We start from the raw sequence: 230,686 nt of genomic DNA, 5'->3' as shown, positions 1-230,686 counted from the left end.
CCGACTTGGCCAAGGGCTTTTAGCTTTTGTTCACTAACAAGACCCGCTTCATAAAGGCTTAAACCAACAGGCTTAAAACCATTACTAATTGCCGCGCCCATTAATTGCTTATTTGCACAGCCCGCAAGCGCACCAACAATGTAAGGCATTTGTTCACGCGGACTAATACGCAGACCAAGGTGCTTTGACGTAACAAAGCCCGCATCGCTTAACCAGCTATCTACTAATGAGCCACCGCCATGCACTAAAATAAATTTGTCTTTTGGCTTTTGATGCAGCACATCAATTAACGCTTTTGCAGCGTCAATATTATTTAATACCGCGCCACCTAGCTTAATTACCCAATTAGCCATGATTCACTCCTTGAAAGCCAGTATGAGCAGGCAGTCCTAAAGTTAAATTAATACATTGCAGTGCTTGACCTGACGCGCCTTTAAGTAAATTATCAATCGCAGAAATAACAATGAGTTGTTCACCCTGTAACTGCCAACCAATATCAACAAACGGCGTGTTCTCAACACCTTTAATTGATGGAATAACATCACCAAGTAAGCGAATTAAAGGCTCATCAGCAAGCACTTGATATGACTCTGCAATTTGCTTTGCAGTCGTGCCTGGTTTTACTTTGACATAGATAGTTTCAAGAATACCGCGCTTAAAATTACCTAAATGCGGTGTGAACAACACCTTGTGGTCAAGGTATTTTTCAATTTCAGGGCCGTGTCTATGATTAAATAAACCGTACGGTTTTAGGCTCACTTCGCAAAAATGCGTTGCCACATTGGCTTTACGCCCAGCGCCAGTAACACCAGAAACCGCATTGATAATCACAGAATCATCAGTAAGTAAGCCGGCTTGTTTTAATGGTTTAAGCGCATTTAGTGCAGCGGTTGGGTAACAACCAGGTACTGCTACTAACTGTGCATTTTTGATTTGATCTTTTTGCCATTCAACAAGACCATAAACAGCTTGTTCTAATAGCTCAGGGCTAGTGTGTTTAAAGCCATAATAGGTTTCATAGTCATCATTTGATGACAGGCGAAAGCCTCCAGATAAATCAAATACTTTTTTGCCCATTGCTAAAAACTGAGGGGCAAGTTCGACACTGACTGAATGTTCTGTGCATAGGCAAATGGCATCGGCATTTTGTTCGATTACTGAAAATGCCTCACTATTTAACGGCGCTATTTCACCTGCAACAATGCCATTTAGTTCAGGGTAAAGACTAGCAAGCGATTTACCTTTATCTAAGCTATTTTCAGACACATACATACCCACTAACTTTAGTGAGTTATGTAGAGAGATTAATTTGGCAAGCTCAGCACCTGAGTAACCGCTTGCACCAACGATAACGATATTCATATTTTTTCCAAAAAACTATTAAGGGTATAAAGACAAGTTTTCAAAAAGTGTTATCGTCGTAAAATTGAGTTCTGCATGCTGTTAGTCTCGGTACTAATTATTTCAAAATAATGAATTGAAATGCAGAATAAACCAATGTAAATTTATATTCAACTTTTTTGCATAATTATTTATTAAATATTTTGAGGTAATCATGTCGCAATTACACTTTCTTGATATGTATGGTGCACTTATTGCTGCACCGTCGATTAGCGCAACGGTGCCATCACTCGACATGAGTAACCGCGAAGTCATCAATTTATTGGCAACTTGGTGTGAATCACTTGGCTTTGCAGTCGAAATTACAGAACTTGATAATAATCTGGGAAAATACAATTTAGCGGCAAAGTTAGGTACGGGTGAAGGCGGTTTAATGCTGGCAGGACATACAGACACAGTGCCATTTGACGATAGTCGTTGGCAATTCGACCCGTTCAAATTAAGCGAACAAGACAATAAGTTTTATGGCTTAGGCAGTATCGATATGAAAGGCTTTTTTGCTTTTGTTTTAAATGCATTACAAGAAATAGATAACGATACTGGACTCGCTAATCTAAAACAGCCTATTACAATTTTAGCGACCGCAGATGAAGAAACTACAATGGCTGGCGCAATTGAAATCGCCAAACAGAATAAACTAAAGCCGGCTCGTTGTATTATTGGTGAACCTACCGACATGGTGCCTGTTTATACTCATAAAGGACATATGTCGACGGCAATTCGTGTAACAGGTAAAGCAGGTCATAGCTCTGATCCTGATGCGGGTTTAAACGCGATAGAAGTCATGCAGCTTGTGATTAGCCAGCTATTAAAACTAAAAGAAGACATAAAGAATAAATATTCACTAACAGATTTTAAAATACCCTACCCAACTTTAAACCTTGGACACATCCATGGTGGTGACAATGCCAACCGCATTTGTGGTTGTTGCGAGTTACATATTGATATGCGCCCAATTCCCGGCATTAGTATTCCAGAACTTCAAGCAATGCTGTTGCAGGCGGTAGCGCCGATAAATGATCAATATCCAAACGCGGTGGCGGTACATGATTTGCACGAACCTATTCCTGCGTTTTCAGGCAGCACCGATAGCAGTTTAGTAAAGCTTGCTGAAAAGCTGTCTGGTGAAAAAGCACAAGCAGTAAACTATTGCACCGAAGCGCCTTTTTTACAACAACTCGGTTGCGAAACAATCGTAATGGGTCCAGGCTCAATACAACAAGCCCACCAACCCGATGAATTTTTAGCGATGGAAAAAATAAAACCAAGCCAAGAGATGATTAAGCAGCTTATTGTCGCATCCTGTTTCTAAAGCCCCTCGCCTTGCTCATGCAGCTTAATAAAGGCGTTAAAGATCAGCTCATCAATATCACAAAATGGTGAGCTGTCGATGACACCCGTTATCAACTCAATAGGGCTATCATGGTGCACGTCAAAATCAACGTCATTCATTTGCGTGATCAAACAATCAAGTAGCTCTTGCGTATTGTGTTTGTCCGCATTACTTAGTAGCGCAACAAATCCATTTTCATCATAACGGGCGATTAAATCAGTCGCTCTAAATGTGGTTTTGTAAAGTTCAGCTGTTGTCTTTAAAATAGTCGTATACTTCTGTCGATCATGACGATAACTAAGCAGCCCTTTCATAAACAAATACACTACCGAAACTTTAAGATTTAATTTTTGACACACCTTTAAACTAATCGGCGCTAATAACTTAAAACCAACTTTGTTTGATAACCCTGTTACGGGGTCTGTGGTATTTGGTAATTTATTTACTAACTCAAGTTCCACAAGTATCGCAAGCTCTTTCAATAAGGCAATATCGTCTGTATTAAAATTACGAGGTTTGCTATCAATAATGCACAAGGTACCCAAACGGCATCCATTTTCATGCTCAAGAGGGATCCCCGCATAAAAGCGAATATTTGGCTCGCCCTGTACCAACGGGTTATCTGCAAAACGCTCATCCGCTAAAGTATCTGTTACAACCAATGCTTGCTCACTTAAAATCGCATGGCCGCAAAAGGAAATATCTCGCGGTGTTTCACTTGCCGTTAAACCAACACAAGACTTAAACCACTGTCGTTCTTTATCAACTAATGATACCAATGCGATAGGTACGTTAAACATTTTAGCTGCAATTTGCGTAACTCTATCGAGCCTTTGCTCAGGCGGTGTATCGAGCACATTTAAGCTTTGTAGGGTTTTAATTCTTGTATTTTCATTGGCTGGTAAATCGGGGGTTAGCATAGTGAACTCTCATATTGCATTACACACAGTATAGGCAACATTGAATTAAATGCGGTGTTCGCAAACAGCTAATTGAAACATTTACTTTTAGCACGCTCGTGCTATTATCACACCAATAATAGCACGAGCGTACTTTTATGAGTAAAGGTCAAGAAACAAAACAGCAGATCCTCGCAACCGCGTTAAAAATTGCTACACAGTCAAGCTTAGACAACCTCACTATTGGCGGCCTTGCAGTTGCCACAGGCATGTCAAAATCGGGCTTGTTTTCGCATTTCAAATCAAAAGAAACGCTGCAATTAAATGTACTAACATTCGCCAATGAACTTTTTCAAAGCACGGTTATTCAGCCAATCAACCGCGAGCTTGATCCTCTTGGTCAATTACTTAGCTTGTGTGAGAACTGGCTAGATTGGTATGAAAACCAAGCAAAAACCTGCATTTTTATCTCCGCGGCAGTGGAATTTGATGACCAACCCGGCGCTATACACGACCGAGTTAAGCAAGATCTTGCAAATTGGCTTGGCTATTTAACTCACAAAGTTACGCAAGTGATAAGTGCTGGGCAATTCAAACAAAACGTAAGCGCAGAGCAATTTGTGTTTGAACTCTACGCACTTTATTTGGGCAGCCAAAGCATGTCGTGGCTAGGTGTTGAAGACGCTGAGCATAGCCGTTTTAAAACAGCCCTAAACCAATTAATTGAGCGCCACCGCGCAGAGGAATCTGTATGAGCAGTAAAATCTATTTTTCATCATCGGCAAAAAGAAAACCGCTTGCCTATTATTTGATTAAAGCGGCATCGACTACCGCGCTTAAAATTGCTCCAAAGTTTGCCTTTAATCAAACGAGAAAATTACTGTTAACGCCGGTAAAAAACCGTAAAAGAACAACATTGTCAGCTCAGTTTACGCAACAAAAACTAGCAACCGAGCACGGTGACTTACACCTTACCTCAATTGGTGAAGGTCCTGCTGTTGTTTTTACCCATGGCTGGTCTGGTAGTAGCCGCCAATTTTTACCACTTATGGAGAAAGTAGCGGCAAGTGGTTTTAAAGCGATGGCATTTGATCATTACGGTCATGGTGAAAGCGATGGTAAGTTTGCTAATTTACCGCTTTTTATTAAAGGGTTAAAATCTGTAATGGCAAGCATTGAGCAGCCCAAAGCAATTGTCAGTCATTCTATGGGAACAATTGCAGCGCTTAATGTGAGTAAAGATGTACCTCATTTTTTAATTGCGCCTACCTTTGGCTTTTACGACTCTTTTGAAGAACGTATTTTAAATACGGGCATTCATCAACACTTATTTAGTGGCGTGCTAAAAAGTGTTGAAGATGAACACGATATGCGTTTTGGTGAGATTTTGCCTGAATTACACGTTGCAGGTCACGCCCACCCGATTCATATTATTCACGACCAAAAAGACCGATTTGCGAAGTTTGAACTAACCAACCAGCAAGCAAGTCAGCACAGTCATATCAACTTAAAAGCTGTTAATAAACTTGGTCACGGTCGCATTATAAATTCTGAAGAAACTTGGCAGTTTATGAAGCAAAGTTTATTCGCTTAGCGCAATAAGTGTACCTTCAATAGAACGTACATACGCCAAATTTTTACCTTCCATTTCATGCGGTGCAGAAAGTGGTTCTGCGCCTGCATCTACCGCTTTTGCAAATGCTAAATTAATGTCATCAACCTTTAAGACTAACTCAAAACCAAGTGCAGGTTGTTTTGGCTGCGCGCGAATATAACTCTGCTTAAAGTGAGATTGCGCTAAGGGATGCGCCGCGAAGGCAATACACGCACCTTGGAAGTCCAGCTCGCCATATTGCCCGTCTTCATCGAGCTGAGCCGTGCTGACGGCAAATGCTTGGAAGTAGAAATCTAACGTTTCTTCAACATTATCAACGTAGATAACTGTTTTTAAGTAATCCATTTATGACATGATGGTTAATTATTCTTATTGTCTAATTATTAGCACATAACTGCTGGTAATTGCAGCTATTTCCATCATCACATACGAAAAAAGCACCTATTCGGTGCTTTTTTCAACAAATCTAAAATTAAGGCTTTTTGCTATACATTTTAGAAATACGTTTGCGCTGTCGCTGCTGCGACAAGGTCATCTTATTAGTGCGACCTGCATACGGGTTATCGCCTTCTCTAAATTCAATCTTGATTGGCGTACCCATAACCTTAAGCGCTTTACGATAATAGTTCATCATATAACGCTTGTACGAATCAGGTAAGTCTTTAACTTGGTTACCGTGAATAACAATAATTGGCGGGTTGTATCCCCCTGCGTGCGCGTATTTTAACTTAACACGACGACCACGTACTAACGGTGGCTGGTGATCAGCTTGTGCCATATCCATAATACGGCGTAACATCGCAGTACTGATACGTTTTGTTGCCGATTCATAGGCTTCATCTACTGATTCAAATAAATGACCAACACCAGTACCGTGCAGCGCCGAGATAAAGTGAATACGCGCAAAATCAATAAAACCTAAACGACGATCGAGCTCTGATTTAATGCGATCTTTTACATCGGTATCCAAGCCATCCCACTTGTTTACCGCAATCACTAATGAACGACCCGCGTTAAGCGTATAGCCTAATAAGCTTAAGTCTTGATCACTAATACCTTCACGTGCATCAATTACCAGTAATACAACGTTTGCATCTTCAATCGCTTTCAGTGTTTTAATTACTGAGAACTTTTCTACAACGTCAGATACTTTTTTACGTTTACGCACACCTGCGGTGTCAATCAGTACGTACTCTTTCTCATTGCGTGTCATTGGAATATACACAGAGTCACGAGTGGTACCTGGCATATCGTATACAATAACGCGCTCTTCACCTAAAATACGGTTTGTAAGAGTTGATTTACCTACATTTGGACGACCAATGATCGCAAGCTTAACCGGTTTGTCTGAGTGCTCACCATCAACTTCTTCACCTTCGTTTTCATCATCGTAAAGTGAATCAACTAGATCATCTTCAAACTCTTCCGGGTTTGCTTCACGATACGCCTCAGCATATTCAGCAATTACCGGCTGTAGTGCCGTATCAAGTAATGATGTAATACCACGGCCATGAGCTGCAGCGATTTGATATACTTCGCCAAGTGCTAATTGGTAAAACTCAGCACAGTTTGAATCCGCATCAATACCATCAATCTTGTTGGCAACAACAAATACTTTCTTTTGCTGTTTACGTAAGTGATCTGCAATGCCAATATCAGATGCGGTTAAGCCCGCTCTAGCATCAACTAAGAACATTACAATATCGGCTTCTTCAATCGCTAACAGCGATTGCTCAGCCATTTCAGATTCAATGCCCTGCTCAGACCCGTCGATACCGCCAGTATCCACTAAAATGAACTCGTAATCTTCATAACTCGCCTGACCATATTTACGATCGCGTGTCAGACCCGGAAAGTCTGCCACAAGTGCATCACGCGTTCGCGTCAAGCGATTAAACAATGTTGATTTCCCAACATTAGGACGGCCCACAAGGGCAATCACAGGAAGCATATTCAACCTCTTAAATAAACAACAAAAGGCTTCGTCCAGAGCAAGCCGTAACGAAGCCTTTAATTTACCAAGTCACACTTGGCAATAAATATTAATTCGCTAGTGGTAAGTTAACTAAACTCAGTTCACCATCACGTGTGATAACAATTAGTTTATCACCCGCTGTAATTGGCTCGACGTAGAAACCTGAACTATCGAATTCACTGCGCGATACAAGATCGCCGGTTTCTTTATCTAACCAGTGTAGGTTACCTTCTTGGTCACCCGTTACTAGATAGTTGCCAAATACTGTTGGACCAGTCAAAAACCAACCATTTAAAGCTGGTTGACTCCAACGTTCAATACCTGAGCTTGCATCTAAAGCATAGATAGAACCTTGGCTATCTACCAAATAGATATTGCGACCATCAACGGTAAAATCGCGGTAGCCACTGTATTCACGCTTCCAAAGCACATTACCTGAGCGAATATCAACAGCTACTAAGTTGCCGTTATACGCCAGTGAATAAACCGTTGAACCCTGTACAACTGGTTGCGTATCTACATCCGCCAAACGTTCAAACTCTGATGCACCTTGTGGAATTGCAACGTCAGCTTGCCACGCTAAAAAGCCGTTTTCTGCGATAACTACTGACAGCTTACCGTTCTCTTCACCAAAGATAACGCCGCCGTTTGCTGATTGCGGAGAGCTAATGCCACGTAACGTAAGTGCTGGCACTTCATGCTCATACACCCAACGCTGTTCACCTTCATCTGGATGTAGTGCAACTAACTTACCTGAACCTAAATTCACATAAATTAAGCCATCGCCTGCAGCAGGTGCTGAAAGTGCTTCGCCTGGCACTTGTTTGCGCCAAGCAAGTTCACCGGTTTCACGATCAAGTGCAATCACTTCACCGCGTTCTGTGCCCACAAAAATCTTGCCGTACGCTTCGCTTAAGCCACCCGATAGCTTAGCGCTATCGTCATCTTCCCATGGCCAAAATGCAGGGTTTTTACGTACATCACTGCGCCAAAGTTCTTTGCCACTGTTAATATCAATTGCTTTGATTTCACCACGACGTGACGCAACAAATACTGTGTCTTTGTAAACCACTGGCGAAAGACGCGAAAAATAATGTTCAACACCAGAACCGACACTAGTTTGCCATACGCTATCAGCTTCAAACTGATTAACGATTTCAGGCAGTGTTAACTCGTCTTCTTCATCATCACTTGATGAACAGCCAGTTAAGCCAAGTGTTAACAGCAACAAGGTTGCTAAGGTAATTTTTTTCATAAATCACCTACAGCGTCTGAGCAACAGCTAGATTATCCAATTTAACTTGAAGAAGCTGATTTTGCGTTTCACCTGCCGCATCAAGTGCTGCTTGGTATGCTAAACGTGCATTGTCTTTATCGTCTTTAGCAAGGTAGATGTCACCTTTAAGCTCTTCTACTTGTGCTTTGAACGCTTCTGGCAACGTTGTGTTTAGTTTTGCAAGTGCCGCGTCAAAGTTTCCTTCAGCAAGTTCAATACGTGCAATACGTGTTGTAGCAATAGCTTTCAACTCAGCTTTTGGTGCATTTGTTACAATCCACTCTAGCTTTTCTTTTGCTGCACTGTAGTCTTTTGCATCAACTGCTTCACGTGCGCTTACAAACGCTGCTAATACAGCATAGCTAGAATCTTTATACTCAGTTAAAAATGCGTCTGACTTTGCAAGTACGTCAGAGTTCTCTTGACCTGCCGTCGAGATTAATTGCGTGTAGGCATCCGACGCTGCTTCAGCGCTATCAATTTGCGATTGGTTATATGCTTTCCAGCCATATAAACCACCTAAACCTAGCACTACACCGGCAATCAGAGATGTGCCATTTTCACGGAAAAATCGTTTTATTGCTTCTGCTTGTTGTTCTTCTGTTGAATAAACTTCCATTCTAACCTCTTATACCAAGCCTGTTAGCAACTCGGCTGCTTGATCTAAATTTAGTGTTTGTTGTTCTTGATGCTCGCGTAAGTGTTTTACAGTCACTTGGTTATTTTCAAGTTCACTGTCACCGATAATCAGTGCGTATACAGCATCGCTTTTATCTGCGCGTTTTAATTGTTTCTTAAAGTTACCGCCACCGGCATGCACTGTAATGCGTATTCCTGGTACTTTTTCTCGTAACTTCTCGGCAATAACAGGTGCTTGAATGCTTGCTGCATCCCCCATTGCCGCAATGTAAACATCACTGGTGCGACGAATTTCGCCTACACAGTTAAGCTCTTGCAACATCAGCACTAAACGTTCCATGCCCATTGCAAAACCCACTGCAGGTGTCGCTTTACCGCCTAGTTGTTCAACTAAGCCATCGTAACGACCGCCAGCGCACACTGTACCCTGTGCACCTAAACTTTCAGTAACCCATTCAAATACAGTGCGGTTGTAGTAATCTAAACCACGTACCAGTTTTTCATTAACCTGATATTCGATGCCTGCAGCATCTAAACGTTCACATAAATTTGCAAAATGCTGTTGTGACTCTGGGTCTAAGTGTTCAGATAGCTTTGGTGCATCAACTAAAACTGCTTGCACGTCTGGGTTTTTACTGTCGAGTACACGTAATGGATTTGAGTGCATACGACGTTTTGAATCTTCGTCTAATGCATCAATATTTTGCTCAAGGTAAGCCACAAGTGCATCACGATATTGCGCGCGTGCTTCATTTGAGCCAAGTGAGTTAAGCTCTAATCGAACGTAGTCACTAATACCAAATGCTTTCCATAAACGTGCCGTCAAAATAATTACTTCAGCATCGATGTCCGCAGTTTCAAAGCCAAAAACTTCTAAGCCAAACTGGTGAAACTGACGGTAGCGACCTTTTTGAGGTCTTTCGTGGCGGAACATTGGGCCCATATACCAAAGGCGCTGCTCTTGATTATACAGTAACCCATTTTGGTTACCTGCTCGCACACATACCGCAGTACCTTCAGGGCGTAATGTTAGGCTGTCACCATTACGATCTTCAAAGGTGTACATTTCCTTTTCAACGATATCGGTAACTTCGCCAATTGAGCGTTTAAACAAATCAGTTGATTCAACAATTGGAAAACGAATTTCCTGATAACCATACGATGCAACTGTTTCGCGTAAAATGCTTTCAACTTTTTGCCATACCTGAGTATCACCCGGTACACAATCATTCATGCCGCGAACTGCTTGGATTTGTTTTGCCACGCTGCTTTTACCCTATTGCTAATTAAATGCATGGGGCGAATATCGCCCCAGAAAAAAGAAGATTGTCAATTATACTCAACGAGACTACTTACTCAACTAACTTAACGTCTATTTGTTGTTCAGTGTCTTTTTTTGCGATGTAATCGCGAATTTGCGTTTCTAGTTGGTCAACAATTTGCGTATTATCAATACGCGTTTTTTGACGCTCACCATTGATATACAATCCAGAACGCTTATTGGCTCCCGCTAAACCTAAATCGCTCACCAGTGCTTCGCCCGGACCATTTACCACACAGCCAATAACCGAAACAGTCACGGGTTCGATAACGTCTTCTAAACGCTCTTCGAGCTGATTCATCGTGCTTACCACATCAAATTCTTGACGTGAACAGCTTGGGCAGGCAATAAAATTAATACCGCGAGAGCGAATACGCAAAGATTTTAAGATATCAAAACCTACTTTGATTTCTTGCACTGGGTCGGCTGCAAGTGAGACACGTAACGTATCACCAATACCCTCGGCTAGTAACATGCCTAGTCCAACCGCAGATTTAACTGAGCCCGCTCTAAAACCACCGGCCTCGGTAATCCCCAAATGCAACGGCTGTTCAATTTCTTTCGCAAGCAATCGATACGCACCCACCGCCAAAAATACATCTGACGCTTTTACCGATACTTTAAAGTTATCGAAATTAAGACGCTTTAAAATATTGACATGACGCATCGCTGATTCAAGCAATGCTTCAGGTGTTGGCTCACCGTATTTTTCTTGGATATCGCGCTCTAGCGACCCACCATTCACGCCAATGCGAATAGGAATGTTCTTTTCGCGTGCAGCATCAACAACCGCTTGAATACGCTCTTCACTGCCGATATTACCTGGGTTAATACGCAAACAATCAGCACCATATTCAGCAACTTTTAGCGCGATACGGTAATCGAAGTGAATATCCGCTACCAGCGGAATATCAACTTGCTGTTTAATTTCTTTAAATGCTTCAGCCGCGTCCATTGTTGGCACAGAAACACGTACAATATCCGCACCTGCTGCTTGAATTGCATTGATTTGCGCAACCGTAGCCGCGACATCGGTAGTTTCGGTATTGGTCATTGACTGCACGGCAATCGGTGCGCCATCGCCAATTGGCACGTTACCTACATAAATGCGTTTTGATTTGCGGCGTTTTATCGGAGATTCTGAAAACATACTTTTTACTCACTCAACGGCAGGCTAAATTTGGCGAGTCGATTAGTTGGGAAATGTGACATATCAACTAACTCACCATTAAACTCAACATCAACAATATAGTGCTTGCCCAGCACCACATTAAATGGCGCTTTACCATCTAATGTCATGACATAGCCTTTTTTCTTAACACCAAATGCGACACGCTCGCCATCGGCATCAAAAATCTCGACCCAGCTATCATCTTTAAACGTCATCACAATAGTACTGACGTTTTTCTTAGTATTTCTTTTCTTTTCAGCCACCGCCGGTTTAGTTACTTCTGGCTGCTCAGCTAACGTGGTTTCAGGTTCTTGACTGCTCGTTTGCTGAGGTTCGTCATCGCTTAATTGCGATATTTCAGCAAGGTTTATTTGGTTTGCGGCTTTACGCTCAGTTACGACCGGTACATTACTGTTTTCTTGACTCGGCGTTTCAACCACCGTTTTGCTTGTCTCAGCTTCCGTTGGCGCTGGTTCGCGGTTTTGCCACCAGATAAACAACGATGAACCGAGTATTAGCGCAATAATTGCGTAACTAAAAAGCATTAATCGGTTATCTTTTGCTTCGCGTTCCGTGCGTCTTGAAAAGCTCTGCATTCGCTTTTCGGTTTCTTCCCTTTGGTGCCTAAACTGCGACATTAGTTGCGCTTCGTTTAGGTTAAATTCGCGACAGTAACTGCGAATATGGCCTTTTACAAAAGTGACGGGCCCTAACTGGCTGTAATCGTCACATTCAATGGCTGAAATTTGTTTTGCTGTTAACTTTAACTTGTGTGCCATTTCATCAATTGAAACAGCGTGTTGCTCGCGAGCAGTTGCTAACTGCTCACCTAAACCTGTTGTTGGTTCTTGAGCTAATACTTCTTCGGTCATAGTGCGTAAGTTTTAGGATTTACTAACAAGATTTTTTTACCTGGGCTTAATGTTGCCGATTCTTGAATCTCGTTCCACTCAGCAAGCGACTTCATGCGTAAGTTGTACTTCACAGAAATACTAAATAAAGTGTCGCCATCTTTAACCAAGTGGTAAATATTCGGATTATTGAGATAAATTTTTGTGCCAGCAAAAACCGGATCGTTTTCTGTTAAGCCATTCCATTCAAGTAACTTAGCTAATTTAACATTGTATTTAACCGATACCGAGAACAGGTTTTCACCACCTTTCATCACGTGATACGGCGTTTCAACCAGCTTAAGCGGAAGACGCTGTGGATCTGCTGATTGTTGCTGTGCTTTAGTTTGCGCAACAACCACTTCATTTTTTGCAACTTGTGTAGTTGGCTTAGCAACTTCCACTTTTACTTGTGGTTCAATCTCGGCTTTGCTTGGAGTTACTTCTGGTTGCGCTTTACGTTTAACCACTTTTACTTGTGGCTTAGCAACCACCGATTTACCATCTGGGTTAAGCTCTTTTTTAAGCTTGCTTAACTCATTTTTGCGGTATTTTTCGCGTAGACGCTCAAATTCACTGTCAGATGTTTTCTTAAGTTTGATCTGTTGCGCTTCAATAGAGTTACTGTAGGTTTGCTGTAGCGTTAATGCCAATGTGTTGGCTTTTTCGATATGCCCCATACGGTTTTCAATTAAGTATGACAACATTAACGAGCGCGAAGAGATACGACCTGATTTTTCATAACGATTCATAAATGTTTGCGCGCGATGTAAATCGCTTTTGGCATAATAAATCGCAGACAAGTTAACCAGTGAAGAGCCGCGTGATGGGCTGTGTTTTACTGAAGCTTCAAGATATTCTTCCGCCTCATCAAACTCGTTATTTTCAATCGCACATAACGCTAGGTTTTCATAACTTTGCGAAACGCGCAGATAGCTTGGAATTTCGATTGCACGCAAAATGTATTCTGACGCTTCATCGTACTCACCTAAACCACATAAAAATACACCATAGTTATTTAGTGTATTTGGATCGTCTGGGGCAATATCAATCGCGCGTAAATAAGATTCTTTAGCAAGTTCATTTTCACCCACTTGCTGATAATAATACGCAGTGGTGTAATGAACCTCAGGTAATTTAGGCGCAAATTTAGCGGCACGCTCTAAGTTATATTTTGCTTGTGTGCTATCGCCAGAAGCTAAGTATTTTAATGCTAATGAAATGCGTGTTCTTGCCGCTTCATCGTTATCAATTCGATTTTCGACAACTGGTTTATCACTACCAACATAAACACTTTCGGTTACACATCCTGTTGTTGCTAATAGCGCAACACCTACTAATATTGAACGACGCATAGTTATACTCATTTTCTGACAATTATCTCAATTCTACCCGAATTAGCCTCGGGATCATCTTATTTTTTCTAGATCCTTTACGGGTTTACCGTATTGACACTAATTTTATTATCGTCGAGTTGCTTTTTCTTCATTACACGCTTAGTACGATCCACAACATCACCCACTAACTGACCACATGCGGCATCGATATCATCACCACGTGTACGGCGTACAATACAAGTTAAACCAGCTGCTTGTAACACTTTAGAGAAACGGTCAATACGACTGTTACTTGAACGGCCGTATTCGTTGCCCGGGAACGGGTTAAATGGAATCAAGTTAATTTTTGATGGCGTGCCTTTTAACACTTTAACTAGCTCGTGTGCATGATCTGTGCTGTCATTCACACCTTGCAGCATAACGTACTCAATAGTGATGTCTTTGTTTGCTTTAGAGCCGTCAATATAGCGACGACACGCAGCTAAGAACTCTTCAATTGGGTACTTCTTGTTGATTGGTACAAGTACGTCACGCAATTCATTATTCGGCGCGTGAAGTGAAATAGCTAATGCAACGTCGATTTTTTCTTTTAAGATATCCAGTGCAGGAACAACGCCTGAGGTACTTAAAGTAACGCGACGTTTAGATAAACCAAATGCCCAATCATCCATCATCAGTTCCATTGCTGGAACAACATTGTTGAGATTAAGTAGTGGCTCACCCATGCCCATCATTACCACGTTGGTAACTGGTCGCTTCGTTGAATCGCCATGTAAACCAATATCTTTTGCAACACGCCAAACTTGGCCAATGATTTCAGACACTTTTAAGTTACGGTTAAAGCCCTGTTGCGCTGTTGAACAGAAAGTACACTCAAGTGCACAACCAACTTGTGATGAAACACATAATGTTGCACGATCTTTTTCAGGGATCCACACTGTTTCAACTTCTTGACCACCTTCAAGCACTAATGCGTACTTAATTGTGCCATCTGAAGCCACTTGCTTAACTGAAATTTCAGGCGCTTTAATTTCACATTCTGCGTGTAGTTTAGCTTTTAGCTTTTTGTTGATATTCGACATTTCATCAAAGTTATCAATGCCGAAATGGTACATCCATTTCATTACCTGATCGCCACGGAACGGCTTTTCACCCCATGAAACAAATAACTCTCGCATTCCTTCACGGGTTAAATCTAATAAATTAATTTTCTTTTCCGCAGCACTCATAACTCAGACCCTAGTACGTAATACAACTTTATATTAGCTGATATATCAACTTTGCTTTACTTTTACATTTGTGCAGCCGGCGCATTAAGCCAAGTACCGTAAATTTAAAGCAAAGTTGACACTGTGACTAAAACAGGCTGTTTTAGTTCAAAATGACAAGAAAAGGGCTAAAGAGCCCTTTTCTACTGCATTAACCTAAGCTAATGCATGTTTGTCTACGTCGTTAAAATTAACGAGTACGTGGACAGATTTCTTCGTCAGAGAAGAAGTATGCGATTTCGCGAGCAGCTGATTCTACAGCGTCTGAACCGTGTACTGCGTTCTCGTCAATGCTGTCTGCGTAGTCAGCACGTAAAGTACCAGCTAGTGCTTCAGCAGGGTTAGTAGCACCCATGATTTCACGGTTTTTAAGTACTGCGTTCTCACCTTCAAGAACAGTAACCATTACTGGACCAGATGTCATGAACTCAACTAAAGCACCGAAGAAAGGACGCTCGCTGTGCTCAGCGTAGAAACCTTCAGCTTTTTCTTTTGAAAGGTGAACCATTTTAGCTGCAACGATTTTAAGACCAGCAGTTTCGAAACGGTTGTAGATAGCACCGATGTGGTTTTTAGCAACTGCATCAGGTTTTACGATAGAAAAAGTACGCTCTAAAGCCATCTTTTATGCTCCATAAATAATTAATGATTTTAACGGCCGCGAATTATACGCATATTTGTGTGAAAATCCTATTAAAACCGAAAATAATCTGATTACTTTTCCAACAAAGTAAGAAAAATATACAAACATAATCACCTCAGCACTAATTCAATACAGCGAAACAAAACACCTAGGCTAATTTGATCTATATCAAAATTCTCAATTTGTCTGTGCGTTAGAATTGCCCGCTTTTTTAATCATGCAACTGGCCAGCACCCAGTTCGATGTATGAGGACACGTCAATGAACACACCTTTTGTACCTGAATTACTGTCGCCTGCAGGTAGCTTAAAGAACATGCGTTATGCCTTTGCCTATGGCTCTGATGCGGTATATGCCGGTCAACCTCGCTATAGTTTACGCGTGCGTAATAATGAATTTGACCTTGATAACTTAGCGCTCGGGATCAATGAAGCACACGATTTAGGTAAAAAGCTTTATGTGGTATCAAATATTGCGCCGCATAATGCCAAAGTTAATACCTATTTGCGCGATATTGAACCAGTTATTGAAATGGGCCCCGATGCATTAATCATGTCAGATCCTGGATTAATTATGCTGGTACGCGAAAAATGGCCAGATATGCCAATTCACCTTTCTGTTCAAGCTAATGCTGTAAACTTTGCAACGGTAAAATTTTGGGCCCAACAAGGGGTTGAGCGCGTTATTTTATCGCGTGAGTTATCACTTGAAGAAATTGGCCAAATTCGTGAGTTATGCCCTGAAACCGAGTTAGAAGTATTTGTTCACGGTGCACTATGCATGGCGTACTCAGGTCGTTGTTTGCTGTCTGGTTATATTAATAAGCGTGACCCAAACCAAGGTACCTGCACCAATGCATGTCGCTGGGAATACGATGTAAAGCCGGGTAAAGAAACTGAAACCGGTGATGTTGTGCATAAAATTGATCCGAGCTCAGTGATCCCAACGCTAGGCCAAGGCGCCCCAACAAGTGAAGTGTTTATGTTGGAAGAACAAGGCCGCCCTGGCGAATACATGCCTGCGTTTGAAGATGAACATGGCACTTACATTATGAACTCGAAAGATTTACGTGCAGTGCAATACGTAGATCAGCTAACCAAAATGGGTGTTCACAGCTTAAAAATTGAAGGTCGTACTAAGTCGTTTTATTACGTTGCGCGTACCGCGCAAGTTTACCGTAAAGCCATTGACGACGCTGTTGCCGGTAAACCATTTGATCCTAACTTGATGCGCACCTTAGAAAACCTTGCGCACCGTGGATACACCGAGGGCTTTTTAAAGCGCCATGTGCACCAAGAATACCAAAACTATGAATATGGCCACTCAGTGTCAGACAAGCAGCAATTTGTTGGTGAAGTGTTAGGTCGCCACAACAACGGTCTGGTTGAAATTGATGTGAAGAACAAGTTCTGTACTGGCCATTCAATGGAACTTATGACGCCACAAGGTAATATTCAGTTTACCTTAGATCATATGGAAAATAAGAAAGGTGAACGCATTGATGATGCTAAAGGTTCAGGCCATATTGTAAAAATTCCATTACCGGAAGATATTGAACTTGATAAAGCGATTCTATTAAGAAATTTAGATTCAGACCAAGATACGCGTAACCCTTTTAAAAAGGCCTAGTATCATGGCATTGATGATAAATTCGAAGTGTATCAATTGTGATATGTGCGACCCTGAGTGTCCTAATCAGGCCATTTACATGGGTGATAAAATTTATCAAATTGATCCAGACAAATGCACCGAGTGTGTTGGACATTACGACCAACCGACTTGTGTCAGCGTTTGTCCGATTGACTGTATTAAAAAAGACCCACAGCATGTTGAATCTCTTGATGAGCTAGCCGAGAAATTTATTCGCCTAACATCAAACTAATAACGGCAATTACAGTTACTTTGGAAAGAAAAAACCGAGCATATTTGCTCGGTTTTTTATTATTTTAATGTGCTAATTAGAGTCAACTGGCTCTAACTGCAGCTTACTGGCAATTAATACCGCTTGCGTGCGGTTGTAAACACCCAGTTTTCTAAATATTGCTGTGATATGTGCTTTCACTGTCGCTTCCGAAATATTCAGTTCGTATGCAATTTGCTTGTTTAACAAACCTTCGTGTAAATAGCTGAGCACTTTGTATTGTTGCGGTGTGAGTGATGCAATTTGCTGCGCAAGCTCTGCGTCTTGTTCAATCACTTCTTCAACTTTATCAGCCATTGATTCTGGCAACCAGGTTTCACCATCTAGAATCTCTTCGATTGCAGCGGCAATTTGTGCTGACGATGACGATTTTGGAATAAAACCAAGGGCACCATAACTCATTACTTTTGAAACGATTTGAATGTCTTCGGTGCCAGAAACAACGGCAATCGGTAAATCGGGGTAATCTTCACGAATACGAATTAGACCATATAAATCGCCGCTACCGGGCATGTGTAGGTCTAGTAATAATAAATCGAGCTCTTGTTGTTGTTCTAGTACTTGCAGCGTTGTATCAAAGCTCTCAGATTCAAATATCTCTAAATCATCGAAACTGCCATTTAAAGCCCCTTTAAGTGCTTCGCGAAACAAAGGGTGATCATCCGCTATCAAAAACTTGCTCATATATGACTCCTAATAAAAAGGCTGTTATCCCTGATAACAGCCTTAATGTTACTGTGAGTTTAATTGATTCACAAACCTTTTAGCGGTTTAGGCGGTTTTCAATTAGCTCCTCTACAACACTTGGATCGGCAAGTGTTGATGTATCACCTAGCTGTTGGTATTCATTTGCAGCGATCTTACGTAAAATACGGCGCATAATCTTACCAGAGCGTGTTTTTGGCAAACCTGGTGACCATTGGATCATATCTGGTGTTGCTATTGGACTAAGCTCTTTACGAACCCAATTGCGTACCTCTTTGGTTAATTCGTCGCTTACTGCTATGCCGTCATTCGGCGTAATGTAAACGTAAATACCTTGGCCTTTAATATCATGTGGGAAGCCAACAACCGCCGCTTCAGCAACCGCTTCGTGTGCTACTAACGCGCTTTCAATTTCAGCTGTACCTAAACGGTGACCTGAAACATTTAGTACGTCATCTACGCGGCCTGTGATCCAGTAATAACCATCTTCATCACGACGACAACCATCACCTGTAAAGTAAACGCCCGGGTACGCTGAGAAATAAGTTTGCTCAAAGCGTTCATGATCACCGTAAACAGTACGCGCTTGTGACGGCCAGCTATCAAGAATAACTAGGTTACCATCTGTTGCACCTTGTAATGTTTCACCCTCGGCATCGAATAGCGCCGGCAAAATACCAAAGAATGGACGTGTTGCTGAGCCTGGTTTTAAATCTGTTGCACCTGGTAGTGGTGTAATCATCATACCGCCAGTTTCAGTTTGCCACCATGTATCAACGATTGGACAACTGCTGTTACCGATATTTTCATAATACCAAGCCCATGCTTCTGGGTTAATTGGCTCACCTACTGAACCTAAAATACGCAGTGATTCACGTGTAGAAGAAGCTGTTGGCTCATCGCCTTTCGCCATTAATGCACGAATGGCTGTTGGTGCGGTATATAGTATAGTAACGTTATGCTTATCAACCACTTCACCCATACGACCTGATGATGGATAGGTTGGTACACCTTCAAATACAACCTGAGTACAACCATTCGCCAGTGGCCCATAGGCAATGTAACTGTGACCGGTGATCCAGCCCACATCTGCGCTACACCAGAAAACGTCATCTTCTTGTAAATCGAAAACATATTGATGCGTAAGCGAAGTATAAACTAAGTAACCTGCCGTGCTATGCACAACGCCTTTAGGTTGACCTGTTGAACCTGAGGTATAAAGAATAAATAATGGGTCTTCGGCATCCATTACTTCTGGTTCGCAATTTGTTGCTTGGTCAGCAACTAAATCATGCCACCAAACGTCTACATCATTCCATGCAACATCGCCACCTGTAAGCTGGTGCACAACAACGTGTTCAACACTTGTAACGCCAGCTTGCGTTAATGCTTCATCAACGTTTGCTTTTAATGGAACGGCATTACCACCGCGACGACCTTGGTCAGATGTGATAACCACTTTCGCACCAGAATCTTGAATACGGTCTGCAATTGCTGAAGGAGAAAAACCACCAAACACAACTGAATGCACTGCACCTATACGAGCACACGCTTGCATTGCATAAATTGCTTGTGGCGTCATAGGCATATAAATCGCAACGCGATCGCCCTTTTGCACGCCTAGCTTACGTAAACCATTTGCTAGCTTACACACTTCATCATGAAGTTGCTGATAAGTAATATTTTCAGAATGTTCAGGGTTATCACCTTCCCAAATGAGCGCAACTTTATCGGCTTTATCTTTTAAGTGACGGTCAATACAGTTATAAGACACATTCAGTTGACCATCTTCATACCAACGGATATCAACATGGCCTTTATCAAATGAGGTATTTTTAACTTTGGTATACGGCTTAATCCAGTCTAGTCGCTTACCTTGCTCACCCCAAAATGCTTCAGGGTCGTCAATCGACCATTGATATAGTTCGTTATATTTTGCTTCGTCAATTAACGCTGCTTCTTTAACAGACGCTGGTACTGGGTAAATTTCTTGTGACATGAGTGCCCCTTTCTTAACTTTGTTGCTAGTCGCCTAAATGCAACCTAGACCAATACCCTCAAGCATTACTCAGCTAGGTGGTATAAAGAATTAGACCTTAGTAGCATCTTAATTTAAATATAGAGAGTACTTAATCAAGATCATCTTTTTAACAACTTCAATTATTACTGCTATCTCAATTACTTTTATTATTCATAATATTAAATTTTTATTTTGCGATTTATCGCTATCCACGACTATATTTTTTAACGAATTATTCACAAAACAACTAATTTCATGAGTTTTAATGGAATAAACACACTGCTTAAGCCCGTTTAGCTATACCTTAGTCGTATAGACCAATGGGTAATTGAGCAAAATCTGAACATAGCCAACAGTGAAGATGTTAACTTAATCGGGATACAGTTATGAAAAACAATAAACTAACAACAACAGCGCTCAGCGTTTTAGCAGTATTGTTCGGTACTTCAGCCCAAGCGGGTGTATTAGAGTCTACAGATGTAAAATATGGCGGTTATGTAAAGCTTGATGCAATGTGGAGTGATTGGTCTGCTGGTACGGTAGGTGGCACGAGCATTGGTCGTGATTTTTATGTACCAAGCACCACTCCGGTGGGTGGTGACGCAGATACAGATCCTGTATTTGATATGCATGCACGTCAATCACGCTTTAACTTGGCAACATCAACTAAATTAGACAACGGCGAATCAATTAACACCAAAATTGAGCTCGATTTTATTGCATCGCCAGGTGGTAATGAGCGTGTTTCAAATTCTTATGCGCCGCGTATTCGTCAAGCATTTGTAACGTATAATGGCTTCTTGTTTGGTCAAGCGTGGTCAAACTTCCAAAATGTTAGCGCATTACCAGAAACACTTGATTTCGTCGGCCCTGCTGAAGGTACTGTGTTCGTGCGTCAAGCGATGATTAAGTACACTTCAGGCGGCTTTTCTGTATCGGCAGAAAATCCTGAAAGCACGATTACCACAGCAGGTGGTGTGCGCAACGAAACCGACGACTCTAGCCTACCAGATATCACAGCTCGTTATACCTTTAAAGGCGATTGGGGTCACTTCACTGTTGCGGGTCTTGCAAGACAACTTACTTATAAAGCAGGCGGTGCAGACGCATCAACATCATCATTTGGTGTGAGCGCGTCGGGTCGCGTTAACTTTGGTAAGAATAATTTAAAATACATGGTCACAGCAGGTAGTGGTTTAGGGCGTTACGTTGGTTTAAACGTCGCACATGGTGCAGTGCTTGATGGCAATGATTTAGATGCAATTGATTCAGTTTCGGGCTTTGTTGGTTATCAACACCACTGGAATGAAAAGTTACGTTCAACTTTCCTCGCGTCATATTTTAGTGCTGATAATAACCAAAACTTGTTAAATATCACTGGTGACCCAACAAAAACATCAATGAGTTACAGTGCAAACTTGCTTTATTCTCCTGAGAAAAAACTTACTTTTGGTGTTGAATACAAAGTAGGCGAGCGCGAAACCGAAAGTGGTGTTGATGGCGATATCAACCGCTTACAGCTTTCAGCTAAGTATGCTTTCTAAAGCCTACTTGCGAACTTTATAACTTAGATTGCTTCCTAAGTTGTTGTCAGTAATAAGCGACCAATTGGTCGCTTATTTTTTTAGTTAATTAACAGCCACTTCCTGCCTGAGAAAAACGACACAGTATTTTTCAATACAGTTAAGCAAGTGTTTGCTTAGCTAAAAAAACCACCTAATAAGTAAAGTTGATGCTACCTTTGACCTTCACCAAAAAAGTAAATTAGCGAAAAGTTATATGCAGTGTCGTTGTTACTGTACTTACTATTGAAAAAACGTTTAGCGTCTAACTGAAGAGCAAAATTATTGTTAATTTGGTAATGCATACCTAGGCCTGCATTTAACGCAAATGTACTGTCACCATCATCTTCATTATTCTTTGCATACAACATTTCACCAGCGCCTGCGCTAACAAACGGGCGAAAGCTACTATCGCTGTTAAAGTAATAGTTTGCACCGACATTAAATTGTTCAAATGTTTGGTCACCTGAACCAATTTCTCGCGGTAGTTGACCTTTTAAATAATCAAGCTTCATAGAGAATCGCGGTGAAAAATACAGACCTAAATTCCAGCCATTGGCAACATCTTGCTCTAAACCCCAATGCTCACCTGGATTTAAACTGCCGTAATTTAGACCAAAGCCTATTACGCCAATATCGACTGGGTCTTTTTTACTAATATAGTTTTTTTGATAAGTAGGCGCTTGCTGTGCTTTACCTGAACCAAGTTGATAGTGCACATTAAGTTGCACTTGATCTTCATACTCACCCGTTGGTAGTTGCATCTTCGCAAAGTTAATACCACCGGTACCCGCTTTAACCACTTCCATATCAAACAAGTTGTTAATGCCTTTACCCGCAGCATCAATTGGATCAAGTAAAAATAGCGACACATCACCTAAGGTTTTCGAGCCCCACACTTCTCCGCCGGTGCTACGAATTTCCATTTCTGTTTGGTATGCCCATTCGCCGTAAGCCCAACCTAATACTGGTGTAATCACTAAATCTTGCATTGACGGCACTTCAGCAAACCCTTCAATACCGTATTCCCAATAAAATGTGCTCATAGTGAATGCGTATAAAAACGAATCCCACTGGCGGTAGCCTGACTTACGTGCAACTTGGTAATAAACACCACCAAAATACGGGTGCCCAATCCAGTTTAACCACCAAACGTCGCGGTCCCATGTTGGGCCTTCTTTTACATTGTCAGTCCACTTAGAAAATACGCCGTTTTCCTTATCCCATTTCGAGATATCTTCTGGCAACATTAAAATTAAGCCAGCAACACCAAAGCCATACCCCATCACAGATTTAGTTTGTGACCATAAGCGCTCTCGGTCTTGACCATAGTTGTTTGAAAATAAATTTATTTGATAAGGTGACTGATAAAAGTCATCGGGAATATCTTTTAGATTCCAATCGCTATTACTCGGTAAATTATAGGTTTTAACTTCAACCGACGTAATGTCATCTTTAAGCTGGGTATTTAACTGTTTTTGCTCTTCCTGGTTAGCAAAAAGAGGTTGAGTCATCACTGATGAAAACAGTGCTAACTTAATCATACGATTGAGCATTTTCATAGACTGTGTGTGCGTCCGTTCTTGGGTAAGCTGCAAAAAGGCGGCTATTTTAGCTGCTTTTGTAATTTAAGACACTTAATGTTAGCAAAAAATTGTAAACATCAATGCAAAAAGGCCACATTAGTGGCCTTTTTCGTCGTTTAGCTTATTTTATAGTTCAGCGTCATCCGCAGCTAAACTTTGCGTTTCACCTTCTTCAGGTTTAATTGTCGCTTGTAGTAATAACATTTCACGTAGTTTCTGCTCAATTTCATTGGCAATTTCCACATTCTCTTTTAAGAACTTAATAGAGTTTGCTTTACCTTGACCAATTTTGCTGCCTTTGTAGCTAAACCATGCACCCGCTTTATCAACTAGATTATGCTTAACACCTAAGTCAATTAGCTCGCCCTCTTTCGAGATACCTTGGCCATACATGATAATGAATTCAGCTTGTTTAAACGGCGGTGCAACTTTGTTCTTAACAATCTTAACGCGTGTTTCATTACCAACAATTTCATCGCCTTCTTTCACCGAACCGGTACGACGAATATCAATACGTACTGATGAATAGAATTTAAGTGCGTTACCACCTGTTGTAGTTTCTGGGTTACCAAACATAACACCAATTTTCATACGGATTTGGTTAATGAAAATACACAGTGTATTTGAGCGTTTGATATTCGCAGTTAATTTACGTAATGCTTGCGACATTAGACGAGCTTGAAGACCAACGTGAGTATCCCCCATATCACCTTCAATTTCCGCCTTCGGTGTTAGTGCAGCTACAGAGTCAACAATCACTACATCAACAGCACCTGAACGTACTAGCATATCGCAGATTTCTAACGCTTGCTCACCGGTATCTGGCTGAGAAACTAATAACTCGTCAACATTTACACCTAGCTTTTCAGCATAAACAGGGTCTAGTGCGTGTTCAGCATCAACGAAAGCACATGTTTTGCCTTCTTTTTGCGCTGCCGCAATTACCTGTAGTGTTAATGTTGTTTTACCTGAAGATTCTGGACCATAAATCTCAACGATACGACCTGTTGGTAAACCACCTATACCAAGTGCAATATCAATACCCAGTGAACCTGTTGAAATAGCTTCAACATCTAGCGCTTGGCTATCGCCTAATTTCATAATTGAGCCTTTACCAAATTGGCGTTCAATTTGTGATAGCGCAGCTGTTAGGGCTTTTTGTTTATTATCGTCCATTTGACTCTCCGAATCTGTGTTATGCAGCAAAGTATACTGTATAGATTACCAGTATCAAGTGTTTTTTATTAATTAATTAGCTCAATTGCTTTTTTCAATGAATATTCAATAACTTGCAATCTAACCTCGCTACGATTGCCTGCGAACAAACAGTGTTCAACTGATAGTTTATCCAGTACTTTTACCGCAATCCATACAGTACCAACTGGTTTATCTTTTGTGCCACCTCCTGGGCCTGCGATGCCAGAAACAGCAATAGCAACGTCGGCGTTAGTTGCATTTATTGCCCCATCTGCCATCTGCTCGATAGTTTCTTTACTTACTGCACCAAATTGTTCAAGTATTTCTTGCTTAACCCCAAGTAACTCGTGCTTAGCATCATTACTGTAAGTGACAAAACAACGATCAATATAAGCTGAACTTCCCGCAGTATCGGTTAACGCATAACTAATACCACCACCAGTACACGATTCAGCAGTAGTGATCCAAAGCTTTTTATTCGTTAAACTAGCACCTAACTTTGCCGCTAGCTCAGAAATATGAGCGGGTAATATCATTTTTACACCTTTTACATAACAACTATTAGTCAATTATGCCGTTAGATTTATATTCAGACCATACTATCAGCCAACAAACGCCAATGATGCAGCAATACTTAAAAATTAAGGCTGAACATCGGGATATATTAGTCTTCTATCGCATGGGTGACTTTTACGAACTGTTTTTTGATGATGCCAAACGTGCCGCAGAATTACTCGATATTTCGCAAACTCATCGCGGCAAAGCCGGAGGCGACCCTATTCCAATGGCGGGGGTGCCTTATCATGCAGTTGAAAACTACCTAGCGCGCCTAGTGCAAATGGGCGAATCTGTTGCCATATGTGAGCAAGTTGGCGATCCTGCCACCAGCAAAGGACCAGTAGAGCGCAAAGTCGTACGCATTATTACGCCGGGTACCATTTCTGATGAAGCCTTATTAAAAGAGCGTCAAGACAACTTGTTATGCGCAGTATCGCATAACGACAAAGGTGCATACGGCATTGCTTATTTGGATATCAACTCAGGTCGTTTTCGCATTTTACAAGTCGATACCGACGAAGCGCTGAATTCAAGCTTACAACGCATTTCACCCGCTGAACTACTCTACCCTGAAACCTTTGAAAATTTAGCGCTGATTGAACAGTGTAATGGCCTGCGTCGTCGCCCTATTTGGGAGTTCGATTTAGACAGCGCCAAAACATCGCTTAATAAGCAGTTTGGTACCAAAGATCTTGTTGGTTTTGGCGTTGAAAACGCACATTTAGCATTACAAGCTGCAGGCTGTTTAATGCAATATGTGAAAGACACTCAGCGCACTGCACTGCCGCACCTTAATGCGATTGGTCTGGAGCAAAATGAGCAAAATGTCATTCTGGATGCGGCAACCCGTAAAAATTTAGAACTGACCGTCAATTTATCGGGCGGGTTTGACAATACCTTGGCGCAAGTACTTGATAAAACAGCAACGCCTATGGGCTCTCGCTTGTTAAAGCGTCGCCTGCATAGCCCTATTCGCGACCAACAAGAGCTTAATAACCGCCTTGATGCACTCGGTGAAATCCACGACTTGGCAATTAACCATGAACTGCACGACACATTGAAACAAGTTGGCGATTTGGAGCGCATTATTGCGCGTTTAGCGCTGCGCTCAGCAAGACCACGTGATTTATCGCGTTTACGTTTAGCGCTGCAAACACTGCACCCTATTCACGATTTATTAAATGATGCGAATAGCACGCGCTTAAAACAAATCAAGCATGCCACACCGATTTTAACTGAACTTCAAGAGCTACTTGAACACGCTATTATCGACAACCCTCCGGTACTAATTCGCGATGGTGGTGTTATTGCCCCAGGCTATAACGCCGAACTCGACCAGTGGCGCAACCTTAGCAAAGGTGCAACCGATATTCTTGAGCAAATGGAAATTCGCGAACGCGAGCGCACAGGCATTGCAACCTTAAAAATTAGCTACAATAAAGTGCATGGCTATTACATTGAAGTCAGTAAGGCCAACGCTAACCTTGTACCGGCAGATTACGTACGCCGTCAAACACTGAAAAATAACGAACGCTATATTATTCCTGAACTGAAAGAGCACGAAGACAAGGTTCTTAACAGCCAATCAAATGCATTGGCACTTGAAAAGCGTCTGTATGAAGAATTGTTCGATATTATTTCGCCGCAAATTGATGTACTGCAAAAAATGGCTGCGGCGCTTAGTGAACTGGATGTCATTAATAATCTTGCTGAACGTGCTGAGTCTCTCGATTATGTTAGGCCCAACCTTAGCGAAGACAACTGCATCGATATTAAAGGCGGCCGTCATCCTGTGGTTGAGTTTGTTATGCAACAACCATTTATTGCCAACCCAACTTACCTCGATGATAAGCGCAAAATGTTAATTATTACTGGGCCAAATATGGGTGGTAAATCAACCTATATGCGTCAAACTGCGTTAATCGTCTTAATGGCACATATTGGTTGTTATATTCCAGCGCAATCTGCGAGCATAGGCATTACCGACCGTATTTTTACACGTATTGGCGCGAGCGATGACCTTGCATCAGGTCGCTCAACCTTTATGGTAGAAATGACTGAAACCGCCAACATTCTTAACAATGCTACCGAAAACTCTCTGGTATTAATGGATGAAATTGGCCGCGGTACCAGTACTTATGACGGTCTATCACTGGCGTGGGCAACAGCCGAATATTTAGCGAAGAATATCGCTGCTAAAACACTATTTGCAACCCACTACTTTGAACTAACTGAGCTTGTTGACCAGCTGGAAATTTTAGCCAATGTACACCTAGATGCAATTGAATACCAAGACACCATTGCGTTTAAACACACCGTATTAGATGGCGCAGCGAGTAAAAGCTTTGGCTTACAAGTAGCGGGCCTTGCAGGTGTGCCAAAAGCAGTAATCAACCGTGCAAAACAAAAGCTTTCATTGTTGGAGCAGCATCAAAGTGTCAGTGAAATGCCGCTTAACAACGCGGCAGATATGCAAATATCACAACAGGCAAGTTTATTTGATGCGCCTAACCCTGTGGTTGAAACCTTAGACACTATTGACCCGAACGATTTAACCCCGCGTCAAGCACTTGATTTAGTATTTAAACTGAAACAACTAGCAAAAAGTAACTAACTCGCGTCTGAGCAAGCTAATTTTTAGCTAACCTGAACGCGGGTTACTACCTTTAATTTAGAGCAGAGCTTGTCCTTTTTCTGACAAGCTCACTTTAACTCCGTGATAGAACTCTATTTCTTGGTGCAATAAACTGTCTTGCGTCGATATATTCAAATACTCTCGCATTTCTTCAATCTGACACCAAAAACTTAAATCCCCCATAAACGGGACTTCTTCCAAATCTTGATTCGCACCAAATAACTGCGCTAACGACAAAGTTTGTCCGTTTAAACAATCCAAAATCTGCCATTGTGTGCGGTTTAAACCGATATCATCAGGTTGCTCTTGTAAGAAGCGTTGAACCGAAGTTTTAAGATTAGGCCAGTGTTTGAAATCGAGTGTTAAACAGCCTTCTAACGCTGCTAAATCGGTTGTCAGTGCTTGCCACACCCTAGTTGCTAATTCAAAAAATGGCTCACTTGGACTAAAGCGGGTTTTATAATACTGTGCAACTTGGCTTGCCTCTAATTCCCGCGGAGGTAAATGATCAGATAATAACACCACGAACAGATTATGCGTGGTGTTAAATTTCGCCCGATACCACGCAATAAACTGTAAGCCAATCAAACTATCAAACAGCTCTGGCGTTAACCACAAGGTGACTTCATCGCTGTCTTCTATGGCATTTAATTTATCGTTACGCGCCTCAAACTTGGCCCGTACGTCTTTGAGCGGTAAACAAAAGTAGTCTGCTAAAAATGCGGCGCGATAATCACTCATCGCAGGCAGCGATACTTCAGCGCTAATAGGACCATGATGCAGCACATCTTGCCACGCAATAAATTGCCCCTGAATGCCAATGCGCTTTAAAAATAGGTTTGCACTGTCGCCATTAGTAATATGATACATAAACGAACCTCATCGACTGATAGTTGTTTGTTCTAATCCACTAAATAATATTCAACACTCGAAACCACGCGCACACGTTTAATATGTGGTGAGTTAGAGTCGCGGTCTGAAATACTAAACTGCCCTTGGCGCGCAGATTTAATTTTACCTAAGGTGGATTTTGAATCGGTGGCAAATTTTTCAGCAACTTCGCGTGCTTTTTCTGTTGCTTGTTGGATCATCTCCGGCTTGATGTCATTTAAACCAGTAAAAATGTACTGTACTTTAGCGTCGTAGCGATCGCTTGAGATGGCAATGCCTTGTTTTGCAAGTTGCGTCACTTTAGTTAATGCGTGGCGCACTTTTTCTGGCTCGTGGCTATAAACCGTAATGCTCGACATCACAAAATAGCGCATTTGGCCTTTTTCTAATTGCGCGTAAGGCTGCGCTAGTTTGTCTGCAACATTAGGCGGCGATACTGAAATTTCTTCGTCGCTAAAACCATGTAATGCTAAAAATGCACGTACTGCTTGGTTTTTAGCCTCTAGCTCATCGATCAATTTTGTTAAGTCGTTACCCGCAAGTGAGTAATTAATTGGCCAAATAACGGTGTTTGCCATCACTTCTTTTTCTGCCAATCCTTTTACCGCCACACTGCGATCAAGGGTTTTAAACTCTACGATGCCTTGTTTTAACAACAAGCTGGCAATAATAATTGCCAGCGCAAAGATAATCGTACTGGTTAGCGATTGTTTATTCATGGTTATCTACCCTATGTTTATCCTTGCCAAAGTATTCCGGCGTTTGCGTTGACAGTACTTTCAGCGGCTGCGATGACGTTACCTTAACACCATGTGGTGTATTTTCATCAATCTTTACAAAATCGCCTTTTTTAATTGTGAAGGTTTTATCACCAAGCTGCATTTGCCCTTCACCGTCGACAATGTAAACCATTTCACTGTGCTCTTTATGAATATGCAGTGGTACTGACTTTTTAACATAGATCAGAAATTGGCTTGCATCTTGGTTGCTAGTTAACGGCACAACTTTTACGTTGTCTAAATCACTTGGTGCAACCATTTGCTCAAGATTGATAGGTGCTGCGCTAATAGCAGCGCTCAGCAGCAGTAGAGTCATATTTATTAGTCCATATTTATGCCCTGTTGAGCATAACAATACCCTGTTTTATATCAAGTATCTAACAACATTATTGCTTTATACTTGTAAATGAATTTTATAAGATAGCAACAACTCAACTGTGGTGAAACGCTATGACGGTAAAAAGGATAAGTCAATTTTTCAACCCTAAATCAGTGGCAGTTATTGGTGCGTCAAACCGTACCAATCGCGCGGGTTACGTGGTGATGCGCAACTTGTTGCAAGGAGGTTTTAATGGCCCGATTATGCCAGTAACGCCAAAATATAAGGCAGTTCATGGCGTGCTTGCTTACCCTACAATAGACGCCCTGCCACAAGTACCCGATTTAGCCGTTATTTGCACCAGTAAAGACCGTTGCTGCCAAATCGTTGAACAGCTCGGTAACAAAGACTGCAAAAATGCCGTCATTATCGCATCGGGCATTGATAAAGATTTAAAGCACGCACTTATCGAAACCGCACGCAAAGCTAATGTAAATATACTCGGGCCAAATAGCCTTGGATTATTAATCCCGCGTATCGGACTTAACGCAAGTTTCTCCCATATGGTCGCTAAGCCCGGAAAAATAGCTTTCGTGTCGCAATCTGCCGCAGTTTGCTCAACAATTCTCGACTGGGCACAAACAAAAGACATTGGCTTTTCATATTTTGTCTCGGTGGGCGATTGTGGCGATATTGATTTTGACGAATTGGTCGATTTTTTAGGGCGTGATGCCAACACCCAAGCAATCTTGCTGTATATCGACAATATTGAACATACCCGTCAATTTATTTCCGCTGCGCGAGCTGCTGCGTTCAGTAAACCCGTCATCGCAATAAAAACGGGAAAAACCGCCGCTGGCGCAGATGCTGCTATGGCGCACACCAGTGGCAACCAAGGTTCCGATGCGGTGTATGATGCAATGTTTCAGCGTGCCGGTATGCTGCGCGTAAATGACTTACGCGAGCTATTTGCCGCAACACAAACCTTGGCACTGCACCCTAAACTATTAAAACAAGAAGCCCTGACCATTTTAACCAATGGTGGCGGACCAGGTGTAATGTCTGTAGACACCTTAATCCAAAGTTCGGGCAAACTTGCTGAACTTTCAAAAGAAACCATTACTAAATTAAATCAGGTATTGCCTCAGCACACCTCGTTCGCCAACCCTGTTGATATTTACGGCGATTCTGATCCGTGGCGCTATCAAAAGGCGGTCGAAATTCTAGTGCAAGCACCTGAGGTTGATAATTTACTCATTTTACATAGCCCATCGGCATTAGCTCCTAGCGAAGAGTTTGCTAAGATTATTGCAGAAACGGTAAACAAAGTGCCGAAAATGCAGCGTCCGTATGTAATGACCAACTTTATGGGTGAAACGGCAGCTTATGAAGCGCGTAAAGTTTGCCAATCAGCGGGCATTCCCACTTACCGCACACCCGAAGGTGCAGTAGCGGCTTACATGCACTTAATTCAGTATCGCCGTAACCAAAAGCACTTAACGCAAACACCAGAATCCCTATTAGATTCAGACAATATTCACACTGAACAAGCTGGCAAACTAATAAGCGGCTACTTGCAAGAGAAGCGTCACTACCTACCGACTCATGATGCAGCAGCACTGCTTGAGTGTTATCAAATTAACTGCATTGCAACTGAGCATGCTTTTACACCTAGCGAAGCGCGCGAGCTAGCCGAGAGCATTGGCTTTCCGGTTGCGCTTAAATTAGTAAGCCCTAACATTCCATCTAAGTCTGATGTTGGTGGTGTCGTATTAAACTTAAACGATGGCGTTGAAGTAGAGCAAACAGCATTTAATATGCTACTGCGAATTAATGAAACTTACCCAGATGCCAAAATTGATGGTTTTGCGCTACAAAAAATGGCAACCCGTGCTGGCGGACAAGAACTGCGCATAGCAGTTAAAACAGATGCTAATTTTGGCCCGGTTATTTTACTCGGCGAAGCTGGTACCGCACTTAACTTTGACCTAGCAGCGGTTGCTCTGCCACCGCTTAACATGAATCTAGCAAAGTACTTAATTGCCGCAGCAAGCGATAAAGGGTTTATCAAAGAAAAGCATTTACCAACCAAAATCGACAAGTACACTCTGTGCGCTATGCTTACTCGCGTATCACAAATGGTGGTTGAAAATCCCGATATCAAATCACTTGAGCTTAACCCAGTACTGGCTTTACAAGGTAAATTCTTAGTACTTGATGCGGCTATTGAACTAGAAAAATACCAAGCATCAAGTCGCGCAAAACGCTTAGCAATTAAACCTTATCCAAAAGAGCTTGAGCAAAATATTACCCTTAAAGATGGTTCACCTGCGATATTAAGACCAATTCGTCCAGAAGATGAAGAAGCGCATCGAGAGTTTGATAATCAGCTAACCAAAGAAGACAGATACAAACGTTTCTTTGGTGAAATGCCACAGTTTAGTCATGAGCAATTAGCTAAAATGACGCAAATTGATTACGACCGCGAAATGGCATTTATCGTTACGCAAAGACGCGACGATAAATGGCAAACACTTGGTGTGTCGCGTGTGTTAATGGACCCAGATAACCTTGTTGCCGAGTTTGCCGTAGTTGTGCGCTCCGACCTAAAAGGGCTTGGGCTTGGTCGTATTCTAATGCAGTCAGTGATTGACCATTGTAAACGCCAAAATGTGCAAAAAATTGAAGGCCTTACTTTACCTGAAAACGGTGGCATGATTGGCCTGTCGGAAAAACTAGGCTTTAAAGTCACGCGTGATTTCGAAGAAGGTACGGTTATTATGACAATGCCACTTAACTAAGAGGTCGATGTGAATCAATTACGACTGAGTATTGCACAAGTTCTGGAAAGTTCTGGCGAAGGACTAAAACTTGGTAGGTTTATCGATGCGCTGTTGATAATTCTGATTATCGGCAATGTCGTTGCGATTGTACTTGAGTCGGTTGAAGAAGTCGCTGTCAGCTACAAGCACCTTTTTTTAGCAATTGAAATCTTCTCTGTCGCGATTTTTACTATTGAATACCTGCTGCGCTTATGGGTTTGTGTTGATAAAGAACATTATCGCGATTTGCCTATTCCCAACTGGCGAAAACGCATTCGTTATTTGCGCTCTCCTTTAGCGATTATTGATTTAATGGCGATTTTGCCAACATATTTAATGCTGTTCGTCAGCTTTGATTTGCGTTTCTTACGTGTATTTAGACTATTACGTGTTTTTAAGCTGACTCGCTATTCCCGTGCAATGCAATTATTGTTGCAAAGTATTCGAGAAGAAAAAGGCCCATTACTTGCCGCATTTTTTATTATGAGTGTGGCGCTTATCACCGCATCGTGCGGTATCTACTTAATTGAACATGACGAACAACCGGATAAGTTTGGCTCTATTCCCGATGCCATGTGGTGGGCAATGGCAACACTCACCACGGTTGGCTATGGTGATGTTGTGCCAATTACTCCGCTTGGCCGCTTTTTTGGCGGGGTAATAACCGTGCTAAGTATGGGTATGGTGGCAATCCCAACCGGCTTGCTGGCATCGAGCTTTTCAGATCAATTAAGACGCCGTAGGGTGCAATTTGCGCAGTTCGTGGCATTATGCTCGCGCGATGGTGATATTTGTGAAAAAGACCAAATACAAATTGAAGAAATGCGTCTTGAACTAGGCTTAAGTAAAAAAGAAGCTGAGCGTGCCATTAAGCGTAAAATGAATGAAATAAAACACATTAATTATTGTGCTAACTGTGGTCATAAAATCCCTTAGCATTTAACGCTTAAGCAATGACTTAACTTGTGACGCATCAAGCGGTGAGTAAAAGTAATAACCTTGCACATACTCACATCCTTCTGCTTGCAAGAACAACAGCTGCTCCTTGCTTTCAACTCCTTCAGCAATACACACTTTACCCAAACTTTTTGCAAGCGCTAAGGTTGAGCGAATAATTGCTTCGTCGTCTGCTTCATCGCCAATATTTCGAACAAAGCCACCATCAATTTTAATCACATCCACCGGAAAACGTTTTAAGTAAGCCAGCGATGAGTAGCCAGTGCCAAAATCATCAAGATAAATGCGGCAACCTGCACTTTTTAGCTTATCCATAGCCGCTTTTGCACTATCAAAATCAGCCATAAGTACAGATTCGGTAATCTCAAGTGCCACCATATGACACGGCACTTCATACGTGTTGCACAATGCTATAATTTGCTCTGCCAGATCAAGGTGATGGAAGTCTTTCGCCGATAGGTTAATCGATACATAAAAGTCGTTATCGATCTCGCACCAGCGTTGCATGTCTTGTACTGCGCGCGTTAACGATGCCATTGTCATTTCAGTAATGAGACCGGTATTTTCGGCAATGGCGATAAAACGCGATGGACTAATTGCCTCACCATTGTGCTGCCAGCGCATTAAGGTTTCAAAGCCAACCACCTTGCCTGTATTAACATCAATAATCGGCTGATACTGATTCGACAGTTCATTTTCACTATGCGCTTGCTTAAGCCTTGACTCTAAACGAAGCAATCGCTGTACTTTTTTATTCATTTCTTGTTGGAAAAACAAAAAGCACTCGCCACCGCGTTTTTTAGCGTGATACATCGCAATATCGGCAGCTTTAATCAAATTAATAGCGGTTGTTTCATCATCTGGAAATATGGCAACACCAATGCTGGCAGTAATTCTCACGGTTTCACCCGCCAGTGCAAATGGCTCTTTTAGCGCCGCAATTAAGCGCTGACACAAGGCTACAACGTCTTCTTTACTATTAATATTCTCAAGCAATACAGTAAATTCATCGCTATTTAATCGCGCCGCGGTCGCCTTGCCGTCAATGACCTGTTTAATGCGTTCGGCTATTTCCACCAATAATTTGTCACCATCATGATGACCAAATGAGTCATTCACTTTCTTAAACTGGTCAAGATCGATAAATAACACAGTCAGTAGCTGCTCACTGTTTTTATTAAGACTAATGGCATGAGCCACTCGATCAATAAACAAACTGCGATTAGGTAATTTGGTTAGTTTGTCGTAATTTGCCAGTAAATACAGCGCTTGCTCAGCTTCTTTTTGACTACTGATATCGGTGATCACCACAATATAGTTATCAACCTCACCGTTTTCAGCCGCAATTGCTGTGGCTTTTATCAAGCAATTGTATTTTGTGCCATTAGGGCTGGTGATGGTTTCTTCCGATTGATAATGTTCACCCACGTTTAGCTTACCAAGCGCTCTCAAATAATAAGTGCGCCTTTTGGCACTTAGGCCAAGTGATAGCTTGCGTGCTGAGTCATGTTTAAGGTCAAAATGATGGCTTTCGCGCAATGCTTTATTTATCGCAAGAATATTAAACTCGCGGTCCATCACAAATACCCAATCGCGAGTATGCTCAAATGCGGCGCTAAATAAACGGGCACTGTTTTCAAAGTCACGCTCACGCGTAAAGTTGGTGTAGGTGCCCGACACGCGCTGCGGCACATCTTCATCCCACTCAATAACGCGACCTACATCTTTATACCAACGCCAATGGCCTTGGCTATGGCGTACACGGTAAGCAAGTTCAAATTCGCCTTTATCTGTGCTGACAAACTCTAACCATTCAATGCGATAACGGGCTCTATCATCGGGATGAATTTTTGCTAAGTACTCATCCAGTGATACTTCGCTTTTATCAAACCCCAATTCATCAACTAAACGTGGCTGATAACTATGACCAAGGCCACTTTGCCATTCCCACACCCCAGATTGGCTGCTTTGTAGCGCCATTTTTAAACGCGTGGCATTTTCGCTGCTTTGTTTGTGCGCAGCTAACAAGCGCGTTTGATAGCGATGACGACGCAACATCCACACCGACACAATACTTGCCAGTAATATAAAGTAAATGGCGAATGCCGCGGGCGAGCGCCAAGGTGGATAATTTACCTGAATCGTAAAACTCTTAAAGTCGGTATAGCTGCCGTTTAACGGGTCTCTGGCACGTACGTAAAAAGTGTGTTTTCCCGGTGAAATTCGTGCAAACGCAACTTTATTATTACTCGTTCTAACTAATGCAGAATCATCTAAACGGTATTCATATTCAACGCGTTCCTGATACTTAAATAACATCGCAGAAAAGCCAATTTCTAAACCAATATCGTCATAATCAAGCTCAAGTAAGTTTTGCTGAATAATCGACTCAGCTTCAAGTTTGCGCGACATTAGGGTAATTGAGGTAATATTCACCCGCTCTGATATGTGTTCATTAGCGTCATTGCGCTCGGGGAAAAAGCTGGTCACCCCTTTAATTGAACCAAATACAATGCGGCCATCGGAGTAAGTTATTTTTGCGGCCGAGTTAAACTCATTAACGGCAATACCATCATCCACTGTGAACTGCCTAAAGTGTTGGGTATTTGGGTCAAAGCGCCAAATACCACTGTGGCTCGCCATCCAGATCATGCCTCGCTGATCTTTGGTTAGGCTATAAAACAATGAGCCGCGGGTATCAACCCTGTCTTCGATTTTGTATTTTTCTTCAAATGTGGTGCTATCTAAACCGACTAACCCGTAGCCATAATAAGACAACCAAAGAATGCCGTTGTTATCGATTACATAAGACGCAAGCGACAAATACTCCACCTCATCGGGGACTGGCGCGGTATAACGATACTCTACGGTGTTGTCCGGCATCAGTTGATATAACGTTTTATTGTGATAAAACAGTGGTAACTTGCTGTCATCTAGCGGTGGTAAAAAATACCCCGCAAATGTATCACCAATCACTTTTACGTCGGGGTGAATTTGCGTTAGTTCCTCTGTGACTACATTGTATTTAAAGTAGCCATAGCGAAAGCTCTTAAAATACATATCACCTGCGTCGTTAAAATGTCCTATCACAATCTGCTTGCTAAACATGTCTTTGTACTTGTCAAAAGGCATTTCAACAGCTGAAATTGTTAACGTTTCCAAGTCAAAGGTAAATAATCCTCGCGTGCTTACCAGCCATAACTTGCCGTTAAAGCTAAACATTTTATATACGTGGAATTCATGGTTTAAGCGGTCAGCTAAGTAACCTTCTAAATAGGTTTGGCTTTGGTAAGAATAGGGATTGAAACGCGTAATACCGTCACTAGTTGCTAACCAAATGTCTTTATTATGCTCAACAATGCTCCAAATATTGTTATGGGATAAACCACCATACAAGGTATCGCGGTTATAGTTTTGAAATGAGTAATTATTATTCGAGACAAAATACGCACCGTCGGTTTTACTGGCAAGCCACATTGAACCGTCATCGGAAAGCAGCATATCAACAATGCTATTGTCGCTTAACTTAAAATCGGAATTATCGAGTTCTGTGCTTTTAATTAGCTGATCATCATCGGCAAAGTAATTATAAACACCTTCATTGGTAGCAAGCTTTAGTCCTGATTTAAACGGCATGATTTTCCATATGTTTAAATCTGAAATACGCAGTTCGCTACTCAGTTTATCTATTTCACCAGCTACCAAGCGCTCGATATGATCAAGTTCAACCGTGTGCAAACCTTGCACGGTGCCAAGCCAAAGCTGAGAACCCGAGATATGAAATGACTTTGTATTGTATTGATCGTGATGCGCTGCGGGTTCATTTAAAAATTCTAGTTTAACGATTTTTTCAGTGCGCGTATCCATCACAAAAGCACCTTCCGATGTGCCTATGATTAAAAAATGTTTGTAATATTTAAGCGCTCTAACATACGCGTATTTAAAGTCTCCTGGGATTTTAAACACACTTTTCACTTCACCGGTTTCACTGTTTAACAACGCTAAGTCATGAACACGCCCCAACCAGTAAAAATTAGGTTGATGGGTTTCTAACATCACGACTGGAGAGTGAGTTCGGTCATTTTTAAAATCAAGCACGCGCTCTAGTTGATAGGTATCGGTTTTATATCGATACAAGCCAGAATAAGTAGTGGAAATCCAAATATCGTTTTGTTTATCTTCGTATAGGAAATCAATCGATTTATCGCGCAGTTGCCCTTCGGCACCTGTCATAGTAGATAGTTGATAACCATCGTAACGGTTTACGCCTGCTTCAGTTCCAACCCATAAGTAACCATTCTTATCAACTAATAAACCTGTTACATAAGACTGCGCTAATCCTTCATTTGGCGAGAATCGACGTACGTTTGCCTTACTGTTTGCCAGCGCATTTATTGATACAGCACACAACAAAATCGCCAGTACGCAGTATCGCCAAATCATTATGCACAATCCTTATTGGCTAACATACAGACGATTTGACGCCCTTGATTTTGATAAGCGCTAAAAAACGGAGCCAACTCAGCTGGCGCAGCATGTTCGGTAAATCCGCAGCTTTGATACCAGCTAACTAAATGATTGTACGCAAACGTGAAAAATGGTTTTCGATAATCCAAAGCGATTGTTTTAATTAATCTTGATGCCAGTTTTTGACCGCGAAAGCATGGTGCTGTAAATACGCCAGATAATAAAAACTGTCCGTCTTTTAAGCTTAATTTTGCAGCTGCCACAATTTGATTTTCAGCTTTGATAACCCACACCCTATCATGACTTTTAGCACGCCCTCTTACCTTAAAGTTTTGGTAAAACTTATTAACCAAAGGATACATAACTGGGTCCAATTGCTGGCACGTAAATGAACTCACATCATTGTCGCTAAATAGCGTTCAAAACGTTGTTTTAGTTCACCTTGCTCTGATTGTGGACGCTGTAAAATAGATGAATAGATTTGATCGCGCGTTGCTTTGCCACGCTTTACTTTAAACGCCCAAAACGACGCCTCGTAATCGAGTTGAATTAAATACTTTTCTTGACGAGGTAAGTTACACAAATTGAAAGACATGTTCTTTTAATACAGCTAATAAAATATTATGTTATTGTAGCAATGTACCATATAAGTTTGACCAATCAACACTAAAATGAACGCTGCGTTACGTCATAAAATGATAAAAAACTCGATAACTAAAAGCTGCAAGCATGCTTGTACCATGCTTTGTGCCTTGTTGTTTTTGAGTAAGATGGCGTGGGCAAATGCCCCTATAAAGCAAACGCTCGTGTTTAATAAACCGTTAGATACACACGTTTCTCGCTTATTAATCAAACGTCTAACACCTGCTTATAAAGCAATTGGTGTCGATATAAGCATTATTGAATTTGATCACAAAAGCTCACTTGCAGCGGCTAACCTCGGAGAACTTGATGGCCAGATTGGTCGTGTGATTGGTATTTCTAAGGAATACCCAAACCTAATTGCGAGTAATACTCCGTTAATGTATTTGAATCTGGTACTGCTTACCAACAAGGGACAATGCGAGAATTGTCGCATTCAGCAGTTGAGTACAATTAGTCACAATCCAAGCTACCCGTTTGCACAAAAATTTATTGCTCAAGAAAAATTTAAAGGTGAGGTAATAAGTAATAATAACCTTGCTAGTCAGCTGCATATGCTGCGCGACCGCACAATTGATGGCATTTTAGTACTTGAGTATTTGCTAACGCATCACATTGATGATGCCACCCTAGCCCATTTTGATAAACGCATTGTGTCGCAAAAGCCTATCCATCATTACCTGCACAAACAACATAAAGCAATTTTGGCACAATTAGATCTACAGTTAATGCAAAGTGCTGAAGCTACCCTTGAGCATAAAACCCCTAAATAAGTGAATCTAGATTAGATAAGGCGAGATTAGACAGACCTAAAAGTCGAGTTTTGTTTGCTCTGTATCCAGCTCTGGTGAGATTTGCTGTTGAGCCATTTTTTGGCGAATGCGCTTTTCACGTTGTGCGCAAAGCTTAATCACATGTTTTTTTTGCGCGTTCGTTAATTGGTTCCAATGAAAGCGCTCTTCTCGCGAACGAAAACACCCTAAGCAATAACCTCGGTTATTAGCCTGACACACCCCTTTGCACGGACTGGGTATTTCAAATATCTCTATTTGCTCAATAATTGGTTTTTGCTCAGCCATTCACTCACAGTGGCTTGCTTGCAAAACAGGCAAACCTAGGTCTTTTTTTACGCACTCATATTTACAGTTTAACCATTTTTTGCACAAAAAAAACCAGAGTATTACTCTGGTTTCTTAAAACTATAATTTACTTAGGCTTGCTGGTTACTTTTGATTAAATACCGGCTTCGCGTAAATTTGCTTAATAAATTCATGTAATTCCGGAGCAACCCCTTCAAAGCGGCCGTGGTAAACACGCTTCGCATCGTCACAAATTTCATGTTCTGCAGATTCTGCCGCCAAATAATTATTGGGGTGCAAGAAGTAGTTTTTGTGAATGTAGTTATCAATGGTTTCAGCAAGTTGATCTGGGGTATCGCAATCGCTGGTAATTGGCTCGCCAAACGATAAATGCACATGCCCTTTATTCGTAGCAAACCCTTCAATAATACTGGCAATATCTTCACCTTGCGCTTTTTTGTATTCGCCAAAGGTCGCTTTATGATACTGCTCTTTTGCCTTCGCTTTTTCGCATGGTTCAAATTCGTATGAAATCGCAACCGGTACAACATTGATCGATTTTACATAGTCTGCAAAGTCCATTTTTAGTTTGCGACCATGTAGCTGCAACATTTTAATCAGTGCAGGATCGGTAACATCATTACCATCTTTCGCTCGTCCTTCTTTTTGTGCAATCCATACTGAATTACCGCTATCAAGCGAATCATAAATATAATGCGAAAGTGTCGTAAGCGTTCTCAGCATCTCTTTTGGCGATTTAACAGAACGTTTAACAATAAAGCTCTTATTTAAACGCATTAACTCGGTCATGTATGGCACTTGCAACAGGTTGTCACCAATCGCAATGCGCACGGTTTTCATATTATTTTGAAATAGACCGTAGTTTACAAAAGCAGGATCAAGCGCAATATCACGGTGGTTTGAGATAAACAGGTACGCTTTGTTTTTATCAAGCTTATCTAATCCTGAGAAAGTAACTTTGCTGGTTGTGCGCTTAACTAAAATATCAAGATAACGTGAAACGGCCTGCTGAACTTCATCAACCGTTTTAAATTTACCGTATTTGTTACGTAATTTTGATTTAACTAAATAGTTGCCAAGAAATGGAATAGCACGCAACCACGATGGTAAGTTGTGCTCTGCAATTACCGAGATAAATGCATCATCATTTAACAGACGCTCAACAGACGCGGCTACTTCTTCATCATTATATGGGCGAATATCTGCAAATTTATCGTTTGAATTAGTCATAACTTGGTTTACTGCATCACAAAAAGGTCGGATATTTTACCTGTCATTATTCTGTTTGGCTAAATTTAACATCTCTTACCAGTTAAGAGTAAATTAAATGGTTATCAAACCGCAACGGTTGTAACTGAAAAATAGGCATATTTTTACTATCGTTAATTACTTGTCCCTTGCCGTTTGTGACAATAAATTCATTTTGCGCACTCGCTACACCCGCACAATCGGCGAAACGTTCATGACGAATAAACTGATGATTATCCAATTGCCAATACGCCACAATAGCACCCCGAGGAGAGGTAACTGCAATACGATTATCACTGTCAGCAATTGCAATACTGGCAACGTATTGCTCGAAGTTTTGCCAAAACTTTGGCTCCGCCTGCAATGGCTGAAGTTCGCGACCTAGTTTATGGCTAAATACCAAAGGATGCGCATCGCGATAATTTCCCTGATATTGCGCTCCAACAATCACTTCGCCACTGTTTGCTACCGCTAGATGACGTAAACTTAACTGAAAATGCGGAGGAGTGACAGATTCAACTAACTTGCCAGTGTCGAGGTGAATGTAGCTTAAATTTGGTGCCATACTCGCTAGATTTAATTTTTCACGACCTTTATCTGGATGTGTTTTAATGCCCCCATTGGCAACCACAATATGTTCACCATCGGGCATTAACGCGCATTGATGCGGCCCAATACCGCCACTTGGTGCACGCTTTTCCACGGCAAAATTGTGAGTATTGCGCACAACTAAGTAACCACCAGCACTTTCAATATGATTTTCTGTGGTGATCAGTTGCTTGCGTTTGCTATCAAACACACCATGACCATAAAAATGAAAACCTTGCTCTGCATTGATGATTTTCTCTAGCTGGTTTTGTTCTAAGTTCACCACAAACAGCTTGGTAAACGGGCGGCGTGAAAACGCCACAACCCGTTCACTATCAAGCATTAATAAATCATGGCCGCGATTATCAATTTTAACCTGGTTTAATAAATTCCCTGCTTTATCAAATGCCACCACAAAATGTTCACCCTGGTGGTTGGTTGCCGCACTAACAAAACGACGTTGCGCTTTGCTTGAACACGCAACTAAGTTAGCGCCGAGTGATAAACTTAAACCACATAACGCTAAACTTTTGATAAACGCTCTACGCTCCATGATTAATCACCGTCATTCGAATTAAAGTTAGGATTAAGGCCTGTAAGCTGAATAAAATCGGTAGAGAGGTAAGTTCTTAATTCGTCTATTTTTGTGATAAGTGGCGACAGTTTATTGCGGCTGTCTTGTATTGTTACCGCTTGCGATAGCGGTTTTTCAATATCATTTAGCAAGACATCAATTTCGTCGAAGTAATTTAGAATAGTGTCATTCACTTGTGTATTTTCATGAATATCCACTAAGTACTCGTCAAAGCCATAACCATTACCCGCAAGGTAGGCCTGTTTCAGCCCTGCAAAATTGGTTTTAATGTTTTCAAGCGACGATAAGCTAATGTAACTTTCCGCTTTTTCTGGGTAACCTGGGATCAGCGTGCCTTTAACATTATTGAGCTTGTTATCTTTAATCACTTCAATTAGCTCAAACCAATTAGTAATAAAATCTTCAAGCACCGCTTGTTTCGTGTTGTACTCGCCACTGCCATTTTTAAAATCAAGGACAAAACCAATCTTCTCGTGTTGCCATAATGCTAAAATTTCAGTTGCGACTGTTTTCACATTAGCGGCAATTGCCATTACCGCGAGGCAACGATCTTGTTTATTGCTTGCACTTAGTAACGATGCATCTTGTGCTTGATTAAAAATTAATAACTCGAGCGCTGGTAATCCTTGAGCACCATCTTGTAGGCTAGCAACGGCGTTCTCATCTATCACTTGAGCCGCAAGTAATGACGCAACACCGCGCTGAACGGCATTGTTGTTATCAGGCCAAAATTGTAAGCGATAATGGCGAAATTCTTCAGACTCAGGCCCCATTTTTACCGCTTTCGCAAATTGCCATGCCTTGCTTAATGCTAACCATGCATTTTTTAATTCTGTTAGCTCGCTTTCGCTTGGCGCCTGATAAGCACAAAACATAATGCTCGCCGCATCTAGTTTATCCGCTTCATCCATCAGTGTTTGGTATGCTGGCAAAATATAATTATCAGCTTGCGCTGATAATAATTTTGTCATGGCTTCATCTTTCGTTAGTTTAACCACAGGTGGCGTAATGGGTGGTTTTTCGCTGTTGGTATCGCTGCCACCACCACATGCACTTAGTAACGCAGCCGTCACAAGCAAAGAAAGTGCTTTAAGTTTCATCGTATTTGCCCTTAAATTTGTTTTAGAAAATAAATCAATGCGTCACGCTGCTGTTGGTCAAACGCTACAAACGCGCTTTTTGATTGCTCGGCTTCGCCGCCATGCCACAAAATCGCTTCAGCCACTGTTTTCGCGCGGCCATCATGTAAAAATGCCTGATAGCCTTGTACGTTTTCTTGTAATCCTAGCCCCCAAAGTGGTGGCGTACGCCACTCTCGACCATTGGCTAATCCTTCTGCTTTACCATCAGCCAGTGCTTCGCCCATATCGTGTAACGCCAAATTGGTGTAAGGCCAGATAGTTTGATTTGCCAACTCTTTAAGCGGATAGTCGCTTGCCGTGGTATAACTTGGGGTGTGACAACTATGACAATTCGCTTGATAAAAAAGTGCTCTGCCCTGTTGTGCTTTTTCTGAAGTGAGCTTTCGGGTCGGTTGCACCGCAATGTGCGCTCCCATAAACACCGTTAACTTATGCAGCTTTTCGGGTATTTCTAGCGTGCGGTCGTGACCGCCCATTGCTGATGCAAGTTGACAAAGTGGTTGTGATGGCGTGCAAGTATCGTGTGTGAAAAACGGATTGGTTATGCCGATATCATTAACAAATGCCGCTGCCGTTTGTGATGCTAAACTTGGTTGACTCGCTTTAAAGCCAAAACGTCCAATAACCTGTTCCTTAGTCTTAGCACTCATCACACGATTATACTTAGCCGAAATACCATCGTTGTTTTTATCCGCAATATCTTCTTGCGCAATAAGATCGTGTTCACGAATCGCGTCCAACAACCCCATTCCGTAAAGTGCTGGCGCATAGCGTGGCGATAACACCGTATTAGGCTGCAATTCACCATAGGCTAAATCAACCAATTGATAATGTGGCTTGCTTAAAGTGTAAGGCGTGCCATCCGCATATTGACCCGATATGGTTTCGTAACGAATGGTTACTTTGCCTTCCGCAGAAAGTGATTCAGGTTTTGCTAGTTTAATCGCAAATGGCTGAAATTGACCGCCATAGTGTTTATCAACCGCATCACCATCATCCCCCTTGCCTAAACGAAAAAGCAATGCCATTGGCGAATGCGTGCCTTCCCCAACAAGCTTTCCTCGACCACCACGAATATGACATGCTTTACATGAACGCGCGTTGTAAAGCGGGCCTAAACCATCACGGTCTTGAGTTGCAGCAGGTGCTGCGACCCAAGGATCACGAAAGAATGAAAAGCCATCCCAAAAATCAAGCTGTCTATCTAAATCGAGATTTTCTGAGGGATGAATAAAAGTACGTGTATTAAGTCGCTTTAAGGTTGTTGCGCCACCAGGGCGCAACTCGCTATGTGAAAATTCAGGTACAGCTTGATCTTTACAACCAATTAGCAAAGCGCCAAAAGTACACGCAGTTAAAAGACTTCGTTTAATCATAGTGAATTTAAAAACGCCAATAATTGTGAGCGCTCAGTTTTGGACATTGCGAGGTAGGCTTGCTTAGCTTTTTCTGCCTCACCGCCATGCCATAAAATGGCTTCGCTGATGGTGCGTGCTCGACCATCATGCAAATAAGTAGCGCGCGCATTTACTTGCTGAACCAAGCCTAATCCCCAAAGCGGTGTTGTACGCCACTCAGTGCCAGATGCTTGCCCCTCGGGACGGTTATCTGCAAGACCTTCACAGCGCTTCACATAAATGCAATTTTCACCAACCTGACAGCTACCGCCTTGTGCGTTTTCTAATTTAATAGGCGCGCATTCGCCACCCATATCATGTAGTAACAAGTCGCTGTAAGGATAAATAACTTGCTCGCTAAGTGCAGCAATCGGCGTACTTTCGCCAGTAAAGCCAAGAATGTCGACATCACCTAACAAGCTAGCCGGTGCTTCACCAGTTTTATGACGTGGTACATGGCAGCCATTGCAGTTCGCGTCGAAAAATAACGCACGGCCATGCTTGACATCGTCTTGCCAAGTACTGGTTTGCACGTCAAACCCTCGCCTTGCTGGCACAGCTAATAGACGGTTATAAAATTCAACTTGTGCGAGATCTAAATCACTTAAATCAAGACCATTGGCTTCACTGTTTTGCTCTAATGCCGCTTGTTCATTACACGCAACTTGATTTTCGGTGCACGGCTCTGCTTGGTTAATACGATTAGTCACGCCCATATCACCGCGATAAGCCCCCGCTATTTGCTGTAACACGGATGCAGTGCCAAGTTTATAGCCAAAACGTGCTAATTTAGTTTGCTCTGAAATAGGCTCTGTTACATACACAGCACGGCCAGAAATACCATCATTATCAACATCATCGGGGTCAGCGTAGCTGGTAATGTACTGTTCTGGAATTGCATGCAGTAGACCTGAGCCAAAAATCGCAGGTGAAACACGGGCAGAGAACCTTACCGTGTCGTTAAATGGGCCGTAAGATAAATCGGTTACTTTATAAATGGGTTTGCGCAACTCGTATTCTTCGCCATCGGCAAATTTACCCGTTATGTTTTCATACTCAACAAATGCGTAGGCTTCGCCATATGCCAAACCTTCATCTAACGCGCCGTTAAATTTAGGTAATGCGCCTGTCGGGTGTCCGGCAACCGTGCCAAATGTTTGTAATTGGTCGCCATACACCGCATCGGGTTGACCATTCTCATCACTAATACGTAGGAACATACTAGTCATTGCACGCTGCGGTGAGCTTGGCACTTCGCCACGGCCATCTTTAATATGACACCCTTGGCAAGTTGGGTTATTAAAAACTGGGCCTAACCCTTTGTGTGTGCCTCTAAACAAGTGGTCGCCCGATTTAAATACCGCGTCTAATGCAAAATCACTGCGAATTGCCGGTGCCGATTGGCTGAATGCGTCTTCATTTTGAACATCGGTTGTTACTGCGCCACCCGCTAGGTGCTCGTTGTTGTCAGGCGTACTGCTACTAAGCGGCGCTAAGCCATCATTTGGCTGCCCCGGCAGTGTGACAACAGGCGGTTGAGGTTCGCTAGGCTTTGCTTCTGGTGATTGCGATGAGCCACCACAACCCAAAGCACTTAACATAAAACTAGTTAGTAAAAGATGTCGCTTCATAAATGCCCCTAGAAACGAAAAAAGCGCTGCAAAATAGCAGCGCCAATAATAGTGTTAGCCTAATTAGCTACCAAACTCGTCAGTATCTTGCTCAAGATCACCCGTGGTTACTTCTAACGCTTCAATTGCTTGTTTAATCACTTGTGTTTGTGATTTAAGCGCTTCGATTGTGTGCGTCACAGGTTGCTTTAAGTCAGCATTTTGAATTTGCACATCAAATGAGTAACCTAGCTTAGCGTTAGTATCGATAACCGCCGCTTTCGCCATCGTATCTTCAATCGCAGCACGTAATTCATTGGCAAGTTCGTGCGAACCATCCACTACCAGTAAATCGTAAATGCTAGCACCTTCTAATGTTTCGCCATCCATGCGCTGGTAAGCACCATTAAATGCGTTTTGAATACCCTTAGCATTTAAGAAAATATCGCGGTGTGTATTATCTGAAAAACACGAGTGCTCGTCTTCTTGTGAATCGGTACGAAGTGCAATACTCATGCGCTCACCAGCAAGTTCACCAAAGCTTAAACGGCCCATGCCTTCTAGAATTTTCGCTAACGACGCTTTTACATTTTCGTCTTTAGTAAATTCAACATAGTGAAAACCTGAACCTGGAGTCCATGCATCAACAACACCTTGTAAATCGTCGATCAGTAAATCTGCTGCTGCAATTAGGTAGTCACCACGGCGTTCACAAATAACCGAATCAACCACGTTATCTACGCCAGATGTACACTCACCCATGCCACTTGCCGCAGTATAATAATCGTTTACTTTACGGTAGCCAGCACTGTAGTCACGGTTTGGCGTGTAAGAACCATCGGCGTTAAGATCTTGTCCCCACAGTAAAAATTCAATCGCGTGATAGCCTGATGTTACATTAGCTTCATCATCGCCGCGCTCAAACTGTTCAGCGAGTAACGCTTTGGTGATATCTGGGAACTCAGCAAGATCGGCAATAATATTGCCACCTACAGGTAAGCTTGCAGGGTTTTCAGGCAGTTGTGCGCCATCCATGTCAATTGTGTAATCAATTAGCGCTTCGGCTAGTGGCCATGCGTTGATTGCGCCTTCAGGACCTTCTTCAGCAACTAATACCGGGTTACCATTGTCATCACGCGTTAGATTGTCGATTGGCCCTTCACGAAAACGATACACTTCTGACTGACCATAAGGTTCGCGAGCATCTAACCACGCATTTTTAGCGGCGCTAAAGTTAGCTTCGCTTGGCTCTGCAACAAACTGCTCAATCACATTTTTAAGCTGTTTAGCAGCGATAAGTGAATCGGCATAAACCGCATATGCATGCTGCGCATTGGTAACAACGACATCTTTTTCGGTCACATACGTTGATACACCACTTTCGCCACTTGCACCTGGTGCGCCGTCTGCCCCGTCTTTGCCATCGTCACCGCTACATGCTGCAAGCATTGCAACACATAACGAAGAAAGTGCAAAATTCGCTATTTTTTTCATTATGTTAATCCCTGATATTTTTATGATTGAGTAATACCAATTTTTATCAAAAACGTAATTGGCTTAATAAAACTGCGAAGCATTCTAAAACCCAAAACAAATTAGATCAATAACAGAAATCATTATCATTTAAAAATATTTAAAATAAGTTTATATTTTGATTCATCTAAATTTATAAACTTGATCTAGATCAAAAAAAAGAGCCTATGGGCTCCTTTTTTATTAAACGAGTCATCGTAAAAAACAATGCCTTTCAAGCTTAAATATCAATCAACTAGTACACCTAAAAGCAAATACACAAGTTACTTGGCGCTACTTAATTTGAGCCAAACCAAGCGCAACATTAACACCAAAAGTAAGGCTCCCGCGCCGTACTCTAGCCACATAGGTAATACATGATGCGATTCTTGTAGCGACGGTACGATTGCGAATTGATAGCGTGCTACCAAATAGTCGGTAATAAAGCCGAAAATTAGCGCAACACCAATAACTCCAGTTAAATAAGCGACCACCGCGCGCTTGCCTAGCTCGCTCGCTACCACACCTAATGTAGCTACATTAGTTGCCGGCCCCGCTAACATAAATACCAGCGCAGCACCGGGGCTAACACCCGACATTAATAACCCAGCGGCAATAGGCGTTGATGCAGTTGCACATACATACATTGGAATACTAATTAAAATTACGATTAGCATGGCCCAAATTCCATTACCGTACTGTTGTAGAAAATCTTGCGGTACAAAGGTTTGCACTAACGCGGCAAAAAACAAACCTATCATCAGCCACTTTGCGGTATCACTTAGCAGTTTGTTAGCACTAAATGAAAATGCACGCTTGAGTTTTGCTGTCGCGGTTTCTGTTACAAGCTGCGTCTCTTTGTCTGTGGAACAACACGAGGTAGTATTTTCTTTTTGCTCATCAGAATCTTTTACCGAGCAACAAGCAGCACTGCTTGTTACATTCGGCTTAGCTTCAGCTACTGTTGGCGCACAACAAGGAGAAGTTTGCACAACAGGCTTTTGCTGAGTACTACAGCATGACATCTTTTGTTCTGAAACCATATTGCTAGCCTGCGCCGCATTTTGCTCTGTGGTGTGCGCACTACTGCAGCAAGTATCATCGGCTTTTTCTTTTATGTTATGAGCGCTTTGTTGCGTATTGCCTTTGCTTTCACCGCCCACTAATAAACCTGCCGTAATGGCACTGGCAACCGCTGCAATCGGTCGGATAATTGCCATAAATGGGCCAAGCAATACATACGAGACAGAAATTGAATCAACACCTGTTTCGGGCGTAGAGACTAAAAATGCCGTGGTTGCGCTTTTTGACGCTCCCGCCCTTCGCAGCCCGAGTGCAGCTGGAATTACGCCACAAGAACACAGCGGCATTGGCGCACCAATAAGAGCCGCTTTAATGGTAGTAGCAAAGCCCTCTTTGCCAAGGTGGCGATTGAGAAAATTCTCAGGTAAGTAAACGTTAATTAATGCCGCTATAAACAACCCCAATAACAACCAAGGCGCTGAAATAATAAAGAGATCAATAAAGTTATTAACGAGCGTCATTTTGTGCCTCCAGCGCAGAAAGAATTGAACAATGAACGGCGGGTTCATTACCGCCGCAGCATGATTTTTGCAGTAATTTAAGCGAATTTAAAATGGTATTTAGCTCGGCAATTTTACGCTCAACTTGCGTTATTTTTTCACTCGTAAAATGTTTAACTTGCTCACAGCTGTGACTTTGCTTATCCACTTTTATTGCAAGTAACTCTTTAATTTCATTCAGTGTAAAGCCTACATCCTTTGCCCTTAGTACAAACGACAGCTGCGCAACGTCTTGTTCAGAATACAAGCGATATCCCGACTCACTACGCGCCGATGAATTGAGAATGCCTTGCTTTTCATAGTAACGAAGCGTATCGGTCGAGACTGCTAACCGTTTTGCAATTTCACCTATTTTTACCATTTGCCTGCCTAATTGAGATACACTAAATCTAACTTTCCTACTAAGTATAAACCTTAGAGTTAACTCCAAAGTCAAACCAAATATTTAAAATTATGAAAATTGCTATTCTCGACTACGCAACAATTGAAAATGGTGACTTATCACCGCTAAATGCGCTTACACAAAACATCGCATTATTTGACAATACCACGCCTGCCCAAGTGATTGAACGTTGCCAAGGTATGGACGTGATAATTACCAATAAAGTAGTGATAGACCAAACAGCATTATCTCAACTAAGCACGGTAAAGCTAATTTGCATTGCCGCCACAGGCACCAATAATGTTGATTTAGTGGCGGCAAAACAGCATGGCATTGCGGTTACCAATGTTGCAGGCTATTCCACCGCAAGCGTGGTGCAGCACACGTTCGCTTTATTATTTAACTTACTAGGTAATACCCATCAATACATTGCTGATTGTCATAACAATCAATGGCAACACGCGAGCCATTTTTGCTTTTTAGACCACTCAATAGACGAAGTAGCGGGTTTGAAAATGGCATTAATCGGGTATGGCGATTTAGGACGCGCAGTAGCAAAAGCCGCGATAGCATTTGGCATTGAAACTTTGATTAGTGAGCGTAAAAACAGCCCTGTACGTGACGGTCGAGTTGCATTTGATGACGCGATAGCAAACGCCGATATCATTTCGGTTCACTGCCCCCTTAACCAAGAAACTGAAAATTTAATTAGTACGCGCGAATTTAAACTAATGAAATCTAGCGCGGTACTAATTAATACTGCACGCGGTGGCATTGTTGATGAAAGCGCACTTGCACACGCGCTGCTAACCAACCAAATTAAAGCAGCGGCAATTGATGTTTTAAGCAAGGAACCCGCACAAGATAGCAACCCGCTCATTCAGTATCAAAGGAGCAACTTATTGCTCACACCACATATTGCATGGGCCAGCAAGCAGTCAATCTCGCGCTTAATTAAGCAAATAGCGCTAAATATCAGTGCCTTTGAAAATGGCGAAACACGTAACCGTGTATAGGGTTGTTGACCTTTTATCGAAAAAACTTCGATTTTTAAGCGAAATTGATACACTGACTTTAACGCGGCTTTAACTCGCTTAGTCGCTTTAATCACTCAAGGGAAACACAATGAAAAAAACAGCCTTAAGTTTAGCGCTGGTTGCAGCACTTGGCCTTAGTGCATGCCAAACAACCAATTCAACAACTGACGCACCTGCAAGCCAACAGCAATCTCAAGCTGCTGCATTTGAAGCGTTTTCAGCAAAATTTATTGAAGACTTTTGGCGTCACCGTCCTGAGTGGTCGCAATACGCAGGTTACGGCAAATACGACCATATTTTAACGGTTCCCGACGCACAAAGCCGCGTTAACGATATTAACTTTGCCAATACACAACTCGCTAAATTGGCCCAGTTTGACCTTAATAAATTACCTGCCAATTTAAAAACCGATTATCACTTAATCGAAAATCTATTAAAGAAATCAATTTGGACGGTAAACACGTTTAAATCGTGGCAATGGAATCCATCAAATTATAATGTTGCAGGTGGGTTTGCACAAATCATTAATAGCCGCTTTGATGATGACAACACAAAAATCACGAAAGTATTAAAACGTCTTGAAAATGTACCTGCCTACTATGCAGCAGCCATTGCCAATATTGATACGCCAACACTTGAGTACACACAGTTGGCAATTAGCCAAAATAAAGGAGCTTTTAGCGTATTAAATAAAGATTTATTTAATAAAGCTAAAACCTCAAATCTATCGGACGCTGATAAGCAATTATTTGAAACCCGCTTTAAAGCAGCAACAGCTGCGATTAATGAATACATTGAATTCTTAACTAAGCTGGAACAAGAGCTGGTCGCAAACAATAACGCACGTTCATTTAGAATTGGCGAAGCGCTTTACGAGCAAAAATTCGCATTTGATATTCAGTCGGGTTACAGCGCAAAAGAGGTTTATCAAAAAGCGTTGTCAGATAAAGACCGTGTTACCGCTGAAATGTTAAAAATCACCGAGCAACTTTGGCCTAAATATTTTGCCAATACAGAGATGCCAAGTGAACCTCAAAAAGCAATTTCAACACTGATTAATCACCTTGCGGTTAAGCACGTAAAACGCGAAAACTTTGTTGAAGAAATTAAAAAGCAAATTCCTGAGCTTGAAGCCTTTATTAAAGAAAAAGATCTCATTACTCTTGATCCTGAAAAGCCGCTAGTGGTGCGCGAAACGCCAGATTATATGCGCGGTTTTGCCGGTGCATCGATTAGTGCTCCCGGTCCATATGCGAAAAAAGAAAACACCTACTACAACGTTACGCCACTCGATAATATGAGCGAGGAACAAGCCGAATCGTATTTGAAAGAGTACAACCACTGGATTTTACAAATTTTAAATATTCATGAGGCAATTCCGGGCCATTACACTCAATTAGTTTATTCAAATGAGTCACCGTCTCTAATTAAGAGTATTTTCGGAAACGGCGCAATGATCGAAGGTTGGGCGGTGTACACAGAGCGCATGATGCTAGAAGAAGGTTACGGTAATTTTGAGCCAGAAATGTGGTTAATGTACTACAAATGGAATTTACGCGTAATTTGTAACACGATTTTGGATTATCAAATCCAAGTGGAAGGCATCAGTAAAGAACAAGGCTTAGATCTACTTATGAATGGTGCTTTCCAAGAACGCGCTGAGGCAGAAGGCAAATGGCGCCGCGCGACGCTGAGCCAAGTTCAGCTAACAAGCTACTACACTGGCTACCGTGAAATTTACGATTTCCGCGAAGCGCAAAAAGCGAAACTGGGTGACGATTTTAACTTAAAAGCATTCCACGAACAGTTTTTAAGTTACGGTAGTTCGCCGGTAAAATACATTCGTGAATTAATGGATAAGTAACCTGTATTCAAGGTAAATAATCCAAGATTTAAAAGGAAGCATGTGCTTCCTTTTTTTATTACCCAAATTAATAGTCTTAGTAACCAGCGTTAAGAAAGTTTGTCTTCGAATTTATTAAATCAACAGAAATATTTCGTTCTATCACAACATCTTGACTAAGCTTATTGTTATTTATGACAATTCACCTAACAGACTTTACGCAACCTTGGAACTTATCATGGTTAAACTTAAACCAAGTTTATTACTCGCAGTCATTTTGAGCCTTTGCGCTTTACCGCTTTTTAGTCACTCGTTTGAGCGCAAGGTGGTACAAGAAAAACAACAACAAACGTTTTATTACACTTGGCTTGATGATCAAGACAAAGAACAAAAGCTTAGTTTTAGCTACTCAAACGACCAACTATTTAACCACTACCGCCGCTTTAAAGGCTTTAACGCACAAGAATACCTCGACAAGATTGATATAAAGGTAAGAAACACCATTAGAGAGTTCGACCGACGTAAATACACACTCGAAACACAGCGTAAAGAACGTAGCATTGAATATAAAGTTTACAGTGATGACAAAGCGCTATTAAAGGACGTTGAAGCGCGAGTAGAAAAAGCAAAACAAAGTGCGCGTAAAAGCTATTTACGCAAGCATCACTATGCTGATTTAGAGGCCATCTGGGCAATTGATGCGGTTAGACCTGACTTACCGCGCTTTGTGAAAAATTCATATGACTATATTTCACCGATTAGAGAAGCTATTTTAACTAAGTTTGGCAATAACGTTAGACCGAAAACAGTCATTAACTTTGTATTAAGTTGGGTACAAGCGATGCCAACATCTGAGTTGCCAGACCGTTTTCATAACAGTGGCGAAAACTTTAAGCCACCTCTTAAGCTGATCCGCCAACAATACGGCGATGTAGACAGTAAACTTGTGCTCACTAGCGCTATTTTAAAAGCGATTTACCCGCGCCTGACCATCGCTATTATTACCTCCCCTAATCATGCGCTAATTGGGTTAAATTTACCGATTCGCAAAGGCGACAAGCATGTTGAAATTAATGGCTTAAAATACTTAGTCGGTGAAGTCACTGGGCCAAAGCAATACCCAATTGCCGAGGTAAGCAGTAGCTCTTGGAGTATGCTGAAAAGTAAACAATACATAGTTGATATAATTTAAACCGCACTAGGGTCTGTTGACCTTTGCTGTTCTATTTTTGTTCTGTTTGAGCGTGCTTTTATCGCGGCGCTCGATGTGTGGCCTAGTAATCTAAGCGAATGTCGAGCAACAATGAGAAAAGTGCGCTCAAAGGAACCGTTCGGCAGCGCTTGATTGGCTTTTCTACTGTGTTATCGGCTGGCTCACATAGAATAACTATGCCACGCAGCCTCTGCCTTGTATAAAACCCAATCAAACTGCTGCAAAAATGAACTTGAAAGGTCAACAGACCCTAGCTATAACACATGATTCTCTTGCGCCTGCGTTTATGAATTTTAGCGTTAAATGTGTTAACGATAGTTCCGCTTAAATCATCAAACAAAAAAAGGGCTGATAAACATCAGCCCTTTTAACTTTTCATCGATGTCATTTTTAGACACCTTCACTCGTTAGCTTATAAATTTTCTTCAGCGAAGCTCGCTAAACGGCTGCGTACTACACCGTTTAAATTAATCGTGCTGCTGCCTTGAAAGTCTTTAAAACGTTCAACAATATAGGTTAACCCTGAAGTCACTGGGGTTAGATAATTACTGTCAATTTGTGCCAAGTTACCCGAGCAAATTAATTTAGTACCTTCGCCACAACGGGTAATAATGGTTTTTAATTGCGATGCGGTTAAGTTTTGGCTTTCATCTAAAATAACAATCGCATTTTGAATGCTGCGTCCACGCATAAAGTTAATCGACTTAAATTGAATATTGGCTTTTTCCATAATGTAATTACGGCTCGAAACCGGATTTTCGTCGTTTTTATGAAGTACTTCTAAGGAATCGGTTATCGCCGCAAGCCAAGGCATCATTTTCTCTTCTTCGGTGCCTGGTAAAAAGCCGATTGATTCAGCAATTTCGGGCGTGTTACGGGTCACGATGACCTTATCGTACATTCCCCGTTCAATCACAAGTTCAAGGGCGCAAGCCAATGCCAACAAGGTTTTGCCGCAACCTGCGGGGCCTGTCAAAATCACTAAATCCATATGCGGGTCGAGCAGCGCATTAATCGCCATTGCTTGATAAACATTTTTGGGCTGAATGCCCCAAGCACTGCGTCCCATAATACGCTCAAAACCCAAATCAAGTAGCTTAATATGCTCTTCGTCGTAATCCACCACACGGGCAGCAAAGTGACCTGTCTCGTCAAGTAAGTACTCATTGATAAAGACTTCATTAAGCAAATTACGGGGTACGGTATGATACGTATCTCGACCGCTCTGCTCGCTGTCACACTCTTTTACATGCTGCCAAAAATCGCCATCAAGCTTTTTATAGCCGCTTGTTAGCAAGCTAATATCATCAATGAGCTGATCGGTGCGGTAGTCTTCAACAAACTCAAGCCCCGCTCCTTTAGCTTTTAAGCGCATGTTTATGTCTTTAGTGACTAACACTACTTTTACTTCGACTTTTAGCTGCTGCAAATGCAGTGCGGTATTAATTATGCGGTGGTCGTTTTCATCTCCTGGTAAACCCGAAACCGCATCCTCAAACATATGGTCGTTAACAATTGTTAGTTTACCCGTACAATTTTTAGCGACCGTTGAAAGATCAACCCCAGCGAGCATTTCTTCAGGACTTGCGTCTCTTAGTACATCATCCAAAGCTCGAATAGCAATCCGTGCGTCTCGACTCACATCTTTTTTGCGATCTTTAATGTGGTCCAGCTCTTCTAACACTGTCATTGGGATAACGACTTGATGTTCTTGGAAAGATAAAAAAGCGAAAGGTTCGTGAAGTAATACGTTGGTATCTAGGACATAGAGTTTATCATCGTTATTGCGCATTTTTCCCATAAGCTGTTCCTTCTCTTAGCTGGCGGGTTTATGGTTTTTGCTTTACTTTTAAGTTTAGTCTATTTCAGGAATTTGGCTTTTTTATGACAAAAAAAGTGCAAAATTCTGGCTAAATTACAAACATTAAAGCGGCGAATAGGTATTAACCTCACGAGTTCTAAATTAACAGGTGAATCCAACGAGAAATCTAGGTAACATAGCCGCCTTTTTTCGATAGTAGCGAGTTAAAAATGAGCTTTTCTTTAGGTCAACGCTGGATCAGTGACACCGAATCCGACTTAGGCTTAGGTACGGTCGTAGCCTGTGAAGGACGCCAAGTAACTATTTTATTCCCAGCCAGTGGTGAGAACCGCGTTTACAGTATTTCTGAAGCACCTGTTACCCGAGTGGCATTTAATGTAGGTGATAAAATTCGTAGCGTTGACGAATGGGAACTCATAGTTGAGCAGGTTGACGAAGAAAATGGCTTGTTTACTTACACTGGTACTCGCGAAGACAATCAAGAGCAAGTCGCACTTAAAGAAACCTTTCTCGATCACTTTATTAAATTTAATAAGCCGCAAGATAAACTGTTTTCAGGGCAAATTGACCGTTTTGACCGCTTTACTCTGCGCCATAACACGCTTACCAATGTTCACCAAAACCAACAATCAAGCTTAAAAGGGTTAGTCGGTGCGCGCGCAAGCTTAATTCCACACCAGCTTTACATTGCTGAAGAAGTAGGTAAACGTTTTGCCCCACGTGTATTACTGTCAGATGAAGTTGGTTTAGGTAAAACCATTGAAGCCGGTATGATTATTCACCAACAGGTGCTTACAGGTCGTGCTTCTCGCGTGCTTATTGTGGTGCCTGAAAACTTACAGCATCAATGGTTAGTTGAAATGCTGCGTCGCTTCAACTTACAGTTTTCAATTTTTGATGATGAACGCTGCACAGAAGCCTATGCCGATGCTGCAAACCCGTTTGAAACTGAACAGCTGATCCTAACCAGCCTTGAATTTATTACGAAAAAGAAAACTTGGTTTGAGCAAGCTACACTTGCCGATTGGGATTTACTTGTCGTCGATGAAGCGCACCACTTAAAGTGGAGCGAAAAGAAATCAAGCACAGAATACAACCGTATTGCTGAACTAAGCCAAGACATTCCGGGCTTAATTCTACTCACCGCTACGCCTGATCAACTAGGTCACGAAAGTCATTTTGCCCGTTTAAAACTGCTTGATGAAAACCGTTTTTACGATTATCAAGCGTTTGTGGAAGAAGAAAGCCACTATCAAGAAGTTGCTGATGCGGCAAACCAACTATTAGCTGATGAAGCCTTAAGCGATAACGCAAAACAAACCCTTACATCACTATTAAATGAGAGTGATATCACCACACTACTTAGCCAAGTTGAACAAGGTGAGCAAGCGGCTAAAAATGAAATTTTATCAATGCTGCTCGACAGACACGGTACAGGCCGCATTTTGTTCAGAAACAGCCGTAGTAGCATCCAAGGTTTCCCATCACGTGAGCTACACGCTTACCCTGTAACGATGCCGAAACAATACACTACAGCAATGAATGTAATGGGTAATATTGCTGGTTTAAAAGATGCGGAAATGCGCGCTAAACGTGCATTATTTCCAGAAAAGATCTTCCAAGAGTTTGAAGGCGAATCTGCTAGCTGGGCACAATTTGACCCACGTGTTGAATGGTTAGCCGAGAAACTACTTGAGCTAAAACGCGAAAAAGTATTAGTAATTTGTAGTGAAGCGCAAACAGCACTTAGCTTAGAACAAGCAATTCGTGAAAGTGAAGGTATTAAAGCCGCGGTGTTCCACGAAGGTATGAGCATTATTGAACGTGACCGCGCAGCAGCATACTTTGCCGAGCAAGAAGATGCCGCGCAAGTATTAATCTGTTCTGAAATTGGCTCAGAGGGACGTAACTTCCAGTTTGCCCACCACCTAATTTTATTTGATCTACCGCTAAACCCTGATTTACTTGAGCAACGAATTGGCCGCTTAGACCGTATTGGTCAAAGGGAAGACATTAAAATTCATGTGCCGTACTTTGAAAACACTGCGCAAGAAGTATTATTCCGCTGGTACCACGACGCACTAGAAGCATTTGAACACACATTAACCACTGGACAACTGCTGTATTCAGAATACAAAGATGAATTATTGGAGTTCGTGGCAAGCCATAACACCGACGAGGAAGAGCTTGATCCATTACTTGAATCGGTAAACAAGCAAAACCAAGCGTTAAAGCAAAAAATGGAGCAAGGCCGCGACCGATTACTTGAACTACATTCAAAAGGACAAGGCCGCTCAGAGCAATTGGTAAGCGATATTGAAGCGCTTGATAACCAAACCGCACTGCCTATGTTTATGATCAAGGTGTTTGATATTTTCGGTATTTCACAAGAAGACCGCGGTGAGAACTCAATTGTTCTAAAACCAACTGAACATATGCTAACGCCATCGTTCCCGTGTTTACGTGACGAAGGTTTAACCGTTACTTTTGACCGCGACACCGCACTTGCACAAGAAGATGTGCACTTTTTAAGTTGGGATCACCCTATGGTGCAAGGTGCAATGGAGCTGATTATTGATGATGATCTCGGCACTACTTCCGTTGCGCTACTTAAAAACAAGCAACTACCTGCGGGAAGTTTCTTTGTTGAGTTAGTGTACCTTGCAGAAACCAGCGCACCAAAAGCACTGCAAATGGGTCGTTTCTTACCAACTACACCTGTGCGTTTATTACTTGATAAAAACGGTAATGATTTAGCTGCGAATGTCGCCTTTGATACGTTTAATCAGCAACTTAATGCGGTTGGTAAACAAACTGCTAGCAAGCTTGCCTCGGCACTGCAATCAAGCGTTCACCCAATGATTGAAACGGCAAATAAACTAGCACAAAGTCAATTAGATACAATAAAACAAAGCGCTAAAGAAAGTGTAAATACTAACTTAGATGATGAGCTAGCACGCTTAAAATCGCTAAAACAACTTAATCCGAACGTACGTGAAGACGAGCTGTTTTATTTAGAAAAGCAAAAATCACAATTACTTGAGCATGTTGAAAAAGCAGAGCTTAAGCTTGATGCAATCCGCTTAATAGTGGTTTCTCACTAACTATAATTGCTTTAAAATGGGGCTTAGATTAAGCCCCTTTTTTTGCTGGAATCACTGTGCTGTTAAACTATAACCCGCCTACTTCGCCATACATCAACATTTTATATCGTGATGATGACCTAATCATTCTTAATAAACCAAGTGGTTTATTGACCGTGCCGGGCAAAGCGCTTGAGCACAAAGACAGCCTGATTAACCGCGTTAATTTAGTATTTCCATCGGCAACCATAGTGCATCGCCTTGATATGGCCACCTCAGGCATTATTTGCCTTGCGCTCAATAAAGCGGCGCACCGTGAAATAAGCCGCCAATTTCAAGACAGAGAAACCAAAAAGCGTTATATCGCTCGCGTCTATGGCAAACTCGAACCAGAAACAGGTTCTGTGGATCTTCCGTTAATTTGCGATTGGCCAAACCGACCAAAACAAATGGTGGATCATGAACGAGGAAAGCCCTCTCTTACCCATTATGAGGTGTTAAGCTATGAAGAACATGCAACGCGTGTTGCCTTAACGCCAATCACTGGTCGTTCACATCAGTTGCGTGTACATATGTTATCGTTAGGTCATGTGATTTTAGGCGATCGTCTTTATGCGCACGACGACGCACTTGCTATGGCGACAAGATTACAACTTCATGCGCAATACTTAAGCTTCATTCACCCTGTTACAAAACAGCAACTCAGTTTTTATAGTGATCCTGATTTTTAACTAAAATATTAGCTTAGAGTGTCGATAAGCTTAAAAAGTCAAAATCAAATCATGCGTGTGAAGCCTAAATTTTACCTTACAGTTTGTTTGTTACTTGTTAGCGCGTTCTTAACGCAAGCTAAGGATGTTGAATGGCTCGCACCTATCAATAAAGAGCTGCAAAACAATCAAGACGTGTCGCACTACTTCGAACCTTCAGAGGTTGTAACAGTAATGGCTGGCGACAATGAGTTAACAGCCTTGTACCGAGACCACACGGCAGAATTTGAAAAGGGTGTTGCGATCTTAATTGCTGATTGGCACTTAACCCAATCGAATGACCGTGGCATCGACTTTTTACGTAAATCACTAAATGATTATGGTTGGGTTACTTACAGTATTAGCGCAGGTAGTAGCCCACGTATAAATAATGATGAATTGCCCGATAATGATAACGTAAGCGTTGCGCCAAGTTTATCGCAATTTAAAAAGCCCGACCTCGACGCCTACGCACTTAGTTTAACCAGTCGTTTTAAAGCCATGTATCAGCAAGCGCTAACTCACCCGGGTTTTGTTATTGTGATTACGCAAGGACAAAGCGGCGCAATTTTGAATAGTTATCTAAATCAGCAAACATCGGAACAAATTGATGCACTGATTTTGCTTAATAACTTTTATAACGAAGCGCAGAAAAACAAGTCACTAAACCAAACCATCACTACGACCCCGTGGCCAACACTGGATATTTATTATCAAAGCCAAAACCATTGGCTTAACCAACAAATGGTACAGCGCAAAAAACTTGCACGACGTAACCATAAATTAAACTATCGCCAACGCGCTTTATTTGGCAACCAATCCAGTGAGCAGCAACATCAGCGTTTATCTAAAGAAATATATGGTTTTTTAACCTGGTTAGGTATTTAACTAACCCCCTGTAGCTAAGCTTTTAAGCCTAACCTGCTACTTCGCTTTTAAATATTCATATGCTGCTTGAATATCTTGGCTTTTCTGTTTGGCGAGCTGCATCATCTCAGGTGGTAACCCCTGCGACACTAATTTGTCTGGATGGTGCTGAGCCATTAATTTACGATAGGCCTTTTTAATCGCCTTTTCATCGGCATTACTATCTAACCCTAGCACTTGTAATGCTGCACTTTTTGTTAATGCCGTATCTTGCGCTTTGTTCGTTGACGAGCGATGAGATTGCTGCTGATTTTGCTTTGTATGTTGATAACGATGAAACTCAAACTCTGCAATATAACGCTTTAAAATAAACTTAAAGTGAGTCGTGTTAATGCCAATGTATTTACTCACCTGTTTGAGTAAATCACGTTCTTTATCGCTTAATTCGCCATCGCTAAATGCCATTTGAATTTGAATTTCAAGAAACAATTGGATCAGGTCATAACGACCTGAAAAGCGATCGCGAAAATCTTTAAGTACTGACTTAAACGGGAAGTCAGCTTGTTTGCCACTGCGAAATGCGTTTTGCGCATCGCGGCGCGCGTCATCAGTTAATCCCATTTCATCCATAAAACGAGACGCAGCACTAATATGCTGTTCGTTAACTCGGCCATTCGATTTAGCAATATGACCCATTACGGCAAAGCAGGTATAAGAAAATAACGCTTGTTTTTCAGAGACGCTACTATTGTCGAAAAAGCCTTGGAAGCCTCCGGCTTTATTAAAATCTTGCTTTAAACCGCGGTCAAATAAGTGGCCTAAATAAAGACCTAAAATTGCGCCAAACCATTTACCAAATAAAAAGCCAAACCCTGCACCTAGTAACTTACCCCACATTTAGTTTAATACTCCTGTTGGTTAATTTCGGCCAATCGCTCAGGTGTGCCAACATCTTGCCAATTGCCAATGTACAGTTCGGCGGTCACTAATTTTTCGGCCATTTTTTCTCGCAGCATTGGCGCGAGTGGTAAAAATTCAGCCTTGGTATTCGCAAAAAATGACTTATGGTAAAGCGCAATGCCCGCAAATGTATGTTTTATTTCGGCACCGCTATCACTTGATGCAAACCCTTGCACTAACGAAAAATCACCGTTCGGATTATGTGCTGGATTTTCAACTAACACTAAATGCGCTTGTTGCGGCAATAGCGCAATTTGCGTCAAACTTGTTGCATCATAATCAGTAAAAATATCACCGTTTATGACAATAAATGTCTCGCTAAGTAAATCGAGAGCATTAATAATACCACCGGCAGTTTCTAAACCTTCGCCGCCTTCGTCACTATAAATGAGACTCACGCCAAATTGGCTGCCATCGCCTAATGTGTTGCGAATACTTTCCCCACACCAAGCCAAATTAATCACAATTTCGCTAATACCCGCAGCTTTTAAGCGCTCGATATGGTACTCAATGAGCGGTTTGCCATTCACTTTTAGCATGGGTTTTGCGGTATCTGCCGTTAATGGCATCATGCGTTTTCCGCGCCCCGCCGCTAAGATCATTGCTCTCATAATTTTGCCTTTAAGCTTGGTAAAACACTCACTTTAAGCCATTGTGAAAAGTAACCTAGGACAGGAAATGAATGTGCTAATTCGTCACATGCTTCAACAACATAGTGCATGGTATCAAGCACATGAGGTAGGTATCCTTGTTTGTTATCTCGAATACTTAATCGACAAAAAATACCCGCTGCTTTTAAGTGACGCTGAATACCGGTTAAGGTATATAAGAGTTCAAAATCATCAAACGATAAACCGACTGTCATTCCCGCTTTTTCGTACTGTGCAAACCCGTAGCGTACAAGTTCTTGACGAAACGCCTTAGGTAAAATGTGATAGCAATCTTTGGTAAGTGACACTAAATCATAGGTGAGCGGGCCTTGCACTGCATCTTGATAATCGATAATTGCCAGCTGTTGTTGCCATACCATTAAGTTTCGACTGTGGTAATCACGGTGCATTGTCACTTTAGGCTGCATTTCTAACGCATTAATCAGTTGTTGCTTCACTTGTTGCCATGTTTTTTGCGCGCCAGTATCCATTGTAATCTGACAAAACTGCTCAATTAACCAGTGATTAAAAATTTCTAGTTCAAGATCGATAAACGCTGCATCATACGGCTTCATTGCGTTGGTTTTTGCTAACTTTGCAATGTTAGGCAGCATATCAATCGCTTGATGGTACAATTTCTGCTCACAACCTTGCCCTAAACAATCAGCAAAGTGAGTGCTTCCTAAGTCTTCAATAAGCAGTAAACCTAATTCTTTATCTACTGCTAGAATTTGTGGCACTTTAAAAGAGCCCTGACTAAACAACTGATTCAGTTCGATAAAGGGTTCGTTATCGACTAAATTTGGTGGCGAAACCATTAAGATATAAGTGTGGTTATCAGTAAAAACACGAAAGTACTTACGAAAACTCGCGTCACCTGTAATGAGCTCAACTTTGAATGCGTTTTGTTGTTCTAAATTCGGTAAGTTTTGCGTTAAAAACGCATCAAACATTTGGTTATGCAAGGCTTAACCCCAACTACAATTAATTACAAATTGTGCATTGTCCTGTGCCATTTGCTAACAGACTATAAATGGCGCTTAATTGCACAAGTATTTTTCTCTTTTCAATGGTATATTAACAGTTCAAGTAATGAGAGAAATCATTAAAATTAAATTATTATAGGCTTAGTTACGTGTACGCTTTAAATTATGCTCAAGGCAGCAAGTTTTTGGTGCAACAAAATGCCGCTGTTTAACCATATAAAATTAAGTGTAAGCTCCAAAATTCGCTTACTGACAAAAACAGCGCATAGTATAAAACGTAAGTAAGGTCTTTTTCACAAGGTTATCTGATTAATGAAACGCCCTTTTGGCATATTTGCGACACTGATTTTTATGTCACCTCTGGCCAGTGCTTCAGATATGTTTTCTCTGTGCGAAACCGATCCTAACTTAAGCTGGCAGTCTACCTCTCAGCTTGCTGTTGGTCAGCTTGCGATTAACGCAGATCAGGTAGAATTAGCAGGAAAAAATAAAGCGCTATTTAGCGGCAACGTGATGATGGACTCGACACAGATGAGTCTAACCGCATCCAGCGCTGAACTTGATAAAATAAATGGCATGCTCAATGCTATTGGCCCAATTGTTTATCAGGATCCCAACAGCTATATTTCGTCAAAACACTTTTTTGCTAACTTAACCTCATCTGAGTTATCGCTCGGTGACGCTAAATATCAATTTACCCAACAAGCAGGTCGCGGCGAGGCCAAGCTGCTTGAAGTAAATCAATCACTTTTGCTCCTGCAAGATGCCAGCTTTACAACTTGTCCAAGCGATAACCCTGTGTGGGCGCTGGATGCAAAAAAAATTAAACTATCACAAGAAGAAGGCTGGGGTGAAACTTACGGTGCGGTATTAAAAGTGTATGACACACCGGTGTTTTACCTACCGTATTTTACCTTTCCAATATCGGATAAACGTAAATCTGGTTTTATTCAACCAACATTTACCAGCTCTAATCGTTATGGTTTAGAGATTGAAACCCCGTTTTATTGGAATATTGCGCCAGACATGGATGCGACGATTACCCCGCGTTACATGTCAAATCAGGGTTTTCAACTGCAAACTGAATTTCGCTATTTAACTGAAGAGCACCAAGGTATGGCTGCAATTGAGTACCTTAATAGCGATGATTCTGAACCAGAGTTGGGCAGTCGTTATTTACTACACCTAAGCCAATACAGCAAAATTGACGATAACTGGCGCGGCCAAATTGACATCACGAATATCAGTGATGATAACTATATTAACGATATGGGGTCGAGCTATGCTAATCGTACCGATACTCAGCTTAATCACCTTATTCAATTAACTCATTTAGGTGATTACTGGCATACCGATATGAAGTTACAAGGCTTTGAGGTGCTTGGTGATCATTTAGAGTCTTATCGCGCACTGCCACAAATTAGCTTTAGCCAAGTTAATGCGTTTGATTTTTATGGTGTCGACTTTACTTTAAACGGTGAATTTGCCCATTTTCAAAACGAAGAAGCTCTGGTCGAAAAAGCCACCCGTGTTCACTTAGAGCCTAAGTTAAGCTACGGCATTAGCGACTACGCATGGAGCTTTTTATCTGAGGTTAGTTTGCTGCAAACGAATTACCATCAACAAGGTGATTTACTTGGCACTCAATTAGAGGAAAACGTAAACCGCACCTTGCCAAAACTGCGCCTCTACGGACAAATTAATTTTGAACGTGATACTCATTGGTTAGTGGATAGCGGCCTACAAACACTTGAACCGAAAGCTCAGTATTTGTTTATTCCAGAAAAAGATCAGTCAAATATCGGCTTATACGATACAGTAAAGCTACAAGATGATTTCCACGGATTGTTTCGCGAGCAACGCTTCTCGGGCGTAGACCGTATTGCTACGGCAAATCAATTTACCTTAGGCGCAACAACACGTATATTTAATCAACAAAATAACGAAGTATTTAACTTTAGTATTGGTCAAATCTTTTACGTTTCGGATGACGCTAAACCGTCTGAGATTGACGACAATGCGAGTTATAACTCGTTATTTGCCAGTGAAGCTATGTTACATTGGCACAAGAATTGGTACCTGTCTGCAGGTATGCAATACGATACTGACGGCAGCGACCTTGTTAACTCACACCTCACCCTCGATTATAAAGGGGATAATAATGAGTTAATTCAATTGAACCATAGGTACGCAAACAATGTCTCAGGAAATACAATTGAGCAAGTTGGTATTTTTGCTAGCTACCCAATTGGCGAGCAATGGCAACTTGTTTCAAGCTACCAGCGCGACCTAGAATCAGATCGCAGCGTGGAGTTTTTAACTGGTGTACAATACCAATCATGTTGTTGGGCGATTCAATTATCTGGTAGCAGACAAATAGAAACTGACTTAAACAAACCAGTTGGTCAGTTTGCTAATGAATCAGCTAAATTTGACTCGAGTATTCAAATTAAATTTATAATGGGTCTAGATGCGCAAAAACTACTCAACCAAAGCATCTTTAGTTATCGCAGACCTTACTTTCTAACAAATTAATATGTAAGTAGAAAAAATCAATGAAGTTAAAACGATTAATGACAGCGGGCGTTGCCCTACTTGCTTTCTGCCAAAGCGCATACAGCCTTACTGAACTTGATAGCGTTGCCGTAAAAGTTAACGACGGTGTTATTTTACAAAGTGAAGTAGACGCACTGGTAAACCGTGTTAAAAACCGTGCAAAAGATTCTGGTCAGGAGTTACCTTCAGAAACGGCGCTAAGACGTCAAGCAATCGACAAACTTATTGACCAAGCTCTGCTACTGCAAATGGGTGAACGTATTGGTTTACGTATTTCTGATGCACAGTTAGACCAAACCCTCTCGCAAATGGCCCGTGAACAAGGTGCAACCCTTGACGATATGCGCCGCTCGCTGGAAGCTAGCGGAGATAACTTCCAAACTTATCGTGAAGAAATTCGTAACGAAATGGTTGCTAGCCGCACTATGCGTGCAAGTGTTGAACGCCGCGTTTATGTAAGCTTACAAGAAGTACAAAACTTACTACGCATTTTAGAGCAGCAAGGGCAGACAAACGAAGAATACGATATCGGTCATATCCTGATTGAGATCCCTGAAAATGCCACTGCAGACGATATCAAAACACAAAAAGAGCGTGCTGAAGCCGTTATTCGATTACTAAACGAAGGTCGCGAATTTAAGCAAATAGCAATTGCGTCATCAGGTGGTGGTAAAGCTCTTGAAGGTGGTCAATTAGGTTGGATGAACATTAACGAAATGCCAACATTATTCGCTGAGGCGGTAAAAGGCCATAAGAAAGGCGATATTGTCGGCCCACTTCGTTCAGGCGCTGGTTTCCACATCGTCAAACTACAAGATGTACGTGGTGTTGAAGTTGTTGAAGCAGTGGAGCTAAAAGTACGTCATATTCTTGTTAAACCATCAATTATTGTATCGGAAGAAAAAGCGCGTTCTATGCTCGCAGGTTTTGTTGAGGATTTAAAAGCAGGTAATGCTGACTTTGGAGAGTTAGCTAAAGAGCATTCTGAAGATCCAGGTTCAGCATTAAACGGTGGTGAATATGATTGGACAGACCCGAACTCTTGGGTAGGCGAATTTAAAGAAACCGCATTAGGTTTGGAAAAAGGCCAACTCAGTGAGCCATTCAGAACCCAATATGGCTGGCATATTATGGAATTGTTAGACCGTCGCGTATCAGACAAAACTGAGCTTGTTAAACAAAACCGCGCGCACCAAATGATTTTTAATCGTCGCTTTAAAGAAGAAAGCTTTACGTTCCAGCGTGAATTACGCGAACAAGCTTATATTGAAGTTGTAGAAGAATAGTTATGACATTACGTATTGCAGTTACACCGGGCGAACCGGCAGGTATTGGGCCAGACCTTATTTTACAGCTGGCGCAACAAGATTGGCCTGCAGAACTTGTCGTAATTGCTGATAAAAATCTGTTAAAGCAACGTGCAAAATTGCTTGGCATTGATATTCAACTAATTGAATATCAGCCAAATAATGCGGCTCAACCGCATAATGCAGGTAACCTAACCGTTAAGCATATTCCCTTAGCAGAAGACGTGATTGCTGGCGAACTCAATGACGCCAACGGACAATACGTACTTGATACGCTGAAATATGCCTCTGATGGCAATATGCAAGGTGAATTTGCTGCTGTGGTCACAGGCCCTGTGCATAAAGGCATTATTAACCAAGCGGGTATTTCATTTAGTGGTCATACTGAGTTTTTTGCTCAGCAATCAAATACGCCTGATGTTGTAATGATGCTCGCTACCGAGGGTTTACGCGTTGCTTTAGTAACAACGCATATTCCTTTAGCGTATGTATCTAAAGCAATCACCGAAGACCGTTTAAGCAAAGTGACGCGTATTTTGCATCATGATTTAACCACTAAATTTGGCATTGAATCAGCAAAAATTTATGTCTGTGGTTTAAACCCGCACGCAGGCGAAAATGGTCACTTAGGCCGAGAAGAAATCGAAGTCATTTCACCAACGCTAGATCAGCTTAGAAATGAAGGCATTAACCTTGTTGGCCCACTGCCAGCGGATACGTTATTTCAAGACAAATACCTAAAAGATGCCGATGCCGTGCTTGCAATGTATCACGATCAGGGATTACCTGTGTTAAAATACAAAGGATTTGGTAATTCAGTTAATATCACCCTAGGTTTACCGTTTATCCGCACATCTGTGGATCATGGTACCGCTCTCGATTTAGCCGCAACTGGCGAGGCCGACGTGGGTAGTTTTGAATTAGCAATTTCTAAAGCAATTGAAATGGCAAGTAAAAGCGCACAATAGATGAATGATAAAGTACACTTAGGGCACCGCGCCCGAAAACGTTTTGGTCAAAACTTTCTACACGATACAAGCATTATCGATAAGATCGTAACTGCAATCGATCCAAAACCTGGCGATAACCTCGTTGAGATTGGTCCAGGCCTTGGCGCAATTACAGAGCCAGTGGCAGAGCTAACAGACCATTTAACGGTAGTTGAGCTCGATAAAGATCTTGCTCATCGCTTGATTCATCACCCATTTCTTGCCGACAAGCTGACTGTGCATCAGGGTGATGCCATGCAGTTTGACTTTGCATCATTAATTAATGATGAGCGCAAACTTAAAGTATTTGGTAATTTACCTTATAACGTTTCAACGCCGCTTCTGTTTCATTTATTTGAGTTTTATCAAAATATTGAGCACATGCACTTTATGCTGCAAAAAGAAGTGGTTAAACGCATGGTTGCGAGCCCTGACAGCAAGGCCTTTGGCCGATTAAGTGTGATGACACAGTATTATTGTCATGCAATGCCTGTTATTGATGTGCCACCAGAGTGCTTTAAACCTGCACCTAAAGTGGATTCAGCAGTTATTCGCCTGATCCCGAAATCGCCAGATCAATTAAAGGCAAAGAGCACTAAAATCCTTAACACGGTGTGCTTAGAAGCGTTTAACCAAAGACGTAAAACAATTCGTAATAGTTTATCGAATTTATTAACGCCTGAAGAAATTGAAAACTTAGGGTTAGATTTAAAGCTGCGCGCCGAAAACCTTTCTCTAGACACTTTTGTAAAGATTGCAAACTGGATTTATGACAACAAGCAGTAATTCTCCAATTAAAGTATCGGTAGAAACGTTTTATGTTGATGGTCAGTCTGAGCCAGAAAAAGATAAATACGTTTTTGCCTATACCGTAACAATCAAAAACCATAGTTTATGTTCATCTAAATTGCTTAGCCGCTACTGGTTGATTACCGATGCTAACGGTAAAGAAACCGAAGTTGAAGGTGAAGGTGTGGTTGGTGAGACACCAACAATTGGACCTGGTGAGAGCTACACCTACACATCAGGTGCAGTATTAGATACACCAATCGGTACAATGCAAGGTTACTACCAAATGCGTAACGAGTTTGGTGCCGAATACCAAGCCCCGATTGAAGTATTTCGCCTAGCTAGTGATGTTGTATTACATTAATTAAGCAAATATGGCTAAATATGTAATTGGTGATCTGCAGGGGTGCTTTAACGAATTTATCTCGTTATTAAAAACGGTAGATTTTAACCCAAGCCGCGATCACCTTTACTTAGTTGGCGATATTGTTGCGCGCGGTCCAGATTCACTGGCGTGTTTAAAGTATCTCTTTGCTCAGCAAGGCAGTGTAACAATAACGTTAGGCAATCATGACTTACATTTACTAGCGACGTACTTCACGCAAAAAACTTCCAACCCAAAAGATAACTTACAAGCCTTATTCAACGCAAAAAAGTTACCTACTTACATTGAGTTTTTAAGACAGCAACCGCTCGCGGTATGGCTTGAAAAGTATAATACCTTTATTTCCCACGCTGGATTAAATCCCCAATTATCATTGCAAAAAGCAATTGAACTTTGTGCTAAAGCACAAAAAAAATACCAAGGTGACAATGCACAATTTTACCTAGCAAATATGTATGGCAACAGCGTTAACTGCATTTCACAAGCTAATGATAAACTATCGCGCTTTACCTACACCGTAAATGCATTTTCGCGTATGCGCTTTGTTAATCAACATGGACAAATGGACTTTGCAAATAAAGGTCCTGCGAGCCAAAATTCACCCGAATTATTTCCATGGTTTGATGTGAATACAAATAATCATTCAGATATTAATATTTGCTTTGGTCATTGGGCTGCATTAAAAGGACAAACACCTTATCCAAATCTATTTGCCCTTGATACCGGTTGTGTTTGGGGCGAGCACATGACTTTACTTGAGCTAAAATCAAAGAAAAAACATTATTGCAATAACTACAAAGAACATAAAAACAGTACTTAAGTTGTATTTTAAATACTACAATTAACTATTCAGCTATAAATACTGAAATAAAGTTACGAGTTTGTTAGATTGAACTAAAGTTGTATCCATGTATGTCGATAAATAACAAAAGCCCTCAGAGGCTTACTCATTTTGCCGGCAATTAGTAAACAGGAATGAATATGAAGTTGACTGTCAGCCAACGTATTTGGGGTGGCTTTATCCTAATCACCCTACTTTTGATCACCATTGGTATCAACTCACTTGTTAGAATCAATAGCATTAGCAATTCCTCTAACCATGTTAATACCCTCTCTATTCCTGCGCTCAGAGCGACAAATGAGCTTCAGGTTTCGTTCAATAAAATGCAGGCACTTGCGCTGCAAGTTTATTACAGCGACAACAGTAAGCAGCTTCAGGGTCTAGTAAACCAATACCGCTCTGCAGCTGAAGATTTTGATAAATCAAATGAACGACTAAAGCAGGTTGTTAGCAGCGATGCACAACTGGCAAATGCCGCCTCAGCTGTTGATAAAACTTACAACAGTTTTGTTGGCCGAGTGCAAAACCTTATCAACAACAAAACTAGTGCTCTGCAAATTGAAAGCAGTTTAACAACACAGTTAGAAACACTGGAAATTGCTGCGGAAGATGCCAGCACTGTCGTATTAGACTTAAGTGATAGTGCAGAGCTTGAAGATAACTCACAACGCCTTTACCAAGCCGTTTCGAATATTGAAAATGCACTTCTTAGCATTGTTAGCAACAGCACAGATCTTAAAAATATTAAAAATGCAGCAACAGTAGAAACCTTATCAAACGAAGTAAACTACAGCCTTGCTGACATTGAGCGCAATATCGAGCTACTTTCAGAAACCTTTAAACAAACAGATGAAGACTTACACCAAGACTTCCAAAGCTATTTTGCGGTTGTGAAAGAAAACGGCCAAGGCAGTAAATCACTCGCTAACGTAAAGCAAAATCATATTAGACAGCTTGAAGAAGCAACTACAAATTTATCGCTTGCAGAGCAAGACACTAATACGGCGAGCTCTCAGCTAGATAAACTAACTTCCCTTTCGGATACACTTGTAGTAGAGCTTAGAAAAGAAGTGGAAAGCAGCGTATCAAAAGCAGAGCTTTGGACATGGTTAGGTATGATCATTGCCACTGTAATTGCGATTGTTATTGCGTTTTTAACAGTTCAACGTATCACGAAGCCGTTATCTGAAATCAACAAAGTGCTTGATAACGTGGCGCAAGGCGATATGACAATGCGCCTTGACGATAGCAATAAAGATGAATTTGGTGAATTAGCGAAAAGCTTAAACCGCGTGACCGACAATTTACGCAACTTAATTCAAGGTATTATTTCACGTTCTACACAGCTTGCAGCGGCTTCTGAGGAAACATCGGCTGTGACGGTTGAATCGAGCCAAGCAATTGAAAGTCAACGAGCACAAGTTGAACAAGCAGCAACAGCAACAACTGAAATGAGCAGCACCTCACAATCAGTGACACAAAGTGCTGAAGACGCGTTACATGAAATTAAACAAGCTGACAACGAAGCTGAGCGCGTTAAAACAATTTCAAGTAATAACAAGCTAACTATTGAACAACTTGCTCGTGAAGTGGCTGGTGCGTCTCAGGTTATTAATAAACTGCATCAAGACAGCGCGTCAATTGGCGGCATTTTAGATGTAATTAGAGGTATTGCAGAACAAACAAACTTACTTGCACTTAACGCTGCTATCGAAGCTGCGCGTGCTGGTGAACAGGGCCGTGGTTTCGCAGTGGTAGCTGACGAAGTACGCTCACTTGCAAGCAAAACCCAAGAATCTACACAAGAAATTCAGGCTATGATTGAATCACTGCAAAGTGGTGCAGAAGAGGCGGTATCTGTAATGGCGAAAGGCCAGCAGCAAGCCGATTCATGTGTTGAACAGTCTGAACAAGCCGCTTCTGCGCTTGAGCAAATTACGCAAGCGGTATCACAAGCGCACGATGCGAGTGAACAAATTGCAACAGCAGCAGGCGAGCAACATCAAGTATCACAAGAGATCAGTGAAAGCTTAGAGTCAATTGTTGCAATAGCCGAACAAACTGCTGAGGGTGCAAACCAGACATCAGCGTCAGCAAGTGAAGTTGCTAAGCTTGCAGAAGAGCTAAGACTCTCTGTAGAAGAGTTTAAAGTGTAACGCTATTAACACACTTTCAAAACAAAAAGGCCCACCAATCAGTGGGCCTTTTTAATATCTAAACAAAACTCGATTTAAAATTAACAAGTAACTTTAACTGAGTAACGGCTGTACAAGATTAAATAAATCGTCAGCCTGATGTGCGAGCTTAGAGTTGCTCTTCAGAGATGCAGCAAAACTTCAATAATAACGAATTAATTGAGTCTGTTATTCAAGATGAAAGGTCAAAATAACTGAGGTTAAAGCGTTTAAAACTCCGCTCTTTTTCTATTCCTTAAAGATTACTTTTAACTACATAGCCAGCACTATAATGACTTTATACTTTAAGAGGATCAAAAAACAAAAAAGCCAGCTTAAAGCTGGCTTTTACAAAGGGAATAAACTAATTAGCGGTGTTCGTTAAATACCTGCACGGTCTTTTAACGCTGCAATTACAGCTGAGCTTGAATGACCATTTGCATCAGCCCAAGCCACATCACCGCCTGCTGCTAAATCGCTTTTTGGTAACTGCTTAACAATATATTCACCCACGCCATCTGCACCACTAACAATTGCATGACGGATAAGGTTATTGCCACCACAGCTAATGCCAGCATAAATATTGCGCAGCTTTACACGTGATTCTTTAAGCTTCTTACGAATACGACTTTTGTCATCAGCCGCAACATAGTCACAAATACTAGCAGCTAATTGCTCATTTGCATTTACCGTGTGAGAGCTTAGTAATGCAGCCGAAGATACAGATAGAGTAAATAATAATGTTGATAATTTCATGGTACAGCAACCCTAGTAGCACTTTATACTTAATTTAATTGCAACAATTCTAACAACAAGTTAAATCATCTTCAAGAAATTAAGCCTAATTTCTTATAAATAACAAATTGGTAATGATATTGATTGGTTTCATCTGGTGCGAAGCTTTGGGTTTCTAGCACCTGCCAATCTGCCACAGCTTCATAATCAGGAAACTGCGTATCCCCATCAACATCCAAATCTATATGCGTTAAGTATAGTCGATCTGCACGGCTTAAAAAGTCTAAGTAAATTTTACCGCCACCAATAATCATAACTTCATCTACGTCACCAGCCAAAGAGAGCGCATGCTCTGGGCTTTCAGCCATTATCGCACCTTCAACAACGTACTCTGGATTACGCGTGATAATAATATTGTCTCGGCCTGGTAATAGACGGCCGATCGACTCATATGTACGGCGTCCCATAATGACAGGTTTGCCCAAGGTGACCGATTTAAAGTGCTTTAAATCAGCAGGAAGGTGCCATGGCATATCGTTATCTTTACCAATAATACGATTATTAGCCATCGCAGCTATCATTGAAATCTTCATAAGAAATTAATACTTTTAACCTAGTTACTTATTATTAGTACTTTTTTATTAAATATAAAAAAAGGTGCGCAAGCACCTTTTATTATCGTTGATAGACGACTTCTACGTCGTAATCATCTTCATCCCAGTCTTCGTCATCATCGTCATCTTCAAAGTCAGATATTGACTCTTCATGGTATGTATCCCACTTAAACTCAACTTCTTGTGGCTCTTCTTCAGCTACAAACTTCTCTTTAGGCATACTTTCTAAAAGCTGCATAATGTCGAAGCATAACTGCTCTGTACCAATTTTGTTAAATGCAGAGATCTTATAGGTTTTTTCAGCTTCAAGCGCATCAGCGATCTCAGCGCACAATTCATCAGCTTCTTCATCTAACAACAAATCAATTTTGTTAAATACTAACCAGCGAGGTTTTGCAGCGAGTGCTGGGCTGTAGCGCTCAAGCTCACCTAAGATTGTGTAAGCATTTTCTACCGGATCAGAACCATCTACAGGCATAATGTCGATTATATGCAGAAGAACACGGCAGCGTTCTAAATGCTTTAAGAAGCGAATGCCTAGGCCTGCACCTTCAGCAGCACCTTCAATTAATCCTGGAATATCAGCGATTACAAACGATTGATTTTGGCTTGGTCTAACCACACCAAGATTTGGCACTAAGGTAGTAAATGGGTAATCAGCAACCTTTGGCTTTGCCGCAGATACACTGCGGATAAAGGTTGATTTACCAGCATTTGGCAAGCCTAATAATCCAACATCAGCAAGTAATAATAACTCTAAACGTAAGTTACGAATTTCACCTGGCGTACCCAGTGTTTTCTTACGAGGAGCTCGGTTAGTACTTGATTTAAAACGAGTATTACCAAGTCCGTGAAAACCACCTTTGGCAACAATAATCTTTTGACCATGTCGCGTTAAATCACCTAGTGCTTCCGCAGTATCAACATCAACGATACGCGTACCTACAGGAACTTTTAAGGTAAGATCTTCACCTTTTTTACCAGTCATATTTCGGCCAGCACCATTAGTGCCACGCTCTGCTTTATGAAAGCGCTCAAACTGATAATCAATAAGTGTATTTAGGTTTTCATCGGCTTCAATAAAGACACTGCCGCCATCACCACCGTCACCACCATCAGGACCGCCGTCTGGTACAAACTTTTCTCGGCGAAATGAAACTACACCGCTGCCACCGTCACCAGCTTCAGCGCGAATTTCAACTTCATCTACAAATTTCATATATTTAGCCTTACACAGCCTAGAATGTACTTATTATACCAAGACAAACGGGTTGTGCGTAATCAAGAAACAAAAAAAGCCCCGCAGTTGCGGGGCTTTTTAAAACTTTTAGGGCTTACTCAGCGATGATGCTTACGTATTTGCGACCTAAAGGACCTTTTTGCTCAAACTGAACTTTACCGTTTGATGTTGCAAATAAAGTGTGGTCTTTACCCATACCTACGTTTGTACCTGCGTGGAACTTAGTACCACGTTGACGAACGATGATGTTACCCGCTAAAACTGATTCACCACCGTAACGCTTAACACCTAGGCGTTTACTTTCTGAATCACGACCGTTACGAGTACTACCAGCTGCTTTCTTATGTGCCATCTTTCTGTACCTCTAAATTAAGCGTTAATGCCAGTGATTTTAACTTCAGTGAACCACTGACGGTGACCCATTTGCTTGCGAGAATGCTTACGACGTCTAAACTTAACGATCTTAACTTTCTCACCACGACCATGAGATACAACTTCAGCTGTAACCTTACCGCCATTAACGAAAGGTGCACCAATTTCGATTTTCTCACCGTTTGCAACAAGTAATACTTTGTCAAATTCTACTGCTGCACCAGTTTCAGCCTCTAATTTCTCAAGGCGAATCGTTTGACCTTCAGTCACACGGTGCTGTTTACCACCACTTTGGAAAACCGCGTACATAATTAACTCCGTTCTGCGCCCTCAAATCGACGCAACTTAATAATCTTCGATAGGGCGCGAAGTCTACGCGAAATCAGAGCGTAGCGCAAGCCTATTTTCATAAAAAAGACTAAATATGTTGCGTGTTGTAAGACACACTAAAAAATTTAATATTAATGGCGACAATTCTACCTAATTAAAGCGCTGTAGAAAACTATTATTTTACATAAAATATTGATTCTACTCAGTGCCAAAAATAGTGTACAATCCCCGCAAATCAGCGGATCTTACCTCTTTACTTGTTGGAGACCCATGGATATAAAAGCGATCCAAGCCTTAACAGAACAAGATATGTTGGCGGTTAATCAACTAATCGAACAACAACTGCAGTCGAACGTTGCGCTTGTCAATCAATTGGGGCTTTATATTGTCAATAGCGGTGGCAAACGCATTCGCCCAATACTTTCAATCCTCGCTGCAAAAGCGTTAGGACACACAGGTAATGAGCATATTCGTCTAGCAACCATCGTAGAATTTATCCATACCGCTACACTATTACACGACGACGTTGTTGACGAATCACTTCTACGTCGTGGAAACCCAACAGCTAATGCTGAATTTGGTAATGCAGCCAGCGTGCTTGTTGGTGATTTTATCTACACTCGTGCTTTCCAGCTGATGGTTGGTTTCAATAAGATGCAAGTAATGGATATTTTTGCTCATGCAACGAACGTTATTGCTGAAGGTGAAGTGCTACAATTAATGAATTGCAACGACCCTAATACTAGCGAAGAAAGCTATATGCAGGTCATTTACAGTAAAACAGCAAAATTATTTGAAGCTGCAACTGAACTAGCTGCCATTATTACAGAACAAGATGAAGACGTAATAAACGGATTAAAGTTTTATGGCATGCATCTTGGTACCGCCTTCCAACTAGTCGATGATGTGCTCGATTACAGCGCAAACCAAGCTGAACTAGGTAAATCAATCGGTGACGATCTGGCAGAAGGTAAGCCAACATTACCTTTGATCTATGCAATGCAAAATGGATCACAAGCGCAAGCTGAATTGATCCGAGGGGCAATTGAAAAAGCTGATGGCAAAGATTACCTAGACAAAGTTCTCGCTATTCTTGAAGAAACCAATGCGTTAGCACTCACAATGCAAAAAGCACAAGAAGAAGCCGAAAAAGCAATTAACTACCTTTCTGTACTGCCAAATTCAGAGTATAAAGATGCATTAATTGCACTTGCTAAATTATCAGTCGATAGAAAATACTAATCAAACTGAGTTTTGCTTTAAATAACTACTAAAGTATTTAAATAAAAAACCGCTGATAATAAGCGGTTTTTTATTTTTAACTGGTTGTTATACCAATTCACTTAAGTAGCTGGTCATCCTAGCGGACTAAATATCATGCTAACTGCGTTAGAGTTTATCAATATAGAGCAACTACATCAGAAAAATTCTGACTTGTTACCATTTCATTTATCCAGCGTTATCCCTGATCACATACTTAACAGAATTGGTATTATTTATTAAGCTCTAAATAGCGATTCAATATTTAATCCTTGGTGTGTTAACACCTCTTTTAATCGACGCAACGCTTCAACCTGAATTTGTCTTACGCGTTCGCGTGTTAATCCAATTTCTTTACCTACATCTTCAAGCGTTGAAGGTTCATAGCCAAGCAATCCAAAGCGTCGTGCTAACACTTCACGCTGTTTCGCGTTAAGTTCTTCAAGCCAATGCACAATATTATTGTGAATGTCTTGGTCTTGAATTTCACCTTCAGGACCACGTCCCTTTTCATCTGCAATGATATCTAATAACGCTTTGTCTGAATCACCGCCGATTGGTGTATCAACAGAGCTGATCTTTTCGTTAAGACGCAGCATTTTACTCACATCTTCAACAGGGCGATCAAGCTTCTCTGCTATTTCTTCTGCGGTTGGTTCATGGTCAAGCTTTTGTGTTAATTCTCGTGCTGTACGTAAATAAACATTAAGCTCTTTAACAACATGGATCGGTAAGCGAATCGTGCGTGTTTGGTTCATAATCGCACGTTCAATGGTTTGACGGATCCACCAAGTTGCGTATGTAGAAAATCTAAATCCACGTTCAGGATCAAATTTTTCTACCGCTCTGATCAGGCCTAAATTACCTTCTTCGATGAGATCTAATAGTGCCAGCCCACGATTGTTATAACGACGCGCTATTTTGACCACTAAACGTAGATTACTTTCAATCATGCGTTTTCGTGATGCTTCACATCCTCGTAAGGCCTTGCGTGCAAAGAATACTTCTTCTTCTGCACTAAGTAGTGGTGAAAAGCCGATTTCGCCAAGATAAAGTTGTGTAGCATCTAAATTTTTAACAACTTCTTCTTTTGCGAAGATTTCGTCTTCTGTATCTTCAATTTCTTCCAAAACCTCGTCTTTAACATCCATATCAACGTTTAGTTCTGTACTATTTTCTTTCTTTGTGCGTCCCATAAGCATCCTCCCGAGTCATTCAGTGACCTTTAAACACTAAAACACGTTCGCGCCCCAACTAACTTAGCGTGGCAAATACCTTAATGGGTTAACCGATTTACCTCGGTATCTTACTTCAAACCTCAGTCCAACCGACTTAGCTTCAGAGTTACCCATAGTGGCTATTTTTTGCCTAGCTGTAACTTTTTGCTTTTCTTTTACCAAAATTTTTTGGTTGTGAGCGTATGCCGTTAGATAATCATCATTATGTTTCACTATGATTAAATTGCCATACCCTCTTAACGCACTTCCCGCATAAACAACAATACCGTCTGCTGCTGCAAGAATGTCAGTCCCTAACTTATTTTTTATTAGAATTCCTTTATAGCCGTTTTCTTTTCCTGAAAACTTGCGGGCTATACGACCTTTAGCAGGCCAATACCAGCGCAACTTACCAGATGTTTTCGCTATCTTTTGTTGCTTTTTTAAACTGGCTTGATTTTCAACATACTCTTGTTGTTTTTTCTGATCAAGTGGTTTTTTTAATAAATTGTTATTTTTTTGTTTATTTTTGGTGGACTTGCTACTAGTGACCGTGTATTTTTTAGCCTTTTTTGCACGTTTGGGTGGTGATACTAAGTGTATTATTTGACCTGGAAATATGGTGTAAGGTGCTTTAATGCCATTGATCTTAGCGAGATCACGGAAGTCTTTGTTTGATCTAAAGGCGATCGAGTAAAGGGTTTCACCTTTCTTAACTTTATAGTTACTTCCATTAATTTTAATTTTTTGTTGCGAACTACTCTTACCAGATGAAAGGTTCGCGACCGGCGCCGGCGTTGTTCTGCTACTGCACGCTATTAACTGAAGACAGATTAAGCAAATAAGTAGTTGAGTTAACAGACGCATTAATATCACCTAATTAATTGCGCCAGCAACCAGCGGTACAAATCTTACAGGTTCTAATGTTTGCGTAATAAACTCATGACCTTGACGCTTCACTGCAACTAAGTTCTGTTGCTCATTACCGCCTACTGGAGAAATAAGCACTCCGCCTTCATTAAGCTGTTCCAGTAATGCTTGCGGCAACTCACTCGCTGCGGCTGTAACAATAATTCCGTCATAAGGCGCGTTAGATTGCCAGCCTTGCCAACCATCAGCGTGTTTCATAGTGACATTGAATAAATCAAGCTGGTGTAAACGTCTTTTGGCTTGCCATTGCAATGCTTTAATTCGTTCAACTGAATATACCGAACGAAAACACTGAGCGAGAATTGCGGATTGATAACCTGAGCCAGTGCCAATTTCTAATACCTTGGCATTTGGACCTGTAAGCTGCAACAAAAGCTCGGTCATACGCGCAACAATAAAAGGCTGAGAAATTGTTTGTCCCAAACCAATAGGTAACGCGGTGTTTTGATACGATTTGTGTTTTAACACGTCATCTACAAACAAATGGCGGGGTGTAGCAGCAATCGCATCCAATACTTGCTGAGATCGAATGCCTTGCTCATAAACTAATTGCGCGAGTTGATGCGCACTACGACGATAATTATTCAACACCTGAAATATTCAATCCTTCAACCCAAGATTCCATTTTGGCAAGGCTCGATTTTGCCGTCATATCAACTGTCAACGGGGTCACTGATGCATAATGATTAGCTACCGCAAAAAAATCAGTGCCATCGCCAGCATCTTGCGCTTCACCTAAATGACCATACCAATATATTTTTCGTCCCCACGGGTCTATTTGTTCTTGCATGGTTTCGGCTTTGTGACGTGAGCCTAAGCGCGTAACCTTAATGCCTTTTAAATCAGCAAGCGGAATATCAGGTACATTCAAATTAATAATTTGGTCCGGACCAAGCGGGTGCGCTTTTATTTCTTTGATAATGGAAACTGCAACGGCAGCTGCGGTATCGTAATGCGCTTCCTGTTTTGAGCACAAAGATACAGCAATCGCTGGCAATCCTAAAAAGCGCCCTTCACTGGCGGCTGCCACCGTGCCTGAATACAAGGTATCGTCACCTAAATTAGCGCCATTATTTATGCCCGCCACAACTAAATCTGGCGTAAAGTCGAGCAATTTATTAATTGCCAATTGCACACAGTCACTCGGCGTGCCGTTAACCGATATAAAACCATTATCATATTGATGTGTTCTTAACGGGTTTAATAAAGTAAGTGAGTTACTTGCACCACTACAGTTTCTATCAGGTGCAACAACCACTACTTCTGCTATCTGCGATAGGGCGTGATAGAGTACTTCAATCCCTTTTGCATTTACGCCATCATCATTGCTCAGCAAGATTTTCATTATTATCCTTATTCTTTAAAGAAACATCTTGGCACTCTGCAAGCTCACGCAGTACGGCCGTTGCAAAACACCCTTTCGGCAAACTAAAACTAAACTCTATCATATCTTGCGTGACTTCGAGCACTTCAAATTTTTCAGGGTAAAGTCGCATATTTCTGCGTTCAGCTTTAAGGCCAAGTTGTGAAAGGTTTTCATGCCAGCTGGCGAATGGTGCTAACCACTTTTTTTCAAGCTCTGTAACGCCCTGCTCGCCTTTACCAACCAAAGGTGCCGATAAGTGAATATCTCCACAAGCCAAACGATTGACTGTTTCAAGGCTAATACGCTCTTTAAAAAATGCATTACTACCATCTAGTAGGAACACTTCTTCTACCATGGTTTTTGCAATACCATATTGCGCAATACGTTGGCTTACAATTTGATTAAAGATATGAGAGCGTGCAGCTGAAATAACAATGCCACGCAGCTTACGATCGTGGATTTCTTTACCTGAGAACAACTGCTCTGCCAGCGTTAAGTTGTGTCCATCATGACCAAAACGCTGTGCACCAAAATAATTAGGCACACCCTGGCGAACCGCATTAATGCGTGTCAAAATGTCCTCAACCATACTGCAGCGTCTAAGCGTAATCGTAAAACGGTTCGCTTTATGGCAACCTGTTTTTAACTTTCGATTATGCCTAACTTGCTGAAGTACTCTCACACTGTCGCTATTCAGCGCTGAAAAGTCGATGTGCTTTTTAATCGGCACCGGTACACTAAACCATTGCGATGTCACTGCATTTCGGTCTTTTAAACCAGGGTAACTTACATTGCGAGCTTGCGTACCCGCTATTTTAGCGATTTGCTTGGCAATATATTGGGTATTTTCTCCCTTCTTTATTACCTGTAAACATACATGCTCGCCACTTCCGCTAAGCTCAAAACCGAGTTCTTCATCTACTCGGAAATCTTCAGCACTGGTTTTAAATTCGGCGGTTGAATTAGGTTTGCCGTATAAATAACTTAAGTTATCCATTTACGAGTAACACCACAGCATGGCTTTCAATGCCTTCTTTACGACCAGCAAAGCCTAGTTTTTCAGTGGTTGTCGCTTTCACATTCACTTGGTCGATTTGAATATTTAAATCTTCTGCAATCACTTCACGCATTGCATTTATGTGTGGCGCCATTTTTGGTGCTTGAGCTACAATCGTGATATCAGTATTGCCAACTTGGTAACCGCGCTCAGTCATTAGCGATACCACATGACGCAATAAAATTCGGCTATCGATGTTTTCAAATTCTGCTGCGGTATCTGGAAAATGTTTGCCGATATCACCAAGCGCTAGTGCCCCTAGAATTGCATCACACAATGCATGAATCGCCACATCACCATCAGAATGCGCTAAAAAACCAAATTCATAATCAATTTTTACGCCTGCAATTGTTAGCGGTCCTTCACCGCCAAACTTATGCACATCATAACCATGGCCTATTCGCATGTGTTGTTCTCCAAAATTTGCTTCGCAATCAAAAACTCTGCGATTGCAATATCATCAGGGGTAGTCAATTTAATATTATCTGCACGGCTCGATACTAATTGTACTTTTCCACCAGCCCATTCAATAGCTGAGGCTTCATCAGTAATTGCAACGTTTTCGTTTAAAGCATTAGTCAGTGCCGCGGTTAAATCGTTCAGTAAAAACATTTGCGGTGTTTGCGCCTGCCAAAGAGCTTCTCTTGGTACTGTCGCTTCAACAAACTCACTACCCTGCTTTATAGTATCTCGCACCTTACTTGCTAAAATGCCACCACAGTGACGCGATTGACAATGTGAAATGAGTGTACGTATATCGCTCGGTAAAACCAGCGGCCGCGCGGCATCATGTACCAACACCCAGTCAACTGGATGATTAGCTGTCAGGTAATTCAATGCATTTAATACTGAATCTGCACGTTCTTTACCCCCCAATACAGTTATAACGTTATCGGGTACGGTTAAATCTGGAAAGTAAGCGTCATTTTCACTGATAGCAACTATAATCAATGCATTGGGTATTGTTGCTTTTAGCTTATTAATGGTGTGTTCTAATACCGTTTTGTCGCCAAGTTGAATGTATTGCTTTGGCTTATCGGACTGCATTCTTGCCCCAACGCCTGCAGCAGGGACTACAAATGCAAAAGATGGATTAATATCTCTCATTTTTATGTGTTACGCGAAAAAAAGTTTCGCCTTGCTTTATCATGCCCAACTCATTGCGTGCTCGCTCCTCAATGCCCTCAAGGCCAAGTTTGAGGTCTTCCACATCTGCTTTCAGTAATTTGTTTCGTTTTTCTAATCTAGCGTTTACTTTAGTGTGTTGAATAACGGCAGACTGCAGTTTTTTATAGTCTTTTACGCCGTGATGACCAAACCAAAGTTGGTATTGCAAACTTGCAAATAAACACAAAAGCGCTAACTGAAATAATCGCATAGTGAATTTCTATTTTTGAGTTATAAATGGGTGTTTAAAATCTTGCCAATTAATTCGTGCTGCAAGTAACATTTCGCGTAACGTTAATACTCTGGGTGTTGTTGCCCGGCCGAGCAACCACACATGGCCACAACACGCCGCAGAAAACGCTGTTTTGCTTGGTTTTAATACCTGAATACCAACACCTTCTTGTGATTTTCCTGCCTTATCAACCCAACCAAATTGATTGCAGTGAAAACCCGACGCGGTTACTTCATCAACGCTATCGATTCTAACAGTTGAATACTCAGCGTCATATACTAAAACCGGAATAATTAAACCAACAAAGGCGTTTTTACCAAAAAATTGTGTATTTTTCTCTAAATCGTACTTAGGTAGGTTACGCGACTGCTTTGCAATCCAACTGCCATTTTGAGTATCCAAAGTTAACGGACTATTGCCGTCTAAAATATGACTGGCGGCTTTTTCAATATAATATGGAAGGCTTGCAAAACGACGTTGCAGTCGCTCTACATTATTAAATGACTCTTTACTCAAACGATGGATTTCACGAACATAAAACGTATTACACAACGCATTATATGCATTGCTTTTTGACGAGCTGCGCCAAAGTTCTGTTTGTTCTTTACACCCTGTTTGCACTTATAAAAAACCCACCAAATACACTTAAGTAACCATAGTACATGATTCTATATTTGGATGTAATATAAGCAGTTGCTTAAATATTAGGTTTGTTTTACATCATGATGAATTCGCGAAGCTGGTGTTCTATAGACCCATTGTGTGGCGAGCATAAAGTTAACAAGAGTAGTGCATAATATAGCGATAAAAAATGCAAAGATTTGATTGTGTGAAAAATAAAACAATGCGCTAAATAGGCAGTAATTGATAATTGCACCAACCCCGCATGCTACTTGATGTCTTAACCAAGCACTACACCAACCTAACTTACTGGTAACATTTAATGCAAACACTCTATGTCCAACAAAAGTAAGTTGTACTGCAATAGTCAAAGCAACCGCACGAGCAAGTTCAACTTTCAAGCCTAACAATCCCAAACAGTAAAAGACTGCGCAATCACAAACAAAAACAAGTGCACCCACTAATAAAAACCGGACTTTATTCACAATACCTACCCCCAACTTAAATATTAGGGACGGTCACGTCTAAAAAATGTCATTTCAAAAAAGACATTTATTAGACATTGCAGCCAATACACTCTCTTATGTTTCAACTTGAGAGCTTTACTATGCGAATTATTTCCGACAATTATGACACACCAGCAACAATACAAACTTCGCTTAGTATCGTTGTAGCGGTTTACAACGAGCAAGAGGTACTAGCAAAGTTTCACTACCAATTAGCCAATGTTTTAACCTCATTGACTCATATTCAAAGTGAAATTATTTACATTAATGATGGTAGCTCTGATAGTACTTGGGATATTTTAAAGTCACTGCCTTCTAACGGGCACACAATAAAGTTATTTAGCTTAAGTCGAAATTTTGGCAAAGAAGCGGCAATGACCGCTGGGCTTGATCATGCAAAAAGTGACGCCGTTATATTGCTTGACGCAGATCTTCAAGATCCACCTGAACTCATTCCAAAAATGATCGCATCATGGCAACAAGGTTTTGACGTGGTAAATATGCGGCGAAGCCAACGTCATGGTGAATCCAAATTAAAAAAATGGACCGCGCACGCATTTTATCGCTTGCTCGCTTTGATGTCTGACGAAGTGGTGATTAAAAAAGATGTAGGTGATTTTCGCCTTTTATCACAGAGAGTTGTTCAACAAATCAACAAACTACCAGAGCGTAATCGATATATGAAAGGGTTAATGGCATGGCCTGGATTCAAACAGGTTACTTTGGAGTTTGAACGACCGCAACGAGCAGCCGGCAAGACTAAGTGGAACTTTATTGAATTAGTCGCGTTAGGATTATCAGGCATTACATCATTTAGCATAAAGCCTCTGAAAATTGCCACATGGCTTGGTGTATCAATTTCACTTGCGGCGTTTTTTTATAGTGCATTTTTATTTCTTGAAACACTCATTTTTGGCAACCAAGTACAAGGTTACCCATCTCTGATGCTCGCACAGTTATGGCTTGGTGGCGTACAGTTATTAGCAATAGGTGTACTCGGTGAGTATATAGGGCGAATTTACAAAGAAAGCAAAGGCCGTCCAATTTACATTGTCGAAGAGTCACTACAACTCACACAAAACAAAGCAGATGAAAAACAAGCTGAGCAGGTGACATATGCAAGTAAGTAGTCGCTTAATTCAGCTATCGCTTGCGCTTATTTCAATACTTATCAGTGTAAGGTTAATAAGTTTAGCAATGTATCCGCTTTTCGACACGACGGAAGCGCGCTATGCCGAAATCGCTCGCATAATGTTTGAAACTCGTGACTGGATTACTCCGCAATTTGATTACAACATTCCTTTTTGGGGCAAACCACCGCTTCATACATGGTTTTCAGCTATTAGCTTCACTTTATTTGGTGTCAATGAGTTCAGTGCGCGCATTCCACACTTTTTAACCGGAATACTCTCTTTGCTGACCATCTATTATTTCGCGAAAACGCATTTTTCAAAATTAATAGCTATCAAAAGCATACTTATCCTAACGACATCACTTGGATTTTTAGTAGCTATCGGTATGGTAATGACAGATAGCCTTCTTTTATTTTCAATTACACTCGCAATGGTCTGTTTTTATCATTGCTACTTTAGTGGCAGTAAGTTTGCAGGTCTCTGTTTTTTTGTCGCTCTCGCCATCGGTTTACTCGCGAAAGGGCCTGTAGCAATTATATTAATTGGTATTCCGCTTACCTTATGGAGTCTCCATCATAAAAGGCTGTGGCACGCACTTAATTCATTGCCTTGGCTCGCTGGTTGTACACTAATGCTTGCTTTAACCTTGCCTTGGTACCTAATGGCAGAACTAAAAACCCCTGGTTTCTTAAACTACTTTTTATGGGGTGAACACGTTCAGCGATTTTTAGTTTCTGGATGGCAAGGCGATCTTTATGGTAGCGCCCATAAAGAAGTAAAAGGCACAATTTGGCTATTTTGGTTAGCAGTTGCATTTCCATGGTCATTTATCGCGGCTTGGCAATTCATACACTCAATTAACCCGCAACAAAGCGAAAAATCAAATAGCGAAAAAAATGCGATTACTAAAAGGCACTATTTTCTTTATTGGACACTCTCACCGATGTTGTTATTTACGTTTGCAGGCAATATTTTACCTGCATATGTATTGCCTAGTTTACCCGCGATGGCTATGTTGTTAGCACGATCAAAAATGACGTTAAGAAAACTGATACTGCTTGCTCTATTATCAGCCATGCTAATTCTTGCTGCATTGGGTTACTTTATTGCTGGCTACTCGTCGAAAGTGTCTCACCGAGATGTGTTGCAGAACTTAAGCCAAAATCAACTGTCTCAGCCTATATATTATTGGTACAAACGCCCTTTTTCGGCACAGTTTTATTCTAACGGTGCAGCTCAAAGAATTACGACGGTAGAAGAGCTTCTCATACTAGATGATAGTGCATTGCCTTTTATACTGGTAGCAAGTGAAAAGCATCTCTTTGAGATAAATGTCTACACACAGAGCCAATGTGCACAAATAAGCAAAGCCAAAGGTTTTGTTCTTTTTCAATGTGGAAACTAAATGCTTAAAATTCTATTAGTCGAAGACAATAAGCAAGTTGCCGATATCATTTTCGAGTATTTTGAAGCACTTGATTATGAATTGGATTACGCTGCAACTGGCACACTTGGCTTAAAGTTGGCCGAGCAACATACATTTGATGTAATTATTTTAGATGTAATGCTACCTGGGATAGATGGTATCGGTGTTTGCCAAGCTCTGCGCGCTAACGGTAACGACACTCCAATCATTATGCTTACCGCCCGCGATACCCAACAAGATGAACTACTCGGGCTCTCAACAGGTGCTGATGACTACATTGTAAAACCTTTTGATCTTACGTTACTTGATGCAAGAGTTAATGCACTACACAGAAGAGCTCAGCAACGGTTATTTTCCAGCAATGAACTTGTGATAGGCCCTTTGAAACTTAAACGCGACGAACATCTTGTTTACAGAGAAGAGCAACTAATCAAGCTCAATCCAAGCTGTTATAAAATTCTATTGTGCTTAATGAACAACTATCCCAATGTAGTAAGCAAATCGACAATTGAAGACGTGCTATGGCCTGATGACTTACCTGATCAAGACATTTTACGAAAACATATTTACTTATTGCGCAGTAACCTTAATCAACATTTTGAAAGTGAAATGATTATCACAATTCCTAAAGTCGGATATAAACTAAATGTCGAATAACCCACTGCCCATTGCCAAAAAAATTAGCCGCATTTATCAGATTGTCGCGTTGATAATATTATTGCTCTACGGCTTTATTTTTAAGTTGACGATTCTCGCAACCGAAAACCAAAACAGTATGCATTTACTGAGCATTACTGCTCCTTATCATTTCCAACGGTTTGAAAAAGGCGAGCAAGGTACTCTCAAAATTGATCCGTTATTAACGTTATACGATGAATACACTAATTTACCCCATGAAGTAAAACGTCGTTTAGCGCCAAATAGTGAGGGGCTCGAATCCTTTCACTTTGAAGATGACTCAGAACTCGCGGTACTCTCACAAACGATTTCCTCACCACAAGGTGAGAAGCTAGTGTGGGCAGTACTCAATATTGACGCAACTGAGTGGAGTGACGCGTCTTTTGCACTCATTGAAATCGGTTTGTTATTAATTGGTGTAATCGTTTTTTTACTAGCAGGTATTGCCATTCAAAAAATCGCAAACCGCTTGGCACAGCCATTTTCGGATTGCGCTAGGCTACTAAACCAATCCACAAACCATGACTTTTCGTCAATCTCAATTGATGGCGAAGTATCATATGAGCTCGCAAATATGATTACCGCAATAAACACGTATCGCAGCCGAATAAATAACGCTCTTACACGTGAAAAAAATTTTACGCGCTACATCAGCCACGAAATTCGAACTCCCATGACAGTTATTAAAGGAAGCGTTAGCTTATTACACCGTTCAGAGTACGCAAGCAAAAAACAACTCTCACGTATATCAAGTGCAGTTAACGAAATGGAGCAGCTAACCAATGTATTGCTATTGCTAGCAAGACAACAAGATATTATTGAAAAGCCAGTTCAAATAACACAATCACTAATAGAAAAAATAACTAATCAACACAGTCACCTTTTACACGCCAATAATTGTAGTGTGACAACTTACCTTTCAGATACTGTAAATCTTTTTGTAGAACCTCTACTACTAGAGTCATTAATCAACAACCTACTTATTAACGCGATAAACTGCTCTGAAAATAGCGACATAATTATTAAGCTAACAAAAAGTAGTTTAAGTGTTATTGATGCAGGTGTTGGCCTTAATGAAAAACCAAGGGGGTATGAAGGATTCGGTGTTGGATTAACACTAGTACAAGATATTTGTCAGCGCTATAGCTGGCGGTTTAACTTAATTGAGAATACAAATACCGCAGGATGCACTGCAACGGTGAAATTTAGTTGAAAATACAATTAACGTAATAAGCAAGACACGTTATCAAATTCACAAGCGCATCAATCGACGCGCTTGCCTAATTTGGCATAACCAGTTTCTAAAAACTGCACAACTTGATGGCGTTTTTTACCAATCAGTAAACAGCCATCGCTCATAAATAGAAAATTTAACCACGTCGCTTTAAATGTACGCCAATCAGTTTCAATAACATGCTTTCGCGATAAACAGTAATAAACGGTTGTGTTCTCGTCCCAATCAAGATGATTAATAATTTCTTCAGGAAGCGCTTCATCATTATCCCACGCAGATTCCCACTTTACTGAGTTACCCCATGTTTTACCATTACCCGGCCAATCTTTAGTGTCGAAAAAATCAGGGTGATCTTTTTCACGGCTGACAAATGTGCACCATAAATTCGTTGCACGGCTATCTGACATTGGCTTTATTTTAGAAAGTAAATTTTCTTCGATAGGCAGTTGTTGATGACGAAATGCCCACGCATATTTAAAGTCATCAAGGGATATGTAATTCATACTCGGTCAAATCAGTAAAAAGTCGTGAAACTATACCACAATTAATGTTTAAGCTAAATCACAGTAATGCGCAGAGCATAAGGTTGATAGAAAAGTAAAACGCAAAAAATCAGACTAGTTAAAGTTGGCTTGGTAACGTTTGCTGGTACTTATTGTAAATTTCAGCCAGTTTTCCTGACTTTTTTAATTCAGCAAAACGACCATCAAACAGTTGCGCTATTTGTTTACCGCGTTCAGATTTCGAAAACGCCATATACAAATTCAAAGAGCCAATATCTACTAATTCAAATTCCAATTTATCAGGCTGCTTAGACAAATACGTCGCTAAAATTGTGCGAACATCAATAAAGTAATCGACTCGATTATGGCGCACTAAGTTAAACCCACTGTCCGTGCTTTCGGTCGGTACGCCTTTTATTTGGGATTTTAACTCACCACTGAGTAATTCATTCCGATACCCTGAACGCCAAACCCCGACTAATTCAGGTAGCTGTGTCAATTTCACAGCATTCAAATGGGTCTTTTTAATTAACACAGAAATTGGTTGGCTTAAAACAATATGCTGCGACATAACATAATTGCTATTTAACGGCATTGCGCCGGTAAAATCAGCATTGCCAGACTTTACTAATTCAAGCGCTCTCAGCCAAGGCGTATACTGCACATCAAACTCTTGTACATTATGAAAAACACTGCGCATTAACTCATGATATAAACCGGAACCGTCTTTATCAGTATAATTTGGCCAAGAGTCAGTAACCCAACGAATTGGGGGGTTAATCTCTTTTTGTTGTGACACACAGCAGGTTGAAAACAACAACAAGCTTAAAAAGCAATAAAATCTAATTTTCACAACGCTTGCTCCAGGATGAATACTACAAAACTAAACTAATTTGCTCTGGTTTACTACTTTTAGCTGCAAGTTTGACCTTTACTTAATTACTTATTATGACAAACTTACAGATCTTACCAGTTCAATTTTCAAAAGGTGCCCCGTGCAATTTAATGGTACACAAGATTACATCGCGTCAGATTCACTTAAGCTGGCAGTAAACGCTGCAATTACGTTAGAAAAGCCACTCTTAATCAAAGGTGAACCGGGTACAGGTAAAACCATGTTGGCCGAAGAATTGGCAAAAGCACTCGATACTGAGTTAATTCAGTGGCATATAAAGTCAACAACTAAAGCACAACAAGGCTTATATGAATATGACGCAGTATCACGCTTGCGAGATAGCCAGCTCGGCGATGAAAAAGTACACGACATTAGCAATTACATTGTTAAAGGTAAGCTTTGGCAAGCCTTTGAAGCAAACAAACGCCCTATTCTATTAATTGATGAAATAGACAAAGCTGATATCGAGTTTCCAAATGACTTGTTGCTAGAACTCGATAAAATGGAGTTCTATGTGTATGAAACACAACAACGCGTAAAAGCAATCGACCGCCCAATAGTTATTATTACCTCTAACAATGAAAAAGAACTACCCGATGCCTTTTTACGCCGCTGTTTTTTCCATTACATAAACTTTCCAACAGCAGAGGAAATGGCACAGATCATTGAAGTTCACCACCCTAACGTGAAACAGGATTTACTTGCACAAGCACTGCAAGTTTTCTTTGGTTTACGTGATGTAAATGGCCTTAAAAAGAAACCATCCACCAGCGAATTAATCGACTGGCTTAAATTGTTACTTGCCGAAGATATAGACGCACAAACCTTGCATGATAAAACTCAAAAAGGCGGACTTATGCCACTTTTTGGCGCACTGCTTAAAAATGAGCAAGATGTAAGCCTTATCGAAAAACTCGCATTTCTCGCTAAGCGTTAACACTTATGCTGATTGCGTTTTTTTCCACATTAAAAAAACACCGCGTAAATGTGAGCGTGCGTGAACTGTTGGATTTAATCAATGCATTAAAAAAACAGGTCATATTTGCCAATATCGACGATTTTTATCACTTGGCAAAACTGTGTCTAGTCAAAGACGAAACGCAGTTTGATAAATTTGATCGCGCTTTTGCTGAATATTTTGAAGGGGTTGAGGCTGTTGATATTTTCTCTAAGCTGCAAACCCAACATCAACTTCCCGAAGCGTGGTTAAAAAAGGAATTTGAAAAGCACCTTAGCCAAGAAGAAAAAGACAAAATTGAGGCCCTAGGTGGCCTTGATAAACTTATGAAAACCTTGGCAGAGCGCCTAAAAGAGCAGCAAAAAAGGCATGCCGGTGGTAATAAGTGGGTTGGCACTGGCGGCACCTCCCCGTTTGGTGCCTATGGTTATAATCCTGAAGGCATACGTATTGGGCAAGATGGCAACAATCATCGCCGCGCTGTAAAAGTGTGGGATAAACGCCAGTTCAAAAACCTTGATCAAGACGCCGATATTAGCTCGCGTACCATGAAGCTCGCGCTAAAAAAGCTCAGAAAGTTTGCCCGTAGCGGTGAAAGTGACGAACTTGATTTGAATAACACGATTAGCGCAACTGCAAAACAAGGCGGTATGCTCGATGTAAAAATGAAACCTGAGCGCCACAATGCCGTAAAAGTACTTATGTTCTTTGATATTGGTGGCTCGATGGATGACTATATTCACACCTGTGAGCAACTGTTTAGCGCTGCACACTCTGAATTTAAACACCTAGAGTTTTTCTATTTTCATAACTGCTTATATGAAAACGTATGGCAAGATAACAAGCGCCGTTACAGTGACGTATTGGATACCTTAACAATCATCAACCGCTTTGCGAGCGACTATAAAGTGATTTTTGTTGGTGATGCAACAATGGGGCCTTACGAGATTGATTACTCCGGTGGCAGTGTTGAACATTGGAATGAGGAGCCAGGCAGAGTATGGCTTGAAAGAATAACGCAACACTTTAGTAATGTAGTTTGGCTTAATCCACAACCGAAACAATATTGGCACTACTACCCTTCAATTGGCATTATTGAGCACTTAATGGAAAAGCGCATGTTTCCCCTTACGCTAGATGGGATCGGGCAAGCAATTAAAAGTTTAAATTAGCGCTTACTGCGACTTTACTTTATCTAAATTTGATTAGTAGGATAAAACCCTAATTATAAAATAAAGCATATAAAATGGATAAGCACACGGTTACAGAGTACTTTATGAGTAAGCCTTTCACGAGCGTAAGCCAACCGTTTGGAGAAGGCGTAGACGTTTTTAAAGTCAAAGATAAAATGTTTGCGACCCTATCGCTTGGTAACGGTAATGAGAAAGATACAAATGGTAAAATGGCGGGTCACTATTGCATTAATTTAAAATGTGACCCTGATGAAGCACTTGCGCTACGCGATATTTTTGACGCTGTTATTCCAGGTTATCATATGAATAAAAAGCTTTGGAATACCGTGATTCTTGATGGTTCAATGCCAAAAGGTGAAATTGAGCGCCTTATAGATAATTCGTTTTTATTGGTTGTTAGTAAAATGACCAAAGCAGATAGAGAAATGATATCACTTCACCTGTAACTCTAAGTATTTGCTTAAAAATAAAAAGGGAGTTAAATAATTAAAACTCCCCACTTATTTTTTATTTAAGCAAGCGGTCAGTAGTTTGCAAGGCTTTGCGGATCATATTTTTCCGAATCAAGAATAACATTCACTTCACGGGCTTTTGCATCAAGTTCAGCTTGCCAAATACTCAACTCTTCCATCGTAATAGTATTGTCATCAAGCTGCCAAAGCTGGCGAGAACCGGCATATGAGTAGTTAATTATCTGCATAGCGATAACATCGCCTTCCTCAACGGCAGCTTTTAACCTACGCATTTTGCGGGTAATGTAATTTAGCTGCTTTTTTAGCTCCCAAACATACGTTACTTCTGTCATAAAATCGTGATGCTTATATTTTTTTAACACGCTACCAATCACTAAACAGCTAATCACGACTCCTGCAAGGTTCCAGTGGAAATGACCCCCTTGCTCATTCGGTAAAACGGCGATGAGCCCTTGTGCAATACCCAAACTGCCGACAACGAGTGCAGCAATGCAGCCAACAATCACTTTATTTAAATGATTGCGATAACGAGCTTTGTTGATCTCTTGTAATTTCATGCGCGTAAAACCTATAAATTATTCTGACGTGTATCAAGACAAGGCATTTTACCATTTATTAATTGAAACAAAACCTTGCAAGTCAGTTGTTAAAATATAAAATGAAAACGATTATCAATAGCATTAGATAGGAAAACACATGAAATATTTAATTAAGTTAGGTTTTATTACGTTAGCGGGAGCACTATTCTCTGCCAATGCATCAGCTTCGTGCAAAGCTACACTCGAAGCCAACGATATGATGCAATTCAACCAAAAAGCACTGATCTTTTCTAAAGACTGTAAAGAAATTAGCATTGAGTTAAAGCACGTTGGTAAATTACCTGCTCAAACCATGGGTCATAACGTTGTAGTTGTAGACACAGCAAATATACAGGCTGTTGCAACAGATGGTATGTCGGCAGGAATTGATAACCAATATGTAAAACAAGGCGATGAGCGCGTATATGGATATTCCAAAGTAATCGGTGGCGGCGAAACAACCACACTCACTTTTGCGACCGACAAATTAAAGGCTGGTGGCGACTATTCATTTTTCTGCTCATTCCCAGGCCACTGGGCGATTATGAAAGGTAAGTTAGAGTTCAAATAGGCTGAAAATTCCTACTGGGCGTTTTTTAAACGCCCTTAAGGACAAATGTCCTTACCTCAAACATCTACAAAGCACTATATTGGTGAATCACTTTGAAAATACAGTGTGTAATAATGAACTTTAACGTCATTAAAACGTCATAACTCTGTATTAAGTTAATGGAAATCGCAGGCACCCTGATCCAGTGGCTGTACTTGTAAAACCAGTGTTTACCCTAAACACTTAGATAAGAGAGTCGAAAATGGACTATTTATATCAAGGATCCAAAATCCATGTGGCATTGCCTGTGGACTTTGCATCCATCAACAAAAGCAAGGTGACTTTCGAAGATAAGTCAGGCAATCAACGCGTTGATTTCGAAAACAAAAGCGACGCACGCCAATTCCTTAGCTGGCTAACAAGCCAAAAATAAAAAAACCGCGAAATTCGCGGTTTTTTTATGTCTGCTAATAAGTTTGTTAGCTTAGCCAATTAAATAAACCTCACATTTAAAACGCTTACACCAGATAAAAATATTTCGCTCTGCTCACATAAGATATAGAGTAAATACTTCATTAAACTGTAAATTAGCTGTAAAACTAAACACTTAACTTAGTACCTTTATTAACAACAAAAATAAGGGTATACATGAAAACCAACGCTATCTCACTACTTGTTGCTGGTGCTATTGCTTGCGCAAGCCAACAAGCGAACGCCTTCTCACAAGAAACACACAAACGCATTGTTATTGATGCAGTAAATTACATGCAACAAAACCCAAGCTCTACTGAATATGCCAAGTTGTCCGCATGGGCGTCTCAACTTAACTTGTCAGTTGCACAGTTGGCTAACCTACTTGGTCAAGCTGCTTACGATGTTGATGATTTTGAAGATACATTCTTTTGTGGCGCAATCACAGGGTCTTGCGTACAAGCGCCTATTTGGGGCGCAGCTGAGAGCATTGTAAAATACACTAGCTACTGGCACTTTCAAAACCATACTCAAGGCCCTGACCAACACGGCAATGACTTTGGCGGTTATAACTACCAAAAACTTACGGTATGGGGTGACATTGATAATTTAGCCGCCACTTGGTTAAAAGGCGATTACTTGGACGATGGCCGCGGTGGCGAAACCGGCTGGTTTGGTTCTGACTCAACTAAATACAATAGCTACGGAATCACTGAAGCAAACTACCGTATCGATGGTCACTCACACTACAAAATGTATGATGACTTTGAAGAAATGCCGTTCCAACCAATTGATCATTTAGGTCAGTACTGGTTTCAAAAGTTTATCGAAAGTAAAAACCCACAGATCCTAGGATTTGTATTTCATACCACTGATTTACTACAGCCACACCACACTTGGGTAACGTCTGCTTTAAATCACTCTGGTTGGGAATCATGGGTAAAAGATTACTACGATAAAGAGCAGCTAAACGATTTTAGTAAAGTCAGCCAAGCACTTGAATACTACGCAACACTTGATGCAAACCAGCAAGATATTCGCCCTATTCTTACTCAAGGTGGAGCCCTTTCATATTCACAAGGTGGCATAGTACTTAATTCAAAAGATCACTATGACCGCGTAAATACCGGGCAAGTTGTGATCCCACATGCCATTGCTATGGTCGTTCATTTACTTAATCATGCCGTGGTACAGCTATAAATGAAGTTTTTAGTATTATTAAGCACGCTTTTAGCGTGCTTTGCACACGCTAATGTGCAATTTAATAACCAAGAAATTGCTTTTATGAAGCAGTTTTATGTAAAACAAGGTGAGCAGTTAACACTAAGTCAAACACAACAAAGGCTTGAAACCCTGTACTTTCATCTTGCCCTCGCTAAACAAAAAGCACCAACATTATTAGATCGTGTTGCAAGTGTCGGCTTTAGCACTAACTATCATAAAAAACGCTATATGATCAGCTTATTAAGTAACGAAAATACTCAAGTTTCAGTGCCAAACATTGCTCTTACCAGCACAAAACTAAAACAGTTACTTGGTAACTATCCTCATAATGGCATCGCAACAACGCAACTTTTAGCTAAGTTAACTCAACCCTTAACTACAAGCTATACATTGGCAGATGCTTATAATGATGCATCCATGCAAGCGCGCTTTAACCTGCACCAAGGTGACATTAAGCAACTAACTGAACTCGTAAAGGTAGAAGCCCATTACCAAACCGTAAAGCAACAGCATCAGAACCCAAATATTCGCTGGCCAGTGCTCGAGTCACTCAGTACAAGTCAGGCTATCACGCCAGCTCTGCTTAACTACCTTGGTGTAAAAGCCAGTATGCATAATGAAAGCCCATACCTCGACAGTTTGAAACAACAAATTTCAACACCTGAAATTGCTAAATACTACCAACAAAATAAACAGCAATTTCGCTATAGTTCAGAAGTAACAGCCGCATCACTAATCTTTAACTCGCAAGAAGCTGCACAAGCCGCCTACAAAAATAATGCGATGTCACAGCAACTTAATAGTAAAAAAGCCGTTATAAAGCGTAAAACGCTTAACAATAACTTTGTTAATCAAGCTGCATTTAATTTATCAACAAAACAAGGTCCAACGCTTTTACGCACACCTAAAGAGCAATGGGTGATCATTCAAGTATTTGATAAAAAATATGATTACTACCCTGAAAACAGTGAAACCGTTGTCTATCAGGCGAAAACCTCACTTGCAACAACACTGGCTAAAAAGCAGTATGCCACTGCTAAAAATCAATGGCTAAAAGGCGACCAATTATGAAATTAAAATTACTATTTGCTAGCATAGTCATAGGGTTGATTATCGCGCTTGGTTGGTTTAGCAATTTGCCAATGAGCCCAAATACTTATACTCCAATGAATGCCCCAAAAGCCGTGCATTCAAGTGAAAAACCCGCAGAAAAAATACAATCTATCGAAACAAAAGCACCAGTATTAACCGTTAACAGCAGATTAAAAACAACACCAATCAGCCCCGTAAAAACGCATGTTAAAGTGGATATTCCGCCGATATCACCAACTAAGATAGAGACAAGATTTACCGGTGATTTAGACGATCACGAGGCTTACTTAGCGTATGAGAATAAACAAGAAATCGCGTTAAAAACAGCGTATATTCAAGCCGCCAAAGACAAAGTAAAACTGTTAAACTCTTGGTTAGTAAACGGCATAAACCAACAACTTGATGCCTCTCAAATTGAATTTGCGAAAGAAAAAATTAAAGCGCTAGAGCAACTCACCCAATCATTAGAAGAAGAACTAAAAAAGGCAAGCTAAATGCTCGCCTTTTTACCAAACCAACTAATCTATTATGCCGGTTTTAAATCAATTTTGCGCTGGTTGTAGTAGCTAATAAGGTCATCTACTGTTTTTTGGCAATACTCACGAATGCCAGAAACCAGCATATTCTTTTCACCTTTACCAATCACTTTGTCGCCATCTTTAAAAACAAACGGTAGCGTGATTTTTCCGCGTTTTCCTGTTAGCTCAAATTCAGGCGTCACAAACTCTAATACCGGCTGTTTAACATCTAGGCTAGAGAACTCAATCGACATTGACTCATACATCACCATAGGGCGTGCAGGGTTAATCATCACCTCTTGCTCACCCATCAGCGGAATAATCACGTGTGGGAATGCTTTACCTGAAAATTCCACATAGTTTTTAATTAAACTATTGGTCAGCTCTTCACACGTTGATGTCTCACCTTCACGATTTACCGATAAGTACACTTTATCATCTTGTGTTAACGCAATTTCACTGTCGGCATTTGGAAAAGTAAGCGATACTTTTTCGTCTACCATGCCAGCAAAAGTAAAGTGCATTTTTTCACTTACACCGTATTTGTTTAACACCATTGAGAAAAGTAAATCACCTGGTACACAAAAACGCTTTGCATCAATATCATGAAGCGGGTTGTAATCGTCAGCAATCAGTTTTGCAAAACGGCTAGCCTGATCACGGCTGAACGATACTTTTCCTTCAGACTCTTGATAGAAACCAGATAACATAAAATAACCTCAATTTTAACTTGGCCGCGCATTTTATCAGCGTTTTTCTGAATAATTGGTCATACCTGTTGAAAGGCAATCACGATTGCTAAAAGCGCCATTCTAAATTTAAATAATACTTATCCATAGATAAGAAAGTGTGGTGACTATAACCGGCTTTTAAACCCCAGTTGCGGGCGAAATCATACTGTAAACCTAAGCCTAAATTTGCCCCAAAATTGGTTGAGTTTTCGCGTGCAATCGGCTCTTGCTGCTGCGAGCGATGGTAAGTTAATTTAGTAGAGACACGCGTTACTGCAAGACCAGCGATACCGTAAAACGATAACTTATCATTAATATGATAAAAATGATAAATACCATCTAAGGTTAAAATACTCGCATCGCTGTCATGATACACATTATTCTTACAATCAAAAAAACAGAGGTCTAACCAATCAAGTTCAATGCCATAGGTATAGTTGGCGCGCACTGCTAAATCGTTTGTCACATAATAACCTAAGCCAACACTTGCGTTAACAATGTCAGAATCATCACCATTTAAATCATAATCATCCAATAAATCTTGCAGGTTTTGGTCTAGCTCGTCGCGCGCATCCTTACTGTTGTAATTGTAATAATTTGAAGCAGCCCCAAAGTTGATAAAATATTGACCTTGCTTTTGGTTTTTTGCCATTGCTGTAGCGGGAATTAAAAGCGTTACTATAAAAATCAGAAAAGAAACCGATTTCATAACATATCCTTTTGTATTTGAATGAAAAATTAAAAACGGATATATCGTACCTAATTTGTGAAAAACGCCCATAAATTAATGGTAATAAAATGTAAAAAGCCAGCATAATGCTGGCTTTTATAAACAATAAATTAAAACGTAATTATTATTGCGCTTGGTACGCCTTATAGGCTTTTTCTAGCTTCTTCGCCTGCTTCTTAGAAACACCAATATGGTTTAACGCTACGCGTAAACGTGCTCGCGACATATCTGAACCAAGAATCTCCATTGCATCAACAACCGATGTAGACGATGTTTTACCTGTGATAGCAACAAAAATTGGCTCTAAGAAGTCTTTAATCTTAAGCTCAAAGTACGTTGCAACCGCTTTTGCAATGGCAAAAATCTCTGATTTTTCCCAAGTACGTAGTGCTTCTAATTCCCAGATGAAAATTTGTAATGCTTCACGCACCACATCTTCTTCTACTTTGCCAGCAGTTAATAATGCAGGGTCATATTGTGGTGTACCCGCAACAAAGTGGCCTGCTAAATCGACTAAATCTGATAACGTATTAATACGTGTTTTTGCCTGTGGTAATACTTTAGCAAGTAACTCAGGGTTAAATTTCCAGTCAAAGAAACGCGCCATTAACTCTTCGTCAGATAAGTTTTCGCGGATCCATAAACCGTTTAACCAGTTAAGCTTGTCGATATCGAAAATTGGTCCACCTAGTGATACACGCTTCATATCAAAGTGTTCAATCATTTCATCAAGCGTGAACTTTTCACGCTCATCTGGCATTGACCAACCCATACGGCCAAGGTAGTTAAGCAATGCTTCTGGTAAAAAGCCCATCTCTTTATAGTAATTAATCGATGTTGGGTTTTTACGCTTAGATAATTTTGACTTATCAGGGTTACGCAGTAGTGGTAAGTGACCCAATACCGGCGGCTGCCAGCCAAAATCTTCATAAAGTTTTAATAGCTTAGGCGCCGAGTTAATCCATTCTTCACCACGGAAAATATGGCTAATTTCCATATGGTGATCATCGACCACATTCGCTAAGAAATAGGTTGGGAAACCATCCGCTTTTAAAAGCACCTGCATGTCTACGTTTTCCCACGGGATTTCAATCTCGCCACGTAGGTAATCGTTAAACTTGAAAGAACCTTCCGTAGGAATTTTCATACGGATAACGTAAGGCTTACCCGCTTCAAGGTTTGCTTTAATTTCGTCTTCAGACAAGTTTAAACCACGGCCGTCATACTTAGGACGAAGACCTTCCGTCATTTGCTCTTCACGCATTTGGTCAAGCTCTTCAGCTGTAGCAAAACAGTAAAACGCTTTACCTTCATCAACCAATTGGTGAGCAAACTTTTTGTACATATCAGAACGCTCAGACTGACGGTAAGGGCCAAACTCACCACCCACATCAGGACCGTGATCCCAGTTAAGGCCTAACCACTTAAGGCTGTCCATAATCGCTTGTTCTGATTCACGCGTGCTACGCACTTGGTCTGTATCTTCAATACGCAGTACAAATTCACCACCTTGCTGTTTCGCAAAGCAGTAGTTAAATAGTGCAATATAGGCCGTTCCTAAATGCGGATCACCGGTTGGTGACGGTGCAACACGTGTACGAATTGTCATCAAATGTCTCTTATAAATCGATAGCGATAAAATTGGCGAAAAGATAGCACACCACAGCTATTTTTCGAAGTCATTCCCGCACTTTTTTAAGCTAAATGACCACCTCTATTCCACCATCACGATGCCTTAGCACTTGATCAACCCTAGCAAGGCCTAGTCCAAATGCTTGTCGAGAGCTGGGGCCGCCCAAAGTAAATCTCAGTGCGTTACAATTCGCGTTGCCATTGCGTGTGAATACATCAACGGTTCGCACAATCACGCGATTTGCTTTTAATTGATTTGCCAGTGAGAACATATTAATATGCTCCGGCAGTGGTAAATACACATTCAAGCCCGAAAAAATGGCCTCTAAACCATGTTTTTCAAAAAGCGAACGCAGTAAGTTGATGCGCGCGCTTACTTCTTCTGCGAGCTGCGATTGGTTACGTTTAAATTCATCATCGTGTAATGCAAGTGCTAACAACTCAAAATTCATCATCGAGACCGACCAACACTGACTATGAATTTGCTTAAGCACGGCTTGTTGCCACAAAAATGGCGCAATTAAGTAACCAGCACGCAAGCCACCAGCAAAGTATTTTGAAAAGCTACCAATATAAAACACCCTGTCGTTGGCAGTTTGCCAAAGCGGTAAACGCCAGTTTTCAGGCAAACAGTAGTTCACATCATCTTCAAGAATAAAAAAGTTATAACGCTGGCTAAGTGCAAGCAGTCCATCTAGCGTTGCTTGGTCATAGCGAATATTGGTGGGGTTTTGGCAGTTTGGCGTTATGTAAATCGCTTTTATCTTATGCGACTTACAATAAGCCTCAAGGGCATTTAAATCGATACCTGCGGGCGTAAGAGCAATCGGTTTAGTATTTAAACCGAGTGAATCACATGCTTGATAAAATCCCGGATAACACATTTCCTCATGAAGCACCGTATCACCCGCTTGGCACAATGCAGCAAGCACACTGTAAATCGCTTGCTGAGCACCTTGGCAAAAAATCAGCTCCTGCTTGCCAATTTGCAATCCTTTATCGTTTAACCAAGCTTTAAACGTACTTTGTAGTTCATCGCTGCCATTGAGTTTGTAGCGCAAAATATCTGTCAGCGCAGATTCGTTATTTGCTAACTTGCGCATTTGCTCGGCCAATACATTTTGCTGCCCCATAAGCGGCATCATGCTCGATGAAAAATCGGTATCGTCTAATTCATCCAGATGAACTGACTGCGCTTTTATAAACGTGCCTGCCCCAAGTTTTGCTGTCGCAATGCCGCGTTTAACGAGTAAATCATAGGCGCGCGTAACCGTGCCATGAGTCACACCAAGGTGATCGGCCAAAATTCGTTGCGCTGGCAATTTTTGCTCAGCAGAAATTACCCCAGATTGAGCGACACGCTCAATTAAATCTGCAAGCGATTGATATTTTGAATTTAATTTACAGAGCTCTTGATACTCCGTCACATCTGGCAACCAAATTGTATTCATAACAATATTTAAATTGATCCTTTTTAAACAATATGCCATTGCTAACAATATAAATAAACATGAAATTGTATTGATACAATTGGAGGATCAAAATGGAAACCAGCGCAGTATTGTCATTATTGCCTGCACTTATATTATTTAGCATAAGCGCAACACTCACACCGGGGCCAAATAATATTCTGCTCGCCTATTCAGGGGCGAATTTTGGTTTTCGTAAAACACTGCCACATATTGTGGGCATTCGTATCGGCATGACGTGTATGCATTTAGCTATGTTGCTTGGCCTTGGCAAGCTGTTTGAACAGTATCCAATGTTGCATCAAGTATTAAGTGCGTTTGCTGCCAGCTACATTATTTATTTAGCCATTAAGATTGCTCGCGGTAAGCCAAATAGCAGTAACAGTAGCGCCTCCCCTATGACCTTTAGCCAAGCAGCGCTATTTCAATTGGTGAACCCTAAATCATGGGCAATGTTACTCACTTTAGTAACCGCACTTACCTTACCCAATGAACAGTACTGGCCGTCAGCTTTGCTAGGCGTAATCGTGTTTAACTTGGCAACCTTGCCCTGCTCGTTTTTTTGGGTTGGTGTTGGTCGATACCTAAAGGGGTTTCTACAAAATCCACAAAAGCTAAAACGTTTTAATTTAGTTATGGCGACTCTGTTACTACTGACATTACCACTTATCTTTTATTAAGGAGTAAACAATATGAAGGTGTGCCACATAATTGATGACCATGATTTTGAACATATTCATCAGTTTTTATCGCTTCATGCATACTGGTGTTTAAATATTCCAAAACACACATTAAAAACGGCGTTAAGCAACTCATTATGCTTTGTTATAAAAAATGAAGACGGCGAATTGCTCGCATTTGCACGGGTAGTCAGTGACTATGCCACATTCGCTAATTTACTCGATGTCTTTGTGTTACCCGAATACCGCGGAGCAAGTGTTGGTAAAACTCTCATAAAAGCCGTTGTCGAGCATCCTAAGTTACAAGGTTTAAGGCGTTTCACCCTTGCCACTAAAGATGCGCATGGGCTTTATCAACAATTTGGCTTTAAAGCGCCTAAATTCCCAGACGCAAATATGGAAATCTATTTACCCAATATTTATCAAGATTAAGGCACAATAATAGTAGGGGCTTCTGGTTCTTCTTTACCTAACATACGGCGAATAGCATGTAGTTTTTGCGCATGCTCATTCTCTTTATGGTACGCAATATACACATCACGTTTAAACTCAGGTAATGCATCTAATCGATGTAACGACCCTTGCTCAATAAAAGGCTCTACTAATACATCGGGCAAATATGCCGTACCACCACACTGCAACATTAAATCAAGAGCGATACGTGCTGTACTGGTTCGCATTAATGGTGTTGCCATGCCTTTAAGCTCTTTACCATGCCATGCAGTAAAATTAGTGCCCCAATCAACACGAATATAACGGGTTACGTCACTTGGGCTAGCAATTGGTTCGCTTGAAGTTGATACCGGGATTAATGCAAAAGTATGCAGTAATTCAATTTTAAGCTCTTCCGCTTTGGGCGGATCAAAAATAATTGCGATATCTAGTGAGCGCTCTAACAATTGTCGCGTGATCTGCTCTCGCGCTAAAATTTCAGCTACCAAGCTCACATCGGGTTGCGTTGCGTATATTTTTGAAATCGCATCATGAATGTAGGTATCCCAGGTATTCGGCGTACCGGCGATAGAGATTTGTGTCACTTGCTCTTGGGTTAGTGCCACATCCTGTTTAGCCATACGCAATGTTTGCATCATCACTTCGGCATGCGAAACAAATCGTTCGCCCGCAGGCGTAAGCTGAATATTATTACGGTTGCGAATAAATAGCTCTACGCCAAAATACTGCTCAAGCTGGCGAATTCTCGAACTTACAGCAGCTTGCGTTAAATATAAATTTTCAGCCGCCTTACCAAAATGGCGACAATTTTTTACTTCTATAAAGGTTTTAACTAATTCGATATCCAAAGCAGCATCTCTTATCGTGACGATAAATTTTTATTGTTGTACTTAGTAAACACAATTCACGCATACTCCGCCAAAATGGGCAAAGTTGTCAACATGAGTATCTCATATGGACTTATTACATGGTTTTGTAAAAACAAGCAATTTCTATGATGACCTGAATTTTCCACAAGGATTTAACCGTAGCGGCCACTTTACAATTCAAGAAGCAGAGTTGTTAACAGCCATCGGTAAGCGATTATTTCAATTAGAACATCAACTAGCAGAGCCACAAAATCACACTGAAGAGAATTTTGTGGCTATGTGCGTTACAAAACGAGACCCCGAAACTCGATTAGAGAGTTTGTGGCACAAGTATAAATCGGCTACTCAAAGCAAACGATTTCAAACGCTAAGTAGTTCAGTTAAAGCCAATGTTGACAGCGCATTTAATGAATTAGAAGGTAATTACTAATGCGTGGTTGGATAATTTACAAACACAATGACTTACTACTACGACAAGAAGCATATGAGGTTAATCGCTTAGTTGAAGTCGCAAATGAAGAGAATATTGAGTTACAGGTATTTTCACCGGATCAGTTTGATCTTACGGTTACCCGTGATGATGAAAAAAGTATATTAATCGATGGTGAGCGTCAGAAGCTGCCTGACTTTGTAATGCCGCGTATGGGTGCTGGTACAACGTACTTTACCCTTGCTGTTGTTCGTCACTTAGAGCGACTAGGTGTGTATTGCGTAAACAGCTCGCATTCTATTGAAGTTGTAAAAGACAAATTATTTGCTCAACAAATTTTAGCTGAGAAAAACTTACCAACCCCCGATACCATGCTAGTTAAGTTCCCGGTAAATGTGGCGCTAGTTGAAAAACAAATTGGCTTTCCTGTGGTAGTTAAAACCCTTTCGGGTTCACAAGGCAGCGGGGTATTTTTATCAAAATCCCCAGGAGAATTTGATGACTTAATGCAGCTAATTGAAGCTACAAGTCCAAAAGCCAACATTATTCTTCAGCAGTTTGTAAAAGCCAGCCATGGTCGAGATTTACGTGTATTTACCATAGGTGGTCGCGCAATTGCCTGTATGGAACGAAATTCAAATGGCGAAAACTTTAAAGCTAATGTAAGTGCCGGCGGCGTGGGCAAACTTTATCCAATCACCCCAGAGATAGAGTGGCTAGCAACGCAAACAGCTAATGTATTAGGCTTAGATGTTGCCGGTATCGATTTATTATTTGATCAAGAACACTTTAAAATTTGCGAAGCGAATTCATCGCCTGGCTTTGAGGGATTAGAAAACGCAGTCGATATTGACGTACCGCGTGAAATCTTTCACTTTATTCGCATTCGCTTAGGTATTTTTGATAAAGCCTCCGCTAAAAAGGTAACCAAGCCAGTTGCAAAGCAATTGGAAGAAAAAAGCTAATTAATCGCTTTAACAAAAAACGCAGCCTAGAGCTGCGTTTTTTGTTTCTTTAATAAGTAGCTTTGAATTTGTTTAGGTAATTTGCATTTACCCGTTGTTGCGCCATCACAATCGTGTACTGCTACTTTCACAAGTTTACTATCCGCTACCGGCACAATGTACTTTTCACAGCGTTTACCTTTTTGAACATAGCCTTCAATGCATTGCCACCCGCCTTTGCCATTATCAATGGCAAATTCGGGCAAGCCATAGCTGACACACTGGCCGTAGCGCCAATCCTTACCAATAGGGCAAACACATCCACCACCTACTAAGGATTTATCCATGTCTTTGCCACATTGGCTCGCATATAAATTCAGTGGAAGAAATAAGAGTAATATTAGCCATTTCATTTGTCACTCCTTAACAAAAAGCAAAACAACACTGTGACATATTACATATAACGCATGAAAAAACAAAAAACGCAGCCGAAGCTGCGTTTTGTAAAACTCTTTACTACTTATTGAAAATTAAGCAGCTTTCTTGGCTACTTCATTTTCTAAAAAGGCAATAATATCGTTAGACTCATAAAGCCATGTTACTTTGTCGTCTTGCTCAATACGTAAGCACGGCACTTTTACTTTACCGCCCTCTGCCGCAAGTGTTTCACGGTGAATACCTTCAGCTTTTGCATCGCGTAATTCAATGTTTAAGCTGTTGCGCTTCATTGCGCGGCGTACTTTTACGCAAAACGGGCACGCTTTGAATTGATATAAGCTTAGGTTTTGGGTTTTTGCATCAATTTCAGCTTGCAGCTGTGCATCGCGCTTAACACCTCGTGGTGTTGTAATAAAATCAAAAAATAAAATAATGCGGCCTAATAGCCAACGAACAAACTTCATACAACCTCCAATCAATTTGGCGGCATTCTACTGTAAATGTTGGAACGAATAAAGGTTAGTCCGAAGTAAGGGGAGTCTTACTTATAACCAACGGCGAACGTGTTTTTTATACTGGGTAAACTGCTCACCAAAGCGCTCGGTTAACGCGGCTTCTTCTGGTTTAATTTGAAAGCGCTCAATAAACAGCATAAATGCCACAACACCTAACAAACTTAACCAACTGCCAAGTAAAATCGCTACCCCAAGCAAAACGGCAAGCACAAACAGTTTAAAATTAACTGTGCGAATAATCTCAAATGTAAATTCAGCATCCGACACTAAATACATACCCACCATACAAAATAATCCCACCACAGGGGGTGGGATTTTATTATTTAGCTTATTGGCGAATAAGGTAATCACCTTCACCTACCCATTTATAGGTGGTTAGTGCCTCTAAACCCATCGGCCCACGGGCATGCAGTTTTTGTGTTGATACCGCAACTTCAGCACCTAAACCAAACTGCGAGCCATCAGTAAAGCGCGTGCTCGCATTTACATATACCGCCGCAGAATTTACCGCTGCAACAAACTTATTGGTGTTGCTTAAACTCTCAGACAAAATACCATCTGAGTGACCTGATGAATGCTCACGAATATGTATTATCGCTTGGTTAATATCATCCACTACTTTTATGCCAAGCGTTAGGCTTAACCATTCTTTGCTGTACTCACCATCAGCAATTCGGCTAACACGCTCACTAAGCGCAGCTGCTCGTTCGCAGCCTTTAAGTGTCACTTGCTCTAAACGTTGTGCTAATAATGGCACTAACTGCTTTGCAATTGATTCATCCATAAGCACAGTATCAAGCGCATTACACACACTTGGGCGCTGTACCTTAGCGTTTTCAATAACATCCAACGCTTTTTGCAAATCAGCAGAAGCATCAACATATAAATGACAAATACCAATACCGCCAGTGATCACCGGTATTGTGCTGTTTTCCACGCAAACCTTTTGCAACGTATCGCCACCGCGCGGAATAATCATATCGATGTACTTATCTTGCTTTAAAAGCTCAAGCACTAAAACGCGATCTGGGTTGGTAATTAATTGCACTGCATCTTTATTAATGCCGGCATCAATAAGCGCTTTACCAATTAATTCAACTAAGTAAGTGTTAGTATTAAGTGTTTCTTTACCGCCGCGTAAAATACTGGCGTTACCGGTTTTTAAACATAAACAGGCGATATCTAAAGTAACATTGGGGCGCGCTTCATAAATAACGCCTACCACACCTAATGGCACAATTTGTTTTTTTAAGCGCAGGCCATTTTCAAGCGCTTTTCCATCATATTCACCGCCAACAGGGTCATCCATTGCGATTAAACTTTGAATATCATCGGCAATGCCTAAAATGCGTTCTTTATTTAATAACAAACGATCAAGCAAGGCTTCGGTTAAGCCATTTTCTTTACCTGCGTTAATATCGCGTTGGTTTACTTGCTCGATTTGTTCGGCATTTTCTAAAATGATGGAACGAATATTTTCTAATGCTGTATTTTTCTGTGCTGTTGTCGCCACAGCGAGATCAAAACTTGCTAACTTTGCCTGCTGTGCTAATTGCGTAATCACGTTAATCCTCCAAAAAGTACTAAATCATCGCGGTGAATCACCACCGCCCCGTAGTCGTAACCGAGCAATTGATTGATTTGCTCGGAATGTTGCCCTTTTATCTGGGCCAGATCGCTTGATGAATAACGACAAATGCCACGTGCTATTTGCGCCCCATTTTGGTCGCATAATTTCACCATGGCACCGCGTTCGAATTTACCAAGCACATCACTCAAGCCTTTTGCTAACAAGCTTGATCCTGAGTGTTTCATTGCGCGAACAGCGCCTTCATCTAATATTAGCTCACCGCTTGCTGGCGGCCCTGCCATTAACCACTGTTTACGGCTTTCTGTCACTGACGCTGTTGCTACAAAACGCGTTCCAACATCTTTGCCTAGTGCCGCGTCTACAATGACATTGTCTTTATGGCCTGCGGCAATAATCACTTCAACACCTGCTCGGCACGCAATATCGGCTGCTTGCAGTTTAGTTGCCATGCCGCCGGTGCCTAAATGCGTACCCGAGCCGCCTGCCAATGCTTTTAAATTAGCGTCAATTTTATCGACCAAGTTAATCAACTTGGCATCTGGGTTAGCGCGCGGATCGGCGGTAAATAATCCCGGCTGATCCGTCAGTAACAACAATTTATCGGCCTTAGCGAGAATGGCAGCCAAAGCCGATAAATTATCATTATCCCCAACTTTAATTTCTTGTGTTGCCACCGCATCATTTTCATTAATGATCGGCACAATATCGTGTTTAATCAGCGCCTTTAGCGTATCGCGTGCATTTAAATAGCGCTCACGGTCGTCTAAGTCTGCGCGGGTTAACAACATTTGCCCCACATGCATACCGTATAAGTTAAATAAGGTTTGCCATGTATGGATCAAGTGGCTTTGGCCAACGGCTGCAAGCATTTGTTTATTGTTCACATTGCTTAAGTCGCAACTTAAATGTAAATGCTCTTTTCCCGCGGCAACCGCACCGCTCGAAACCAAAATAATTTTGTGCCCTTTCTTTTTTAATTGGGTACACTGGCGCACTAATTCAACCATATGCGCTTTATCTAAGGTAAAACTGCCACCGGTTAATACACTTGTACCCAGCTTTACTACGATTGTTTGACTTGTTTCACTCATTCCCCATACCCTAAACGACGGGCCAGTGTCTTTGTTATATCAAAGCTGAGAAAATCAACAAGGGTAAAATGGTCTCACACAAAAAAATATCATGCAAACAACCCAATCAACCAAATTTAAATAAGAAAATCTAATCCATGACAGCATAAAATTTTGCACTTTGGTAATCTGCTATTCTTTGGTCGACACTTATCGCACAGTGCTTATTACCCTGTTAAAATTCACTGCCCCTTAAATTTGAGTAGTGTTTATGCCCGCTAGTTTATGTTTACTGATCGCCACATTTTTGTGGGGAAGCTCGTTTATTGCCTTAAAGTACGCCATTGATTTATACCACCCCGCGGTAGTAATTTTTCTGCGAATGCTCACCACATTTAGTCTGTGCATGCTGCTTTGGCGCTATGTGAAAAAATTTAATTATCAAAAAGGTGATTGGAAATACCTGCTCGGTATGTCTCTTGCCGAACCTTGCTTATACTTTTTGTTTGAAGGCTATGCCCTTGAATACACTTCGGCGAGCCAAGCGGGTGTCATTGTGAGCTGCTTTCCACTTATCGTAGCGATTTTGGCGTTTTTTATGCTGAAAGAATATTTATCTAAATCCATCATCACCGGGTTTGTTTTTTGTATTGTGGGGGGAATTGCGCTTACCCTTGTATCGCCCGATACCAGCGCCGCACCCAATCCAATTTTAGGTAACTTTTTAGAGTTTTTGGCCATGGTATGCGCCGCTATTTATGCAGTGTGCGTAAAACATTTAGCTCACCGCTACTCGCCGCTTAGCTTGATTGCCTTACAAGGCATTAGTGGCACCTTATTTTTTACGCCATTTTTGTTTTTTGTCGAAATACCAACTGAAATGTCGATAGAAGGCATCGCTGCTATTATCTACTTAGGCTCATTTGTAACCCTAGGTGGCTACGGCATGTATAACTATGCCATTTCAAAAGTATCGGTATTAACTGCCGCTGCATTTTCAAATCTTATCCCTGTATTCACCTTGTTACTGGCGTCATTACTTCTCAACGAGTTCTTGACATGGCAACAGTGGCTCGCCATTGGCTGTGTGTTTATTGGGGTTATTATTGCCCAGCGCCATAAGCCAAAACCACACGAGGATATGGAGCCGCAAATGGATACCATGCCGGTAGAGGTTTCTAATAAGTAGTAATTTTTAGAGTCAATCTTAGCGTTCAATAATTTTCGATACGCTATTTGTCGCGCTGGCGACAGCAGCCAAAGGGAGGCTATCGCCGGTCTCCCTTTGGAATCCCTCGGCGCCCCAAAATCAAACTTATCTTCAACGTGTCTTAAATATGAACATAAACGCCATGAATCGGCTTCCCTGCCTCAGCATGACTTGCTCGACCGCTTCGCTCCCTGTCTCGCATTATTCATTTAAGCCACTTTTTCAGGTTTGATTAATGGGGTGACGAAAGACCGAAGCAACGCTTCGCAGTTTGAGGAAGTGAGGTCATGGATGACCGATGGAACCAAGCTTCATGGATGAATTTTAAAGCGTAACGGTTTGGTCAAAATCGGCTTTTACATAGTCTGGGGTCTACGAGGAAATAAGCTATGAATTTAATTATGTATCCGGCAGCAATGAACCCTCGACGGTCACTATAAAATTATTTTTCAGCACTGATTTTATGTTCAGTTGCTTTGTGTTTCTCCGATGTTCAAGAAAACGACCCATTTGGTCGTTTTTATCCTGTTTATAATTTCTAAAATGATTAAAAGTATATCTGTAGCAACAAGTTAGTTAGTATGATAGAACTGGTACAATGATAAAAATAACCCATGGCTCGGTAGAAAAACGACCCAATGGGTCGATATTAAATTGTTAGGTTTCCCCATGCATCGAGTTTCTTATGAGCAATGAAAGACATCCGTTAATGCCGGATGAAACAATCCATAAAATCTTGATTTCAAGCACAAGCAGGTTCGTTGGTTGCTACGAAAACGACGATCTTTTGATATCTCATGCATGGCAGCATTTCTCCAATTCTAATGGACTCATCCGTGAAGAAGAAAATCCTGTTTCGCGTTCAGCATTCGTTTTGGCTTTCCAAACTGGAGGTTATGAAAAGGCAGCCGGTGTCGTAGTCCCAGATTATTCACATATTGGAGAAATAGTTTGTTCATTGCTATCAGTCTTATATGGAAAGCGGTTTGACTCTCATGGCCTTCTTGAAGGAAGTGGCTTTTTTAACACTCCTGATCTAACCGTTTATAATCACATCTGTAACCATAAACTGCCTTTTAATTCTCATAAAGCAAGAAGGTGCTTTAGCGTTCCATTAAACTTAGAGCACTTCAAAGCAGTTGATAAACTGCTCTTGAGTCGAGAAATAGACCCAGATTTTAAGGCTAAACTCTTTGCAGCTTGTAAGTTTTACTGCCAAGCCATACAAACAATCGAATCCGACCCTGAAGTTGCATACCTTCACCTTATAACTTCAGGTGAAATTATTTCGAGTCATTACTCTTATGAGCAAGAAGATGTTTTAGATGCTGTTACGCTAAATTACCTTGCTGAAATAAGAACACAGATGCCAAATGGTGATAAAATTACTAGGCATATTTCAAAGAGACTTTTATCAATAAAAAAGAAATTCGTTAAATCACTTACTTCATTGATAGATGATGAATTTTTCATACAGTCTGAAACTTCACGCGAGATCGGACATTTCAAGAGTGACGATATAGAAAAAAGAATCGGTTCAGCTTACGATCTGCGAAGCAAGTATGTACACATTGGTGCCCCTTTTGGTAATTGGATAAAACCAAGGGGAAGATTACAAGATATCCAGTTTGACAGGCCTGTTGTCACAGACAATGATTATGCGAAAGTGCTAGAGAAAGCACCGACATTCACTGGATTAGAAAGAATAATTCGTTACTGTATTCTAAAGTTCATGGTTAGCAATGGCATAACAGATTTAGACAGCATCGAGCCAGAAACCTAACAAGTAAATCCAGGTAACGCCTACGGCGCACCTGATTTAGGCGTTATTTTACCTTAGGGATATATGGATATTTTCGAGATAATACTAAAGCCTATAGCATGGGTATTTAGAATATTTATTAATTTGCTAGATGTATGTATAACACGGCCATGGTATTGGATTGGTTGGCTAATTGCTAAAGCGTTATCTTTCGGTAAATTTCCATTCAATGGTCCTAATGAAGGTGATTTAGAATCATTCTGGATACAAGCGACAATCTATTTAATAGGCTTTGGAGTTCCTATTGGCATAATATATTTGTACGTTGTTTAATTATATTGCAATAGGCGTAAAAATTAGGGTTAAGTCTTGCATCGTGCACGTTAAACCTTAAAAACAGCTTTCAAGATTCACTCCTGCCTCCCCTTAATCAAACCTGAAAATACAAGTTAAATGAATAATGCGAGACAGGGAGCGAAGCGGTTGAGCAAGCCATGCTGAGGCATGGATGCCGATTTATGGCGTTTATGTTCACATTTAAATTGTGTTTGAAGAATCAGTTTGATTTTGGGGCGTCGGGGGAATCCAAAGGGGGGCCGGCGTTAGCCCCCTTTTGGCTGCTGTCGCCAGCGCGACAAATATGCGTTCTAATTTGCATTACAGCTAATAATTAGCTTCCCAGTCAGAGCTCTGAGATCCTGAAACAAGTTCAGTAGGACAGTATTTTGCACCTTGGCTTTCCGCTGTCTTTGTGTCGCATGCCGCAAAATCTAAATCACTGGCTCTGCCACAACCACCAATCTTCCCTCTGGCACTAAATCCAAACTACTGCGTCGCTCGCAGGTGATCAGCACTAAATATCCTTCTAGTCCTAATAGCCAGTTTGAATCACGGTAATCCACATGTAATTTATTTACTACTTTAAAGTGCTGCTGCCCTTTACCTTGTGCTTGGTAGCTAATTTTTTCACCAAGCTTTAACTCTTTAACAAAGCTAAAATGGGTGTCGTTATGTGCGGCAAGTAAAATGTTATTGCTTGGGTGATGCCAAATACCGGGGGCAAACGCAAGGTTACGGTTGCTTGCTTCATTAAGCACAATTTGCGAAATACCTCTGTTTTCAATAATAAGTTCACCAACCGGATAACCATCGGCGTAGTACCATGCTTTTTGCTGGCGATTGGCATCCGCTTTATTTTCTTGCCACGCCTGCCACAGTAAAAACTGAGCAAGTTGCGCTTTGCCATACACATAGCTTGATTTAAACACTAAGACTAAACCTAACATCGCAATACAAAGCGCCAAAAGGCGTAACAATTTACGCCTACTCTTCATTTTTCTGAGTCCTCTTTTTGCCCCCAAATGGCTAATAAAAAACCGCCGACTAATAATAAAATACCTAACCAAAGCAAACGGTCGTTATTGCCTGATGTTTGAGGCATCGCACTACCTTGCGGCAGCATATTTGGCGCTTCAAATGATTTATTAGCAACATCACCAAAGTATTCTTCCACCGCGATAAAGGCAGTGTATGGTGTTAATAATCCATGGCGAATACCAAGCTTAGTTATTTCAGCTTTATCTTGTACTAAATCTAGCGTGTTAATGTGTTCTTTAGCGTAAGCGCGGGTGATGCCTTTTGCAGCAATCGCATTTTCAAGCGAAACCCGTTTTAAGAACTTACCGTGTAAACCATCACCTGCAATCTGCACCGCTTGAGCCGCTTGTGTTAATTTAAAATAAGCCACCAGCGGCGACGAAAAATACAAATCAGCCGTCGGTAAACTTTCAGCAAGTGGTAAGCCCATATCATTTAACACGCGAATATTCTGAAGTGCTGGGTTACTCAACTTGTCACTTAACAGCGACACTTCGCTTGCTATGTTCTCAAGGTTATTAATAAACAAGGTCTCACCTTTGCCATGCTTGGCTAATAAACGCATTAAATGACTATTCGGGGCACTACCAATAGCTATGGTAAATAGTTTACTGTCAGCACGGCGATTTTTTACTAAGCCCTTAACAGATTCGGCATCGGCGACCGCACCATCGGTTAATAACACTACTTGGCGTACTCGCGTTTCATCAAATTGTCCATCAAAGCTGGCAGCTAACGCACTATTTATTTCGGTGCCACCGTCAGCTTCTAACCCTGCAACAAAACGTTTAGCCGCTTGCAGCTGTGAATACGTTGCCGCGACGGATCCACGCTGAAACAATTCAACTTCATGATCAAATGCCACAATATTAAAGAGATCATCTGTATCGAGTTTTTCCAACGCTAAAATTAACGCCTGTTTTGCTTGTTCCATTGATGTGCCCGCCATAGAGCCCGAGGTATCAATAACAAACACCAATTCACGGGGCAAGCTGTGCGATACAAAATCCGATTTAGGCGGCATCATCATCACTTTGTAAAATGACTCACCATTAATATTTTCATGGAACACTTGCGTGGTAATTTGCTCATTTAAAAGCGGCACAAATTTAATATCAAAGTCGCGATTTGCCACTAAGCTTTGTGGCGCAGGAATAAGTTGATACTGTGTATTTCCGGTTTGCACTACCGACAACATATGGCTTGGGCTAGTGATGCTATCGAGTTCAAAACCTAAGTTCACATCAAAATTGATAGTAATTTTGTTGTTTGCATTGAAACTGGTTAACACAGTGTTTTGCAAAAAATCGAGAGTTGGCGCCTCCTCGGCCATCAATGAGTTGTTTTGAAAACTGCTTTGCGAACGCGTTTGAAAATGGCTAATCGGGTCATTTTCATCAAGGTCAAGATTATTAAAATAGCGCGGTGCAACCACTGTCGGTAAGCGCAAGCTAAACACTTCATCTTGATAGGTTAATGGAAATTGAAAGCTCAGCTTAACAGCAACTTCTTGCCCTGGCTCAATATTAGCAACCTTGGTTTTAAATACATTGGCGCTTTGGTTTTTAACTAATGCGGCTTTATGGCCTTGTTGCTGGGCTTTTTTATAAATCACCTCAGCTTGTTGTTTTTCTTTAATTTCACCAATAATTTTGCGGTTATCAAGCATCATTTCCATGGCAAACACTGCGCTATTTTCAGGCAGTGGAAACTGGTAACTGCCATTTAGCGTTTCTAATGCTGGGTTTTGATAGACCTGTTTTAATTCAACAAACGCCAGCATGCCTTTTACTTGAATATCAAGGTGGGTCGATTTAAGCACGCTTTGCTCAACTTCCTGCCCCACCTGATTAGTTAAAATAAGCCCTTGTGCCGACACTTTCGCGCTAAACAAAATGGCCGAGGCAAGCCACGCTACAAAAAGAATGGCAAGGTTGATGAAAAGGCGCATATGCGCGCCTTTTCGTTTACCTTGTTGTTCTTTTTCACCTCCTGTTGTGTGTTTTGGTAACATTACTAGCCCCTCTCTAGTATTGGTTGTTAGCGGTTTGAGATTGCTCTTTAAGTCGTGTATGCACTGTTACACGGCGGTCAAATACGTTGCTTTCAAAGCTGTCTTCTGCATTTTGTTTGGCAATACTTTGGCTTTCACCAAAGCCATGGGTGCTTAAGCGGTTATGGTCAACACCTTGTTTAATCAGAAATGCGGCTACGTTGTCGGCACGTTTTGTTGATAGTGCTAAATTGTTTTCATCATCACCGCGTTGGTCGGCAAAACCGTTTAAGTCTAGGTAAATTTCTGGTTGCTGTTTCATCACTTCAGCAAGTTCAATCAATTGTTCAGCAAAGTGTGGTTCAATTTCTGAAGAGCCCGAGCGGAACTGCACCGACATTGCTAGTAAATTATCGATACGCTGCTGTGCAATGTGCTCAAGTTGTGATTCAAGTTGCTGTTTTGAGGCAACTAGCTCTTGGTAATCAGAGGTTTTATGTTGTAGTGCAACAATGGTTTGTTGCTGCTTTGAAATTTCAGCTTGCTGCTCTTTAATATCAACCTTATCGCCTTCTATCTTACCGATAAAAATACCTACAATACCGCCAGCTACCGCGCCAACCGGGCCGCCAATTAATGCGCCTACCGTTGCGCCAGCGCCAAAGCCAATTAGTGGTTCTTTTTCAAAGTCTTGCTCTTTGGCCATTGCTGGGTTGCTAAGTGCTAATGCGATAACTGAAACTAAAAGTGCCTTTTTCATAATATTCTCCAAGAATGTTTTAATTTTTTTAAATACGTTGTTTTGTGTTGATGCTGCTGCACCGTTTGCGTTGGAGTAATTAAAACAAGCTGATCTGGCAATTTTTGGTTTGAAAAAAGGCAATGCGATGAGCAATTGTGGCAAAAAAATGGCAATTGCTTCGATTCTCTATTTTTTGCTCATTTTTTAGGTATAGTGGCGGCTACCAATACGCAATTAACCGTAATCAATGAAAAAAATCGCCATCATCGAAGATCAAGACGCCATTCGTGAAAACTATATTGATATGCTAGAAAGCCAAGGCTATTTAGTTAAAGGCTATGCTGATCGCATCAGCGCACAAGACGAGTTATTAGCAAACCTGCCAGATTTAGCGATTATTGATATTGGCCTAGGTGATGAAATAGATGGCGGCTTTATGTTGTGCCAAGCATTACGCGCAAAAAGCCAAACCTTGCCGATTATTTTTTTAACAGCCCGCGATAACGAAATCGATACGGTATCGGGTTTACGCATGGGCGCAGATGACTACTTAACAAAAGACATCAGCCTTGCTCATTTAGCTGCGCGTATTTCAGCAATTTTTCGTCGCCAGCTGGCGCTCAATACTCCTCAGCAGCAAGCACAACTTATTGAACGCGGCGAATTAGTGATAGACCCTGAGCGCATGCAAGTGACATGGCAAGGCGTTACGATTGATTTAACCGTGACTGAATATTGGTTAGTGCATGCACTTGCTATTCGACCCGGCCATGTTAAACAGCGTAACGACTTAATGAATGAGGCAAAAATTTACGTTGATGACAGTACCATCACCTCACATATTAAGCGTATTCGTAAAAAGTTCTTAAAAATTGATAATGCATTTGATCATATCGATACCGTGTATGGCATGGGTTACCGCTGGGAGGCAAAATAAGCCATGAGAATTGGTCTGCGCACTAAAGTTGTTGTTCTTTCAAGCTTTTTGTTATTACTGCCATGGCTTGGCCATCAGTATGTGGCTGAAATGGAAAACTTTTTACGCTTAGGGCAAGAAAAAAACTTAGTTGCCACCAGCCGCGCTTTGGCAACCGCACTACACGACAGACCAAAATTATTCGATAGCCAAGCAAGCTTTTTAGAATCGGTTGAAAAAGGCCGCGATCTTTACGCTTATAATATTGTGGGACCCATTCAACTCGACGGTAAGCTGCAAGATTGGCAACCCTATTTGCCCCTTGTTTGGCATTATGGCGACGCCTACTTAACGCAAGATAACGCAATGCATAGCGATGAAGACATCTCGTTTAAGCATATGGTTGGCAAATACAAAGACTACCTTTACGCGCAATTTAGCGTAACCGATGACGATGTTGTTATGCGCGGTAGAAACACCATCAGCTTAGAGCGTAATGATCACTTAAAAATTGCCTTTACCAATCTCGAAGGTGAGGTGAAAACCTATTTAATTTCAACCAAACAAGCAGGTTGGGTTAACGCCTTCGACGCCGAAACCAAAATGCCGTTTACGCAAATTCAAGGTTACTTTCGTTTAACTAAGCAAGGCTACAATATTGAGCTACGCCTACCATTAACGCTTCTCGGTAATAAATTGGGCTTTGCAATTTTAGATAAAGACCAAGGCGAAGAGGAATTAGCGGAAATCGCCACGTCTAACCTCAACGAGCAGCAAAGCTTAGGCTCGATTTTAGTGCCCTCACCAGAAATTGAAGAAATTATTAAAGGCATGGCACGCGCGGGCAGCCGCGTATTTGTAGTTGATCAGCACCGCCGTGTTTTAGCCGATGCCGGTAATATAAAAAGTGCCGATGGCGGCTGGGGCGACACCATTAAAAAGCGCAAACCATCGCGTTGGGAACAATTTGAAGAAGAATACCTGCACCCGATTTATTACAAAATTCTCACTCGTCCTGCCACTGAGTTTACCGATATTACCCGTGATGTAGCCGCGCTTGATGGCAGCCATATCAATGCAGCACTTGATGGTCACGCAAAATCAACATGGCGCTTAACCCCCGATCAAAAAGCGGTGATCCTTTCTGCGGCATACCCTATTTGGATTGACGACCAAGTAATGGGCGCTGTAATTGCCGAAGAAACCACTAACGGTATTCGCGAAATAAGAAACAAAGCATTCGAAAAACTGTTTAATGTGATTTTAGCCATTATGCTCATTGGTACGTTGAGCTTATTTTTATTCGCGTCCATTATCTCAACACGAATCAGACGCCTGCGCGACGCTGCAGAAAAAGCCATTGATGCTCAAGGGCGTGTTACAGGCAAAATTGACAAACAATTCTCTAGCGATGAAATTGGCGACTTGTCACGCAGCTTTGCTAGTATCGTAAATCGCCTTGGCGGCTACACTCATTATTTAGAAAATATGAGCTCGCGTTTATCGCATGAGCTGCGCACGCCAGTTGCTGTGGTACGCTCGTCTCTTGAAAGCCTTGAGCTACAAAATACTCACGAACCCAGTCAAAAATATATTGCTCGCGCAAAAGAAGGTGTGGCGCGTTTAAACAAAATACTCACCACCATGAGTGAAGCAACACGCCTAGAGCACGCCATTGAAAATAGCCAAAAAGAGCAATTTAATTTAAGCGAAGTAATAAATGGCTGTATGCAAGGTTACACCCTTGCCTACCCGAATAAACACTTCAACTTAGCCCTTAGCGATGAAGCTTATGCACTTAATGGGGTGCCTGAATTTATTGCACAGCTGCTCGACAAACTGATAAGCAATGCAGTTGATTTTGCCGAGAAAGAGACAAGTATTGAAGTGAACTATCACATCACGAGTGGTAAAGCGCAATTTAGTATTTTTAACGCAGGTCCGCTATTACCGCCTGATATGGCCAATCATATATTCGATTCTATGGTATCAGTACGTGAATCAAGCAAACAAAAAGAGCCGCATTTAGGGTTGGGTTTATATATGGCACGTTTAATTTGTGACTTCCACGGCGCAACCATTACAGCTACCAATAAAAACCAAGGCGTTGAGTTTTTAGTAACGTTTAAGGGTTAACTATAAAGCCGTTAACCCGCTAATTATTAAGAATAAGTTGGTTACCTTACCGATATTTTTGAAAATAACTTCTCAAGTTTTTATTGCGATAAACGATATAAAGTTATTGTATTAGTTGTGAAGTAGATATGTAATGCAAACCGATTCAAACAATAACTTAAACCTAGCCTCTTTAAATAGCGCGATTATCGTTGAACAAGAGCTTTGGCAAGCCGTATGTATTAACTGCTATGACCTTGTTGCTAAAGGTGTTGCTAGTTGTACAAACTCGCTTAACTACATCATTGAAACGGCATTAAAGCTGGCTCAACAACTTAATTTACCCGCTGTACTTTGGACAACCAACTGCGAAAACGAGCAAAAATTAGCATCGTTATTAGTTGCCATAAACGCCCAAATTAAAACACCACAACAGTTATTAAACCGATAACCCTCGACTGTGTGACTTTCACCAGTCACACTTAATTTAACGCCCGATCAAGCGGTTCGTGGCGTTAAATTCTTTTCATTAGATCAGCTTTTTTTAGCACATAAGTAGTGAAATTGCGTGCTAACTATATGAGAAACACACTTAAATTACCGCAAGCATGCTTTGCAAATTTGTAATCTAAATCTTAGGTTATTTATTTGTTTTAACTTTGTTATTCTCAATACACACACTTAGCGTGAGAATAACAATGACAACAAAAAAACAATTAAAACGTGCCCTACTAGCAGTGAGTGTTAGCTTGGCTAGCTTTACGCCATTTGCCTTTGCTGATTACACCATTTTCCACAATGCAAAAGGCTATACGCTCAAGCAAAATAAAGGCGTTCACGAATTTTCTACTTTAGTTATTAAAGACGGGAAAGTCGTCGCAACAGGCGATAAATCAATTATTTCAACTTATAGTCCTGCTGAGAAAATCGATGTAGAAGGTAAAACCTTACTACCAGGCCTAATCGATGCGCACGGCCACATTATCGGCCTTGGTAAAAATCAAAGCCAACTTGATTTACGCAGTAGTAGCTCATTGAAAGATGCGCTAAAGAGCATAGAAGAATACGCAAACCAAACCGATGGTTGGGTGATTGGCCGCGGTTGGAACCAAGAAAACTGGCCTAGTAAGGTATTTCCTACCGCCAAAGATCTCGATGCGATAGTGAGCGACAGACCTGTTGCACTAACACGCGTTGATGGTCACGCCCTTTGGGTAAACTCAAAAGCACTCGAAATTGCGGGCATAAATAAAGATACACAAGCACCTAGCGGCGGTGAAATTATCCGCTTAGATAACGGCGAGCCCTCAGGTATTTTGATAGATAATGCAGAGCCACTTGTTTATCAACATATGCCAAGCGTTGATAAGGCCGAAGTAAATAAACGCCTTGATGCCGCAGGTGAACATTTGCTGAGTTTAGGTATTACCTCAGCACATGATGCTGGCATTGATAACTTAACCTACCAAGTTTATTTAGAACGCGCAGCTAACAACACCTTACCTATTCGCATTTATGCCATGTTAAGTGCAACAGATAGTGAATTAAGTAAACAACTTGCCGCTGGCAAAAAGTTTGATGATAACGACATGTTGGCGATCCGCAGTATAAAAGTGTATTCGGATGGTGCGTTAGGTAGTCGCGGGGCTGCGTTACTTGAAGACTATCAAGACCGTATTGGCCACAAAGGCTTAATGCTAATGAGCAAAGATGAGTTAGAAAACGTATTTACTCAGGCGTTTAAAGCTGGGTTTAGCGTAAATACGCATGCCATTGGTGATAGAGCAAATCGTGTGGTACTCGACACTTATGAAAAAGTTTACGCTAAAAGTGGCGGTAAACTACTTAGAAATCGTATGGAGCACGCGCAAATTGTTGAGCCAAATGACATTAAACGCTTTAAACAACTCGCTATTATTCCTTCAATGCAACCAGTGCATGCCACATCTGATATGCATATGGCGGAAGATCGCCTTGGTAAAACGCGCTTAGCGGGCGCTTATGCATGGCAAACATTTTTAAAGCAGGGTTCTCGCGTAGCGGCGGGTTCAGATTTTCCAGTTGAGTTAGCAAACGCGTTTCATGGTTTATACGCCGCAGTTTCACGCCAAGATAAGGATGGTGCACCAAAAGGTGGCTGGCTTGCCGAGGAGAAGTTAACTCGCGAACAAGCACTACGAGCATTTACTTTAGATGCAGCCTATGCGGCTCACCAAGAATTTAAAATTGGTAGTTTAGAAAAAGGTAAGTGGGCAGACTTTATAATTGTGGATACTAATTATTTTAAAGCGCCACTGAGCGATATTTACCACACTCAAGTTGAACAAACCTGGCTGGCGGGTAAATTAAAATACCAACAAAAGTAAGTATAAAGAGCGTTTAGAATTCAGAGTCTTGATGCTGCGCTCTGAACTCTAAATATTGAAGCTTTTTAGCTGTCTGCTTTAGTATCAGCTGTCGTTGATTTTTTCTTTGCTAATTTAATTAAGTGATAAATATTTACGAAGGAAAGTAAGCCATTGGTAAAAGCTACCGGCCAAGCTGAAATAGCCAAACCATACAAGGTAAAACAAATACAGCCAGCTAAATTAAACCAACGTAATTTAGTGACATCTTCCATCATTAACGAAGCAACGAGCAATGCTGACGCAAAATAACCTAAATATTCCCAAACCATTGTATCGCTCCGATTCTAATTATTACCAATTTGCTGTAAGCTAAACGGTCCGATAGAATAGCTGAAGGACAATTGTCCAACAGCAAACGCTAATTACTTGTACTCAACAAGCGAGACTTTATGTTCGATTACCACTTTTCAAAAACTCTAGTTGATGAGTTACTGTCGTACGCAGGCAACAGCTATACCTTAAAAAAAGGTAAGTTACTTGCCGAGCAAGGCAAACCATTAAGTAAATTAATTTTAGTACGTAGTGGTACAATTTCATTTAGTTACGACGTAGGTAACGGTAGGCGCTTATTGCTAGGGCAACTTGACTGCCAAAATACTTTAGTGGGTGAAGTTGAAGCGCTTAATGACAGACCTTGTATTTATTCCATGACCTGCCAAAGTGAAGTAACCTATAACTTGATTGAGTTAAAGTACTGGCGTGAATTATTACAAGAAAAGCCAGAATTAGCGCTCTACACCGCGAAAAGCATTGCTGAAAAGTTTATTGAAAACCAACAAATAAACTTAAACAAGCTGCTGTTACCACTTAGTTTTAATATTGCCAAAGACTGCTTAGCCCGTTACCAAGATGAAACCGTGACGATGTTAAAACCTTACCCTAAAGTAAGTGCTGAAGCAGAGCGTTTTGCCACAACAGAACGTGCATACCGTCGCGTGGTAAGTGATTTAGTAGAACAAGGCTTAGTGCAGCGCACAGAGCAAGGCTTAAAGCCACTTGATGAAGATAAACTCGAAGACTTTATTGATAGCTTTGCAAGTCGTTAAACTATTTTTGCAATAACAAAAAAGGTCGCAATTGCGACCTTTTTTAATGCTATTTATTTAGGGCCTGTTGATCTTTGCTGTTCCATTTTTGTTCTCTTTGAGCGTGCTTTTATCGCGGCGCTCGATGTGTGGCCTAGCAATCTAAGCGAATATCGAGCAACAATGAGAAAAGTGCACTCAAAAGAACCGTTCGGCAGCGCTTGATTGGCTTTTCTACTGTGTTATCGGCTGACTCACATAGAATAACTATGCCACGCAGCCTCTGCCTTGTATAAAACCCAATCAAACTGCTGCAAAAACAAACTTGAAAGGTCAACAGGCCCTAGTGATTACTTATTATCAATAAATAAATGGCTAATTTCTTTTAAATCAGTTTTGCCATTTGCAATTTCATCTGGTGTTAAACCTGAAAGCTCATGTGGGAAAACTAACCACTCGTCTGAATCATGAATATAGTAATCAGGTTCAATCGGTGTTTTGTTATTTTTTGGCTTATAGTAAGGACAAGCCACGCGAATATCTTGTGGCAAATTTAAGCGCATCAGTTCTTTTAATTTTTCTTTTAGTGCAAAAATACTGCGACCTGAATCAAATACATCATCAACAATTAATAAGCTGTCAGATGCATTAGCGTTTTCGATGATGTAATGTAAGCCGTGTACTTTAATATCTTTTGATTGCTTACCAATACCATAATAAGACGATGTACGTACCGCAATATGATCTGTGTCTACACCTTTAAAGTCATAGTATTCTTGTACAGCAATACCGATTGGTGCACCACCACGCCAAATGCCCACAATATAGTCAGGGCGAAAACCATCATCAAAAACCTGTGCTGCGAGTTTAAATGAGTCTTGCAAAAGCTGCTCGGCGGTAATAAAAACCTTATCTGACATGATGTGCTCCTGAGATTATTGGGGTATAAAAAAGGTGTGCATAATAGCTTATATTTAACGAAATAGCTTGCTTTATATCAAAATAGCATGTCTTAAGCCTTTTAAAATATATCATACCAATTCACTTAAATAGCCGATCATTCTAGCGGGTTAAATATCATGCTAACTGCGTTTGAATTTATCAATGTAGAACAGCTACATTAGAAAAATTCCGCCTTGTTATCATTTCATTTATCCAGCGCTACCTCTGATCACATACTTAACAGAATTGGTATCACAAACTGCTAGGTTAAATATTGAGCTTTCGAAAAAGAGCTTTTGAAAATATACATAAAAACGTATGGAAATACTTTTGGTAAATTTAACCAAAAATCATACTTTAGGGATGAAGCAAATAAACAGAGGTACCTAATATGTGGTGGATATTTGCTTTCATGCTGCTTGGTCTTTACGTTGCGTTAACCCTCGTTAGGTTTAATGATAAAACACCAAGTGAGAAAGAGTTAAAGCGTCTAAACTTTAACAAACGTTAATAAAAAGCCTGCACACAGCAGGCTTTTTAATGCTTATTTTTTATTATGCTTTTTCAAGCAATGTGCGAGCAACGGTACGCATACCCCAAGTGGTTGCACCTGCAGCCCACTGGCTACCCGCAGAGTTTTGGAAACTTGCAGCAAGGTCGATATGCACCCAACCTTTACCGTCATTTGGCACAAAACGAGATAAGAAACCAGCAGCATTTGATGCACCGCCAAAACCACCGCCTTTCTGCGCACGGCTGTTTGCCGTATCTGCGTATGGTGATGGACAGTTAAACTGGTGGAACTTCTCAAGGGGTAATGCCCATGCAGCTTCAAACTCGTCGCTAGCAAAGTTTTCAACTTCACGCACTAGCTCTTTATCTAAACCAAACAACGCATTGTATTCTTGACCTACCGCCATAAGCGCTGCACCAGTTAAGGTTGCCGCATCAATAATTAATGGTGCGCCTGTTTCGCCAGCCGCCATTAGGCCGTCAGCAAGTACTAAGCGACCTTCCGCGTCAGTATTTACGATTTCTACTGTAGTACCATTTTTGTACGTAAGAATATCACCTAACTTGTATGCATTACCTGAGATTAGGTTCTCTGCACAGCATAGGAATAACTTAACGCGCACATCTAAACCACGGCTAATTGCCAGAGCAAGACCAGAAGTAACCGTCGCCGCACCACCCATATCACACTTCATGGTTAACATGCCTTCACTTGGCTTAATTGAGTAACCACCTGAATCGAATGTAATGCCTTTACCTACAAGCGCAGCTGCTACTGGTGCATTTTCATCACCTGTTGGGTTGTAATCGAGTGTTAATAACACTGGCGGGCGCTCACTACCACGGCCAACAGAGTGAATACCAATCCACTGTTGCTCTAATAATGCATCGCCTTTAATAATGTCGTAGCTTACGTGCTCTGGTGCCATTGAACCGATAAATTCAGCCGCTTTTTCAGCAAGGCTTTCTGGATAAACATCTTCTGCAGTACCGTTAATCATCTGACGTTGCCAAATTGCAGCACGCTTTAACGCCGCTAATTCATCAAGTGATGATTGGCTGTTTTCTGCAAATGTAACTGCATCTAGGTTTTTAGCTGTCACAAAGCCTTGATAAAGCGCCCACTGACTTTCTGTACACCAAGTTTCACCTTCTAAAACGATTGTTTTAATGCCTTGATTAGCAAGTGCACGACCTGCTTTTTGTACGTTTTTAAGGGTTTCTTCTTGCTGTAAATGAACGGTCGCACCGTCATTAGAAAAAGAGAGTAAGGCTTTTTCACCCCAATGCGCCGCTGCGGCATCTTGAGATAACTGAACTTTGAACAGATCTGACATATTTTTTTCTCTCGTGTGTTCACATAATTGCGTGACCCCAGTGTACACTAGTCACATACATAGCCCAATAATTTGCGATTAAAGCCATGCAATTTCAATCAAAGCTGCAACAAGCCAAGCTTATAAAACGATACAAACGTTTTTTAGTCGATATCGAAACCAGCCAAGGAGAATTAACCATTCACTGTGCGAACACCGGGCGTATGACTGGCTGCGCCGATTCTGGCTTTACTGCGTATTATTCAACATCTAGTAATACCAAGCGTAAATACCCTCATTCGCTCGAACTGACACAAAATCTAGCGGGAGATCTGATCTGCGTTAATACCAGCATGGCCAACCATGTGGTTGCCGAGGCGATAGCTAAGCAACAAATACCTGAATTATTAAATTACGATACCCTAAAACAAGAAGTGAAATATGGCGATGAAAACAGTCGCATTGATATTTTATTGAGTGATGCCGAAAAGCCAGCGTGTTATATCGAAGTAAAATCGGTCACCTTGTTAGAAGAAAACGGTAAAGGTTACTTTCCCGATGCGGTCACAACCCGAGGCAGCAAACATTTGCGCGAATTAGTGACAATGAAGCAACAAGGCCATCGAGCGGTATTATTCTTTTTAATTCAACACACTGGCATTAAGTCTGTGGCACCTGCTGCCCATATTGACGCCAATTATGCAATTGAAATTAAAAAAGCACTAGCTGCAGGGGTTGAAATTTTATGTTATCGCACCAACATAAGCTCGGAACAAATTGTAATAGATAAAACCATTCCCTTTGTCGCGCTGCAGTGAATAGTTAACGAGTTCAAACGTTTTACCGCATAAATTATTGTTAATTAGGCTTGTCTAAATTTTTTTATTGGTAAAAATTAATTGCACTTAATTTTTTATTCTGCTATTTATAGCCGCCGACTTTTATTGGGACTCTATTCATAGAAGAATTAGGAGACAGTTATGCCATCACAAAATAATTTGAGTTTACTGGCTCAAGCAGGCCTAGCGCCGTATACAGAAAAACCTGGCGAAGAATACATGAGTGACGCACAACTTGCGCACTTTAAAACCATTCTTGAGACATGGCGTAACAACTTACGTGAAGAAGTAGATCGCACAAAAAACCATATGCAGGATGAAGCAGCAAACTTCCCTGATCCAGTTGACCGTGCAGCACAAGAAGAAGAGTTTGCATTAGAATTACGTACGCGTGACCGCGAACGTAAACTAATTAAAAAGATTGAGAAAACATTACAACTAATCGAAGATGAAGATTTTGGCTATTGTGTTACCTGTGGCATCGAAATCGGTATTCGTCGTTTAGAGGCTCGCCCAACAGCTGATCAATGTATTGATTGTAAAACACTTTCTGAAATCAAAGAAAAACAATCAGGCCGTTAATTTGGCTTAAATGTTGGCAAACACATCAGATTTTGGGGCATACCGTGGCCGGTTTGCCCCCTCTCCTTCTGGGCCATTGCACTTTGGCTCGCTCGTAGCCGCACTCGGCAGTTATCTTGACGCCAAAGCACATAACGGTAGTTGGCTTGTTCGTATCGAAGACATCGATACACCACGCGTAGTCAGCGGTAGCGACACCTTAATCTTAAAAACACTTGAAAACTACGGCCTACATTGGGACGAATCAGTTCGCTATCAAAGCGCTTGTTTAGCGCATTATCAAACAGTACTTGAACAACTGATCAGCAAAGACTTAGTCTATGCCTGCCAATGCACACGTAAACAAATTAAGCAACACGGTGGGTTTTACAACGGCCATTGCCGTGACTTACAGCTTACATTTGATAGCCAAGCGCTGAGACTAAAACAAACCATACCAACCTATCAATTTAGTGATCTTTTTAAAGGCGAAATCAACGTTGAATCTGTGTTTTCAGAAGAAGACTACATTATTAAACGCCGTGATGGCTTATTTGCCTATCAACTAGTAGTAGTGTTAGACGACATAGCACAAAAAATTTCTCATATTGTGCGCGGTGCTGATTTACTATTCCCTACCGTACGACAAATCAGTTTATTTAAGCAACTAGACGCACCTGTGCCACAATTTGGTCACCTTCCCTTAGCTGTAGCAGAGCCCGGGTTTAAGTTATCAAAACAAAACTATGCAGCGGCGATTGATATGGATAAACCACAGCAAACACTTGTTGCTGCGCTTAAATTTCTCGGCGTCAATACCAATAAAACACTATTAGATGTCAGTGTCGATGAAATTATTCAATGGGCAATAACGGCATGGCAACGAAAAAACGTACCTGCCAATGATGAAATTCAACTTATTACTAACGAAACCAGTTTTACCTTCAAGCCGCTTTAATTTAGTGCAATCTTTACACTAAATTATGGCTAAATATCAGCCCACACAAGCGTGCTAGCCATGGCATTAACTGGGTGATTAGTATATTATTACGCGGTTAATTTTCCCTGTATGAATTCTGGAGCCGTCCCATTATTTCTAAGCTTGTAAAAATCTGTCGAGGTATTTTATCTGGATCAGAACAAGGTCAACAGCCGCAAAGCGTTGCGAGTTTTTCTAAACCGCTTGTCGTTACCCGCGAAAATCATGTGGTATCGCGTAAACAACTTAGCCCAAATGCCTTAAAAGTACTGTATCGTCTTAAAGATGCTGGCTACGACGCCTATTTAGTTGGCGGCTGTATTCGCGATATTTTACTTGGCCTAGAACCGAAAGACTTTGATGTAGTTACCAATGCTACACCCGAGCAGATTAAAAAGCAGTTTCGCAATTGTCGTTTAATCGGTCGCCGCTTTCGCTTAGCGCATATCATGTTTGGCAGAGAGATCATTGAAGTGGCAACCATGCGAGGCCATCACAGTGATGAAGAACAGGGCGAAAAAAATAAAAGCCAAGCAAGCGAGCAAGGACAATTACTACGTGACAACGTTTACGGCACTATCGACGAAGATGCAGAGCGCCGTGACTTTTCAATCAACGCGTTGTACTACTCGATTAACGATTTCAGTATTCATGATTTTGCCGGTGGTATGGAAGCGATTAAAAATCGCCGTATCGAACTGATTGGCGATCCTGAAACGCGCTACCGTGAAGATCCGGTACGTATGCTGCGAGCGGTACGCTTTGCCACAAAACTGGATATGACCATTGCGCCAGCGACAGAAAAACCGATGTTTCAGTTGGCGTCGCTGCTTGGTAATATTCCAGCAGCCCGTTTATTTGAAGAGATGTTAAAGCTATTCTTAAACGGTAAAGCAGAAGCTAACTTCCACTTACTGCGTCAGTACGGGTTATTTACTTATTTATTTCCTGCACTTGATAAATTACTGAACAAGCACCCAGACGGCACTGAGTATCAGCTTGTTACGCAAGTATTGAAAAATACCGACAAACGCATTAATGCAGGCAAAAAAGTAACCCCGGCCTATTTAATCGCAGCATTTTTATGGTACCCATTACAAAGCTTAGCCAACCGCATTACAGCGCAGGGCGAAACACCATTTAATGCATTTAATATGGCGATGAATCAAATTTTATCTGAAAGTGCAAAGTCGCTTGCAGTACCAAAACGTTTCACCATTGGCGCTCGTGAGATTTGGCAATTGCAACACCGCTTTGATAAACGTGGCGGTCAACGCGCATTCCGTTTAACGCAGCAACCGCGTTTTCGTGCCGCAAAAGATTTCTTCTGTTTACGCGCGCAATTTGAGCCAGAACTGGCAGAGCTTGCAAAGTGGTGGGATAACTACACAGAGCAAGATGCTGGCAGCCAAAAACGTATGGTTAGCGATTTAAATAAAGGCGCTAAAAGTGGTGGCAATTACCGTCGCCGCAGACCACGCAAAGCAAAAAGTAATAACGCAAAACGCCATGACTAATCACGTAAATTCTTTGGTTTACTTAGGCTTAGGGGCTAATTTAAACGCCCCATTAGAGCAATTACGAAATGCCACACAGGCATTAGCCGCACACCCTAGTATTTCCCTTGTTGCAAGCTCTTCACTCTATGGCAGTAAGCCCATGGGACCGCAAGACCAACCTGACTATGTCAATTCAGTTGTTGCCATTGATACAGCGCTATCGCCGCTTGAGCTCCTTGATATTACACAACAAATCGAGCTCGATTTTGGTCGCGTACGCAAAGCCGATCGCTGGGGACCACGCACGCTCGACATCGACATTATTTTATACAAAAACCAACAACTTGATAATGAACGCCTAACTGTGCCACATTACGGCATGAAAGTGCGTGAGTTTGTTCTTTATCCAATGCATGAAATTGCACCGGATCTTGCACTACCTTGTGGTACAAACTTAGCAGATTTAATAAAAACAATAGATAAAAATAGCTTGAGCATTATTGCAGCAAGTTAATAACGGCAAGTAATCGAGGGATTTATGGCTAAAATTACCGTTTCAAAACTTAAAAAAATGAAACAAGAAGGCGAGAAAATTGCCGCTTTAACCGCATATGATGCAAGCTTCTCAGGCCTCTTCGAAGAGCAAGGTGTTCACGTTTTATTAGTGGGCGACTCAATGGGCATGGTACTGCAAGGTGGCAACGACACCTTGGCAGTCACTAATCAAGATATTGCCTACCACACACGCTGTGTGCGCGCAGGTGCTAAAGATACCTTTGTCATCGCTGATTTGCCCTTTATGACCTATTCGAGCCCAGCTGATGCGTGTAACAACGCGGCTGAGCTTATGCGTGCTGGGGCAAATATGGTTAAACTTGAAGGCGGTGAGTGGCTTTACCCAGCAATTGAGTTGTTAACACAACAAGGCATTCCTGTATGTGGTCATTTAGGATTAACACCGCAATCAGTACATGTATTTGGTGGTTTTAAAATTCAAGGTCGCACTAACGAAGCCGCAGAGAAAATGATTAACGACGCCAAAGCGCTTGAAGCCGCAGGCGCCCAATTGTTAGTACTGGAATGTATTCCTTCAGAACTGGCTAAAGCCATTACCGACGCAATTTCAATTCCAACGATTGGTATTGGCGCAGGCAAAGAAACCGATGGTCAAATTCTAGTTATGCATGACCTTGTTGGTATTTCTGCGGGCTATATCCCTAAGTTTTCAAAAAACTTTTTACTGGAAACAGGCAACATGCCAGCAGCAGTTAAAAAGTACATCGATGATGTGCAAAGTGGTCAGTTCCCTGGCTCTGAGCATGAATTCAATTAATTTAAGTGTTAAGTAGTTACTTTTATGCAAACGGTTTCTAACGTTTCTCAGTTACGCAGTAAAATCAAAAGCTGGAAACAGCAAGGTCTAACAGTGGCATTTGTGCCAACGATGGGCAATCTGCATGCGGGTCATTTTTCACTGGTTGATAAAGCTAAACAAATCGCCGATAAAGTGGTTGTTAGTATTTTTGTTAACCCAATGCAATTTGGCAAAAATGAAGATCTCGACAAGTACCCGCGTACTTTACAAAACGATCAAAATGGCCTGATTGAGCACGGTGCTGATTTACTGTTTACACCAACCGTTGAAACCATCTACCCCAAAGGGCTAGACGCACAAAGTTATATCGATGTGCCAGGAGTATCTGAAGGCCACTGTGGAGCCAGCCGCCCTGGTCACTTTCGTGGCGTAGCGACAATTGTTAATAAACTCTTTAACCTTGTTCAACCTGATATTGCCTGTTTTGGCGAAAAAGATTTTCAACAACTTGCGGTTATTAGAACCATGGTTGAAGACTTATCGATGCCGATTGAAATTATCGGCGTTGCGACCAAGCGTGAAGACTCTGGTCTCGCCATGAGCTCGCGTAATGGCTATTTATCGGATGATGAAAAGCAACAAGCAAGTGCGCTGTATCAGATTATGCGTGACGCTGAAACGGCGCTTAAAGCAAACGAGTTAAATTTAGATAAGATTACAGAGCAAGCTAAGTTAGCAATTGAAAAGTACGGCTTTACACTTGATTACTTTAATATTTGTAATGCAAAAACCTTAGAGTTAGCCACTAAGAATGATACTAATTTAGTTATTCTTGTTGCTGCATTTTTGTCAAATGTACGTTTAATTGATAACTTACAAGTAACGACAGCCTAGAACCAAGCAGTTCTATACTCAATTCAAAAATAATAAGGATTAAGGATAATGAAACAGTTAATCACTATCGCGTTAGTAGGTTTGTTGGCTGCATGTAGCTCTCAAAACTTAACACAAGAGCAAAAAGAAGGGCTTAATCGCTGTGCACAGCAAAACTTTCAGTGCGAGTCTTCTTGTAGTAATTCAAGCTTAAACGAAAGCATGACCAACGGCGTATGCATGCGTAAATGCGTTGACGAACACAATGCTTGTAAAGCACAAGTAGGCCCTGAATTTATTAACTAAAAATATATAATTTTAAATACAAAAAAGCCGCTAATTAGCGGCTTTTTTTATGACTTAACCGATTAACTTATAGAAGGCCTAGCTTCTTAAGTTCTTTGTTAGCCATACCTGAAGTAAGTGGTACATAACCGTCTTTTTCAACAATCTTTTGACCATCTTTAGAAAGTACCATCTTAAGGAACTCAGCTTCGATTGGTGAAAGCGGCTTGTTAGGGTGCTTGTTCACGTAAACGTATAGGAAACGAGATAGCGGGTATTTACCTGTTGCTACGTTTTCTAACGTTGCATCAACGTAGTTAGTACCTTTCTTCGCTAGTGGAACAGTACGAACACCTGATGTTTTATAACCAATGCCTGAGTAACCAATCGCATTTAATGAAGATGAGATTGACTGTACTACTGATGCAGAACCTGGTTGCTCATTTACGTTGTTTTTAAAGTCACCTTTACACAGTGCTTTTTTCTTGAAGTAACCATAAGTACCAGACACTGAGTTACGGCCGTATAATTGGATGTCTTTACCAGCCCAAGAACCTTCTAAGCCTACATCGCTCCAACGTGTCGCTTCTTTATCTGCACCACACTTACGTGTTGATGAGAATACAGAATCCACTTCTTTAATTGTTAAGCCTTTAACTGGGTTATCTTTGTGTACAAATACAGCTAGTGCATCGATAGCAACACGTACTTCAGTTGGCTTATAACCGAATTTCTTTTCAAACGCTTCGATTTCTTTCGACTTCATCTTACGGCTCATTGGACCGAAGTTTGATGTACCTTCTGTTAGTGCCGGTGGCGCAGTTGATGAACCAGCAGCTTGAATTTGAATATTTACGTTAGGGTACTGACGCTTATACTCTTCTGCCCAAAAGGTCATCATGTTTGCTAATGTGTCTGAGCCTGTAGACGAGAAATTACCAGAAATACCTGTTGTTTTTTCATAATCTGCTAATTTGTTATCTACTGCAATCGCGTTACCAGCAAGCATTGCTGTAACAGTTAGGCCCATAGTAGCCACTAAGTTTTTAAGTTTCATTGGGTAACTCCAATTGATTATCCCGTTTTGATGATGCGACTATTTTTAGCCTTTTCCATGACATTAAAATGACTAAAATATGACAAATTTATTAACACACTAATTTATTCAGATTAAACTTCTAACACTTTGTTTTTTATACGTTCGTTAGAAAAAGAAAAACTAAATGTTGAACCTTCGCCCAATTTTGATGAAATATTTAAGTGAGAATCATGACGACTTAATACATGTTTAGTGATCGCCAAACCTAAACCCGAACCACCAGTATCGCGAGAGCGTGCCTGATCAACACGGTAGAAGCGTTCAGTTAATCGATGAATATGCTCGCCAGCAATACCATCGCCGTTGTCTTCTACACGGAACTCAGCGCCCTTATCGGTTTTATGCCAACTAATGTTTATTTCACCATGAGCTGGGGTGTAACGAACGGCATTAAATACTAAATTTGAAAAGGCGCTGCGCAACTCTTGCTCTTTGCCAATTAAATTTAATGACTCATCCATATCCAGCACAATTGTGTGTTGTTTCTCTTGGTTTAATTGTTCCGCCTCGCGGTAAATCGCAGTGAGCATATCTGCTACATCTACTTCCTCCTCGAAGTCTGGCTTATCAGAATTTTCGATGCGTGCCAGCGCAAGTAACTGCTCTACTAAGCTTGCCATGCGCTTACATTGATCCAGCATAGTTTGTTGCGCTTTGCCCCACATTGAAGGTGGCGGCGCCATATCTGGATCAAACATTTCGAGATAGCCCGACATTACTGTTAACGGCGTGCGCAGCTCATGCGACACATTAGCAATAAAATCTCGGCGCATTTCTTCGAGTTGTTTGATTAACGTCACATCGCGCACCACCATCATTAACTGTGATGCTGCATAAGGCGTTACCCTCACTTCTAATACACTGTGTGGATCAATCGGTGATTGCAGCTCTAATGGCTCAAAGTATTCTTTTGCACGCATGTATTTAATAAAATCTGGACGACGAATTAGGTTATCAAGTCGCTGACCATGATCGAGCGGCCACTGTAATCCTAATAAAGCGATCGATTCTTTGTTACACCAAACGATCGCCAGATCATCTTGCAATACTAATACGCCATCGGGAACGGCTTCTGCACCTTCACGAAAACGACGAATAACATCAGCAAGCTCGTTGCGTTTTCTACGATTGCGCTGTTGCAGGCGATAAATGCCTTCAAATACCTGCTCCCAAACACCCTCACCTTCTGGTGGGTAATATTTGCGTTGTTCTGTAAGCCAATCGCTTAATCTAAATAGCTGTCGATAATTCCACACTAATAGTGAAAATGTACCTAGCCATAAAAGTAAAAAAGGAGCCCCTAACAGGACTCCTATTAACGTGAGCGGAATAAAGTAAACAAAAAGGCGTTTAACTAATTCCCGCTTACTCACAATTCGCAGCATAGACTTCTCTTAGAAATTAAATTTTGCTCGAAAAACGATAACCTGCACCACGTACGGTTTGTACTAATTTATCATGACCCATAGGTGCAATCGCTTTACGTAGACGACGAATATGTACATCAACCGTGCGATCTTCTACGTAAACATTTGTACCCCAAACATTATCAAGCAGTTGTTCACGGCTGTAAACACGTTCTGGGTGCGTCATAAAGAAATGAAGTAATTTAAATTCAGTTGGTCCCATATCCAATTCGTTACCTGCAGATGTTACACGATGCGAAATAGGATCTAGGCGTAACCCATGTACTTCAATTGCTTCTTCGAGCGATGTAGGTGATACGCGACGGAATACCGCTTTAATGCGTGCCATTAACTCTTTCGGTGAAAACGGTTTAGTGACATAGTCATCAGCGCCTACTTCTAGGCCTTTGATCTTGTCTTCTTCTTCACCACGAGCGGTTAGCATAATAATTGGGATATGGCGGGTATAATCACTATTTTTAATTTTTTTAGCGATTTGAACACCACTTGTGCCAGGCAGCATCCAGTCCAGTAGAATCATATCTGGATAAGGCTCAACTAGCGCATCCATTGCAGAATCATAATCTTGGGCTTCAATAGCCTGAAATCCATTTTGTTCAAGTACGAATACCAACATTTCACGAATTGGTGCTTCGTCATCAACCACTAGTATCTTACGCGACATGAATTAAATCTCTAAGTTATCAACTGACTTCATTATCAAAGTAAAGTGTGACACTTTTATGAATATAAACATAAAAAGATCATAAATAAACTGTTGTCTATTTGTAGTGTTACTTTAACCTAACTTACACAATTATATAAAACAATTTAAATTCAATAAGATAAAACGAAATTGGCGCTTTAAAATTAAACTAAAAAGCCCCTAAAAGGGGCTTATAAAATTAACTAAATTGTCACGTTTTTATATCATTTAAAAATCATAACGTAAGGTAACGGCCAAATGTCCTTCATCATCGCTATTGTCCAGATCACGCTGGGTGTACCAAATATAAGCCTTTGCCTGCTTACCTAATTTGCGCTCAACACCTACTGAACTAGCCGAGCCACTGTCTTTTAATTTACCAAAGCCTGTTTCATCATCTTGGTACTGTACTAAAATTTTATAATTTTCGATTTTATAAGAAGCACTTACAACGAACGTATCACCATCATCGCCCGATGACACTTTTTCACTATTTTGGTACATACCGTTAATTGTAAAATCACCAAGTTTACCTTGTGCTGATACGCGATCTATATTGTAGCCGGCAACATCCTCATCATGCGCATATGCGACATAAAACGGCGTTTTCTTAAGTGCTTTATCACCATAACCGATAGCAGCCGACACCCCAGCCCCATCGCTTTGTTTGCTGTTTTCTTCCGCTATGTAGGTTAGTTCAAACTGTAATTGACCAAATTTGGGTGATTGATAATTTACCATATCGCCCAAACGGTTTTCGCCAGTGGCAAGGTGTTTAATATCGCCAACGAAGTCATTCATCATATCAAGCTTGTTTTGCGACTTTTTCAGCGCCGTGTCTTTTCGACCAATTAAGATCTGACCAAAGGTTTTACTTTTTAGACCTAAGTATTGATCCCGTGATTTAATATTATCATCACTGCCATTTGCGCCATCTTGCTCTGAAATATTAACTTCCCACTCAAGCTTAGTTAATACGCTAAGATCATCTGAAATACCATGCTTTGCTTTAATGCCAAAACGTGATGCATATGAGTCAACTTCGGTCTCGCTCTCTTGATTATCGATATCAACGTAGCGTAAGCCTAGGTGGGCACGTCCGTATACTTGAGCATCTGTTTCGGCAAATGCATCTAACGGAAGAAGCACTAAACCTATACCACTTGCTAGCAAGAGTTTTTTAATCATGGTAATTTCCTCAAAGCAGAGTTTAACTAGAGCATTACGCTTTAATTATTATACACTTAAGATCAAACAGATTTTCTTATTTAATAATTACTTTAGTACATTTCACGGGTATGGCAATTATCGCAGATCAATATTTTACCAATAGGATCATCTTTGTACCAAGATCTACCACGATATGACTGTCTGAGATCAAAAACTTACTAAGATCACCTCAGAAATAGATCGAATTTCAATAAGTTAGCCATAATTTTTAATCTGATCAGCCCTAAATCAGCACTTTAGTTGGTAGGATCGTGATCCCAGCCAATCAAATTACGATCGTGTTAGTAAGAATTTGATCCCACAATCCTAAATGATCATAATCCCAGACATACTATTAATCTCATTTATTTTCGCCGAAATAAGCCAGCTCACAAACCGGTTATAAATAAAGTAAATGTTAGAAGACTGGCCTGTTAAAGCACTATTTTGATAGGGTGAATGAAGGTTAACTCAATAACATGAATTTAAATTACTCACGCTCACACCAAAGCATTCGACACAAAAAAAGCGTTTATATGAGCTATATAAACGCTTTGCTTGTTAAAGGAAGTTGTATAACTTGATGTTATTTAACTTGTTGGTTTAACTCACCAGCAAGGTATTTTTCATGCATCGCATCAAGTGAAATTGGTTTGATTTTAGCCGCTTGACCAGCAGTACCAAACGCTTCGTAACGTGCAACACAGATTTCAGTCATTGCTTTCGTTGCTTCCGCTAAAAACTTACGCGGGTCAAAGTTTGCAGGGTTATGCGCTAGGTGACGACGAATTGCACCGGTTGATGCTAAACGTAAGTCGGTATCGATATTTACTTTACGAACACCGTGCTTAATACCTTCAACGATCTGCTCAACTGGCACACCGTAAGTTTCAGGGATCTCACCACCAAACTCGTTGATCACAGCAAGCCACTCTTGTGGTACTGATGACGAACCGTGCATTACTAAGTGAGTATTTGGAATACGCGCGTGAATTTCTTTAATGCGGTTAATTGCAAGAATGTCACCCGTTGGTGGACGTGTAAACTTATAAGCACCGTGTGAAGTACCACATGCAATCGCAAGTGCATCTACACCTGTTTGCTTAACAAAGTCAGCTGCTTCTTCAGGATCAGTTAATAGTTGGTCTTCAGTTAGCTTACCTTCTGCACCAATACCATCTTCTTCGCCTGCTTCACCCGTTTCTAATGAACCAAGTACACCTAGCTCACCCTCAACTGAAACACCACACGCGTGCGCCATTTCAACGGTGCGACGTGTTACATCAACGTTGTATTCATAGCTTGAAGGGGTTTTACCATCTTCAAGTAGTGAGCCGTCCATCATTACTGATGAAAAGCCTAATTGGATTGAGCGTTGGCAAACTGCTGGTGATGTACCGTGATCTTGGTGCATAACTACTGGAATGTGAGGCCATTCTTCAATTGCCGCTAAAATCATATGGCGGATAAACGGCGCACCGGCGTATGCACGCGCACCTGCTGAACCTTGAACGATAACAGGACTGTTTGTCTTGTCTGCTGCTTCCATAATTGCACGCATTTGCTCTTGGTTATTCACATTAAACGCTGGAACACCATAACCATTTTCTGCCGCATGGTCTAATAGCTGACGCATACTGATTAAAGCCATTTTGCTTTCTCCAATTTTTGATGGCACCTAACGCCATCGAGTTTGAACGGATAGATTTGTTTATTGCCAAGTAATCACTGATTTTGAGAGAGATATGATTACTTGGCTTTTTATTCAGTTACTTAGATTCTATTCAATTAACCTAAGTATAGCGTGCACAAATTATTTCGCGCGCGCTTCTAACATTGCTACAGCTGGTAACTGCTTGCCTTCTAAGAATTCTAAGAAAGCGCCACCACCTGTTGAAATGTATGAAATTTTGTCTGCTACTTCATATTTATCAATTGCTGCAAGGGTGTCACCGCCACCAGCAATTGAGAATGCATTTGACTCTGCAATCGCATGTGCAAGTGCTTTGGTACCTTCACCAAATTGGTCAAATTCAAATACACCTACCGGGCCGTTCCATACAACCGTACCTGCATTTTTGATAATCTCAGCAAGTGCCTTCGCTGAATCTGGGCCAATATCAAAAATCATGTCGTCTGAATCAACATCTGCAACTGACTTTAATGTTGCTACAGCTGTTTCTGAAAACTCTTTACCCACTACTACATCAGTTGGTACTGGAATATCGCCACCCGCTGCTTTTGCTGCGTTAGTTAACTTGTTTGCTTCATCAATTAAATCAGCTTCATAAAGTGATTTACCAACGTTATTACCCGCAGCTGCGATAAAGGTATTTGCAATACCACCACCACAAACTAACTGATCAACAACACTTGAAAGCGACTCAAGTACAGTCAGTTTCGTTGAAACTTTTGAACCACCAACAATCGCTACAAGTGGGCGCGCTGGGTTATCAAGTGCTTTACCAAGTGCATCAAGTTCAGCCGCAAGTAAAGGACCTGCACAGGCAACATCAGCGTATAAACCAACACCGTGAGTAGATGCTTGTGCGCGGTGCGCTGTACCAAACGCATCCATTACATACACATCACACAGTGCAGCTAATTTTTTAGCTAAAGCTTCGTCGTCTTTTTTCTCGCCTTTATTAAAACGTACGTTTTCAAATACAACCACTTCGTTGTCTTGAACGTCAACACCATCAAGGTAGTCTTTTTCTAGGCGAACAGTTTGCTCTAATACGTCATTTAAATAGTTAACAACCGGCTGCATTGAGAATGCTTCATCGTATTCGCCTTCTGTAGGGCGACCTAAATGCGACATAACCATTACTTTTGCGCCTTTTTCTAAGGCTAATTTAATGGTTGGTAACGACGCACGAATACGCGCATCACTGGTTACTTTACCGTCTTTTACTGGAACGTTTAGGTCTTCACGAATAAGCACGCGCTTACCTTGTAAATCTAAATCAGCCATTTTAATGACAGACATTTGAGCTCTCCTTTAACATAAAAAAACCGCAAATTTGTTGGCAAACTCACGGTTATCTAAATCTAACTTTTTAATGCCATCGCTTCGGCAGTATCTAGCATACGGTTGGCAAAACCCCATTCGTTATCGCACCAAGCTAAGATTTTTACTAAGCGCTTGTGGCTTACACGGGTTTGCGTACCATCGATAATCGACGAATGACTATCGTGATTAAAATCAACCGATACCAGTGGTTCTTCGGTATAACTGATAATACCGGCTAAGTGTTGATGCTCTGCATCTGAAAGTACTTTATTAACCGTTTCAATTGTTACATCGGTATTAAGTGTGACACTTAAATCCATAGCGGTAACATTGATGGTAGGAACGCGCACGGCTATGGCTTCAAAACGGCTTTTAAACTTAGGCAGAATGCGCTCGATACCACGTGCTAATTTTGTATCAACTGGAATAATCGATTGACTCGCAGCTCGCGTACGACGAAGATCACTGTGATAGGCATCAATTACTTGCTGGTCATGCATTGATGCGTGAATGGTAGTAATTGCACCTGACTCAATACCAAATGCGTCATCAAGTACTTTAATCACTGGCACAATACAGTTAGTAGTACATGAACCGTTAGAGACGATAGTGTGCTCAGCTTTTAATTCATTGTCATTAATACCAAAAACAATGGTGGCATCCATATCGGCATCGGCAGGTTGCGAGAACAACACCTTTTTAGCGCCGGCATTTAAATGCAATTCAGCATGTTCGCGAGAGTGATAGACACCAGTACATTCAAGCACCACGTCGACATCTAATAAACCCCAAGGCAATTCACTTGGGTTTTCTTCGGCGAATAACTGAATTAAATCACCATTTACGGTGATGGCATCTTGCTGTAATTGCACAGGAAATTTAAAACGACCATGAGAAGTGTCGTATTTTAATAAATGCGCGATGCCTTTAGCGTCTGCTAATTCATTGATCGCGACAATTTGAATGTCGTTAGTACGACCAGCTTCATATAAAGCTCTTACGATATTTCGTCCGATTCGACCAAAACCATTAATTGCAATTTTGATTGCCATTAAGTTGTTTTTCCTAACAGTGCCGAGCACTTTCACAGTTGGTGAGAGGGTTGATGGCGGGTATTCTAAAGCAAAGAATTTGAATACGATAGTGAAAAAATTTTATTCTTCGATTAGTAAAGATAATGACACCGGTTACTTACTAGGTAAATCAAGGGATCCAGTAATTTCGCAAGTTTCATGAAGATTTTTAGAAAAATGTGATTTTAATTTGTCTGTTAAAAATGACACCGGTTTCCCTAAATTTATTACGACAATTAATCGCTCAACACGCGCTATAAAAAACACAAAAAAGCCTAATTTACGCTTTTAAAATTTTCTTAAATTAAAGACCTAGATTTAGTTTTTCAAAACCAACTCTTTTTCTTCTTGACGCAATGTTAATACTTCAAAGCCATCTTTTGTGACTAAAATAGTGTGCTCCCATTGTGCTGATAGCTTTTTATCGCGGGTTACTACTGTCCAACCGTCTCGTTTGGTTTTAGTTTTCGCGGTACCTTGGTTAATCATTGGTTCAATAGTAAATGTCATGCCTTCTTGTAGCGTTACACCAGTATCCTTTTTGCCAAAATGCAGTACTTCAGGCGCCTCGTGCATTTGTCTACCGATACCATGACCGCAAAACTCTCGCACTACAGAGTATCCGTGTTGCTCAGCATGATGTTGAATTACCGCACCAATATCACCTAATTTAGCGCCTGGTTTCACTTGTTTAATGGCCAGCCAAAGTGCTTCGTAAGTCGTTTCAACCAAACGTTTCGCAAGCGGCGATACTTCACCGATACAATACATTTTACTGCTATCTGCGATAAAACCATTTTTCTCTAAGGTAATATCGATGTTGATAATATCGCCATTTTTTAGTTTTTGCGTGCTACTTGGCACACCGTGACAAACCACTTCATTAATTGACGGGTTAAGCACAAATGCAAAACCGTACTGACCTTTACTCGCAGGGCGCGCATTTAACGTATTGGTAATATAGTCTTCAACAAAATTATTAATTTCTAGCGTTGACTGGCCGACTGCGATAAACGTATCGAGTGCAGAAAATACGTCTGCCAGTAATTGGCCGGAAGTACGCATAAAATCAATTTCCGTTTGATTTTTAATAATGATTTCACTCATTGCACTCACCTTGCTGATCACATTGACGCAGTAACTCTTGCTCCATTATTTCAGCAAAGGTTAAATTAGGATTCCGCTCTGCAAGGCGCCCTACTTTTATCCAAAACTCGGCTTGAGAGTTGATTGAACGCACCATCACGGTGCTAGCATGACGAATTTCATCATGTAATTGGTCAGAAATTTTAACGATACCCATAGCAACACACTGTTTGATTATATGCTTTACATATATTACGTATACATAATATATAAAATCAATAAAAAAATGGCGCCAAAGGCGCCATTGTGGGCTGGGTAACAAATAAAAAGTTTATCTTGGCAGATTTTTGCTTAACTTTTTGTTTTTATTCATTACATCACTGTAATAACCGTGAAGCGCTTCACTTAATTGGCCTTCTTGGCGTTTAATTCGTTCAGCTTGGGTAATGTTTTGCTGCTTTAACGTTACGTTTTCAGCACGTAATTGATTGATTACATCACCTTGCTGCTGCGCCTTAGTTTTAAGTTCATCAACGCTATGAATTGATTCTTTTAACAGGGCATTTAGCTCTTCATTACGCTCATTAAGTTCACGGCAGTGATGCTTCATTACCGATTTACTCATATTCGCTTCTTCAACTTGTTGCTGAAGATCTTGAAGCTTAGCGGTCACTTCTACACTTGGTTTTTTCTTTGCGTCTGTTAACTGTTCCATCAGTGTTTCAAGCATGGCGTTTGAGTTTTCCCACTCACGCTCAATTAACTGCACATGCTTAATAATCATGGCATGATCATTTTGCAATTGCTCAAACTGCTGCTGTTTTTCTAAAAGCAGTTTTTTCTGTTCAATTAATTGTTCAGTAAGCGCTTTTTCATGTGCGCGCTGTGCAAAGGAGGTAATATTAGCTTGTACGGGATCTGAACCGCAAACAAGTTCAGGAGCATTTCGTTCAGAGGTAACCATTTCCCTTTCCTCGTTATTATACCTATCAAAAGTTGGTTAAATTTTAGCAAGATAAAGGCAGGGGGGAATTTGATCTAAATCAGTTTTTTTAATTAAGAATCGTTATCAAAGGTAAAACTATTGCGCTAGATCAAAAAAGCGATGCATTTGCATCGCTTTTGATTATTATAGCTTTTTTTGCAATTATGCGAGTTGATTCGCTTTTGCTACGATATTCTCTACCGTAAAGCCAAAGTGTTCAAATAGTTCATTTGCAGGCGCAGATTCACCAAATGTTGTCATACCTACAACCGCACCATTTAAACCAACGTATTTGTACCAGTAATCTTCAATGCCCGCTTCTACCGCGATACGTTTAGTTACTGCACTTGGTAGTACTGATTCTTTATAAGCCGCATCTTGTGCGTCAAATAAATCAGTTGAAGGCATAGAAACAACACGTACTTTTTTACCTTGAGCGCGAAGTTCAGCTGCTGCTTGCATAGAAAGTTCAACTTCAGAACCTGTTGCAATAAGAATAATCTCAGGCGCGCCATCACAGCTTAATACATAACCACCTTTACGTACATTAGCTAATTGCTCAGCAGTACGTGCTTGTTGTTGTAAGCCTTGGCGGGTAAATACGAGTGATGTTGGACCGTCTTTACGCTCAATTGCGTCTTGCCATGCAATTGCAGACTCAACTTGGTCACATGGGCGCCAGTTAACTAAGTTAGGCGTTAAACGCATGCTTGCTAGCTGTTCAACTGGTTGGTGCGTAGGACCATCTTCGCCTAAACCGATTGAATCGTGCGTATACACAAAGATTGAAGGCTGCTTCATAAGCGCCGCCATACGTACTGCGTTACGCGCGTATTCCATAAACATTAAGAACGTCGCACCGTAAGGAATAAAGCCTTTATGCAGCGCAATACCATTCATAATTGCCGACATACCAAATTCACGTACACCGTAGAAGATGTAGTTACCTGATGCGTCATTTGCTGTTAAGCCTTTTGAACCTTCCCAAAGTGTCAGGTTTGAACCTGCAAGGTCAGCAGAACCACCCATAAACTCAGGTAAGATAGGGCCAAACGCATTAAGTGCATTTTGTGATGCTTTACGTGTTGCTGGGTTTTCAGGGTTTGCCTGTAGGCCTTCAATATAGGCTTGTGACTTCTCAGCCCAATCTGCTGGTAAGTCACCTTTTTGACGACGTTCAAATTCTGCTGCTAGTTCAGGGAAAGCTGCTTTATACGCATCAAATTTTTCAGCCCAAGACGCTTCTTTTGCGGTACCCGCTTCAACTGCATTCCAATCAGCATAAATATCAGCTGGAATATCGAAAGCACCGTGCTCCCAGTTTAAAAATTCACGTGCAGCTGCAATTTCAGCATCACCTAATGGTGCACCGTGACAGTCGTGGCTACCTGATTTGTTTGGTGAACCGTAACCGATTACTGTTTTACAACAGATTAATGTTGGCTTGCCCGTTTCTGCACGTGCTTCATCGATTGCCGCGCGAATGGCTTCGCTATCGTGACCATCTACATTACGCACAACATGCCAACCGTAAGATTCAAAACGTGCTGCTGTATCGTCAGTGAACCAACCTTCTACTTCACCGTCGATTGAAATACCGTTGTCATCCCAAAACGCAACTAGCTTACCAAGGCCTAATGTACCTGCTAGTGAACACGCTTCGTGTGAAATACCTTCCATAAGGCAACCATCGCCTAGGAAACAGTAAGTAAAGTGATCAACAATATCGTGACCTTCACGGTTAAACTGGTGCGCAAGTGCTTTTTCAGCAACTGCCATACCAACCGCGTTAGTAATACCTTGACCTAATGGGCCTGTGGTTGTTTCAACACCCGGTGCATAACCGTATTCAGGGTGACCCGGTGTTTTAGAGTGCATTTGACGGAAGTTTTTAATTTCCTCAATTGGAAGATCATAGCCAGATAAATGCAGTAAAGAATAAATTAGCATTGAGCCGTGACCGTTTGACAGAATAAATCGGTCGCGATCAGCCCAATCAGGGTTTGCTGGATTATGGTTTAAATAGTCGCGCCATAGCACTTCAGCAATGTCTGCCATACCCATAGGGGCACCTGGGTGGCCAGACTTGGCCTGTTGCACAGCGTCCATAGATAGAACGCGAATAGCATTTGCTAGTTCTTTACGTGACGGCATGGATTTTCCTACCTCATTATTTGTTTGCTGTCATAATTTGGATACATTGACCAATAAGCACTGGCAATAGGAAGTACTTATTGGTCAATGTACCCACGCAGCTCTATTCTTACCTATAAGCACACGCGGAGCAATGGAAAACCGACTATAATCTAGCTTCTTTATGCACAAAACAGCCTAGTAACGGTGAAGAAATTTCACTTTTAATTTTTTTTAGACGTCTAGGCGTAAAGTTATTGTTTGCAGCGTCGTTATTCGGTAGAATACGCGACCATTTAATTGAACCTGCGCAAATCCTTGTGGCAACGCGCATTTTTTGTGAGTGAGTAGAAATACCATGGCAAGAACTTTATTTACTTCTGAGTCAGTATCTGAGGGTCATCCGGATAAAATCGCTGACCAAATTTCTGATGCGGTTTTAGACGCAATTATCACACAAGATAAGCATGCGCGTGTTGCCTGTGAAACAATGGTTAAAACAGGTGTTGCAATTATCTCTGGTGAAATTTCAACAGATGCGTGGGTAGACCTTGAGTCAATCACACGTAAAGTAATCACAGATATCGGTTACACATCATCTGACGTAGGTTTTGACGGTGACACATGTGGCATCATGAACCTTATTGGTCAACAATCACCTGAAATCGCACAAGGTGTTGACCGTACTAAGCCTGAAGAGCAAGGCGCTGGTGACCAAGGTTTAATGTTCGGTTACGCAACTAACGAAACACCAACATTAATGCCTGCGCCACTTTATTACTCGCACCTACTTGTAGAGCGTCAAGCACAAGCACGTAAATCAGGTATTCTTCCTTGGTTACGTCCTGATGCAAAATCTCAGGTAACCTTCGTATATGAAGACGGTAAGCCTGTTGCAATTGATGCAGTTGTACTATCTACTCAGCACAACCCAGACATCGAGCAAGATGCACTTGTTGACGCAGTAATGGAAAACATTATTAAGCACACGCTTCCAGCTGAGCTTTTAACTGAAGACACTAAATACTTCATTAACCCAACTGGCCGTTTCGTAATCGGTGGCCCTGTTGGTGACTGTGGCCTTACAGGTCGTAAAATCATTGTAGATACTTACGGCGGTATGGCTCGTCACGGTGGTGGTGCTTTCTCTGGTAAAGATCCATCAAAAGTTGACCGCTCTGCTGCATACGCAGGTCGTTATGTTGCTAAGAACATTGTTGCAGCTGGTCTTGCTGATAAGTGTGAAATCCAAGTTTCTTACGCTATCGGTGTTGCTGAGCCAACGTCTATCACTATCGACACATTCGGTACTGGTAAAATCTCTGAAGAGAAATTAGTTGAGCTAGTACGTGAGCACTTCGACTTACGTCCTTACGGTATCACTAAGATGCTAGACCTACTTCACCCAATGTACCAAATGACTGCAGCATACGGTCACTTCGGTCGTGAACCGTTTGAAATGACGGTTGGTGAAGATACATTCACAGCATTTAGCTGGGAAAAAACAGACAAAGCAGACGCACTTCGCGCCGCTGCTGGTTTATAATAACCGTCTGATCGAGAAAAAGCGCCATTGGCGCTTTTTTTATGCCTAAAATTCAATAAGTTGCTATGATAACCGCACTAGCAAGTGATAAACAAACTACACGGTGAAGTTATGTACCTTTCAATCAAGCATTACCCTGAAATAGCAAACAATACTAACCAACAAAGAATTGTACGCCTTGCCAAACCTTACTTAACAACTCCGGCAATTGTTTATATTACACATGTTTTGGTGTTGGTTTCTCTGGTTGTAATAAACCTGCCAAGTGTGCAACAACTATCGCCTTTGCTTTTAAAGGCCGGTTTATTTATTACTTATTTAATAGCAATGCATTTTGCGGGCATTAATACATGGCAGCGTAAGCAGTTTTTAACACACCTTGATGAAATCCAAACAAAATTAGAACAATCCGATATCGCCCTCGCCCAGTCATCTTTATTTAATTATTGGAAAGACACTCAAATAACTAAAACCTTTATCGTTACCGCCCCTACTTTCGCACGCATGAAAACCTTCGAATTTGGTTATTTGAGCCTCAGCGAAAATGGAGAAAAAGCGATGATCCGGGTATTAGAAGACGAAAGCTTGGCATCAAGCCAACTTAAAATTGCCATTTTTAACGACCAAGTCATCCCTGCTGTCATCGAGGAAAATACGCACGTTATCCTCACACTTGCAGAACATTCGATAAATGGCACAATTAGTAAAATTAACCAAGTAGCAAAACGAAAAGTCACTACAAATCAATTAGCGATTAATTTTACCGAAAAACTACTGGTGGTCGAGTTTGAACACACACCAAATGAGCTATCATTAGTATCCCTTGTGACCAACCCACAAACTGAACTAACCTACACTCTGAAACTGATAGCCATCGACTCACAAGATTATGTTGTTTACAAAGTGCTGGAAGACCATCCGTCGCGTCCGCTAATGAGTGCAGATGTAATTATCTTTAATAGCGATAAAAAACAAACAGCCAATGTACTTGGTTTTTCTGAGCTCGCAACACATCACGTCGGACATTACCCGCTAGCGGGTGGTATGATTAGCTAAGCACCTCAGCAACGAAAAACGCTATTAGATAAAACATAGGATTTAATATGAACAAAGGACATGTAATTGCATTTGTGCTTGGCGCCCTTAGCGTCGCACTTATTTCGACATTAATGCCTTCAGATAGTCAATTAATTAGTAAAGAACAACCATCTGATAGCTCTGACGACACATTATCTGAGCCGCTAGAATCAAGCTTTAATAACATCAAAGAACCGTTAACGGAAACCCTATCCACACAGCACAAATCAATACAACACTCACTAAAAGCGCTGACTAAATCTGAGCTGGTTGCTGAAGTTGAAAGGTTAGAAAGCGAATTAACACATGCTACACAAAAACATGAACAGCTGATTAAAGAGGTAAGCGAACATGCTGAAACCATGTTGCGCGACAAGGTCGCGGAGCTCGAGCAACAAATGCAGCAGCAACTTGAATTACTGCTCAGTGATGGCGTAGACACCCTTAATTTAGCAACTAAGTTTGAGCAACAAACCCGTGACGATCATTGGGCCGAAACGACAGAAGCGGTGTTTCAAGATTTTTTTACTACACATGATTTTATTGAATTTGTGCAACTAAAAACGATTGATTGCCGAGAAAGTATTTGCCAAATTAACTATCAGTATGCCGATGGTTTCGAATCAATACACCTGTTCCAACATAAATTATCAGAGTTTGTTACCAAACATAAATTCGCTACTAGCCAATCACAAGAGGCTAATGGTTCAGTCAATATGCATATCGCGAAATAACCTAGTCAAATGGCGTTACAAGGGTAAAGCTTCAAGCGCGCTTTCATCTTTTTGAAGGTGCTAAATACGTTAGATTTTGCGACAGAATTACCTAACCAATGTGGAATTTTTCCTGCAGGATCTGCAATCGCTTGATACTCAACAGAAATCGTATCTGCGTCTCGCTGAGTAATTACCCAACTGGCAGCTACATGCTCAATGCGAATGAACCCATCACGCTTTGCGTATTCGTTGTTAGCCGCTTGAATGCCAATTTGCATTTGTCTATTTGACGTTCTAAAAATACGTGAGTAAGTCACCATATCACGATTTTTAATCGGCCATGGCGCATTAAATTGAGTGTAAACGATATGCTCGTTTTGTGATGGTGACTTTAACACTTTGACACTGTCCACATTGCTTAACCACTTATCAGCATTGTCTGTATCAAGTAAAAGTGCTTCAAACGCTGCTAAGCATCCGCTAGTCACTGTGTAGGCTTTTAACTTTAAAAGTCCATCGGGCAGTTTTTGCTGATAAACTTCAATTCCTTGTTTAATTTTTACTTGCTGCCACTCTAATGCACTCAACGGAGTGCAAAAAAGTAGCAGCAACAGCATAGTGCGCATATTATTGCCAGTAAGGCTCCAATTTTTGACTTGCAAGACGGCTATGTTCCATTGCTGCGAGCAAACCATCATTTTTTTGTTTTAACCAACCCAAAATACTGGTGAATTGTTCGGGTTCTTGTTGCGTTTCACACAACTGTTTTAAATAGTCGTATGTCGCCAGTTCATCCATACCATGAATAATATCAAGCCAAGGGCCTCTAAATTCATCGCGTAGCGGTCCTTCAAAAAGCTGCCCTAAGCAACAACCGCTGAGTAAATTACGGTGTAATTTTTGACGTTTTGCGATGTAGCTTTCAGCGCTCACCACATCATGTGGTAATAAATGCTGCATTTCTTGCCAATCGCTTTCAAAAAGACGTGCCGCAATATCTTTTACAGGCGTACCAGCAGCAACAATTTGTTCTTGTCCCCAGTCATCACGCCAACGCTTTTCAATTAAAAAGCGCGTTAAATCTAGAATAAGTTGGTTGTAGCGCGGGCTATGGAAAATTGCCTTTAACGCCTTGCGCGACGGTTGCTCAGCTTTTAAGTTATCAATCACTTGTTCAAGCTCAGGCGCAGCCGAAATGCGTTTATAAAACGCATGTTTCTTTGACGTAAACGTTCGTAATTGAATCGCCGTTTCAACCCAAGAAAAGGTTTCTAATAGCCATTTAAGCTCTTTACGCAACGATTTAGTAACTTGTTTGTCGGCAACTTGTTCAAACAACCAAAAGCTATGACGAATAAGGCTAACCCCATCAACAATGCGTTTTAGTGTCTTTAATTTTGGCGAATCGATATAGCATTGCTCGTGTTTTTGCACAAACTCAATGCCGTATTGAAGGCACTTTTCAAGCGCTTCTTCTTGTGTCGCGTTTTCATCTAACTGTACATAGCCTAGGAATGTATCAGCCATTAACGGCGCATCGTCCGCTAAACGGTAGCCACGTGCGGCTTTACTGTATAGACCTAAACGTACTTCACTACAGTTAATTAACTTATTTGCTAATTCAAATAACTCTTTGCGATCACCACTTACCAATTCCATTTCCACTTCACAAATCGGCACACTTTGGCCTGAAGCAGAAATATCACCTTTATCCAGCACCAATTCAATTTCAGTACCTGAGTCGGTTTCTAATAACCAAGTACGACGAATAAAGTTAGTGTTAAAAATAGAGAAAAGGTTTTCACTAATAGTGCCTGGCTCCATGCCAGCAGGCCAAATTGAGGTATCAAATAACTCAATGTTTGGGCGCGAATTATTAATTGGCACATTGTATTCTGGACGTTGATGAAAGCCACCAACCACTTTGCCTGCCAACTTAATTGTTTGCTCACATTCGCCGTCAACACAACGCGTGCGTAAGCCGATATCTAGCGCTCTTAATTCTCTGCTTGGAGTATCAAAGTATGCGTTTTGTAAGTTGCGAGAAGCTTTATTACTGACTTTTTTTGAAAACTGGGTAATCAGTGCTGGCAGTTGAGAAATAACTTGTTCTGAAACTAAAAATTTCAGCTCAATTTCAGTATCCATTAGCTGGAGGGTTGACCTATTTTATTAGCAAAGCCTAAGTAAAACCAAATATCGGGCTAAATGCAACCTTTTGTGCATCGACTTACAAACAACGACTAAATTATGAAGTATTGTGTGAATGCGCTGCGCGACTTGCTATTGCGCGGTGAAATCCATACTATGAAGCCTCAAATACCAATTCACTTAAATAGCTAGTCATTTTAGCGGGCTAAATATCATGCTAACTGCGTTGGAATTTATCGATGTAAAATAACTACATCAGACAAATCCCGCCTTGTTAGTATCTCATTTATCCAGCGCTATAATTAGTTACATGTTTAAACGACTTGGTAAATTTATCGGACAACAACAATAAAACAGGATCCTCTCAATGTTTAAACCGATTGCTGCATTTCTTTTATTAGCGAGTTTAAGCACAGCTATCCACGCAGAAACGCAAACTAACGGCGAATCAGCGACTGAAGTACTGGAAGTACAAACAACTGAAAGCGCATCTTCTTCAACTGCTTATATTACCGACAACCTATTTGTTTATATGCACTCAGGTCCAGGCAAAAATTATCGCATTCTTGGTTCTGTGCAAGCAGGTACCGAATTACAGTTGCTCGATGAAAATAAAGAAACGGGCTATAGCCAAGTAAAAGATAGCCGCGGTCGTACAGGTTGGATTGATAAACGTAATATCAGCAAGCGCCCGGGTTTAGCACAACAAAACCTTAAGCTAAAAAATCAATTAGCTGATTTACAAGCAGAGCTAAATTCAAGCCAACGTGATATGCCAGTACTGCGTCAAACTGCCAGTGATTTGGAAGTTAAAAACCGTGAACTCAATGCTGAAATTGAAAAGCTAAATGCCCAAATTTCAAGCTCACGTAATCAAAAGCAACAAGCCAGTGAAAAACAGCAAAAGCAGCTATTGATTTATGGCGGCGGTATTGCATTTATTGGTATTTTACTGGGGATTATCATCACAATCGTGTTATCGCGACGCAAACGTTACGACGGTTGGGCGTAATATCTACTCTATATAAAAAAAGCGCTTATCCAGCGCTTTTTTTGTATCTGTTATCCCTTACTCAAAAACGTTTGAGTAAACGTTATTCCTATTGCATTAATTTGTGAGTCACTTGCTACGAGGGCAAAACCACTCAGCAATAAAACAGGTAATTTTTAATAAGTTCGGAATTACTCTTCAACCTGCACGGTTAAACCGGCGTCTTGCTTAACATGCTCAATTACCATGTAAGTACGGTTGGTACCAACGCCTGGTGTATCTACAATTTTACCGAGTACTTCACGGTATTCAATCATATCGCCAACACGTATTTTTAGTAGGTAATCGTAGCCACCCGCCACCATATCACACGACACCACTTGGCCAATGCGCATAATATGCTGTTTGAAAATATCAAATGCGGCTTCGGTTGATTCTTTTAATGTTACTTCAACGTGGGCAACCACATTTTGTTTCAGCTTGGTAGCATTTAAACGTGCACCATAACCTTCAATATAACCATCGTCTTCAAGCTTTTTAACCCTTTCAAGGCACGGGCTTGGACTTAAATTAACTTGTTTCGCTAAATTTACGTTAGAAATTCGGCCATTTCTTTGTAAAACATCTAAAATTGCTAAATCGATTCGATCGAGCACTCGTGTTTTGATAGAGGTGGTCATACAGAATATTATTTGGCATCTTTTGAACAATTCCCTGTAAATTACCGGATATAGCCAAAATACGCCAGCACATTCTGCTGAAAAGAAATTACACTACGCCCCTATTTTATAAATTTAACCTATTTTATTTTGAGGGTTTCTTTATGCTTTACAATGGTGATTTAACTACCAAATGTCCGATCCGCCAGCAGATCCGTGACTTTTACCGTATTGATGAAGACCAAGTTATTGACCATATTCTGCCACTTGCAGAAGTTGGTGTTAGCGCACGTAGCCGTGCATGGGAACGTGCACGCCAAATGGTATTAAATATTCGTAACGATCAAGAAGGTCAAGGTGGTGTTGATGCACTACTTAACGAATACTCACTGTCTTCTGAAGAAGGCGTGGTATTAATGTGCCTTGCTGAAGCATTGCTACGTGTACCAGATAAAGAAACTCAAGATAGCCTTATTCGCGATAAGCTAGCAAACGGCGACTGGAGCTCTCACTTAGGTAACAGCGATTCTCTGTTTGTAAATGCATCAAGCTGGGGTCTGTTATTAACAGGTAAAATGGTTAACTATGCAGACAAAAACAAAGAAGACCAGTTCGGCTTATTAAAGCGCACTATGGGTCGTATTGGTGAGCCTGCTATTCGTAAATCAGTGCAATATGCCATGAAGATCATGGGCAAGCAGTTTGTTATGGGTACTACCATTGAAGAAGCGGTAGAGCGCGCGAAAGATAAAGAAGCAAAAGGCTACGCATACTCTTACGATATGCTAGGTGAAGGCGCCCGCACTATGGCGGATGCTGAACGTTATTTTAATAGCTATATGATGGCAATTCACGCTATCGGTAAAGCAGCCAATGGTCGCGGCCCTATAAAAAGCCCTGGTATTTCTGTAAAACTTTCAGCTATTCACCCGCGTTATGAGTTCACACACCGTGAGCGCGTAATGGAAGAACTTGTCCCTAAGCTTAAAGAGCTAGCACTAACAGCAAAGCAGTACGACATTAACTTTACAGTTGATGCCGAAGAAGCTGACCGTTTAGATATCTCTTTAGATATTATTGAAGCGGTATTTTCTGATGATGCTCTTGGCAATTGGGCTGGTTTTGGTTTAGCGGTTCAGGCTTACCAAAAGCGTGCTATTTTTGTAATCGACTGGTTAGAAGCACTTTGTCGACGTGTAAATCGTAAAATGATGGTTCGCCTTGTAAAAGGTGCTTACTGGGATACTGAAGTAAAGCTTACACAAGCAGATGGCCTTGAAGATTACCCAGTATTCACACGTAAAGCGACAACTGACGTGTCTTACAAAGCGTGTGCAATTAAGCTAATGAAAGCACGAGATGTGATTTTCCCGCAGTTTGCAACACACAATGCATACTCAGCAGCCACTATTTTAGAACTTGCTGATGGCAACTATTCAAACTTTGAATTCCAGCGCTTGCACGGTATGGGTGAATCATTATTCGACCAAGTTGTAACGCAAGATCGTGTTCAATGTCGTGTATACGCACCAGTAGGTCAACACGAAGACTTACTTGCATACTTAGTACGTCGTCTATTGGAAAACGGCGCTAACTCATCATTTGTAAATGCCATTGTTGATGAATCTCAGCCAGTAGAATCACTGCTTGAAGATCCCGTTGAAAAAATTCAACGTGTTCGCAATAAGCGCAACCCACAAATCGTTTTACCAAAAGACTTATTTGGTGAAGAGCGTCAAAACTCTAAAGGTTTAGATTTAACCAACATTAACCATATTACGCCATTCAAAGCGAATATTGACAAATGGGTTGCTGAAAACCTAATGACTCATGCAGATGTGCCTGAAGGTCACGAGGCGGTAATTAACCCAGCAAACCACGCTGAGGTGCTTGGTTCTATTCGTCACCAAGACGAAGCTGAAATGAAAGCCCTTGTTGATACAGCTGAATCAGCTTTCCAATCTTGGTCTCAAACGCCAGTTGCTGAGCGCGCTGAAATCTTACGTCGCACTGGTGACATTTTAGAGCGTCATCGCGATGAACTTATTGCATTGTGTATTAAAGAAGCAGGTAAAGTAGCGCAAGATGGTGTTGATGAAGTACGTGAAGCTGTAGATTTTTGTCGTTACTACGCAGCGCGCGCTGAAGAGCTTGCAGCTGATAGCCGCTTTTCACCACGTGGTGTAATTTTATGTATTAGCCCGTGGAACTTCCCACTTGCGATTTTCTTAGGCCAAGTAGCAGCGGCAATCGCAACAGGTAACTCAGTCATTGCAAAACCAGCAGAGCAAACATCACTTGTTGCACTTCGTGCAATTGAGTTAATGCGTGACGTTGGCTTACCAAAAGACGTAGTACAGCCTGTTATTGCTCGCGGTAGCAAAGTAGGTCAGGTAATTATTCCTGACGAGCGCGTACAAGCAGTTATGTTTACAGGTTCAACTGAAACAGGTACACGCATTGCGCAAACCCTAGCAGAACGTGGTGGCGACCAAGTACCTCTGATTGCCGAAACGGGTGGTCAAAACTGTATGATCGTTGATTCTACCGCGCTACCAGAGCAAGTCGTTGACGATGTTATTTCTTCTGGGTTCCAATCAGCAGGTCAGCGCTGTTCTGCACTGCGCGTATTATTCGTACAAGACGAAATCGCAGACAAAGTAATCAAGATGATTAAAGGCGCGATGAAAGAGCTACACGTTGGCGACCCAGCTTATCTATCAACAGATGTTGGCCCGGTTATCGACCAAAAAGCACTTGATGCACTAAATGAACACGTTGAATACTTAAAAGATAAAGCGACACTGCATTTTGAATGCCCTATTCCGGCTGAAGATGAAAACGGTCACTTCTTCTTTGCACCACGTTTATACGAGATCAGTGATTTATCGGTATTAACGAAAGAAGTATTTGGTCCATGTGTACACGTAATCCGTTTCAAAGGTACTGAAATTGATAACGTAATCAACCAAGTAAACAGCACTGGTTTTGGCTTAACTATGGGTATTCACACCCGTATCGAAGAACGTGCTGAATACTTAGCTAAGCAATCACGTGCCGGTAATATTTACGTAAACCGCAATATGATTGGTGCCGTTGTTGGTGTGCAACCATTTGGTGGTCGAGGCCTATCAGGTACAGGCCCTAAAGCAGGTGGCCCAACTTATCTAACACGTTTAGTAAAAGAAAATGCTGCACCTGAAAACGTTCAAGCTACCAATATCAACCTTGATGGCGAAGCAATTGTTGATGACAACCATGCAGTTGAACGCGTTAATCAAATGATGGTTAACTCAATTCGCGATGAAAAAACTTGGCGTGCAACCAGCTTAAACGACCGTATTTCAGTATGTCGTCAGATGCTGGCTAAAATCGCACAAGTTGAAATCATGGATAAGCTTGCAGATGATTTAACACAAACAATTGCCGATGCACGTAGTCAGCTTGACCGTATTGAAAAGCGTTTAGCCAAAGGTACTGTGCTACCAGGCCCAACTGGTGAATCAAACACAATTTACCTAGAGCCGCGCGGCTGTGTTGTTTGCTACGCAGATAAGGATACTTCATTTAACTTCTGGGTATTGTCTATCGTAACGGCGATTGCAGCGGGTAATACTGTAATTACCGTGGTGTCTGACCTATTCCACGAAGAAGCGTTAGCTTTCCGTGCTAAGTTATTAGCATGCGGTGTTGCTGAGGGCGTTTTACAAGTGGCTAAACTGTCTGAGTTTAATGCAACACTTGCTCACCCGCACGTTGCAGGCGCTGTAATTGGCAGTGGTTGTGAACGTAAAGCACATGTAAACGAAAAACTGGCTGCACGCTCTGGTGCTATTTTACCGGTGATCAGTGCACAGTATTACGACACACTAATCAATCGCTTAGTTACTGAAAAAACCATCAGTATTGATACCACAGCATCAGGTGGTAACACATCACTAATGACGCTAACTGACGAAGATTAATCTAAAGCTCGGGAAACCGGCTTGTTAAGCAAAATAAAAGGGCTAAGTGTAAACTTCAGCCCTTTTCTTTTATCTTCCGCTTAATTTTCAGCATAATGTTTGCTAATTTTAAAGATAATCAAAATTCAAAGATGTACTGCCAATGTTAAAAACCATTTTAATATCTGATCTTAAACCCGGCATGTATGTGCAAGGGGTTGTAAAGCAACAAGGTAGTGTGAAAGTTAAGTCAGAAGGCTGGGTAAGGACGCAAACCGCCATCAATAAATTAGCAAAGTCCGGTATTTTAGAAGTGTCTGTCGACCCCGATAAATTCATTGATTTAAACGCAGAAAAAAATAACGATTCTAGCGAAAACGCAATCGAAACACCTAAGTTTGATCCAACCAAAGCAACGGCGAGTTTCTCAAGCGAAGCAAACAAAGCAAAAAAACTTTATACCGAAGCGAAACAACTGCAATCAAAAGCATTTGACGATATTCGTGCAGGACGCAAAATTGACGTTGCGCCATTTAAGCAGGTTGCTAGCGGTTTTATTGATTCGGTTTTTCGCAACCAAGATGCCCTCGCCTGCATGACCCGCATTCGCGAAAAAGATGCATATTTGTTAGAGCACTCAATTAATGTATCGGTATTAATGAGTATTTTTGCCAAGCACATGGGGTTTGAGCGTGAGGTTATTCATGAACTAGCAACGGGTGCGCTGTTACATGACATTGGCAAAATCAAAGTTCCAGACGCGATTTTAAATAAACCAGGCAAACTCACCGATGCTGAATTTGACGAAATTAAACGTCACGCGCTATACAGCAAAGAGATTTTAGAAGAGTCAGAACTCAGTGATATCGCCATTCAAGTTGCCGGATTTCACCATGAGCGCTTAGATGGTAAAGGCTACCCATTTGGCTTAAAAGGTGATGAGATAAATCAGTACGTACGTATGATCTCAATTGTCGATGTATATGACGCACTAACTGCAAAACGAGTATATAAAGACGGGATGAACCCAATCCAAGCGTTTAAAATTATACGAAGTGACTGCCCAAATAGTTTTGATAGCGAATTAGTCGCACGCTTTATTCAATGCATTGGCATTCACCCTGTGGGCACGTTAGTAAAATTAAAAAGCCAAAAACTGGGCATTGTATCGCAAAGCAACTTTGAGCAGCCGTTAAAACCAACAGTTAAAGTATTCTACAGTGCAAAACATCAACATTACACTGAAGTACAAGACCTCAATTTAGCCAGCAACCGCATTGACGACGAGCTTGAGTCATCTATTAAACCAGAAGACTTTGGCATTGATTTAATTAAATTCTTCCGCAATGCTTTTTTTGATTAAGATACATGAGCATCACACCAGACGGTAAAATAAAATTGCCCATTACTAAATTAGAGGTGGGCGATTTTGTTGAAGAAGTAACTAAACAATTAGGCGCTGTTAAAGTAGTGCAAACGGGCTTAGTAAGAAATTACTTTGCACTGCAAGCACTAAAGAAAAAAGGCGTAATAGAAGTACTTGTCGACCCTAGTCGTTCTAAAAAAAGCACTCAACAACAAACAACAACGTTTACTAAAAAAGCCAAAATTGAGAGTCAATTAGAAGCGGCACTTGATTGGCAAGACCGAGCGCATGCAATCATTGACGATACATTAGCGCGCGCAAAATCCCACACCCCAATTGATATTTCGGGGTTACAAAGTTTAGCGCAGCAAGTATTAACACTGACGCGACAGCATAAAGAAGCCGTTGCATTAGTGGTACGTTGTAAAATGTCTAACGCTTTGCTCAACAGTCACTTACTACGGGTGGCGGTAAGCTTGGCACAGTTTTGCATTCATCAAAACTACCAGCCGTTAGCAAGCGAGCACATGGTGCTTGCAGGGTTGCTTTCACGCGTTGGATACCAAATGCTGCCTGACAATTTACGCCTTCCCGACGACAAACTCGCACCGATGTTGAGAGTTAAAAAGCAGCAACATATTTCACAATTACAAAAACTATTGCGTGTCAGTGGTCAGCCCGATGAACATGTTTCACGCTTAATTTCAGAGCAAAATGAGCTACTTGATGGCAGCGGTTATCCGAACCAATTAGATTTTGATAAACTCAATTCAGCGCAGCGCATTTTTAGCATCGCCATTATGTACGACAGTTTAGTTTGTGGCTTTGACCATACTAAAGCCGTTGGCAGCGCTGCTGCATATCGTGAACTAATGGAGCATTCACCGAACCATTACGACCCAGATTTACTGCAAACTTTTATTCAAGCTATTGGGGTTTATCCAGCGGGAACATTAGTTAAGCTATGCTCAGGTCGCATTGCACTCGTTGTTGAAAATCAACAGCAACTAACAAAACCTCGGGTGAAAGTATTTTACAACGCCGAGTTTAATCACCACTTGGCAGTGCGCATAATTGATTTAGCGGAATCTGATGACAGCATTGAAGGCACGGCAAGTGCCCAGCGTTATGATTTAGATATAGCTGATTTAATTTCAGAAGACGGGATTTAATGGCCGTTTTAAAACTGCCAATCTTCCATCGCAGCTAAACTAAACTCCACACCGTCGTACTGCATTAAGGTTTGTTCTGCCGCAATATCAATAATGTAAACGCCATTAAGGTTATCGCCCACTTTGAGTTCTCGGTCGTTAATCTTAATCCAACTGCGACTAGGTTCTGAAGCAAATACATGCGCTTGATAACGCATTTCAGGAATACGCGCTCTAAATGCCTCTGGCAATAATTGAATAGGTGACACTTGTGCCGAAGCAGATGAACCTGAAATCACTTGCTGTTCTAATGGTTCATTTTGCGCCTGCTCAAATGCTTCGCTAAACGCATCAATTAAGGCGTTGGTTTGCTCTCTCTGTTCTTTTTCTTGTTGATAGCCAACCACTTTATATTCGGATAAATCGGCTTCACCTTGCGCATTTTCATCTGCTTTAGGTTGTGATTTTTCACTTGGTGTCGGTTCTACAACAGGTTGTGCATTTGCAGCCACCGGCTGAGTGTAAACTGGCACAGGAACCAGTTGGTATTGAATTTGTTGCTGAGTACCTGACGTTGCTGGCACTTGCGGCTGAATCGGCATTATAGCTTGGTTATTTGGCGTTGCCTTGTTTTGTAAAACCTCCGCTTCAATCGCAGGTTTCGTTTGCTGAGTCTGCAATCCTTTACCGATAAAGAAACCCAATGTAAGGGTCAGTAAAAAGCCTAAAAATAAAGCCAAATTACGGTAAAAACGTAATTTTTTACTTAACAGGTATTCCTGTTGATAATCACCTTGCATTGGCACAGCACCTCGGCTCGAAGTTTCATTTTGCTTTAATGCATCAAGAATATAAGACATACATACTTCTTTTAAAAAATAAACGACAAACCAATGCCCGTTAATACAGCGACTATAGCAAAGCAGGCATACATCCACACCTGATAATTTGCACCTGATGAGGCCGTTACTGACGCCTCAAGCGGTAATATTTCAGTTGCCGCTGTTGCTATCATGGTTTTATTAACCTGTTTACGACTATTGGCAAACGCCCCCATTAGCGCACGCTCACACAATAAATTGATAAGCCGCGGGATCCCCCCAGTTAATTGATGAATACGTTTAATTGCTGAGTTTTCAAACAACATGGTATCGCAGCCTGCAATATGCAAACGATGTTTGATATACGCAAATACTTCAGACTCATTAAGTGGCATTAAATGGTAACGAGCGGTAATACGCTGAGCTAATTGCCGTAACTCATTGCGTTTTAACAATGTTTGCAGCTCCGGCTGACCAACTAGAATAATTTGCAGTAATTTGCGCTGATTAGTTTCTAAATTAGTCAATAAGCGCAACTGTTCAAGTACCGCACCACTTAAATGCTGAGCTTCATCAATAACGAGCATAGTGCGTTTGTCTTGGCTATGGTTTTTTAACAGTCGATTTTTGATTTTATCGGTCAAATTTTTAAGCGTCGCCTCTGACTTTTTATAACGAATACGCAGCTCATCACAAATACTCGCAAGTAACTCTAACTCAGACAACGATGGGTTTAACACAAACGCCACTTGAGTTTCATCACCTATGCTTTCGAGCATGCAGCGTGTTACCGTTGTTTTACCAGTTCCGACCTCACCTGTAAGCAGCACAAAACCGCCGGCATCACCTAAACCATAGGTTAAATGAGCCAATGCTTCTTTATGACGTTCACTTAAAAAAAGGTAGTCAGGATTCGGTGCGATGGAAAATGGCTGATCCGTTAAGCCAAAAAAATCTAAATACACTTACTTCAATACGCTTAATAAAAACTCAGCCTATCATACCAATTCACCAACGAATTCCAAATTATGATAGGATTTCAATCATTATCGTTATTTATTATGTGTAAACCTAACACAATGAAAATATACCTAGTTGGCGGCGCAGTAAGAGATAAACTATTAAATCGCCCAATTAAAGAGTCAGATTATGTGGTAGTTGGTAGTACGCCAGAAGAATTATTAGCGCTTGGCTACCAGCAAGTTGGCAGTGACTTTCCTGTATTTTTACACCCAGAAACAAAAGACGAATACGCCCTAGCACGAACCGAACGAAAATCAGGGCAAGGTTACACTGGGTTCATTTGCGACTTTACGCCAAATGTCACTCTGGAAGAAGACTTAATTCGCCGTGACCTAACCGTAAACGCTATGGCTGAAGATGAAAACGGCAATATTATTGACCCTTTTAATGGACAAGCCGATTTAGAGCAAAAGCGTCTTCGCCATGTAAGCGACGCATTTTGTGAAGATCCACTGCGCATTTTGCGTGTTGCACGCTTTGCTGCTCGCTACCATTATTTAGGCTTTACTATCGCGCCCGAGACATTATTACTAATGCAAGAAATGGTTGCCCAAGGTGAAATTAATACCCTAACCAAAGAGCGAATTTGGTTGGAAATTGAAAAATCTCTTGCCGATGGCGCGATTAATGTATTTACCGATGTGCTTGCGGAAATTAACGCGCTACCAATTATTTTACCGCCACTGGCAAACCATTGGTCACCTGATTACAGCCAAGAACTTGCAACTTTGTTAACGAAAGAAGCTGGCGAAAGCCAACTTGTTATCGCCTTTTGTTTATGGCTAAAAGCGATTCAGCCTACTGAGGTCAAAACACTTTCTGAGCATTTGCGTTTACCCAATGCCTATGTTGATGCACTGAGCCTATTTACCACCTTTGCGCCTATTTTTACGCACAACCAAATATCTGCAGAACAGGTACTGGCACTCTTTAATCAAGCAGATGTTTGGCGACGCCCTGAGCGTTTAAACTTATTTATTGAAACCTTTGCCTTGCTTGGAGAAGAACATTCAGCCTTAGCTCGTAAACTGCAAAGTGCGGCAACAAAAGCTATTGCTATCGATGTACAAGCCATCATTAAACAAGGTTTTAAAGGCGCTGAAATCAAACAACAGCTGGCGCAAGCTAGGCAAGATGCCGTAAGTGGTATATTTGAATAATATACGCTAAAGCCTTAAAGGTAAGCGATAAAATTATTAGTCGCTTACCTTTAACTTAATAGTGACTTGTACACCGCCCAGCACACTATGCTCAGCAAGTATTTCGCCTTGATGGCGTGCGATTAAATCTTGGCAAATGGCTAAGCCAAGTCCTGTTCCACCTTTGTACAAAGCCTTATTATTTTCACATTGATACATCCGCTTAAAAATTGTTGTTAGCTCACTATCAGACACTCCCGGTGAACTATCTGATAATGTAATAACAAGGTTCCCTTTTTTAATACTCGCATCAAGTTCAATATTTGCAGGTGTTTGTGTATATCGAATGCTGTTTGATAGTAGGTTAGTAAGTACTTGCGTCAGCCGTTTTTTATCTGCATCAAGCGTTGTGCTCTCAGGTATATTAATGTTAAAGGAAAAGTGTATTCCTTCACTTTGGGCGATACGTGTTTGTGCATCACTGCACCACATTTCGAGCCAAGGTTTCGCAAGCATAGTTGCTAGATTTAACGACAGCTCTTGTAGTTCTGCATTTGCTAGCTGATCAATATCTGCAATTAAAGTATTAATATCACCAATACGGCGATGTAATACCTCATATGTTTTTTCATTATTATCAACAATATTGTATTCAAGGCCTTCTATTTGCATTTTAAGTACACTTAATGGTGTTCTAATTTCATGCGAAACTTCAGCAAGAAGCTGTTTTTTTCGAGCAAGTAATGCTTCTGAAAATTCAGCTCGGTCTTTAATTCTTTGCTGCTTTCTTAATGTTTCAAATTGCCACTTCACCACCAAATAAATAAGTACAGTTAAAGCACAAAGAAAAAACGTATATGCCCACCAGGTTTGCCACCATGGAGGTAATAGCTCGAATCGGTAAGTAACTGAGTCTCCAATCTGCTCACCATTTATTGCTCTTACCTGAAACTCATAATTTTCAGGACGCAAATTGTTATACGTGATTTGATTTAGCCTTGAAGGTTCACTCCATGTATCGCTACTACCAATCAAACGTGTTTGATACATGATACGCTCAGGCGAAGACCAGTCGCTATGCGCATATTTTATTGTTATTTGAATCGTGTCAGGTGTAAATTTAGTGGCAACATTTTGCTCTTCAATAGTAGATAAGTAATGATATTCTCTTTGCTCGCTGAGAGAGTAAATTTCGAGAATGCGACTCGCTAACCGCGACTTTAAATTGATTTGCTCTGGGTTAAAATGTATTACTCCATTGGCAGATCCCCAATAGATATTTTCTTTATCTATTACAGCGCTATTTAATGTTGAATCCACAGCCAAATAACCATTATCGTAAGCAAACGTGTTTACTTTCGGTGTTTTTTGGCTGTTAAATAACGAACTAATAGCGACACGATTATTACCCCCTTCCGTGCCTACCCATAAATACCCCTTATATGCCTTTAGTGCCAACACTATGCTACTAGCGAGACCGTTTTCCGTACTAATCTGTTGACCCTGCCATTTACCTTGTTGTTCGTTGAGTACAAAAACACCTTTTCGTGTTCCGAGATAAATATAGTTGCTGTCCTGTTCTAAACTATAAGCCCAATCACTTGGTAAGCCATCTTCCTCAGTAAAACGATAAACATGACCTTTATTAAGATAATGTGTCCCCCCACCATTGGTAACAAACCAAATACGATTTGCGGTATCTGCAAGCACATTAATTACGTACTGCTCTTGCTCTAGCATTAATCTTTGTAATTGATTATTACAGTTTCGGTACAAACCTTTTGACGACGCGATATAAATACAATCATCCGAAGCCTCGATCACTTTGTGAATGATATCGGCAGTTAAACCTTGCTCTTTGCCAATGTGAGTCGCGCCATTCTCGCCAAGCACTATAATACCTTGCCGTGTACCAACCCATATTCGATCCGCTTGGTCTTGCATGATGCTATGAATGTACGGATTCATCAAATGTGTCTCAGGTTCGTACCATTGATCATCGGATAAGACTTGAATGCCTCCGCCGTATTGACCTAGCCACAGTTGATTATTAATATTTGATAGTGCACTAACACGTTCATTTCTAAGCCCGCTTCGCTTATTTAATAATGAAAAACCACTCTCTTTAAAACGGTTAATGCCATTGCTGTAAGTGGAAATCCATATATGGCCTTGGCTATCTTTCATCAAGCCTCGAATATGGTCAGCATTCATCCCATTTTGATTGTTGAGACGAAGAGCGTGATCATTTTGAATTTTAACAACTCCTTTACTGTCATCACCAATCCAAAGAGATCTGTTTTTTTCATCAAATAGCAATGAAGTCACATTGGGGACAGTGACCCCTAAAAGTATATTTACACTTCTATTTTCTATATCGATGCGGCAAATACCTTGACCTTTAACCGCAAAAATAACGGAGTTGCTCTGACCTATTAACGAGGTAATATTCCCATTGCAAGCTTCATCGCGAAATTCATAAAGGTTAATTTGCCCATTTGATAACGAAAACAAGCCCTTACTTGATGCCAGCCATATTGAGTCATTGAATGAAACCAAACGGTTAAATACCGTCAAAGATATAGCGTTAGAGGTCGTAGCTATTTCACCATTTTGATAACGGTATATTTCACTATCAGTAATAAAGAATATTGCTTGATTTAATATAGCAATATCATTCACTTTCTCTAAAAATGGTTTGCCGTTAATATGAAGACTACGAAATTTTTTACCATCAAAACTACTTACGCCTTTATCCGTGGCAAATAATAACTCCCCCTGCAACCCATTTGATATTTTCCATACACGATTGTTATTAAGGCCATGTGATTCTTTGAAGCACCTGAAGGAATTTGAGATATACTGGCAAACGCCCTCGCCATTTGTCGCTAGCCATAATACGCCATGTTCATCTTGAAACGTCTGGTAAATAGCCCCTGTTGGTAAGCCTTGACGCATAGAAAAATGTCGAATGTCAAAAAGCGTATTAAGCTCATATTGCATCGGCTTTACGGTTTGCCATCTGGGCATGTCGTTGGCGTGTGGAACCTCGATAAAAGCGGCTTTGGTAACTTCAGTTGACCTAACAGCTCCTCGTTTTATAGCTCTATTTTTTGTTGCTTGCCATTGAATAACCTGAGCTTTATCCAAATTCACATAGCTCGACCTTTTGAGCACAGGTTGACCCACAGGCAACACCAATGATGATAACTCCTGCCATACAGCTGGTTGAACTTGTGTGGCTGTTACCTCCGAAATACCATCATTTTGAGCAGCGGTCGTAGCGTCCATGTGAAGTGAAACAACAACGCAAAATAATACAAATAATAGACGCAAATCAACCGTACCCATTACGCAAACAAAATCATTACTAAATTATCAAGTTATCTACACCAAATAAAGCTTTGATATAGACAAAATTTTACTATCTTAGCAAAAAGTAAACTCCTAAGAGTGAGCATTTAGCCATAATAAAAGCAAAACAAAAAGGCTAAGAATTACTCTTAGCCTTTTACATTTTTTATTTTAAATAATTTAACTTAAGCACTGATATAGCCAAGCCCAATGAGTGCAAACAAAGCGAATCCTAAAATTAATCGGTAAATAACAAACGGCAACATGCCCATTCGTTCAATAAACTTTAAGAATAGGAAAATACAGGTATACGCTGAAACAAACGACAGCGCAGTGCCTAAAATCAGTGCATGCCAATCAACAGCAGTGTTATTTAACATCAGCTTAATGATCATCACTAGCCCTAAGCCACCAATAACAGGAATAGACATTAAAAACGAAAAACGCGCTGCACTTTTTTTATCAAGCCCTAGTAACAAACCGGCGGTAATAGTTATACCAGAGCGTGAGGTACCAGGAATTAACGCAACCGCCTGCGCAATACCTATCAACAGGGCAGCTTTCCATTTTATATCGAAAATGTTCTTGTGTTCTTTTGCTTTGATATCGGCATACCAAAGCGCTAAACCAAAAATAATTGTGGTAATTGCTATTACGGCTGCGCCACGGGTATTGGCTTCTATAAAATCTTTTGCAAGGCCCGCAACTAAACCAGCGGGAATGGTTGCCAGAATTATATACCAGCCAAGTTTGCTTTCTTCTGTGTGACCTTTTCCGGTGCAAGACTTAAACCATGCAGAGAGTATTTGAACCACATCTTTACGAAAATAAATAAGTACTGCGAACAATGTTCCGACATGTACTGCGATATCAAACGCCTGACCTTGATCTTGCCAGCCAAGTAATTGACTCGGTAAAATAAGGTGGCCTGAACTTGAAATTGGCAAAAATTCAGTAAACCCTTGAATTAGTGCCAGTACAACAATTTCAATCAGTCCCATTTATTTTAAATCTCCACTTTCCACAATTTTTGCTTATTTTTATTATAATTTCGCCACAGCTCACCAATACTCAGGTTGACCGTAGGGTGGATAAAGTTACTGGCTATTTCAGCAAGAGGCCAAAGTACAAACGCATTTTTGGTAATTTCATCACGCGGCAATTCTGCTGGCGTGTCACAGATCACCTCGTCAAAAAATAACAAATCCAGATCGAGTGTACGTGGGCTAAACTTTTTATCGGCAGGGGTGCGACCATGGTCGCGCTCAATTTGTTTAAGGCGAGCACATACTTCTTCAAGCGGTAAATTGGTTGTAGCAGCGGCCACAAGGTTATAAAAGTTATTCCCTTCAAAACCAACCGATTCACTTTCAAAAACACTTGAGTAAATAACATTATCAAAATGCTGAGGTAAAATAGCTAAAGCAGCTTTAATGTAATGCTCTTTATTGATATTAGAGCCAATACTGATAAAAATCTGTGCCATTAGCTTTGCTTTTTACGTGTAATTTCTATACCCACGGTTTGCGCTTCAATTACAGCTTGGGGCTTCGAGATTCGCAATGTCACTTGCGATACAGCAAATTCACTTAAGATAATCGTCGCCAATTGCTCAGCCAGCGTCTCTAATAGCTCAACTTGTGTTGCTTCACAATGAGCAATAATACGTGCTGACACTTTGGCATAATCAACCACATCATTAACATTGTCAGACTTCGCAGCTTGGGCAAAATTTGTCAGCATTTCAACATCAAAAAACAAAGGTTGTTTCGCTTGTTTTTCAAAATCAAACACGCCAATAATGGTATTAACCTGTAATTGACTAATAAAAACCTTATCTTGCACCCGTATTCACCCCGATTATACTGTGGTCGGATACCAATTAGAGAAAAAAATAGGTACTCTTATGGGTAAATCCGCTAAAAAGAATCAGCGGCAGATAATAGCCTATATTTGCTAAAGAAAAAATAAGGAACGCTGTGTTAGCAAGCTTAATGATTGTCTTTGCCTATCTGTTTGGCTCAATTTCTTCGGCAGTGCTCATCTGTAAGCTGTTTCGCTTACCTGATCCCAGAACAACCGGTTCTAATAACCCAGGCGCAACCAATGTTTATCGCATTGGTGGCAAACTACCTGCAAGCTTAGTACTGATATTTGATGTGCTGAAAGGCACAATCCCAGTATATGGTGCTTACTTTCTTAAGATAGAGCCTCTTTATTTAGGTTTTATTGCAATTGCTGCATGTCTTGGGCACATTTACCCGATTTTTTTTGGCTTTAAAGGGGGTAAAGCGGTGGCAACCGCGTTTGGTAGCTTACTGCCCATTGGTTTTACCTTGGCTGGCTTATTAATTTTAACCTGGCTTGGTTTAATTTGGTTGACTGGGTACTCTTCTTTGGCCGCTATCATTACCGTAAGTTTAGCGCCTTTATTTACGTGGTTTATAAAACCGCTTTATGTCTTGCCTGTAACTATGCTGGCAGCGCTGATTGTATTTCGCCATCGAGCTAACGTTGTGCGCTTGCTTAAAGGCACTGAGCCAAAAGTGAAATCAAAAAAAGCCGAGTAATCTCGGCTTTTTTATTTGATAAACGCTAACTGCAGCAGCGGTTAATTCGAAAAATTAAATTGATTCCAACTCATCAAGCGGCCAACGTGGCTTAGCGCGCATATCAAGTGGCGCATACTGCTTTGCTTTCAAGCGTTGCATGCCCGCGTAAGCAATCATTGCACCATTGTCTGTACAAAACTCAGTGCGCGGGTAATAAACACGGCCTTGCATACCTGTCATCACTTTCTCTAGTGTTTCACGTAAATAAACGTTAGCACTCACGCCGCCGGCAATCACTAAACGCTTAATGCCGTATTCTTTCAGAGCACGTTTACATTTAATTACTAAGGTATCAATTACTGCCGTTTGAAAAGCATGGGCGATATTGGCCTTCACTTGCTCAGAAATATTGCCATCTTCGTCTTTTTCTTTATTAATGGTATTTGCAGCGAAGGTTTTTAACCCGCTAAAACTCATATCAAGGCCCGGTCTATCGGTCATTGGACGGGGAAAACGATATACTTCTGGTTCACCTTTTTCTGCAAGCTTGGCAAGCAATGGGCCACCAGGGTAATCAAGGCCTAATAGTTTAGCCGTTTTATCAAACGCTTCACCTGCAGCATCATCAATTGACTCACCAAGAATCGTGTATTGACCGATACCGTCAACTTTTACAATCATGCTGTGGCCACCCGATACAAGTAGCGCAATAAATGGAAATTCTGGTACATCTTCATCAAGCATAGGTGCAAGTAAATGCCCTTCCATATGATGCACTGCTACAGCGGGCACATCCCACCCATAAGCAAGCGAGCGGCCAATTGATGAACCAACTAATAACGCACCTACCAAACCAGGTCCTGCAGTATACGCAACGCCATCTAAATCTTCGGGTCCACAACCAGCTTGTTTAAATGCAGCCTCAATTAAAGGAATAGTCTTACGTACGTGATCACGCGATGCCAGTTCTGGTACAACACCACCATAATCCGCATGCACTTTCACTTGAGAATACAACTGATGAGCCAGCAAGCCTTGTTCATCGTCATAAATCGCGATTCCCGTCTCATCACAAGACGATTCAATACCCAAAATACGCAAGTTTCTCTCCTAAAATAACAATTAAATACCCAATCAAAGCACGCTCAATTAAGTTAAGGCGGCGATTTTACAAGCTTTAATATTTTTTGTCAGCTTTTTACCATCTTTGGTATAATTATTCTTTACATTGCGTGGTGCTTCAGATTACAATGCCGCACCATTTTTGAACTAGTCGGTTAAATCTTAACCGAGGTGAGTGGCACTAGCTAAAGTTTTAGCTAATAAAACTCATTTAAGTAGAAACATATTACTAAGTAGGTGATTTTTTAATGCCAGTTATTAAAGTTAGAGAAAACGAGCCGTTTGACGTTGCTCTTCGCCGTTTTAAGCGTTCATGTGAAAAAGCAGGTATCCTTTCAGAAGTTCGTCGTCGCGAGCACTATGAAAAGCCAACAGCTGAGCGTAAGCGCAAAAAAGCAGCTGCGGTAAAGCGTCACATGAAGAAGCTTTCTCGCGAAAACGCTCGTCGCGTAAAACTTTACTAATCTAGATTAGGTCTTGTAGATGAGCCTTTTAGCACAACTTAAAGATGCACAAAAAGATGCAATGCGCGCTAAAGACAAAGTTCGTCTTGGTGCAATTCGCATGGTTTTAGCAGCTATTAAGCAAAAAGAAATCGATGAGCAAGTTACGCTAGGTGACGCTGAAATCACGTCTATTCTAGTGAAACTTGTAAAGCAGCGTAAAGATTCTGAATCTCAGTATCGCGACGCCGGCCGCGAGGACTTAGCTGAAGTTGAAGCTAATGAGATTAAAGTACTTGAAGCGTTTTTACCAAAACCGCTTACTGATGAAGAAATTCTTACTTTAATTGATGAATGTATCGCGTCAAGCGGTGCTTCTGGCATGCAAGATATGGGTAAAGTAATGGGCTTGCTTAAAGCTAAAGCTGAAGGTCGCGCAGATATGGGCAAACTTTCAGGTTTAATTAAGCAAAAGCTTAGCGCTTAACTCAGAGTTTTAAAGGCTGACTTTCTCAAGTCAATAACTGCTGGCCTTAACAGCTTTAGAAACCGAGCTTTTGCTCGGTTTCTTCATTTCTGAAAGATGATAACGTCTAGCGTCATTTTTCATTTTTGGGTATGCTAGCCCCCTACTCTCAATCAACATACGCGAATAACGATATACCATGGCCGGAAAAATTCCTCGTAGCTTTATTGATGACCTATTAGCCAGAACCGACATTGTCGATCTTATTGATGGCAAAGTAGGCCTTAAAAAAGCAGGTAAGGATTATCAGGCATGTTGTCCGTTTCATAATGAAAAATCGCCGTCGTTTACGGTATCGCAAGATAAGCAGTTTTATCACTGCTTTGGTTGTGGCGCCCACGGCAATGCCATTTCATTTATGATGGAATATGAAAAGCTCGAGTTTGTTGACGCCATAGAAGAGCTCGCGAGTTTACTCAATTTGGATGTGCCTCGTGAGAATGCCACAAATCAAGGGCCACAAGTCAGTACTGAGCAAAAACGCTCAGACTATGAATTAATGATGCATGTTGCAAAGTTCTACCAACATCAATTAAAGCACCATGCAAATTCACCTCAAGTAATCGAATATCTCAAAGGGCGTGGGCTCAGTGGCGAAACTGCTAAACAATTTATGATTGGTTACGCCCCCAGTGAATGGGATAGCGTATGTAAAACATTCGCGAAGAACCAAGATAGCAAAAAACAATTACTCGAACTAAAACTTGCCAGTGAAAAGTCGGCAGGCCGCCAATTTGATTTCTTCCGCGACCGCTTGATGTTTCCAATTCGCGATAAACGCGGACGCGTTATCGCCTTTGGTGGACGCATCATGAATAGCGACGACAATGGTCCGAAATATTTAAACTCACCAGAAACCCGAATTTTTCATAAAGGCTTTGAACTTTACGGCTTGTATGAAGCCAAGCACGCTAACAAAAAGCTCGAACAAATACTGGTAGTTGAAGGGTATATGGACGTGGTTGCGCTTGCTGAAAAAGGCATTAACTATGCCGTGGCGGCACTTGGTACAGCAACCACACCTGAGCATATTCACACCCTATTTAGAACCACCGACCGCATTATTTGTTGTTACGATGGTGACCGTGCTGGGCGCGATGCTGCGTGGCGAGCACTGGAAAATGCGCTACCCTATTTAAATCATGGTAAATCACTCGAGTTTGTATTTTTACCTGATGGTGAAGACCCTGACTCATTGGTACAAAAAGAAGGTCGTGAAGCCTTTGAATTACGTTACGACGATGCCACTGATTTCTCGGTATACTTGTTTGATAGACTTGCACAGGAAATTAACCTGACTACAGACGCAGGCAAATCAAAGCTATTACAGCAGGCGTTGCCTCTGATTGAAAAGGTCCCGAGCGACTACTATCAGGATAATTTACTCGATAAATTAGCGCGCTTAATTGGCCGCACCCGTGCCCAGCTACAAAAGAAAATCAACACACCAAAGCAGCAACAAGGTCTTGCTAAAAAATTTAAAATAACACCAATGCGACGTGCAATTGGTTTGCTATTACAGCATCCAGAGCTTGCCAGTGAAGTGCCATTCCAGCCAGAATTAGCGCAGATGGATGTGCCGGGTATCAAGCTTTTTATTCAATTACAAAAACTCGCCTTAGATAAAACCAACACCACAGCACAATTGCTTGAGCAATTTAGAGAAAGTCCTGAATATGCGCCATTGGCGAAACTTGCCGCGTGGCAACATCAAGTAAATCAAGATTCGTTAACCAGCGAATTTCAAAGTACTTTTAATTTTATTGAAGATCAGTGTTTAAATTTGCGCCTAGAGTCCCTATTAATAAAAGAGAAAACGCAGGGGTTGAGTAAAGCTGAAAAGCAAGAATATTCAATGCTCACACTTGCATTAAAAGGCAGATAACAGCTAGCCAAATTCAACCTTTCGTGTTATACTGCACTATTCACTGCGTCTTGTATCAAGTTGTTTAAGACGCCCGTTGTATCAACTTATCAGAGTGGAAGAGAATACCTCTATGGAGCAAACTCCTCAGTCACAGCTAAAACTCCTCATTCAAAAAGGTAAAGAGCAAGGTTACCTTACATTTGCCGAAGTTAACGACCACCTTCCACAAGACATCATAGATTCGGAACAAGTTGAAGACATCATCGGCATGATCAACGACATGGGTATCCAGGTAGTAGAAAATGCACCTGATGCCGATGAACTTATGATGCAAGAAACAACTACCGATGAAGATGCTGCAGAAGCGGCAGCGGCAGCGCTTGCTACGGTAGAGAAAGAAATCGGTCGTACGACAGATCCGGTACGCATGTACATGCGTGAAATGGGTACTGTAGAGCTTCTAACACGTGAAGGCGAAATCGACATCGCTAAGCGTATCGAAGACGGTATCAACCAAGTACAGGTTTCTGTTGCAGAGTACCCTGAAGCAATTAATTACTTACTTGAGCAATGGGATAACTACCTTGCTGAAGACGTACGCTTAAGCGATATTATCAGCGGTTTCTACGATCCTGACGCAGACGAAACAATGATCTCTGCAACGCACATTGGTTCAGAACTTTCTGAAGAAGAATTGGATGATGAAGATTCAGATCTTGAAAGTGATGATGACGATGATGAGGAAGAAGCAGATACAGGCCCATGCCCTGAAGAAGCTGCAGAAAACTTTGAAAAGCTACGTAACCTTTATAATCAAGCACGTGGTATTTTTGAAGAGAAAGGTCGCTCTCACCCAGATGCAGTAGCTATTATCGCTGAAATCGGTGAGCATTTCCGTACCTTTAAACTAATGCCTAAGCAATTTGACCGCATGGTTAAAAACATGCGCGACATGATGGACCGTATTCGCGTTCAAGAACGCATCATCATGAAGCAAGTTGTTCAAATTGCTAAAATGCCAAAGAAAACCTTCGTTAAAAACTTCGCAAATAACGAAACGGATTCGGCATGGTTAGACCGTGAAATCGCATCTGGCGAACTATACTCAAACAAACTTGCAGAAGTGAAGTTTGAAGTTGAGCGTTGTATTAACAAACTACGCCAAATGGAAGAAAGCACAGGCCTAAACCTAGAGCGTATCAAAGACATCAACCGTCGCATGTCAATCGGTGAAGCAAAAGCACGCCGCGCGAAGAAAGAAATGGTTGAAGCGAACTTACGTCTTGTAATTTCAATTGCGAAAAAATACACCAACCGTGGCTTACAATTCCTTGATCTAATCCAGGAAGGTAACATTGGTCTAATGAAAGCGGTTGATAAGTTTGAATACCGCCGTGGTTATAAGTTCTCAACTTATGCAACATGGTGGATCCGTCAGGCAATTACACGTTCAATTGCAGACCAAGCGCGTACTATCCGTATTCCAGTACATATGATTGAAACGATTAACAAACTAAATCGTATTTCACGTCAAATGTTACAGGAAATGGGTCGCGAGCCGTCGCCAGAAGAACTTGCTGAACGCATGGTAATGCCGGAAGACAAGATCCGTAAAGTACTGAAAATTGCAAAAGAGCCAATCTCAATGGAAACACCAATCGGTGATGATGAAGATTCGCACTTAGGTGATTTTATTGAGGATAGCACCATTGAATCACCGGTTGATTCAGCAACAATGGAAAGCCTCAAAAATGCAACACATGATGTACTAGCTGGCTTAACAGCGCGTGAAGCAAAAGTACTGCGTATGCGTTTCGGTATCGATATGAATACTGACCATACATTAGAAGAAGTAGGTAAGCAGTTTGACGTAACCCGTGAGCGTATTCGTCAAATCGAAGCGAAAGCACTTCGCAAGCTTCGCCACCCTTCTCGTTCAGACTTACTGAAAAGCTTCTTAGACTTTAAAGGCTAAGTAGACAGTTAAACTAAAAGGCCGCTCATTGCGGCCTTTTTTCTTACAGGATAAAAATTATGGCGTGGGTACAAATCCGCATTAATAGCACCAAAGAAAATGCCGAAATCATCAGCGATGAGCTAATGGAACTTGGCTGTCCTTCGGTGACCTTTGTCGACGCAAAAGACACCCCAATTTACGAACCTAAACTGGGTGAGGTAACCCTTTGGGCTGACACAACAGTAATTGGCTTATTCGATGCCAGTGTTGATATGCAAGCAATTACCGAACACCTTGCGCAAATGCCAATATTACAAGAAAACTTTGTTTGTAAAGTAGAGCAACTTGAAGACAAAGACTGGGAACGTGAATGGATGGATAATTTCCACCCAATTCAATTTGGCGAACGCCTTTGGATCTGTCCAAGCTGGCGCGATATTCCTGACCCAAGTGCAGTGAATGTATTACTTGACCCAGGCCTTGCTTTTGGTACTGGCACACATAACACTACAGCGCTGTGTTTACGCTGGCTAGACAGTTTAGATTTAATCGGCAAAACGGTTGTCGATTTTGGCTGTGGTTCAGGTATTTTAGGTATTGCCGCGCTTAAGCTTGGTGCAAAACGCGTTATTGGTATCGATATTGACCCACAAGCATTAGAAGCGAGCCGCGATAACGCCGAGCGTAATGGCGTGGCCGACCAACTAGAAGTCTACCTTCCTGAAGATCAGCCTGAATTTGAAGCCGATATTTTAGTTGCCAATATTCTTGCGCAACCTTTACGTGAATTACATCAAGTTATTTTAGGCTTACTTAAATCTGGTGGCGAGTTTGCGTTGTCGGGTATTCTTGAAGAACAAGTTACGTCTGTTGAAGATATTTATCGTCAATATGCCGAGCTTGAAACAAGCCAACAAGATGGCGAGTGGATGCGTGTAGCAGGTAAAAAACGCTAACTAGTATCGCGCTACGCCCCTTTAAAATCCTTAGCTCAACACAATTTGAGTTAAGGATTTGTTACTTTTGCTAACAAAAATCTTCCTTTTTTTTCGCTCGATAGCCAGTTACAAAAAGTCAATATCAAAAGTTTAAAAAAAAACCACTTTTGTATAAATAATAGGCTTTGATTTTTGCAAAAAAAACCGTAAACTTAGCGCCCCTTGATTGGTGACCCAGATTTATTGTGCAGATAGGCCCTTATCAGTTAGAAAATAACCTAATGGTTGCTCCTATGGCAGGAGTAACAGATAGACCGTTTAGACAGCTTTGTCGTCGACTCGGAGCTGGTCTTGCTGTATCTGAAATGTTGTCATCCAATCCTAAGGTTTGGAAAACCGAAAAATCAATGTCTCGCATGGATCATTCCGGTGAGTCTGGTATTCGCAGTGTGCAAATTGCCGGCGCTGACCCACAACTGATGGCGGAAGCTGCTCAGTTTAATGTCAAAAACGGCGCACAAATTGTGGATATCAATATGGGTTGTCCAGCAAAAAAAGTGAATAAAAAGCTCGCAGGCTCTGCCCTTTTGCAGTACCCCGAACTGGTCACAGATATCGTTAAAGCTGTAGTTAATGCAGTAGATGTACCTGTTACCTTAAAAATCCGAACAGGATGGGATACTGACAATCGAAATGGTGTAGAGATTGCGCGCATCGCTGAACAAAATGGTATTCAGTCATTGGCGGTTCATGGCCGCACACGCTCTTGTATGTACAAGGGTGAAGCTGAATATCAAACAATTAAGGACATTAAAAGTTCAGTCTCCATTCCGGTGGTTGCTAACGGTGATATTACATCACCACAAAAAGCGAAACAGGTTTTGGAATATACGGGCGCAGATGCTTTGATGATAGGCCGTGCAGCACAAGGTCGCCCTTGGATTTTTAGGGAGATAAACCATTATCTCACCACTGGAGAATTACTACCGGAACCAGCAATGGACGAGGTACAAAGTATTCTTATGGAACACTTAGTAAATCTTCACGCATTTTATGGTGATGTAATGGGTGTGCGAATTGCGCGTAAGCATGTCTCATGGTATTTGCAGGCTCATGACCGTGAAGGTCAATTTAGGCGAGTATTTAATGCTATCGACTCTCAGCAAGAGCAAATCGATACGTTAGAAAAGTACTTTGAAACACTAGCAGATAATTAACAAAGAGTAAGAAAGACGATGTTCGAACAAAACGTGACTTCTCCATTTATTACTAACGCACATGTTCAGTCTCAAGAGAAACCACAACCATTACGCGACGCTTGTAAAAAAGCAGTGCACAACTACTTAAAGCAACTTAATGGTCAAGATGTACAAGATGTTTACGAGCTAGTTCTTTCAGAACTTGAAGCGCCGTTACTTGAAGAAGTAATGACATATACTCGCGGTAACCAAACTCGCGCAGCAATCTTACTAGGTATCAACCGTGGTACTCTTCGTAAGAAGCTTAAAAAGTACGGCATGAACTAATTAGCACCTTACGGTGCAATAAAAAGCACCCTTGGGAATCCTCGGGTGCTTTTTTGTTTTTCTAACCCCGAAAAACACACTAAATTAAATTCACGTTCAAATTTAATTTAGGTAAAGACCAGCGCTACAGGTCTTGTTTATAAAAGCGACAAATGGTCGTCGAGTTATAAGCAAAAGTAAGTTAAAATATTCGTTTAAATTAAGTGTTTTCTCGCACTATCAATCAAATTTTGAGGTAATCAAAACTACCATGGATACATTACGTCCAATTCGTCGCGCTTTATTAAGCGTTTCAGACAAAACCGGTATTGTAGAATTTGCTCGCGCGCTTTCTGAGAAAGGCGTTGAACTTCTTTCAACTGGCGGTACATGTAAGCTACTTGCAGACAACGGCATCGCAGTAACAGAAGTTTCAGACCACACAGGTCACCCTGAGATCATGGATGGTCGTGTTAAAACATTACACCCAAAAATTCACGGCGGCATTTTAGCGCGTCGCGGTACTGACGAAGGTGTAATGGAAGCAAATAATATTTCTGCAATCGACATGGTAGTTGTTAACCTTTACCCATTCGCACAAACCGTTGCAAAAGAAGGCTGTTCACTTGAAGACGCTATCGAAAACATCGATATCGGCGGCCCAACAATGGTACGCGCTGCGGCTAAAAACAATAAAGACGTAACCATTATTGTAAATGCCGGCGATTACGACCGCGTTATCGCTGAAATGAATGCTAACAATGGCGCAACAACGTATGAAACACGTTTTGACCTAGCGATTGCTGCATTTGAGCATACTGCACAGTACGATGGCATGATCGCGAACTACTTTGGTACGCAAGTACCAGATTACAGCGAAAATGCTGCGGAAACTGAAGAGTCTAAGTTCCCACGCACTATCAACTTCCAATTCACTAAAAAGCAAGATATGCGTTACGGTGAAAACTCGCACCAAGATGCTGCATTCTATGTTGAAAACGACATTGAAGAAGCATCAGTTGCGACGGCAAAACAGTTACAAGGCAAAGCGCTTTCGTACAATAACATTGCAGACACAGACGCAGCACTTGAATGTGTTAAAGAGTTTGACGCACCAGCATGTGTAATCGTTAAGCACGCTAACCCGTGTGGTGTGTCAATTGGCGACAACCTACTTGACGCATACGACCGCGCTTTCAAAACTGATCCAACGTCAGCGTTTGGTGGCATCATTGCATTTAACCGTGAACTCGATGCTGATACAGCTGAAGCAATCGTGTCACGCCAGTTTGTTGAAGTTATTATCGCACCAAGCGTATCAGATGCTGCGGCACAAATTGTGTCAGCAAAACAAAACGTACGTTTACTTGAGTGTGGCCAGTGGTCAAACAAAACAACGGGCGTTGATATCAAACGTGTTAACGGTGGTATCTTAGTACAAGACCGTGACCAAGGCATGGTTGATATGGGCGACCTACGCGTAGTATCTAAAAAACAGCCTACTGAGCAAGAATTAAAAGACTTAATGTTCTGCTGGAAAGTGGCTAAGTTTGTTAAATCAAATGCGATTGTATATGCAAAAGACGGCATGACAATTGGTGTAGGCGCAGGCCAAATGAGCCGCGTTTACTCAGCAAAAATCGCAGGTATTAAAGCTGCCGATGAAAACCTAGAAGTAGCAGGTTCTGTAATGGCATCTGACGCTTTCTTCCCATTCCGTGACGGTATCGACGCGGCTGCTGAAGCGGGTATTACTGCGGTAATTCAGCCAGGTGGTTCAATGCGCGATGAAGAAGTTATCGCTGCTGCAGATGAGCACGGCATGGCAATGGTATTTACTGGCATGCGTCATTTCCGCCATTAATATTTACTTGCAAACTTATTAGTGCAAGCACTTTGCTCGCTTGCACTAAGCTGTTAATTTTACTTAATGTTGCTTAATAAAAATAAAAACTAGGAAGAAAATGAAATTCACAGTAAAAGCCTTAGTAACTGCCCTGTCGCTTACTTTAGCTGGATGTGCATCGACCGATATCGATACATTGCTTACCAAAACTGCGACTGCTGAAAATCGTTCAAACGATAATAAAGCGCGCGATCAATACCGTCACCCAAAAGAAACATTGGAATTTTTTGGCCTACAGCCAGAGATGACCGTTGTTGAAGTATGGCCTGGCGGCGGTTGGTATACTGAAATACTGGCGCCAGTATTACAGCAAAATGGTCAGTATTTCGCAGCTCATTTTCCTTCCGATTCAGAAGTAAAATACTATCAACGCTCGCTTAATCAATTCCAAGATAAATTAGCAAGCGATGATGTATATGAAAACGTTACACTTTCTGAATTTTATCCTGGCACTCACCATAACATTGCGCCTGACGAAAGCGCGGATATGGTACTGACCTTTCGCAATTTACATAACTGGTATATGCAAAAAGACATTGAAGGCATTAACGAAGCCTTTAAAGCATTTTACAGCGCATTAAAACCAGGCGGAATTCTTGGCGTTGTTGATCATCGCCTACCAGAAAACCGCGATAGCGCAAAAGCCAAGCGTTCTGGTTATGTAAAACAAAGCTGGGTTATTGAATATGCCGAAAAAGCAGGGTTTGTTTTAGAAGCCGTAAGTGAAGTTAACGCCAATCCATTAGATACAGCCGATCACGAAAAAGGTGTTTGGACCTTACCACCACGCTTAGCCCTGGGCGAAAAAGATATCGCCAAGTACCAAGCAATTGGTGAAAGTGATCGTATGACATTAAAGTTTAGAAAACCTCAATAGGTAGGATAGTCCAATGAACGTATTAGTAATTGGTAGTGGTGGTCGCGAACACGCTCTTGCGTTTAAAGCGGCGCAGTCAGCGAAAGTAAACACGGTATTTGTAGCACCTGGTAACGCAGGTACAGCGCTTGAGCCTAAGCTTGAGAACATCGCAATTGGTGTAGAAGACATTGATGCACTTGTGGCATTTGCTAAAGAGAACAATGTTGAACTGACCATTGTTGGTCCAGAAGCACCGCTTGTAATTGGTGTGGTTGATAAGTTCCGCGAAGAAGGTCTTGCAATCTTCGGCCCAACAGCCGCAGCTGCACAGCTTGAAGGTTCTAAGTCTTTCACTAAAGATTTCTTAGCACGCCATAAAATCCCAACAGCGGATTATCAAACGTTTGAACAAATCGAGCCAGCACTTGCATATCTAAAAGAAAAAGGCGCGCCAATTGTTGTTAAAGCCGACGGCTTAGCAGCTGGTAAAGGTGTAATCGTTGCCATGACTGAGCAAGAAGCTGAAGATGCAATTCGCGATATGCTTGCAGGCAATGCGTTTGGCGATGCAGGTAGCCGCGTAGTAATTGAAGAATTCTTAGAAGGTGAAGAAGCATCATTTATCGTAATGGTTGATGGTGAAAACGTACTTCCGTTTGCTACATCTCAAGATCACAAACGCGCTTATAACGAAGACAAAGGCCCTAACACAGGTGGCATGGGTGCATACTCACCAGCACCAGTTGTTACCGCTGAAATCCACCAGCGTATTATGGACGAAGTAATTTACCCTACAGTGAAAGGCATGAGTGATGAAGGTCATCCTTACACAGGTTTCTTATACGCAGGTTTAATGATTACTGCGGATGGCACGCCTAAAGTAATTGAATATAACTGCCGTTTTGGCGATCCTGAAACACAGCCTATTATGCTTCGTTTACAATCAGACCTAGTTGAATTAATTGAAGCGGCTAACCGTGTTGAACTTGATAAAACTGATATTCAGTTTGATTCACGCGCAGCTGTAGGTGTCGTACTAGCAGCCGCTGGCTACCCAGGTTCTTACCCGAAAGGTGACGCTATCTCAGGGTTACGTGTTGATTATGCTGAAGGCACAAAAGTATTCCACGCGGGTACCAAGCAAAATGGCGACAAAGTCGTTACTGCAGGTGGTCGCGTATTATGTGCAACAGCACTTGGTAACACAGTAACAGAAGCGCAGCAAAACGCTTATAAACTGGTTGATGAAATTAACTGGCAAGGTGTTGAGTTCCGTACCGATATCGCTTACCGCGCTATTGCTCGCGAAAATAACAGCTAATAGCCGCTATTAACCAGTTTAAAAAATCAACCTACACTGAGTAGGTTGATTTTTTTTGTCTTAAAAGCACACAACAGTCACGCTAAATTGGTATTATTCGCTACCTATTTAATTAAAATTCATCTAACCTTTAAAAAGCCTTAAATATCAAGGAAGCCCATGAATCAGTTAAAGCCTATTTTTTTGTTTATAGCATGTCTGCTATTTATGGCTTTATCCTTAGTAATAGGCTCATTGCTTTTTAATATTGGCGACCCAACAACCAACTCAATTGAGCGTACCCATGCGATTTATTTAAACTCATCGTATTGGATTGATGAGCAGAGCAACGCCACGCTTGATGATGCCTTAAAACAAAAATTTCAAAATTCAGAAATTGCCGATATTCCGTGGCAATTTGGCACGCAGAGTTACTGGGTAAAAGTAGCAGTAACCAATCGTACCGATGCAACAGAGATCCTCACTGCACATTTTGACAACCCAATGCTTGACCAACTTGAGGTTTGGCAACTTGATGAAAATAATCGGGTCATAAATCATAAGCAACTAGGTGATACAGTTGCCAATTTAAATATTCACCAGCAAGCATTCCCACACATTGAGTTTTCCCTTGCTGCGAAAGGCAATACCAGCATCTTGGCGCGTATTAAAACCAGCGGAATTAGCAAAACCCCCATTTACATCTATCAAGTAGATAATTTTCAAAGCGTACGAAAGTTTAGCTATTTGATCTGGGGGCTATTTATCGGCGTTGCCGTGATGATTGCGCTGTATAACCTAATTTTGTTTATCAGTATTCGCGACAGTGTTTATCTCGCGTATATTGGCTATATCATTTCTACCTTAATGATGATGGGCTCAGTGTTGGGGTTTGGCTATTATATTTGGCCGACCTCTATGCAATACCTATTGCAAAAATACGTGGTAACCAGCAACTTTAGTGTGGCTATCTGCGCGTTGATTTTCGGCTCGTTATTTTTACGTTATGCCACCATTAAAACAAAACTCAATACATTGATCCGTGGCACCTTAGTTATTTTATGTCTTGGCGCACTAGCCAGCTTAGTATTACCTGAATACCAAGCCGCACCGGTATTTTTTGTATGTATGGTACCGCTTTATATCACTATCGTACTTATCGTATTTAACCGCTTGCTTACCGACTTTGTGTGGGCAAAGTACTATTTCTTTTCTTGGTTACCACTCATTATTAGCGGTGCAATGCAGCCTCTTGTTTTAGTAGGCGTGCTCGAACACACCTTCTTAACTCGTCATGCATTCTTAATTGGCGTACTGCTTGAAGTACTGTTAATGGCAATGGCGTTAGCTGATAAGTTTTCACACCAACAGCGTGAAAGTTACTTTAAAGCCACTCACGATTCGAGCTCGCAGCTGCCTAATGAAACCCTGTACAAATACAAAATCACCCAGTTGATTGAACAGCAACACAACTTTATTACCTGCTTTATTGAGCTGAAAAACTTTGGCCAGTTTATTCCTTATATGGCCCCTAAAGCGAAGAAGGATTTAGTTAATCAGGTGTGTTCTTCGCTGCAACCCATTTTAAAAAATCATTCCAGTGTTTTAACCATTGAAGAGCAAGGCCTAAACACCGTAAAACTCGCTTATTTACGTGATGGTGTATTTGCGCTACTGCTCAACCATGGCACTAACCGTGAAGCGTTAAATAAACACTTACAGAATATTCAAGCGCATATCCCGTCATCGCTTATGATTGATGGTATTTTGCTTAATTTATCCAGCCATATTGCCACGTGTTCGAGTATTTATAGCAACCAACGCAGCGGTTTATTGCTACGTAAAACATGGCAAACGCTGTTTCAGGCAAAGCAGCAAGGCGTTGCACTATTACACTATAAAAAAGAAAGCGGCACGGATATTGGGCAACAATTCAATCTTGCCTCAGAGTTACACAACGCCATAGAACAAAAACAGCTAACATTAAGTTTCACCCCGGTCTATCACGTAAAAAATAAAAAACTAGTGTCAGTCAGTTGCCAGTTTGCTTGGCCGCATGAAGAATTTGGCGAAATTAGCCAACAAGAAATTATAAAACTCGCGATTGATACCGGTTTAAATGTACATCTTAATCGCTGGTTATTTTCAGAGCTGTTTGATGCGATATCAACATTGAAAGACAGCCATTTAAACTGTCAGTTGTCGCTTACTCTGTCACTCAGTCAACTAAACCATAGCGGCTTTGTGGGTTGGTTATCTGAAAAGGTAACGCATATTGATACTGAAAATATCATGATCTACACCCAACAACCGATCAACAGTGAAATGAGCCAGTTAAAAGAGACACTACAAAAACTCACTGATTTAGGCTTCAAATTTGGTTTAGACAATTTCCACGGCGACCTCGATCGCTTGTTCGAAGCGCCAGACTCAGGCTTTAGTGACGTCAGAATTGGCCACTTATTTACCAAAGGTAATATGCAAGGCCATAAACTTACCCTATTACTTAGCGCAATGGTTGAAGTTGCCAAAGGGCTAGATTTAACCGTAACCGCCATCGATGTTGATAACCAAGAATTTGCCGATATTGTCAATCAGTGTCAATGTGACTTTATGCAAGGTGAGTTGCTTGCACCAACCATGAACTTTAGAGTTTTAAACTCATTTCTGCTGACGCAACAATCTCGCATTGGTAATCTCAGCGAGCTTTGATACGATAGCCTTTTTTGCTTGATTAGGGGCTATAAATGCAAGCAACACCAATAACCGGCACTTTGCGTAAAATGCAAAGCAGTCTTACTTCGCCAATCAGCTACCAATTACCGGTGGGCGATCAAACCGTTGACTTAAACGCCTTAATTGGCAAATCCATCACCCTGACCTACAGCGGTAATATCTTTTGTAGCAACTGCGGCAAAAAAACTAAAAAGAGTTATTCACAAGGCCATTGCTTTGTTTGTATGCGTAAACTCGCTAGTTGCGATATGTGTATTATGAAGCCAGAAACCTGCCACTTCGACCAAGGCACCTGTCGCGAGCCAGAGTGGGGCGAAGAAAACTGCATGATCCCGCACTATGTGTATCTTGCAAATACGACCGCGATTAAAGTAGGTATAACGCGCCATACGCAAATTCCAACGCGTTGGATTGACCAAGGTGCAACTCAAGCTTTACCTATTTTTAAAGTGGCAACACGTCATCAATCAGGTTTATTAGAAGTTGCTTTAGCTGAGTTTATCGCCGATAAAACCAATTGGCGCAATATGCTCAAAGGGAATGGCGAAGTAATCGACTTAAAGAGCCAAGGCGCAGCGCTTATCGAGCAAATTAGGCCAAAGCTAACAGAATTAAGCGAACTCTTTGGTGCAACAGCCATCACTGAACTCGACGAAGAGGTAGTTGAGCTGGATTTCCCTATCTCAGAGTTCCCAAGCAAAATTAGCTCGTTTAATTTCGACAAGAACCCTGAAGTAACAGGCGTATTAAAAGGCATTAAAGGCCAATACCTAATCTTCGATACTGGCGTGATTAATATTCGAAAGTTTACCTCGTACGAAGTGACTGTGAGTTATTAGAACTCAAATCCATTTGCTGTTTTGCTGGGCGATGCGCCTCGCAAAACAGCTCAAATTGCTGTGCCGTAAGCGGTTTACTAAAGAAATACCCCTGAATTGCATGACAATCTAGTTCTTGTAAAAAAGCCAGCTGATGGGCTTGTTCCACGCCTTCTGCGACAAGGTTTAATTCTAAACTATGCGCCATTGCCACAATCGCTTTCACTATTTGGCTGTTGCCGTATTCGTCTGGTACTTTGGCAATAAAGCTGGCATCTATTTTTAACGTATCAATCGGTAAACGGGCTAAATAACTCAGCGCCGAATAACCTGTGCCAAAGTCATCCAGCGATAAACTCACACCAAGTTTTTTAAGTGCTTTAAGCACTTTTTTCGCGTCTTCTAACGAACGAATAAAGCTACTTTCGGTTATTTCAATTTCAAGAAAACGCCCATCCACCTGCCAGATACTCAGTGCATTTTTCACTGTTTGTGCCAAATCACCTTGCGTAAAGTGAAGCGCCGATACATTGACGGAAATACGTTTATCAAAAAGGCCATTTTTTTGCCAAATTTGAATTTGTTTACACGCAGCATTAATTACCCAAATATCAATATCCACAATTAAACCTAGCTCTTCCGCTAAAGGGATAAAGTTTGCAGGTGAAATAAACCCTAACTCGTTATCATGCCAACGCAATAAGGCTTCTGCGCCTACTACGTGATGAGTAAAACTGTCTATTTTAGGTTGGTAATAGAGACTGAATTCATTATTGATTAGGGCATGCTTTAGCTTACTTTCAATTGCCATGCGCTCTAATGAACGCGCATTCATCGCCGGTTTATACAGTTGAAAAGAGTTGCGACCAATTTCTTTTGAGCGATACATGGCAATATCAGCGTGCTTTAATAGCGTTTCTGCGTCTTCACCATCGTCGGGATACACCGCTCCACCAATCGAGGTAGTGATCACAATTTCCGTATTGCCCACTTGAATTGGCGCTTTTAATGCTTCAATTAAGTTGGCTGCACAGCGATGGATATTTTTCACTTCATCAATTTCAGTAAGTAATAAAGTGAACTCATCACCACCTAAGCGCGCCAGCGTATCCCCTTCATGCATGCAACTTTGTAAACGTTTTGCCACTTGTTTAAGTAATAAGTCACCAGCGCTATGGCCTAATGTGTCATTAACTTGCTTAAAATGATCGAGGTCGAGAAACATCACCGCTATTTTTGTGTCATCGCGATGTGCCGTTGCCAGCGCCATCTCTAAGCGGTCGTTAAACAAGCGGCGGTTGGGTAAGTGAGTTAACTCATCAAAATAAGCGAGCGTTTTAATGCGTTTTTCATTGCGCTTTCGCTCAGTAATATCACTAAAAATTGCCGCGTATAGCGCCTCTTCTTCATCGCTTTCGCGAATACAGATAATTGTTAGCCATTCTAAATAGGTTTCACCATTGCGCTTACGATTATATATCTCTCCTTGCCACACCCCTTTTTGCCTTAACTGCGCCCACATTTTATCGTAAAAGCTCTTATCATGGCGGCCAGAGCTCAGCATTGACGGTTTTTGGCCAAGTACTTCCTGCTCGCTATAACCAGTAAGTTGGGTGAAGGCTGGGTTGACTTGCAAAATGGTATTGCGCGAATCCGTAATCATAATGCCGTCAGGCGATGCATTGATGATTTGCTCGGCTAAGTACAAGTTCTTTTGTGACTTTTGCAACGCTCTGTCGCGTTGATGTAATACCGTTTCTAGCTCCTGCATATACGCAGATTCAATTTCGCTGAGAATATTACGAAGCGCTAATACGCCCAGTATTTTGCCATTGTCATCTTCTACAATTAGATGCCGTATTTGCTTTAGCTTGAGAATTTGATAAGCCTTATAAAGGCTTGTTTGATAATGTACCGTTAAAAGAGGCCAGCTCGCGTAATGCCAAGCTTGCTGGTCAACTTGTTGGCGGCTAAGCATAGTAAGCAAATCGCGCTCAGTAATAATGCCGGTTTGACCTACCGCGGGATTATCCAGTAAAACAAAATTAGAATGGCGCTGACGCATAATTTCGCTAATCTGGGCAATTGGTAAATCACTTTTCGCAATAGGTACTTCTGATACGTAGCTGCTTTCTATGGTTTTAAAGTGAAGATAATGCTCAAGACCCTGACTACGCACAACATCACTTAAACTAATAACACCTACAGGTTCACTGTCCCCACCTTTCATCACTAATAAATGACGAAAACCATAACTATGGAACAGAACAGTTACTTCAGATAACTGAGTTAGATGATCAACCGTTTTAACTGGCGATGTCATATGCGCTTTAACTGGCTGATGAAAAATGCTTGGATCCGAAAAATCCACTTTAGCGCAATCGCCTTCGGTCCACACCCCAATGATCTTGCCATCGTGTTTAACAAAAATAGAGCTTACATTATCGTTTCGCATGCGGCATGCACAATTGGCGAGACTTTGCTCGGGGTCGCATACCAGGAGCTCAGTTGACATAACATCTTCAACACGCAGCTTTTTGCTTGATTGGGGCATAGTAGAAACCAATTAAACTTTGTCAGGTAATGGGATTCTACGTGGAATTACTGAGATTAAATTTGATACAGAACAAGTAACGCCAATTTTATAAATTATACAGCGATTGCGTAATAGAAAGGTGTACCTAACTAGGGTCTATAAGTTGAGAGATTAGAGTTCAGCCAACGCCTTAACATGCGTGGCAACAGAACGTCCAAGTGCTGAATTATTGTAGCCGCCTTCCAGCATCGAAATAATCCCCTTGCAGTTTACTTGCTTACATAAGGATACCACTTGTTCGGTAAACCAAGCGTAGTCACTTTCAACAAGCTGTAAGCCGCCCATATCATCTTCGTAATGGGCATCAAACCCTGCGCTGATAAAAATAAGCTCAGGCTCAAACTGCTTTAACTTTGGAAACCACGTATCCAAAAGTGCACGCTCAAAATCATCCCCCGCCATTCCGGCAGTCATGGGGGTATTAATCACATGCTCATTACTGTCAATTGCGGTATTAGGGTAGAATGGATGCTGGAAAATAGAACAAAACAACACATCCATATCGTCAATAAAAATATCTTGTGTGCCGTTGCCGTGGTGTACATCAATATCAAGTATCGCAATGCGCTTGATGCCCTGTTGCTGAGCATAACGTACCGCAACCGCAACATTATTGAAGATGCAAAAGCCAGACGAGGTTGTTTTAGTCGCATGATGGCCTGGCGGTCTTACCGCACAAAATGCTGCATCTAACTCACCTGCTAAAATCTTATCAACCGCTAACAAACCAGAGCCCGCTGCTCGTTTTGCCGCAAGCAAACTGTCAGGACAGAGCCAAGTATCACCATCAAGATCAACCAACCCCTGCTCTGGAATTTTATCTTCTACAGATTTAATCAGGCTTTCGCTGTGTGCCATCAATAATTGTTGACGCTCAACCAGTGGTGCATCTAAGTGCGTTAAAGCGATATCTATACCAGCAGCTAAAATACGATCATTGATTGCATCAAGCCGTGAAGCACACTCAGGGTGGTCTTCAATCATCTTATGCTTTCGACAGTCTGTATGTGAAATTATCGCGGTGCGCATGCTGGTCTCCAAACCTTATGTCGCGGCTCAGTTTAGCAAAGTCGGGTTATCCCGACTTTGCTACTTTGGTCGGTTAAGACTTGTCGCTTTTGACTGGCGTAAGGTGCAGATTATGAAAATCAAAACTGAAGTCAGTTACGCTTGGTGCTACAGCGTGCATTTTTGCGCTACGCACTTGATTTGTTGGGCTCATTTCAAACTCAATAAATGCATCAGCTTCAAGTAGTTTTTCCTGCCAACGTACAATAAAGGTATTACCGTTAAAGTGTTCTAGCGTACCTTTTAAACGTGCTGAATGGGTAAAGTCGATTGTCAGCTTGCCATTTTGCTCTGCAATCACAATATCGCCATACCAATTATCGTTGTACCTTGTGGCATACGCTGACAATGGTAAGGCTTTTTGAATCTTCTTTGGCTGTTCTACTTCGGCTTTTTCGTACGCTTTCTTTTTACGTTCAAAATGTTTTTTAGCAAGATCTTCAACCCAGTCTTTATTTGGTAAATCAAGCGCATCTTCTAGTACTTCGTGGGTAATCGCACTTAAGGCACTAAACGCTTGTTGGTTCGACAACACAACGATACCTAATTGCTTCTCTGGCACTAACGTCACTTGCGACACCATACCTAAAATACCGCCACCATGGCCGACTTTTTTATAGCCTTGATAATCTTCAATTGACCAACCTAAACCGTAACCACGAAATTGTTGACGATAATCATTAAACGCATTTTTTGATGCCATGCTCGTAATATGCGGATGCCACATTTGTGCTTGCTGTTTTTCAGTAAACAGCACCTTACCAGATGGCATTTCACCACCCGCTAATTGTGTTTTTAGCCAATTAGCCATTTCATCCACATTTGATGCAATCGCCCCTGCCCCTCTAAAATCCTCAAGGTAATTAACAAAAAATGGGTGTAGTTTTCCGTCCATCGGAATATGGCCGGTTGCCCAATTTTTATTAGATTTTGGAATTCGTGAAAAGCCCGCTTTTGAAAGCGGCATACCAAGCGGGGCTAGCATTTCTTGCTCTATAAATTCTTGCCACGATTTTCCCGATACACGCGCAACAACTTCACCCGCAGTTACAAACATTAAGTTGTTATAGGTGTACTTACTGCGAAAACTTGAAACTGGCTTTAAATAGCGAATGCCATGAATTACGTCTTCCACGGGCTTGTCGGTATCTGGCCAAATGGTTAAATCACCCGCTCCTAAACCTAGTCCGGCACGGTGACTTAACAAATCGCGAATAGTCACTTCACGTGTTGCATATGGGTCGTACATACGAAATTCAGGTAGGTGATCAATTACTTTGTCGTCCCAGTTTAATTTGCCTTGATCAACAAGCATTGCAAGTGCTGCAGCGGTAAATGCTTTGGTATTTGACGCTATACCAAATAACGTATGCTTATTTACTTTTTCACCTGACGCTAGGTGTCTAACACCAAACCCTTTAGAAAATACCACTTCACCATTTTCTACAACAGCAATCGCCATACCTGGTACATCAAAGCGCGTCATTGACTGTGTAATGGTCTGTTCAAGCTGCTTACTATCAATTGCCGCGTACACCTGACTCGACGCGATTACGCTAAGAGCTAGGGTTAATTTACTCACTAATTTTTTCATAATGTTCTTATTTATATATTGAAAATTCACGTTCTGCGCGCGCGGAATCGGTATCTGTTTGTGTTGCTTGCGCGCGAATATTGTCGATGTATTGCTGCGGTAGTTTTGCCTCTAAGGCTCCGGTTAATACATGTTTTAAATACCAGTCATACGGTAAGTGTTGCTGGCACAGCGTATTGGCAACATAGCAATATGCATTAAATTGCTTACCACATTCATTGGTTACAACGATTTGCTGGTTGTCGTAACGCGGCCCTTCTATTTCATCAAGAATCGCTTTTTCATCACTGTTAATTTGATACAGCACACCGTATAACACATCATCGTGATTATCGGTTTTCAGCGCATTACATTTACCCGAGCCGTCAAACCCTTGTTTATCAAATGTTAAGGTAAATCCTGTTACAGTAGATACACCAATACGGGTAGCATTAGGCAGCCTTGCTAATAGCCGGTTGAGCGACATATTGGAACCATACGCTAGGTTGTAATAAATCATACCCACACCACTCTAATTGCCAAACCAATTAACACCACGCCGATACCGCGATCAAACCAATGCCCCGCACGTAAGAAAAACGCACGCACCTTTGAGCGACTCAAAACAATGGATAAAAAACTAAACCACACTAAAGTTGCAACAGCCATATATAATCCATAGCCCACTTGCACTGTAATCGGTGTTTCGACACTAATAACCAAGGTAAATAAACTTAAGAAAAACAAGGTTGCTTTCGGATTAAGTGCATTAACTAAAAAGCCACGACTAAACGCTTTAACCATGGATTCGGCCTGTGTATTGGTTTGCACCTGCTGCGCTTGCTGATCTGCAGGCTTCGCTCGCAACGCCATAACACCAATATACGCTAAGTACGCCGCCGCCAAATATTTAAGTGCAGCAAACACGGTAGGTGATTGCGAAATCACAATCGCTACACCGAGCACACAATAACTTACATGCACTAAAATCCCTGTTGCGATGCCCGAACTCGTTACAAGCGCATTGTTTCGCCCCTTTTGAATGCTCTGTTTGAGCACGAGCGCAAAATCAGGGCCTGGACTTGCGACTGCAAAAAAGTGACTAATTGCAATTAATAAAAATTCGTCGAGATAGTTCACTTAACCTCCGTTAATGCGATCAGCATTGGATTTGCCGATTGCTCTATGGTGTTCTCTAATTGTTTATTTGCACGCTTTAACATTCCACGCAGATGCGGCTTCAAGTGCGATGAAATATGCGATAACGGTAATTTTTTGGCCTTTAACAACAAAGCCAAAATATAAATTAGCTCAGATTCATTTAAGGTCGCACTGCGATTTGCGTACGGGTTGTAACACGAACCACAGCCACCACGAAATTGATACGCCGTATTTGCCATCATCACACCAAAGCCCATAAAGCACGACAACAAATCAACCGCTTGTGGCACAAACTCCTGACCGCCTGGTGGCAAGCTTCGATTTTGCAACACATTGATATGCGCTAACGATTGTGAAAAAGACGCGATTAAATCTTGCGGTTGATTTATTTGATTGGGATTGAAAGATATATTTAATGAACCGCTCGCAGCGATCAACTCTGCGGTTTCACCGCGTTTAACATTGGCAAATTCAAAACGTGGAATACTCTGTTCTGATATTTGATGTGGCGCCACCAGCTGAATTGGCCAAGCCTGCATACCGGCATACTGTTTTACCTGAGTAAACACATAGCTGGCCATTTGCTCAATACTACTGACCTGCTCGGGGAAAAACTCTGCATTTGGTAAAACAAAACGCATATCGCTTAACAGCACATCACCATCAAATTCTTGATATACCCATAAAAATGTATCCAAGATCCATGCTTCGCTGTGCTGATCCACCACAGGTTGGGTTTTAATAATATTGAGTAGTGTATTTTTGAATCCAGAAATCATAGCGTACAACGTTTAAAAACCTAGTTATTCATATTAATCCAGCCTCACCGCGAAAATAAACCTTTTACGACAAACAGGCTGAAATTTTATTCAAAAGCGTATATTCTTCATTACGTTGAGTATTTTTAGGAATAGGAAATCAGATGCGTGCTAAGCTTTCACTCGCAACTATTTTGCTCGCTTTGAGTTTTTCGAGCACCGCCGACATTGCCATAGCAGGTTATTATGGCCAATCGTTAAGCCAAGAATTAGAAACAGAAAACGGCACAAAGATAGACATTAAAGACGATGCTAATTTTGGCTTTAGCCTTGATAAACATGATGGTATTTCTAAATATGGTTTATATTACTCGCGCATGTCGAGCAGTCAGCGAAATGCAGCTAACTATGAGCTAGATCTAAATTATTTATTATTTCAAAGCGCTGTGGTTTTACCTGTTAATAAACAGCTTTCAAGCTACCTTGGTGCGCAATTGGGTGTTAATCATATTTCATCTAACTTTTCCGATTCAGATAGCTTTTTTGCCACTGGTTTATACGGTGGCTTAGAGTATAAAATTACAGACAACATCATTGCATTAGGGGAAGCCCGTTGGTTAGCCACTATTTTAAAAAATGATTCAACCACCGTATGCCAAATCGACCCAAACGGCACGCAATGTGATTGGTATTTTGATGGTGAGGTGCTAAACCAATTCCAGTTTAATTTAGGCGTGATGTATCGCTTCTAAAAATATAAAAATGGGGCTTAGGCCCCTCTTCTTTTAATCATAGTCTTTGCGCATTCGTTTGATATCGACTTGCGGCGATTCATAACCTGTAAACAACAACCACTGTTTAGTTGGCACAAAACTCATGCCGCGCGAGCGCGAGAATGCACGCTCAGGCACACGCAATACGTCTTTGTCTTGATTACTAGCAAAGTCATAAAAACTTAAACGATAATCATGGCCACGTACTTTAAAGTAATAAATCCCTTGTTCAGTAACATGCCAACCTGTGCTATTTGCCAACTTTAAATTCTTAATCAATGGCTGTTCGTCAATTAATTCGCCGTTAATTGATACCTGCCATAACCCTTTACCTTCTTTGTAAACAATCAATTGATTTTCTTTTACTTCTATCGCATGCGCCCCGCGAGTAATTCGTGTCGCAATACCAGACTCAATTTCAATGCGATAGATGTCTCCAACCGATGCCGAAAACAGCGCACTACCATCTTGCGACCAACGTGCTTTACCATAGTAATTAAGCTCTGTTTTGATTTGCTGTAGCTGACTGGTTTGCGCATCAAGTACATACAACCGGCTTTCTTGACCATTGTTTGCGGTAAATGCGATTTTCTTACCATCAGGTGACCAAATAGGGTTACGAGCATGAAATTTTAACTGAGTTAGCTGCTTGCGCTGGGTACCATCAAGACTTGATGTCCACACTTCATCAAACCCCGACTCATTAGAAATAAATGCTAACTTGTCTGCAGCTTGAGAGTAATCGGGATAACGAAAATTAAACTCAGATTGAATTAGCGGAAATGGAGACGCAGCCACATCACTATCAAGCTCCAAACGCATAATTGAGGTGTCTATTTTCCAATCGTGATAATACAGGTTACCTGCTCTATCAAATGCCGGATAGCTAAACCCTTCAACATTTAAATTGGTTTTGTGTTTACTATTTAAGTCCAACTCAAACCCATGGCGGTTGCCATGCATTATGGCTGAAAATACAATTTTCTCAGCATCAGGTTGCCATGCTAAACCGCGAATATCAGGCAGCCCGGTTACTACTCGCTGCTCTGTTTTAGTTTGTAGATCGTAAATAAAAATATCTTCGTTACCATTTGCCAAATTACGTGAGATAGCTAATCGCGTACTATCGGGGCTAAAATCAATCGCTTCGCTTTCCCCCGGCTCACAATTGTTACAACGAATACGTCTAGCAGGCTCATTTAAATCAAGTTGCTTAATGTACACGCCACGCGTGGTGTTTTCAGGGTCAACACCCACATAAGCAAGCAATTTACCATCTGGCGATACCGCCACATCATTCGATGAATTTGAACATTCGCCATGTTTTTCAATAGCAAAATCACTCATATTGACGCTTAGTACTTCGCAGCGTGAGCTTAGTCTTCGGTAATAATAGAGTTTTGAATCGTCATGGGCCCATACTGAGCGAGACTCACTGCCGGGAGTATGTGTTATTTTTGTGTGTTTAAGATCTGGCTGTTGTAAGTCTTTACGATAAAGGTCTATTTTTCGGTCCATTTGTCGCCAAGAATAAACCAAGTAGCGGCCATCATTTGATACGCTAGGAAATAGCTCTCGCCCGGGATACTGAGTTATCAACTCAGGTTGTTGATACACTTTTTGTTGTGGCTCTGGCCAAAGTAGCCACGCAAAAACGATACTCAGTACAAAACCAATAAATAAGCCTAGCTGCTTAATATTGCGAGAAGAGATTTGCAGAAAAACAGTATCTTGCTGCTCAGCAAATACTGGCGCTACCAGCAGTCGATAACCTGACTTTCGCACTGTTTCAATAAACTCTTGTTCGCTATCGAGCTCTTTTAGTGCTTTTCGCAGATGCCAAATTGCATTGGTAAGCGCTTTTTCACCAACGTAATTATTACCATCCCACACATGATCAATAATTTGCTGACGCGTCAATAGCTCAGGCTGTTGCTCTGCCAAATAACAAAGTAACTCTATAAACTTTGGTTGCAATGAAATGATTCGTTCATCACGCACTAAAGTGTGTTCTAACGGATTAACTTCTACCCGACCTAAAAAATATGACGCAGCGCTATTCATTATCGATTTAATCTTCGTTTTTATGCATTCAAGCTTACCTAAAAATACTGTTTAGTTGCAAAATTATTGCGTCTAACTGCATATTTTATGTCTGTTTCCAAATCATTTACATACCACAAAAGCAAAACTAAGCACTTGTTATAAATAAAAAATATTCAAATAGATATTAAATAGACATTAAAAAGTGGAAGAATAGAGAGCTTGAGTATTGAGCTCAGATAACCACTGCTTTAAAACCATGATAAGCCTCCTTGGCCCACTCAAATCATTTATGTAGCGCAAATGCTTTGAGCTGACTAGTAACAGCAGCATCACAGTTAACAGCAACGATATGCTGTTACTAGTCAAATTACACAATAACTAAAATGATTGCTCTGGCAAAACAGAGCGAACAAATCCTCAAGGGGAAATCAACGTGGGAATTAATACTAAAAAATGCTCAATTGCAGCAGCAATTGCATTTGCTATTTCTGGCAATGCATGGGCTGATGCCTCTTCTAAAAACGAAACGATTGAAAAAATCCAAGTAACTGGTTCTAAAATTAAGCGCACTGATTTGGAAGGTGTTGCACCGCTTTCGGTGATCGATGCTGCTGAGATTGAAGCTAATGGTTTTTCGTCTATTGCAGATGTACTAGAGTCTTCTCTTGCAAATACAGGGGCTTCCTTTAATGGTGACGAAGCTTCTGGTTACACAACAGGCGCCAGCTCTGTTAATTTACGCGGAATGGGGGCTAACCGTACTCTTGTACTTATTAATGGTCGTCGTCAAGCTGCTTTTCCAACTGCAGCAGGTGGTGCCGATAACTTCGTTGATGTTTCAGATATTCCAACATCTGCAGTAGAACGTGTAGAGATACTAACAGGTGGTGCTTCAGCCATCTATGGTTCAGATGCAATTGGCGGTGTAGTAAATGTTATTCTTAAGGATAACTATGAGGGTAGTAAAGTTTCACTGAAGTATGAGAACCCAACCAATGGCGGTCGAGATGTCGCTAAATTTTCTTACACCCAAGGGTTTGAAACAGACAAATCAAATACTGTTGTTATTTTTGAATATCAACAAGGTGAAGAACTTTTAACTTCGCAGCGTAAAGATTACTTTGCTAAAGGCCTTGATCGAATTTACAACACTGAAGGCTATATTCCAAATGATGCCTGGTTAGACGACGACGGTAATTTATTGCCTTGGGCACAACAATGGGATTGGGGCGGAGCTGCTCCTTCTACCTGGGGTGTTTACATTAGAGACTATGATGAAGTATTCGGGGACAAGTATCCAGTAACTCAAGAGCAGTGCAATAATGTACTTGGTGACCTTGCCGTATGGTATGAAGAAAGCTCTTATACATGTCGATACGATAAATATCCAGGTCGCGGCTTAGAGTCTGCGTATGACCGAGCTAACCTTATTATAAACTCAGAATATGAGTTAAATAATGACTGGTCTCTATACGGTATGATTAATGCGTCATACAAAGACAGTGACAAGTACAAAGATAAAAAAGGGAATACTTCATATTTTTATCTAGACAACACTACTGGTGATTACTCATACGACAAACCTACATCTGGTGATTACCATAGATTTCAATTACGCCGTCGATACGATGAACTTTTCGATTTACCACACAGCCGCATTTACACTTCTACTAATGAAAAATATTCATTCGTATTCGGGGCTAATGGTACTATAGGGGATTACGACTTAGACGTCTCTTGGTCAACTGGTTTTAACCGTTACAATCGAGATTCACAAAGCCAATTAAGTCGCGATGGTCTTTTAAGTATTATTACATTTGACCCAAATGATGCCGATAGTTCTAAGTGGTATCCAGCTGAACGTATGACCGACGCACAAGCTGCCGCAGCCTACGGTGTATCAACTAAGCGCTCGACTTCTCGCATTCATCAATTAACTTCAACGCTCTCTGGTGATTTATTTGAACTGCCATCTGGTGGAGTCGCATTTGCTGCATCAGCAGAATGGGCACGTGAAAGCTACAACGATATCTTAGATGAAACAACACAATCAGGTGGTTTCTTAGGTATGGGTGGTACTGGTGGTCAAGGTGAGCGTGACCGCTACGCTGTTGCACTTGAAATCTTAGCACCTATCGCAAGTGATATGCCGGGTATCTACAATCTAGAACTATCAGTTGCTGGTCGATACGACTACTACAACGATGATACAGATGTTGGTGGTGCATTTAGCCCACAAGTAGGTGTAATGTATCACCCTGTAGAAGATGTACTAGTTCGCGCTAGTTGGGGTAAGAGCTTCCGGGCTCCTGACATGCATCGAGTATACGCTGGCACTACAATTGGATTTGGCACAACTGAATATTTACTACCTGATGGAACTCTTCAAGAAGACTCTTATCGTTCTATAAGCTCTGGTAGTTTAACGCTTGAAGAAGAAAAAGGTGAATATTCAAGTATTGGCCTTGTTGCTAACTTAACTGACGAATTAGACTTTACACTTGACTGGTGGTCGATTGAAATGACAGGGGGAGTTCGCACAATCGCTACTGATGATATTTACAACGGCCCAACAGACTTCAGTCCAGCGTATAACTATACTGGTCAGTATAATGAATGTACTGCTTTACCTGGTCCAGGATTTATTTTAGGTGTTGATGACGAGGGTTTTGAAAACCTTGATTGTATGAAAAAAGCCCCTTATAACGCCGCATTCGAAAAATCAGAAGGTGTAGATGCCTCAATTAGTTATCGTCTAGATGCAGATGAGTTGGGCAGCTTCCGCTTTAAATTTGGTGCCAGTTATTTACGTAGTAAAAAAGTTCAAGATAAACCTGAACTTGAAGTCGAAGATTACGTAGATATTTACTATTACCCAACATGGAAAAGTAATTCATCTATCACCTGGTCAAAAGATGAATTTAGCACGACTATCGCGTATTACTATACAGGTACTTCGACAGGTTTAGATACATTCTATGAGGCTGTTGATGGTGAAATGGAAAAAGTTTCTGAACAACAAATGGATAAGCTTTCTCCGTATGCGCGTTTAAACTGGTCAGCAAGCTACCGCTTCGATTGGGATGGCAAAGTAAAGGTAGGTGTTAAAAACCTAACTGACGAAATGCCTCCGTACTACTCTGTATTCAATGGCGACTTTGACAGTCATCCATTCCACAGAACTAGCCGCGGTTACAGCACTATCGGTCGTACAGTATACATCGGATACGATCAATCATTCTAATTTAACATTTCCCAATGTTTGTTGCTTAAAAGCCAGTAAAGCTAAGCTTTACTGGCTTTTTTTATATCTCTGCGTATACTCCCGCTATTATTTTTGGTTCCGTAATAAGCACTGCCATGACGATTAAATTCCCTTGCCGCCTTGATAAATTTTTAAGCCATTTTGCCGAAGTGCCGCGCTCAAAAGCAAAGATCGGTATTAAAAGAAAACACGCAACAATTAATGGCGAAGTGATTATCAAAGCCGATACACAAGTAACTCGCGATGACGCTGTTACTTGGTATGGTGAAGAGATCACCGCTGTAGGTGAGCGCTATTACATGCTGAATAAACCGGAAGACTTTATTTGCGCCAATAGCGATGAAATGCATCAAACCGTCTTTGATCTACTCGATGAACCTATGATGGATAAACTCCATGTCGCTGGGCGACTCGATATCGATACAACAGGGCTTGTGTTAATTACATCAGACGGCGATTGGAGCCACAAAATCACTTCACCACGCCATCAAAAATACAAAGTGTATTTAATTGAAACAGAACAGCCAATTACAGACGAAATGTGCGAACAACTAACTGATGGCGTGATGTTGCATGGTGAAAAAAGTGCAACAAAGCCTGCGATCGTTGAAAAAATCGCTGATTATTCTATGCGCCTTTCAATTTATGAAGGTAAATATCACCAAGTTAAACGCATGCTAGCTGCTGTTGATAACCGTGTAGTAGTGCTTCATCGTGAAAAAATTGGCACTGTGGCGCTTGATCCAAACTTAGCCCCTGGTGAATATCGCCCACTAACTCAGCACGAAGTTGAAACAATTTCCAGTTAGTAACACTACTTTGGGAACATGAAATTTAACCAACGATTAACGCTTGATTAAACATTAATGAGCAGTTAGTGTTTAATCAAACGGTATCTAAGAATTGACTAAATAAAAATTAAACTTCAACAAAATTAATCAATTCCTCTCTCACTTTGCATACCACAACAGGATGGCGCTAACAGCAGCTTAGCGACAGCGCTATGATGTACCACTTATAAAGGTAGATGTGAGGAAACGCCTATGAATTCACTAACCTTAAAGAATAAAATAGTCATTTTTACGGTTGTTTTATTTCTCTCGCTAATTTCACTTGCAGGGCTTGGTTTAAAAGCCTTACGACAAGCCAGTGAAATGGACAATATCGCACGTATTAACCAGCTGATGAAAAGCACAGTTAATATCGTCAACCAATTTGAACTCGCCAGCAAAAATGGCACGCTAAATGAAGAACAAGCAAAACAACTCGCCACTCAAATGCTCAGAGAAAACAAATACCACGACTCTGAATACGTTTATGTGGTAGATAAACAACTCAATTTCGTAGCCACGCCACACGACCCTCAACTACATGGTACAAGCTTCAACGACTTTAAAGATGCCAGCGGTGGCAGTATTGGCGCTATGGTGGAACGTTTAGTTGGCAATAAAACCGGACAAATCATTACCTATCATTGGGATTCTGAGCGCGAAGGCGAAGTGGTCGATTTAACGTCTGTAGTACAAAAAACAAAAGATTGGGGCTGGTACATAGGTACCGGCATTAGCTACAAAGAAGTAGACGAGCGATACTGGCAAACGGCAAGTTGGCTACTTACACTGTCAATTTTCATAGCCGTTGTGCTATCAGTCGTACTTGCCAAATTTGGCCTAGATTTAAATAAATCTTTGGGTGGTGAAATTAACCGTGTTCAATCTGCTGTAATGAGCGCCTCTCGCGGTAACTTAAAAACTACCCATGCATTTCAAAGCGCAGATGAAAACAGTGTCGCCGGCGCAATTAACTATATGCAACTCGGTTTGCAAGAAGTGGTTGGTGGTATCAAAAATGTATCTGATGCGCTGCAAGATGAAGTACGCGCCTCTGAAACACGTTCGCAAGAGCTTGATCAGCTCACAAATTCACTGAGTAAAGAAACCCATGTAGTTGCCTCTGCAATTACCGAACTAACCGCATCAGCCGCAACGGTCGCCGACCACGCTGAGCAAGCTGCGTATTCAGTAAAAGAAGCTGAAGAACAAGGTAAAAGCGCGAATATTCTTACTAAAGAAGCGGCCAACACAATTGAGCTGCTCGAAAAGCAAATTGAAAATGCAGGCGATAATATTCAAACCTTAGATGACGAGGTAAATAATATCGAAAGCGTGTTAAGCGTTATCCAAGGCATTGCTGAGCAAACCAACTTACTTGCCCTTAATGCCGCAATTGAGGCAGCCCGTGCAGGTGATCAAGGACGCGGTTTTGCGGTTGTTGCCGACGAAGTACGTCAGCTAGCCCAGCGTACCCAAGCCAGCACCGAAGAAATTCAACAAATGATTGCTAAACTACAATCGGCAACCAAAGATGCCAAATCATCGGTAACACAAAGTATTAGCACCAGTGAGGAAACCGTTACCAAATCACAAAAAGCCGCCGAAGAACTTACGCGTATTGCTGAGTCGCTCTCGGCGATTACGGAAATGAGCCATCAGATCTCTGTTGCAGCAAAAGAGCAGCTGCAAGCAGGTGAAGATACAGCGCAGCGAGTAGTGCATATTTCTGATACCGCTGAAAATACCGCGCGCGTTTCACTCGATGCGCACAAAGCCACAGATCAAATTAAATCATTTACTAAAAATCTGGAAAAAGAAATCGCCAAATTTGAAGTATGACGTTAATTCAAAGCCGAAAGCACTAATTGCTTTCGGCTTGTAATGAGGTAATCAGATTATACAAACCCGTTAAGCAGCTCACTTGATAGGTAGCACCTACCGTATCTAATTCTTTTTCACCCGCATGATTAATCCAGCAAGTATCAAGGCCCGCATTTTTACCACCTAAAATATCTGAACTCAACGTATCACCTACCATCAACACGTTTGATTTATCTGGATTGCCAAACAGCTGCAGCGCATGGTCGAAAATCGCAATATTCGGTTTTGCCACACCCACTTGCTCAGAGATAATGACATGCTCAAAAAAGTGCGTTAAATCAGTGCGAGCTAGGCGCACCTGCTGCAGTGCGGTAAAGCCGTTAGTGATAATCGCAAGCCTTGCTTTACCATGCAGTAACTCAAGTAACTTACGCGCACCCGGCAAACACTGACAAATATCAGCCATGGCTTCAATAAATTGTTGATTAAGTAATTCAGGTGCCACGTCTAACGTTTCACCCCAACGTGTGAAACGCTTTATTTGTAATTCTTTAGCGGTAATTGTGCCATTTTGATAATCCACCCAAAGCGGCTTATTAACGGCTTGAAACTCATCAAAATCAGATTTTTCAAATACGATATCGTAGTTTGAAAATAGCTGCTTTAAACCTGCGAATGCATCAAAATGAAACAAGGTTTCATCAGCATCAAAAACGATCCATTGGTACTTCATTAAATATCCATTTTACAAATTAAACAGTTGTTGATTAACAAATGGTGCAAGCGCAGTAGTAATCGCCATGGTGTAAACGCTCTCTCGGGTGACTGAGTTATTCGTTAACAACGCCATTGCCCCGCCCTTTTGTTTAATATTCTCAGTGTCAAATAACCTATCCATTACATGACCCAGCTCTTCACCTTCGCAAAGCGCAGAATAAACCACATTTGGCATAGGTAAATTGCTACTGCGGCCAACTTGCACATGCTGTTTGTTATCAATCACAATGTAAGCAAAGGTCGCAGGACCATAACTAAAGTTATCTACACCGCCCTCTATCGCAACATACCAATCCGCCTGAAAATGCGCTTTTGTGTAAGCAACTCGGTTTTTTGCACCTAGTAAGGTTTCTTCTGCGGTCATTGGTTGGTCTGCCACATCGGATGGCGCAAATACACCTTCACAGGTGAAATCAATGTTTGGAAACATGGCAGAAAATGCATTGCTTACTGCGTTTATTTTTACGGGATTTGTCGACCCAACAATAATTTTTTGGCTTTCTTTACTCATTTCTTACAATTCTTTGTCAATTAAAAGTCGCCTATCGCTTTCTAAATGCGCTGCGAGTTTTTATAATATCGCCATTGTGCTGACTGCCTACTGAATTAGCAAGTCGGTGGTTTAGCGAAACTTATGTTTTAGGAAAGATTATGAGCCAAGCTCGTGGTAATTTGTTTATTTTGTCAGCACCTTCTGGTGCAGGTAAATCAAGCCTTATCAACGCACTGTTAGAACGCCATAGCGATATGAAAGTATCGGTATCACACACCACACGCTCACCTCGTCCGGGTGAAGAAAACGGCGTGCACTATCATTTTGTAACGCAAGATGAATTTAAACAAGTCATCGCTGACGATGGTTTTTTTGAATGGGCACAAGTGTTTGATAACTACTATGGCACGTCAAAACAAAGCATTGAAACGCAATTAGCGAATGGCATCGATGTTTTTTTAGATATTGATTGGCAAGGCGCGCGTCAAGTAAGAGAGCTTGTTTCAGATGTACGCACTATTTTTATTTTGCCACCATCAAAGCAAGAACTTGAAGCGCGTTTAAATAGCCGAGGTCAAGACAGCGCCGAAGTCATCGCGAGCCGAATGGCAAAAGCACAATCAGAAACCTCTCATTACAATGAATACGATTATCTCATTGTGAATGATGATTTTGATACGGCACTTTACCAGTTGGAAACCATTGTCTTTGCCTCGCGCTTGGCACAAACCAACCAAACGCATAAGCACCAGCAACTGCTGAATGACTTATTAGCGGATTAAATTAATCCAAGTATTGGCTATTTTCTTCGCATCAAGTAAACTACGCTTTTGCGAATAATAAATTTTTGGAGTGCCTGATGGCTCGAGTAACTGTTGAAGATGCAGTAGATAAGATTGGTAACCGTTTTGACCTTATTTTAGTTGCGGCTCGCCGTGCGCGCCAAATCGCAACTGGTGGCAAAGATCCTATGGTTGATGCTGAAAACGACAAGCCAACTGTAATCGCACTACGTGAAATTGAAAAAGGTTTCATCACCAATGATTCTTTAGATTCACTAGAGCGCGAAGATCAGCAAAACCAAGAAGCGGCTGAGCTAGCTGCGGTTGCTGCTATCGTTGGTGGTGGTCACCAATAAGCAATAATTATTGCTCCCTACTCACGCTTTCCTTAGCTGAGTAGCTTTTCCAGCGACTGTTCGACTTTTTAATAAGAAACAGTCGTTGGCAATCCCTTCCAATTCATCGTATATTGTTATCAATTCCCCTCTATAGCTAGTATTGGAGCATCAATGTATCTTTTTGAAGGTCTTAAAAAGAACATCTCAGAATATTTAACGCCAGAGCAAGTTGAACTTGTACAAAAGGCCTATGTGGTTGCGCGTGACGCACACGAGGGTCAAACACGTTCAAGTGGTGAACCCTATATCACCCACCCTGTTGAGGTGACACAAATACTTGCCAATATGCGCTTAGATCACGAAACCTTAATGGCTGCATTAATGCATGACGTGATTGAAGATACCGATTTCAGCCAACAAGACCTTGCTGAAATTTTTGGCGATACCGTTGCCGAACTGGTTGAGGGTGTGTCAAAGCTCGATAAACTTAGCTTTAAAGACCAAAAAGAATTCCAAGCGGAAAACTATCGCAAAATGATTATGGCAATGACGCAAGATATTCGCGTTATTCTTATCAAGCTTGCAGACCGCACGCACAATATGCGAACACTTGGCGCACTGCGTCCTGAAAAACGTCGCCGCATTGCCCGTGAAACACTTGAAATTTTTGCCCCAATAGCCAACCGTCTTGGTATTCATGACATTAAAAATGAGTTGGAAGATTTAGGTTTTCAAGCGCTTTACCCAATGCGTCACCGCGCGCTAAAAAACGAAGTCACTAAAGCACGTGGTAACCGTAAAGAGATAATTCAAAACATTCAAAACGAAATTATCTCGCGCATTGAAGAATCAGGAATTGAAGTTGAAGTATCGGGCCGCGAAAAACACCTTTATAGCATTTACCGTAAAATGCTAAATAAAGAACTGATGTTCAATGAAGTTATGGATATTTACGCGTTTCGCATTGTCGCCAATTCAATGGACACCTGCTACCGCGTACTTGGGGTTGTGCACAACCTATACAAACCAATCGAAACGCGTTTTAAAGACTACATCGCCGTACCAAAAACCAATGGCTATCAGTCTTTGCATACCTCGCTTGTAGGTCCGCATGGTATTCCCGTTGAAATTCAAATTCGCACCCATGAAATGGATCAAATGGCTGATAAAGGGGTTGCCGCACACTGGCTTTACAAAAAAGCGGGTGATAGTGCGGGTAATACGGCGCAGCAACGCGCTCGCCAGTGGATGCAAAGCTTACTTGAATTACAACAAAGCGCAGGCTCATCATTCGAATTTGTTGAAAACGTTAAAACAGAACTTTTCCCTGAAGAGATTTATGTATTCACGCCAGATGGTCGCATAATTGAATTACCAATGGGCGCCACAGCGGTCGATTTTGCCTACGCAGTTCACACCGACGTTGGTAACACCTGTGTTGGCGTGCGGGTGAACAGAAAGCCTTATCCACTAAGCGCAGCGCTTGATACCGGCCAAACGGTTGAAGTTATTACCAGCTCAGGTGCTCACCCTAACGCGACTTGGCTTAATTTTATTGTTACCGCAAAAGCGCGTATGGGCGTGCAAAAATACCTTAAGAAGCAAGAGCACGAAGAAGCACTGCAATTAGGCCGTCGCCTTTTAGATTCAGCACTTGGCGAGCACCATTTAAGCGATGTAAGTGAAGAAGCGCTGGCACGCACAGTGGAAGAACATAATGTTGATTCACTGGATAAATTATTAATAGAAATTGGTTCAGGTAACATTTTAAGCCTACTTGTCGCAAAGCGTTTGCTACAAGAGCAAGGAGAAGATGTTGGCGAACTAAACCACAACAAAAAAGCGGCCATTATTGGTACTGAAGGGATGTTAATTAACTACTCTAAGTGCTGCCGCCCTGTTCCTGGTGATGAAATTGTTGCGCATATTAGCCAAGGTAAAGGCCTTACGGTTCATCGCCAAGAATGTAAGAACATTCGCGGTTGGCAGCAAGAACGCTCTAAATATTTTGTTGTGAAATGGGAAGACAACCCAGAAAAAGAATATATTGCAGCACTACGTGTTGAAATTATAAACCACCAAGGCGCACTCGCTAAATTAACGAATTTAGTATCAACGACCGCGGCAAACATTGTTGAAATTAGTACCGAAGAAAAAGAGAGTAACTTATACCTAATCGATCTAGGTATCACAGTGAAAGACCGCGTCCATGTCGCTAACATAATGCGCCGAATTCGAGTAATGCCAGATGTACAAAAAGTATATCGCCGAAAATAATTAAGAAGATAAATTATGACAAAATCAATTATTAGCACTGATACAGCACCTGCAGCAATTGGCACGTATAGCCAAGCAGTAAAAGTAGGTACTACGGTTTACCTTTCAGGCCAAATTCCACTGGTTCCTGAAACAATGGAAATGGTATCAGACGATTTCACTGAACAAACACACCAAGTATTTAAAAATCTCGTGTCTGTATGTCAGGCTGCTGGCGGCGAAATTCAAAACATGGTTAAAGTAAATATTTTCCTAACCGACCTATCTAACTTCGCAACCGTAAATGAAGTGATGAGCCAGTATTTTAACGAACCATATCCAGCGCGCGCTGCGATTGGCGTTGCTGAACTGCCAAAAGGTTCACAAATCGAAATTGATGGCATTTTAGAGTTACCATCAACTAATTAATTTAATTCATTAATAAAATAATGAAAAAATTAAATATAAAGGGCTGTTATGCCCTTTTTTTTATGCTAAAAAAACATGTATAGTTTGTTAATCATAATGGCCTAGGAGCTTAAGTGTTTACTCTTAATAACGAAAATCAAGTTGTACTGACAGTTTCTGAGCAAACGCCCATGCCGCCGAGTGCTGACTTTGTCTTTCAAGCACTCGCTAACTCTGAATTCGCCGATTGTTATGTTTTAACAAAAGAAGTGAAAGAAGCTTTTCGCGATCCCGACTTTGACAAACTGATTGTTGCGGAAAAACACGATGCAACGCTGACAGTGTCGGTCAGTGAAGACAAAATGGCTGCAACCGCCTTGTTAACCACGGCCTACGGCGGTGAATTGATGAGCATGGAACAGGCCGTTGAAATCATTAAACAAGCTAATATCACCCGCGGTTACAAACAAGTTTGGTTAGAATCGTTACTAGGTAAGCAATTTGAGGCAATGCCCGGCAAAGAGCTTTCGGGCGTAATTGCCAAAGGGCAAATTCCTGTTGCCGGTAAAAACGGTTCGCTTGAAAAGAATGTACAAACTCTTGCCGACCGCGTGCGTCAACCGAAGCGCCGCGAAGATGGTTCTGTAGATATGCGTGATTTTGGCGCACTCGCAAGTGTAAAACCCGGTGATACCCTGATGACGCACCACTTTGCCACATTAGGCAAAGACGGATTTAACGTACTTGGTGAAACACTAAAAGCCAAACCGGGCGATGAAGTAAAATTAATTGCAGGTGACGGCACTGAACTTAGTGGCACCGATGATAAGTACCTAGTTGCTACTATTGCCGGCGTTCCTGTTGATGACAAATACGGTATGCGTGTTGACGATGTATTTACCATTCCTAATGTCGATGTAAAATCAGGCCATATTGATTTTGACGGTTCAGTGATCATTACCGAGAATATTGAACCGGGTATGAAAGTAACCGCAAAAGGCGACATTACCGTGTTTGGTAGCGTTGAATCTGCGGAGCTAAACGCCACAGGCAGCATAGAAATTAAAGAAGGCTGTTTAGGCCACCACAAAGAGAACGATGAGCTTTCGAATAAAATTAGCTGTGAAGGCAACTTAACCATCAGCTACGCACAATATACGTACTTATCTGGCAATCAAGTTAAAATTAAAAACCAAGCAAGCCACTGCCACATTAAAGCCAAAAATGAGCTAATGATCGGCAACCCTGAAAAAGGGGATGGCAAACTCATTGGCGGCAAAGTACTTGATGCTAAAACCATGATCTGCGGTGAAGTGGGCACCGACAAAGGTGCGCATACGGAAATTCACTTAGGTCATGCAGCTGTATTATTGAAAAACCGCACCGATGAAATTTTTGAACAAGTGCGCTTATGTAATCAGCAGCTAGAAACGCTCGAGTCTGAGTTTGATAAAGCACTGTCTATTGAAGATGCCGATAAACAACAAAATCTGTTAATTGAAATCTCTGATAAGCAAAACCTTAACGAACAGCTAATTGAGTTACTGCCAAATAAAGCCGCCAAGCTAGAACGTGCCATTCATATGCTCCGTGATTACTGCTATCTCGAAGTACAAAAAGCACTACACTCGAATGTAGAGCTGCGTATTTTTAACAAAGTACTCAAAACGGCGCGCACTTACCCACCCCTTACGGCACGTATAGATAAAAACAAAATCGAATTAGAGTTTAAAACAACCTAACCAAAATTATGACCCAATACAAAATGGATAATCTCGACAAATCGATTCTGCACGCGTTGATGGATAACGCGCGCGTGCCTTATGCTGAGCTAGCAAAAAAGTTTGAAGTCAGTGCCGGCACAATTCACGTACGTGTTGAGAAAATGAAACAAGCCAATATTATTACCGGCACAAAAGTTTCTATTAACGAAAAAAATCTAGGTTACGACGTATGTTGTTTTATTGGTATTAACTTAAAAAATGCCAAAGATTATCCCGACACTATCAAGCGCTTAGAAGCGTTAGAAGAAGTGGTAGAAGCCTATTACACCACAGGTAATTACAGTATTTTTATTAAGGTTGTGACACGTTCAATTGATCACCTGCAAGACGTACTAATCAATAAAATACAAGCTATTGACGTAATCCAATCAACCGAGACCTTAATCTCCTTACAAAACCCAATTAACCGAGATGTAACGCCATAACATTTCACTGCGATGCAGAATAATTGCGAGAGACACACCAGCTAGGTATAATCGCCGCGAATTTTCTGGAGAATAACCATGGCCGACAACCGTTACAAACGCGTAAAATCTGTACTCGACAAACGTCAACTTGATTTAACTGTGTGCTTAGACGAAGTGCACAAACATCATAACTTATCAGCAATTGTTAGAACCGCTGACGCTGTTGGTTGTCACCATGTCCATGCGGTTTGGCCAAGAGAACAGCGCCGTTTAACTAATAATACATCGGGTGGTAGTAAAAACTGGGTAGAAACCCATATGCACGATGATATTGATGATGCGGTAAAAGCACTTCGTGAACAAATTCCAGGCGTGCAAATTTTAGCGACCAACCTATCAGATAGCGCCGTAGATTTTCGTGAAATCGATTACACTAAGCCAACTGCCGTTATTGTTGGCCAAGAACGCGATGGTATTTCCGACAAAGCACTCGCTCATGCGGACCAGCATATTATCATTCCAATGGAAGGCATGGTGCAGTCATTAAATGTATCCGTTGCTGCAGCGTTAATTCTGTATGAAGCACAGCGTCAGCGCGAAAACGCAGACATGTATCAACCTAATGACCACTTAGATAAAAACACCAAGCACACATTACTATTTGAAGGCTGTCACCCTATTATCGCGCAACAATGCCGACAAAAAGGCCTAGCTTACCCAGAACTCGATGATGAGGGTGAAATTGTGGCTGACGAAGCCTTTTGGAATACCCTACGCTTTGTTAAAAAAGCTTAAGCCAAACACTGGTTATTTTTACAGTTATCTATTGCAACTTTAAACGTAACCTGTTAAAAACCAAGGACGGTAAAAACGAAAGGACAGCTATGGCAATTGATCTTGCCTCATATCCCATCACTGAACTGAAAGGTGCTGGGCCTAAAATTGCAGAGCGTTTAGCAAAGCTGCATATTTTTACCGTACAAGACTTACTCTTTCATTTACCACTGCGCTATGAAGATCGCACTCGTATTTACCCTATTTGCGAGCTGCAAGCGCACTATCATGTCAGCATTGAAGCAACTATCGAAAATACCAATATCAGCTTTGGTAAACGCCGCATGCTTAATTGCCAAGTTAACGATGGTACAGGCAGGCTAACCTTACGCTTTTTCACTTTTACCGCTGCGCAAAAAAATAATTTAACTGCGGGCAGTAAAATACGCTGTTTTGGAGAAATTCGCCGTGGTAGGAACGGCTATGAAATGGCTCATCCCGAGTATAAAATCATCGATGAGCATGCGACAAGCCAAGTTGAAGAATCACTTACGCCCGTTTACCCAACGACTGAAGGCTTAAAACAGCTTTCGTTACGCAAACTAAGTAGCCAAGCCGTAGCTTTACTAGAGCGCTATGATATTCAAGAACTCTTGCCAGCTCAGTATCAACCACAAGGGTACAGTTTAAAAAAAGCCCTACTAACGCTTCACAAACCAAGTCCTGAGGAAAGTACACTATTACTTGAGCAAGGGCTTCACCCTGCTCAGCAACGACTCGCATTTGAAGAAATACTGGCACAAAATTTAAGTCTTTTAAAACTGCGTGCCAAAGGGCAAGTGCATCAGGCGGTAACCTTGCCACCAACTAATTCTCTTGAGCCACAGCTACTTGCCCTGCTACCTTTCACACCAACTAATGCGCAACAGCGTGTAGTGGCAGAAATTAAACACGATCTAACTCAGCCCTACCCCATGATGCGATTAGTACAAGGCGATGTTGGTTCGGGCAAAACGTTAGTCGCGGCAATGTCAGCACTTACGGCAATTAGCCAAGGTTATCAAGTTGCCCTAATGGCACCTACCGAGATTTTAGCCGAGCAGCACGCTAATGCTTTTCGAACTTGGTTTGAGCCATTAGGGGTTAAAATTGCGTGGTTAGCGGGTAAAACTAAAGGCAAAGAACGCACTGTAGCACTTGAGCAAATAGCCTCCGGCGAAGCACAAATGATTGTCGGCACCCATGCGTTATTCCAAGAACAAGTGAACTTTAATAATCTCGCACTGATTATTATTGATGAACAACACCGCTTTGGCGTACACCAACGTTTAGAATTACGTGAAAAAGGCCGTAATGGCAATTGCTATCCACACCAGTTAGTTATGACCGCTACACCTATTCCACGCACCTTAGCAATGACCGCCTATGCAGATTTAGAAACATCGATTATTGACGAGTTACCACCGGGCAGAACACCTATTACAACGGTCGCTATACCAGATACCCGCCGCCAAGACATTATTAACCGTGTACAGCAGTCGGTGCTACAAGACAAGCGTCAGGTTTATTGGGTGTGTACGCTAATAGAAGAATCTGAGGCATTGCAATGTCAAGCTGCGGAGGATAGCGCAAAAGAATTAGCTAAAGCACTACCCGATGTTGCTATCGAATTGGTACACGGCCGCATGAAACCAAGTGAAAAGCAGTTCATCATGTCGGAGTTTAAAGCGGGCAAAATAGACGTACTGGTTGCTACAACCGTAATAGAAGTTGGGGTAGATGTACCTAACGCTAGCTTAATTATTATTGAAAACCCAGAACGTTTAGGGCTTGCCCAATTACACCAGTTACGCGGCCGTGTTGGCCGTGGCTCAGTTGCATCGCATTGCGTACTGCTATATCACCCTCCACTATCTAACACAGGTCAGAAACGCTTAGGAGTGCTGCGCGATAGCAATGACGGCTTTGTTATTGCAGAACGAGATTTGGAGATACGTGGACCCGGCGAAGTGCTTGGTACAAAGCAGACGGGACTTGCGGAATTTAGAATTGCTGATCTTGTGCGAGACAAAGCACTAGTAGAACAAGTTAGGCCCGTCGCTAAACGCTTTTTAACTGAATATAGCGACCTTGCTGAGCAAATTATTGCCCGTTGGCTACCCGATAAAGAGCAGTTCGCACAGGCATAATCGTTAAGTTAAATGACATTTTTATTTTTTGGCGCGAGCTAAGGCGCTCGGTGGCATTTTTTCAGCGAGCAATGCGAGCTTTTTCGCGACTTCTTGATGACGCTTTTTATCGTAAATTAAAGCGCCATTAAGCCAGCGATATGCATCTTCAAAATCACGAGGGCTACCAAGCCCCGCGTTAAACAGATCAACAAGCCTAATTTGTGCATTTAAATTACCAAGCGATGCGGCCTCACGTAGATAAATAATGGCCTTATTAATATCGCGCTGCACTAATTGACCTACATGGTAATAGCGACCAAGTTGCTCTAGTGCCGCCGCTAAACCCTGATCTGCCGCTTCACGCATGTAATACACACCAAGATCAACATCACGTTCTACACATACTGCGTATGCCAACATATCGCCATATAAAAACTGGTATGCAGGGACTTTCATTTTACTTGCACGCGCTTCGATATCCTGCACAAGTTGGCAATCATCGAGCTTTACTCGTGTTAAATGTTCATTTTTATTTATGAGTTTAATGAGTTCATCTTGGCTGTAGATTTGCACTGCTTGAAGTTCAGGGTTTTCGGCAAGCACATTTGCAGAGCTAAAAAGTAGCCCTGTAGCAGCAAAGGTTTGACACAATGTTCGCATAAATAAACGCATAATAATTCTCAGATATTCGAGGCCAATTAAGTCAATCCACTTAACTAGTTAATCATTCAGTGAGCTAACTACCGCACTACACTTATAATTAGTGCGATAAACGTGTTCAAATATTTAATACCAATTCACTTAAATAGCTGATCATCCTAGCGGGCTAAATATCATGCTAACTGCGTTTGAATTTATCAATGTAGAACAACTACATAAAAAATTCCGCCTTGTTACCATTTCATTTATCCATCGCTATCCCTGATCACATACTTAACAGAACTGGGGCTCATACCAATTTAAAATAATTGATACAAAATATATACCAACCTTTGAATTTTAGGCATAAAAAAAGCTGCAAACTGCAGCTTTTTTCTAGAAACTAAATTTACTCACCAAATGGGTTACGTACAATCATTGTTTCTACACGATCTGGGCCAGTCGAAATGATATCGATTGGTACACCAGTGATTTCTTCTAAACGCTTGATGTAGTTACGTGCTGCTTGCGGTAAGCCTTCGTAAGTTGTTACACCGAACGTATTTTCGCTCCAACCTGGCATCTCTTCGTATACTGGTGTTACTTTCTCGTAACCTTCAGCAGCAAGTGGTGTTACGTTTGTAACTGTGCCATCTTCAAGCTGGTAACCAGTACAGATTTTGATTGTTTCTAAACCGTCTAATACGTCTAGTTTAGTTAAACAGAAGCCTGTAATAGAGTTAATTTGTACCGCACGACGCATTGCAACAGCATCGAACCAACCTGTACGACGTAAACGACCCGTTGTAGCGCCAAACTCGTGACCTTTGTCACCTAAGTGTTTGCCAACAGGGTCTTGCTTATCTAGACCGTCATAAAGTTCCGTTGGGAAAGGACCTGAACCAACACGTGTTGTATATGCTTTCACGATACCTAATACGTAATCTAGGTTCAATGGACCAAAACCAGCACCCGTAGCAACACCGCCAGCCGTTGTATTTGAAGACGTAACGTATGGGTATGTGCCGTGGTCGATATCAAGTAGCGTACCTTGCGCACCTTCAAATAAGATGTGCTCGCCATTAGTACGTGCTTGGTCAAGTAACTCAGTAACGTCAACAACCATAGACTTAAGAATGTCAGCAACAGCCATTGCTGCATCTAATGTTTCTTGGTAATCAACTGGATCAACTTTGTAGTAATTAACTAGTGTAAAGTTATGATACTCAAGTACTTCTTTTAGTTTTTCAGCGAATAACTCTGGGTTAAATAAATCGCCAACACGTAAGCCACGACGCGCCACTTTATCTTCGTAAGCTGGACCAATACCACGACCTGTAGTACCGATAGCTTTAGCGCCACGTGCTTCTTCACGAGCCATGTCTAATGCTACGTGGTACGGTAGGATTAGTGGACATGCTTCAGAAATTAATAAACGCTCTCTAACCGGAACACCACGCTCTTCAAGCATGCCGATTTCGCGCATAAGTGCATCTGGTGCTAATACTACACCGTTACCGATTACACATTTAACATTGTCACGTAGAACACCTGATGGGATAAGGTGAAGAACTGTTTTCTCACCGTTAATAACGAGTGTGTGACCTGCGTTGTGACCACCTTGATAACGTACAACTAAAGACGCTTTATCTGTTAGTAGGTCAACAACCTTACCTTTACCTTCGTCACCCCATTGGGTGCCTAATACAACGACGTTTTTACCCATTGTAACTTCACTTAAAGAAAATTAGGCGCAGATTCTATCAAAAAATAGGGGCAAAGATCACCCCGTTTAGCAGCTTTTTTCATCATTTTATCTAAATAACTTCAATTAAATTGGTATATACAAGCTCATTAAGCACTGTTGTTTTTAGATAATTTACTAATAAATTTAATTTTTATTTTATCTCTTGGTTGTTTTTTATTTTATGGTTTTAACCACATAAAAAGCAGCCAACCAATCAAGATTAAAGCAACGCCTATCATCCGCAATTGCGGATCAGCTAATTGCGCTATTTCGCGTAAATACTCGCGCCATTTCGCTGGAAATAAAGCAGGCCCAAGCCCTTCAAAAATTAGCAACAAAGCAAACGCCAATAGCAATACATCAAAGCTCATTATTTTCTCCATAAAAAAGCCCTGCAAAGTGCAGGGCTTTCAATATTAAATTGCAACTGGGTAAATTACTTACCGGTTTGCTTCATATACTTAAAGAAGTCACTATCAGGGCTCAGCACCATAACGTCTTCTTTGTTTTTAAAGGTTGCTTTGTAAGCATCTAGGCTGCGTAAGAAGCTATAGAATTCAGCGTCTTTGTTGTACGCATCAGCATAAATTTTCGCTGCTAACGCATCACCTTCACCACGTACACTTCGTGCATTACGCTCAGCATCAGCAAGCATAACCGTTACACGACGGTCTACGTCAGCGCGAATTTTTTCAGCCTTCTCCATACCTTCCGAACGGTGTTCTTTCGCTACAGCAGAACGCTCAGCGCGCATACGTTGGAAAATTGAGTTACTTACTTCTGTCGGTAAATTAATTTTCTTCACACGTACATCAAGTACTTCAATACCTAACTCAGCAGCACTTTCAGAAGCTTGCGATAATGCCTCTTCCATTAGTGCGCTACGCTCACCTGACACAATCTCACGAATTGTGCGCGAACCAAAGTTAGTTCTTAAACCATTGTTTACCTTTTGCTTAAGTAGTGTTTCAGCATATTGCTTATCACCACGCGCACGCAGGTAGAACTTACTGAAGTCTTTAACACGCCATTTAACATACGAATCAACAATTAAGTCTTTCTTTTCGCTTGTTACAAAACGATCTGGTGAACCGTCCAGTGTTTGAATACGCGAATCTAGCTTACGTACTTGAGAGATAAACGGCATTTTAAATTGCAGACCTGGCTCATAAACAACCGGGTTATCTTCGCTATCTTTCTTAACTTTACTAAACTCTAATACAATTGCCTTTTGACCTTCTGGCACCACAAACAGACCAGAAAAACTAAGCATCGCTAGAATAACAACAATAACTAAACCAAAGTTTTTCATTGATTGTATCTCCCAGAGTTATAACGGTCGCTAGAGTAGCGGTCATTCGCAGAATTTAGCTGACTGTTTTTCGTTGTACCTAGTTGCTGTCTTAAGTTATCAACATCATTGCGTTGACGAGCAGGCATTGCGTTTTCTTTCGATTGCTGAATAATTTTATCGAGCGGTAAATACATCATATTATTACCACCTTCTACATCAACAATTACCTTTGACGTGTTACCTAATACTTCTTCCATCGCATCAATATAAAGACGCTGACGCGTTACTTCTTTAGCAGCTTGGTATTCTGGTAATAGACGCTCAAAACGTGCGATTTCACCTTGCGCTTCAAGCGTTACACGCTCTTTATACGCTTCTGCTTCTTGCGTCATACGTGTTACACGACCACGTGCAGTTGGTTCAATCTCACGTTGATATGCTTCAGCTTCACGAATAAAACGCTCTTCATCTTCTTGTGCAGCAATTGCATCATCAAACGCATCTTTAACTTCTGCCGGTGGACGCGCATCTTTAAAGTTAACGTCTGTCAGTACGATACCTAAGTTATATGGCGTGATAATTTTCTCAAGTTCCTGCCAAGTGTCTTGACGCACCTGCTCACGGCCTTTCGTTAACACATCATCCATTTTTGCATGACCAACAACGTAACGTAGTGCACTATCAAGTGCTTGCTGTAAGCTGTGATCTGCATCCGTTACGCTGAAGCGGTATAAATATGCATCGGTAACGCGGTACTGAACCACGAACTCAACACTTACCACGTTCTCATCTTCAGTAAGCATAAAGCCTGATGCAGAAAGTGAACGCACTGCTTCAATATCTACAGGGATGACACGATCAACAAACGTCATTTTCCAACGAAGACCTGGCATAGCAACTTCATGGAACTGACCGAAGCGTAATACAACACCACGCTCTGCTTCTTTCACCGTGTAAAAACCACTAATAGCCCAAACAGTAATAGCGATAATTAAAACAAATACCAGTGCAGGGCCACTTAAACCGCCGTTGCTTGATCCTTTTTTGCCGCCAAATAAGCCACCAAAGCGGTCGCCGTATTTGCGGAACACTTCATCTAAATCAGGTGGACCCTGATCTCGACCGCCCTTGTTATTCCATGGGTCTTTGTCGTTGCCATTGTTACCCGGCTCGTTCCAGGCCATAGCGTCACTCCAATATTAATAATTAAAATTAAACTTTGGTAAATTTACCAAAACCTTAGGGGATTTTCTAATTTTTACGGTAAACAAATATTTTTGAAAAGTTAAACCACTAATTCTTGTATTTGCTCACCGAACTCTTTTTTCAAGCGCTGCCAGTCTGACATAGGTAACCTGACATTTAATAGCCAATTACCCAGCTCATCAAAGTTTTCAGCTTGCACCGCATTTAATCGATAAAGCGCACCTTGTAAGCGACCTAATTGCGGCGGAATGCGCATATTTTCATGGAACATTTGTTCCGCTAAGCATTCGCCAATCGCTTCAAGCAATAGTTCACAACCTACCCCAGTTTGTGCCGATAACCAAACGCGAATAGGTCTACCTTCATCATTGCGATCAATACGTGGAGACACCTCTTCCACTAAATCGATTTTGTTGTAAACCAATAACTGCGGTACTTCATCGGCATCAATTTCTCTCAGTACATCTTGTACTTGCTCGATATTTTCTTGACGCCTTGCATCTGCGACATCAATCACGTGAAGTTGTAAATCCGCTTCACGGGTCTCAGCTAACGTTGATTTAAACGCAGCGACTAAGTCATGCGGTAAATGCCTAATAAAACCAACAGTATCAGCAAGAATTGTTGGTCCCAAATCTGGCACCTCAATTTTACGAAGTGTTGGGTCAAGCGTCGCAAACAGCTGATCCGCCGCATATACATCACTGTCGGTGATGCGATTAAACAAGGTTGATTTACCCGCATTGGTATAGCCAACTAATGATACGGTTGGAATTTCATTTCGGTTTCGTGCGCGACGCCCTTGTTCACGTTGTTTAGCTACTTTTTCTAAGCGCTTTAAAATATTTTTAATTTTGCCACGAATTAAACGGCGGTCGGTTTCAAGCTGGGTTTCACCCGGACCTCGTAAACCTATGCCCCCTTTTTGCCTTTCAAGGTGAGTCCAACCTCGAATCAATCGTGTAGAAATATGGCGTAATTGTGCAAGTTCTACTTGTAGCTTACCTTCATGAGTACGCGCTCTTTGCGCAAAGATATCAAGAATCAAACTAGTTCTATCAAGCACGCGACATTTACATATCGCCTCTAAGTTACGTTCTTGTGAGGGGGATAATTCGTGATTAAAGATGATTACATCTGCATCATGGATTTTGACAATCTCAGCAATTTCCTCAGCTTTACCGCTTCCTACGAAGTATTTGGCATGCGGTGATTGACGACTGCCTTGCACAATCGTCAATGCATTTACACCAGCTGAAGAAACGAGCATTTCCAATTCTTGCAAATCTTCACGATCGCCTTCATTTGGAAATTCGATATGAACTAAGACTGCCTGTTCACCGGCTTCATAACGGTCAAACAAGCATTAAACTCCTATTAATTAGTAGTTACCGCTCTCGTCTTCTGCACCGCCCTGAGTCGCTTGGAAATTAACAGCTCGCGCAGGTACAACAGTTGAAATAGCGTGTTTGTAAACCATTTGGTTTACAGTGTTTTCTAGTAAAATTACAAATTGGTCAAATGACTGAATTTTGCCTTGTAGCTTAATGCCGTTAACTAAATAAATTGCTACAGGAATACGTTCACGGCGTAACGCGTTCAAAAATGGGTCTTGTAATGATTGGCCTTTTGCCATTGTTATTTTCCTTAGTTCTAGGTGTTCTTATAAAATTCGATAACTCTAACGAATTCAATTATTTTTACTGCACCACTTTACTAGCTTAGCGAACTTAACACGCGTTGCAAGTTTTCTTCATCGCCTGATTCTAGCCAAGTAATATTTTGCCAGCCACGTAACCAAGTCAACTGACGTTTAGCAAGCTGACGCGTAGCAGCTATGCCCTTAAAAACCATTTCATCATAATCATCCTCGCCCGCGAGATAATCCCACATTTGACGATAACCTACACAGCGAATAGACGGTAGGTCTGGATGTAAGTCCTTTCTTGTATATAAGGCCAGAACTTCTTTTTCAAACCCCATATCGAGCATTATTTTAAATCTTTTTTCAATACGTTGGTGTAACACAGCGCGATCGCTCGGTGCAATCGCAAACTGTAAAACATCAAAAGGTAACGGTTCTGACTTAACCTTTTGTAGCTCACTCATTGGTTTACCCGTTAAACGGTATACCTCTAAAGCGCGATTAATACGCTGTGAGTCATTTTCATTAATTTTTGCAGCTGCAACTGGATCGACCTGTGTCAGTTCTTGATGCAGTGCAGGCCAGCCTTTCAATTGCGCTTCTTGCTCAAGTTCAGCACGAATTGCTTGGTCTGCATTTGGTAATGGTGACAAGCCTTCAAGTAACGCTTTGAAATACATCATGGTGCCACCCACCAAGAGCGGAATTTTGCCTTGGCTATGTAACTGGGCAATATTATCTAGCGCATCACGACGAAAGTCAGCTGCAGAATAACTATCAGCAGGATCGATTAAATCGATAAGTCGATGCGGTGCTAATGCCAACTCTTCAGCATTCGGCTTCGCGGAACCAATATCCATGCCTTTGTATACCAACGCAGAGTCGACACTTATTACTTCGGTATTTAAATGCTGACAAAGCCGAATAGCTAAGTCGGTTTTACCGGAAGCAGTCGGTCCCATTAAGCAAATAATTGGCAATTGTTGCAACGTTTTTCCTTGCTAAACTAAAAATTAATCGGTTAGTCAAAAAGACTGTTTTCTATGTCAATTTTAACAGTTTTCGTTTTAAAACTGGCAATTAATTCAGGCTTTTTTACCACTAACTCGACTAATTGCTTAGTAATTGTGTAGCCCAGAGGCTGAACTAAAGCAATATTTTTCAGCCAAGTCAGCCAAAACGTCAGATCGGTTTTTTCATTTTGTCGCAATGCATGGTCAAACAAGTTATCTAAGATTTGATTAACATCCACTGAATATAAAACCTCAGGTAATTTTTTTACTAACAAAAACTGAGAGTTGACGGCAATATCAAAACCAAGAATTCCTAACCATGAAAGGTTGTCTTGCACTTTATCAAGCAAGTCTGACGATAAATTGATACGAACAGGTAATAGCAGACTTTTACTTTCAAGTTGCCCTTGTTGTTCAACATGCGTTTGCCAGAGGGTAAGGATTGCAGGCGTAAGATCGACCAACTGCGGTTCACCATTTACACTGCGCAGTGCTTTTCCTTGGCGTAGCGGCAATAATTCAATGCACTCAGCGCTATTAGGTGATTGCGGTATATCATTAAGCGTGTGATGAACTGCGGATTCAATGACCTGATCGGCGACTCCCTGATAGAAGGCATTTACCGAATGCTGTTTTACACTATCAGGTACTTGATGATGCTGCATTAGCGGCTTTTTGTAACCCGAACTACCACTAGACGCAGAAAAAGAGGCACTTTGTTCACGCACTTGTGGCGTAGTCAGCGCGCTGGGTTCATGCCCAGTATCAAATTGATGCATTTGCTGTAGTACATAATCGCTAGTCTCATTGCTTGGCGCTAGTTCCAGCGGCTGTTCAAAGCTAATCGCTTGCCTCACTGCTTGTACAATAAAGTCATGCACTAAACGTCCTTGATGAAAGCGGACTTCGTGTTTCGCTGGGTGTACATTCACATCGACTTGGCGTGGCTCTATTTCAAGGTAAATAACAAAACCCGGAATATCATAGCCTGAAGCATACTCTTCAAATGTTTGACGAATAGCGTGAAAAATTAACTTATCACGCATCATTCGACCATTAACATAAGTGTACTGCGGCTCTGTTTTATCGCCAACGGGTAATACCCAGCCATACAGGCGTAAGCGCTCATCACCAGAATCGACATACACAGCCTGCTGTTCAAAGACCTTTCCTGCAACTTGGGCAACGCGCTTGACGTAATTTTCTTGCTGCATTTGCGCACGATATTGACGCACAGTTTTGCCATTATGCTTAAGCGTAATTGCCACATCAAAACGCGACAGTGCAATGCGCTTCAGCAATTCATCAATATGGTGAAATTCAGTTTTCTCGGTGCGTAAAAATTTACGACGAGCTGGTGTGTTAAAAAATAAATCAACTACTTCAATGGTTGTGCCATTAGGATGAGAAGCTGGCGTAATTTGTACCGCCATATCTCGCCCTTCGGCATAAGCTTGCCACGCTTCGTTTTGTGCCTCAGTTTTAGAGGTCAATGTTAAACGCGATACTGAGCTTATTGACGCCAAGGCTTCGCCACGAAAGCCTAGTGATGCGATTTGTTCTAAGTCATCGAGTGATTTTATTTTGCTGGTTGCATGGCGTGACAACGCTAAAGTGAGCTGGTCTTTGTCGATACCAAAGCCATTATCGCGAATACGTATTAGTTTGTGACCACCACGTTCAATATCAATTTGAATGCGCGTTGCACCCGCATCTAAACTGTTTTCCACCAGCTCTTTAACCACTGATGCGGGGCGTTCTACTACTTCACCAGCAGCTATTTGGTTGGCAAGACGAGCAGGTAATATTTGTATAGACATAATTACAAGTTCTAAAATCGAGGCACTATTAGCTACGCGGAATAGCTAAATTTTGTCCGATATATAACGTATTCGACGACAACTTATTAGCCTTTTTCAAAGAGCTAACCGTTACCCCATAACGACTCGCAAGCACACTTAGAGACTCACCTGAACGCACCTTATGAAAACGCGGCTGCTCTTTTTTCAACTTGGCAAAATAAGAATCCTCCGGCGGATTATTTTTAAAATAGCCTTTTACCGATTTGAAAATTGCCGTCGCGAGCTTTTCTTGGTGGTCTCTGGTTTTTAGCAAGCGCTCTTCAGCTGGATTTGATATAAAACCTGTCTCAACTAAAATTGAGGGAATATCAGGTGACTTTAATACAGCCAAACTTGCTGCCTGCGGCACTTTTTTGTGCATACGTGTCACTTTTCGCATTTCCGCAATCACATCTTCAGCAACTTCAAAGCCAGTTTTCATCGAGTGATCCATCGACATATCGAGTAGCGCTTGCGCTAAGTAGCGCTCTTGCTGAGTATCTTTCAATACATCTGCAGCACCACCTAACAATTCGGAATGTTGCTCTCGATTTTCTATCCATTTACCAATTTCTGAATTCGCTCGCCTTAACGAAAGCACCCAAACAGAGCCACCGCGCGGTTGCGGCGACGTAAATGCGTCTGCGTGAATTGAAATTAAGAAATCAGCTTTTTTGGTTCGAGCTCGTTCGGTGCGTGTATTTAATTTTACGTAGTAGTCACCGGTACGCGGCAAGACAGCAGACATACCTTTTTCTGCATTAATTTTGGCTGCCAAACGCTTTGCAATTTGCAGCGTAATAGTTTTTTCATAGGTACCTGAAGGGCCGATAGAGCCTGGATCTTCACCACCATGCCCCGCTACAACAGCAACGACAATGTCTCTATCACTGCTAATATCGCGACTTTTTACAACGGTTTGTGCTTTCGGTTTTTCTTTACTGTACAAATCAAATACAAGTCGGTCGCTATACGGGCCTGTTGGTGCGAGTGAAAAGATAACCGGTTTAACAGGTGCTAGCAGTTCAAATACTAAACGCGTATCGGATTTTCGCTTTGGTGTGCTGTAGCGAATTTTTTTAATTAATTGATGTTTTTTATCAATTTTTGGAAATGTTGCTGCGCGGCCCGGTGTTGATTTTATATCAACCACCAAGCGCAATGGATTTTTCAAAAAGAAGTAGCTGTATTCAGGCTTCTCTTTCATATCGAGTACCACTCGGGTGCTCTCAGGAGACGGCCAAACACGCACACTGTCAATTTTGTTTGCAGCGTATAAGTTAACACTCACAAACATCATGACAATTGTAATTACTCGAAATAGAGATTTAATATTGTACCAATCGCTAGTCATTCTTCAGCTTATTTATTATTGTTTTGCCACTTTGACTGTTCGCCATTATGGTTATTCTACGCGCATTATCGACATATTCCATTGTAATTTCTAGATCTGCCTGTGCAAGCATTCCAGCGCCTTTTTCTGGCCATTCAATTAAACACACTGAGTTATTTTCAAAGTAGTCTCGAATGCCCATAAATTCCAATTCTTCAGGATCTGCAAGGCGATATAAATCGAAGTGATAAACATTTTGTGAAGCTAATTCGTAGGGTTCAACCAAGGTATAGGTTGGACTTTTTACTTTACCGGTATGACCAAAGCCTTGTACAACGCCGCGTGTAAGCGTCGTTTTGCCCGCACCTAAGTCGCCATGTAAAAAGATAACAGCACCTTCATGTATACAAGAAGACAATTTACTACCCATGGCTACTGTTTCAGTTTCATCGGCCAAAAAGCAATTAAAAACCCCATCTTGCTGATTCATTTACTTCTCCACTAATCAACCAGTTTTCTAATAAAAGGGTACAGATCTGAGACTAACATGCCACACTTACCCTGTTGCTCTGCAATTTCCGCTGCGCGGCCGTGAATATTAACAGCCAATTGAACAGCTTCAAAATTCGGCATGCCCTGCGCAATTAAGCCAGCGATTATACCAGATAAACAATCGCCCATCCCAGCACTTGCCATACTAACGCTGCCCGACGTATTAATTACCGTCTGATGACTATTAGCAACTAAGCTGCCTGCACCTTTTAATAAGGCTATTGCGTTAAATTGCTTTGCTAATTTAGAGACTGAATCAAAACGATTAAGTTCAATTTCAGAGCTTGAGATACCCAGTAACCTTGAAGCCTCTCCGCTGTGAGGGGTAATAATCATTTGCGCTAGGTTAATTGGTTTTTGAGCTAACAAGTTAAGCCCATCCGCATCAATAATAATTGGTTTATTGACCTTCTCGATTGTCTGCCATACAGTCTTGCTCCAATTTGATTGACCAAGACCTGGGCCAATCACACACACATCTGCTTTTTCAATTAGTGGTTCCAACTCTGTTGCATGCTCGACGGCGTGTACCATCAGTTCATAACGCCCTTGGACCACAATGGCGCGATTTTCTGGATGCGTCGCTACACTGACAAGCCCTGCACCTGTGCGCAGACAGGACTCAGCCGCAATGCGAATAGCCCCCGGCATAGGTTTATCGCCACCAATTAATAAAACATGGCCAAGTTGTTGTTTATAACTATTGATATGACGAACCGGCAGTGATGCTTTTAACGCGTCATAATTTACTAACTGAGAGAGTGGTGTGACATATTCAGTAAAAGCATCGGCTAATCCGAGTCCTACGAAATATAAATTGCCAACATGCTGTTTAGCATTACCGCTTAATAACCCTTGCTTAAGAGCAATAAAGCTTACTGTATAATTAGCATTGATACAGACATTTGCTACTTCGCCTGTTGTCGCATTCAGACCTGAAGGTAAATCTACCGCAATAATAGGCTTATTCTGTTGGTTAATGTGATTGATAACATCTGCATATTCACCACTTAACGCACCGCAAAAACCGATGCCCAACAGTGCATCAATATATACGTCGGCACTGGTATCTAAGCTATCAACTACTTCGCCGCCTCGCTTTAAGTAATCTAAGTAAGCGCGCTTAGCGTCACCGGTTAACTGATTTACATCCTTAACACTGAATACCGTAACATCAAGCTCATGCTGCAAAGCATAATTAGCCACCCAGTAGCCATCACCTCCATTGTTACCGCCACCAGCAATCACTTGAACTTTATCGCAATCACCATATTTCAACATCAGCAGCTGAAAAACCGATGCAGCAGCCTGTTGCATCAGCGCGTACATATCAACGTTTTGCTGCGATGCAACAATCGCTTCATTGTCTTTTACTTGTTGGGCGCTATATGCAAACTGTGGTAAATTAGTGGTTAATTCTGGCGTCATTTATTTCACCTACTGGTATGTCTACTCTTAACTATCCGAATTTGGTAGAAAAAATCAAGCTTTGGGCAAAAGAGCTTGGTTTTGATCAAGTGAGTATCACCGATATTGACCTATCTCAGCACGAAGCACAATTACAACGATGGTTAGATGCGGGCTACCATGGCGAAATGGAGTATATGGCTGCACACGGCATGAAACGCGCACGCCCAGCTGAGCTTGTGCCTGGCACACAACGAGTTATTTCTGTGCGCATGAATTACCTACCACCAGATGCGAGCTTCGCTAAAGATTTAAAAAACAAACAAACTGCATATATAAGCCGTTATGCCCTAGGCCGCGATTATCATAAATTAATGCGTAATCGTTTAAAGCAGCTCGGTAAAAAGTTAGAACAAGAACTAGAACAGCATCAAATTACCTTAGGATTTAGACCCTTTGTTGACTCAGCCCCCGTATTAGAACGCCAACTAGCTGAAAAAGCAGGACTCGGCTGGACCGGAAAACACACGCTAATACTGAATCAAGAAGCGGGATCTTGGTTTTTCTTAGGTGAGTTATTTGTGGATTTACCGCTACCGGTAAACGAAGAGACGGTAGAGAACAAATGCGGTAGTTGCGTGGCATGTATTACCTCGTGCCCTACAGGCGCAATTGTTGAACCTTATGTGGTTGATGCAAGACGCTGTATTTCATACTTAACAATTGAAAAACAAGGCGCCATTCCTGAAGAATTCCGTTCATTATTAGGCAATCGCATTTACGGTTGCGATGACTGCCAATTAGTGTGCCCGTGGAACCGCTACGGACAGCTTACAGCCGAAAATGACTTTCATATTCGTAAGCATTTAAAAAGTCAGGACTTACTTACGCTTTTTGCATGGGATGAAGCGACCTTTCTAAAAAACACCGAGGGTAGCGCGATTCGCCGTATTGGTATAGAGCGCTGGCGACGCAATATCGCAGTAGCGCTAGGAAATGCAGATGCAAATAACGATATTATAAACGCATTAGAGCGTGCGAAGAGTGATGCATCTGAAATGTTGCTTGAACACATTCATTGGGCACTCGCACAACAACACAATAAAACCGCGCAAAGAGACAACAAAACAAAACGCTTAATTCGTATTATTGAGAAAGGCTTACCAAGAGATGCTTAACCCTTGGTAAGTAACCTCAGATGCAAATCGCGGATATGCCGCTGATGATTTGTCTTTGCTTAAACTGTAGCGCTTTTACTATTCCTTACTCAAACCAGAATTAAATGACTAATATGGAAATAGAAAGCACTTATTTCAGCATAACACTTAAATCATTTTCAAGCTCAGTAAAGGCACGCGTTATATCTTGCAATAAATCCTCTCGTGCAACTGATTTTTGAATAGTGTCATCCACTTTTTTATAAATATACTGCTCCTGATCTTCATCTAGACCCATCAGTGGAATCCGATCTTCAAACTCCTCCTGTAATTCTCTAAAAATCGCCTCATTCATTTCATGGCTTAGATTAAGTACACCCACTAAATCTTCAAATTTATCGCGAACCATAGAAAATGCTTGCCGCAATTTGAGAGTTTGGTTGCTTAATTGTTTGCGGGTTAAAATGGCGTCGAGCTGATGCTCTGTTACGCCAACAACAAAACAAATATTATCGCGAATACGGCCCAGTTTTTCAGGGTCATCATTTGGCAGATTCATAATGAGTAAACTAACCCTTGGGTAATTTACTAAGATTCTCGGCATAAACTCATATAAACGCCCTTTATTTTGCAGCAGTTCGAATAACTCAACCACCATAGGTGAGCAAATGCCTTCCGAACTATAATGCGAACGATTGTTTTTGGTGCGAAACTCGATGCTCGTTTTAAGACCAAAACCACGCATACAATTTATGAGTGCTTGTGCAAGCTCTTCTTTCTCATCAATTTTACCGATTTGCTCCACGTACTGTACTATGCTGCCCATTTCACTACTATTAGCCATTGCATTAAACGCAGTGTCAGTAGCATCTTGTAGCTGTTGTTCGAGCATACGTTTGTTTTCGACTACCTTAAACAAAGTGTCTAATTTGCCTTGTAATTCTTGTTGGCCAAACGGCTTCACAATATAATCTTCAGCACCAACATTGTAGCCTTCGATGCGCTCTTCAACAGAGCCTCTAGCTGAGACAAACATCACGGTAATATTAGATGTTTCAGGATTTTCTTTTAGGCGCCGACAAACCTCATAACCATCCATATCGGGCATGCTTACGTCTAGCAAAATAACGCTTGGGTTGATTCTTTGAACTACCTCTAGGCATTCAGGACCGCTTGCTACACAATGCAGATCGTAATGCTCTTCCAGTATTTCCTCGATTATTTCCAAATTAAACGGTTCGTCATCAACAGCAAGTACTGTGTTTGAATTCATGACTTACTCCTTGTTTTCCATTAATTTATACTGAACTAGATTTAGCTTAGTCAAAAGTATTAGAAACTGGCAAACTAACAAATACACTTGCACCTTTCTCAAAGTTATTTTCGGCCCAAATACGGCCGTGGTGTAAATCGACAAACTCTTTACAAATCGCTAGACCAAGCCCTGTACCACCTGCCCCACGATTGGTTTTACTACTTTGTTCAAACTTGTTAAATATTGTTTCTAGCTCTTCATCTGGTATACCTAGTCCACTATCTCGTACAGCTAATTGCACCATGTCATTGTGATGGTCTATCACGACTTCAATTTCACTGTGTTCATCGCTAAATTTAATGGCGTTGCCAAGTAAGTTACGGATCACTTGCGCGATTTGGTCACAATCGCAATCAACAAAAAACGGATCTTTTTCAGGCACAAAATGCACATTTATTGTTTTTGCCAATAGTGCGCCCGACATATCGTCGATGCTAGTTCGCACTAATTGATTCAAATTATGCTTGCTGGGATTAAACGGAAACTTACCCGCATCTAATTTAGATAGGTCGAGTAAATTGTTTAACAAAGACAGAAGTCGCTGTCCTGAACTTTCGATACGAGAAAGGTATTTGTGCAGTTTATCTTTAGGAATTGGTTCGCTATTGAGTTTATCCAAACCAAATTGAGAAAAGCTCAAAATTGAATGCATTGGCGTTCGCAACTCATGAGACATATTCGCTAAAAATTCCGACTTACTTTTGTTAGCAAACTCAGCTTGGTTTTTCGCGGCCTCAAGCTCCTGGGTACGAATATTTACTTTTTCTTCAAGTAATTGCTTTGCTTCTTCTAGTAGTTGCTGTTTGCGCTTAAGATGAGCAATATTTTTTAAAATAACCGCTGTCGATGGCTCACCATGTACGTCAATCTCACTAAATGAGCCTGAAAACGGCACTATGTCATCTTTTGCCGTCGTCACTACAAACTCAAAATTAAACTGAGTTTGGTAGCTGGCAATATTGTTTTTTATTTCATTTGAAATAGTGCTGTCTAGCAATTCAAAAAATGATAAGTCATGAATTTCATCTTGCTCTCGGGCAAATAAACTTAAAAACGCATCGTTCGCCTCTAAAATCGCGCCGTCGTTGCTAAAAATAGCAATCGCATCTGGTGTATTTTTATAGATAACACGCAATAAACTATCTTTTTCGATAAGTGCATCAACGGTATCTTGTAGCCGAGATACCAGCTCTTGGTTGCTTTGCTCCAGCTGTTCATTGTGCCAAAGCTTATAGATTGCTTGTAACAACACACTTTCATCAAGTGGTTTTTCAAGTACATCATCCACTCCTAACCGCACCGCTTCGATTAACGCACTTTGGTGTGGCTTTGATGTGATGAGTATGCAGCGACAATCTTGGTTGATAGATTTTATTTGCCTAAATATATCTATGCCAGAGAGATCTCCCATATTAAAATCACTTACAAGTAAATCAATTTGGTGTAGCGCTGCACGCCCAATTGCTGAGAATTCATTATCAGCGGTGATAACATCAAAATGTGCGCCTTTTAAGCTCGACTCTAAGCGACTTAGGCGACTTTCGTTATCGTCAACCAATAAAATTTTAGGTAATTTAATATCAAGATTAGCGGCACCTATCGCTAACCCTTCTTCAAGTAGGCCTATAACTTCCTTATTGTTATAAAATGGGTGAATTACCAAGGCGCGAGGCAGTGCATTAACCAGTTTTGTAAAACTATCACTGAGTTTGCTTCCCTCTACATTAGGGGCCAATAAAAACACATGCACATCACCATATAACTGCTGGGTTTGCAGTACTAATTTCTCGGGGACGCCTGAGGCAAAAACAATTGCTTCATAAAATGTGGGTTCGCTACTAGGTTCAAAGTCGCTGTAATGATGTAGGTCTACTTGGCACGTCAATAACTCCAGTAAAACTTTTAAGCGCATTGCCAAAACACTTGAGTTATCTAGAATTAAAATCCTTTTTTGCATGTTGTTTTTGCTGTTTTCGCTGTTGACATAAATTAAGCGTAGTTCGCTTTTGCGATAAACTCATACTCGACCAAGATAAAATCTCTTCTAACGTACGAAAACACCCTAAACATACGTCATCCTCATTTAAGCAACAATTTTCAACACACGGACTTTTAACGGTTTGTTGCGGCATAAAATTTAGTTTATTTTCATATTTTTGCTTACTTATAGTTTAGAACATTGCGATATACTCGCTGTAAATAACGCGAATAATTGCGGAGAAATCATGAAAAAAGCACTGTTACTAGCGACGACTTTCGCCACCACTTTAACAGCCTGTGATCTTGCAGAAGATCCTAAGAAGGCGTTGGAACGTCAATATTTTGCAGAGCACCAAGAGTTACAAGAAGTAATTGAAGCGATCCGTGCTCAAGGCATTGAAGCCGTTAAACAAGGCTCCGAGGCAGGCTCAGTTGCAGCATGTGTTGCTGGTAAGCTAGATGCAGACCCCATGGGCGCATTAGTTGAGGTAGAAGGTGCATTGCAAGATTCGATGGATTTATCTCAATTCATTGAAACACTGTCAAACCTATCTGAACAAGAGCTTTCTCTCGAAAGCCTGCCAGATCTTATCCGCCAAGGTGGCGATGTATTAACTTACGTAAAGCATATGTTATCGCAGTACGATGTTGCTGAAATTCAACAGCAAGCCTCTGAGTTAGTAGCGAATGGTAAAACAAAAACACAAGATTTAGGGCAGCACCTACGTTCGCTTGTAGAGCAATGTGAATAAGGATTGTTGTATCTTGCGTTAATATCACTAAATATTAGTGATGCTAATTCAAGTAAAATAAAAAAATGGTCAGCAATTGCTGACCATTTTTTATTGATTAATTATTATCAGGGTCGTCTTCAGGTTTTGTTTTAAACACCTTTTCCGGTGGTGGCTTAGGCGCCCAATCAGGATCGAGCTGTAAGTTAGAAAATGGTGACGATTTTTCACTGTCATCTTTATCAGCTTCGCTGTCTTGATCAGTCTTGTTAAATTCATCGTCAATTTCATCATTTACTTGTTCTTTTAACGCACGCCAGCTTGATTTAGGCTGTTCATCTTGCGCTTCACTTTCTACTGAAGGCGGTAAAATCTGCTCGTCAGATTGCTCATTCATTTGCGCTTTAATTGCACGCCAACCGCCTTGATTCACATCGCTGCTATCATTCTCTGTACTTTCAACGCTATCACTGATAGTCGGCTGATTATCAACTAGGTCTTGCTCTAGTGAATTGATATCAAAATCATTAAGATCTTGTTGTAAGCTTGTGTCAGACTGCTCATGAAGATCGTTATCAGCTGATAAATTAGCCATCTCTTGATCTAATTTGGTTTCAACTTGAGCTAACATATCCGCATCGTCGCGCGCTGGTAATTTTGGCTCTTCATCAAGAGAATTATCCTTTTGCTCTAACCCCGACAAAAATCCCTTACCCGCAGCAAGGCTTTGCGCCAACTCTTCTTCAAGCGAATATTCACCATCTGATTGCTCGTCGTTTTCTGCTGATTTGTCGTAGTGATTTAAATAATCAAACATACCGTCATCAACTGCTCGTTTTGCCGCACGGCGTTTAAACTCAGAATGAGGAACCATATTTTCAGGCGCATCGTCATCAGCTGACTTAAAATAATCAGGGTCAGTGTATGCCGTAGCGGGTTCACTGCTATCTGGTGGCAATAAGCTATCATCATCTTGAGATTGAACTTCAGATTGACCTAATTCTTCCTGTAACGCGTTGGAGTGAGTAAGCGCTGCACTGTCATCCATTAGGTCGTTATCGAACGTATTTTTAGTTGAGTCATCATTATCCAAACCTGATGCACCGGCCTGCTGCGTAGTGGCTTCGTTAAATGGCATATCGAATGAGTCATCAGATGAAAATGATTGCGTTGTTTTTTTGAATTCTGCATTGGTATCAGGCGTAAAGTCATTAGATAAATCGTTTTCCTCTGACTCTAAACTACTTTCGTCTGAGGTTGCGCTTGGCTGTTCAGTTTCATTATTTAATAGCTCTGCGTCCTGTACGCTTAGTGTTGGAGGTTGCGTTTCATCATCGCTAGTTTTCGGAGTTGCACTGCTAATATCGTCTAACTTTTCAGTAAACTGTTTTGCTTTATTGAGAATTGCATCAAGCTCAGCAATATGGTCAACCGCGGGTTTGTCTGTCTCTTCTGCACGATGAATATCCTGATTATCCGGCGTAATTTCAGACACTGAGTTTTCATATGAGCCAGGTTCTGGGTAAACCGTTTCTTGCTGCTTTTCTTGCATTTCTTGTTCGGCAACTTCCGCTGGCGATGGCGCTGAAGTATCAAATTTAGGCTCATTGTGACGAGTCATATTCTCTTCGCGTTGACGCTCTTCAGCGCGTTTTTTCTCTTCTCGCTTCGCTTCGTTGTGGCTATCAATCAACGCCATCCATTCGTCAACTTGCTGGTCGCTAAATCTCAGCTCTTTAAAGCCTAGAATGTATGGATTCACTTGCTTTTTATGCATCACTACAATTGGAAATTGTGATTTAAATACCGCCATATCGTTAAACGCGACAATCGGCTCTATTTCATCATTTAATCCTAAAATCTGCGCAACGGCGTGACAGCATTGATTCACTACTTGTAATGGGCTCTCAAAACCAATAAGTTCTTCCCCAACTTGCTCTTTCCACTCTGGTAAGGTTGCGCTACCGATAATTGCGCCGCGCTGCTTTTGCGGCAGTACAACGAAAATGCCATATTGCGATGCTATAACACTGTCTAATACTACTTCCTGACCATTTGCGAGTGTTACTTCAACACGTTGACGACGGAAGTATAAATCTGGGTCGAGTGCGCCTTTTGGTAACTTGTTCTTTTTCTTTTCAGCAACTTTTGAGCCCATTGCAGCAATGTCTTTTGACATTTCTTGGGCTTTTTCTTTGGCTTTCTCTTTAATTTCGTCCATGCGTGAACGCACAAATTTCACGTAGACAAATATGGCAACCAACACAACAAGCAATAAAATAATCGGCAGCATCATCGCTTCTAATAAGCTCGATTCTTCTACTGGAATATCATTTTGCCAGGTGACAGGTGCTCTTTTAACTGGCGCAGCAGGTTGAGCTTTAGGCGTTTCTTTTACTTCGCTTTGCGTTTTTGAGTCAATTTCAACGGTCTGCTGTTCGTTACTATTGGTTACTTCTCCGTTGTTAGTTAAATCATCACTAGCATCTTCTTTGGTTTCAACAGTTTGTTGTTCTTGCTGCTTAGCTTCAATCGCTTCAAATCGCTCTTGTGCTAAACGCTTTTCTTCTTCGCTTAAAATCGTTTGTTGCGTTTTTGCGCTTTCTGTTGCTTTATCTTCAACTACTTCAGGTTGATTACACAGGCGTTCGTAGTCACGCTGAGCTCGGCGATAGGTTGGGTGGGTTTTGCTATGCTGATAATTGCTCATTTGTTGTTTCAGCAATATACAAGCAGCTGAATTGGCATTACTTTCTGACGAAAAAAATGCACAAAATAACACAATAGAAAGTAATAAAACTCTAACTTTACCCATCGACTATGTAACCAAACTTTAACCAAATTAACGACTTGTTATAAGCTTACGCATTTCACGCATTATTGCCAATATATCCGTTCGCTAATTTATCGAATTAAAGCAATATTTTTGATTTAAGTTCAGGTATATAACCCATGAATAGTTCAAATTAAACAATAAAAGCTTTTTAGAACGCTTGGTTATACAAAAAATAAAGGAGGATTTACGAATTAACAGTTGTCGTTGACTTAACTAAAAACAATATCAAAGGGAGCTGATGATTTGTCACAATTACGCTACTCAAGACCGAATTTTTTATTGTACTGTTCAAGTGCTACCTGTACGCGATTAACAATTTCTTTGTCGGTTTTTTTACTGAAGGCGATGCAGGCTGAACGATCACTTACATTTGCTACTTCGAGGCTTCGCACAACGTCTGTATATTGCCGCTCAACTCCCTTTAACGATTCAGACATTTCCCATTCAGATTGCACCAAAAAATCCACTCGCCCTGCAAGAAACTTTCTTAATTCGGCGCTAGGATCGGCTGACACATCCAAATGTTGCCCTTCAATAAAACCTTTTTCGAGTAAGGTTTCATGGCTACGTGCATTTCGCCCTACTGAAATAACGTAGTTTTTTGCATCGTCAAGTGACGTAACGTTAATATCATCACGTGTTGCAAGGTGAAAGAAATACACTTTCACCGGAGCCATAAGCGGACATGCCCATTGGTATTTATGCTCTCGCTCTGGCGTTCTAAAAATCGAATAGATAAGTGTATTTTCATCGTTTTCAGCCATCCTCATGGCACGCGTCCAAGGGTAGCTTCGAATATCATATTTGTATCCCAAGCTATCGAGTATTGCTCTTACTTTTGTTGTTGAGCGGCCAACGATAATGCCGTTATCGTCGGTATAATTAAATGGTCGCCACTCTTCAGTGACAACCGCCAACGAAACCTCATCAGAGGCTTTCAGTTCATAACAAAATAGTAAAAGTAATACTGCCGCAATTGAACGCACTAGCGAGTAGCTCCTTGCTTTATGTTGCCGCTTGGTTAGCTTGCGACTCTTTTAAAATAGACATTTTCGGCGGCTGAAGTGCAATAACAGAGTCGCCCTCCTCCGGTTTTTGTTCACCGCCAATTTGCACTGGTTCGATAAATTTTTGCTGACGCCAAATAAACAACGGAATTGCGTCTTTATTTACTTCCAAATAATCTTCCCAAGTAAATGCGTCAGCAATGCGTGTTGCACTGACTTTACCTCCTTTCGCTATCATGCCGGAAAGACGCGCAAACGTAGCATCTTGTGCAAATAAATTCTGGCGCGACAAGAAAGTCGCACTGTCTTTGTTTGCTTTCGCGTGCACATCAGATGATTTCAATGAAAATACTTTATCCTCACCGATTAAATGTGCGAAATGTTGAATACCTAATGCGTTGTAAAGGCGGTTTGGCGATAAGCCTAGCACTTTACTAATGTCAGTTAACGGCAAATAACGCTCAGCATGCTCTGATTGCGGGTTACCGTAATAACAAGGGAAACCATCCATGCGCGCCATTTTGCAGTTTTCCCATGCAGGATCTGAAAGGTAAACACTCACACCGATATCTTTGAGGCCCCTTGCCACTTCGCGTGCCACATGGTTTGCACCAATAATCAGTACTGTTGCTGGTTCAGGCTGGCGCAGCTTTAACAACTTGGTAAGTGGCACAGCAGTTAAACTTTGCAA

The 230,686-nt window shown here is 41.3% G+C and carries 209 protein-coding genes (2 of these 209 only partly in view); 90 read left to right on the top strand and 119 right to left on the bottom strand.

Annotated elements, in window-relative coordinates; genetic code table 11:
- Both argB and argC read right to left on the bottom strand, forming a co-directional pair.
- Positions 1-353, bottom strand: partial view of an acetylglutamate kinase gene (gene argB / locus PSPO_RS03245; protein WP_010560868.1) — the start only. It extends 409 nt beyond the left edge of the window; 353 of the gene's 762 nt are visible here — the first part of the coding sequence; it begins with the start codon at positions 351-353; its stop codon lies beyond the left edge, outside the window.
- Entirely contained in the window at positions 346-1,362 is a 1,017-nt protein-coding gene (gene argC / locus PSPO_RS03240) for an N-acetyl-gamma-glutamyl-phosphate reductase (RefSeq protein WP_010560869.1), read from the bottom strand. Before argC ends, argB begins: the two co-directional genes overlap by 8 nt.
- A 193-nt stretch (positions 1,363-1,555) precedes the next feature.
- Here argC and argE point away from each other — a divergent pair, with 193 nt between their 5' ends.
- Positions 1,556-2,713, top strand: a complete 1,158-nt coding sequence (gene argE, locus PSPO_RS03235; protein WP_010560870.1) for an acetylornithine deacetylase — start codon at positions 1,556-1,558, stop codon at positions 2,711-2,713.
- On the opposite strand, the gene PSPO_RS03230 is transcribed toward argE, so the two are convergent.
- Positions 2,710-3,654: a GAF domain-containing protein gene (locus PSPO_RS03230; RefSeq protein WP_010560871.1), complete on the bottom strand. Its 945-nt coding sequence runs from the start codon at positions 3,652-3,654 to the stop codon at positions 2,710-2,712. The genes argE and PSPO_RS03230 overlap by 4 nt on opposite strands.
- 137 nt (positions 3,655-3,791) lie before the next feature.
- On the opposite strand from PSPO_RS03230, the gene PSPO_RS03225 reads away from it, so the two are divergent.
- A complete protein-coding gene (locus tag PSPO_RS03225) occupies positions 3,792-4,388 on the top strand; it encodes a TetR/AcrR family transcriptional regulator (RefSeq protein ID WP_010560872.1) in 597 nt (198 codons plus the stop codon).
- Entirely contained in the window at positions 4,385-5,227 is an 843-nt protein-coding gene (locus PSPO_RS03220) for an alpha/beta fold hydrolase (RefSeq protein ID WP_010560873.1), read from the top strand. Before PSPO_RS03225 ends, PSPO_RS03220 begins: the two co-directional genes overlap by 4 nt.
- Here PSPO_RS03220 and PSPO_RS03215 read toward each other — a convergent pair.
- The 10 genes from PSPO_RS03215 to ndk all read right to left on the bottom strand — a co-directional run bounded on the left by PSPO_RS03215 (position 5,216) and on the right by ndk (position 15,747).
- Entirely contained in the window at positions 5,216-5,593 is a 378-nt protein-coding gene (locus tag PSPO_RS03215) for a VOC family protein (protein ID WP_010560874.1), read from the bottom strand. The genes PSPO_RS03220 and PSPO_RS03215 overlap by 12 nt on opposite strands.
- Positions 5,594-5,720: 127 nt before the next feature.
- A complete protein-coding gene (gene der / locus PSPO_RS03210) occupies positions 5,721-7,199 on the bottom strand; it encodes a ribosome biogenesis GTPase Der (RefSeq protein WP_010560875.1) in 1,479 nt (492 codons plus the stop codon).
- Positions 7,200-7,290: 91 nt separating this feature from the next.
- Positions 7,291-8,478: an outer membrane protein assembly factor BamB gene (gene bamB / locus PSPO_RS03205; protein ID WP_010560876.1), complete on the bottom strand. Its 1,188-nt coding sequence runs from the start codon at positions 8,476-8,478 to the stop codon at positions 7,291-7,293.
- Positions 8,479-8,485: 7 nt separating this feature from the next.
- A complete protein-coding gene (locus PSPO_RS03200; protein ID WP_010560877.1) occupies positions 8,486-9,118 on the bottom strand; it encodes a YfgM family protein in 633 nt (210 codons plus the stop codon).
- A 9-nt stretch (positions 9,119-9,127) separates the two neighbouring features.
- Positions 9,128-10,402, bottom strand: coding sequence for a histidine--tRNA ligase (gene hisS / locus PSPO_RS03195; protein WP_010560878.1), 1,275 nt, complete (start codon positions 10,400-10,402; stop codon positions 9,128-9,130).
- An 88-nt stretch (positions 10,403-10,490) separates the two neighbouring features.
- Positions 10,491-11,609 (bottom strand): flavodoxin-dependent (E)-4-hydroxy-3-methylbut-2-enyl-diphosphate synthase, encoded by a 1,119-nt coding sequence (gene ispG / locus PSPO_RS03190; RefSeq protein ID WP_010560879.1) that lies wholly within the window; start codon positions 11,607-11,609, stop codon positions 10,491-10,493.
- Between the two features lie 5 nt (positions 11,610-11,614).
- Complete coding sequence (locus PSPO_RS03185) at positions 11,615-12,502, bottom strand: RodZ domain-containing protein (RefSeq protein ID WP_010560880.1); 888 nt, start codon at positions 12,500-12,502, stop codon at positions 11,615-11,617.
- Positions 12,499-13,875: a type IV pilus biogenesis/stability protein PilW gene (gene pilW / locus PSPO_RS03180; protein WP_010560881.1), complete on the bottom strand. Its 1,377-nt coding sequence runs from the start codon at positions 13,873-13,875 to the stop codon at positions 12,499-12,501. Before pilW ends, PSPO_RS03185 begins: the two co-directional genes overlap by 4 nt.
- Before the next feature lie 77 nt (positions 13,876-13,952).
- The gene (gene rlmN, locus PSPO_RS03175; protein ID WP_010560882.1) at positions 13,953-15,086 is read right to left on the bottom strand and encodes a dual-specificity RNA methyltransferase RlmN; all 1,134 of its coding nucleotides are present in this window, start codon (positions 15,084-15,086) and stop codon (positions 13,953-13,955) included.
- 229 nt (positions 15,087-15,315) lie between these two features.
- Positions 15,316-15,747, bottom strand: coding sequence for a nucleoside-diphosphate kinase (gene ndk, locus PSPO_RS03170; protein WP_010560883.1), 432 nt, complete (start codon positions 15,745-15,747; stop codon positions 15,316-15,318).
- 281 nt (positions 15,748-16,028) lie between these two features.
- Here ndk and trhP point away from each other — a divergent pair, with 281 nt between their 5' ends.
- Positions 16,029-17,396 carry a prephenate-dependent tRNA uridine(34) hydroxylase TrhP gene (gene trhP, locus PSPO_RS03165; protein ID WP_010560884.1) on the top strand — a complete coding sequence of 456 codons (1,368 nt, stop codon included), beginning with the start codon at positions 16,029-16,031 and terminating at the stop codon, positions 17,394-17,396.
- Positions 17,397-17,400: 4 nt separating this feature from the next.
- Positions 17,401-17,649 (top strand): YfhL family 4Fe-4S dicluster ferredoxin, encoded by a 249-nt coding sequence (locus tag PSPO_RS03160; protein WP_010560885.1) that lies wholly within the window; start codon positions 17,401-17,403, stop codon positions 17,647-17,649.
- Positions 17,650-17,721: 72 nt separating this feature from the next.
- Here the strand turns inward: PSPO_RS03160 and PSPO_RS03155 are convergent, their stop codons facing one another.
- Together PSPO_RS03155 and acs are read right to left on the bottom strand one after the other, a co-directional pair.
- Positions 17,722-18,372, bottom strand: a complete 651-nt coding sequence (locus PSPO_RS03155; RefSeq protein WP_010560886.1) for a response regulator transcription factor — start codon at positions 18,370-18,372, stop codon at positions 17,722-17,724.
- A gap of 79 nt (positions 18,373-18,451) precedes the next feature.
- Positions 18,452-20,392: an acetate--CoA ligase gene (acs, locus tag PSPO_RS03150; RefSeq protein WP_010560887.1), complete on the bottom strand. Its 1,941-nt coding sequence runs from the start codon at positions 20,390-20,392 to the stop codon at positions 18,452-18,454.
- 407 nt (positions 20,393-20,799) lie between these two features.
- Between acs and PSPO_RS03145 the strand changes: the two genes are divergently transcribed.
- Complete coding sequence (locus PSPO_RS03145; RefSeq protein ID WP_010560888.1) at positions 20,800-21,957, top strand: DcaP family trimeric outer membrane transporter; 1,158 nt, start codon at positions 20,800-20,802, stop codon at positions 21,955-21,957.
- A gap of 191 nt (positions 21,958-22,148) precedes the next feature.
- Here PSPO_RS03145 and PSPO_RS03140 read toward each other — a convergent pair whose 3' ends face one another.
- The 3 genes from PSPO_RS03140 to PSPO_RS03130 all read right to left on the bottom strand — a co-directional run bounded on the left by PSPO_RS03140 (position 22,149) and on the right by PSPO_RS03130 (position 25,294).
- Positions 22,149-23,519 (bottom strand): DUF3943 domain-containing protein, encoded by a 1,371-nt coding sequence (locus PSPO_RS03140; protein ID WP_233430449.1) that lies wholly within the window; start codon positions 23,517-23,519, stop codon positions 22,149-22,151.
- A 168-nt stretch (positions 23,520-23,687) separates the two neighbouring features.
- A complete protein-coding gene (gene recA, locus PSPO_RS03135) occupies positions 23,688-24,737 on the bottom strand; it encodes a recombinase RecA (protein ID WP_010560890.1) in 1,050 nt (349 codons plus the stop codon).
- Between the two features lie 68 nt (positions 24,738-24,805).
- Positions 24,806-25,294: a CinA family protein gene (locus PSPO_RS03130; RefSeq protein ID WP_010560891.1), complete on the bottom strand. Its 489-nt coding sequence runs from the start codon at positions 25,292-25,294 to the stop codon at positions 24,806-24,808.
- A gap of 35 nt (positions 25,295-25,329) precedes the next feature.
- Here PSPO_RS03130 and mutS point away from each other — a divergent pair, with 35 nt between their 5' ends.
- Entirely contained in the window at positions 25,330-27,930 is a 2,601-nt protein-coding gene (gene mutS / locus PSPO_RS03125; protein ID WP_040641354.1) for a DNA mismatch repair protein MutS, read from the top strand.
- A 57-nt stretch (positions 27,931-27,987) separates the two neighbouring features.
- On the opposite strand, the gene PSPO_RS03120 is transcribed toward mutS, so the two are convergent.
- From PSPO_RS03120 to PSPO_RS03110, 3 genes are read right to left on the bottom strand one after another with little or no spacing between them, the layout of a single operon-like run.
- A complete protein-coding gene (locus PSPO_RS03120) occupies positions 27,988-28,821 on the bottom strand; it encodes a DUF1835 domain-containing protein (RefSeq protein ID WP_010560893.1) in 834 nt (277 codons plus the stop codon).
- Between the two features lie 32 nt (positions 28,822-28,853).
- Positions 28,854-29,561, bottom strand: a complete 708-nt coding sequence (locus PSPO_RS03115; protein ID WP_010560894.1) for an SIMPL domain-containing protein — start codon at positions 29,559-29,561, stop codon at positions 28,854-28,856.
- Positions 29,554-29,937, bottom strand: a complete 384-nt coding sequence (locus PSPO_RS03110) for a cupin domain-containing protein (protein ID WP_010560895.1) — start codon at positions 29,935-29,937, stop codon at positions 29,554-29,556. Before PSPO_RS03110 ends, PSPO_RS03115 begins: the two co-directional genes overlap by 8 nt.
- Positions 29,938-30,071: 134 nt before the next feature.
- Between PSPO_RS03110 and PSPO_RS03105 the strand changes: the two genes are divergently transcribed.
- Positions 30,072-32,741, top strand: coding sequence for a bifunctional acetate--CoA ligase family protein/GNAT family N-acetyltransferase (locus PSPO_RS03105; protein ID WP_010560896.1), 2,670 nt, complete (start codon positions 30,072-30,074; stop codon positions 32,739-32,741).
- A 9-nt stretch (positions 32,742-32,750) separates the two neighbouring features.
- A complete protein-coding gene (locus PSPO_RS03100; RefSeq protein WP_010560897.1) occupies positions 32,751-33,698 on the top strand; it encodes an ion transporter in 948 nt (315 codons plus the stop codon).
- A gap of 3 nt (positions 33,699-33,701) precedes the next feature.
- Here the strand turns inward: PSPO_RS03100 and PSPO_RS03095 are convergent, their stop codons facing one another.
- Genes PSPO_RS03095 through PSPO_RS03085 form a run of 3 tightly spaced genes read right to left on the bottom strand, consistent with a single transcriptional unit; the run spans position 33,702 to position 38,781 of the window.
- A complete protein-coding gene (locus PSPO_RS03095) occupies positions 33,702-38,162 on the bottom strand; it encodes an EAL domain-containing protein (RefSeq protein WP_010560898.1) in 4,461 nt (1,486 codons plus the stop codon).
- Positions 38,162-38,548, bottom strand: a complete 387-nt coding sequence (locus PSPO_RS03090; RefSeq protein ID WP_010560899.1) for a GNAT family N-acetyltransferase — start codon at positions 38,546-38,548, stop codon at positions 38,162-38,164. Before PSPO_RS03090 ends, PSPO_RS03095 begins: the two co-directional genes overlap by 1 nt.
- A gap of 32 nt (positions 38,549-38,580) precedes the next feature.
- Entirely contained in the window at positions 38,581-38,781 is a 201-nt protein-coding gene (locus tag PSPO_RS03085; RefSeq protein WP_010560900.1) for a DUF3283 family protein, read from the bottom strand.
- 211 nt (positions 38,782-38,992) lie between these two features.
- Here PSPO_RS03085 and PSPO_RS03080 point away from each other — a divergent pair, with 211 nt between their 5' ends.
- Positions 38,993-39,601, top strand: coding sequence for a hypothetical protein (locus tag PSPO_RS03080; protein WP_148665223.1), 609 nt, complete (start codon positions 38,993-38,995; stop codon positions 39,599-39,601).
- A gap of 36 nt (positions 39,602-39,637) precedes the next feature.
- Here PSPO_RS03080 and PSPO_RS03075 read toward each other — a convergent pair whose 3' ends face one another.
- The 9 genes from PSPO_RS03075 to zntR form a co-directional block, all read right to left on the bottom strand.
- Positions 39,638-39,886 carry a DUF1289 domain-containing protein gene (locus PSPO_RS03075; RefSeq protein WP_040641367.1) on the bottom strand — a complete coding sequence of 83 codons (249 nt, stop codon included), beginning with the start codon at positions 39,884-39,886 and terminating at the stop codon, positions 39,638-39,640.
- Between the two features lie 165 nt (positions 39,887-40,051).
- Complete coding sequence (locus PSPO_RS03070; protein WP_010560903.1) at positions 40,052-41,158, bottom strand: lysophospholipid acyltransferase family protein; 1,107 nt, start codon at positions 41,156-41,158, stop codon at positions 40,052-40,054.
- Positions 41,159-41,240: 82 nt separating this feature from the next.
- Complete coding sequence (locus tag PSPO_RS03065) at positions 41,241-42,317, bottom strand: DUF1513 domain-containing protein (protein WP_010560904.1); 1,077 nt, start codon at positions 42,315-42,317, stop codon at positions 41,241-41,243.
- 2 nt (positions 42,318-42,319) lie between these two features.
- Positions 42,320-43,459 (bottom strand): imelysin family protein, encoded by a 1,140-nt coding sequence (locus tag PSPO_RS03060; protein ID WP_010560905.1) that lies wholly within the window; start codon positions 43,457-43,459, stop codon positions 42,320-42,322.
- Positions 43,460-43,470: 11 nt separating this feature from the next.
- Entirely contained in the window at positions 43,471-44,877 is a 1,407-nt protein-coding gene (locus PSPO_RS03055; protein WP_010560906.1) for a di-heme oxidoreductase family protein, read from the bottom strand.
- On the bottom strand, positions 44,874-46,529 hold the full coding sequence (locus tag PSPO_RS03050) for a di-heme oxidoreductase family protein (protein WP_010560907.1): 1,656 nt from the start codon (positions 46,527-46,529) through the stop codon (positions 44,874-44,876). Before PSPO_RS03050 ends, PSPO_RS03055 begins: the two co-directional genes overlap by 4 nt.
- Positions 46,530-46,592: 63 nt before the next feature.
- Positions 46,593-48,002 carry an imelysin family protein gene (locus PSPO_RS03045; protein ID WP_010560908.1) on the bottom strand — a complete coding sequence of 470 codons (1,410 nt, stop codon included), beginning with the start codon at positions 48,000-48,002 and terminating at the stop codon, positions 46,593-46,595.
- A 302-nt stretch (positions 48,003-48,304) separates the two neighbouring features.
- Entirely contained in the window at positions 48,305-49,564 is a 1,260-nt protein-coding gene (locus PSPO_RS03040; protein ID WP_010560909.1) for an SO_0444 family Cu/Zn efflux transporter, read from the bottom strand.
- Complete coding sequence (zntR, locus tag PSPO_RS03035) at positions 49,551-49,964, bottom strand: Zn(2+)-responsive transcriptional regulator (RefSeq protein WP_010560910.1); 414 nt, start codon at positions 49,962-49,964, stop codon at positions 49,551-49,553. The genes PSPO_RS03040 and zntR overlap by 14 nt, the downstream gene beginning before the upstream one ends.
- A gap of 92 nt (positions 49,965-50,056) precedes the next feature.
- Here zntR and PSPO_RS03030 point away from each other — a divergent pair, with 92 nt between their 5' ends.
- The 3 genes from PSPO_RS03030 (at position 50,057) to PSPO_RS03020 (ending at position 54,057) form a co-directional block, all read left to right on the top strand.
- A complete protein-coding gene (locus tag PSPO_RS03030; protein WP_010560911.1) occupies positions 50,057-51,001 on the top strand; it encodes a D-2-hydroxyacid dehydrogenase in 945 nt (314 codons plus the stop codon).
- 109 nt (positions 51,002-51,110) lie between these two features.
- The gene (locus tag PSPO_RS03025) at positions 51,111-52,886 is read left to right on the top strand and encodes a DUF885 domain-containing protein (RefSeq protein ID WP_010560912.1); all 1,776 of its coding nucleotides are present in this window, start codon (positions 51,111-51,113) and stop codon (positions 52,884-52,886) included.
- Between the two features lie 217 nt (positions 52,887-53,103).
- Positions 53,104-54,057 carry a hypothetical protein gene (locus tag PSPO_RS03020; RefSeq protein WP_010560913.1) on the top strand — a complete coding sequence of 318 codons (954 nt, stop codon included), beginning with the start codon at positions 53,104-53,106 and terminating at the stop codon, positions 54,055-54,057.
- A 433-nt stretch (positions 54,058-54,490) separates the two neighbouring features.
- Here PSPO_RS03020 and PSPO_RS03015 read toward each other — a convergent pair whose 3' ends face one another.
- Positions 54,491-55,879 carry a PhoH family protein gene (locus PSPO_RS03015; RefSeq protein WP_040641353.1) on the bottom strand — a complete coding sequence of 463 codons (1,389 nt, stop codon included), beginning with the start codon at positions 55,877-55,879 and terminating at the stop codon, positions 54,491-54,493.
- Between the two features lie 230 nt (positions 55,880-56,109).
- Between PSPO_RS03015 and rapA the strand changes: the two genes are divergently transcribed.
- From rapA to PSPO_RS03000, 3 genes are read left to right on the top strand one after another with little or no spacing between them, the layout of a single operon-like run.
- A complete protein-coding gene (rapA, locus tag PSPO_RS03010; RefSeq protein WP_010560915.1) occupies positions 56,110-59,004 on the top strand; it encodes an RNA polymerase-associated protein RapA in 2,895 nt (964 codons plus the stop codon).
- Between the two features lie 56 nt (positions 59,005-59,060).
- Positions 59,061-59,714, top strand: a complete 654-nt coding sequence (gene rluA / locus PSPO_RS03005) for a bifunctional tRNA pseudouridine(32) synthase/23S rRNA pseudouridine(746) synthase RluA (RefSeq protein ID WP_010560916.1) — start codon at positions 59,061-59,063, stop codon at positions 59,712-59,714.
- 57 nt (positions 59,715-59,771) lie between these two features.
- Entirely contained in the window at positions 59,772-60,620 is an 849-nt protein-coding gene (locus PSPO_RS03000; protein WP_158523431.1) for a DUF3530 family protein, read from the top strand.
- 36 nt (positions 60,621-60,656) lie between these two features.
- Here the strand turns inward: PSPO_RS03000 and djlA are convergent, their stop codons facing one another.
- Genes djlA through PSPO_RS02985 form a run of 3 tightly spaced genes read right to left on the bottom strand, consistent with a single transcriptional unit; the run spans position 60,657 to position 63,174 of the window.
- On the bottom strand, positions 60,657-61,496 hold the full coding sequence (djlA, locus tag PSPO_RS02995; RefSeq protein WP_010560918.1) for a co-chaperone DjlA: 840 nt from the start codon (positions 61,494-61,496) through the stop codon (positions 60,657-60,659).
- Between the two features lie 5 nt (positions 61,497-61,501).
- The gene (murU, locus tag PSPO_RS02990) at positions 61,502-62,170 is read right to left on the bottom strand and encodes an N-acetylmuramate alpha-1-phosphate uridylyltransferase MurU (RefSeq protein ID WP_010560919.1); all 669 of its coding nucleotides are present in this window, start codon (positions 62,168-62,170) and stop codon (positions 61,502-61,504) included.
- On the bottom strand, positions 62,167-63,174 hold the full coding sequence (locus PSPO_RS02985; protein ID WP_021032983.1) for an aminoglycoside phosphotransferase family protein: 1,008 nt from the start codon (positions 63,172-63,174) through the stop codon (positions 62,167-62,169). Before PSPO_RS02985 ends, murU begins: the two co-directional genes overlap by 4 nt.
- A 333-nt stretch (positions 63,175-63,507) precedes the next feature.
- Here PSPO_RS02985 and lptD point away from each other — a divergent pair, with 333 nt between their 5' ends.
- The 7 genes from lptD (at position 63,508) to PSPO_RS02950 (ending at position 72,218) form a co-directional block, all read left to right on the top strand.
- Entirely contained in the window at positions 63,508-65,730 is a 2,223-nt protein-coding gene (gene lptD, locus PSPO_RS02980; RefSeq protein ID WP_010560921.1) for an LPS assembly protein LptD, read from the top strand.
- Between the two features lie 20 nt (positions 65,731-65,750).
- Positions 65,751-67,037: a peptidylprolyl isomerase SurA gene (surA, locus tag PSPO_RS02975; RefSeq protein WP_010560922.1), complete on the top strand. Its 1,287-nt coding sequence runs from the start codon at positions 65,751-65,753 to the stop codon at positions 67,035-67,037.
- A 2-nt stretch (positions 67,038-67,039) separates the two neighbouring features.
- Complete coding sequence (gene pdxA, locus PSPO_RS02970; RefSeq protein WP_010560923.1) at positions 67,040-68,026, top strand: 4-hydroxythreonine-4-phosphate dehydrogenase PdxA; 987 nt, start codon at positions 67,040-67,042, stop codon at positions 68,024-68,026.
- Positions 68,027-68,833, top strand: a complete 807-nt coding sequence (gene rsmA, locus PSPO_RS02965) for a 16S rRNA (adenine(1518)-N(6)/adenine(1519)-N(6))-dimethyltransferase RsmA (protein ID WP_010560924.1) — start codon at positions 68,027-68,029, stop codon at positions 68,831-68,833. It begins immediately after the preceding gene.
- Entirely contained in the window at positions 68,817-69,200 is a 384-nt protein-coding gene (apaG, locus tag PSPO_RS02960; protein ID WP_010560925.1) for a Co2+/Mg2+ efflux protein ApaG, read from the top strand. Before rsmA ends, apaG begins: the two co-directional genes overlap by 17 nt.
- 10 nt (positions 69,201-69,210) lie before the next feature.
- Positions 69,211-70,041: a symmetrical bis(5'-nucleosyl)-tetraphosphatase gene (locus PSPO_RS02955; RefSeq protein ID WP_010560926.1), complete on the top strand. Its 831-nt coding sequence runs from the start codon at positions 69,211-69,213 to the stop codon at positions 70,039-70,041.
- Between the two features lie 161 nt (positions 70,042-70,202).
- Positions 70,203-72,218, top strand: a complete 2,016-nt coding sequence (locus PSPO_RS02950) for a methyl-accepting chemotaxis protein (RefSeq protein WP_010560927.1) — start codon at positions 70,203-70,205, stop codon at positions 72,216-72,218.
- 399 nt (positions 72,219-72,617) lie between these two features.
- Here the strand turns inward: PSPO_RS02950 and PSPO_RS02945 are convergent, their stop codons facing one another.
- From PSPO_RS02945 to rplU, 5 genes are all read right to left on the bottom strand, one after another.
- Entirely contained in the window at positions 72,618-72,992 is a 375-nt protein-coding gene (locus PSPO_RS02945; protein WP_010560928.1) for a DUF3718 domain-containing protein, read from the bottom strand.
- A 71-nt stretch (positions 72,993-73,063) separates the two neighbouring features.
- Positions 73,064-73,564 (bottom strand): type 3 dihydrofolate reductase, encoded by a 501-nt coding sequence (gene folA / locus PSPO_RS02940; protein ID WP_193437079.1) that lies wholly within the window; start codon positions 73,562-73,564, stop codon positions 73,064-73,066.
- Positions 73,565-73,646: 82 nt separating this feature from the next.
- Complete coding sequence (gene cgtA / locus PSPO_RS02935) at positions 73,647-74,804, bottom strand: Obg family GTPase CgtA (protein ID WP_010560930.1); 1,158 nt, start codon at positions 74,802-74,804, stop codon at positions 73,647-73,649.
- 115 nt (positions 74,805-74,919) lie between these two features.
- Positions 74,920-75,177, bottom strand: a complete 258-nt coding sequence (rpmA, locus tag PSPO_RS02930) for a 50S ribosomal protein L27 (protein WP_010560931.1) — start codon at positions 75,175-75,177, stop codon at positions 74,920-74,922.
- 17 nt (positions 75,178-75,194) lie between these two features.
- Positions 75,195-75,506: a 50S ribosomal protein L21 gene (gene rplU, locus PSPO_RS02925; protein WP_010560932.1), complete on the bottom strand. Its 312-nt coding sequence runs from the start codon at positions 75,504-75,506 to the stop codon at positions 75,195-75,197.
- 291 nt (positions 75,507-75,797) lie between these two features.
- Between rplU and ispB the strand changes: the two genes are divergently transcribed.
- Positions 75,798-76,769, top strand: a complete 972-nt coding sequence (gene ispB, locus PSPO_RS02920; RefSeq protein WP_010560933.1) for an octaprenyl diphosphate synthase — start codon at positions 75,798-75,800, stop codon at positions 76,767-76,769.
- A gap of 257 nt (positions 76,770-77,026) precedes the next feature.
- Here ispB and rpoS read toward each other — a convergent pair whose 3' ends face one another.
- The 10 genes from rpoS to PSPO_RS02870 all read right to left on the bottom strand — a co-directional run bounded on the left by rpoS (position 77,027) and on the right by PSPO_RS02870 (position 83,838).
- Entirely contained in the window at positions 77,027-77,983 is a 957-nt protein-coding gene (rpoS, locus tag PSPO_RS02915) for an RNA polymerase sigma factor RpoS (RefSeq protein ID WP_010560934.1), read from the bottom strand.
- A gap of 63 nt (positions 77,984-78,046) precedes the next feature.
- On the bottom strand, positions 78,047-78,871 hold the full coding sequence (locus tag PSPO_RS02910) for a peptidoglycan DD-metalloendopeptidase family protein (protein ID WP_010560935.1): 825 nt from the start codon (positions 78,869-78,871) through the stop codon (positions 78,047-78,049).
- A gap of 9 nt (positions 78,872-78,880) precedes the next feature.
- The gene (locus PSPO_RS02905) at positions 78,881-79,525 is read right to left on the bottom strand and encodes a protein-L-isoaspartate(D-aspartate) O-methyltransferase (protein ID WP_010560936.1); all 645 of its coding nucleotides are present in this window, start codon (positions 79,523-79,525) and stop codon (positions 78,881-78,883) included.
- Positions 79,515-80,279 (bottom strand): 5'/3'-nucleotidase SurE, encoded by a 765-nt coding sequence (gene surE / locus PSPO_RS02900; RefSeq protein ID WP_010560937.1) that lies wholly within the window; start codon positions 80,277-80,279, stop codon positions 79,515-79,517. Before surE ends, PSPO_RS02905 begins: the two co-directional genes overlap by 11 nt.
- Positions 80,257-81,297, bottom strand: a complete 1,041-nt coding sequence (truD, locus tag PSPO_RS02895; RefSeq protein WP_010560938.1) for a tRNA pseudouridine(13) synthase TruD — start codon at positions 81,295-81,297, stop codon at positions 80,257-80,259. The genes surE and truD overlap by 23 nt, the downstream gene beginning before the upstream one ends.
- Positions 81,290-81,763, bottom strand: a complete 474-nt coding sequence (gene ispF, locus PSPO_RS02890) for a 2-C-methyl-D-erythritol 2,4-cyclodiphosphate synthase (RefSeq protein ID WP_010560939.1) — start codon at positions 81,761-81,763, stop codon at positions 81,290-81,292. The genes truD and ispF overlap by 8 nt, the downstream gene beginning before the upstream one ends.
- Positions 81,754-82,464 (bottom strand): 2-C-methyl-D-erythritol 4-phosphate cytidylyltransferase, encoded by a 711-nt coding sequence (gene ispD, locus PSPO_RS02885; protein WP_010560940.1) that lies wholly within the window; start codon positions 82,462-82,464, stop codon positions 81,754-81,756. The genes ispF and ispD overlap by 10 nt, the downstream gene beginning before the upstream one ends.
- Positions 82,451-82,735, bottom strand: coding sequence for a cell division protein FtsB (ftsB, locus tag PSPO_RS02880; RefSeq protein ID WP_010560941.1), 285 nt, complete (start codon positions 82,733-82,735; stop codon positions 82,451-82,453). The genes ispD and ftsB overlap by 14 nt, the downstream gene beginning before the upstream one ends.
- A gap of 9 nt (positions 82,736-82,744) precedes the next feature.
- Positions 82,745-83,377 carry a hypothetical protein gene (locus PSPO_RS02875; protein ID WP_010560942.1) on the bottom strand — a complete coding sequence of 211 codons (633 nt, stop codon included), beginning with the start codon at positions 83,375-83,377 and terminating at the stop codon, positions 82,745-82,747.
- 83 nt (positions 83,378-83,460) lie between these two features.
- Entirely contained in the window at positions 83,461-83,838 is a 378-nt protein-coding gene (locus PSPO_RS02870) for a GtrA family protein (protein WP_040641350.1), read from the bottom strand.
- Positions 83,839-83,984: 146 nt separating this feature from the next.
- On the opposite strand from PSPO_RS02870, the gene PSPO_RS02865 reads away from it, so the two are divergent.
- Genes PSPO_RS02865 through PSPO_RS02850 form a run of 4 tightly spaced genes read left to right on the top strand, consistent with a single transcriptional unit; the run spans position 83,985 to position 88,333 of the window.
- On the top strand, positions 83,985-85,013 hold the full coding sequence (locus PSPO_RS02865) for a glycosyltransferase family 2 protein (protein WP_010560944.1): 1,029 nt from the start codon (positions 83,985-83,987) through the stop codon (positions 85,011-85,013).
- A complete protein-coding gene (locus PSPO_RS02860) occupies positions 85,000-86,421 on the top strand; it encodes an ArnT family glycosyltransferase (RefSeq protein ID WP_010560945.1) in 1,422 nt (473 codons plus the stop codon). Before PSPO_RS02865 ends, PSPO_RS02860 begins: the two co-directional genes overlap by 14 nt.
- Positions 86,422-87,099, top strand: a complete 678-nt coding sequence (locus tag PSPO_RS02855; RefSeq protein WP_010560946.1) for a response regulator transcription factor — start codon at positions 86,422-86,424, stop codon at positions 87,097-87,099.
- Positions 87,089-88,333: a sensor histidine kinase gene (locus tag PSPO_RS02850; RefSeq protein ID WP_010560947.1), complete on the top strand. Its 1,245-nt coding sequence runs from the start codon at positions 87,089-87,091 to the stop codon at positions 88,331-88,333. The genes PSPO_RS02855 and PSPO_RS02850 overlap by 11 nt, the downstream gene beginning before the upstream one ends.
- 50 nt (positions 88,334-88,383) lie before the next feature.
- On the opposite strand, the gene PSPO_RS02845 is transcribed toward PSPO_RS02850, so the two are convergent.
- Together PSPO_RS02845 and PSPO_RS02840 are read right to left on the bottom strand one after the other, a co-directional pair.
- Positions 88,384-88,857, bottom strand: coding sequence for a DUF2947 family protein (locus PSPO_RS02845; RefSeq protein WP_010560948.1), 474 nt, complete (start codon positions 88,855-88,857; stop codon positions 88,384-88,386).
- Positions 88,858-88,975: 118 nt separating this feature from the next.
- Complete coding sequence (locus PSPO_RS02840) at positions 88,976-89,710, bottom strand: substrate-binding periplasmic protein (RefSeq protein WP_010560949.1); 735 nt, start codon at positions 89,708-89,710, stop codon at positions 88,976-88,978.
- 142 nt (positions 89,711-89,852) lie between these two features.
- Here PSPO_RS02840 and PSPO_RS02835 point away from each other — a divergent pair, with 142 nt between their 5' ends.
- From PSPO_RS02835 to PSPO_RS02825, 3 genes are all read left to right on the top strand, one after another.
- A complete protein-coding gene (locus PSPO_RS02835) occupies positions 89,853-90,689 on the top strand; it encodes an AAA family ATPase (protein ID WP_010560950.1) in 837 nt (278 codons plus the stop codon).
- Between the two features lie 5 nt (positions 90,690-90,694).
- The gene (locus tag PSPO_RS02830; protein WP_010560951.1) at positions 90,695-91,882 is read left to right on the top strand and encodes a vWA domain-containing protein; all 1,188 of its coding nucleotides are present in this window, start codon (positions 90,695-90,697) and stop codon (positions 91,880-91,882) included.
- Between the two features lie 74 nt (positions 91,883-91,956).
- A complete protein-coding gene (locus PSPO_RS02825; protein WP_010560952.1) occupies positions 91,957-92,349 on the top strand; it encodes an MmcQ/YjbR family DNA-binding protein in 393 nt (130 codons plus the stop codon).
- A 77-nt stretch (positions 92,350-92,426) separates the two neighbouring features.
- On the opposite strand, the gene PSPO_RS02820 is transcribed toward PSPO_RS02825, so the two are convergent.
- Positions 92,427-92,933: a DUF3087 domain-containing protein gene (locus PSPO_RS02820; RefSeq protein ID WP_010560953.1), complete on the bottom strand. Its 507-nt coding sequence runs from the start codon at positions 92,931-92,933 to the stop codon at positions 92,427-92,429.
- Between the two features lie 139 nt (positions 92,934-93,072).
- On the opposite strand from PSPO_RS02820, the gene azu reads away from it, so the two are divergent.
- From azu to PSPO_RS02795, 5 genes are all read left to right on the top strand, one after another.
- Positions 93,073-93,525 (top strand): azurin, encoded by a 453-nt coding sequence (gene azu / locus PSPO_RS02815; RefSeq protein WP_010560954.1) that lies wholly within the window; start codon positions 93,073-93,075, stop codon positions 93,523-93,525.
- 241 nt (positions 93,526-93,766) lie between these two features.
- Positions 93,767-93,937 carry a hypothetical protein gene (locus PSPO_RS21780; RefSeq protein WP_010560955.1) on the top strand — a complete coding sequence of 57 codons (171 nt, stop codon included), beginning with the start codon at positions 93,767-93,769 and terminating at the stop codon, positions 93,935-93,937.
- 215 nt (positions 93,938-94,152) lie between these two features.
- Positions 94,153-95,175 carry a phospholipase C/P1 nuclease family protein gene (locus tag PSPO_RS02805; protein WP_010560956.1) on the top strand — a complete coding sequence of 341 codons (1,023 nt, stop codon included), beginning with the start codon at positions 94,153-94,155 and terminating at the stop codon, positions 95,173-95,175.
- Positions 95,176-96,270, top strand: a complete 1,095-nt coding sequence (locus tag PSPO_RS02800) for a peptidylprolyl isomerase (RefSeq protein WP_010560957.1) — start codon at positions 95,176-95,178, stop codon at positions 96,268-96,270. It begins immediately after the preceding gene.
- Positions 96,267-96,785, top strand: a complete 519-nt coding sequence (locus PSPO_RS02795) for a hypothetical protein (protein WP_010560958.1) — start codon at positions 96,267-96,269, stop codon at positions 96,783-96,785. The genes PSPO_RS02800 and PSPO_RS02795 overlap by 4 nt, the downstream gene beginning before the upstream one ends.
- Positions 96,786-96,817: 32 nt before the next feature.
- Here PSPO_RS02795 and PSPO_RS02790 read toward each other — a convergent pair whose 3' ends face one another.
- The 4 genes from PSPO_RS02790 to PSPO_RS02775 all read right to left on the bottom strand — a co-directional run bounded on the left by PSPO_RS02790 (position 96,818) and on the right by PSPO_RS02775 (position 101,353).
- Positions 96,818-97,519 (bottom strand): DUF3581 family protein, encoded by a 702-nt coding sequence (locus PSPO_RS02790; RefSeq protein WP_010560959.1) that lies wholly within the window; start codon positions 97,517-97,519, stop codon positions 96,818-96,820.
- A gap of 88 nt (positions 97,520-97,607) precedes the next feature.
- Positions 97,608-98,249, bottom strand: a complete 642-nt coding sequence (locus PSPO_RS02785) for an outer membrane protein (RefSeq protein ID WP_010560960.1) — start codon at positions 98,247-98,249, stop codon at positions 97,608-97,610.
- Between the two features lie 145 nt (positions 98,250-98,394).
- Entirely contained in the window at positions 98,395-99,879 is a 1,485-nt protein-coding gene (gene gltX, locus PSPO_RS02780; RefSeq protein WP_010560961.1) for a glutamate--tRNA ligase, read from the bottom strand.
- Between the two features lie 91 nt (positions 99,880-99,970).
- Complete coding sequence (locus tag PSPO_RS02775; protein WP_010560962.1) at positions 99,971-101,353, bottom strand: aminotransferase-like domain-containing protein; 1,383 nt, start codon at positions 101,351-101,353, stop codon at positions 99,971-99,973.
- A 92-nt stretch (positions 101,354-101,445) separates the two neighbouring features.
- Here PSPO_RS02775 and PSPO_RS02770 point away from each other — a divergent pair, with 92 nt between their 5' ends.
- Positions 101,446-102,051 carry a LysE family translocator gene (locus PSPO_RS02770; RefSeq protein WP_010560963.1) on the top strand — a complete coding sequence of 202 codons (606 nt, stop codon included), beginning with the start codon at positions 101,446-101,448 and terminating at the stop codon, positions 102,049-102,051.
- Between the two features lie 12 nt (positions 102,052-102,063).
- Positions 102,064-102,483, top strand: coding sequence for a GNAT family N-acetyltransferase (locus tag PSPO_RS02765; protein WP_010560964.1), 420 nt, complete (start codon positions 102,064-102,066; stop codon positions 102,481-102,483).
- On the opposite strand, the gene PSPO_RS02760 is transcribed toward PSPO_RS02765, so the two are convergent.
- Entirely contained in the window at positions 102,480-103,352 is an 873-nt protein-coding gene (locus PSPO_RS02760) for a LysR family transcriptional regulator (protein WP_010560965.1), read from the bottom strand. The genes PSPO_RS02765 and PSPO_RS02760 overlap by 4 nt on opposite strands.
- 106 nt (positions 103,353-103,458) lie before the next feature.
- Here PSPO_RS02760 and maoP point away from each other — a divergent pair, with 106 nt between their 5' ends.
- Together maoP and PSPO_RS02750 are read left to right on the top strand one after the other, a co-directional pair.
- Entirely contained in the window at positions 103,459-103,803 is a 345-nt protein-coding gene (gene maoP, locus PSPO_RS02755) for a DUF413 domain-containing protein (RefSeq protein ID WP_010560966.1), read from the top strand.
- Positions 103,803-104,768 (top strand): ATP-grasp domain-containing protein, encoded by a 966-nt coding sequence (locus tag PSPO_RS02750; RefSeq protein ID WP_010560967.1) that lies wholly within the window; start codon positions 103,803-103,805, stop codon positions 104,766-104,768. Before maoP ends, PSPO_RS02750 begins: the two co-directional genes overlap by 1 nt.
- Before the next feature lie 26 nt (positions 104,769-104,794).
- On the opposite strand, the gene PSPO_RS02745 is transcribed toward PSPO_RS02750, so the two are convergent.
- The 5 genes from PSPO_RS02745 to proB all read right to left on the bottom strand — a co-directional run bounded on the left by PSPO_RS02745 (position 104,795) and on the right by proB (position 108,382).
- On the bottom strand, positions 104,795-105,160 hold the full coding sequence (locus PSPO_RS02745; protein WP_010560968.1) for a hypothetical protein: 366 nt from the start codon (positions 105,158-105,160) through the stop codon (positions 104,795-104,797).
- Positions 105,161-105,277: 117 nt separating this feature from the next.
- Positions 105,278-105,649 (bottom strand): glutaredoxin family protein, encoded by a 372-nt coding sequence (locus PSPO_RS02740; protein ID WP_010560969.1) that lies wholly within the window; start codon positions 105,647-105,649, stop codon positions 105,278-105,280.
- Between the two features lie 81 nt (positions 105,650-105,730).
- The gene (locus PSPO_RS02735; RefSeq protein WP_233430446.1) at positions 105,731-106,051 is read right to left on the bottom strand and encodes a methyltransferase family protein; all 321 of its coding nucleotides are present in this window, start codon (positions 106,049-106,051) and stop codon (positions 105,731-105,733) included.
- A complete protein-coding gene (locus tag PSPO_RS02730) occupies positions 106,029-107,264 on the bottom strand; it encodes a glutamate-5-semialdehyde dehydrogenase (RefSeq protein ID WP_010560971.1) in 1,236 nt (411 codons plus the stop codon). Before PSPO_RS02730 ends, PSPO_RS02735 begins: the two co-directional genes overlap by 23 nt.
- Complete coding sequence (gene proB / locus PSPO_RS02725) at positions 107,261-108,382, bottom strand: glutamate 5-kinase (protein WP_010560972.1); 1,122 nt, start codon at positions 108,380-108,382, stop codon at positions 107,261-107,263. Before proB ends, PSPO_RS02730 begins: the two co-directional genes overlap by 4 nt.
- Positions 108,383-108,632: 250 nt before the next feature.
- On the opposite strand from proB, the gene PSPO_RS02720 reads away from it, so the two are divergent.
- Positions 108,633-109,550: a DMT family transporter gene (locus PSPO_RS02720; protein WP_010560973.1), complete on the top strand. Its 918-nt coding sequence runs from the start codon at positions 108,633-108,635 to the stop codon at positions 109,548-109,550.
- 706 nt (positions 109,551-110,256) lie between these two features.
- Positions 110,257-111,354 (top strand): HEPN domain-containing protein, encoded by a 1,098-nt coding sequence (locus PSPO_RS02715; protein ID WP_148665222.1) that lies wholly within the window; start codon positions 110,257-110,259, stop codon positions 111,352-111,354.
- A gap of 749 nt (positions 111,355-112,103) precedes the next feature.
- Here the strand turns inward: PSPO_RS02715 and PSPO_RS02705 are convergent.
- Genes PSPO_RS02705 through pdsO form a run of 3 tightly spaced genes read right to left on the bottom strand, consistent with a single transcriptional unit; the run spans position 112,104 to position 115,463 of the window.
- Positions 112,104-112,667, bottom strand: a complete 564-nt coding sequence (locus PSPO_RS02705) for a sortase domain-containing protein (RefSeq protein WP_010560976.1) — start codon at positions 112,665-112,667, stop codon at positions 112,104-112,106.
- Positions 112,664-114,724 carry a VIT domain-containing protein gene (locus PSPO_RS02700; protein ID WP_010560977.1) on the bottom strand — a complete coding sequence of 687 codons (2,061 nt, stop codon included), beginning with the start codon at positions 114,722-114,724 and terminating at the stop codon, positions 112,664-112,666. The genes PSPO_RS02705 and PSPO_RS02700 overlap by 4 nt, the downstream gene beginning before the upstream one ends.
- A gap of 13 nt (positions 114,725-114,737) precedes the next feature.
- On the bottom strand, positions 114,738-115,463 hold the full coding sequence (gene pdsO, locus PSPO_RS02695; protein WP_040641359.1) for a sortase-associated OmpA-like protein PdsO: 726 nt from the start codon (positions 115,461-115,463) through the stop codon (positions 114,738-114,740).
- Between the two features lie 229 nt (positions 115,464-115,692).
- Here pdsO and pdsR point away from each other — a divergent pair, with 229 nt between their 5' ends.
- The 4 genes from pdsR (at position 115,693) to PSPO_RS02675 (ending at position 120,842) form a co-directional block, all read left to right on the top strand.
- Positions 115,693-116,382 (top strand): proteobacterial dedicated sortase system response regulator, encoded by a 690-nt coding sequence (gene pdsR, locus PSPO_RS02690; protein ID WP_010560979.1) that lies wholly within the window; start codon positions 115,693-115,695, stop codon positions 116,380-116,382.
- 3 nt (positions 116,383-116,385) lie between these two features.
- On the top strand, positions 116,386-118,497 hold the full coding sequence (gene pdsS, locus PSPO_RS02685) for a proteobacterial dedicated sortase system histidine kinase (protein ID WP_010560980.1): 2,112 nt from the start codon (positions 116,386-116,388) through the stop codon (positions 118,495-118,497).
- Between the two features lie 133 nt (positions 118,498-118,630).
- Entirely contained in the window at positions 118,631-118,927 is a 297-nt protein-coding gene (locus PSPO_RS02680; protein WP_010560981.1) for a hypothetical protein, read from the top strand.
- A gap of 247 nt (positions 118,928-119,174) precedes the next feature.
- The gene (locus PSPO_RS02675; protein WP_010560982.1) at positions 119,175-120,842 is read left to right on the top strand and encodes an amidohydrolase; all 1,668 of its coding nucleotides are present in this window, start codon (positions 119,175-119,177) and stop codon (positions 120,840-120,842) included.
- A 65-nt stretch (positions 120,843-120,907) separates the two neighbouring features.
- Here PSPO_RS02675 and PSPO_RS02670 read toward each other — a convergent pair whose 3' ends face one another.
- Positions 120,908-121,153 carry a YgjV family protein gene (locus tag PSPO_RS02670; RefSeq protein ID WP_010560983.1) on the bottom strand — a complete coding sequence of 82 codons (246 nt, stop codon included), beginning with the start codon at positions 121,151-121,153 and terminating at the stop codon, positions 120,908-120,910.
- Between the two features lie 120 nt (positions 121,154-121,273).
- Here PSPO_RS02670 and PSPO_RS02665 point away from each other — a divergent pair, with 120 nt between their 5' ends.
- Entirely contained in the window at positions 121,274-121,930 is a 657-nt protein-coding gene (locus PSPO_RS02665; RefSeq protein WP_010560984.1) for a Crp/Fnr family transcriptional regulator, read from the top strand.
- Positions 121,931-122,259: 329 nt separating this feature from the next.
- Here PSPO_RS02665 and PSPO_RS02660 read toward each other — a convergent pair whose 3' ends face one another.
- Together PSPO_RS02660 and pepB are read right to left on the bottom strand one after the other, a co-directional pair.
- Positions 122,260-122,829: a phosphoribosyltransferase gene (locus PSPO_RS02660; RefSeq protein ID WP_010560985.1), complete on the bottom strand. Its 570-nt coding sequence runs from the start codon at positions 122,827-122,829 to the stop codon at positions 122,260-122,262.
- Between the two features lie 576 nt (positions 122,830-123,405).
- Positions 123,406-124,701 carry an aminopeptidase PepB gene (gene pepB / locus PSPO_RS02655; RefSeq protein WP_010560986.1) on the bottom strand — a complete coding sequence of 432 codons (1,296 nt, stop codon included), beginning with the start codon at positions 124,699-124,701 and terminating at the stop codon, positions 123,406-123,408.
- Between the two features lie 86 nt (positions 124,702-124,787).
- On the opposite strand from pepB, the gene sfsA reads away from it, so the two are divergent.
- From sfsA to PSPO_RS02615, 8 genes are all read left to right on the top strand, one after another.
- Complete coding sequence (gene sfsA, locus PSPO_RS02650) at positions 124,788-125,498, top strand: DNA/RNA nuclease SfsA (RefSeq protein WP_010560987.1); 711 nt, start codon at positions 124,788-124,790, stop codon at positions 125,496-125,498.
- Positions 125,499-125,660: 162 nt separating this feature from the next.
- Complete coding sequence (gene dksA, locus PSPO_RS02645) at positions 125,661-126,101, top strand: RNA polymerase-binding protein DksA (protein ID WP_010560988.1); 441 nt, start codon at positions 125,661-125,663, stop codon at positions 126,099-126,101.
- Between the two features lie 10 nt (positions 126,102-126,111).
- Positions 126,112-127,038 carry a tRNA glutamyl-Q(34) synthetase GluQRS gene (gluQRS, locus tag PSPO_RS02640; protein WP_010560989.1) on the top strand — a complete coding sequence of 309 codons (927 nt, stop codon included), beginning with the start codon at positions 126,112-126,114 and terminating at the stop codon, positions 127,036-127,038.
- A 164-nt stretch (positions 127,039-127,202) separates the two neighbouring features.
- Entirely contained in the window at positions 127,203-128,576 is a 1,374-nt protein-coding gene (pcnB, locus tag PSPO_RS02635) for a polynucleotide adenylyltransferase PcnB (RefSeq protein ID WP_267890925.1), read from the top strand.
- Positions 128,569-129,072, top strand: a complete 504-nt coding sequence (gene folK / locus PSPO_RS02630) for a 2-amino-4-hydroxy-6-hydroxymethyldihydropteridine diphosphokinase (protein ID WP_010560991.1) — start codon at positions 128,569-128,571, stop codon at positions 129,070-129,072. Before pcnB ends, folK (PSPO_RS02630) begins: the two co-directional genes overlap by 8 nt.
- 24 nt (positions 129,073-129,096) lie before the next feature.
- A complete protein-coding gene (gene panB / locus PSPO_RS02625) occupies positions 129,097-129,891 on the top strand; it encodes a 3-methyl-2-oxobutanoate hydroxymethyltransferase (protein ID WP_010560992.1) in 795 nt (264 codons plus the stop codon).
- Positions 129,892-129,915: 24 nt separating this feature from the next.
- Positions 129,916-130,767 (top strand): pantoate--beta-alanine ligase, encoded by an 852-nt coding sequence (gene panC, locus PSPO_RS02620; protein ID WP_010560993.1) that lies wholly within the window; start codon positions 129,916-129,918, stop codon positions 130,765-130,767.
- A 48-nt stretch (positions 130,768-130,815) separates the two neighbouring features.
- Positions 130,816-131,052 (top strand): hypothetical protein, encoded by a 237-nt coding sequence (locus PSPO_RS02615; protein ID WP_010560994.1) that lies wholly within the window; start codon positions 130,816-130,818, stop codon positions 131,050-131,052.
- A 67-nt stretch (positions 131,053-131,119) separates the two neighbouring features.
- Here the strand turns inward: PSPO_RS02615 and PSPO_RS02610 are convergent, their stop codons facing one another.
- The 11 genes from PSPO_RS02610 to tkt form a co-directional block, all read right to left on the bottom strand.
- Positions 131,120-132,088 (bottom strand): PstS family phosphate ABC transporter substrate-binding protein, encoded by a 969-nt coding sequence (locus tag PSPO_RS02610; protein ID WP_010560995.1) that lies wholly within the window; start codon positions 132,086-132,088, stop codon positions 131,120-131,122.
- A 113-nt stretch (positions 132,089-132,201) separates the two neighbouring features.
- Complete coding sequence (phoR, locus tag PSPO_RS02605) at positions 132,202-133,515, bottom strand: phosphate regulon sensor histidine kinase PhoR (protein ID WP_010560996.1); 1,314 nt, start codon at positions 133,513-133,515, stop codon at positions 132,202-132,204.
- A gap of 16 nt (positions 133,516-133,531) precedes the next feature.
- Complete coding sequence (gene phoB / locus PSPO_RS02600; protein ID WP_010560997.1) at positions 133,532-134,221, bottom strand: phosphate regulon transcriptional regulator PhoB; 690 nt, start codon at positions 134,219-134,221, stop codon at positions 133,532-133,534.
- Between the two features lie 249 nt (positions 134,222-134,470).
- Positions 134,471-135,430, bottom strand: coding sequence for a porin (locus PSPO_RS02595; RefSeq protein WP_010560998.1), 960 nt, complete (start codon positions 135,428-135,430; stop codon positions 134,471-134,473).
- 607 nt (positions 135,431-136,037) lie between these two features.
- Complete coding sequence (gene fba / locus PSPO_RS02590) at positions 136,038-137,102, bottom strand: class II fructose-bisphosphate aldolase (protein WP_010560999.1); 1,065 nt, start codon at positions 137,100-137,102, stop codon at positions 136,038-136,040.
- Positions 137,103-137,264: 162 nt separating this feature from the next.
- On the bottom strand, positions 137,265-138,440 hold the full coding sequence (locus tag PSPO_RS02585; RefSeq protein WP_010561000.1) for a phosphoglycerate kinase: 1,176 nt from the start codon (positions 138,438-138,440) through the stop codon (positions 137,265-137,267).
- A gap of 62 nt (positions 138,441-138,502) precedes the next feature.
- Positions 138,503-139,516 (bottom strand): erythrose-4-phosphate dehydrogenase, encoded by a 1,014-nt coding sequence (gene epd / locus PSPO_RS02580; RefSeq protein WP_010561001.1) that lies wholly within the window; start codon positions 139,514-139,516, stop codon positions 138,503-138,505.
- 339 nt (positions 139,517-139,855) lie between these two features.
- Positions 139,856-140,644 carry a type I methionyl aminopeptidase gene (gene map / locus PSPO_RS02575; protein ID WP_010561002.1) on the bottom strand — a complete coding sequence of 263 codons (789 nt, stop codon included), beginning with the start codon at positions 140,642-140,644 and terminating at the stop codon, positions 139,856-139,858.
- On the bottom strand, positions 140,637-140,840 hold the full coding sequence (locus tag PSPO_RS02570; RefSeq protein WP_010561003.1) for a ParD-like family protein: 204 nt from the start codon (positions 140,838-140,840) through the stop codon (positions 140,637-140,639). The genes map and PSPO_RS02570 overlap by 8 nt, the downstream gene beginning before the upstream one ends.
- A 114-nt stretch (positions 140,841-140,954) precedes the next feature.
- The gene (locus PSPO_RS02565; protein ID WP_010561004.1) at positions 140,955-141,587 is read right to left on the bottom strand and encodes a hypothetical protein; all 633 of its coding nucleotides are present in this window, start codon (positions 141,585-141,587) and stop codon (positions 140,955-140,957) included.
- Between the two features lie 183 nt (positions 141,588-141,770).
- Positions 141,771-143,762 carry a transketolase gene (gene tkt / locus PSPO_RS02560; RefSeq protein WP_010561005.1) on the bottom strand — a complete coding sequence of 664 codons (1,992 nt, stop codon included), beginning with the start codon at positions 143,760-143,762 and terminating at the stop codon, positions 141,771-141,773.
- 337 nt (positions 143,763-144,099) lie between these two features.
- On the opposite strand from tkt, the gene metK reads away from it, so the two are divergent.
- The 3 genes from metK (at position 144,100) to PSPO_RS02545 (ending at position 147,098) form a co-directional block, all read left to right on the top strand.
- Positions 144,100-145,287 (top strand): methionine adenosyltransferase, encoded by a 1,188-nt coding sequence (metK, locus tag PSPO_RS02555; RefSeq protein ID WP_010561006.1) that lies wholly within the window; start codon positions 144,100-144,102, stop codon positions 145,285-145,287.
- Between the two features lie 111 nt (positions 145,288-145,398).
- On the top strand, positions 145,399-146,343 hold the full coding sequence (locus tag PSPO_RS02550; protein ID WP_010561007.1) for a hypothetical protein: 945 nt from the start codon (positions 145,399-145,401) through the stop codon (positions 146,341-146,343).
- Between the two features lie 47 nt (positions 146,344-146,390).
- Positions 146,391-147,098, top strand: a complete 708-nt coding sequence (locus PSPO_RS02545; protein WP_010561008.1) for a hypothetical protein — start codon at positions 146,391-146,393, stop codon at positions 147,096-147,098.
- A 5-nt stretch (positions 147,099-147,103) separates the two neighbouring features.
- Here PSPO_RS02545 and PSPO_RS02540 read toward each other — a convergent pair whose 3' ends face one another.
- Both PSPO_RS02540 and PSPO_RS02535 read right to left on the bottom strand, forming a co-directional pair.
- The gene (locus PSPO_RS02540) at positions 147,104-147,706 is read right to left on the bottom strand and encodes an START domain-containing protein (RefSeq protein WP_010561009.1); all 603 of its coding nucleotides are present in this window, start codon (positions 147,704-147,706) and stop codon (positions 147,104-147,106) included.
- Position 147,707: 1 nt separating this feature from the next.
- Positions 147,708-149,228 (bottom strand): CYTH and CHAD domain-containing protein, encoded by a 1,521-nt coding sequence (locus PSPO_RS02535; protein ID WP_010561010.1) that lies wholly within the window; start codon positions 149,226-149,228, stop codon positions 147,708-147,710.
- A 370-nt stretch (positions 149,229-149,598) separates the two neighbouring features.
- Here PSPO_RS02535 and PSPO_RS02530 point away from each other — a divergent pair, with 370 nt between their 5' ends.
- Positions 149,599-150,243, top strand: coding sequence for a TIGR04211 family SH3 domain-containing protein (locus tag PSPO_RS02530; protein WP_010561011.1), 645 nt, complete (start codon positions 149,599-149,601; stop codon positions 150,241-150,243).
- Positions 150,244-150,413: 170 nt separating this feature from the next.
- Here PSPO_RS02530 and PSPO_RS02525 read toward each other — a convergent pair whose 3' ends face one another.
- A complete protein-coding gene (locus PSPO_RS02525; protein ID WP_010561012.1) occupies positions 150,414-150,902 on the bottom strand; it encodes a winged helix-turn-helix transcriptional regulator in 489 nt (162 codons plus the stop codon).
- A gap of 143 nt (positions 150,903-151,045) precedes the next feature.
- On the opposite strand from PSPO_RS02525, the gene putA reads away from it, so the two are divergent.
- The 3 genes from putA (at position 151,046) to PSPO_RS02510 (ending at position 157,363) form a co-directional block, all read left to right on the top strand.
- Entirely contained in the window at positions 151,046-154,846 is a 3,801-nt protein-coding gene (gene putA / locus PSPO_RS02520) for a bifunctional proline dehydrogenase/L-glutamate gamma-semialdehyde dehydrogenase PutA (RefSeq protein WP_010561013.1), read from the top strand.
- A gap of 142 nt (positions 154,847-154,988) precedes the next feature.
- Positions 154,989-156,188 (top strand): cyclic di-GMP phosphodiesterase, encoded by a 1,200-nt coding sequence (locus tag PSPO_RS02515; protein WP_010561014.1) that lies wholly within the window; start codon positions 154,989-154,991, stop codon positions 156,186-156,188.
- A gap of 5 nt (positions 156,189-156,193) precedes the next feature.
- Positions 156,194-157,363 (top strand): HD-GYP domain-containing protein, encoded by a 1,170-nt coding sequence (locus tag PSPO_RS02510; RefSeq protein ID WP_010561015.1) that lies wholly within the window; start codon positions 156,194-156,196, stop codon positions 157,361-157,363.
- Between the two features lie 8 nt (positions 157,364-157,371).
- Here PSPO_RS02510 and PSPO_RS02505 read toward each other — a convergent pair whose 3' ends face one another.
- Positions 157,372-158,202 carry a general secretion pathway protein GspB gene (locus tag PSPO_RS02505; protein WP_010561016.1) on the bottom strand — a complete coding sequence of 277 codons (831 nt, stop codon included), beginning with the start codon at positions 158,200-158,202 and terminating at the stop codon, positions 157,372-157,374.
- Between the two features lie 11 nt (positions 158,203-158,213).
- Positions 158,214-159,128, bottom strand: a complete 915-nt coding sequence (locus PSPO_RS02500) for an ExeA family protein (RefSeq protein WP_010561017.1) — start codon at positions 159,126-159,128, stop codon at positions 158,214-158,216.
- 114 nt (positions 159,129-159,242) lie between these two features.
- Between PSPO_RS02500 and PSPO_RS02495 the strand changes: the two genes are divergently transcribed.
- Positions 159,243-160,346: a tRNA nucleotidyltransferase/poly(A) polymerase-related protein gene (locus tag PSPO_RS02495; protein ID WP_040642053.1), complete on the top strand. Its 1,104-nt coding sequence runs from the start codon at positions 159,243-159,245 to the stop codon at positions 160,344-160,346.
- A gap of 36 nt (positions 160,347-160,382) precedes the next feature.
- Here PSPO_RS02495 and PSPO_RS02490 read toward each other — a convergent pair whose 3' ends face one another.
- The 4 genes from PSPO_RS02490 to folB form a co-directional block, all read right to left on the bottom strand.
- The gene (locus PSPO_RS02490) at positions 160,383-163,676 is read right to left on the bottom strand and encodes an ATP-binding protein (RefSeq protein WP_010561019.1); all 3,294 of its coding nucleotides are present in this window, start codon (positions 163,674-163,676) and stop codon (positions 160,383-160,385) included.
- A 188-nt stretch (positions 163,677-163,864) separates the two neighbouring features.
- Positions 163,865-164,680, bottom strand: coding sequence for an undecaprenyl-diphosphate phosphatase (locus PSPO_RS02485; protein ID WP_010561020.1), 816 nt, complete (start codon positions 164,678-164,680; stop codon positions 163,865-163,867).
- 5 nt (positions 164,681-164,685) lie between these two features.
- On the bottom strand, positions 164,686-165,165 hold the full coding sequence (gene folK, locus PSPO_RS02480) for a 2-amino-4-hydroxy-6-hydroxymethyldihydropteridine diphosphokinase (RefSeq protein ID WP_010561021.1): 480 nt from the start codon (positions 165,163-165,165) through the stop codon (positions 164,686-164,688).
- Positions 165,165-165,524: a dihydroneopterin aldolase gene (gene folB, locus PSPO_RS02475; RefSeq protein ID WP_010561022.1), complete on the bottom strand. Its 360-nt coding sequence runs from the start codon at positions 165,522-165,524 to the stop codon at positions 165,165-165,167. The genes folK (PSPO_RS02480) and folB overlap by 1 nt, the downstream gene beginning before the upstream one ends.
- A 134-nt stretch (positions 165,525-165,658) precedes the next feature.
- On the opposite strand from folB, the gene plsY reads away from it, so the two are divergent.
- Positions 165,659-166,249: a glycerol-3-phosphate 1-O-acyltransferase PlsY gene (gene plsY, locus PSPO_RS02470; protein ID WP_010561023.1), complete on the top strand. Its 591-nt coding sequence runs from the start codon at positions 165,659-165,661 to the stop codon at positions 166,247-166,249.
- A 54-nt stretch (positions 166,250-166,303) separates the two neighbouring features.
- Here plsY and tsaD read toward each other — a convergent pair whose 3' ends face one another.
- Positions 166,304-167,332 (bottom strand): tRNA (adenosine(37)-N6)-threonylcarbamoyltransferase complex transferase subunit TsaD, encoded by a 1,029-nt coding sequence (gene tsaD, locus PSPO_RS02465; RefSeq protein WP_010561024.1) that lies wholly within the window; start codon positions 167,330-167,332, stop codon positions 166,304-166,306.
- Between the two features lie 269 nt (positions 167,333-167,601).
- Here tsaD and rpsU point away from each other — a divergent pair, with 269 nt between their 5' ends.
- The 12 genes from rpsU (at position 167,602) to PSPO_RS02405 (ending at position 182,229) form a co-directional block, all read left to right on the top strand.
- On the top strand, positions 167,602-167,817 hold the full coding sequence (rpsU, locus tag PSPO_RS02460) for a 30S ribosomal protein S21 (protein WP_010362466.1): 216 nt from the start codon (positions 167,602-167,604) through the stop codon (positions 167,815-167,817).
- Between the two features lie 19 nt (positions 167,818-167,836).
- Positions 167,837-168,283 carry a GatB/YqeY domain-containing protein gene (locus tag PSPO_RS02455; RefSeq protein WP_010561025.1) on the top strand — a complete coding sequence of 149 codons (447 nt, stop codon included), beginning with the start codon at positions 167,837-167,839 and terminating at the stop codon, positions 168,281-168,283.
- A gap of 178 nt (positions 168,284-168,461) precedes the next feature.
- Complete coding sequence (dnaG, locus tag PSPO_RS02450) at positions 168,462-170,207, top strand: DNA primase (protein WP_010561026.1); 1,746 nt, start codon at positions 168,462-168,464, stop codon at positions 170,205-170,207.
- Between the two features lie 112 nt (positions 170,208-170,319).
- On the top strand, positions 170,320-172,164 hold the full coding sequence (gene rpoD, locus PSPO_RS02445; RefSeq protein WP_010561027.1) for an RNA polymerase sigma factor RpoD: 1,845 nt from the start codon (positions 170,320-170,322) through the stop codon (positions 172,162-172,164).
- A gap of 59 nt (positions 172,165-172,223) precedes the next feature.
- Complete coding sequence (gene prmA, locus PSPO_RS02440; protein ID WP_010561028.1) at positions 172,224-173,102, top strand: 50S ribosomal protein L11 methyltransferase; 879 nt, start codon at positions 172,224-172,226, stop codon at positions 173,100-173,102.
- 227 nt (positions 173,103-173,329) lie between these two features.
- Complete coding sequence (gene dusB, locus PSPO_RS02435; protein WP_021033041.1) at positions 173,330-174,301, top strand: tRNA dihydrouridine synthase DusB; 972 nt, start codon at positions 173,330-173,332, stop codon at positions 174,299-174,301.
- Between the two features lie 18 nt (positions 174,302-174,319).
- On the top strand, positions 174,320-174,610 hold the full coding sequence (fis, locus tag PSPO_RS02430) for a DNA-binding transcriptional regulator Fis (protein WP_010561030.1): 291 nt from the start codon (positions 174,320-174,322) through the stop codon (positions 174,608-174,610).
- Positions 174,611-174,860: 250 nt separating this feature from the next.
- Positions 174,861-176,453, top strand: coding sequence for a bifunctional phosphoribosylaminoimidazolecarboxamide formyltransferase/IMP cyclohydrolase (purH, locus tag PSPO_RS02425; RefSeq protein ID WP_010561031.1), 1,593 nt, complete (start codon positions 174,861-174,863; stop codon positions 176,451-176,453).
- A 100-nt stretch (positions 176,454-176,553) separates the two neighbouring features.
- Entirely contained in the window at positions 176,554-177,372 is an 819-nt protein-coding gene (locus PSPO_RS02420; RefSeq protein ID WP_010561032.1) for a class I SAM-dependent methyltransferase, read from the top strand.
- Positions 177,373-177,385: 13 nt separating this feature from the next.
- Positions 177,386-178,675 carry a phosphoribosylamine--glycine ligase gene (gene purD, locus PSPO_RS02415; RefSeq protein ID WP_010561033.1) on the top strand — a complete coding sequence of 430 codons (1,290 nt, stop codon included), beginning with the start codon at positions 177,386-177,388 and terminating at the stop codon, positions 178,673-178,675.
- A 159-nt stretch (positions 178,676-178,834) separates the two neighbouring features.
- Positions 178,835-181,366, top strand: a complete 2,532-nt coding sequence (locus PSPO_RS02410; protein WP_010561034.1) for an EAL domain-containing protein — start codon at positions 178,835-178,837, stop codon at positions 181,364-181,366.
- Between the two features lie 50 nt (positions 181,367-181,416).
- Entirely contained in the window at positions 181,417-182,229 is an 813-nt protein-coding gene (locus PSPO_RS02405) for a DUF2797 domain-containing protein (RefSeq protein WP_040642051.1), read from the top strand.
- On the opposite strand, the gene PSPO_RS02400 is transcribed toward PSPO_RS02405, so the two are convergent.
- The 6 genes from PSPO_RS02400 to PSPO_RS02375 all read right to left on the bottom strand — a co-directional run bounded on the left by PSPO_RS02400 (position 182,198) and on the right by PSPO_RS02375 (position 189,385).
- Complete coding sequence (locus tag PSPO_RS02400) at positions 182,198-184,762, bottom strand: EAL domain-containing protein (protein ID WP_010561036.1); 2,565 nt, start codon at positions 184,760-184,762, stop codon at positions 182,198-182,200. The genes PSPO_RS02405 and PSPO_RS02400 overlap by 32 nt on opposite strands.
- Positions 184,763-184,915: 153 nt before the next feature.
- Entirely contained in the window at positions 184,916-185,833 is a 918-nt protein-coding gene (locus PSPO_RS02395; protein WP_010561037.1) for a histone deacetylase family protein, read from the bottom strand.
- A gap of 73 nt (positions 185,834-185,906) precedes the next feature.
- Positions 185,907-187,466, bottom strand: coding sequence for a serine hydrolase (locus tag PSPO_RS02390; RefSeq protein ID WP_010561038.1), 1,560 nt, complete (start codon positions 187,464-187,466; stop codon positions 185,907-185,909).
- Positions 187,467-187,473: 7 nt separating this feature from the next.
- Entirely contained in the window at positions 187,474-187,965 is a 492-nt protein-coding gene (locus PSPO_RS02385) for a gamma-glutamylcyclotransferase family protein (protein ID WP_010561039.1), read from the bottom strand.
- Positions 187,962-188,585: a LysE family transporter gene (locus PSPO_RS02380; RefSeq protein ID WP_010561040.1), complete on the bottom strand. Its 624-nt coding sequence runs from the start codon at positions 188,583-188,585 to the stop codon at positions 187,962-187,964. The genes PSPO_RS02385 and PSPO_RS02380 overlap by 4 nt, the downstream gene beginning before the upstream one ends.
- On the bottom strand, positions 188,582-189,385 hold the full coding sequence (locus PSPO_RS02375) for a hypothetical protein (protein ID WP_010561041.1): 804 nt from the start codon (positions 189,383-189,385) through the stop codon (positions 188,582-188,584). The genes PSPO_RS02380 and PSPO_RS02375 overlap by 4 nt, the downstream gene beginning before the upstream one ends.
- Positions 189,386-189,528: 143 nt before the next feature.
- Between PSPO_RS02375 and PSPO_RS02370 the strand changes: the two genes are divergently transcribed.
- Positions 189,529-190,116: an outer membrane beta-barrel protein gene (locus PSPO_RS02370; RefSeq protein WP_010561042.1), complete on the top strand. Its 588-nt coding sequence runs from the start codon at positions 189,529-189,531 to the stop codon at positions 190,114-190,116.
- Positions 190,117-190,149: 33 nt separating this feature from the next.
- Here the strand turns inward: PSPO_RS02370 and PSPO_RS02365 are convergent, their stop codons facing one another.
- The gene (locus tag PSPO_RS02365) at positions 190,150-192,201 is read right to left on the bottom strand and encodes a winged helix-turn-helix domain-containing protein (protein ID WP_010561043.1); all 2,052 of its coding nucleotides are present in this window, start codon (positions 192,199-192,201) and stop codon (positions 190,150-190,152) included.
- 415 nt (positions 192,202-192,616) lie between these two features.
- On the opposite strand from PSPO_RS02365, the gene PSPO_RS02360 reads away from it, so the two are divergent.
- The 3 genes from PSPO_RS02360 to PSPO_RS02350 all read left to right on the top strand — a co-directional run bounded on the left by PSPO_RS02360 (position 192,617) and on the right by PSPO_RS02350 (position 198,120).
- A complete protein-coding gene (locus PSPO_RS02360; RefSeq protein WP_010561044.1) occupies positions 192,617-195,427 on the top strand; it encodes a TonB-dependent receptor plug domain-containing protein in 2,811 nt (936 codons plus the stop codon).
- Between the two features lie 122 nt (positions 195,428-195,549).
- Positions 195,550-196,257 carry a 16S rRNA pseudouridine(516) synthase RsuA gene (rsuA, locus tag PSPO_RS02355; protein ID WP_040642049.1) on the top strand — a complete coding sequence of 236 codons (708 nt, stop codon included), beginning with the start codon at positions 195,550-195,552 and terminating at the stop codon, positions 196,255-196,257.
- A gap of 234 nt (positions 196,258-196,491) precedes the next feature.
- Positions 196,492-198,120, top strand: a complete 1,629-nt coding sequence (locus PSPO_RS02350; RefSeq protein WP_010561046.1) for a methyl-accepting chemotaxis protein — start codon at positions 196,492-196,494, stop codon at positions 198,118-198,120.
- A 22-nt stretch (positions 198,121-198,142) separates the two neighbouring features.
- Here the strand turns inward: PSPO_RS02350 and yjjG are convergent, their stop codons facing one another.
- Complete coding sequence (yjjG, locus tag PSPO_RS02345; protein WP_010561047.1) at positions 198,143-198,835, bottom strand: pyrimidine 5'-nucleotidase; 693 nt, start codon at positions 198,833-198,835, stop codon at positions 198,143-198,145.
- A 12-nt stretch (positions 198,836-198,847) separates the two neighbouring features.
- A complete protein-coding gene (gene yjjX, locus PSPO_RS02340; RefSeq protein ID WP_010561048.1) occupies positions 198,848-199,390 on the bottom strand; it encodes an inosine/xanthosine triphosphatase in 543 nt (180 codons plus the stop codon).
- Positions 199,391-199,530: 140 nt separating this feature from the next.
- Here yjjX and gmk point away from each other — a divergent pair, with 140 nt between their 5' ends.
- The 8 genes from gmk (at position 199,531) to recG (ending at position 208,310) form a co-directional block, all read left to right on the top strand.
- Positions 199,531-200,154, top strand: a complete 624-nt coding sequence (gene gmk / locus PSPO_RS02335; protein ID WP_010561049.1) for a guanylate kinase — start codon at positions 199,531-199,533, stop codon at positions 200,152-200,154.
- 77 nt (positions 200,155-200,231) lie between these two features.
- Entirely contained in the window at positions 200,232-200,510 is a 279-nt protein-coding gene (rpoZ, locus tag PSPO_RS02330) for a DNA-directed RNA polymerase subunit omega (protein WP_010561050.1), read from the top strand.
- Between the two features lie 153 nt (positions 200,511-200,663).
- Positions 200,664-202,769, top strand: coding sequence for a bifunctional GTP diphosphokinase/guanosine-3',5'-bis pyrophosphate 3'-pyrophosphohydrolase (gene spoT / locus PSPO_RS02325; protein WP_010561051.1), 2,106 nt, complete (start codon positions 200,664-200,666; stop codon positions 202,767-202,769).
- Between the two features lie 15 nt (positions 202,770-202,784).
- Positions 202,785-203,177, top strand: a complete 393-nt coding sequence (locus PSPO_RS02320; protein WP_010561052.1) for a RidA family protein — start codon at positions 202,785-202,787, stop codon at positions 203,175-203,177.
- A 113-nt stretch (positions 203,178-203,290) separates the two neighbouring features.
- On the top strand, positions 203,291-204,898 hold the full coding sequence (locus PSPO_RS02315; protein WP_010561053.1) for a DUF342 domain-containing protein: 1,608 nt from the start codon (positions 203,291-203,293) through the stop codon (positions 204,896-204,898).
- Between the two features lie 8 nt (positions 204,899-204,906).
- The gene (gene asnC / locus PSPO_RS02310) at positions 204,907-205,365 is read left to right on the top strand and encodes a transcriptional regulator AsnC (RefSeq protein ID WP_010561054.1); all 459 of its coding nucleotides are present in this window, start codon (positions 204,907-204,909) and stop codon (positions 205,363-205,365) included.
- Positions 205,366-205,443: 78 nt separating this feature from the next.
- A complete protein-coding gene (gene trmH, locus PSPO_RS02305; protein ID WP_010561055.1) occupies positions 205,444-206,142 on the top strand; it encodes a tRNA (guanosine(18)-2'-O)-methyltransferase TrmH in 699 nt (232 codons plus the stop codon).
- 50 nt (positions 206,143-206,192) lie between these two features.
- Positions 206,193-208,310, top strand: coding sequence for an ATP-dependent DNA helicase RecG (gene recG, locus PSPO_RS02300; protein WP_267890924.1), 2,118 nt, complete (start codon positions 206,193-206,195; stop codon positions 208,308-208,310).
- 21 nt (positions 208,311-208,331) lie between these two features.
- Here recG and PSPO_RS02295 read toward each other — a convergent pair whose 3' ends face one another.
- From PSPO_RS02295 to PSPO_RS02240, 12 genes are all read right to left on the bottom strand, one after another.
- Positions 208,332-208,964 (bottom strand): tetratricopeptide repeat protein, encoded by a 633-nt coding sequence (locus PSPO_RS02295; protein WP_010561057.1) that lies wholly within the window; start codon positions 208,962-208,964, stop codon positions 208,332-208,334.
- A 376-nt stretch (positions 208,965-209,340) separates the two neighbouring features.
- Complete coding sequence (locus PSPO_RS02290; protein WP_010561058.1) at positions 209,341-210,657, bottom strand: adenylosuccinate synthase; 1,317 nt, start codon at positions 210,655-210,657, stop codon at positions 209,341-209,343.
- 200 nt (positions 210,658-210,857) lie between these two features.
- A complete protein-coding gene (locus PSPO_RS02285; protein ID WP_010561059.1) occupies positions 210,858-211,049 on the bottom strand; it encodes a DUF2065 domain-containing protein in 192 nt (63 codons plus the stop codon).
- Between the two features lie 65 nt (positions 211,050-211,114).
- Positions 211,115-211,990, bottom strand: coding sequence for a protease modulator HflC (gene hflC, locus PSPO_RS02280; RefSeq protein ID WP_010561060.1), 876 nt, complete (start codon positions 211,988-211,990; stop codon positions 211,115-211,117).
- On the bottom strand, positions 211,987-213,156 hold the full coding sequence (gene hflK / locus PSPO_RS02275) for an FtsH protease activity modulator HflK (RefSeq protein WP_010561061.1): 1,170 nt from the start codon (positions 213,154-213,156) through the stop codon (positions 211,987-211,989). The genes hflC and hflK overlap by 4 nt, the downstream gene beginning before the upstream one ends.
- A gap of 101 nt (positions 213,157-213,257) precedes the next feature.
- Positions 213,258-214,541: a ribosome rescue GTPase HflX gene (gene hflX / locus PSPO_RS02270; RefSeq protein WP_010561062.1), complete on the bottom strand. Its 1,284-nt coding sequence runs from the start codon at positions 214,539-214,541 to the stop codon at positions 213,258-213,260.
- Between the two features lie 18 nt (positions 214,542-214,559).
- On the bottom strand, positions 214,560-214,814 hold the full coding sequence (gene hfq / locus PSPO_RS02265; RefSeq protein ID WP_010561063.1) for an RNA chaperone Hfq: 255 nt from the start codon (positions 214,812-214,814) through the stop codon (positions 214,560-214,562).
- 80 nt (positions 214,815-214,894) lie between these two features.
- A complete protein-coding gene (gene miaA / locus PSPO_RS02260) occupies positions 214,895-215,812 on the bottom strand; it encodes a tRNA (adenosine(37)-N6)-dimethylallyltransferase MiaA (RefSeq protein WP_010561064.1) in 918 nt (305 codons plus the stop codon).
- A 32-nt stretch (positions 215,813-215,844) separates the two neighbouring features.
- A complete protein-coding gene (mutL, locus tag PSPO_RS02255) occupies positions 215,845-217,656 on the bottom strand; it encodes a DNA mismatch repair endonuclease MutL (RefSeq protein WP_010561065.1) in 1,812 nt (603 codons plus the stop codon).
- A gap of 28 nt (positions 217,657-217,684) precedes the next feature.
- The gene (locus PSPO_RS02250) at positions 217,685-219,031 is read right to left on the bottom strand and encodes an N-acetylmuramoyl-L-alanine amidase (RefSeq protein ID WP_010561066.1); all 1,347 of its coding nucleotides are present in this window, start codon (positions 219,029-219,031) and stop codon (positions 217,685-217,687) included.
- The gene (gene tsaE / locus PSPO_RS02245; RefSeq protein WP_010561067.1) at positions 219,024-219,500 is read right to left on the bottom strand and encodes a tRNA (adenosine(37)-N6)-threonylcarbamoyltransferase complex ATPase subunit type 1 TsaE; all 477 of its coding nucleotides are present in this window, start codon (positions 219,498-219,500) and stop codon (positions 219,024-219,026) included. Before tsaE ends, PSPO_RS02250 begins: the two co-directional genes overlap by 8 nt.
- Positions 219,501-219,511: 11 nt before the next feature.
- A complete protein-coding gene (locus PSPO_RS02240; RefSeq protein ID WP_010561068.1) occupies positions 219,512-220,990 on the bottom strand; it encodes a bifunctional ADP-dependent NAD(P)H-hydrate dehydratase/NAD(P)H-hydrate epimerase in 1,479 nt (492 codons plus the stop codon).
- 17 nt (positions 220,991-221,007) lie between these two features.
- Between PSPO_RS02240 and queG the strand changes: the two genes are divergently transcribed.
- Positions 221,008-222,147 (top strand): tRNA epoxyqueuosine(34) reductase QueG, encoded by a 1,140-nt coding sequence (queG, locus tag PSPO_RS02235; protein WP_010561069.1) that lies wholly within the window; start codon positions 221,008-221,010, stop codon positions 222,145-222,147.
- 130 nt (positions 222,148-222,277) lie between these two features.
- On the opposite strand, the gene PSPO_RS02230 is transcribed toward queG, so the two are convergent.
- Genes PSPO_RS02230 through PSPO_RS02220 form a run of 3 tightly spaced genes read right to left on the bottom strand, consistent with a single transcriptional unit; the run spans position 222,278 to position 225,573 of the window.
- Complete coding sequence (locus tag PSPO_RS02230; protein ID WP_010561070.1) at positions 222,278-223,399, bottom strand: response regulator; 1,122 nt, start codon at positions 223,397-223,399, stop codon at positions 222,278-222,280.
- Positions 223,400-223,445: 46 nt separating this feature from the next.
- Entirely contained in the window at positions 223,446-225,398 is a 1,953-nt protein-coding gene (locus PSPO_RS02225; RefSeq protein ID WP_010561071.1) for a hybrid sensor histidine kinase/response regulator, read from the bottom strand.
- Positions 225,370-225,573: a DUF1289 domain-containing protein gene (locus tag PSPO_RS02220; protein ID WP_010561072.1), complete on the bottom strand. Its 204-nt coding sequence runs from the start codon at positions 225,571-225,573 to the stop codon at positions 225,370-225,372. Before PSPO_RS02220 ends, PSPO_RS02225 begins: the two co-directional genes overlap by 29 nt.
- Before the next feature lie 93 nt (positions 225,574-225,666).
- Between PSPO_RS02220 and PSPO_RS02215 the strand changes: the two genes are divergently transcribed.
- Positions 225,667-226,173 carry a hypothetical protein gene (locus PSPO_RS02215; RefSeq protein WP_010561073.1) on the top strand — a complete coding sequence of 169 codons (507 nt, stop codon included), beginning with the start codon at positions 225,667-225,669 and terminating at the stop codon, positions 226,171-226,173.
- A gap of 97 nt (positions 226,174-226,270) precedes the next feature.
- Here the strand turns inward: PSPO_RS02215 and PSPO_RS02210 are convergent, their stop codons facing one another.
- From PSPO_RS02210 to PSPO_RS02200, 3 genes are all read right to left on the bottom strand, one after another.
- A complete protein-coding gene (locus PSPO_RS02210) occupies positions 226,271-228,862 on the bottom strand; it encodes a hypothetical protein (RefSeq protein ID WP_148665221.1) in 2,592 nt (863 codons plus the stop codon).
- Positions 228,863-229,245: 383 nt separating this feature from the next.
- Entirely contained in the window at positions 229,246-229,974 is a 729-nt protein-coding gene (locus PSPO_RS02205; protein ID WP_010561075.1) for a substrate-binding periplasmic protein, read from the bottom strand.
- A 19-nt stretch (positions 229,975-229,993) separates the two neighbouring features.
- Positions 229,994-230,686, bottom strand: the 3' end of a protein-coding gene (locus PSPO_RS02200) for a cation:proton antiporter (protein ID WP_010561076.1). Its footprint extends 1,128 nt past the window's final position; 693 of the gene's 1,821 nt are visible here — the last part of the coding sequence; the start codon falls outside the window, past its right edge; the stop codon is at positions 229,994-229,996.

The sequence above is a fragment of the Pseudoalteromonas spongiae UST010723-006 genome, assembly GCF_000238255.3.
GTDB lineage: Bacteria > Pseudomonadota > Gammaproteobacteria > Enterobacterales > Alteromonadaceae > Pseudoalteromonas > Pseudoalteromonas spongiae.
The sequence above is the reverse complement of the archived record's forward strand: the minus strand, read 5'-3'. Positions and strand labels throughout refer to the sequence as shown.

Excerpts from the sequence above, each read along its gene's own strand:
- argC (WP_010560869.1), bottom strand. The coding sequence starts at position 1,362 with ATGAATATCGTTATCGTTGGTGCAAGCGGTTACTCAGGTGCTGAGCTT.
- argE (WP_010560870.1), top strand. The coding sequence starts at position 1,556 with ATGTCGCAATTACACTTTCTTGATATGTATGGTGCACTTATTGCTGCA.
- PSPO_RS03230 (WP_010560871.1), bottom strand. The coding sequence starts at position 3,654 with ATGCTAACCCCCGATTTACCAGCCAATGAAAATACAAGAATTAAAACC.
- PSPO_RS03225 (WP_010560872.1), top strand. The coding sequence starts at position 3,792 with ATGAGTAAAGGTCAAGAAACAAAACAGCAGATCCTCGCAACCGCGTTA.
- PSPO_RS03220 (WP_010560873.1), top strand. The coding sequence starts at position 4,385 with ATGAGCAGTAAAATCTATTTTTCATCATCGGCAAAAAGAAAACCGCTT.
- PSPO_RS03215 (WP_010560874.1), bottom strand. The coding sequence starts at position 5,593 with ATGGATTACTTAAAAACAGTTATCTACGTTGATAATGTTGAAGAAACG.
- der (WP_010560875.1), bottom strand. The coding sequence starts at position 7,199 with ATGCTTCCTGTGATTGCCCTTGTGGGCCGTCCTAATGTTGGGAAATCA.
- bamB (WP_010560876.1), bottom strand. The coding sequence starts at position 8,478 with ATGAAAAAAATTACCTTAGCAACCTTGTTGCTGTTAACACTTGGCTTA.
- PSPO_RS03200 (WP_010560877.1), bottom strand. The coding sequence starts at position 9,118 with ATGGAAGTTTATTCAACAGAAGAACAACAAGCAGAAGCAATAAAACGA.
- ispG (WP_010560879.1), bottom strand. The coding sequence starts at position 11,609 with ATGTTTTCAGAATCTCCGATAAAACGCCGCAAATCAAAACGCATTTAT.
- PSPO_RS03185 (WP_010560880.1), bottom strand. The coding sequence starts at position 12,502 with ATGACCGAAGAAGTATTAGCTCAAGAACCAACAACAGGTTTAGGTGAG.
- pilW (WP_010560881.1), bottom strand. The coding sequence starts at position 13,875 with ATGCGTCGTTCAATATTAGTAGGTGTTGCGCTATTAGCAACAACAGGA.
- rlmN (WP_010560882.1), bottom strand. The coding sequence starts at position 15,086 with ATGAGTGCTGCGGAAAAGAAAATTAATTTATTAGATTTAACCCGTGAA.
- ndk (WP_010560883.1), bottom strand. The coding sequence starts at position 15,747 with ATGGCTTTAGAGCGTACTTTTTCTATCGTAAAACCTGATGCAGTTGCT.
- trhP (WP_010560884.1), top strand. The coding sequence starts at position 16,029 with ATGAACACACCTTTTGTACCTGAATTACTGTCGCCTGCAGGTAGCTTA.
- PSPO_RS03160 (WP_010560885.1), top strand. The coding sequence starts at position 17,401 with ATGGCATTGATGATAAATTCGAAGTGTATCAATTGTGATATGTGCGAC.
- PSPO_RS03155 (WP_010560886.1), bottom strand. The coding sequence starts at position 18,372 with ATGAGCAAGTTTTTGATAGCGGATGATCACCCTTTGTTTCGCGAAGCA.
- acs (WP_010560887.1), bottom strand. The coding sequence starts at position 20,392 with ATGTCACAAGAAATTTACCCAGTACCAGCGTCTGTTAAAGAAGCAGCG.
- PSPO_RS03145 (WP_010560888.1), top strand. The coding sequence starts at position 20,800 with ATGAAAAACAATAAACTAACAACAACAGCGCTCAGCGTTTTAGCAGTA.
- PSPO_RS03140 (WP_233430449.1), bottom strand. The coding sequence starts at position 23,519 with ATGATTAAGTTAGCACTGTTTTCATCAGTGATGACTCAACCTCTTTTT.
- recA (WP_010560890.1), bottom strand. The coding sequence starts at position 24,737 with ATGGACGATAATAAACAAAAAGCCCTAACAGCTGCGCTATCACAAATT.
- PSPO_RS03130 (WP_010560891.1), bottom strand. The coding sequence starts at position 25,294 with ATGATATTACCCGCTCATATTTCTGAGCTAGCGGCAAAGTTAGGTGCT.
- mutS (WP_040641354.1), top strand. The coding sequence starts at position 25,330 with ATGCCGTTAGATTTATATTCAGACCATACTATCAGCCAACAAACGCCA.
- PSPO_RS03120 (WP_010560893.1), bottom strand. The coding sequence starts at position 28,821 with ATGTATCATATTACTAATGGCGACAGTGCAAACCTATTTTTAAAGCGC.
- PSPO_RS03115 (WP_010560894.1), bottom strand. The coding sequence starts at position 29,561 with ATGAATAAACAATCGCTAACCAGTACGATTATCTTTGCGCTGGCAATT.
- PSPO_RS03110 (WP_010560895.1), bottom strand. The coding sequence starts at position 29,937 with ATGACTCTACTGCTGCTGAGCGCTGCTATTAGCGCAGCACCTATCAAT.
- PSPO_RS03105 (WP_010560896.1), top strand. The coding sequence starts at position 30,072 with ATGACGGTAAAAAGGATAAGTCAATTTTTCAACCCTAAATCAGTGGCA.
- PSPO_RS03095 (WP_010560898.1), bottom strand. The coding sequence starts at position 38,162 with ATGATTTGGCGATACTGCGTACTGGCGATTTTGTTGTGTGCTGTATCA.
- PSPO_RS03090 (WP_010560899.1), bottom strand. The coding sequence starts at position 38,548 with ATGTATCCTTTGGTTAATAAGTTTTACCAAAACTTTAAGGTAAGAGGG.
- PSPO_RS03085 (WP_010560900.1), bottom strand. The coding sequence starts at position 38,781 with ATGTCTTTCAATTTGTGTAACTTACCTCGTCAAGAAAAGTATTTAATT.
- PSPO_RS03070 (WP_010560903.1), bottom strand. The coding sequence starts at position 41,158 with ATGACTAATTCAAACGATAAATTTGCAGATATTCGCCCATATAATGAT.
- PSPO_RS03065 (WP_010560904.1), bottom strand. The coding sequence starts at position 42,317 with ATGGAGCGTAGAGCGTTTATCAAAAGTTTAGCGTTATGTGGTTTAAGT.
- PSPO_RS03060 (WP_010560905.1), bottom strand. The coding sequence starts at position 43,459 with ATGAAACTTAAAGCACTTTCTTTGCTTGTGACGGCTGCGTTACTAAGT.
- PSPO_RS03055 (WP_010560906.1), bottom strand. The coding sequence starts at position 44,877 with ATGATTAAACGAAGTCTTTTAACTGCGTGTACTTTTGGCGCTTTGCTA.
- PSPO_RS03050 (WP_010560907.1), bottom strand. The coding sequence starts at position 46,529 with ATGAAGCGACATCTTTTACTAACTAGTTTTATGTTAAGTGCTTTGGGT.
- PSPO_RS03045 (WP_010560908.1), bottom strand. The coding sequence starts at position 48,002 with ATGAAAAAAATAGCGAATTTTGCACTTTCTTCGTTATGTGTTGCAATG.
- PSPO_RS03040 (WP_010560909.1), bottom strand. The coding sequence starts at position 49,564 with ATGACGCTCGTTAATAACTTTATTGATCTCTTTATTATTTCAGCGCCT.
- zntR (WP_010560910.1), bottom strand. The coding sequence starts at position 49,964 with ATGGTAAAAATAGGTGAAATTGCAAAACGGTTAGCAGTCTCGACCGAT.
- PSPO_RS03030 (WP_010560911.1), top strand. The coding sequence starts at position 50,057 with ATGAAAATTGCTATTCTCGACTACGCAACAATTGAAAATGGTGACTTA.
- PSPO_RS03025 (WP_010560912.1), top strand. The coding sequence starts at position 51,111 with ATGAAAAAAACAGCCTTAAGTTTAGCGCTGGTTGCAGCACTTGGCCTT.
- PSPO_RS03020 (WP_010560913.1), top strand. The coding sequence starts at position 53,104 with ATGGTTAAACTTAAACCAAGTTTATTACTCGCAGTCATTTTGAGCCTT.
- PSPO_RS03015 (WP_040641353.1), bottom strand. The coding sequence starts at position 55,879 with ATGGGAAAAATGCGCAATAACGATGATAAACTCTATGTCCTAGATACC.
- rapA (WP_010560915.1), top strand. The coding sequence starts at position 56,110 with ATGAGCTTTTCTTTAGGTCAACGCTGGATCAGTGACACCGAATCCGAC.
- djlA (WP_010560918.1), bottom strand. The coding sequence starts at position 61,496 with ATGTGGGGTAAGTTACTAGGTGCAGGGTTTGGCTTTTTATTTGGTAAA.
- murU (WP_010560919.1), bottom strand. The coding sequence starts at position 62,170 with ATGAGAGCAATGATCTTAGCGGCGGGGCGCGGAAAACGCATGATGCCA.
- lptD (WP_010560921.1), top strand. The coding sequence starts at position 63,508 with ATGAAACGCCCTTTTGGCATATTTGCGACACTGATTTTTATGTCACCT.
- surA (WP_010560922.1), top strand. The coding sequence starts at position 65,751 with ATGAAGTTAAAACGATTAATGACAGCGGGCGTTGCCCTACTTGCTTTC.
- pdxA (WP_010560923.1), top strand. The coding sequence starts at position 67,040 with ATGACATTACGTATTGCAGTTACACCGGGCGAACCGGCAGGTATTGGG.
- rsmA (WP_010560924.1), top strand. The coding sequence starts at position 68,027 with ATGAATGATAAAGTACACTTAGGGCACCGCGCCCGAAAACGTTTTGGT.
- apaG (WP_010560925.1), top strand. The coding sequence starts at position 68,817 with ATGACAACAAGCAGTAATTCTCCAATTAAAGTATCGGTAGAAACGTTT.
- PSPO_RS02955 (WP_010560926.1), top strand. The coding sequence starts at position 69,211 with ATGGCTAAATATGTAATTGGTGATCTGCAGGGGTGCTTTAACGAATTT.
- PSPO_RS02950 (WP_010560927.1), top strand. The coding sequence starts at position 70,203 with ATGAAGTTGACTGTCAGCCAACGTATTTGGGGTGGCTTTATCCTAATC.
- PSPO_RS02945 (WP_010560928.1), bottom strand. The coding sequence starts at position 72,992 with ATGAAATTATCAACATTATTATTTACTCTATCTGTATCTTCGGCTGCA.
- folA (WP_193437079.1), bottom strand. The coding sequence starts at position 73,564 with ATGAAGATTTCAATGATAGCTGCGATGGCTAATAATCGTATTATTGGT.
- cgtA (WP_010560930.1), bottom strand. The coding sequence starts at position 74,804 with ATGAAATTTGTAGATGAAGTTGAAATTCGCGCTGAAGCTGGTGACGGT.
- rpmA (WP_010560931.1), bottom strand. The coding sequence starts at position 75,177 with ATGGCACATAAGAAAGCAGCTGGTAGTACTCGTAACGGTCGTGATTCA.
- rplU (WP_010560932.1), bottom strand. The coding sequence starts at position 75,506 with ATGTACGCGGTTTTCCAAAGTGGTGGTAAACAGCACCGTGTGACTGAA.
- ispB (WP_010560933.1), top strand. The coding sequence starts at position 75,798 with ATGGATATAAAAGCGATCCAAGCCTTAACAGAACAAGATATGTTGGCG.
- rpoS (WP_010560934.1), bottom strand. The coding sequence starts at position 77,983 with ATGGGACGCACAAAGAAAGAAAATAGTACAGAACTAAACGTTGATATG.
- PSPO_RS02910 (WP_010560935.1), bottom strand. The coding sequence starts at position 78,871 with ATGCGTCTGTTAACTCAACTACTTATTTGCTTAATCTGTCTTCAGTTA.
- surE (WP_010560937.1), bottom strand. The coding sequence starts at position 80,279 with ATGAAAATCTTGCTGAGCAATGATGATGGCGTAAATGCAAAAGGGATT.
- truD (WP_010560938.1), bottom strand. The coding sequence starts at position 81,297 with ATGGATAACTTAAGTTATTTATACGGCAAACCTAATTCAACCGCCGAA.
- ispF (WP_010560939.1), bottom strand. The coding sequence starts at position 81,763 with ATGCGAATAGGCCATGGTTATGATGTGCATAAGTTTGGCGGTGAAGGA.
- ispD (WP_010560940.1), bottom strand. The coding sequence starts at position 82,464 with ATGAGAGATATTAATCCATCTTTTGCATTTGTAGTCCCTGCTGCAGGC.
- ftsB (WP_010560941.1), bottom strand. The coding sequence starts at position 82,735 with ATGCGATTATTTCAGTTAGCGCTTTTGTGTTTATTTGCAAGTTTGCAA.
- PSPO_RS02865 (WP_010560944.1), top strand. The coding sequence starts at position 83,985 with ATGCGAATTATTTCCGACAATTATGACACACCAGCAACAATACAAACT.
- PSPO_RS02860 (WP_010560945.1), top strand. The coding sequence starts at position 85,000 with ATGCAAGTAAGTAGTCGCTTAATTCAGCTATCGCTTGCGCTTATTTCA.
- PSPO_RS02855 (WP_010560946.1), top strand. The coding sequence starts at position 86,422 with ATGCTTAAAATTCTATTAGTCGAAGACAATAAGCAAGTTGCCGATATC.
- PSPO_RS02850 (WP_010560947.1), top strand. The coding sequence starts at position 87,089 with ATGTCGAATAACCCACTGCCCATTGCCAAAAAAATTAGCCGCATTTAT.
- PSPO_RS02845 (WP_010560948.1), bottom strand. The coding sequence starts at position 88,857 with ATGAATTACATATCCCTTGATGACTTTAAATATGCGTGGGCATTTCGT.
- PSPO_RS02830 (WP_010560951.1), top strand. The coding sequence starts at position 90,695 with ATGCTGATTGCGTTTTTTTCCACATTAAAAAAACACCGCGTAAATGTG.
- PSPO_RS02825 (WP_010560952.1), top strand. The coding sequence starts at position 91,957 with ATGGATAAGCACACGGTTACAGAGTACTTTATGAGTAAGCCTTTCACG.
- PSPO_RS02820 (WP_010560953.1), bottom strand. The coding sequence starts at position 92,933 with ATGAAATTACAAGAGATCAACAAAGCTCGTTATCGCAATCATTTAAAT.
- azu (WP_010560954.1), top strand. The coding sequence starts at position 93,073 with ATGAAATATTTAATTAAGTTAGGTTTTATTACGTTAGCGGGAGCACTA.
- PSPO_RS21780 (WP_010560955.1), top strand. The coding sequence starts at position 93,767 with ATGGACTATTTATATCAAGGATCCAAAATCCATGTGGCATTGCCTGTG.
- PSPO_RS02805 (WP_010560956.1), top strand. The coding sequence starts at position 94,153 with ATGAAAACCAACGCTATCTCACTACTTGTTGCTGGTGCTATTGCTTGC.
- PSPO_RS02800 (WP_010560957.1), top strand. The coding sequence starts at position 95,176 with ATGAAGTTTTTAGTATTATTAAGCACGCTTTTAGCGTGCTTTGCACAC.
- PSPO_RS02795 (WP_010560958.1), top strand. The coding sequence starts at position 96,267 with ATGAAATTAAAATTACTATTTGCTAGCATAGTCATAGGGTTGATTATC.
- PSPO_RS02790 (WP_010560959.1), bottom strand. The coding sequence starts at position 97,519 with ATGTTATCTGGTTTCTATCAAGAGTCTGAAGGAAAAGTATCGTTCAGC.
- PSPO_RS02785 (WP_010560960.1), bottom strand. The coding sequence starts at position 98,249 with ATGAAATCGGTTTCTTTTCTGATTTTTATAGTAACGCTTTTAATTCCC.
- gltX (WP_010560961.1), bottom strand. The coding sequence starts at position 99,879 with ATGACAATTCGTACACGTGTTGCACCGTCACCAACCGGTGATCCGCAT.
- PSPO_RS02775 (WP_010560962.1), bottom strand. The coding sequence starts at position 101,353 with ATGAATACAATTTGGTTGCCAGATGTGACGGAGTATCAAGAGCTCTGT.
- PSPO_RS02770 (WP_010560963.1), top strand. The coding sequence starts at position 101,446 with ATGGAAACCAGCGCAGTATTGTCATTATTGCCTGCACTTATATTATTT.
- PSPO_RS02765 (WP_010560964.1), top strand. The coding sequence starts at position 102,064 with ATGAAGGTGTGCCACATAATTGATGACCATGATTTTGAACATATTCAT.
- maoP (WP_010560966.1), top strand. The coding sequence starts at position 103,459 with ATGGACTTATTACATGGTTTTGTAAAAACAAGCAATTTCTATGATGAC.
- PSPO_RS02750 (WP_010560967.1), top strand. The coding sequence starts at position 103,803 with ATGCGTGGTTGGATAATTTACAAACACAATGACTTACTACTACGACAA.
- PSPO_RS02745 (WP_010560968.1), bottom strand. The coding sequence starts at position 105,160 with ATGAAATGGCTAATATTACTCTTATTTCTTCCACTGAATTTATATGCG.
- PSPO_RS02740 (WP_010560969.1), bottom strand. The coding sequence starts at position 105,649 with ATGAAGTTTGTTCGTTGGCTATTAGGCCGCATTATTTTATTTTTTGAT.
- proB (WP_010560972.1), bottom strand. The coding sequence starts at position 108,382 with ATGAGTGAAACAAGTCAAACAATCGTAGTAAAGCTGGGTACAAGTGTA.
- PSPO_RS02720 (WP_010560973.1), top strand. The coding sequence starts at position 108,633 with ATGCCCGCTAGTTTATGTTTACTGATCGCCACATTTTTGTGGGGAAGC.
- PSPO_RS02715 (WP_148665222.1), top strand. The coding sequence starts at position 110,257 with ATGAGCAATGAAAGACATCCGTTAATGCCGGATGAAACAATCCATAAA.
- PSPO_RS02705 (WP_010560976.1), bottom strand. The coding sequence starts at position 112,667 with ATGAAGAGTAGGCGTAAATTGTTACGCCTTTTGGCGCTTTGTATTGCG.
- PSPO_RS02700 (WP_010560977.1), bottom strand. The coding sequence starts at position 114,724 with ATGTTACCAAAACACACAACAGGAGGTGAAAAAGAACAACAAGGTAAA.
- pdsO (WP_040641359.1), bottom strand. The coding sequence starts at position 115,463 with ATGAAAAAGGCACTTTTAGTTTCAGTTATCGCATTAGCACTTAGCAAC.
- pdsR (WP_010560979.1), top strand. The coding sequence starts at position 115,693 with ATGAAAAAAATCGCCATCATCGAAGATCAAGACGCCATTCGTGAAAAC.
- pdsS (WP_010560980.1), top strand. The coding sequence starts at position 116,386 with ATGAGAATTGGTCTGCGCACTAAAGTTGTTGTTCTTTCAAGCTTTTTG.
- PSPO_RS02680 (WP_010560981.1), top strand. The coding sequence starts at position 118,631 with ATGCAAACCGATTCAAACAATAACTTAAACCTAGCCTCTTTAAATAGC.
- PSPO_RS02675 (WP_010560982.1), top strand. The coding sequence starts at position 119,175 with ATGACAACAAAAAAACAATTAAAACGTGCCCTACTAGCAGTGAGTGTT.
- PSPO_RS02670 (WP_010560983.1), bottom strand. The coding sequence starts at position 121,153 with ATGGTTTGGGAATATTTAGGTTATTTTGCGTCAGCATTGCTCGTTGCT.
- PSPO_RS02665 (WP_010560984.1), top strand. The coding sequence starts at position 121,274 with ATGTTCGATTACCACTTTTCAAAAACTCTAGTTGATGAGTTACTGTCG.
- PSPO_RS02660 (WP_010560985.1), bottom strand. The coding sequence starts at position 122,829 with ATGTCAGATAAGGTTTTTATTACCGCCGAGCAGCTTTTGCAAGACTCA.
- pepB (WP_010560986.1), bottom strand. The coding sequence starts at position 124,701 with ATGTCAGATCTGTTCAAAGTTCAGTTATCTCAAGATGCCGCAGCGGCG.
- sfsA (WP_010560987.1), top strand. The coding sequence starts at position 124,788 with ATGCAATTTCAATCAAAGCTGCAACAAGCCAAGCTTATAAAACGATAC.
- dksA (WP_010560988.1), top strand. The coding sequence starts at position 125,661 with ATGCCATCACAAAATAATTTGAGTTTACTGGCTCAAGCAGGCCTAGCG.
- gluQRS (WP_010560989.1), top strand. The coding sequence starts at position 126,112 with ATGTTGGCAAACACATCAGATTTTGGGGCATACCGTGGCCGGTTTGCC.
- folK (WP_010560991.1), top strand. The coding sequence starts at position 128,569 with ATGACTAATCACGTAAATTCTTTGGTTTACTTAGGCTTAGGGGCTAAT.
- panB (WP_010560992.1), top strand. The coding sequence starts at position 129,097 with ATGGCTAAAATTACCGTTTCAAAACTTAAAAAAATGAAACAAGAAGGC.
- panC (WP_010560993.1), top strand. The coding sequence starts at position 129,916 with ATGCAAACGGTTTCTAACGTTTCTCAGTTACGCAGTAAAATCAAAAGC.
- PSPO_RS02615 (WP_010560994.1), top strand. The coding sequence starts at position 130,816 with ATGAAACAGTTAATCACTATCGCGTTAGTAGGTTTGTTGGCTGCATGT.
- PSPO_RS02610 (WP_010560995.1), bottom strand. The coding sequence starts at position 132,088 with ATGAAACTTAAAAACTTAGTGGCTACTATGGGCCTAACTGTTACAGCA.
- phoR (WP_010560996.1), bottom strand. The coding sequence starts at position 133,515 with ATGCTGCGAATTGTGAGTAAGCGGGAATTAGTTAAACGCCTTTTTGTT.
- phoB (WP_010560997.1), bottom strand. The coding sequence starts at position 134,221 with ATGTCGCGTAAGATACTAGTGGTTGATGACGAAGCACCAATTCGTGAA.
- PSPO_RS02595 (WP_010560998.1), bottom strand. The coding sequence starts at position 135,430 with ATGATTAAAAAACTCTTGCTAGCAAGTGGTATAGGTTTAGTGCTTCTT.
- fba (WP_010560999.1), bottom strand. The coding sequence starts at position 137,102 with ATGGCTTTAATCAGTATGCGTCAGCTATTAGACCATGCGGCAGAAAAT.
- PSPO_RS02585 (WP_010561000.1), bottom strand. The coding sequence starts at position 138,440 with ATGTCTGTCATTAAAATGGCTGATTTAGATTTACAAGGTAAGCGCGTG.
- epd (WP_010561001.1), bottom strand. The coding sequence starts at position 139,516 with ATGGCAATCAAAATTGCAATTAATGGTTTTGGTCGAATCGGACGAAAT.
- map (WP_010561002.1), bottom strand. The coding sequence starts at position 140,644 with ATGAGTGAAATCATTATTAAAAATCAAACGGAAATTGATTTTATGCGT.
- PSPO_RS02570 (WP_010561003.1), bottom strand. The coding sequence starts at position 140,840 with ATGGGTATCGTTAAAATTTCTGACCAATTACATGATGAAATTCGTCAT.
- PSPO_RS02565 (WP_010561004.1), bottom strand. The coding sequence starts at position 141,587 with ATGGTTACCTCTGAACGAAATGCTCCTGAACTTGTTTGCGGTTCAGAT.
- tkt (WP_010561005.1), bottom strand. The coding sequence starts at position 143,762 with ATGCCGTCACGTAAAGAACTAGCAAATGCTATTCGCGTTCTATCTATG.
- metK (WP_010561006.1), top strand. The coding sequence starts at position 144,100 with ATGGCAAGAACTTTATTTACTTCTGAGTCAGTATCTGAGGGTCATCCG.
- PSPO_RS02550 (WP_010561007.1), top strand. The coding sequence starts at position 145,399 with ATGTACCTTTCAATCAAGCATTACCCTGAAATAGCAAACAATACTAAC.
- PSPO_RS02545 (WP_010561008.1), top strand. The coding sequence starts at position 146,391 with ATGAACAAAGGACATGTAATTGCATTTGTGCTTGGCGCCCTTAGCGTC.
- PSPO_RS02540 (WP_010561009.1), bottom strand. The coding sequence starts at position 147,706 with ATGCGCACTATGCTGTTGCTGCTACTTTTTTGCACTCCGTTGAGTGCA.
- PSPO_RS02535 (WP_010561010.1), bottom strand. The coding sequence starts at position 149,228 with ATGGATACTGAAATTGAGCTGAAATTTTTAGTTTCAGAACAAGTTATT.
- PSPO_RS02530 (WP_010561011.1), top strand. The coding sequence starts at position 149,599 with ATGTTTAAACCGATTGCTGCATTTCTTTTATTAGCGAGTTTAAGCACA.
- PSPO_RS02525 (WP_010561012.1), bottom strand. The coding sequence starts at position 150,902 with ATGACCACCTCTATCAAAACACGAGTGCTCGATCGAATCGATTTAGCA.
- putA (WP_010561013.1), top strand. The coding sequence starts at position 151,046 with ATGCTTTACAATGGTGATTTAACTACCAAATGTCCGATCCGCCAGCAG.
- PSPO_RS02515 (WP_010561014.1), top strand. The coding sequence starts at position 154,989 with ATGTTAAAAACCATTTTAATATCTGATCTTAAACCCGGCATGTATGTG.
- PSPO_RS02510 (WP_010561015.1), top strand. The coding sequence starts at position 156,194 with ATGAGCATCACACCAGACGGTAAAATAAAATTGCCCATTACTAAATTA.
- PSPO_RS02505 (WP_010561016.1), bottom strand. The coding sequence starts at position 158,202 with ATGTCTTATATTCTTGATGCATTAAAGCAAAATGAAACTTCGAGCCGA.
- PSPO_RS02495 (WP_040642053.1), top strand. The coding sequence starts at position 159,243 with ATGAAAATATACCTAGTTGGCGGCGCAGTAAGAGATAAACTATTAAAT.
- PSPO_RS02490 (WP_010561019.1), bottom strand. The coding sequence starts at position 163,676 with ATGGGTACGGTTGATTTGCGTCTATTATTTGTATTATTTTGCGTTGTT.
- PSPO_RS02485 (WP_010561020.1), bottom strand. The coding sequence starts at position 164,680 with ATGGGACTGATTGAAATTGTTGTACTGGCACTAATTCAAGGGTTTACT.
- folK (WP_010561021.1), bottom strand. The coding sequence starts at position 165,165 with ATGGCACAGATTTTTATCAGTATTGGCTCTAATATCAATAAAGAGCAT.
- rpsU (WP_010362466.1), top strand. The coding sequence starts at position 167,602 with ATGCCAGTTATTAAAGTTAGAGAAAACGAGCCGTTTGACGTTGCTCTT.
- PSPO_RS02455 (WP_010561025.1), top strand. The coding sequence starts at position 167,837 with ATGAGCCTTTTAGCACAACTTAAAGATGCACAAAAAGATGCAATGCGC.
- dnaG (WP_010561026.1), top strand. The coding sequence starts at position 168,462 with ATGGCCGGAAAAATTCCTCGTAGCTTTATTGATGACCTATTAGCCAGA.
- rpoD (WP_010561027.1), top strand. The coding sequence starts at position 170,320 with ATGGAGCAAACTCCTCAGTCACAGCTAAAACTCCTCATTCAAAAAGGT.
- prmA (WP_010561028.1), top strand. The coding sequence starts at position 172,224 with ATGGCGTGGGTACAAATCCGCATTAATAGCACCAAAGAAAATGCCGAA.
- fis (WP_010561030.1), top strand. The coding sequence starts at position 174,320 with ATGTTCGAACAAAACGTGACTTCTCCATTTATTACTAACGCACATGTT.
- purH (WP_010561031.1), top strand. The coding sequence starts at position 174,861 with ATGGATACATTACGTCCAATTCGTCGCGCTTTATTAAGCGTTTCAGAC.
- PSPO_RS02420 (WP_010561032.1), top strand. The coding sequence starts at position 176,554 with ATGAAATTCACAGTAAAAGCCTTAGTAACTGCCCTGTCGCTTACTTTA.
- purD (WP_010561033.1), top strand. The coding sequence starts at position 177,386 with ATGAACGTATTAGTAATTGGTAGTGGTGGTCGCGAACACGCTCTTGCG.
- PSPO_RS02410 (WP_010561034.1), top strand. The coding sequence starts at position 178,835 with ATGAATCAGTTAAAGCCTATTTTTTTGTTTATAGCATGTCTGCTATTT.
- PSPO_RS02400 (WP_010561036.1), bottom strand. The coding sequence starts at position 184,762 with ATGCCCCAATCAAGCAAAAAGCTGCGTGTTGAAGATGTTATGTCAACT.
- PSPO_RS02395 (WP_010561037.1), bottom strand. The coding sequence starts at position 185,833 with ATGCGCACCGCGATAATTTCACATACAGACTGTCGAAAGCATAAGATG.
- PSPO_RS02390 (WP_010561038.1), bottom strand. The coding sequence starts at position 187,466 with ATGAAAAAATTAGTGAGTAAATTAACCCTAGCTCTTAGCGTAATCGCG.
- PSPO_RS02385 (WP_010561039.1), bottom strand. The coding sequence starts at position 187,965 with ATGATTTATTACAACCTAGCGTATGGTTCCAATATGTCGCTCAACCGG.
- PSPO_RS02375 (WP_010561041.1), bottom strand. The coding sequence starts at position 189,385 with ATGATTTCTGGATTCAAAAATACACTACTCAATATTATTAAAACCCAA.
- PSPO_RS02370 (WP_010561042.1), top strand. The coding sequence starts at position 189,529 with ATGCGTGCTAAGCTTTCACTCGCAACTATTTTGCTCGCTTTGAGTTTT.
- PSPO_RS02365 (WP_010561043.1), bottom strand. The coding sequence starts at position 192,201 with ATGAATAGCGCTGCGTCATATTTTTTAGGTCGGGTAGAAGTTAATCCG.
- PSPO_RS02350 (WP_010561046.1), top strand. The coding sequence starts at position 196,492 with ATGAATTCACTAACCTTAAAGAATAAAATAGTCATTTTTACGGTTGTT.
- yjjG (WP_010561047.1), bottom strand. The coding sequence starts at position 198,835 with ATGAAGTACCAATGGATCGTTTTTGATGCTGATGAAACCTTGTTTCAT.
- yjjX (WP_010561048.1), bottom strand. The coding sequence starts at position 199,390 with ATGAGTAAAGAAAGCCAAAAAATTATTGTTGGGTCGACAAATCCCGTA.
- gmk (WP_010561049.1), top strand. The coding sequence starts at position 199,531 with ATGAGCCAAGCTCGTGGTAATTTGTTTATTTTGTCAGCACCTTCTGGT.
- rpoZ (WP_010561050.1), top strand. The coding sequence starts at position 200,232 with ATGGCTCGAGTAACTGTTGAAGATGCAGTAGATAAGATTGGTAACCGT.
- spoT (WP_010561051.1), top strand. The coding sequence starts at position 200,664 with ATGTATCTTTTTGAAGGTCTTAAAAAGAACATCTCAGAATATTTAACG.
- PSPO_RS02320 (WP_010561052.1), top strand. The coding sequence starts at position 202,785 with ATGACAAAATCAATTATTAGCACTGATACAGCACCTGCAGCAATTGGC.
- asnC (WP_010561054.1), top strand. The coding sequence starts at position 204,907 with ATGACCCAATACAAAATGGATAATCTCGACAAATCGATTCTGCACGCG.
- trmH (WP_010561055.1), top strand. The coding sequence starts at position 205,444 with ATGGCCGACAACCGTTACAAACGCGTAAAATCTGTACTCGACAAACGT.
- PSPO_RS02295 (WP_010561057.1), bottom strand. The coding sequence starts at position 208,964 with ATGCGTTTATTTATGCGAACATTGTGTCAAACCTTTGCTGCTACAGGG.
- PSPO_RS02290 (WP_010561058.1), bottom strand. The coding sequence starts at position 210,657 with ATGGGTAAAAACGTCGTTGTATTAGGCACCCAATGGGGTGACGAAGGT.
- PSPO_RS02285 (WP_010561059.1), bottom strand. The coding sequence starts at position 211,049 with ATGAGCTTTGATGTATTGCTATTGGCGTTTGCTTTGTTGCTAATTTTT.
- hflC (WP_010561060.1), bottom strand. The coding sequence starts at position 211,990 with ATGAAAAACTTTGGTTTAGTTATTGTTGTTATTCTAGCGATGCTTAGT.
- hflK (WP_010561061.1), bottom strand. The coding sequence starts at position 213,156 with ATGGCCTGGAACGAGCCGGGTAACAATGGCAACGACAAAGACCCATGG.
- hfq (WP_010561063.1), bottom strand. The coding sequence starts at position 214,814 with ATGGCAAAAGGCCAATCATTACAAGACCCATTTTTGAACGCGTTACGC.
- mutL (WP_010561065.1), bottom strand. The coding sequence starts at position 217,656 with ATGTCTATACAAATATTACCTGCTCGTCTTGCCAACCAAATAGCTGCT.
- PSPO_RS02250 (WP_010561066.1), bottom strand. The coding sequence starts at position 219,031 with ATGACTAGCGATTGGTACAATATTAAATCTCTATTTCGAGTAATTACA.
- tsaE (WP_010561067.1), bottom strand. The coding sequence starts at position 219,500 with ATGAATCAGCAAGATGGGGTTTTTAATTGCTTTTTGGCCGATGAAACT.
- PSPO_RS02240 (WP_010561068.1), bottom strand. The coding sequence starts at position 220,990 with ATGACGCCAGAATTAACCACTAATTTACCACAGTTTGCATATAGCGCC.
- queG (WP_010561069.1), top strand. The coding sequence starts at position 221,008 with ATGTCTACTCTTAACTATCCGAATTTGGTAGAAAAAATCAAGCTTTGG.
- PSPO_RS02230 (WP_010561070.1), bottom strand. The coding sequence starts at position 223,399 with ATGAATTCAAACACAGTACTTGCTGTTGATGACGAACCGTTTAATTTG.
- PSPO_RS02225 (WP_010561071.1), bottom strand. The coding sequence starts at position 225,398 with ATGCAAAAAAGGATTTTAATTCTAGATAACTCAAGTGTTTTGGCAATG.
- PSPO_RS02220 (WP_010561072.1), bottom strand. The coding sequence starts at position 225,573 with ATGCCGCAACAAACCGTTAAAAGTCCGTGTGTTGAAAATTGTTGCTTA.
- PSPO_RS02215 (WP_010561073.1), top strand. The coding sequence starts at position 225,667 with ATGAAAAAAGCACTGTTACTAGCGACGACTTTCGCCACCACTTTAACA.
- PSPO_RS02210 (WP_148665221.1), bottom strand. The coding sequence starts at position 228,862 with ATGAGCAATTATCAGCATAGCAAAACCCACCCAACCTATCGCCGAGCT.